150 protein-coding genes, 1 tRNA gene, 2 pseudogenes and 1 riboswitch are annotated in these 162,457 nt (G+C 60.3%); of the genes and pseudogenes, 84 read left to right on the top strand and 69 right to left on the bottom strand.

Annotated features, from left to right (window positions below):
- Window positions 1-48 precede the first annotated feature (48 nt).
- From WKI89_RS03125 to WKI89_RS03110, 4 genes are all read left to right on the top strand, one after another.
- Window positions 49-124: transfer RNA gene (locus WKI89_RS03125), tRNA-Gly, on the top strand.
- A 140-nt stretch (window positions 125-264) separates the two neighbouring features.
- On the top strand, window positions 265-1,506 hold the full coding sequence (locus tag WKI89_RS03120) for a DNA double-strand break repair nuclease NurA (protein ID WP_337867766.1): 1,242 nt from the start codon (window positions 265-267) through the stop codon (window positions 1,504-1,506).
- Between the two features lie 14 nt (window positions 1,507-1,520).
- On the top strand, window positions 1,521-3,185 hold the full coding sequence (locus tag WKI89_RS03115; RefSeq protein ID WP_337867765.1) for an ATP-binding protein: 1,665 nt from the start codon (window positions 1,521-1,523) through the stop codon (window positions 3,183-3,185).
- Between the two features lies 1 nt (window position 3,186).
- Window positions 3,187-4,410: a Druantia anti-phage system protein DruA gene (locus tag WKI89_RS03110; protein ID WP_337867764.1), complete on the top strand. Its 1,224-nt coding sequence runs from the start codon at window positions 3,187-3,189 to the stop codon at window positions 4,408-4,410.
- Window positions 4,411-4,612: 202 nt separating this feature from the next.
- Here WKI89_RS03110 and WKI89_RS03105 read toward each other — a convergent pair whose 3' ends face one another.
- The gene (locus tag WKI89_RS03105; RefSeq protein WP_337867763.1) at window positions 4,613-5,149 is read right to left on the bottom strand and encodes a Uma2 family endonuclease; all 537 of its coding nucleotides are present in this window, start codon (window positions 5,147-5,149) and stop codon (window positions 4,613-4,615) included.
- A gap of 262 nt (window positions 5,150-5,411) precedes the next feature.
- Complete coding sequence (locus tag WKI89_RS03100; protein WP_337867762.1) at window positions 5,412-5,933, bottom strand: HNH endonuclease; 522 nt, start codon at window positions 5,931-5,933, stop codon at window positions 5,412-5,414.
- Window positions 5,934-6,111: 178 nt separating this feature from the next.
- On the opposite strand from WKI89_RS03100, the gene WKI89_RS03095 reads away from it, so the two are divergent.
- From WKI89_RS03095 to hslO, 3 genes are read left to right on the top strand one after another with little or no spacing between them, the layout of a single operon-like run.
- A complete protein-coding gene (locus WKI89_RS03095; protein ID WP_337867761.1) occupies window positions 6,112-6,888 on the top strand; it encodes a BTAD domain-containing putative transcriptional regulator in 777 nt (258 codons plus the stop codon).
- A gap of 52 nt (window positions 6,889-6,940) precedes the next feature.
- Window positions 6,941-7,507 (top strand): hypothetical protein, encoded by a 567-nt coding sequence (locus tag WKI89_RS03090; RefSeq protein ID WP_337867760.1) that lies wholly within the window; start codon window positions 6,941-6,943, stop codon window positions 7,505-7,507.
- 54 nt (window positions 7,508-7,561) lie between these two features.
- Entirely contained in the window at window positions 7,562-8,488 is a 927-nt protein-coding gene (gene hslO / locus WKI89_RS03085) for an Hsp33 family molecular chaperone HslO (RefSeq protein WP_337867759.1), read from the top strand.
- A gap of 5 nt (window positions 8,489-8,493) precedes the next feature.
- On the opposite strand, the gene WKI89_RS03080 is transcribed toward hslO, so the two are convergent.
- The 3 genes from WKI89_RS03080 to WKI89_RS03070 form a co-directional block, all read right to left on the bottom strand.
- Complete coding sequence (locus tag WKI89_RS03080; protein WP_337867758.1) at window positions 8,494-9,309, bottom strand: PIG-L deacetylase family protein; 816 nt, start codon at window positions 9,307-9,309, stop codon at window positions 8,494-8,496.
- 29 nt (window positions 9,310-9,338) lie between these two features.
- Window positions 9,339-10,382 carry a galactokinase gene (galK, locus tag WKI89_RS03075; RefSeq protein WP_337867757.1) on the bottom strand — a complete coding sequence of 348 codons (1,044 nt, stop codon included), beginning with the start codon at window positions 10,380-10,382 and terminating at the stop codon, window positions 9,339-9,341.
- A 322-nt stretch (window positions 10,383-10,704) separates the two neighbouring features.
- Complete coding sequence (locus WKI89_RS03070; RefSeq protein WP_337867756.1) at window positions 10,705-11,565, bottom strand: helix-turn-helix transcriptional regulator; 861 nt, start codon at window positions 11,563-11,565, stop codon at window positions 10,705-10,707.
- A gap of 75 nt (window positions 11,566-11,640) precedes the next feature.
- On the opposite strand from WKI89_RS03070, the gene WKI89_RS03065 reads away from it, so the two are divergent.
- Together WKI89_RS03065 and WKI89_RS03060 are read left to right on the top strand one after the other, a co-directional pair.
- On the top strand, window positions 11,641-11,976 hold the full coding sequence (locus WKI89_RS03065; RefSeq protein WP_337867755.1) for a DUF6616 family protein: 336 nt from the start codon (window positions 11,641-11,643) through the stop codon (window positions 11,974-11,976).
- Window positions 11,977-11,984: 8 nt separating this feature from the next.
- Complete coding sequence (locus WKI89_RS03060; RefSeq protein WP_337867754.1) at window positions 11,985-13,427, top strand: amidase; 1,443 nt, start codon at window positions 11,985-11,987, stop codon at window positions 13,425-13,427.
- Between the two features lie 17 nt (window positions 13,428-13,444).
- Here the strand turns inward: WKI89_RS03060 and WKI89_RS03055 are convergent, their stop codons facing one another.
- The 12 genes from WKI89_RS03055 to WKI89_RS03000 all read right to left on the bottom strand — a co-directional run bounded on the left by WKI89_RS03055 (window position 13,445) and on the right by WKI89_RS03000 (window position 27,309).
- Window positions 13,445-14,449 carry a M24 family metallopeptidase gene (locus WKI89_RS03055; RefSeq protein ID WP_337867753.1) on the bottom strand — a complete coding sequence of 335 codons (1,005 nt, stop codon included), beginning with the start codon at window positions 14,447-14,449 and terminating at the stop codon, window positions 13,445-13,447.
- 380 nt (window positions 14,450-14,829) lie between these two features.
- Entirely contained in the window at window positions 14,830-15,870 is a 1,041-nt protein-coding gene (gene galT / locus WKI89_RS03050) for a galactose-1-phosphate uridylyltransferase (protein WP_337867752.1), read from the bottom strand.
- 69 nt (window positions 15,871-15,939) lie between these two features.
- Window positions 15,940-17,394, bottom strand: coding sequence for a glycoside hydrolase family 36 protein (locus tag WKI89_RS03045; protein WP_337867751.1), 1,455 nt, complete (start codon window positions 17,392-17,394; stop codon window positions 15,940-15,942).
- Window positions 17,395-17,398: 4 nt separating this feature from the next.
- Window positions 17,399-19,336, bottom strand: a complete 1,938-nt coding sequence (locus tag WKI89_RS03040) for a beta-galactosidase (protein WP_337867750.1) — start codon at window positions 19,334-19,336, stop codon at window positions 17,399-17,401.
- A 126-nt stretch (window positions 19,337-19,462) separates the two neighbouring features.
- Window positions 19,463-20,362: a phytanoyl-CoA dioxygenase family protein gene (locus WKI89_RS03035; protein WP_337867749.1), complete on the bottom strand. Its 900-nt coding sequence runs from the start codon at window positions 20,360-20,362 to the stop codon at window positions 19,463-19,465.
- A gap of 85 nt (window positions 20,363-20,447) precedes the next feature.
- Window positions 20,448-21,458, bottom strand: a complete 1,011-nt coding sequence (locus WKI89_RS03030; protein ID WP_337867748.1) for a carbohydrate ABC transporter permease — start codon at window positions 21,456-21,458, stop codon at window positions 20,448-20,450.
- Complete coding sequence (locus tag WKI89_RS03025; protein WP_337867747.1) at window positions 21,455-22,294, bottom strand: sugar ABC transporter permease; 840 nt, start codon at window positions 22,292-22,294, stop codon at window positions 21,455-21,457. Before WKI89_RS03025 ends, WKI89_RS03030 begins: the two co-directional genes overlap by 4 nt.
- A gap of 238 nt (window positions 22,295-22,532) precedes the next feature.
- Window positions 22,533-23,825, bottom strand: a complete 1,293-nt coding sequence (locus WKI89_RS03020) for a sugar ABC transporter substrate-binding protein (protein WP_337867746.1) — start codon at window positions 23,823-23,825, stop codon at window positions 22,533-22,535.
- Between the two features lie 186 nt (window positions 23,826-24,011).
- Window positions 24,012-24,788, bottom strand: coding sequence for a DeoR/GlpR family DNA-binding transcription regulator (locus tag WKI89_RS03015; RefSeq protein ID WP_337867745.1), 777 nt, complete (start codon window positions 24,786-24,788; stop codon window positions 24,012-24,014).
- 42 nt (window positions 24,789-24,830) lie between these two features.
- Complete coding sequence (locus WKI89_RS03010; protein ID WP_337867744.1) at window positions 24,831-26,192, bottom strand: HAMP domain-containing sensor histidine kinase; 1,362 nt, start codon at window positions 26,190-26,192, stop codon at window positions 24,831-24,833.
- Window positions 26,193-26,278: 86 nt separating this feature from the next.
- On the bottom strand, window positions 26,279-26,953 hold the full coding sequence (locus WKI89_RS03005; RefSeq protein ID WP_337867743.1) for a response regulator transcription factor: 675 nt from the start codon (window positions 26,951-26,953) through the stop codon (window positions 26,279-26,281).
- Complete coding sequence (locus WKI89_RS03000; RefSeq protein WP_337867770.1) at window positions 26,950-27,309, bottom strand: hypothetical protein; 360 nt, start codon at window positions 27,307-27,309, stop codon at window positions 26,950-26,952. The genes WKI89_RS03005 and WKI89_RS03000 overlap by 4 nt, the downstream gene beginning before the upstream one ends.
- A gap of 417 nt (window positions 27,310-27,726) precedes the next feature.
- On the opposite strand from WKI89_RS03000, the gene WKI89_RS02995 reads away from it, so the two are divergent.
- Window positions 27,727-28,935, top strand: coding sequence for an extracellular solute-binding protein (locus tag WKI89_RS02995; RefSeq protein ID WP_337867742.1), 1,209 nt, complete (start codon window positions 27,727-27,729; stop codon window positions 28,933-28,935).
- A 100-nt stretch (window positions 28,936-29,035) separates the two neighbouring features.
- Here WKI89_RS02995 and WKI89_RS02990 read toward each other — a convergent pair whose 3' ends face one another.
- The 13 genes from WKI89_RS02990 to WKI89_RS02930 form a co-directional block, all read right to left on the bottom strand.
- A complete protein-coding gene (locus WKI89_RS02990; RefSeq protein ID WP_337867741.1) occupies window positions 29,036-31,525 on the bottom strand; it encodes a cation-transporting P-type ATPase in 2,490 nt (829 codons plus the stop codon).
- 19 nt (window positions 31,526-31,544) lie between these two features.
- The gene (locus tag WKI89_RS02985) at window positions 31,545-32,027 is read right to left on the bottom strand and encodes a hydrogenase maturation protease (protein ID WP_337867740.1); all 483 of its coding nucleotides are present in this window, start codon (window positions 32,025-32,027) and stop codon (window positions 31,545-31,547) included.
- Window positions 32,017-33,327 carry a Ni/Fe hydrogenase subunit alpha gene (locus WKI89_RS02980; RefSeq protein WP_337867739.1) on the bottom strand — a complete coding sequence of 437 codons (1,311 nt, stop codon included), beginning with the start codon at window positions 33,325-33,327 and terminating at the stop codon, window positions 32,017-32,019. The genes WKI89_RS02985 and WKI89_RS02980 overlap by 11 nt, the downstream gene beginning before the upstream one ends.
- A complete protein-coding gene (locus WKI89_RS02975) occupies window positions 33,320-34,099 on the bottom strand; it encodes a hypothetical protein (RefSeq protein ID WP_337867738.1) in 780 nt (259 codons plus the stop codon). The genes WKI89_RS02980 and WKI89_RS02975 overlap by 8 nt, the downstream gene beginning before the upstream one ends.
- Window positions 34,100-34,966 (bottom strand): FAD/NAD(P)-binding protein, encoded by an 867-nt coding sequence (locus tag WKI89_RS02970; protein ID WP_337867737.1) that lies wholly within the window; start codon window positions 34,964-34,966, stop codon window positions 34,100-34,102. It abuts the gene before it with no gap.
- Window positions 34,950-35,417 (bottom strand): Crp/Fnr family transcriptional regulator, encoded by a 468-nt coding sequence (locus WKI89_RS02965; protein WP_337867736.1) that lies wholly within the window; start codon window positions 35,415-35,417, stop codon window positions 34,950-34,952. The genes WKI89_RS02970 and WKI89_RS02965 overlap by 17 nt, the downstream gene beginning before the upstream one ends.
- Complete coding sequence (locus WKI89_RS02960; RefSeq protein ID WP_337867735.1) at window positions 35,410-36,564, bottom strand: 4Fe-4S dicluster domain-containing protein; 1,155 nt, start codon at window positions 36,562-36,564, stop codon at window positions 35,410-35,412. Before WKI89_RS02960 ends, WKI89_RS02965 begins: the two co-directional genes overlap by 8 nt.
- 99 nt (window positions 36,565-36,663) lie before the next feature.
- Complete coding sequence (locus tag WKI89_RS02955; RefSeq protein ID WP_337867734.1) at window positions 36,664-36,930, bottom strand: hypothetical protein; 267 nt, start codon at window positions 36,928-36,930, stop codon at window positions 36,664-36,666.
- 11 nt (window positions 36,931-36,941) lie between these two features.
- Window positions 36,942-39,347 carry a phosphoenolpyruvate synthase gene (gene ppsA / locus WKI89_RS02950; RefSeq protein ID WP_337867769.1) on the bottom strand — a complete coding sequence of 802 codons (2,406 nt, stop codon included), beginning with the start codon at window positions 39,345-39,347 and terminating at the stop codon, window positions 36,942-36,944.
- Window positions 39,348-39,918: 571 nt separating this feature from the next.
- On the bottom strand, window positions 39,919-40,752 hold the full coding sequence (locus WKI89_RS02945) for a lysophospholipase (RefSeq protein WP_337867733.1): 834 nt from the start codon (window positions 40,750-40,752) through the stop codon (window positions 39,919-39,921).
- A gap of 8 nt (window positions 40,753-40,760) precedes the next feature.
- The gene (locus WKI89_RS02940; protein WP_337867732.1) at window positions 40,761-41,306 is read right to left on the bottom strand and encodes a peptidylprolyl isomerase; all 546 of its coding nucleotides are present in this window, start codon (window positions 41,304-41,306) and stop codon (window positions 40,761-40,763) included.
- Between the two features lie 67 nt (window positions 41,307-41,373).
- A complete protein-coding gene (wecB, locus tag WKI89_RS02935) occupies window positions 41,374-42,510 on the bottom strand; it encodes a UDP-N-acetylglucosamine 2-epimerase (non-hydrolyzing) (RefSeq protein ID WP_337867731.1) in 1,137 nt (378 codons plus the stop codon).
- Window positions 42,511-42,980: 470 nt separating this feature from the next.
- Window positions 42,981-43,616, bottom strand: a complete 636-nt coding sequence (locus WKI89_RS02930; protein ID WP_337867730.1) for a TetR family transcriptional regulator — start codon at window positions 43,614-43,616, stop codon at window positions 42,981-42,983.
- A gap of 560 nt (window positions 43,617-44,176) precedes the next feature.
- Between WKI89_RS02930 and WKI89_RS02925 the strand changes: the two genes are divergently transcribed.
- The 8 genes from WKI89_RS02925 (at window position 44,177) to WKI89_RS02890 (ending at window position 53,869) form a co-directional block, all read left to right on the top strand.
- Entirely contained in the window at window positions 44,177-45,811 is a 1,635-nt protein-coding gene (locus WKI89_RS02925; RefSeq protein WP_337867729.1) for a glycosyl transferase family protein, read from the top strand.
- A 58-nt stretch (window positions 45,812-45,869) separates the two neighbouring features.
- Window positions 45,870-47,672: a polysaccharide deacetylase family protein gene (locus WKI89_RS02920; protein ID WP_337867728.1), complete on the top strand. Its 1,803-nt coding sequence runs from the start codon at window positions 45,870-45,872 to the stop codon at window positions 47,670-47,672.
- 27 nt (window positions 47,673-47,699) lie between these two features.
- The gene (locus tag WKI89_RS02915) at window positions 47,700-48,746 is read left to right on the top strand and encodes a glycosyl hydrolase (protein ID WP_337867727.1); all 1,047 of its coding nucleotides are present in this window, start codon (window positions 47,700-47,702) and stop codon (window positions 48,744-48,746) included.
- Window positions 48,747-49,246: 500 nt separating this feature from the next.
- Window positions 49,247-50,656, top strand: coding sequence for an exopolysaccharide biosynthesis polyprenyl glycosylphosphotransferase (locus WKI89_RS02910; RefSeq protein WP_337867726.1), 1,410 nt, complete (start codon window positions 49,247-49,249; stop codon window positions 50,654-50,656).
- 15 nt (window positions 50,657-50,671) lie between these two features.
- A complete protein-coding gene (locus WKI89_RS02905; protein WP_337867725.1) occupies window positions 50,672-51,442 on the top strand; it encodes a WecB/TagA/CpsF family glycosyltransferase in 771 nt (256 codons plus the stop codon).
- A gap of 12 nt (window positions 51,443-51,454) precedes the next feature.
- The gene (locus WKI89_RS02900) at window positions 51,455-52,450 is read left to right on the top strand and encodes an NAD-dependent epimerase/dehydratase family protein (protein ID WP_337867724.1); all 996 of its coding nucleotides are present in this window, start codon (window positions 51,455-51,457) and stop codon (window positions 52,448-52,450) included.
- 138 nt (window positions 52,451-52,588) lie between these two features.
- Window positions 52,589-53,245: a M23 family metallopeptidase gene (locus WKI89_RS02895; RefSeq protein WP_337867723.1), complete on the top strand. Its 657-nt coding sequence runs from the start codon at window positions 52,589-52,591 to the stop codon at window positions 53,243-53,245.
- A gap of 21 nt (window positions 53,246-53,266) precedes the next feature.
- Window positions 53,267-53,869 (top strand): M23 family metallopeptidase, encoded by a 603-nt coding sequence (locus WKI89_RS02890; RefSeq protein WP_337867722.1) that lies wholly within the window; start codon window positions 53,267-53,269, stop codon window positions 53,867-53,869.
- Between the two features lie 23 nt (window positions 53,870-53,892).
- Here the strand turns inward: WKI89_RS02890 and WKI89_RS02885 are convergent, their stop codons facing one another.
- From WKI89_RS02885 to WKI89_RS02875, 3 genes are all read right to left on the bottom strand, one after another.
- On the bottom strand, window positions 53,893-55,041 hold the full coding sequence (locus WKI89_RS02885) for an MFS transporter (protein WP_337867721.1): 1,149 nt from the start codon (window positions 55,039-55,041) through the stop codon (window positions 53,893-53,895).
- A gap of 100 nt (window positions 55,042-55,141) precedes the next feature.
- A complete protein-coding gene (locus WKI89_RS02880; RefSeq protein WP_337867720.1) occupies window positions 55,142-55,642 on the bottom strand; it encodes a cupin domain-containing protein in 501 nt (166 codons plus the stop codon).
- Window positions 55,643-55,722: 80 nt separating this feature from the next.
- Window positions 55,723-56,241, bottom strand: coding sequence for a metal-binding protein (locus tag WKI89_RS02875; RefSeq protein WP_337867719.1), 519 nt, complete (start codon window positions 56,239-56,241; stop codon window positions 55,723-55,725).
- A gap of 330 nt (window positions 56,242-56,571) precedes the next feature.
- Here WKI89_RS02875 and WKI89_RS02870 point away from each other — a divergent pair, with 330 nt between their 5' ends.
- From WKI89_RS02870 to WKI89_RS02855, 4 genes are all read left to right on the top strand, one after another.
- Window positions 56,572-57,135: a TetR/AcrR family transcriptional regulator gene (locus tag WKI89_RS02870; RefSeq protein WP_337867718.1), complete on the top strand. Its 564-nt coding sequence runs from the start codon at window positions 56,572-56,574 to the stop codon at window positions 57,133-57,135.
- The gene (locus WKI89_RS02865) at window positions 57,132-57,626 is read left to right on the top strand and encodes a CarD family transcriptional regulator (RefSeq protein ID WP_337867717.1); all 495 of its coding nucleotides are present in this window, start codon (window positions 57,132-57,134) and stop codon (window positions 57,624-57,626) included. The genes WKI89_RS02870 and WKI89_RS02865 overlap by 4 nt, the downstream gene beginning before the upstream one ends.
- A gap of 176 nt (window positions 57,627-57,802) precedes the next feature.
- A complete protein-coding gene (locus WKI89_RS02860) occupies window positions 57,803-59,251 on the top strand; it encodes a circularly permuted type 2 ATP-grasp protein (protein WP_337867716.1) in 1,449 nt (482 codons plus the stop codon).
- A 106-nt stretch (window positions 59,252-59,357) separates the two neighbouring features.
- Complete coding sequence (locus tag WKI89_RS02855) at window positions 59,358-60,278, top strand: alpha-E domain-containing protein (protein ID WP_337867715.1); 921 nt, start codon at window positions 59,358-59,360, stop codon at window positions 60,276-60,278.
- Between the two features lie 462 nt (window positions 60,279-60,740).
- Here the strand turns inward: WKI89_RS02855 and WKI89_RS02850 are convergent, their stop codons facing one another.
- The 3 genes from WKI89_RS02850 to WKI89_RS02840 form a co-directional block, all read right to left on the bottom strand.
- Window positions 60,741-61,577 (bottom strand): transglutaminase family protein, encoded by an 837-nt coding sequence (locus tag WKI89_RS02850; protein ID WP_337867714.1) that lies wholly within the window; start codon window positions 61,575-61,577, stop codon window positions 60,741-60,743.
- 69 nt (window positions 61,578-61,646) lie between these two features.
- Window positions 61,647-62,597, bottom strand: coding sequence for a ribokinase (locus WKI89_RS02845; protein WP_337867713.1), 951 nt, complete (start codon window positions 62,595-62,597; stop codon window positions 61,647-61,649).
- 173 nt (window positions 62,598-62,770) lie between these two features.
- A complete protein-coding gene (locus WKI89_RS02840) occupies window positions 62,771-63,700 on the bottom strand; it encodes a nucleoside hydrolase (RefSeq protein WP_337867712.1) in 930 nt (309 codons plus the stop codon).
- 53 nt (window positions 63,701-63,753) lie between these two features.
- Between WKI89_RS02840 and WKI89_RS02835 the strand changes: the two genes are divergently transcribed.
- Window positions 63,754-64,017: a hypothetical protein gene (locus tag WKI89_RS02835; RefSeq protein WP_337867711.1), complete on the top strand. Its 264-nt coding sequence runs from the start codon at window positions 63,754-63,756 to the stop codon at window positions 64,015-64,017.
- Between the two features lie 165 nt (window positions 64,018-64,182).
- Window positions 64,183-65,358 carry a DUF4382 domain-containing protein gene (locus tag WKI89_RS02830; RefSeq protein WP_337867710.1) on the top strand — a complete coding sequence of 392 codons (1,176 nt, stop codon included), beginning with the start codon at window positions 64,183-64,185 and terminating at the stop codon, window positions 65,356-65,358.
- A 61-nt stretch (window positions 65,359-65,419) separates the two neighbouring features.
- Here WKI89_RS02830 and WKI89_RS02825 read toward each other — a convergent pair whose 3' ends face one another.
- Complete coding sequence (locus WKI89_RS02825) at window positions 65,420-66,118, bottom strand: DUF547 domain-containing protein (RefSeq protein WP_337867709.1); 699 nt, start codon at window positions 66,116-66,118, stop codon at window positions 65,420-65,422.
- A gap of 300 nt (window positions 66,119-66,418) precedes the next feature.
- On the opposite strand from WKI89_RS02825, the gene alr reads away from it, so the two are divergent.
- From alr to WKI89_RS02810, 3 genes and pseudogenes are all read left to right on the top strand, one after another.
- A complete protein-coding gene (gene alr / locus WKI89_RS02820; protein WP_337867708.1) occupies window positions 66,419-67,519 on the top strand; it encodes an alanine racemase in 1,101 nt (366 codons plus the stop codon).
- A 58-nt stretch (window positions 67,520-67,577) separates the two neighbouring features.
- Window positions 67,578-67,899 (top strand): annotated as a pseudogene (locus WKI89_RS02815) (DUF3208 domain-containing protein).
- A gap of 135 nt (window positions 67,900-68,034) precedes the next feature.
- A complete protein-coding gene (locus WKI89_RS02810; protein WP_337867707.1) occupies window positions 68,035-69,444 on the top strand; it encodes a DUF4832 domain-containing protein in 1,410 nt (469 codons plus the stop codon).
- A gap of 26 nt (window positions 69,445-69,470) precedes the next feature.
- On the opposite strand, the gene WKI89_RS02805 is transcribed toward WKI89_RS02810, so the two are convergent.
- A complete protein-coding gene (locus tag WKI89_RS02805) occupies window positions 69,471-70,823 on the bottom strand; it encodes an MFS transporter (RefSeq protein WP_337867706.1) in 1,353 nt (450 codons plus the stop codon).
- A gap of 288 nt (window positions 70,824-71,111) precedes the next feature.
- Between WKI89_RS02805 and WKI89_RS02800 the strand changes: the two genes are divergently transcribed.
- Entirely contained in the window at window positions 71,112-71,762 is a 651-nt protein-coding gene (locus WKI89_RS02800) for a helix-turn-helix domain-containing protein (RefSeq protein ID WP_337867705.1), read from the top strand.
- Between the two features lie 20 nt (window positions 71,763-71,782).
- On the opposite strand, the gene WKI89_RS02795 is transcribed toward WKI89_RS02800, so the two are convergent.
- Together WKI89_RS02795 and WKI89_RS02790 are read right to left on the bottom strand one after the other, a co-directional pair.
- Window positions 71,783-72,940: an amidohydrolase family protein gene (locus tag WKI89_RS02795; RefSeq protein ID WP_337867704.1), complete on the bottom strand. Its 1,158-nt coding sequence runs from the start codon at window positions 72,938-72,940 to the stop codon at window positions 71,783-71,785.
- A 196-nt stretch (window positions 72,941-73,136) separates the two neighbouring features.
- Complete coding sequence (locus WKI89_RS02790; protein ID WP_337867703.1) at window positions 73,137-73,739, bottom strand: GNAT family N-acetyltransferase; 603 nt, start codon at window positions 73,737-73,739, stop codon at window positions 73,137-73,139.
- A gap of 25 nt (window positions 73,740-73,764) precedes the next feature.
- Between WKI89_RS02790 and WKI89_RS02785 the strand changes: the two genes are divergently transcribed.
- From WKI89_RS02785 to WKI89_RS02755, 7 genes are all read left to right on the top strand, one after another.
- Window positions 73,765-74,271: a MogA/MoaB family molybdenum cofactor biosynthesis protein gene (locus WKI89_RS02785; RefSeq protein WP_337867702.1), complete on the top strand. Its 507-nt coding sequence runs from the start codon at window positions 73,765-73,767 to the stop codon at window positions 74,269-74,271.
- Between the two features lie 203 nt (window positions 74,272-74,474).
- Window positions 74,475-75,572 carry a PilT/PilU family type 4a pilus ATPase gene (locus tag WKI89_RS02780; RefSeq protein ID WP_337867701.1) on the top strand — a complete coding sequence of 366 codons (1,098 nt, stop codon included), beginning with the start codon at window positions 74,475-74,477 and terminating at the stop codon, window positions 75,570-75,572.
- Between the two features lie 112 nt (window positions 75,573-75,684).
- Complete coding sequence (gene deoD / locus WKI89_RS02775) at window positions 75,685-76,383, top strand: purine-nucleoside phosphorylase (protein ID WP_337867700.1); 699 nt, start codon at window positions 75,685-75,687, stop codon at window positions 76,381-76,383.
- A gap of 115 nt (window positions 76,384-76,498) precedes the next feature.
- Window positions 76,499-77,440, top strand: a complete 942-nt coding sequence (gene argF / locus WKI89_RS02770; RefSeq protein ID WP_337867699.1) for an ornithine carbamoyltransferase — start codon at window positions 76,499-76,501, stop codon at window positions 77,438-77,440.
- A 165-nt stretch (window positions 77,441-77,605) separates the two neighbouring features.
- Entirely contained in the window at window positions 77,606-78,571 is a 966-nt protein-coding gene (gene argC, locus WKI89_RS02765; protein ID WP_337867698.1) for an N-acetyl-gamma-glutamyl-phosphate reductase, read from the top strand.
- Between the two features lie 56 nt (window positions 78,572-78,627).
- Window positions 78,628-79,251, top strand: coding sequence for a DsbA family protein (locus WKI89_RS02760; RefSeq protein ID WP_337867697.1), 624 nt, complete (start codon window positions 78,628-78,630; stop codon window positions 79,249-79,251).
- A gap of 52 nt (window positions 79,252-79,303) precedes the next feature.
- On the top strand, window positions 79,304-79,786 hold the full coding sequence (locus WKI89_RS02755; RefSeq protein WP_337867696.1) for a DinB family protein: 483 nt from the start codon (window positions 79,304-79,306) through the stop codon (window positions 79,784-79,786).
- Between the two features lie 26 nt (window positions 79,787-79,812).
- Here WKI89_RS02755 and WKI89_RS02750 read toward each other — a convergent pair whose 3' ends face one another.
- Window positions 79,813-80,517, bottom strand: coding sequence for a VIT1/CCC1 transporter family protein (locus WKI89_RS02750; RefSeq protein WP_337867695.1), 705 nt, complete (start codon window positions 80,515-80,517; stop codon window positions 79,813-79,815).
- 108 nt (window positions 80,518-80,625) lie between these two features.
- The gene (locus tag WKI89_RS02745) at window positions 80,626-81,612 is read right to left on the bottom strand and encodes a hypothetical protein (protein ID WP_337867694.1); all 987 of its coding nucleotides are present in this window, start codon (window positions 81,610-81,612) and stop codon (window positions 80,626-80,628) included.
- A gap of 230 nt (window positions 81,613-81,842) precedes the next feature.
- Here WKI89_RS02745 and WKI89_RS02740 point away from each other — a divergent pair, with 230 nt between their 5' ends.
- The 5 genes from WKI89_RS02740 (at window position 81,843) to WKI89_RS02720 (ending at window position 86,605) form a co-directional block, all read left to right on the top strand.
- Window positions 81,843-82,382 carry a DUF3105 domain-containing protein gene (locus tag WKI89_RS02740; RefSeq protein WP_337867693.1) on the top strand — a complete coding sequence of 180 codons (540 nt, stop codon included), beginning with the start codon at window positions 81,843-81,845 and terminating at the stop codon, window positions 82,380-82,382.
- 81 nt (window positions 82,383-82,463) lie between these two features.
- A complete protein-coding gene (locus WKI89_RS02735; RefSeq protein WP_337867692.1) occupies window positions 82,464-83,429 on the top strand; it encodes an alpha/beta fold hydrolase in 966 nt (321 codons plus the stop codon).
- Window positions 83,430-83,532: 103 nt separating this feature from the next.
- Window positions 83,533-83,730 carry a cation transporter gene (locus WKI89_RS02730; RefSeq protein ID WP_337867691.1) on the top strand — a complete coding sequence of 66 codons (198 nt, stop codon included), beginning with the start codon at window positions 83,533-83,535 and terminating at the stop codon, window positions 83,728-83,730.
- A gap of 2 nt (window positions 83,731-83,732) precedes the next feature.
- Window positions 83,733-84,017, top strand: coding sequence for a metal-sensitive transcriptional regulator (locus WKI89_RS02725; RefSeq protein WP_337867690.1), 285 nt, complete (start codon window positions 83,733-83,735; stop codon window positions 84,015-84,017).
- Between the two features lie 68 nt (window positions 84,018-84,085).
- Entirely contained in the window at window positions 84,086-86,605 is a 2,520-nt protein-coding gene (locus WKI89_RS02720; RefSeq protein WP_337867689.1) for a heavy metal translocating P-type ATPase, read from the top strand.
- 341 nt (window positions 86,606-86,946) lie between these two features.
- Here the strand turns inward: WKI89_RS02720 and WKI89_RS02715 are convergent, their stop codons facing one another.
- A complete protein-coding gene (locus WKI89_RS02715; protein WP_337867688.1) occupies window positions 86,947-87,681 on the bottom strand; it encodes a pseudouridine synthase in 735 nt (244 codons plus the stop codon).
- A 179-nt stretch (window positions 87,682-87,860) separates the two neighbouring features.
- Here WKI89_RS02715 and hisG point away from each other — a divergent pair, with 179 nt between their 5' ends.
- The 3 genes from hisG to WKI89_RS02700 all read left to right on the top strand — a co-directional run bounded on the left by hisG (window position 87,861) and on the right by WKI89_RS02700 (window position 90,433).
- The gene (hisG, locus tag WKI89_RS02710; protein WP_337867687.1) at window positions 87,861-88,502 is read left to right on the top strand and encodes an ATP phosphoribosyltransferase; all 642 of its coding nucleotides are present in this window, start codon (window positions 87,861-87,863) and stop codon (window positions 88,500-88,502) included.
- Between the two features lie 276 nt (window positions 88,503-88,778).
- Window positions 88,779-89,795 carry an aldo/keto reductase gene (locus tag WKI89_RS02705; protein ID WP_337867686.1) on the top strand — a complete coding sequence of 339 codons (1,017 nt, stop codon included), beginning with the start codon at window positions 88,779-88,781 and terminating at the stop codon, window positions 89,793-89,795.
- Window positions 89,796-89,842: 47 nt separating this feature from the next.
- Window positions 89,843-90,433 carry a hypothetical protein gene (locus WKI89_RS02700; RefSeq protein ID WP_337867685.1) on the top strand — a complete coding sequence of 197 codons (591 nt, stop codon included), beginning with the start codon at window positions 89,843-89,845 and terminating at the stop codon, window positions 90,431-90,433.
- A 99-nt stretch (window positions 90,434-90,532) separates the two neighbouring features.
- On the opposite strand, the gene WKI89_RS02695 is transcribed toward WKI89_RS02700, so the two are convergent.
- Window positions 90,533-91,054 (bottom strand): DinB family protein, encoded by a 522-nt coding sequence (locus WKI89_RS02695; RefSeq protein ID WP_337867684.1) that lies wholly within the window; start codon window positions 91,052-91,054, stop codon window positions 90,533-90,535.
- 330 nt (window positions 91,055-91,384) lie between these two features.
- On the opposite strand from WKI89_RS02695, the gene WKI89_RS02690 reads away from it, so the two are divergent.
- Both WKI89_RS02690 and WKI89_RS02685 read left to right on the top strand, forming a co-directional pair.
- A complete protein-coding gene (locus WKI89_RS02690; protein ID WP_337867683.1) occupies window positions 91,385-92,077 on the top strand; it encodes a phosphotransferase in 693 nt (230 codons plus the stop codon).
- Between the two features lie 58 nt (window positions 92,078-92,135).
- The gene (locus WKI89_RS02685) at window positions 92,136-92,702 is read left to right on the top strand and encodes a hypothetical protein (protein ID WP_337867682.1); all 567 of its coding nucleotides are present in this window, start codon (window positions 92,136-92,138) and stop codon (window positions 92,700-92,702) included.
- Window positions 92,703-92,984: 282 nt separating this feature from the next.
- On the opposite strand, the gene WKI89_RS02680 is transcribed toward WKI89_RS02685, so the two are convergent.
- Window positions 92,985-94,166, bottom strand: a complete 1,182-nt coding sequence (locus WKI89_RS02680) for a VanW family protein (RefSeq protein WP_337867681.1) — start codon at window positions 94,164-94,166, stop codon at window positions 92,985-92,987.
- Window positions 94,167-94,310: 144 nt separating this feature from the next.
- Window positions 94,311-94,940, bottom strand: a complete 630-nt coding sequence (gene trmH / locus WKI89_RS02675) for a tRNA (guanosine(18)-2'-O)-methyltransferase TrmH (protein ID WP_337867680.1) — start codon at window positions 94,938-94,940, stop codon at window positions 94,311-94,313.
- 56 nt (window positions 94,941-94,996) lie between these two features.
- Here trmH and WKI89_RS02670 point away from each other — a divergent pair, with 56 nt between their 5' ends.
- Complete coding sequence (locus WKI89_RS02670) at window positions 94,997-95,968, top strand: quinone oxidoreductase (RefSeq protein WP_337867679.1); 972 nt, start codon at window positions 94,997-94,999, stop codon at window positions 95,966-95,968.
- Between the two features lie 495 nt (window positions 95,969-96,463).
- On the opposite strand, the gene WKI89_RS02665 is transcribed toward WKI89_RS02670, so the two are convergent.
- The 3 genes from WKI89_RS02665 to WKI89_RS02655 are packed head-to-tail and all read right to left on the bottom strand — an operon-like array spanning window position 96,464 to window position 100,924.
- A complete protein-coding gene (locus tag WKI89_RS02665; protein ID WP_337867678.1) occupies window positions 96,464-97,693 on the bottom strand; it encodes a 2,3-bisphosphoglycerate-independent phosphoglycerate mutase in 1,230 nt (409 codons plus the stop codon).
- Between the two features lie 59 nt (window positions 97,694-97,752).
- Window positions 97,753-98,283 carry a GNAT family protein gene (locus WKI89_RS02660; RefSeq protein WP_337867677.1) on the bottom strand — a complete coding sequence of 177 codons (531 nt, stop codon included), beginning with the start codon at window positions 98,281-98,283 and terminating at the stop codon, window positions 97,753-97,755.
- Window positions 98,284-98,341: 58 nt separating this feature from the next.
- Window positions 98,342-100,924 carry a S8 family serine peptidase gene (locus WKI89_RS02655; protein WP_337867676.1) on the bottom strand — a complete coding sequence of 861 codons (2,583 nt, stop codon included), beginning with the start codon at window positions 100,922-100,924 and terminating at the stop codon, window positions 98,342-98,344.
- A gap of 262 nt (window positions 100,925-101,186) precedes the next feature.
- Between WKI89_RS02655 and proS the strand changes: the two genes are divergently transcribed.
- From proS to WKI89_RS02635, 4 genes are all read left to right on the top strand, one after another.
- Window positions 101,187-102,620: a proline--tRNA ligase gene (gene proS / locus WKI89_RS02650; RefSeq protein ID WP_337867675.1), complete on the top strand. Its 1,434-nt coding sequence runs from the start codon at window positions 101,187-101,189 to the stop codon at window positions 102,618-102,620.
- A 3-nt stretch (window positions 102,621-102,623) separates the two neighbouring features.
- On the top strand, window positions 102,624-103,331 hold the full coding sequence (nth, locus tag WKI89_RS02645; protein WP_337867674.1) for an endonuclease III: 708 nt from the start codon (window positions 102,624-102,626) through the stop codon (window positions 103,329-103,331).
- Window positions 103,332-103,442: 111 nt separating this feature from the next.
- The gene (locus WKI89_RS02640) at window positions 103,443-103,889 is read left to right on the top strand and encodes an archease (RefSeq protein WP_337867673.1); all 447 of its coding nucleotides are present in this window, start codon (window positions 103,443-103,445) and stop codon (window positions 103,887-103,889) included.
- An 11-nt stretch (window positions 103,890-103,900) separates the two neighbouring features.
- Complete coding sequence (locus WKI89_RS02635; RefSeq protein WP_337867672.1) at window positions 103,901-105,328, top strand: RtcB family protein; 1,428 nt, start codon at window positions 103,901-103,903, stop codon at window positions 105,326-105,328.
- A gap of 416 nt (window positions 105,329-105,744) precedes the next feature.
- Here the strand turns inward: WKI89_RS02635 and WKI89_RS02630 are convergent, their stop codons facing one another.
- From WKI89_RS02630 to WKI89_RS02585, 10 genes and pseudogenes are all read right to left on the bottom strand, one after another.
- Entirely contained in the window at window positions 105,745-106,305 is a 561-nt protein-coding gene (locus WKI89_RS02630; RefSeq protein WP_337867671.1) for a DUF305 domain-containing protein, read from the bottom strand.
- 53 nt (window positions 106,306-106,358) lie between these two features.
- A complete protein-coding gene (locus tag WKI89_RS02625; protein WP_337867670.1) occupies window positions 106,359-107,804 on the bottom strand; it encodes a multicopper oxidase family protein in 1,446 nt (481 codons plus the stop codon).
- Between the two features lie 73 nt (window positions 107,805-107,877).
- Complete coding sequence (locus WKI89_RS02620) at window positions 107,878-108,975, bottom strand: HAMP domain-containing sensor histidine kinase (RefSeq protein ID WP_337867768.1); 1,098 nt, start codon at window positions 108,973-108,975, stop codon at window positions 107,878-107,880.
- The gene (locus WKI89_RS02615) at window positions 108,975-109,640 is read right to left on the bottom strand and encodes a response regulator transcription factor (protein WP_337867669.1); all 666 of its coding nucleotides are present in this window, start codon (window positions 109,638-109,640) and stop codon (window positions 108,975-108,977) included. Before WKI89_RS02615 ends, WKI89_RS02620 begins: the two co-directional genes overlap by 1 nt.
- A 48-nt stretch (window positions 109,641-109,688) precedes the next feature.
- Window positions 109,689-112,112, bottom strand: coding sequence for a heavy metal translocating P-type ATPase (locus tag WKI89_RS02610; RefSeq protein ID WP_337867668.1), 2,424 nt, complete (start codon window positions 112,110-112,112; stop codon window positions 109,689-109,691).
- Window positions 112,113-112,238: 126 nt separating this feature from the next.
- Entirely contained in the window at window positions 112,239-112,646 is a 408-nt protein-coding gene (locus WKI89_RS02605) for a hypothetical protein (protein ID WP_337867667.1), read from the bottom strand.
- 43 nt (window positions 112,647-112,689) lie between these two features.
- A pseudogene (locus tag WKI89_RS02600) lies at window positions 112,690-113,341 on the bottom strand (peptidase M4).
- Between the two features lie 11 nt (window positions 113,342-113,352).
- Entirely contained in the window at window positions 113,353-113,586 is a 234-nt protein-coding gene (locus WKI89_RS02595) for an SHOCT domain-containing protein (RefSeq protein WP_337867666.1), read from the bottom strand.
- A gap of 86 nt (window positions 113,587-113,672) precedes the next feature.
- The gene (locus WKI89_RS02590; RefSeq protein WP_337867665.1) at window positions 113,673-113,870 is read right to left on the bottom strand and encodes a hypothetical protein; all 198 of its coding nucleotides are present in this window, start codon (window positions 113,868-113,870) and stop codon (window positions 113,673-113,675) included.
- A gap of 277 nt (window positions 113,871-114,147) precedes the next feature.
- On the bottom strand, window positions 114,148-114,381 hold the full coding sequence (locus WKI89_RS02585; RefSeq protein WP_337867664.1) for a hypothetical protein: 234 nt from the start codon (window positions 114,379-114,381) through the stop codon (window positions 114,148-114,150).
- A gap of 123 nt (window positions 114,382-114,504) precedes the next feature.
- Here WKI89_RS02585 and WKI89_RS02580 point away from each other — a divergent pair, with 123 nt between their 5' ends.
- The gene (locus WKI89_RS02580) at window positions 114,505-115,467 is read left to right on the top strand and encodes a Stp1/IreP family PP2C-type Ser/Thr phosphatase (RefSeq protein ID WP_337867663.1); all 963 of its coding nucleotides are present in this window, start codon (window positions 114,505-114,507) and stop codon (window positions 115,465-115,467) included.
- Here the strand turns inward: WKI89_RS02580 and WKI89_RS02575 are convergent.
- Window positions 115,464-116,384 carry a methyltransferase domain-containing protein gene (locus WKI89_RS02575; RefSeq protein WP_337867662.1) on the bottom strand — a complete coding sequence of 307 codons (921 nt, stop codon included), beginning with the start codon at window positions 116,382-116,384 and terminating at the stop codon, window positions 115,464-115,466. The two genes, WKI89_RS02580 and WKI89_RS02575, sit on opposite strands and share 4 nt — an antisense overlap.
- A 140-nt stretch (window positions 116,385-116,524) precedes the next feature.
- On the opposite strand from WKI89_RS02575, the gene WKI89_RS02570 reads away from it, so the two are divergent.
- From WKI89_RS02570 to WKI89_RS02560, 3 genes are all read left to right on the top strand, one after another.
- Entirely contained in the window at window positions 116,525-117,199 is a 675-nt protein-coding gene (locus tag WKI89_RS02570) for a hypothetical protein (protein ID WP_337867661.1), read from the top strand.
- Window positions 117,200-117,481: 282 nt separating this feature from the next.
- Window positions 117,482-120,205: a pyruvate dehydrogenase (acetyl-transferring), homodimeric type gene (gene aceE, locus WKI89_RS02565; RefSeq protein WP_337867660.1), complete on the top strand. Its 2,724-nt coding sequence runs from the start codon at window positions 117,482-117,484 to the stop codon at window positions 120,203-120,205.
- Window positions 120,206-120,263: 58 nt separating this feature from the next.
- The gene (locus WKI89_RS02560; protein WP_337867659.1) at window positions 120,264-121,565 is read left to right on the top strand and encodes a 2-oxo acid dehydrogenase subunit E2; all 1,302 of its coding nucleotides are present in this window, start codon (window positions 120,264-120,266) and stop codon (window positions 121,563-121,565) included.
- Window positions 121,566-121,786: 221 nt separating this feature from the next.
- Here WKI89_RS02560 and cmk read toward each other — a convergent pair whose 3' ends face one another.
- On the bottom strand, window positions 121,787-122,410 hold the full coding sequence (gene cmk, locus WKI89_RS02555) for a (d)CMP kinase (protein WP_337867658.1): 624 nt from the start codon (window positions 122,408-122,410) through the stop codon (window positions 121,787-121,789).
- Window positions 122,411-122,441: 31 nt separating this feature from the next.
- Window positions 122,442-123,722: a 3-phosphoshikimate 1-carboxyvinyltransferase gene (aroA, locus tag WKI89_RS02550; RefSeq protein ID WP_337867657.1), complete on the bottom strand. Its 1,281-nt coding sequence runs from the start codon at window positions 123,720-123,722 to the stop codon at window positions 122,442-122,444.
- A gap of 136 nt (window positions 123,723-123,858) precedes the next feature.
- Between aroA and WKI89_RS02545 the strand changes: the two genes are divergently transcribed.
- From WKI89_RS02545 to WKI89_RS02470, 16 genes are all read left to right on the top strand, one after another.
- A complete protein-coding gene (locus WKI89_RS02545; RefSeq protein ID WP_337867656.1) occupies window positions 123,859-124,836 on the top strand; it encodes a bifunctional oligoribonuclease/PAP phosphatase NrnA in 978 nt (325 codons plus the stop codon).
- A 201-nt stretch (window positions 124,837-125,037) separates the two neighbouring features.
- Window positions 125,038-125,186: riboswitch (SAM riboswitch) on the top strand.
- 43 nt (window positions 125,187-125,229) lie between these two features.
- The gene (locus tag WKI89_RS02540; protein WP_337867655.1) at window positions 125,230-126,498 is read left to right on the top strand and encodes an aminotransferase class I/II-fold pyridoxal phosphate-dependent enzyme; all 1,269 of its coding nucleotides are present in this window, start codon (window positions 125,230-125,232) and stop codon (window positions 126,496-126,498) included.
- On the top strand, window positions 126,488-127,363 hold the full coding sequence (gene metF, locus WKI89_RS02535; protein ID WP_337867654.1) for a methylenetetrahydrofolate reductase [NAD(P)H]: 876 nt from the start codon (window positions 126,488-126,490) through the stop codon (window positions 127,361-127,363). Before WKI89_RS02540 ends, metF begins: the two co-directional genes overlap by 11 nt.
- Before the next feature lie 260 nt (window positions 127,364-127,623).
- On the top strand, window positions 127,624-127,941 hold the full coding sequence (locus WKI89_RS02530; protein ID WP_337867653.1) for a hypothetical protein: 318 nt from the start codon (window positions 127,624-127,626) through the stop codon (window positions 127,939-127,941).
- A gap of 86 nt (window positions 127,942-128,027) precedes the next feature.
- Complete coding sequence (locus tag WKI89_RS02525; RefSeq protein ID WP_337867652.1) at window positions 128,028-129,512, top strand: S8 family serine peptidase; 1,485 nt, start codon at window positions 128,028-128,030, stop codon at window positions 129,510-129,512.
- A 309-nt stretch (window positions 129,513-129,821) separates the two neighbouring features.
- Window positions 129,822-132,161, top strand: coding sequence for a penicillin acylase family protein (locus tag WKI89_RS02520; protein ID WP_337867651.1), 2,340 nt, complete (start codon window positions 129,822-129,824; stop codon window positions 132,159-132,161).
- A 72-nt stretch (window positions 132,162-132,233) separates the two neighbouring features.
- On the top strand, window positions 132,234-132,617 hold the full coding sequence (locus tag WKI89_RS02515; protein ID WP_337867650.1) for a GntR family transcriptional regulator: 384 nt from the start codon (window positions 132,234-132,236) through the stop codon (window positions 132,615-132,617).
- Window positions 132,617-133,297 carry an ABC transporter ATP-binding protein gene (locus tag WKI89_RS02510; protein WP_337867649.1) on the top strand — a complete coding sequence of 227 codons (681 nt, stop codon included), beginning with the start codon at window positions 132,617-132,619 and terminating at the stop codon, window positions 133,295-133,297. Before WKI89_RS02515 ends, WKI89_RS02510 begins: the two co-directional genes overlap by 1 nt.
- 97 nt (window positions 133,298-133,394) lie before the next feature.
- A complete protein-coding gene (locus WKI89_RS02505) occupies window positions 133,395-134,150 on the top strand; it encodes a hypothetical protein (RefSeq protein WP_337867648.1) in 756 nt (251 codons plus the stop codon).
- Between the two features lies 1 nt (window position 134,151).
- Window positions 134,152-134,670, top strand: a complete 519-nt coding sequence (locus tag WKI89_RS02500) for a hypothetical protein (RefSeq protein ID WP_337867647.1) — start codon at window positions 134,152-134,154, stop codon at window positions 134,668-134,670.
- Between the two features lie 125 nt (window positions 134,671-134,795).
- Window positions 134,796-135,410: a YIP1 family protein gene (locus WKI89_RS02495; protein WP_337867646.1), complete on the top strand. Its 615-nt coding sequence runs from the start codon at window positions 134,796-134,798 to the stop codon at window positions 135,408-135,410.
- Window positions 135,411-135,420: 10 nt separating this feature from the next.
- Window positions 135,421-136,665, top strand: coding sequence for a TolC family protein (locus WKI89_RS02490; protein WP_337867645.1), 1,245 nt, complete (start codon window positions 135,421-135,423; stop codon window positions 136,663-136,665).
- Window positions 136,662-137,672, top strand: coding sequence for a TolC family protein (locus WKI89_RS02485; protein ID WP_337867644.1), 1,011 nt, complete (start codon window positions 136,662-136,664; stop codon window positions 137,670-137,672). Before WKI89_RS02490 ends, WKI89_RS02485 begins: the two co-directional genes overlap by 4 nt.
- An 84-nt stretch (window positions 137,673-137,756) precedes the next feature.
- Window positions 137,757-138,989, top strand: a complete 1,233-nt coding sequence (locus tag WKI89_RS02480) for an HlyD family efflux transporter periplasmic adaptor subunit (protein ID WP_337867643.1) — start codon at window positions 137,757-137,759, stop codon at window positions 138,987-138,989.
- Window positions 138,990-139,044: 55 nt separating this feature from the next.
- Complete coding sequence (locus tag WKI89_RS02475; protein WP_337867642.1) at window positions 139,045-139,740, top strand: ABC transporter ATP-binding protein; 696 nt, start codon at window positions 139,045-139,047, stop codon at window positions 139,738-139,740.
- Window positions 139,737-141,002 (top strand): ABC transporter permease, encoded by a 1,266-nt coding sequence (locus tag WKI89_RS02470; RefSeq protein ID WP_337867641.1) that lies wholly within the window; start codon window positions 139,737-139,739, stop codon window positions 141,000-141,002. Before WKI89_RS02475 ends, WKI89_RS02470 begins: the two co-directional genes overlap by 4 nt.
- Before the next feature lie 48 nt (window positions 141,003-141,050).
- Here the strand turns inward: WKI89_RS02470 and WKI89_RS02465 are convergent, their stop codons facing one another.
- Window positions 141,051-141,509 (bottom strand): hypothetical protein, encoded by a 459-nt coding sequence (locus tag WKI89_RS02465; RefSeq protein WP_337867640.1) that lies wholly within the window; start codon window positions 141,507-141,509, stop codon window positions 141,051-141,053.
- Window positions 141,510-141,712: 203 nt separating this feature from the next.
- Between WKI89_RS02465 and WKI89_RS02460 the strand changes: the two genes are divergently transcribed.
- From WKI89_RS02460 to WKI89_RS02435, 6 genes are all read left to right on the top strand, one after another.
- A complete protein-coding gene (locus WKI89_RS02460) occupies window positions 141,713-141,952 on the top strand; it encodes a zinc ribbon domain-containing protein (protein WP_337867639.1) in 240 nt (79 codons plus the stop codon).
- Between the two features lie 3 nt (window positions 141,953-141,955).
- Window positions 141,956-142,462 (top strand): hypothetical protein, encoded by a 507-nt coding sequence (locus tag WKI89_RS02455; RefSeq protein ID WP_337867638.1) that lies wholly within the window; start codon window positions 141,956-141,958, stop codon window positions 142,460-142,462.
- A 341-nt stretch (window positions 142,463-142,803) separates the two neighbouring features.
- A complete protein-coding gene (locus tag WKI89_RS02450) occupies window positions 142,804-143,784 on the top strand; it encodes a polysaccharide deacetylase family protein (protein ID WP_337867637.1) in 981 nt (326 codons plus the stop codon).
- 205 nt (window positions 143,785-143,989) lie between these two features.
- Window positions 143,990-145,153 carry a zinc-binding dehydrogenase gene (locus WKI89_RS02445; RefSeq protein ID WP_337867767.1) on the top strand — a complete coding sequence of 388 codons (1,164 nt, stop codon included), beginning with the start codon at window positions 143,990-143,992 and terminating at the stop codon, window positions 145,151-145,153.
- Between the two features lie 58 nt (window positions 145,154-145,211).
- Window positions 145,212-145,610, top strand: a complete 399-nt coding sequence (locus tag WKI89_RS02440; protein WP_337867636.1) for a hypothetical protein — start codon at window positions 145,212-145,214, stop codon at window positions 145,608-145,610.
- Window positions 145,611-145,639: 29 nt separating this feature from the next.
- Window positions 145,640-146,050, top strand: coding sequence for a GNAT family acetyltransferase (locus WKI89_RS02435; protein WP_337867635.1), 411 nt, complete (start codon window positions 145,640-145,642; stop codon window positions 146,048-146,050).
- Window positions 146,051-146,062: 12 nt separating this feature from the next.
- On the opposite strand, the gene ggt is transcribed toward WKI89_RS02435, so the two are convergent.
- Window positions 146,063-147,793 (bottom strand): gamma-glutamyltransferase, encoded by a 1,731-nt coding sequence (ggt, locus tag WKI89_RS02430; protein ID WP_337867634.1) that lies wholly within the window; start codon window positions 147,791-147,793, stop codon window positions 146,063-146,065.
- Window positions 147,794-147,891: 98 nt separating this feature from the next.
- On the opposite strand from ggt, the gene cax reads away from it, so the two are divergent.
- From cax to WKI89_RS02390, 8 genes are all read left to right on the top strand, one after another.
- Window positions 147,892-148,959: a calcium/proton exchanger gene (gene cax / locus WKI89_RS02425; protein WP_337867633.1), complete on the top strand. Its 1,068-nt coding sequence runs from the start codon at window positions 147,892-147,894 to the stop codon at window positions 148,957-148,959.
- Window positions 148,960-149,161: 202 nt separating this feature from the next.
- Window positions 149,162-149,569: a hypothetical protein gene (locus tag WKI89_RS02420; protein WP_337867632.1), complete on the top strand. Its 408-nt coding sequence runs from the start codon at window positions 149,162-149,164 to the stop codon at window positions 149,567-149,569.
- Window positions 149,570-149,571: 2 nt separating this feature from the next.
- Window positions 149,572-149,700, top strand: coding sequence for a hypothetical protein (locus WKI89_RS02415; RefSeq protein WP_337867631.1), 129 nt, complete (start codon window positions 149,572-149,574; stop codon window positions 149,698-149,700).
- A 285-nt stretch (window positions 149,701-149,985) separates the two neighbouring features.
- Window positions 149,986-150,897, top strand: coding sequence for an ABC transporter substrate-binding protein (locus WKI89_RS02410; protein WP_337867630.1), 912 nt, complete (start codon window positions 149,986-149,988; stop codon window positions 150,895-150,897).
- Window positions 150,898-150,915: 18 nt separating this feature from the next.
- Window positions 150,916-152,232, top strand: a complete 1,317-nt coding sequence (locus WKI89_RS02405) for an ABC transporter permease (protein WP_337867629.1) — start codon at window positions 150,916-150,918, stop codon at window positions 152,230-152,232.
- Window positions 152,229-153,203: an ABC transporter ATP-binding protein gene (locus WKI89_RS02400; protein WP_337867628.1), complete on the top strand. Its 975-nt coding sequence runs from the start codon at window positions 152,229-152,231 to the stop codon at window positions 153,201-153,203. Before WKI89_RS02405 ends, WKI89_RS02400 begins: the two co-directional genes overlap by 4 nt.
- Window positions 153,200-153,973: an ABC transporter permease gene (locus tag WKI89_RS02395; RefSeq protein WP_337867627.1), complete on the top strand. Its 774-nt coding sequence runs from the start codon at window positions 153,200-153,202 to the stop codon at window positions 153,971-153,973. Before WKI89_RS02400 ends, WKI89_RS02395 begins: the two co-directional genes overlap by 4 nt.
- Before the next feature lie 242 nt (window positions 153,974-154,215).
- A complete protein-coding gene (locus tag WKI89_RS02390; RefSeq protein WP_337867626.1) occupies window positions 154,216-154,578 on the top strand; it encodes a hypothetical protein in 363 nt (120 codons plus the stop codon).
- 218 nt (window positions 154,579-154,796) lie between these two features.
- Here the strand turns inward: WKI89_RS02390 and WKI89_RS02385 are convergent, their stop codons facing one another.
- The 5 genes from WKI89_RS02385 to WKI89_RS02365 all read right to left on the bottom strand — a co-directional run bounded on the left by WKI89_RS02385 (window position 154,797) and on the right by WKI89_RS02365 (window position 162,253).
- Window positions 154,797-156,479 (bottom strand): protein phosphatase 2C domain-containing protein, encoded by a 1,683-nt coding sequence (locus tag WKI89_RS02385; RefSeq protein ID WP_337867625.1) that lies wholly within the window; start codon window positions 156,477-156,479, stop codon window positions 154,797-154,799.
- A 2-nt stretch (window positions 156,480-156,481) separates the two neighbouring features.
- Window positions 156,482-157,084, bottom strand: a complete 603-nt coding sequence (locus WKI89_RS02380; protein WP_337867624.1) for an FHA domain-containing protein — start codon at window positions 157,082-157,084, stop codon at window positions 156,482-156,484.
- Window positions 157,081-158,889, bottom strand: a complete 1,809-nt coding sequence (locus tag WKI89_RS02375) for a protein kinase (protein ID WP_337867623.1) — start codon at window positions 158,887-158,889, stop codon at window positions 157,081-157,083. Before WKI89_RS02375 ends, WKI89_RS02380 begins: the two co-directional genes overlap by 4 nt.
- Before the next feature lie 218 nt (window positions 158,890-159,107).
- Entirely contained in the window at window positions 159,108-160,508 is a 1,401-nt protein-coding gene (locus WKI89_RS02370) for a VWA domain-containing protein (RefSeq protein ID WP_337867622.1), read from the bottom strand.
- 287 nt (window positions 160,509-160,795) lie between these two features.
- A complete protein-coding gene (locus WKI89_RS02365; protein ID WP_337867621.1) occupies window positions 160,796-162,253 on the bottom strand; it encodes a lyase family protein in 1,458 nt (485 codons plus the stop codon).
- Window positions 162,254-162,457 lie beyond the last annotated feature (204 nt).

Genomic DNA, 162,457 nt, shown 5'->3' with positions numbered 1-162,457 from the left:
GAGTCGAAGGGCTCTGGGAGAGTAGGGCAGTGCAGAGGTTTTTTCTTTGCGGGAATAGCTCAGTTGGTAGAGCACAACCTTGCCAAGGTTGGGGTCGCGAGTTCGAGTCTCGTTTCCCGCTCCATAATAAAACCAAGGCCTCGAGGCTAACCCCTTGAGGCCTTTTTGCTTTTTTTTGCAGCATGTATTTGAGGCTGGGTATTGCTTAAGAGAGCAACCTAAACAGGTGGTAATATTTTTTCCTGATAGACTCAGGTAACGATTATGTCTCATAAAGAAATTCCAGACGCTGCAATTGAGCAAGTGGCCAAGCACATAAATAGCCGTAGTAATAAGAACTACGGTATTCCTGTTGTTGGCAACGATAGCAACGTTGAGACTCCCCAAGTGTTTGAAATCATACCGTTTGATCAAATCGACAACTCAGAACGTAGATTCTATGCAGTTGACGGCAGCTATAACAGCGAACAGTTCTACAACGGCCTCTCTATAGGCATCTACGCCGCTGGTTACGTCTGCTTTAAGGAAGGTAAACAGATCCGAGTCAATCAACTTGATGATCCAGTTATCCTGGGTAAGGCATATTATCCCGAGAATATTCTTGTTGCGGCCCCAAACGATCTGCTCTCGATCTATGACGAGTTACTCGACCTCGAACCCGTCAAAAAACTGCTGAGCTTCTGGAATGTTCTGGACGACCCCTCGAAAGCCTTTGCCTATTCTAGGGAGACTATCTGCACGAACCTATCTACGCTCTTGTCCTTTTGCCAGGAAGTTCTCGAGCTTGCTCTGGTGTTCGAAATCGCCAGTCTTGAAGACACAAAGCCTGGTGACTTCATCCTTCGAGATGGGACTTTAAGACCCATTCAAATCAAACAGGAATACTCCGTCCAAATTGGGAAATATGTCTCAAGCAAGAATATTCGCATATTGGCCATTACAAAGCAGTCCCCTATCAAGATGGAGCTTTCATATACCTTCAAGCAGATAGATACCTACTTGCAGGATCAGCTTAAGCCCAACTATCAGTTCTCAGCAAAAGACCCAAAGCGTCAAAAGCTCTGTTGTTGGTTTGAAGTTCCTGAGGTTGTTCTCGAGTCAGCCTATCGAGGTGGAGGCATGTTCATAAAAAAGGACATTAGGGGTGGTCGTGGTTTCGGTCTATTCCTTGTAGCGAGATTGGACTACGTCGAAAAACTTCAAAACTACGATTGGGTTGTTATTGATATGAACATATTTGATGCAATTCCAGGCATAGAGCAGAAGGAATTGGCGCGTAATAGGGCGATGTTGGAATCTACTACTCGGGAGCTGACACGTCTCACGCAGGAACATTACATTTTGGGCTATCCATACCCACTCGCCGAGGCTCATAACTTTATTTCGTTAAAACGAAACTTCAAGGAACAACTTATTAGCCGACTTAAATACTCACTGTACAAGGATCAGCGCATGGATCATGTTGAGATCGAGAATCTGTTTCTCGATATGCACGACCGTTTCTAGTTTTGGAGGATCGGATGTCCACTACGAAAGCAGACTTTGGCGTTCTGTACGGTCAAAAAACCACTGAGGATTCGCTGTTGATCTATTCTTCATATGAGGACGCGAAGTCCAGCCCCCAAACTGGAGACTTCATTGTCTTGACCCCAAAGGACGAAAATAACACCAAGTTCCTGGCTCGAGTAGAGGCTGAGATTTACGATGAAGACCCTATATTTAAGTCCCAAGATAAAACACTTATTGCTGTACACTACGCTCGTATTGCTGAGAGAGAGCTTTCCGAGCGAGATAAGCAGAAGATGTTTAGCTACACATACAAGGTACGTATTTTGGGGACGTTTACAGATAGCGGGCAAAGCCTTATCTTTACTACCGCAGTTCGTAAGTTGCCGACAGTTTCATATATTGCTCGTCACTTGAACAAACGAGAAATTGCAGCCATTCTTAACAAGACTAACGAAAACGGCGTACCAGTTGGTCACTTATGTGTCGGTGAAACAGTATTTCAAGACAAAGGGCAGATTCTTTTTGACATAAGTAAGTTGCGAGAAAGACGCACTATGGTGTTTGCTCAATCCGGTTTTGGTAAGACTAACTTAGTGAAAGTCTTGCTTTATCATATGGCGAAAGATACTTCTTACGGGAAATTGGTTTTTGATCTCAATGGTGAGTATTTTCTTCGTGGGACAAAGACTTATGGCCTTGGTGACATTGATGAGCCGCAGATTCGAGATAACGTTATTGTCTACACAGATAAGAAAGTTCCAGAAATGTATAAGGGACGTTTCCATAATGCTGGAAAGGTCTTGCTAAATATGCATAAACACTTGACACCTGGTGACATTCTAAGTTTTGGAGCCGGTTTTTCTGAGGTGATGAAGTCATTTTTGCTCTACCTAGACAATGAGGCGGTGGAAAATTTTATTAGCAACATAGATAAATATGTTGATAAGCCACAACTATTGCATCAAGACTTTTCAGATTTCTTTGGAGAGCAGAAAAAGAACAGTACGAGAGGGAATAAGGAGGATGTCAGTGCCAGGAAGACAATCGTTGCCATTAGGAAACGTGTTCGCCACCTGATTGATGAGGGTAAAGGACTACACGATAGCAAGTCTACACTGATTGAAGATGTCTTCAAGTACTTGCGTCAGGGTAAAACAGTCATCATTGATTTGTCACTCAAGGACAACATGGATGCGAGCATTATTTCGACCCTATTTGTTAGAAAACTATTCGAAGACAATAAGCGCCACTTTACGTCAGACGAGCAAAAGGAGGTTATCAACGCGGTATTATTTATTGAAGAAGCTCAAAACGTCCTTTCGGAGGAATTCGTTCGCTCGAACGCCAATCCATTTGTTAGAGTTGCGAAGGAGGGGCGAAAATTCGGTCTTGGCTTGGTGGCCGTCACGCAACGTCCATCAGCTATCTCGGATGAGATTCGGACCCAGGCAGAGAACTTTTTCGCCTTCCACATGGGTAACTCCGATGACATTAAGGCGCTTGTGAAGTCCAACATCAACTATGACGGTGTGATTGCAAACTTCATACAGCGAGAGACCATTCGGGGCAACTTGTATATGGTCTCGTCTGACCAGGCGTTTGCACTCCCGGTTCGCGTGACTGAGTTTGAAGAATTGATCAGTAGTAAAGTTTATCAGGACTCGTTATTCTCATAACATGCTGGAGATAGGTGTCGGGCGTCATCATAAGCTGAGGGAATACCTTCATGAGGGCCGGGCCGACTTTCCGATTACAACCTCTTCCATTGAAGAGAAGGTTAGACTACTAATTCTAAGAGACTTGATGCGTCTGGGCTGGCATTGGGATTTTGATGCTCAATCCAAGCGGGTCATTCTTGAGCCACCAGATACATATGACAAGCAACTAGTCAAACATTCGATGCAAATGAAGCGCGAAGAGTCACTCAAAAAGCATGAGGCTTGGATAGGTCGCCATTTGGCCCTGGCACGAGGAAACTTAGCGGATGGTGAGGCGGTCTGGAACTCCAGTATTGAACCTATGATTGAAGTTTGCGAAACCCAAAAGCAGATTGATACATTCAGGATATTCCGATTCTACTGGTCTTCACCATACAGCGAATATGTCGGTAGACGTATTAAGTTGCTTATCCGTGATAGAGCTTTGCCGGGTAAACCAGTGATCGCATTGGCTGCCCTAGGTAGTTCCATTGTGCATATACCCGAGAGAGATATGTGGGTGGGTTGGGACACCAAGACACGAACGAAGAATCTAATTTACACGATGGACGCGTACATTTTGGGCGCGATGCCGCCATATAATTACTTACTCGGGGGGAAGTTGGCCTCCTATATCCTAGCGTCAAACGAAGTTCGCAAAATATACAAGCAGAAATACAAGGGGCGCGTGACTAACATATCTCAAAGGACGGCTAATGAGCTGGCATGCATTTTTACGACCAGCCTTTACGGGAATAGCTCACAGTATAACCGCCTCAACTACGAGCAGCAAAAACTATATATACCTATCGGTCAAACCAAAGGTTACGGGACTCTGCATCTGACTGATGCTACCGTTACTGCGATGCAGGAGTACCTAGGGAGTGTTGGTTTAGTAGTAACGAATAAATTTGGAGATGGCCCAAGCTGGCGATTCCGCTTGATAAGGACTGCTGCAGAGTATCTAGGTTTTGATGCGGATTTTCTACTTCGCCATTCCTTCCAAAGAAATATTTATGCAATACCTCTCGCAGAAAACGCAAGAGAGTTTCTCCGAGGGGAGCAAAAAAAGTTAGAGTATTTCGACTACCCGATGCGCTCATTGGTAAGCTACTGGAAAGATCGTTGGCTCGTAAAGCGCAAACAGAGAAGTGATGTCGAGGGAGCTGTTAGAAGTTTCCGTCGTTCGACCTTCAATATCTAGTTTTGCCTTGAATCCTGCCGTGCTTGAGATTATTCCGACTTTACTGCCGCGAGAAGAGACTGGCCATTGAACTGGACGGTAGCGGTCATGCTGAACCAGAGCAAGCTGTCCATGACCAAACCAGAACCCAAGCCTTGCGAACCTTGGGTATTCGAAAACTTCGCTTTTGGAACAGCGAGGTTTGGAGAAACTTTGAGTGCCCCTACAGTGGCAGGATCGCGTCCTCGGGAAAAGCACTCGGGTGGATAGGCTGGCCTGCGGGCACTACCTCCAGAGTTTGGTAGCCGGATCCCTGAGGATTGCGGTAGACCAAAGTCTGCCCAGCAGCCACGTCTACTATCCAAACCTCGCGCACACCGTTGCGGGCGTAGCTGGGTAGCTTGACTTCCTGGTCGTATTTGAGGGTACTATCGGCTATTTCAATTAGCAGGTAGACGTTGGAAGGCTCGGGATGGCGCTGGGCATAGAAGTCGGGGCTGGGTTCCAGGAGAGCTAAATCGGGTTGGGGTAGGCCAAACTCGCCCAACCGCAATGGGTTTTGGATGTTGACCAAAGCCCGACCGGCAAATTGAGGAACCAGAATGCTGTTGAGGCGCATCAGAATGCTGGCGTGGTTTTCTCCAATAGGCATCTCGTACAATTCCCCTTCAATCAGCTCGACGCGCTTCTCGGGGTTCAGTAGACCTGCCTTGTCAATGGCAAGGAGCTCGTCTACCTTCCATTTTTTGAGCGCAACCATAACGTCATTGTAGCAAACGAAAAAGGCCATTCCGCAGCTTGTGTGTTCTTTGCAAAGGGCGTCTGGGTCAACGGCTGAATCTATAAACCCCTACGATGTTCCAGCCTCAAAATCGGTTGCAAAGCCGACACCGTGCCAAAGACTGACCCGTGCACCGGCCTACCGACCGAGGGCATTGTGCGGGCCATCCCGACCGGCTAGGCCACATCCGTACGAGATCAAGGGGCACCTTCGGAGCGGGGCGGGTCGAGCAGGTTTTGGGTTAGCGGTGATGGTCCATGTCGGGCAGATACATGCGCCAGGTCTCGGGCAGGTGGGGCAGGTCGGCTACCAGCAGCAGGCTGTGACGGGGAGCGATGGGGCGGCGGGCTAGGCGCATCCCGGCCTCCTCGGGCGTGCGGTTTTTCTTCTTGAGGTTGCAAGGACGGCAGGCGGTTACCAGGTTTTCCCAGATGCTGCGGCCCCCGCGGCTCTTCGGGAAGACGTGGTCTACCGTAAGGTCGCTCCCGCGCTTGCCGCAGTACTGGCAGGTGTAGGCATCGCGACGCAGAATGTTGCGCCGGTTAAGCGCAAGCCGCCCCGGAGGGCGGCGAACAAGACGTTTGAGGCGGATGATGCTGGGAATGGGGTAGGGGGTGCTGGGAGTTCGTAGGTATTCGCCGCTTTCCTCGACCACCTCGGCGGTTCCGTTCATGACCAGGATGACGGCCCGCTTGACGCTGGCCAGGCCCAGGGGCTCGTACCCGGCGTTGAGCACCAGGATGCGGGGGGAGTCGAGGTTCACGTATTTCAGGATACTCGAAACATGTCAGAGGATTCTAGAGCAATACGGCACAATGAACCGGAGCAAGGCTTCAGGCCCGCTACAATGAACCCAAAGATATGCGCCTCAGAGCCCGCTTCCTCGGCCCACCCGCCCTCGAGCAGGACATCCGCCTGACCAGCTCTTACCGGGTAAAGGGGTGGCGCTGGCGGCCTTTTTGGCTACCGAGGGGGTTCCGGTGGGGCGCGAGCGGCTGGTGTACCTGCTCTGGCCCGACCACCCGGAGCCCATTGCCCGCACCAACCTACGGCAGTTGCTCCGGGGGCTCAAGGGTAAGTTGCTGGGGACGATGCTCGAGCTGGACGGTTCCACCGTACGGTTTGTGGGACAGAGTGACCTGGGCCAGTTTGAGCAGGCCAGGGCCGAAGGGGATTGGGAAAGCGCCCTAAGCCTGTGGCGGAGTGAGTTTTTAGCCGGTCTGGAGGCAGATACCAACACCTTGGACGACTGGCTGCAGGCCCAGCGCGAGTACTGGAACCGGTGCTGGTGTGAGGCGATGCTGGGGCGGGTAGGGCAGTTGGAGCAGTTGGGGCAGGCAACGCAGGCTTTGGAGCAGTTGGAAAAACTGATTCAGACCGACTGGCTTTCGGAAGAGTTGTATGCCAGGGCCATCCCGCTGGCCCAGAAGCTGGGCCAGCGGGAGCGGGCTTTAGAGCTGTTGGGTCGGCTCGAGAAGCGTCTACAGGACGAACTGGGGCTGAAGCCCCTACCCCAGACCGTTGCGCTGGTACAGGGTCCTTTACAGGCCAGTTCGGCGGAGGAAGTGGTTTCGTCTGCCGAGATTCCAATGGTGGGTCGCCAGACGGCTCGTGAACAACTGGCCCGCTGGGCTTCTGCTCCGGGGCTGGTGCTGATCAGCGGCGAGGGCGGGGTCGGGAAGACCCGCTTGGGCAGGGGCGTTGGTGCTGCGGGCTGAGGAGAGTCAGCTGCAAAGCCCCTTTCATCCGCTGGTGCGGGCTTTGGAGGCGATGCTAGCGTCCCTGGGGATTTTGCCGGAAGCGACCCGCCAGGAACTCAGGCGCTTGCTTCCCCAGCTTCCCGCTCCCAATCCCGAGCCCGACCCCAACCCCGAGGTGGCCAGGGTGCGGCTGCTGAACGCACTCCTAGAAGGGGCGCGTCTTTTGGCGGGAGATCGGGCGCTGGTGTTGGAGGATCTGCACTGGGCCGACGAGGCCACGCTGGGTTTTGTGGTCGAGTGGGCGGCGCGGTGGGCTGAGAGCAACGGTGCCTATGCCTACCAGGGCAGCGCTGAGCGCCCCTGGCAGACCGCTTATCGCACCAGTGGGGGTTCTTTTACCCTCAACCCGGCCGACTCGGCTCCAGGGGGCAGTATGGGTATCTTGCCAGGCTCGTACTCCGCCAACCAACACCAAGGCCGCTGGCGGGTGGTGCTTTTTGGAACCGAGTGGTTGCTGGTGCTCAGGGCCCAGGATGGGCAGTTGTACACCCGCGTGCTTTCTAACTTGGACAAGCGCTTTCCCTTTTTCGATGGTAAGGAAGTGGCCAGTTTTGGAGCCAGCAACCGATGCCGATGAAACCCTGAACCAACACCCTTTTACGGGCAGCGCTGCTGCTACAATCGGAAAGTTATGGGTCGTTTGATTCGTGGGCTGGCTGCCGAGGGGAACCTGCGGGTGCTGGCTGTAGAGACCACCGATATTGCCGAGGAAGCTCGTGAGCGTCACCAACTTTCCCCTACGGCTACTGCTGCACTGGGCCGGGCTATGAGCGGGGTTTTGCTGCTAACCTTTCTGCTCTCCAAAACCCCTAAAGAGCGGGTGAGCCTGCAGTTTGTGGGCGATGGGCCACTGGGTGGGCCGGTGGTGGAAGCCGCGCCGGATGGGTTTGTGCGGGGCTACGTAAAAAATCCCCAGGCCCATCCTCCCCTGCGCACCGACGGCAAACTCGATGTGGGGGCAGCCATCGGCCAGGGTGAACTCAAAGTAGACCGGCTCTTATCCAACGAAGAACTCTATCAGTCCAGCGTGGAGCTGGTGAGCGGCGAAATTGCCGAAGACCTGGCCCGCTACCTGTGGCAGTCCGAGCAAATCCCCTCGGCGGTATTGTTGGGGGTGCGGGTCAATGGTGCGGGTACGGTACATGTGGCGGGTGGGGTGGCGATTCAGGTGTTGCCGGGTTGCCCGGAGGAAGTGATCGAGCGGCTCGAGCAAAACCTGCAAGGCCGCGCCAGCATCAGCGATTTGCTACTGGAAAAAGGGTTGGACAGGGCTGTCGAAACCCTGATGGAGGGGTTGGACTACGACCCTACCGACCTCAGCGTGGTGGGCTTCCATCAGGGCCACATTCCGCTTTCCTTCCGTTGTCGTTGCAGCCGCGAACGGGCCTTAAATGCGCTAATCTATTTTTCGCCCGAAGAACGGGAAGACATGATTGTACAGGATGGAGGGGCTGAGGTTTCTTGCCACTGGTGTGCCCAGAAATACCAGATCACTCCCGAGGAAATCCGTTCCCTATCCTTGGGCGAGGGTTTTGTACCTGAGGCACCTAAAGCCTGAGCGCTTTACAGACCATCAAACAAGTCCTGTAAGGGCCAGCGTGTGATAGGGCCGCGGGTTCCGCCCAAGGCGAAGGTTTCCACCGAGAGCATTTGCTCCATAAGGGTTAGGCGCTCGAGGTTGGCGTTCATGGCCTGGATGCGGTCGGCGAACTGCGAGCGATGGGCGGCAATGGCTGCCCGCTTTTGCGGTAGATAGCTTTGTACGTCCATTCGAACCGCCAGGGTATTCTCGGCCACGCCGAACACCTTGGGGTCGAGGCCGCCCAGGATGCTGTCGGCCTGACCGCTTTGCTGCATGGCGGTGGCGCGCTCGATGGTGAAGACGCTGTAGAAAAGGCGTTGGGGTGGATGGGGTAGATACCCCGAGGAGTAGAACGCGGCGGCAACGGCGCGGTGCACGACCAGGTGGTCGGGGTGTCCGTAACCCCCGTGGGGGTCGAAGGTAATCAGGATTTTGGGCTGAAGCGCTGCAATCAGGTCGCGGATTTTGGCTTCCACCTCCCACAGGTTGGCGTTGTGGAGGGCCTGGAGGTCGTCGCGGCGGAGCCGCTCGTTGCGCCCGGAGTCGCGGTAGCCCAGAAAGATGGGGGGCTCAATGCCCAGGGCCCGACAGGAAGCCTCGAGCTCCTGGGTGCGCCATGCGCCCATATCCTCCACGGTGAGGGTAGGGTCCTTGAGCTGTCCGGCCTCGCCCCTTGTTGCGCAAGCCAGGTAGACCGGATGCCCCCGCCGGGCGTAATGGGCCAGGGTGCCGCCGGTGGGGAAGGCTTCGTCGTCGGGGTGGGCGAATACCGCCAGGATGGGGGGAAGCTCGGCCATGGCCGGGATTATACTCGAGGGCCTCGAGCTCAAAAAAACCGCGCCCTGGGATAGTCCTGCAAGACACCCTTTTTGAAATCTTCGTATTTAGACTCCTCGACCAACGCCACCGTCGAACCGCCAAAACCGGCCCCGGTCAGGCGGGCTCCTACGGCCCCGTGGCGCAACTCGGCTTCTACCAGCTCGTCCAGTTCGGGAATTGAGACCTCGTAGTCGTCGCGCAGCGAGATGTGCGAGGCCACCATCAGCTCGCCAAAGCGCTGAATGTCGCCCTGTTCCAGCGCCTGCACTCCATCCAGTACGCGCTGGTTTTCGCTCACCACGTGGCGGGCTCGGCGGTCATAGGGTTCGGGCAGGGCCTCGATGCGGGGCAGATCGGTGGGTGTCAGTTCGCGCAACGATTCCACACCCAGCAGCTCACAGGCTCGCTCACACTCGCTTCGGCGGGTGTTGTAGCCCGACTCGGCCAGGCGGCGCGGCACCGCCGAGTCCACCACGGCTACCCGGTAGCCTTGCGGCAAGGGCGCCAGCCGGGTGCTCAGGTTCTGGGTATCCAGGAACAGCCCGTACCCCAGCCGCCCCACCGACGAGGCCATCTGATCCATGATGCCGCAGCGCACCCCTACGTACTCCACCTCGGCCTGCTGGGCCAGCCGGGCAATCTGCACGTCGTCGAGGGGAAGGCCATAGAGGGCGCGCAGGGCCCGCAGGGTGGCTACCTCCAGCGCCGCCGAGCTCGAGAGCCCCCCGCTCATGGGTACCTCGCTGCGGATGTAGGCCCGCAGACCCGGCACGGCATACCCCTGCTCGCGCACAACCCACACACAGCCCGCGAGGTAATCCAGCCAGTCTCCCTGCTTGGCTACATCCATCCCCCGGCTTTTGTGCTCCTGAAAGTTCTCGGCGTAGGCTTCGATGCCTTCAGCAGCAGCGGCTTCGATATAGGTCTGGTAGGGGAGGGGCGTAGGAAAGACAAACCCCCCGTTGTAGTCGGTGTGTTCGCCCAGCAGGTTTACGCGGCCTGGAGCCGAGACAGAAACGGTAGGTTCGGTGCCAAAAATATCTTTAAACATGGCCTGTTTAGCATACGGCAGGAAGCAACCAGATGCAGCTTTGTGGGGTTGCCGCTCGGCCCTGGGTGCTTCTCGAAAAGAAGACCTACAGGTAATGGCAGGAGAATCATTGACCTCGCCAGCTTGTTGTACCAAGTCCGTGCTTAGGTGACTCAACAGGCAAAAAAAGAGACCCTTGAAAGCACCTAGCGCCACTTACGCGAAGAGATGGTATTACACAGGCAATAAACGAACCGCTTTGAACGACACTTCTACGGCGAGTTCAAACACCTGTGTTATCATATCTCCCTATACATAACTTGAGTTGCCAGATAACCCACTTTCAATGTGAGTTGGTAGGTGTACATACCTTGATGAGCTCTTTGACATCCACCAATCTTTTGAGATCAAATTCCTCTAGCCATACCCGGCATAAACGAATCAGCTCTACCTGATTTCTCGCCCCTAGTTTTTCCCGAGCGCTGGCAAGCTGATTGCGTACCGTTCGCACCGATTTACCTAGATGTTCAGCGATTTCAGCATAGGAATATCCCTGAGCCGACCAAGCAATCACCTCGAGCTCTGCTCCGGTAGGTTTGGTGCGTGGGTGACCATGGCTCAAACGGTTGAGATAGCATAGCGGTGAAAGCATGGTGATAATAAACTGCTCAAAAAGCCAGTGCTGCCTTGGGCTCCACTCGCGTAGCCGTAAAGTGTCATCCACGCATAAAATTCCGAAAGGAACTCCGCTCACCTCCATACGTCGAACTAGCACCACCCAACTATCTTGCAGAGCCTCAGTCTGACGTACATCGGCGTAGGCCGGATCCTGAGCAATGTTGAAGTAACAGGGCTGTGTGCTGTACCAAACCGTCTGCACAAGAGCATGTTGGTTCGGCAGTGGCAAGCCCACCACATTGTGAGCAAAATAGTCGGTATGGATATATTGCTGTGTCGAGACGAATACTTGGTCATGGGGATGCCCGAAACCAGCATCGCAGCGAACAGCATCTAGGGTGTGAGTTAGGTAAGATAATCCCATTTGCAGTATTTCAGAAACTTCGGTTGCGTAGAGGATCATATGCGCCCCGCAGTCAAGCATTGAGCGGGGAAGTGTTCTTCTTGATGGGTCAAGAAGCAGGCGGCGCAAGGCTGCAGGATTGTGCAGCAAGTCTTGAGCCTGTTGAGAGTTGGTAGGCAGCATAGGAAAATTTTCCTATAGAAAAGCGGGTTAACCGAATATAGTATACGTTCAATCTAACACGTTGAGGAGGGGTAAATGTACATTTTGGTCGAGCAATGGACACCCAAAGCCAAGTGGCTTCAGGCCAGTTCCGAGGAGCGCAGCAGCTTCATGCAAGGAGTGGGTCAGGCCATAGTTGAGTTGAGTCAACAGGGGGTCAAGGTAATCTCGTGGAATCTCAACGACCTAGATACCTCGCACCGCGCCGAGGCCACATACTTTGCGGTCTGGAGCTTCCCCAATCTCGAGGTGGCCCGCAACTTTGAAGATGCTGTGGAGGCCAGCGGCTGGTACGAATATTTTGAGCAAACCAACCTTCGTGGCCTTGCCCAGAGCCCTGAAGAGGTCATTGATCAACACATCGCCTTGTAGGAGGTCGTATGCGCTTAGATGAGTACATTACCTACGATGGAGTAGGTCTGGCCGAGCTGGTTCGCCAGCGGCAGGTGAGTCCCCGGGAACTTGCTGAGACGGCCTTGAGTGCTATACAACAGGTCAACCCTCAGATCAATGCAGTCATCGAGACCCTAGAGGACTGGCCCACTCGCTTTGCTCAGCAGCCGCAACAAGGCTACTTTTATGGTGTACCCTTTTTGCTCAAAGATCATGTGACCATGCAACAGGGCCTGAGGCTGGAATTTGGGAGCCGTCTATTGCATGGGGTGCTGGTCGCACCCATAGACACTGACCTGGGTCAGCGCTATAAACAGGCTGGCCTTAACACCCTTGGGCGCACCAACTGCCCCGAGATGGCCTATTGCCCTTCTACCGAACCGGTGTTGTTTGGGCCTACCCGCAACCCCTGGAACCTTGAGCGAAGTGCCGGGGGTAGTAGCGGTGGCTCAGCGGCTGCCGTGGCCGCAGGTATTGTGCCTATGGCCCATGCTACCGATGGTGGTGGCTCTATTCGCATCCCAGCAGCCTGGTGCGGTCTGGTAGGGCTCAAGCCCACTAGAATGCGTAACCCGCCTGGCCCCACCTTTGGTGAGGCCTTTTACGGCATGGGAGTTGAGCACGTGGTCAGTCGCACGGTACGTGACACTGCCCTGATGCTGGACGCCACCCACGGTCCAGGGGTCGGCGATAAGTACCAGATACCCCCTCCCGCCCAGCCCTATGCTAAGGTCATCCAGCAACTACCCTCGCCGCTGCGGATAGCTTTCAGTGCTAAGACCTACAATGGGGTTCCCGTTGAACCGGCTTGTGTGCAAGCGTTGGAAGCCACTGCTCGACATCTAGAGGCCCTTGGGCACCACCTCGAGGAGGCCGCTCCAGAATTTGATGCAGAGAGTTTTGATAAGGCGAATTTGATCATGTGGTGCAGCTTTCTAGCCGCCGCCATTCTGAACCTAGGGCAGATGGTGGGCCGCAAACCTAGCCCAGAGAATCTCGAAGCTACTGTTTGGGCCAGCTTCCAACATGGGCTTGGCCTTAAGGCCCTTGATCTGGAATATGCCCAGGCGGTACAGAACACGGTTACCCGCGTTGTTGGGGCCTTTCACCAGCATTACGATCTTTTCCTCACCCCAACCATGCCTTCTACCGCGCTCCCTTTGGGGCTCCTCAACGCCAACGATCCCGATCTGGATGCCCAGGGTTGGTACGACCATGCCTACGCTGCTCGTTTACCCTTCACCATGCCTGCCAATATGACCGGCCTACCAGCTATCTCACTTCCCCTGCAACAGAGCCCAGAGGGCCTGCCGGTTGGGATACAACTTACTGCCCGGTTCGGTGGCGAGGATACCTTGCTGCAACTTGCGGCACAGCTCGAGCAGACCATTCCCTGGCGAAATAGAGCTCCGTCAATTTCTGTGGGCTAGTGGTATCCGGAGGAGTCCTACCCTTCAAAAACCATTGGTCGCAAACGCCCTTCCACCCGCATCATGGGCCATTTGAGGTCGGTGGTGAGGTTTTCCAATCCGGTCTCGGTTAGCAAGAAGGTGTCCTCGACCTTGGCGCCGGACAGGCTGGGGTTCCAGGCCAGCACCATGCCAGGTTCCAGTTTGGTGGGGTTGCCAGGCCGGGCCAACACCTCGCGGCTACGGTAGCCAGTCAGGCCACCCTGGTGATGGTTCTCGAACTCGCTGGCCCGGCCAATCCCGTTGTAGCCAGCACGGATTTTTTCCAACACCTCGCCTAAGGTAGCACCGGGCCTCGAGGCCTCGAGCGCTGCCGCCTCGACCTGACAGATCTGCCGGTTGAGGTGCTGGGCTTCCGGGTGACCAAAGCTGCGCAGACGGCTCACGTTGGCAACAAGGCCGTGCCGTCGCCCGCAGATAACTCCCATAAACAACCGCCCCAGGGGACGTTGTTTGGGGATGGGGTGGCGGTAGCGGAATAGCCGCTCCTCACCCGCGACCAGCAAGACCAAGGGCTGGATGCCTTTGGACAGAAGTTCTTCGGCAATGGCTCCAGCCAGTTCGTACTCGCTCCAGTCGGGGTCGGCAAAGCGAAGACTCTCGCCCAGTGCGGTAGCTGCATCCTGGCCTAGGCTACGGTAGTGTGCCTGTTCTTTCTCGGAGAGCACCAGCCGCAAAGCGGTGAGGTCGTGCTCCACATCGTTGGGTCCTTCCGAGGACGGCGGGCTGTACCAAGCATAGCGCACCACCTCTATCCCCGGCACCTCTTCGTCCAGAAGGCGTCCGGCCTCGATCTGAGAGGAATGTAGACGTACGGTGTCGCGGGTAATTTCCAACCAGGCCCCCACCGGGCGAAAGGTAACAACTGTATTGTCGCCGCCACCGGTAAGCCAGGCAAAGTTTTCTGGCTGTTGCACGAAAAAACGTACAAAGCCCTGGGTTTCCATCCAGGAACGCAGGCGGGCCAGCGCTGTGGTGTTCATGGCTTATGCTAACACTTTTTTATTCCAGATATATGGAAGTAATACGCATTCCGACAGTATCGTTCACTTTTGAAAGTCTAAACGATACTGCCGAAATGCTTTTCTACTCCCTTCGGTCGGCTTGAATCCTTCACCTATGACTACGCATGGCGGTGAAGGATTCAAGCGGAAACGGTATAATACAGCGCGTAGACTTGCCAGAGAGTTAAGTTGCGCCAGGGTAGATTGGCAAAACCAGCGGAATCGGCAAGGCGTACCTGACGCAATTCCCCACTGATCTTTGGGGATCGGATCTGGCATTTCGACTATGGAGACACTTAGTGCCATAGGGAAATAGCGCGGATGGGAGTGGGGTGCAGGAAAAGCATTTGGCTCACAAATCAGATGCCTACTTCTCGCAGGGTCTTGGCGGTCTCTTCGGGCAGGGCATCCATAGCGAAGGTGCCCGCGGCAATTTCGGTGCCGGCCAGGTACTTCAGTTTGTCGGCGGTACGCAGGGCCGGATAGAACTCCACGTGGAAATGGAAGACTTCCTCGGCGCCTTTGGGGGCGGCATGCAGGGCCATCACGTAGGGCATGGGTTTCCCAAAGAGGTTATCCAGTTTTTGCACCACCTGGCCCAATGTGCCGGCGAAGCTGCGAATTTCGTCCGTGCTAAAAGCCCACAGGCCGGGTCGGAACTGCTTGGGAAAGACCAGTAGCTCGTAGGGGTAGCGGGCGTAGGGAGGAATGCAGGCTAGGATGTGTTCATCTTCCAGCACCGTGTAGCGGGATAGCTGAGGTAGCAGGTTGAGCAGTACCGGGCTCTTTTGAAAGGCATCCAGCTCTTTTTGCAGGATGGGCGGGATCCAGGGATAGGCATAAATTTGCCCGTGGGGGTGGTGCAGCGTGACCCCCATCTGCTCCCCCCGGTTCTCGAAGGGCATCACGTACTGGATGTTGTCGCGGGCATAGAGATCACGGTAGCGGTCGGCCCAAACCTGCACCAGCAGCTCACGCCGCTCTTGGCTGAGGGTGGCGATGCTGCCGCTGTGTTCGGGCGTAAACACTATCACTTCGCAGTCGCCGTGGGCATCGCGGGTGGGAACCAGCAGGCCCTCTGGAGGCTCGCCCGCGTGGGGGGAGAGGGAAGGCCAGCGGTTCTGGAAGACGGCAATCTCAAAATCTTCGAAGGGAATTTCGGTGGGGAAGCCGCCGGGCTTGCTGGGGGCCAGTGGGTCGTATTCTTTGGGTGGCAGGAATGTTCGTCCCTGACGGCTGGCCGCGAACACGACCCACTCTTGCCTGAGCGGATGCCAGCGGGCATGGGACTGGGCTTGCCCAGTGTTTTCGCCTTCCTCGAGCGGGGGCAGGGTGTGGGGCTCCATGCCATACAGGTAGAGTGTGCGGCCATCTTTTTTCTGGTATATGCGTTTATGCATGATAACCTCAATCGTCCAGTACAGACCCAGCCTATAAAACCTAGTTAGAAGCAGACCCGGATCATTTCCTTATATCTCCAGCCAGCTCGAGAAATCCACTTCACGCTCGCCAATCTTGAAGGTGTACACGCCGGTTTGCTCGATGGAGGGATGGGCCTCGAGCCAGGCTTTGAGCTGCTCCCGCTCCTCGCCGTCCAGCCACTCGGGGGGGTCGGAGGTGGCCTTGAAGCCCGACACCAGCGCCAGGTCTTGCAACACCGCGCGCTGGGCCGGGGTGAGCAGGTTGTAGCGGGTGCGGAAGTAGGCCACGTCGGGGTCGGTGTGCACCAGCGGCTTCAGCCAGAGGCGGTGCAGGCTGGTGCGCAGGGCATTGTAGGCAGCTGGGCCGGTGGGGTCGTGCAAGAAGACCCGCCGGTCTTCGTTGTCCCAAAAAGGAGCCACGTCTGGTCCAATGCGAATTCCATCTACCAATCCCAGCGAGGCGATAATGGGGGCGCCGCAGGCCAGAATGTACACATCGTCACCGGCAGCCTCACGGAGGATGCGCAGGGCTTCGCGGTAGGCATCTTCTCGAGACTCTCCCGCGTGCCTTTTACCCGGCAGCGCGGCTGCAAACAAAAAATCCAGCTTCAAGTAGCGATAGCCCCAGCCGCGCACGGTTTGGATTAGACTGCGCAGCCAATACTGTACGGCGGGCAGCGTCACGTCCAGAGCGTAGTAGCCGCCCCAGTTGGTGCCCGCCGAGACCAGCTCACCTTTTTCGTCGCGCAAAAACCAGTCGGGGTGTTCTTTGAACAAATTGGAGCTGGGCCGGGCGATAAAGGGAGCCAGCCACAGGCCAGGGGTCAGGCCCTGGCTCTGGGCCCGTAGGGCGATGGTGCTCATGCCCGAGGGGAACTTTTGGTTGGGCTCCCAGTCGCCCATGTTTTGCTGCCAGCCGTCGTCGAGCTGAAACACCTCGAAGGGCAGGCCCTGCAAACCAGCGATGGTCTGGAGCATCTGGCCTTCCGAAATCTCGCTGTAGTGGCTGTACCAGCTACACCAGACCCGGGGGGCGGGCCGCTGGCCCCGGACGCCCAGTGAGTTGGCCAGCAGTTCGGCATAACGGGCCAGCACCTGCTGCTGTTCGCCGTAGGCCAGAAACCACTGGGTCTCGTGATCGCAGGCGCCCTTCAAGCTCAGCCGATCGGCCTCGATACGGGTGCCGGGTCGCAGGGCTCCTAGAAGCAACATTCGCCCGTCGTAGCCTTCGAGGCCCCCCAGCCCGCTGCCGCCGTGCACCGGCGAGAGGGCATAGGCCGGATCGTCGCACTGAGGGCGACGCTCGGGGGGCAGGATGGGCTTGGGGCTCTCTTTCAGGCTCACCCAGCCTGCTTCGCTCCAGCTTTGCCAGCCGTGTTTGAAATACAGGGTGCGTCCAAAGGGATGGCCGATCTGTACGGTTTTGCCAGTGAGCAGGTAGCCGCCCAAGGTTTCCTCGAGCCGGCTCGCACGGATGTTGAACTCGTAGCCCTGAATTTGCATGGCGCTACTCCTGTTTCCAGATACTCAAATTATAGGCTTCAATGGTGGGGCCACCCAGCACGAATTCGGCTCCTCGGGGTGCTGGGGCCGCTTGGGGATGGTCGGCGTAGTTGAAGGCAAATACCAGGTTTCCCCGCTGTCGCACCCGCATTCCGTCGGGCAGCAGGTTTACTGACAACCCCAGGGCTCTGACCACCTGGCCCAGATAGGCATTGAGAAACTCACGACTGGGCCAGAAAGCCAGGTAGTGCAGGTGGTGGTGCTGATAGATGGCTCCCTTGCCATCGCCAAAGGTTGCTATCGGTTCTAAGTCCGACTCAATCCACTCTTTCCACACCTCGGCCTTCCACTTCTCTCCACCAAAAAATACCGTGTCGGCCAGCCCAGGACGGTAACTCTCTACCCGTGTGACCTTGAGGGGTAGCAGTGCTTGCAAGGCTCCGGGAGGCAGGCCTGGCGGAATCTGGAAATGCTCGGTTTTGGATCCGGTGCGGGGGCCCAACACGATGGGGCAAGGGGCCTTCTCGAGGGCTTCCAGAGTTTTTTCGCGCACAATGGGTAGGCTGGGGGCGACCACCAGCTTATAACCCGACAGGTCGGCTCCAGGGCGCACAAAATCTATATTCAACCCCAGCTTGCGCAGCGCGGTATGGAAGTGCATGCACAGCACGGTGTAGTTCCAGCCCGATCCATGAGGCTGGGTTTCGAAGAGCCAGCTTGCCTCGTAGTCGTAGATGAGCGCAACCGGGGCCTGGGTGGTTTGGGGCAAGGGCAGTCGGGCAAGTTCTTCCAGCACTTGTTTGGCTTCGAAATAGCCCACGTCAGGCTGAAAGTCGGGACGGTGGAGTCCGGCGTGCATCTGCTCCTGGGCGAAGGGCACCTGCCGCCAGCGGAAGTAACTCACCACCTCTGCGCCATGGGCCAGGGCTTCCCAGGTCCACAGCCGCACCATGCCGGGGGCAGGGGAAGGGTTGTTGGGGGCCCAGTTGACCGGCCCCGGCTGCTGTTCCATCACCCACCAGCGGGCCTTGGTGCCCCGGTAGAGGTCGTGGTGGAAGGCGGCGATGTCGGGGTGGCTGGCGCGGGCATAGTGCACCTTGCGCTCATCGGAGATAGGAGCCTCGCGGTCGGTGAAGCCCTGGGGATAGCTATCCCAGGAGGCCACATCGAGGTCGTCGGCCACGGCAAAGTGGTCGAAGTGGGTGTAGAAACCCATGAAATTGTGCGCGATAAAGCGTCCGGGCGAGTATTGACGGATTACTTCCACCTGCATTTTGTTGTAGGCCACTACCTGGTCGGAACTGAAACGGTAGAAGTCCAGGACGTGGCTGGGGTTGGGTTCGGTGACGGTGAGGTTGGGTAAGTCCACCTCGTCGAACGAGCGGTACTCCATGCTCCAGAAGACGGTGCCCCAGGCGGTGTTGAGCGCGTCAATACGACCGTATTTGGCCTGTAGCCAGCTCCGGAAGGCCCGCAGGTCTTCGGGGCCGTAGCTGCGCACGGTATCGTGACAGCCGTACTCGTTGTCGGTCTGCCAGCCCGCAAGATGGGGGTTCTGGCCGTAGCGACGGGCATACTCTGTCACGATGCGGTGGGATTCTTGTAAATACACCCGGCTGCTATGGGTATAGTGGCGGCGCGAGCCGAACTTGCGCGGGTGGCCTTGGGCGTCGTGGGCTAGGATCTCGGGATGTCGGTCTACCAACCACTTGGGTGGGGTAGCGGTGGGGGTGCCCAGCACGATCTTTAGTCCTGCATTGCCCAAGGTTTCGATGGCCTCATCCAGCCACTCCCAGGTAAAGCGACCTGGATCGGGTTCTATGCGACTCCAGGCGAACTCGCCAATGCGCACATAGGTCAGGCCCAACGCTCGCATGCGCTCGGCATCCTCGGCCCAGCGTTCGCGGGGCCAGTGTTCGGGGTAGTAGCAGACTCCTAACATAGGGGTTTCGACTGTTGAGGTGTTCGTTGAGTTTCTGGCCTTTATATGGGTAATTGTCGAAGGTCTAAGATCGAGGGCCAAAACCAAAGACCTTAGACCTTCAACTTTCGACCTTTGACACGCTCCTCACAACATGTCCTCCAACGTCCAGTGGTTGCTCCAGCGAGCGTCAATCTCGTCGCGCACGTTTTGGTAGCGGATATCGGTAGAGAGCCGAAGTCTGCCGAGTGCATCTTGGTTGGTGGTAGCAGCGTGGATCATGTAGGGCGAGTGGAGCATGATGTCGCCGGCTTGGTAGTCGGCAGCCAGCCAGCGGGAGCCAAATTTAGCAGCCAGGGCCGGCAGGTTTTTGCTTATCCAGCCATTCTCACCCATGTTTTTGTTGAAGGCATTGAGCCTTTCTTCAGGAGGAAGTAGCTGGTTTTGTTGAGCAAACTGGGCCTCGAGGGCCTGCCCTTTAGCGTGGGAACCCTCGAGGTACACCAGCCCACCCATCTCGATGGGGCAGTCGCCAATAGGAATCCAGACGGTGCAAAAACGGTCGGTACCGCCACGCAAGTAGACCAGATCGTAGTGGGCACCAGTTGCGCTCTTGTCGCCGGGCTTGGTGTAGCGGATAATTTTGCGCTTGTGCAGGTAGGCCGGGCCACCCAGAAACCCTTCGAGGAATTGCCACAGGCGCGGATGCAGGCAAAAGGACTCGTAAGCCGCGCTTCGTACCACTTCCATCAGACGCTTGGAAGCCAGGGTGCGGTCTTCGGCCTGACCCGACCAGCGGCCCTCGGCAGGGTCGCTATGGGGCGTCAGGAGGCCGGTATCTTCAAAAGCGCGGAAGAAGTGGCGGCGAAAGGCCTCCACCTCGCTTCTGGGCAAGAAGCCCTGCAGCCAGAGATACCCTTGGGCCTGGTACTGCTCGAGGAGTTCTCCCACTGGATGGGCTGGATGGCTGGGTTTTAGGGCCCCCAGCAGGTTTGGGCTGAGGGGGTAATGGTTGGACTCGAGGGTGGTTTCTAAAGGTCGTAACATCTGGTTTGGCCTCAATCCCAAAGTGCTACCGAGTCCTATCGAATGGCCGCGTCGAATCCGGCTATGAGCCAGCCGCGACTTCAGCCTAATCTTTCACCCCTCCCGCCGTGATACCCGCAATGAAATAGCGTTGCAGGAACAAGAACAAAACCAGAAAAGGCAGGGTCGTCATGACGGCCCCCACCATAATGCCCCCCCACGAGACCCGTGTCAGCCCAATCAGGGAGCCCAGCGCCACCGGCGCGGTTTGCATGTTTCGATCCGAGAGCACCAGCAAGGGCCACAGGTAGTCGTTCCAGGCGGCCAGGAAGAGGATGATGGCCAGGGCGGCCATGGCCGGTAGCACCAGCGGCACCGCTACACGGAAGAAGATGCGAAACTCCCCCGCCCCGTCTATGCGGGCGGCTTCCAGGAGGCTGACGGGCACGCTCAGGAAGTTTTGCCGCATGAAAAATACCCCCAGGCTGTTGGCCAGTGAGGGCAGAATCACCGCCCACCAGGTGTTGGTGAGGCGGAAGTCGAAGGTCATGGCTTCGCGTAGGGCGGGCACCCCAAGGAAGAGGTAGGCCAGCGCTGCCACTGCGTACCCCACCCACAGCACCCGCCCCAGGGTGGGCGAGAACCGGAGCCAAGCCAGCAGGGCCGCAATACCGCCAAACACCGCCATCCCGATCAGGATCGCCAGCAGGGTTTTGGCCTCGCGGGCCACCAGGATGAACTGGGGGATCACCACGGCAAAATAGGGGATGGTCAGGGTGGCGATCACCAGCGAGAACACCATGCCTTTGCCCCAGAAATCGAAGCGGGCAAAGGCATAACCGGCCAGGCTGGTCAGGAAGATCGAGAGCACCGTGTAGATACTCGCGACCATGATGCTGTTGAAGAGGGTGCGCAGGAAGTTGGTGTCGGACTGTAGGCTTTGCAGGTTGGCGGCAAACTGGTTGCCCGGCAGGATGGGGGTGGGGGTGCTGAAAATGGCGATCTCGGGGTGGGTCGAAAAAACAAACATCAGCCACAAGGGAGCCAGCCACAGCAGGGCCAGGGGGGTCAGGAACAGGTGCAGCCAGAAGCTGCGCCACCAGAGCCGCCGCTTCACGACTCCCTCCCGAAAAGCCGGAGCTGGATGATGGAGAAGACCAGCGCCAGCAGGGTGATGGCGTAGGCGATGGTGGAGGCATAGCCGAAGTTGATGTTCTGGAAGCCCTGGCGGTAGAGGTAGACCCCCAGGGTGGTGGTGGCGGTGCCGGGGCCGCCGTTGGTGATGAGCCAGGGCTCGGTGAAGAGTTGCAGGGTTCCGATGATGGAGAGCACCAGGCAAAACAGCAGCACGGGGCGCAGGCTGGGTACGGTGATGCGCCAGAACTGCTGCCAGGGGCTGGCGCCATCAATCTCGGCGGCCTCGTAGATGTCCTTGGGGATGCTTTGCAGACCGGCCAGGATGATGATGGCGTTGTAGCCGGTCCAGCGCCAGGTGAGGGTGGTAATGATCACTGCCATGGCGCCGGTGGGGTCGAAAATCCAGTTGAGCTCGAGGCCCGTGGCCGCATTGACCGCGCCGTTTTGGTTGAAAAGCAGGCGGAACACCGCCGAGTAGGCCACCGCCCCCACCACCACCGGGGCAAAAAAAGCAAAGCGAAAAAACCCCTTGACCCGCAATAATTGCGAGTTCAGCCCAATGGCTAAAGCGGTGGCTAGGGCCAGCATCAGGGGTACCTGGATTACCAGAATCAAAACCGTGTTGCGCAGGGCGTCCCAAAAAGCCGCATCGCCCAGGATGCGCCCCCAGTTGACGCTCAGGTTCCAGACCGGGGGGGAGACCCGGGTGTTTTGAAACGAGAGCAAAAGCGACTCGAGGATGGGCCAAGCCCAGAACAAAGCGAAAATCGCCAGGTAGGGCAGCAGAAAAAGGTAGGGGGTCGCGCTACGTTTCATAGCAGATTCGGGTAGTTCGTTGCCGGACGGTGACGAACCACCCCGACCAACGGGAGTACTCTAGGATTCAAAAAGATAGCCTCTAGATGCTTTTTATTGGATAGGTATCTTTTTGAATCCGGCATCACGCGTCCTCCCGGGAAAAAGCTTGGGTCTATGGCACCTCACGGGATGCTCTAAATTGACTCTACTGTTGTAAAAGCGAGGGGGTGAGGTTGCCCCCACCCCCAAAGTGGTTTCAGCGTGCGATGGGCAGACCGGTGGCCTGCGAGATCTGCTGGGCGGCGGCATCGAGGGCCGCTTTGGCGTTCGGGAAGCGCCCGGCTACGTAGTCGGCCTGGGTCTTGACCATAATGGCGCGGGCTTCCTGGAAGAACTGAGTGCCACGGGCGGCGGGCACGTTACCCAGGGTGCCCAGAATCTGCTGCCAGATGCGCTGGTTGCCCCAGTAGGGTTGGGGCTGGGCCACGTAGGGGTCGCGGGTGGCGGCCAGCAGCGAGGGTACCAGTCCGAATTCCTTGAGCATAGTCACCTGGCCCTCGGTGGTGCCCAGGGCATAGCGGACGAAGGCCCAGGCGGCTTCCTTGTTGCGCGAGGAGGCCGGAATGGCCAGCGCGGAACCGCCCAGGTTGGCGGCCCGTACCCCGTTCGCCCGTGAGGCGGGCATCGGATAAACGCCCCACTTACCGCTCTGATCGGGGGCGTTGGAGCGGATGGTGCCTTCGTACCAGGCTCCGAACATGCTGGTGGCCACGGTGCCGGCCTTGAAGCCCTGGATCTGCTCGTTCCAGCCGCCTTGCATCACGATACCGGCATCAATCAGCTTCTTGACGGTCTCGAGCGCGGTCACACAACCGGGCTGGTTCACCGTGACGGCGTTGGCGTCGTTGTTGAAGTAGAAGCAGCCGTTCTGGTTGGCCAGCATGCGGAACCACTCGTCGTCCTGACCGTTGGCAATCACCCCTACCTTGACGCGGTTGTTGGTGGCCTGGGCGATGCGGCGACCCGCGGCGATGAAGTCGTCCCAGGTGCGGATGGTAGCCGGGTTGACGCCGGCCTGGCTGTAGATGTCGCGCCGGTAGAACATGACCACTGGGCCGGAGTCCCAGGGCATGGCGAAGACACGGTTGCCCACGGTGAGTTCGGTCCACTTGAAGGCGGGGAACTGGTTGCGCAGGGTGGAGGCGGCGGGTTGCAGGGTGTTCATGTCGGTGAAGCAGTTGGGGAAACGGGCCCAGAACACCTCGGCTTCGTTGTTTTCGATGGAGTACACGTCGGGCAGGTCGCCCCCACCGGCAGCACAGCCTGCTAGACCGCGGTCGTAGGTGGCCTGATTGCCGATGTCCAATACGTTAACTTTGACGTTGGGGAAGAGCTTGTTGAAACCTGGGATATTGGCTTCCAGGGCTTTGGCAGCGATGTCCCAACTCCACACGGTGATCTCGCCGCGCAGGTTGGGGTTCCCCTGCATTTGCTGGGCCGAGGCCAACGTCAGGGCCAAGGCCGTGGCTAAAACCAAAAGACGCTTCATGGTGATCCTCCTTTTTAAATGCCAGCCTTTTCCGGGGCTCCGGCGTATGGGCAGCGCAACCCTGGCCCGCTAGCGTCGAAGCAGGTTCATTTCCCCGTCAAGGTTCATAGCGAGTCTACCGGTGGGCCTCGAGGCTTGTCAATAGTTTTGGATACTTTCGAAAGGTTTCGAATGTATTCATGAATCTCAAGTGGCCTGGGCCACCTCGAGCCCTGTTTGCCGCAGGAGCTCGAGGTCTTCCTTTTTGGCCTTGCGGTCGGTGAGGAGCAGGTTGGCCGTTTCCAGCGGCCCAATGCGGGCGGCAGCCACCTGCATGATCTTGCTGTGATCGGCCAGCACGATGGTCTCGCGGGCGGCTTCGATCATGGCCCGCTTGATCTCGGCTTCTTGCAGGTTGGTGTTGGTGAAGCCTTTATCGGGATGTACCCCGTTGCAACCAATAAAAGCTTTGTCGGCATTGATTTCTTGCAGCAGCAGCGAGCCATAGGGGTTTACCAGCGAGTGCTGTAAAGGCCGTAGGGTGCCGCCCGTAACAATTACCGTAATGCCGGGGTGAGACTCCAACAGCAGGGCGATGTTGAGGCCGCTGGTGATGACCACCACGTTCCGGAGCGACGGCGAGAGGGCTTTGGCCAGCTCGGTGGTGGTACTGCCCACGTCCACAATAATCGTCTCGCCGTCGCGCACCAGCCCGGCGGCATGGTGACCGATTTGTTGCTTTTCGCGAGCGTGCATCTGGCGGGTTTCTTCGAGTGGAAGCTCGAAGCGCTTGGCCTCGGCGGGCACTGCCCCACCCCTGGTTCGCCGCAACAAACCCTGGTGTTCTAGATACTCCAAGTCGGTGCGGATGGTGACGGTGGAAACCCCGAAGCGGTTGGCCAGCCGTGCCACGTGGGCCTGACCGTCGCGCCGCAACACCTCCAGGATTTCCTGGTGGCGAAAGGTGGCCTCGAGGGAGGGCATAGCGAAAGCATACGAAAGTTTGCGAAGGGATGCAAACAAAAACTATTCTTCTTCCATCAGAAGCGGTAAAAACACCGTAAAACGGGTCTCGCCGGGCCGGCTGGCTACGCGAATTTCGCCCCCGTGGGCTTCAGCAATCTGCTTGGCGATGGCCAGGCCCAGCCCGGTACCGCCCTCGGGGCCGCGGGCGAAACGGGTAAACAGGCGCGGTAACACCTCGGGGGCGATGCCCTGCCCCCGATCCACCACTGCAAAGGCTGCCCAGGGCTGCTTGGGGGGCTTCATCTCGGGGGTGGAGGTGGTGCGCAGTTCGTCGGCGGACTCGTAGGGGTCGGGGGGGTTGTCGGTGGGCTCCTTGACCATCCAGACCCGCACCTGCACCTTTTCGGGAGCGCCTGCGGCCCGCACGGCGTTGGCAATCAGGTTGCGGGCCAGTTGCAGCAGGCGGTCAGGGTCGCCCAGCACCTCGGGAAACTCGGGGGGCATTTTGAGGATCACGCCGGGGTATTCGCCCACAGCCTGGCGCAGCAGGTCGCCCAGATGGATGATGTGGGCGTTTACGGTGCGCTCGGCCTCGCCACGGGCCAGGGCCAGCAAGTCTTGCACCATGCGCGCGGTGTGGGCCGCGATTTTGCGGGCGCGCTCGAGCATCTCGGTATCGCCGGGGTTGCGGCTGAGGCGCTCGAGGTAGCCATTCAGTGAGGTGAGGGGGGTGCGCAGTTCGTGCGAGACCTCGGCCAGGAAGGCCCGCTCACGCGCCTGGGCCTCGCGCAGCTCGCCCAGCAGGTCGTTGACCTTCTCCACCATCAACCCCAGGTCGTCCTTGGGGCCGGTGTAGTGGATGGGCTCGAGGTTGCGCGGGCCGCGCTTGTCTACCTCTGAGGCCGCGCGGTGCAGCGGGATGAGCGAGAGGCGGGCCGCCAGCACAATCAAGAGGGCCCCCAAGGGCAATAGAAAAGCCATCCCCTGGACTAAGGTATTGCGCACGGTGGTCGAGATGCTCTCGATGTAGCGGGTGTCCTGGCTAACCACCACCACCGCCCCCGGAATCTCCTGGTAGGCTGCCATGAAGGTTGCGGCGTAGTAGGGCTTGGCGGTACTGCTGGCCGCGCGGATGAAGTTTTTGGGCACTTTTTGCTCGAAGTCGGGCGTGGGGGCAATCAGGAGCTGTCCGCCCGAACTGTAGAAGCTCACGTTCACCGGCCCCGAGCGCGGTAGGCTGATTTCCCCGGCCCGACCCGAGGCGTACAGTTGGGCTACCTCGTTGACGTAGCGCAGCAGGGTGCGCTCGACCTGCCCATACAGGCCAAAGTTGATGCTGTAGACCGCAATAACCAGCGTCAGGACGAGAATAAGCACCCACAGGATCGCATAGGCCACGATCAGTCGGGTGCGGAAGGACATAAATGGGTAGTTGGGGGGCTGGACTCGAGAGCTGGGTTGCTTGCGCTTGGCACAGAACGCTTTGCCCTGGACGCGCCTTTAGGCATTCACTCGGCCTCGCGCTGGCGCAGGGCATAGCCTACGCCGCGCACGGTGCGCAAGTAACCGTAGGCCCCGGCTTCGCGCAGCTTGGAGCGCAGGTTGGCAATGTGCACATCCACTACGTTGGAGTCGCGCTCGAGCTGCCTTCCCCACAGGTGCTCCTCGATTTCCTGGCGGCTAAAAACCTTGCCAGCCCGGCTCACCAAAAGCGACAGCAGTTCAAACTCCTTGGGCGACAGGCGCAGTTCCTGCCCATCGAAGAGCACCTGACGTTTGGAGAGATGTACTTCCAGCCCTCCCACACTCACTTGCTCGCCTCCCTCGCGGTGGCGCAACTGCACCTGGATGCGGGCCAGCAGTTCGGCAGGGTGGAAGGGCTTGACGATGTAATCATCGGCCCCGTCGGAGAGCAGGCTGACCTTGCGCTCGACCGCATCGGCAGCGGTCAGGACAATGATGGGCACTTCGTAGCCCGCCCGGATGCGCCGGGCGACCTCGCCGCCGTCCAGGTCGGGTAGGCCCAGGTCGAGAATGACCAGGTCGGGTACTGCTTCGCGTAGGCGAACCAGGCCCGACATCCCTCCGGAGGCCCAGTCTACGGTGTAGCCAGACTCGCCCAGCTCGAGCTGCAACAGGTGGGCAATTTCAGGGTCGTCTTCAATCAACAGAATGCGTTTCATCGAACCTCCGGCAAGACACGCCCATTGGGCAGGTTCAGACGGTATGTGCGGGTCAGAAGCTCATTCAGGCTAACACGTTCTCCTTGGATCATCAGTGCAATATCACCCCTGGGGGTGGTGATCCCATTGTACGGGGCGCGGTAGCCTCCATCCACCCGAAACAGCACCCGAACCTCCCGGTTGGCGGGCGCAGGCAGTTTGCTTTGCAATACCATGTTGCGTTCATCCACATGCCAGACCACATACACCGTGAGCAAATCCGGAGACACCACCCGAATCTCACTCCCGGAAGGGATAAAAGGTAGATTGGGCAGCGGCGCAAGCGCCAATACGAAGGCCAATATAAGACTGCGCATCGTCACACCACTATGCAAGGCTACCCGAACAGGCGTATGGGATTCCGATAAAGGGCATTTTAACCTGATGGGGCTGGGTTTGTGCAGTTTTCAAGTTCAGGTAGCACTCCATAGGCCTGCGAAACAGGTTCAATGCTAAACAATGTTAGGTTCAATCCTAGTGCAAATCCCAGCCCACAAAGTTTAGCATTTCTTTAGCTGGGAAGTAATGCCTTCGTCACGCTTTTCGACACTCGTACTTGGTGCACGAGCGCAAGCGAGTCCCGACAGTGGATCGTTCCCAGGGTGCACGGAGCGTGCTCCATCCCGACAGGGGTCATCCCACGGCCCTGATAAAGGGTCGCTTATCCAAGACGACTACCCAGGCCTGGGGATAACCTTCAGTGAGCGTTCAGAAAGATGGCCTAAACTTGGCTGGTGAAGAATTTGCTTCGAGGTCTCCTGTGGGTGCTTTTGCTGGGTGGGGCCGCTTATGCCCAGCGGCCGTTAGATATTGCCTTCTGGCACACCCTCGAGCCCCCAGCGCGGGAGGCGCTGGAAAAAATTGTGGCCGACTTCAACAGCCGGCAGCGCGACTACCGTGTGCTACCGCAGTATGTGGGCGACCTGCGCGAAGGGGGTATTAAACTCACCGCGGCCATTCGCGCCGGTAATGCGCCCCCGCTCTACTACGGCGAGGTTTCGTTCGTGAGCCGGGCGGTACAGGAAAACCTGGCCTTGCCGCTGGACGAGTACCTCGGGGCCTTGCCGGGTGACTTCTATCCGGGGCTGCTCGAGGCCGGGCGCTGGCGGGGCCGAACCTATGCCCTGCCGGTGGAACTGCACCTGCCGGTATTGTTTTTCAATGCTGACCAACTGGCCAGCCGCCGCCTCAACCCCCCCCCAACCTGGGAGGCCCTGGCCGCGGCGGCCCAGCAGCTCACCACCCGCTCGGCCAAGGGTTTTATCGTGGTGAGCGATGTGTACAGCTTTAATGCGGTGGTGATGAGCCGGGGCGGGCAACTGGTGCGCGAAGGTCGGCCCAACTTTACCGATGCCAAGGTGGTGCAGAGCCTCGAGTACCTGCAGAACCTGGTGCGTTCGGGCAGCGCGGTGAGCCGCAACATCGCCGAGGCCCCCTTTGCCATGGTGGATTTTGTGCGCACCAAGGTGTTTATGGGGGTGGCCCCCATCACCGTCTGGCCCACCCTGGAAAAGCGCACCCCCATTCCTTTCCGGCTGGGGGTGGCCCCGCTGCCCCGCACCCCCGACGGCAAGCTGCCGCTGGCCGGGGGCAACCTGATGGTGCTGCGCGGGGCCAGCGAGGCCCAGGCCCGCGGGGCGGTGGCGCTGTGGCGCTACTGGATGGAGCCGGCTGTGCAGGCAGCCTGGGTTCAGGCCACCTACTGCCTGCCCCTGCGCCGTTCGGCCCAGCCCTTGCTGGAGGATTTCTACCGTGAAGACCCCCGGCGACGGGTGGTGCTGGGGGGCCTCGAGCAGGCCGCGGTCTGGACACAAGACCCCGAGGTAACCCTGTGGTACGGCTTTCTGGAAGAGGCCCTCGAGCGCGTTTTGAAGGGCAACGTCAACCCCCGTCAAGCCCTGGAAGAAGCCCAGCGCAAAGCCCTGACGGTGGAACGCCGCTAGCAACCTTAGCTTGTTCAACTCACGACCCAATAACTACAGTGCTGCCTGTCGCAGCCGATCCTTTTGAGTTGGCTGTGCGCGTGAACGCACAAAGCTCGAGTTAGCCCGCGGCTGCCCCGTGATGGGTGGGGTGGTGGTTGCGCCAGAAAACCCGGTTGGTCAGCTCGGCCAGCCCCCAGGCCAGCAGGGCCGTGCCCAGCAGCACCCCCCACAGGAGCAGGGGCAGCGGTACCAGGTCCAGCGCCAGCATGCTGGCAGGCAGCATACCCACCCCAAACTGCACGGCCATCCCCAGCAGCACCGCGCCATGTAGCCAGCGGTTGGGTAGGGGGAAGAGGTGGGTGTGACGGGCGGGGTAGGCGAAAAAGAGCTGCACGATGGCCATGAAGTGGAAGGCCACGCTGCGGGTGGCCTCGAGGCTATACCCCAAACGCGGCAGGATGCCCAGAAGCGCCAGCGCGCAGAGTGCCTTAATGCCGCCGCTTACCAGCACAAAGCGCAGGGACTTTTGATCCAGCAAGGGGGCTTTGGGGGGCCGCGGCGGATACTGCATGACGCCGGGGTTTTTGTCGAGGGTCAGGGCCAGGGCCGGAAGGCCGTCGGTAATCAGGTTGATCCACAGAATTTGCACGGCGGTAAGGGGCAGCAGTAGGGCTCCCGTAGCATCGCGCAGGTTTAGAAGTGCGGCGGCCAGGGCTCCAATGGACACCACCAGCACCTCGGAAAGGTTGGTGGAGAAGAGGAAGCGGATAAATTTCTGGATGTTCTCGTAGATGCTGCGCCCCTCCTCTACGGCCGCCACGATGGTGGCGAAGTTGTCGTCCAGCAGCACCAGGTCGGCCACCTCGCGGCTCACGTCCGAGCCGCGCTGCCCCATGGCCACGCCCACATCGGCGCGCTTGAGGGCCGGGGCGTCGTTCACGCCGTCGCCGGTCATGGCCACCACCTCGCCGCTGGACTGGAGCAACTCCACCAGCCGCAGTTTGTGCTCGGGGGAGACCCGGGCAAACACATTCACCTCGTGCATGGCCTTGAGCAACGCCTGCTGGCTGAACTTCTCCAGGTCGTTGCCGGTGATGACCCGCTCGCCCGGAATGCCAATCTGATGGGCGATGGCCAGCGCGGTGGCCGGATGGTCGCCGGTAACCATCAAGACCCGGATGCCGGCTTCCTGGGCCTTGCGGATGGCCTCGGGTACCTCGGGCCGGGGCGGGTCCCAGAACAGCACCAGGCCCAAAAACTGCAAGCCCTCCTCGGCTTCACCGCTGCCCCAGGCCACCCCCAGCACCCGGTAGCCCTCAGCGGCGTAGGCCAGGGCTTTCTCGAGCCAGGTTTGCCGCTCCTCGGCAGCGAGGTTGGAGCGGCCCAGGAGCACTTCGGGGGCGCCCTTGAGGTAGCTTGCCAGGCCTTCCTCGGTCTGCACCGTGACCCGCTGGAACTTGTGGCTGCTCTCGAAGGCCCGCTCGGAGTGGCGGGGGCGGCTTTGCCGCAGGGCCTCCACATCCAACCCTTGTTGCCTGACATAGTCCAGCAAGGCCAGATCCATGGGGTCGCCGATGCCGTGGTCGGCGTCGTTGGCCAGGGCCAGGGCTACATGGGCCAGGGCCGGGTCGGGGCTGTCCAGGGCCCGCACTTCCATGCGGTTTTCGGTCAGGGTGCCGGTTTTGTCGGTGGCGATGACCGTAACCGAGCCCAGGGCCTCCACCGCCGAGAGTTTGCGCACCACCGCTTTGCGCCCGGCCATGCGCTCCACCCCCAGCGAAAGGGTGAGGGTGAGCACGGCCGGAAGCCCCTCGGGCACGGCGGCCACCGCCAGGGCCACCGCAAACAGAAAGACCTGCGGGAGCCGCTCCACCCCCTCGGTGAACAGGCCCAGGAGCACCAGCAGCCCGGCCAGAACCAGCACCCACCGGGCCACCTGGTTGCCGAAGTGGTGCAGGTCGTGCTCGAGCGGGGTGGGTTCGGCCTTGATCTCGCCCAGCAGGACGGCCAGCCGGCCCAGGGCGCTCTGCGGGCCGGTGCGCTGTACCTCGGCAAAGGCCTTGCCCCGCACCAGCAGGGTTCCACTAAACAACTCCTGGCCTGCTTCTTTCTCCACCGGGAGGCTTTCGCCGGTCAGAACCGACTCATCTACCAGCGGGCTGCCCTCCTTTACCTCCACGTCGGCGGGTACCCGGTCGCCGGCCTCGAGGCGCACCAGATCGCCGGGCACCAGCTCGCGGCTGGGGCGCTGCACCCAGACCCCATCGCGTTCGACCCAGACCAGGGGGCTGGACAGCCGCTTGAGCTTGTTCAGGGCCGCTTCCGACTTGCGCTCCTGCCAGGTGCCCAGCCCGGCATTGAGCAGCAGAATCAGGCCAATGACCAGGGACTCCAAGGGCCAGCCGTGCCGACCCTCGAGCCACCACACCGCAAAATCCACCACCAGGGCAAACAGCAAGATGTAGATGAGCGGGCTTTTGAACTGATGCAAAAACCGACGCCACAGCGGCTCGGGACGCTTTTCGGGCAGGGCGTTGGGGCCGATGCGGGCCAGACGCGCTCGAGCCTCGGACTCGCTCAAACCGGCAAACGATGGTTGAACCTGCATGGTAGCCCTCCGCGCTCACTCACCCTTTACGCTGGCCGGTATCCGTTACCGGCGCATTACCCGGATGGCCCTGCCGGGCCTGGATGCTTCGGATCAGCGCCTCGGCGGCTTGCCTTACCTCCGGGCTGGGTTCTTCGCCGCTGCCAAACAGTCGGCCCTCGATGCCGTAGATCAGGGTGCGGGGGGGCAGTACACCCAGGCTGCGGGCGAGCTCGAGGGTCTCGTTCAGGTGAATGGTGTGGCTCGAGAGCCGCTCAAAAACCGCGGGTAGGGGTGCTGCACCCACCTCCAGCACGTGCAGGGTTCCCGGCGGTTGGCCCGAGACCACCGCCTCCACCACCCAGGCCTCGTCGGCCCCGGCCAGGCCGTCCAGCAAACGGGTCAGGTCGTCGCCCACCTCGCAGACCTCGAGCCCGGCCTGGCGCAAGCGCTGGGCAATCCAAGGCCCCACAGCATCGTCTTGGCGGTAGGGGTTGCCCAGGGTCAGCACCTTAGGTTTCATGCTCGATTTCCAGCCGCAAAAAGTGGGTCGCGCACGAGATGCAGGGGTCGTAGTTGCGGATGGTCTGCTCGCAGCGCAGGGTGAGTTCGGGTTTGGGCAGCTCGAGGTGAGCCGCCACAAACTGCCGCAGGTCTTCCTCGATCCTCTTCTGGTTTTGTGAGGTGGGGGGTACTATTTTGGCCTCGGTAATCAGGCCCTTTTCGTCCATCTGGTAGCGGTGGTAGAGAATGCCGCGCGGGGCCTCGCTACAGCCCGCCCCCGTGGCGGCTTTGGGCACGACCGGCAGGCTGGGGGCATCGGGCTCCTCGTAGGCTTGGATGATACGCAGGGCCTCTTCGCAGGCGTACAGGGTTTCGATGGCCCGCACCACAATGCTCTTGAAGGGGTTGCGACAGACCGGCCCCAGGCCAACCTCTCGGGCCAGCGATTGCAGCGAGGCCGGCAGCCGGTCGAAGTTCAGGTTGTAGCGGGCCAGCGGCCCCACCAGGTAGGGCTGGCCCTGAAGGGTCGCGTGCAGGGCGTTGGAGTGGGGGACGTGTTCTTCGTGAAAGTGCCGCTCGAAGTCTGCAACCGGTATGTCCAGCCCTCGGTTGGAGACGATGCGCCCCTGCAGGATGGGGTAGGCGCCCTCTTCAGAGAGCGAGACAAAGGTATAGTCGGGCTCGAGGTCGGGAAAGTCCAGCCCTGCCACAAAGCGCACCGTCTCTAGGGCAATCTCGCGGGCTTGCTCGAGTTTCGCCAGCATAGTTTTCAGTTCCGCTTTACGTGGAACGCGGTAGAAGCCTCCCACCTTTACATTGACGGGGTGAATCTCCCGCCCGCCCAAGAGCGTCATCAGTTCGTTGCCGGTCTTTTTGAGCTGCAAGGCCCGCCTGACCCGCTCGGGCTGGTCTTGCGCCAGCCGTACCGAGTCGGGGTAGCCCAGAAAATCGGGGAGATGCAAAAAGTAGATGTGCAGCGTATGGCTCTCAATCCACTCCCCGCAGTAGAGCAGCCGCCGCAGGGCTTTGAGCTGACCTTCCACCTCCAGGCCCAAGGCGGCCTCTAGCGCCTGGCAAGAGCTCATCTGGTAGGCCACCGGGCAGATGCCGCAGATGCGGGCGGTGATGTCGGGCACCTCGGCAAAACTGCGCCCGCGCAGAAAGGCCTCAAAGAAGCGCGGCGGCTCGAAGATATCCAGCCGCACCTCCTCGACCCGGCTGCCCTTGACCCGTACGTACAGGGCCCCTTCTCCTTCGACGCGGGCCAGGTTGCCTACCCGGATGGTTCTGGTATGGCGGGGTTTTGCGGCGTCATCCATGGCGTGCTGCCTCCTTGCTGAAGGCTTTGGCCCCGGCGTTGTAGGTACGGAAGGCCCGTTGCTGGGCCGCCTCGTCCACGCCCAGGTGCGTCCACCAGGCGCTCAGGGCCACGGTGTTGGGGTTTTCCTGGGGGCCAAAGCAGCCATAGCAGCCCCGGGTGTAGGCCGGGCAGATGGCCCCACACCCGGCCTGGGTAACCGGCCCCAGGCAGGGGATGCCCTGGGCCACCATCACACAGACGGTGCCCCGGGCCTTGCACTCGAGGCAGACGCTGTGCTGGGGAATGTTGGGCTTGCGCCGGTGTAAGAAAGCCGAGACCACCTCGAGCAACTGAGCTTTGTTGATGGGGCAACCCCGCAGCTCGAAGTCCACCTTCACGTGCTCGGCAATGGCGGTGGAGTGCTGCAGGGTTTGGATGTACTCGGGCCGGGCATACACAATGCGGGTAAACTCCTCCACATCGGCAAAATTGCGCAAAGCCTGGATGCCCCCGGCGGTGGCACAGGCCCCAATGGTCACCAGAAACCTGGAGTTTTTGCGAATGGCCTGGATGCGCAGGGCATCGTGGGGGGTGGTGATGGAACCCTCGACCAGCGAAAGGTCGTAGGGGCCGGGCAGAACGGTGCTGGAGGCCTCGAGGAAGTTGGCAATCCGAACCGCTCCGGCCACGGCCAGCAGCTCATCCTCGCAGTCCAGCAGCGAAAGCTGACACCCGTCGCAGGAAGCAAACTTCCAGACCGCCAGGGTGGGTTTGCGTTTCTTACCGGGCATCTAAACCTCCTTTCGCATCATCCAGTCGCGCACCTGGGGGAAGGCAAATACCGGCCCATCTTTGCAGATGAAGTGCGGCCCCAACTGGCAGTGTCCACAAAACCCCACCGCACACTTCATGTTGCGCTCCATCGAAAGGTAGAGGTTTTCCTCCGGTACCCCGCGCCTCTTCAGCTCGGCAATGGTAAAGCGCATCATCACCTCCGGCCCTACCATCAGGGCGGTGGTGTGTGGGGGGTCTAGGTGCAGGTGGGGGATCAGCTCGGTTACCAGCCCTACCGACCCGTCCCAGGCACCCACGGCCCGGTCTACCGTAACCCGCACCGGCCAGGCGCCGGAGGCATGGGAAAGGGTGTGCTGCCAGCGTTGGAGTTCTTCCGGAAACAGCAGGTCGGCGGGGGTGCGTGCTCCATAAAGCAGGTAGATTCGCCCGTAGTCCCGGCGGTGGCGCAGCAGGTGGTAGATGGCAGGGCGTAAGGGGGGCAGTCCGATGCCGCCGGCCACCACCACCACGTCGTTTCCTCTGGCCTGTTCCATCGGCCAGTGGCTGCCGAAGGGCCCGCGCACCCCGACCACATCCCCCTTGCGGAGTTTGCACAGGGCCTCGGTGACCAGGCCCACCCGGCGGATGGTGTGCACGAGGCGCTCGGGCTTGTAGGGGTCGCCGCTGATGGAGATGGGCACCTCCCCCACCCCAAAGACATACAGCATGGTGAACTGGCCTGGCCGGAAAGTGAGCGGCGGGCCGGACTGGGCTTCCAACTCGAGCGTCACCACATCGGCGGTCTCGCGGAGGGCCCGTGCAACCCGAAAGGGACGGGGCTGCATGGGGTCGGGCCTTGGGGTTGGGCTAATGAGGCTGACCATACAAGTCCAGTAGGCGAAGCCGGGTGGCTTGCAGGCGTTCGCCGATGACCTTCGAGAAACGCTTGCACAGCTCGTAACCAAAGTGGTGGTCTTCTTCCGAGCGTTTCCGAACCGCTGCTGCGTCGAAGGCCAGCAGGCGGGTGGCCTGGAAGATGCGGGCGTCGAAGGTCTTGCGGGTCTCGGGCAACATCACCGACCAGCCCAGCACCTCCCCCGGCCCCAGGGTCTGAATCACCAGCTCACCCTGACCGGGGGTGTGAATCTCCAGGCGCACCAGCCCCTCCTGAATCAGGTAAAAATCTTTGGACACATCGCCCTCGCGGTAAAGGTAGTCGCCGACCTCCATAGCCAGCGGCTCGGCCAGCTCGGCCAGCCAGGCCAGGTCTTTGGGCCGCAGGCTGCGGAAGAAGGGGTGTTCGCTCAGGTAGTGTTCAAGACCGGTTTTAGACATGCGTGCCTCCCTCTTGCCGCCCAGGCAAAGTGCTTATCGCTGGGTTGTTCATGGCCGCCACTTCTTCGGTCAGATCGATGCCCACCGGGCACCAGGTGATGCAGCGGCCACACCCCACACACCCCAGGGTGCCAAACTGGTCTTGCCAGGTGGCCAGTTTGTGCGTCAGCCACTGGCGGTAGCGGGCCTTGGTCGAGACCCGCACGCTGCCGCCGTGTAGGTAGGAAAAGTCGGCGGTGAAGCAGGAGTCCCAGCGCCGGGTGCGCTCGGCTATCTGGCCTGCCAGGTCGTTATGGTCTTCCACGCTGGTGCAAAAACACGTAGGGCAGACCTGGGTGCAGTTGCCGCAGCTCAGGCAGCGGGCCGCCACCTCCTCCCAGCGGGGGTGCTCGAGGTTCTGGTAGAGCCGCTCCTTGAGACCTTCGCTATCCAGCCGACGACCCATGTTCCGGGCCGTCTGCGCCACCAGGGCCTCGGCGCGGCTGCACTCCGGCCCTTCCGCCGGACGATGGGCCACCCGATCCAGCAGCCGGCCCCCGGCCTCGCTGCCCACCTCTCCCACAAAGTAGTGCCGGTCGCCTTCCAGTACCTCGGTCAGGGCCAGGTCAAAGCCGGTCTGGGCTCTGGGGCCGCTGTTCACCGAGGCACAAAAACAGGTGTTGCCAGCCTGGGTGCAGTGGATGGCCACGATAAACACTTGCGCGCGCCGGGCTTTGTAATGGGGGTCTTGGTAGGGGCCGCCCAGAAAAACCCGGTCTTGAATCTGAATGGCCGCCAGTTCGCAGGCCCGTACCCCGATGAAGGCATATTTGGGGATAGGCTCTGCCTCGTTCTCGACCTCGAGGTTCCCATTCACCTTGCGGGCCCGGAATAAGCGCAGGAGGGGTGGATGCAAGAACCGCTTCCAGCTATGGGGCCCCACGTTGTAGCCGAACAGCGCTTCATCGCTGCGCCGCCGCAGGCGGTAGGTGCCCCCTTCCTGGTGGTCGGTGTAGCCGATGGGAAGGTCTTCAAGCTGCTGGACTTCATCGTAGACAATGGCCCCTTCCCGCACCTTTGGGCCCAGGGTCAGGTAGCCCTCCGCCCGGAGGGCTTGCAGGAGCTGCTCGAGCCCAGAGCGTTCCAGTACAAACTGGCCCTTGTGCATGCCTTCCTCCCGTTACTGCTAGCTTAACCGGTAGCGCTTGGGCCAAATGACCTCTGGTCTCGAGGCCAGTTCAGAGCAAAAGGCCCGTAAATTCTGCGGCTAAGGCCGCAAACCCTCAAACCCGCTTACGCTCATACTGCCCAAACCCAGGGCCACAACCTCGGCACGGTTGATCAGCAGGTATTCCAGCTTTTCCTGCATGACCCCTTCGCCCACCACCGCGTTCCGCAGGATCAACACATTTTCCGGCCCGCCCCATTGGGCCGCGCAGCGCCGGAAGGTTTCGAGGTCGGGGAAATCGTCCGGCCCAATCTCGTCGCCCTGTATGATGCGCTCTCCCAGAAAAACGATACGACTGTGCCTCATAAAAGCCTCCCTCAAGCCCTGGCCTTGCGGCCTTTACGGTTTTTCTCGGTCTCCACGATGCGCCGTTTGGTGCGCACCACGGAGTCGGGGTTAAGGCTGATGGAATCAATGCCTGCATCCACCAGGAAAGCGGCAAACTCGGGGTAATCGGAGGGAGCTTGCCCGCAAATTCCCACCTTGCGCCCGTGCTTATGGGCTTTTTGAATCAGCTCGGCGCAGGCCCACCGAACCGCCGGGTTGCGCTCGTCAAACAGGGCGGCTACCTGGGTGGAGTCGCGGTCTACCCCCAGCACCAACTGGGTCAGGTCGTTGGAACCAATGGAGAAGCCATCGAAGATTTGGCTAAATTCCTCGGCCAGGATTACGTTGGAAGGAATCTCAGCCATCACGTAGACCTCCAGGCCATTCTTACCGCGCTCCAGCCCACCTTCTTTCATGGTCGCCAGCACCTGCTGGCCTTCTTCTACCGTGCGGCAGAAGGGAATCATCACCACCAGGTTGGTCAGGCCCATCTCGTCGCGTACCCGCCGTACCGCCTCGACCTCGAGCAAAAAGCCCTCTTTGTAGTCGGGGTGGTAGTAGCGGCTGGCCCCGCGCCAGCCCAGCATGGGGTTTTCCTCGCTCGGTTCAAAGGCCTCGCCGCCCAGCAGTTTGGCATACTCATTGGTCTTGAAATCGCTCATCCGCAAGATAACCGGCTTGGGATAGAAGGCCCCGGCCAGCACCGCGATGCCCTGGCTCAGGCGGTCAACGAAGTACTCGCGCCCGCTTTTGTAGCCATTGGTCTTGAGCTCGATTTCGCGCCGTACCTTGGGACTCAGTTTTTCGGGGTAGAGCAGTGCCAGGGGATGAATGCCCACCCAGTCGGCGAAGATGAACTCCATCCGGGCCAGACCCACCCCATCGTTGGGCAGCAGGGCCAGCCGGAAGGCCTGTTCGGGGTTGCCCACGTTCATCATGACCTGGGTGCGGGTGGTACCTACCTTGTAGGGGTCGAATTCGTCCACTGCAAACTTCAGGATGCCCTCGTAGATGCGTCCCACTTCCCCCTGGGCACACGAGACCGTGACCGGGCCACCCTTGGCCAAGGCCTTGGTTGCCCCGGCGGCGCCTACAACCGCTGGAATGCCCAGCTCACGGGCCACAATGGCCGCGTGTGAAGTCCGCCCGCCCCGCTCGGTCACGATGGCGCTGGCGATTTTCATGATGGGTTCCCAGTCCGGGTTGGTGGTGACGGTCACCAATACATCGCCAGGTTTGATCTGGTTCATGGCCTGGGGGTCGCGGATGACCTTGGCGGGCCCGGTGGCGATCTTTTCCCCGACAGCCAGCCCCTCCACCAGCACCTTGCCTTCCTGTTGCAAGGTATAGGTCTTGATGGTGGGGTTTTTACGGCTGTGTACGGTTTCGGGACGGGCCTGCACAATAAACAACTCGCCGCTAATCCCGTCCTTGGCCCACTCGATATCCATAGGAGTGGGAGTACCGCGTTTCTTGGAGTAGTGCTGTTCGATCAGCACCGACCATTGGGCCAGCAGCAGCACCTCCTCGCTCGACAGCACCCACTGGTTGCGTTCGCTGGGCGCTACCGGGTTGTTGCGCAGCTTGTGCTGCTCGGTATCGTAGACCAAGCGGAGTTCCTTAGCCCCCAGTTTTTTCCACAGCAAGGGCTTGTACCCTTTGGCCAGGGTTTCCTTATGGACATAGAAGCGGTCGGGAGTGGACTTGCCCTGCACGATATTCTCGCCCAGGCCCCACACCCCTTCCAGCATCACCACCCCGTCGTAGCCGGTTTCGGTGTCGAGGGTAAAGATCACGCCCGAGGATGCCAAATCCGAGCGTACCAGTTGCTGAACCCCTACCGAGAGCAAAACCTTTTCGTGGGGGAAGCCCATATCCACCCGGTAGCGGGTGGCCCGGGCGGTGTAGAGGCTGGCAAAGCATTTCTTCACCGCGTCCAGCAACTCGACCTCGCCCTGGATGCCCAGGTAACTCTCGTGCTGCCCGGCAAAACTGGCAGTGGGTAGGTCTTCGGCGGTCGCTGAGGAGCGCACCGCGACCATCAGGTCTTCCACCCCGGCCTGGCGCGAGAGTTCACGGTAGGCCAGGAGGATCTCCCCCTCCAGGTCTTCGGGTAGCGAGGCCCGTAGAATTAGGCTTCGGATGAGCCGGGTGCGGCGGGCCAGGTCGTCGGGGTTGTGGGGATCCATCTCGCGTAACTGTTCGCGGATGGGGGCTCCTAAACCGTTGGCCTGCAGGAAGTGACGGTAAGCCTCGGCAGTAACAGCAAAGCCATCGGGCACCCGTACCCCCAACTTGCCCAGTTCGCGCACCATCTCGCCCAGCGAGGCGTTCTTCCCCCCGACCAGCGGTACTTGCTCAATACCCACCTCCTTAAACCACCGCACCCAGCGCATGGTGGGTTGGATGGAGCGGCCCTTGGGGCGGCTCGAGCGGGTTCTGGGCTTTACGGATTCAAGCGTAGCCATATAAGCCCCCTGCCTAAACCCTAAAAAGCCCCAGTTACCAACCCATTACCGTCCAGGAGTACATTTGTCCCATGCGGAGGCTCGAGCCGCACTTCGTAATTAGCCTGTATGGGTTTGATGGGCTACGGGGTCTGGTAAAGACGCGGCTATGTTATCTGGCTGGCGGTCTGCGGCTGGTTGTAGCTAAATTCAATTTGGATGACGGTAAAAGTGACAGCAGGAACCTCCTCATACGCATTTCGGTAGTATCGTTCACTTTGACAAGCCTAAACGATACTACCGAAATGCTTTTCTACTCCCTTCGGTCGGCTTGAATCCTTCACCTCTGACTGCGGCGGGCGGTGAAGGATTCAAGCGGAAACGGTATCACGCACTGAGGTGAAAAATACGAACCCTCTCTTTGTGCAATTTCCAAAAAGTGATGGGAGAGACCCTCGGACGCGCTTTTTGCGCGGCAAGTGAGGGGCGCGTTTAGCGTCCCTCACGCGCTGAGGTTAAGTTATACATGCCGCTCGAGCCACTCCTCCACGTCCTGCAGGACCTGGGCTTTGTCCAGGTCGTTGTGGGGTTCGTGGAACCCGCCGGCGTAAACCTTTAGCTCCTTATCGGTAAAAGTCACCTCTTGGAAGAGCCAGCGGGCACCCTCCACTCGGTTGATGGCGTCGGCTTCGCCGTGCAGGATGAGCAGGGGTGTGCGGATGCGTTGGGCCTGGGCCTTGACCGACTGGATGGTGCGCAACACCTCGGTGCCCCAACGGGCGCTGGCTTTTCCATGGACCAGCGGGTCGGCTATGTAGGCCTGCACTACGGCGCTGTCGCGGGAAAGGGCCTTGGTATCGAGGCCCAGCTTGAGGGAGAAGTTGGGAAGGTATTGGGATAATAGCTTGGCGATGGCCACCAGCAAAGGTTTGGCGGTCTCGCCAGGCTCTATCAAAGCACCGCTGACGATGGCCCCACGCAGACCTGCGGGCTGCCCAATTAGATAGTCCAGCACAACTAAGCTCCCCATGCTATGCCCGTAGAGGAAGAGGGGAGCGCCGGGTGCTTGTGACTGGACGAACTGCTGAAACCGCTCGAGGTCGTGGCGATACGCACTCCAACTGGATATGTGACCCCGTTGGCCGGGCGAGCGCCCATGCCCCCGCTGGTCGTAGGCATAGATGGCAAAACCTCGAGGCACCAGGTGCTCGACCACATTGGCATAACGCCCGCTGTGTTCGCCAAATCCGTGCACCACCAGCACCACCGCCCTGGCTGGAGAAGCCGGTCGCCAGCACTGATAGAAGAGCGCCAGCCCATCCGAACCCTGAAAATGGCCTTCTTGGTGTTGCATGGCGTGCATTATAAGCGCCGGACCGACAGGATTCGTACCGGTTCCAGTAACCACTGGCCCTGTACCGGCGGTATGTCCCCACCCGAAGGCCGCGCTTGAATCTGCCGTACCACCTCCATACCCTGCACCACCTGCCCAAAAGCCGCGAAGCCCTGCCCATCGGGGTTGCGCCGGCCCCCAAAATCCAGCTCGGGCTGGTCGCCAATGCAAATAAAGAACTCCGAATGCGCCGAGTTCGGCTCCAAACGGGCCATCGAGACCGTGCCATCCCGGTGCCGCAAACCGGTTTGAGCGGTGGTTTCCTGCGGGATGGGAGGTAGCTTGGCCGGATGCTCGCCCATCCCCAGCCCTCCTTGAATCACCTCGATCTTCACCGGGCTTTGGGCTTGGTTATCGAGGCGAACCGTTCGGTAAAAGGTAGCCCCCTGGTAGCTATTCTCCTCCACGTAGCGCAGAAAGTTGGCTACCGTGATGGGTGCCTGGGCGGCGAAGAGTTCGATTACGATCTCTCCCAGTTCGGTCTGGATGGAGACTTTGGGGTTTGTCTCGTTCATAAGCGTTGGGGTTTCCTTTGTAGCAAAGCCTATCTGCCTCTGCTTGGCGCAAGGTGACGATGCCCACTCAACGGAGTGTAGCGAGGCCTTTCCAGTCTGCCGGACGTTCTCCCAGCCCCAAGCGCCAGGCCACGCCCTGGGCACAGCGCTCGGCTGCCTTTCCGTCGCCGTAGGGGTTGGGCCGGTTGCGCATGGCCTCGAGGGCAGTGTCATCTGATAACAGGGCATCAATGGTACCGAAAACCTGCTCGGGGTCGGTTCCGGCCAGCTTCAGAGCCCCTACTGCCAGTCCCTCGGGCCGCTCGGTGACGTTGCGCAACACCACCACCGGCACCCCCAGGGTGGCCCCGCTCTCCTGCACCCCCCCTGAGTCGGTCACCAGCAGGGTGCTGCGTTTCATCAGCCCTGCCATGGCCCCAAAATCCAGCGGCTCCAACAGCTCGAAGTTGGGCAGGCCGTCCAGCTCGGGATAGACGGCTTCGCGCACGGCGGGGTTTAGATGCACCGGATATACAAAGTGGCAGTTGGGGTGGGCCCGGGCAGCCCGTGCCAGGGCCGCTGCCAGCTCGCGCATGAAGGGCAGGTTTTCGCGGCGGTGCATGGTTACCCCCACGATGCGCTTACCCTCGGGGAGAGGAGGAGGCGTACCGCGCGTGCTGGCGTACAGCACGGCGTCTACCTCGGTCTGGCCGGTGACGATGATATTTTGCTCGGGCTTACCCTCGCGCAGCAGGTTTTCCTTGGAGGTGTGGGTAGGGGGCAGATCCAGGTCGGTGAGCACGTCGGTCAGGCGGCGGTTGGCTTCCTCGGGAAAGGGCTCGAGCATATTAAAGCTTCGCAACCCGGCTTCCACGTGGGCCACTGGAATTTGCTCGAAAAAAGCCGCCAGCGTTACGGCAAAAGTAGTGAGGGTATCCCCGTGCACCACCACGTAATCGGCTTGTAATTCCTTGAGTTTATCCGCAGCGGCGGGCACGATGCGGCCCATCAGCGCCGGCAGGGTCTGGCGGTCGGTCATTACCTGGAGGTCGGTGTCGGGCTCAATGCCAAACACCCGCAAGGCGTCTTCCAACTGGGTGCGGTGTTGCCCGGTGGAGAGCACCGTGGTTCGGATGCCCGGTTGGCGGCGCATGGCGAAAATAACCGGGGCCATCTTAATGGCCTCGGGCCGGGTTCCAAAGGCAAGTACGACGTGCTTGCTCATAGGCCTCCCCAGCGGTTTTGTAGTCGAGCAAAGGTATGCATCGCGAGCTATAGTTTACACACCCTCCGGGCTAGCGATGGGAAGAGCAGATTTCCAGGCCTTGGCGTACATAGCGGCTCAACTCGCCTAAGACCCTACGTAAAAGACGCTGGTGTTTTCAGTAACCGTTCTACGAACAAGCGATTTGAGTACCCAAATCCGATAACTCAGAACTTGCAGTTGTGCGAAACCGCACAAACAACGCAACATCAGGCATAAAAAACCCGTCATTCCGAGGCGTAATTGGCCGAGGAATCTGTTGGGGTGCGGCCAAGAACATCACTGGTGTCCTTGCCGTATCAGATTCCCCCTTCGTCGGAGTGACCGTTGTTGGGTGAGTGGGAGCTCGAGGATTCCCGCACGGGATTCTTAGGTGCAAGTTTTGAGATAACGCAGTAATTGTGAAAACCGCTGCTGGTGACACAACAGACTCACCTTGACGCAGCCTTCTTCTTAGCAGGCTTTCGAGAAGGCTTCGCAAGGACGTTGTCCAGGTTTGCAAAGGCCCTGGTCAGAAACTTTTCTGGTGGGTCTTTCTCCTGATAGCTCCATTCCACCATCGCCACGTCCAGTGCGGCTACACAGATCCAGGCTGTCAGCCGGGGCAGACCCTGGGGCGAGGCCAGCCCCATCCGCTGTGCGTAGACCTCGGCCAGTGCGCTTACCCAGTCGTCCATCTGCTTTAGCTGTCGGGCTCTCAGGGCGGGGGTGTCACGCACCAGTTGAACCCGTTCGCGGGCCATTTCTGGGTCGCTCATGAAGACTTTCAGGACAGGCCCGGCGATCTGGCGGAAGGATTCTCTGGGCGGTTCGTCTTTGGGGCGCATGGCAAGAAGCTCAGCCATTACATTGCCCATATCTTCGGCGTTTCTCAGGATTGCGTCTTCCTTGGTATTGAAGACGTGAAAGAAAGTGCGTCTCGAGACCCCGGCCTCGCGGGCGATGTCGTCCACTGTAACATCGTCGTAGTCGCTTTTAAGCAAGAGCTTCAAGGCTGCGTGATGTAAAGCGTCACGTACCACCTGGCGTTTTCGCTCGCGGATCGAGGATTTGATCTGCTTCTTCATTATTGTTTACATTCTTGCAAGCTTTTCTTGTTTTATCTATGCATTTTACTTTTACATTCCCATAACAACTCTATAATATTGCACATAATGTAAAAAATTGCACTTAACGTTGATTTTTGCATTAAGTGCTATTATAATTCTGGACTACACTTCTGCAATTTCGTTAAGGGGTGTTTTATTCAGGCCAGTAAGGGGGAATTTATGGTAACTAAGCATCCGGTTAGGAGAAAGTTAGACGCAGCAAAGCGCTGGCAGCAAAGCCCCACCCGACTTCCGCTGGCCTTGCCTTAGACGTAGGTCATTTCATTTGACTTTGTGTATTCAAGCTAAGTGACCTTCTACGTTGCACCCTAAGGAGAGGTCAAGCCTGCTTATACCAATGTTCGGACACAAGGGGCCATGATATGCGGCCTGTTTCCCGGAGAAACAAAAGATTTGATAGCCCGGAATTGGCGTAACCGGCTTTGAGCTGATGAAAGCAAAATGCCAACTCAACCCATCCAGATCATAGGTTTTTTTCAAGCGCATCTGTCCCGTTGCACACTCACGGAGGTATATAGATGTCTGAGTTTATCAGTGTACTCCTGTTGTTGGTCTGTTTTGGTTACCTGATTGCCATTTTTGACGATCTGATCTTCGATCTGGTCTACATCCTCCGACGACGCCGTTTTCAGCAAGCCAACCTCCCGAGAGAGGAACTCGAGGACGACCAGCCCAAGCGTATTGCGGTGATGGTCGCGGCCTGGCAGGAGGCTGGGGTGGTGGCCGAGATGGTGCGGGCCACGCTTCGCTTGATGCATTATCCGGAAGACCGCCTCGAGTTTTTTATCGGGGTGTATCCCAACGATGAGGCCACCTTGCAAGAGGTACGGGCATTGGCACAACAAAACCCCCATGTCCACTGTGTAGTCAACAGCAAGCGGGGGCCTACCAGCAAAAGCCAGAACCTCAACGAAGTTTTTGCGTTTATTCAAGACCTGGAAAATATTCGCAATCAGGACTTCGACATCATCGCCGTACACGACGCCGAGGATGTGATTCACCCCTATACTTTTCGACTTTACAGCGCCCTTCTAGGGTCCAAAGATATGGTGCAACTGCCGGTGTTTGCCCTGTTCCCCAAACTGCCCTGGTGGCGCTGGCTGAATCGGGCCATTGCCGGAACCTATGCCGACGAGTTTGCCGAGAGCCACCTGCACCACATGCCCGTGCGCGAATCGTTGGGTTTGTTTGTGCCCAGTGCTGGCACGGGTTTTGCTTTACGGCGTGAGGTGGTGAGTTTTTTGGCGGCTGAAGGCCCTATTTTTCGCGAGGGTAGCCTGACTGAAGACTATGAGCTGGCCCTGCGTTTGTGGCAAAAGGGCTTTCGGGTGCATTTCCACGTCCAGCGGCTCCCGCGCATAGATGATCGCGGGCGGGTGCGCACCGAAATTGTGGCGGTAAAGGAGTATTTTCCCTCCAATATGCAGGCGGCTATAAAGCAAAAAGCCCGCTGGATCTACGGTATTACGCTGCAAAGCCCCAGGCTGATCAACCGCAGGCAGCTCACCTGGAAAGACCGCCTGGTGCTCTGGCGTGACCAGAAGGGGAAATACACCAATCTGGTGCATATTGTGGGTTATCCACTGGCCCTGTACTCGCTTTTGAGCTACGCCTTCCGCTGGCCCCACGCCGATGAGCGGCTGATACTCGTGCTGAGCGGGGTCATCCTGACCATTACCCTCGAGCGGCTCTTGATGCGCTTTGCTGCAATCAACGCCATCTATGGAACCCGCGAAGCAGTAAGCGCTACCTTTGTGCTGCCGTTGTTCCCCCTGCGGTGGCTTGTAGCCAACATCATTAATGCCCTAGCGGCGTTGCGGGCTTGGCGGCTGTACTTCTGGCCTGCTCGAGGGGTCAAAAAAGGCACTACTCCGAAATGGGATAAGACCGAACGCAAGAGCTATGTGCCTGGGGAGGTGCTGGAACCCGTGCGCCGCCGGTTGGGGGATGTACTGCTGTTTCACGGCGATGTGAGCCCACAGGTGCTGGCTCGAGCCTTGCGAGATAAGCCCCAGGACACACCCTTGGGCGATATTTTGCTGCGCGACCAGATTCTCGATCCTTATCGCTTAAAGCAACGGATTACCGAAACCCAGGAGCGGTTACACAGTGCACAGCATCCACCTGCCTTAGCGACGGACTATCACAACTGATGGTCTTTTACCTCTATCTGCTGGATTGGTCAAAGGAGTGGTTGGTATGTGGAGAATTATGACGCAAGCTTTTACGAATCAATTTGCCAAGACCCTGTTTCTACTGGCAGCCAGCCTGTTGTTTCTGGCGGCCTGTAGTTCCTCTCCGAGCCCTCGAGCCGATGATGGGGGGAGAGTCAATGTCAATGCCCAGGCTGTAACGCCGGTGCTGATCCTCTATCCCGACGGTCCCGGTGTATTTGGTGAATCTGATGGGGTTTCGCTGCAAGGAAAGTCCAAAATTGGGTCGGTGCGGCTCAAGCCCGGTCTGGCCTATGATAAATCTACCCGCTCCAAAAGCAAGGGTAAGGATAAAAGTAATCAAATTGGGGCTCTGGCTATGGGCGACGTTCAAACCCAAGCCTACTCCTATCCCGATGCAGCCCAGATTTACTCCATAATGCTTACCAACCTGTTGGGCCGCTATGCCGATGTGGTGGTAACCCGCAAGGCGGTTTCCACCTACACCGCCGGAGAGGCCAACCAGTACTACCGCACCTTCTACATTGGAAGTACCTACGAAGACCCGGTTCCTACGGCCCTGATCTCCGACATCATGGGAGGTGCCAAAGTCACCTGGCTCAACTACAACATCTGGCGTCTGGATAACGCGGCCATTGGGGCCAGTCTGAGCCAGTTGGGTTTGCGCTATGTGGCCTTGTACCCCGAGTATCAACCCGCCGAGTTTTCAGTAGGGTTCAACAAGATTGACTACCGGGGCTATACCTTCAAGAAATACATCCCTGGCTTGTTGGAAGTTCCCATCGAGATAATGGAAGTGGCCGCCGAGTCTCCCAGCGTGGTGGTGCACGCCTGGGCCAAAAACAGCGCGGGGCGGCAAATTCCCTATGCCTTGCAAAGCGGCAATTTCTGGTACATTGCTGACAATCCCTTCACCTATATTCACGAACAGGATCGCTACCTGATCTTTGCCGACTTAATTGCACCCATGATGGGACGCGATGTCACCTGCACGCCCAGGGCTCTGGCCCGGATGGAAGACCTTAGCCCCAACGACCTAGGTGCCGACCTGAAGCGGATGCTGGACGCCATTAATAGGGTCAAGATTCCGTTTCTAGCCACCGTCATACCCCTATTCGTGGATAACAATACCGTCCCGGTTACCCAGATTAGCTGGACGCAAAACAGCGGGGCGCTCAATCAACTCCGCCGGATTCCTAGCATTCGTGGTCGAATCTTCCAACACGGCTACACCCACCAGTTTGAAAACCTCAAGAACCCTTTCGGAGTCTCTGGGGATGACTGGGAATTCTGGAGGGTTGAACTCGATGCTAACGGCAATCGCATTACCAGCACGCCCATTCCAGGCATGACCGCCACCAGTGCGCTCCAGCGAATTCAGGCCGGGCGCACCATCCTGGTGAACCTGAGTACCAAAAATGCCAACATCACACCAGTAGGCTGGACAACCCCTCACTACGAGGCCGACCCGAGCTACTATGCCACCTTCAACCAGGTCTACAACCGTGTGATGGAGCGGCGCATATACCGCGTGGGTACGGTTGTGGCGGGACAGTTCTTCCCCTATCCAGTGCGGGATGTGAATGGTACCCTAATGCTCCCCGAGACCTTAGGCAGCGTGCAGCCCAACTACCTGTTGCCTATGGTGGAGGAAGCAGCCCGGGCCAACCGGGTGCTGCGTTGCCCCTGGGCGGGCCATTTCTTCCATGCCTATACCATTGACCCCGATTACGATGGCCCCAATGCCTACACGGTAGCCCAATTTGAAGGCTTCTTGCGCTACGTGCGGGATACCCTGGGCTATACCTATGTAGACCCCACTACCGTTACTACTCAGTAAGGGGCTTGTACGGTTCCCACCAGAACCATGCTCAAGAAAGGTCTCTTGGCGGTGCTTTGGGTGCTGGGGGGGTGCAATGTTGGCATCCTCCCGGTGCTGCCGGTAGAGCCTCCGTCTACTCCCAAAACTGGCATTGGCATTCCCTCTACAGGCTCGTATTACCACGGGGTCTATCCGGGGCAGAAAAACCTGGAAGAACACCAAATCACCCCGGCTGCCCTTGATGCGTACGAACAGGCTGTCGGGCGCAAGGTGGCCTGGGTCTATTTCTCCAATGACTGGTTTGCCAGCCGGGCTTTTCCGCGTGCCACTGCCGAATGGATTCGGGCCAGAGGGGCGCTCCCGTTCATCCGCCTGATGTTGCGCAGTAGCAGTGAGACTAACGTGGCCGAGCCCCTCTACAACCTGGCCGCTATCCTGCGCGGCGATTTCGATGCCGATCTCAAAGCCTGGGGGCAGGCTGCCAAAGGCTTTGGTACGCCGGTTTTGGTGGAATGGGGTACCGAGGCCAATGGACAATGGTTTTCCTGGAATGGCAAATGGAACGGGGGCCCCACCCAGGGCCCCCAACGTTTCCGCGATGCCTACCGCCACATTGTACAGACCATCGAATCGGTGGGAGCCGATAATCTGACCTGGGTCTGGCATGTGGATGCCTACGATGACCCCGAGACCGAATGGAACCGCCTGGAAAACTACTACCCCGGCGATGATGTGGTGGATTGGATTGGAGTCTCGGTCTACGGGGCCCAAGAACCTACAGAAAACAACACCCAAACCTTTGCCGATGGCATGAATGCAGTCATGCCACGCTTGGCCGAGCTGGCCCCCAACAAACCGGTGGTCGTGGCGGAGTTTGGGGTAACCTCCGGGAATCCCAGGGTGGACGCAGTGCAGTGGGCAGAGGCAGCGCTCACGGGGCTGCTGGCCAATCGGTGGCCGCAGGTTTGCGGCTTCGCTTGGTGGAATGAAGCTTTCGATCAGACCGAGATGCGGGTTCAGCAGATACCTGGCCTGAAGGAGGTATTTCGACAAAAACTGAGTTCCCCGCAGATCTTGGATCATCCGCTGTGAGGCGTCTCGAGCGGTTTGCAAAGGCTCGGATAGGAGCGCTCTGCGGAAGAGCTCGAGCATCCACTTAGTACGCCCACTTTTCCCTTGCTGCATAGGTACCTTATCTACGCGGCTCAACCGCCTTTTATACATGGGGGTATTCCCAGTGAATTAATGGCCCATTAACGCACCTCTCCGGCCAAGAAAAGCGGAGAGGGGTGTTACTATTTTCAAACCTTACTTCGTAGTCTGTTTGCCGTTGTGGACGGTATAATGAAAAAAGTCCATATTGGCATTTACATCTGGCTGGCGTTATGCGAACGTTACCTCGTTAAGAATGCTGAATTTTCCACAGCATTTTGACAGTGATGGTCTACTATTTTCTCTATATATTCTCACCCTTTCCGTCTGTGTGAGAGCATCAGTGTGTTTAGCAAAATATTTTGTGAGAGGAGGTTATGGCACAACGCAGTGTAAGATGGGCTGCTGCACAAAAAGACGGTTTGCCTATGGATGTCCCATTGATCAGGCGAACCCCTGTTTGGGCACCACTGATCTTGTGGCTCTCGGATGCGCTGGCGCTCGAGCTCTCACTTGTACTTGCACTGGGCATTCGCACGGCACTCTCTCCCTGGTGGCCCCACACAGTGCCCATAAGCGAGTACATCCCCATAGCACTGTTGCTAGCGGTTTTTCCGGTCGGCTATTTTGTGTGGGCTTTGTATCCGGGTTATGGGGTGCCGCCGTTTGAGCGGATGCGCCGTACCCTGCTGATTACCCTCTTGCTATTTACCTGCACGGTGGTGGACCTGACCCTGATTCCGGCCACTCGAGCCTACGTGGCGGTTCTGGTTCTGGCGGGAGGCTTTGCTTTGCTACTGGTTCCCCTGCTCAATGCCCTGACCCGCGAGCTGCTGCTGAGGCTGGGTTACTGGGGGCATCCGGTGGTGATTCTGGGTGCCGGTCTGATTGGGACGATGGTAGCTAGGGCCCTCAAGCGGGATCGCTACCTGGGGATGGTTCCAATTGCCTTCCTGGACGATGATCCGCAAAAACAACACCAGATGATCGAGGGCGTTCCGGTTATCGGAGGCCTCGAGCTGGCCGATCAACTCAGCAAGCTGGGGGTGAAGGAAGCTTTGGTGGCGATCTCGAGCATCGGGCGGGCCAGACTCAAAGATTTGGTCAACCGTCTCCCTTTTTTGCATGTGATTGTGGTGCCCGATCTTGGCGAGCAGACCATTGATTGGTTTATGGTGCGGGACTTGGGGCGAATTCATGGCCTTTCCATTCGCAAAAATCTATTGCTGCCACGTAACCGGGTCATCAAATGGTGGATGGATCGGTTGCTAGGTTGGCCACTGTTCTTCTTCAGTCTTCCGCTGATCTGGTTGTTAGCACTCTGGGTGCGCCTGGTCAGTCCTGGTTCGCCTTTCTTTACACAGACCCGCGAGGGTTTTGGGGGCAAGCCCATCAACATCCTCAAGCTGCGTACCATGTACCCCGATGCAGAACAGCGCCTCGAGCGCCATCTGGCCGAGAACCCCGAGGCCAAAGCCGAATGGGAGCGCTCCTATAAGCTCAAGCGGGATCCGCGCATTCTGCCCGGTGTGGGTTATTTTCTGCGTAAAACCAGCCTGGACGAACTGCCCCAGCTCTTCAACGTGGTGCGCGGGGAGATGAGCCTGGTGGGGCCACGCCCCTTTCCTGCCTACCACCTCGAGCGTTTTTCGCAGGAGTTCCGCGAGTTGCGCCACAGCGTGCTGCCTGGAATTACCGGCTTCTGGCAGGTGCTGGCCCGCTCCGACAGCGATCTAAAGCTGCAAGAAGAACTCGATACCTACTACATCCGCAACTGGTCGCCATGGCTGGATATTTATCTGTTGTTTCGCACCGTACTGGCGGTGCTGGGTTCGAAGGGGGCTTATTGAATGGAGGTCAAGAATTTGAAGATCGAACGAACCAATGTGCTCGGGGTGGGCATCAGTGCCATCAACCTGCCGATGGCGCTCGAGTTCCTGGATGACCGGATCAAGCGCAGAGAACCTACCTATGTGTGCATTACGGGGGTACACGGGGTGATGGAAAGCCAGACCGACCCCGAGCTGCGCCGAATTCACAACCAGGCCGGCCTGGTCACCCCCGATGGTATGCCGATGGTCTGGATGAGCCGCCTGGCCGGCCACAAACACGTGGACCGGGCCTACGGCCCCGACCTGATGCTGGCCGTGTGCGAGGCTTCCCTACAGAAAGGCTACCGGCACTTCTTCTACGGGGGTAACGAGGGGGTGCCAGAGTTACTGCGGGACAAACTCCAGCAGAGGTTCCCCGGCTTACAGGTCGTAGGCACCTATTCGCCTCCCTTCCGCCCCCTCACCCCCGAAGAGGATGCCGCCATTGTGGCCCAGATCAATGCAGCCCAGCCCGATATTGTGTGGGTAGGTCTCAGCACCCCCAAGCAAGAGCGCTGGATGGCGGCCCATCTGGGCAAAGTGCAGGCTCCGGTGATGGTTGGGGTGGGTGCTGCTTTTGACTTCCACGCCGGTCTCAAGCGACAGGCCCCACGCTGGATGCAGCGCATTGGAATGGAGTGGTTTTTTCGCATGGTATCCGAGCCCAAGCGGCTGGCACGGCGCTACCTGCACAACAACCCCAGGTTCGTGATCGCAGTGCTGATGCAATTGCTGGGCCTGCGTCGTTACAAGTTAGATATCTGAAGGAGGAAAAGCATGAAAACAGCTCTCGTTTGTGGTGCGGGTGGATTTATCGGCGGGCATTTGGTCAAGAAGCTCAAAGCCCAGGGTTATTGGGTGCGTGGGGTTGATCTCAAGCGTCACGAGTATGTGGAAAGTCCCGCTGACGAGTTCGTGGTGGGCGATCTGCGCGACCCCCGCCTGGTGGCGGAGGTGATTGACCGCAAATTCGATGAGGTCTACCAATTGGCGGCCGATATGGGGGGTGCGGGGTTTGTCTTTACCGGCGAGAATGACGCCGCCATTATGCACAACTCGGCCCTGATTAACCTGAACGTGCTCGAGGAGCTGCGCCACAAGGGGGTAGGGAAGGTCTTCTACTCTTCGTCTGCTTGCATGTACCCCGAGTACAACCAGCTCGACCCCTCCAAGCCCGTTACGGCCGAAGACTCGGCCTACCCGGCCATGCCCGATAGTGAGTACGGCTGGGAGAAGCTTTTCAGTGAACGCCTCTATTTTGCCTACCACCGCAACTACGGTATGGACGTGCGGGTGGCTCGCTTCCACAATATTTTTGGCCCTGAGGGCACCTGGGAGGGGGGTCGTGAGAAAGCGCCTGCGGCCATGTGCCGTAAAGTGGCCGAGACCCCGGAGGGCGGTGTGATCGAGGTGTGGGGTCCCGGCACTCAGACCCGCTCTTTCCTTTACATAGACGAGTGTTTGGAGGCCGTGGAGCGTTTCATGAAAAGCGACTATATTGGCCCCCTCAACATCGGCTCTGAGGAGATGATCAGCATCAACGATCTGGCTCGCATGACCATCGAAATTTCCGGTAAAAACCTCAGCATTCGCAACGTACCGGGCCCTGTCGGTGTGCAGGGGCGCAACTCCGATAATACCCGCATCCGCGAGAAGCTGGGCTGGGCTCCCCACCGCCCCTTGCGGGAGGGGATGGAGCGCACCTATGCCTGGGTAGCTGAGCAAGTGGCCAAGAAGCAGAAAGCCAAAGAGGCTGTGGCGCAGTCAAATTGATTCAACTGGCCCTGGCTGGAGGGTTTTTCCCTGTCACTTTCGCAAAGCCTGTGACCTCCCACCCAGTCGGGCGGATCGTTTGTAATCTGCTCTAACCCAATCTTTACCGCCATCCTTCAGGCTACAAGGGTGCGTTGGATGATCTGGATTGTCACCAGTATTTTTCTGATTTCCCTGGTCTCGGCTCAGCGATTGCGCTTTATCCCCACCCAGCCCTATGTGCCCGAGACCGGGGTATGCAACCCCGCCCCGGCCCCGCGCAGCCCCAGCGAGCAGGCCAAATGGGAGGAATGGCCCGGTTACCGCGAACGCATCGCAAGGCTGGCCCCCCATCTTTTGGGTGAGTCGGACCAGACCCTGCTGATGCCGGTGCAGGGGGTTCGGGTGCGGCAGGTCTGGGATAGCTTCGGGGCCTTGCGTCCTGGAGGCCGCCGCCACGAGGGGCAGGATATTTTTGCAAGGCGGGGTACGCCGGTTTACTCGGCTACCGAGGGCTTTGTGGTGCGCATGGCCTATGGGCCGGTGGGGGGGTTGCAAGTTTTCGTGCTGGGCGCAGGGGAAAGGCGCTACTATTACGCCCACCTCCAGCGCTTTGCACCCGGCCTAAAGGAGGGCGACTGGGTGACCCCACAGACTATGCTGGGCTATGTAGGCAACACCGGCATTGCCCGCGGTACGCCCCCCCATCTGCACTTTGGCATCTATGAAGGGGGCCGCGAGACCTGTGATTACCGCGCGCTGGATCCGCTGCCCCTGTTGCGCGACCGCAACTGGCAAACCCTTGTCAACCGCTAGGGATTTGGAATTGGGACTACCGTGAAAAACCCCGCATACCTATTGGTTCTGCTGCTGATCTTAAGCGCTTGTGCCTGGCCCCGTGCTACCCAGCCCAGTTCCGAAGCTCCAGACCTTAGCCCCGGTTCAGGCTGGACGACCTGGGACGATTTTGGGCGTCTACTTTCCCAACCTCCTAATGCCCAGCTCCTGATGCCGGTGCAGGGGGTTCGGGTAGGCCAGATTGCCGACACTTTTCTCGCCCCCCGCCCTGGGGGACGGCTGCACGAAGGCCAGGACATTTTCGCGTCCAGAGGAACGCCGGTCTACTCGGCTACCGAGGGTTTGGTAATTCGCATGGGGTATGGGCAGTTGGGTGGGCTGTACGTGATGGTGCTGGGGCCGGGTGGGCGGCGCTACTATTACGCGCACCTGGATCGTCACGCGGAAGGCTTGCAAGAGGGTGACCTGGTTACCACCCAAACCTTGCTGGGCTATGTGGGCAATACTGGCAACGCCCGCACCACGCCCCCCCACCTGCACTTTGGGGTGTATGGCAGTTGGTGGGGTTCGGACGAGCGGGTAATTAATCCCTTGCCCTTGCTGGTAGGCCGCAACTGGCAGACCCTCGAGGCGCTCGAGTAGCAGTTGATTCCTTGTGGCTTGCCTCAGCCTGCCCTGGGCCGCAGAAGTCCCGCCAGCAGCGCAATCACCACCGCCAGCCCCGCCACCAGCGCAAACGAGACCCGTAGTGAGGTGGCATGAGCAATCAGTCCAATGACCGGTGGCCCGGCCAGAAATCCCAAGTAGCCCAGCGTCGCCACCGAGGCCAGGGCGACGCCGGGTTGCACCCCCGACACACGGCCCGCAGCGCTGAAAGCCAGGGGAAACAGGGTGCAGTAGCCCAGCCCAATCATCACAAAGCCCAGCATGGCCACCTCCGGGCGGGCCGCCAGCAGCGCGACGACAAACCCTGCAGCCGCTAGCAGACCGCCTGCTCTGGCCAGCGCCACCGGCCCGAAGCGATGGGTGAGCGCATCGCCGGTCAGACGCCCCACCACCATAGCCACCGAGAAAGCCGAGAAAGCCAGGGCTGCTACCGCCTCGCTGCTGCCAATCACCTGCTTCATGAACACCGCGCTCCAGTCGGCCACCGCACCCTCGCCCAGCCCGGTGCAAAACACAATCAAGCCGAGGCCCAGCAAAACACCCCTAGGCCAGACAAAGCGCGGCCCGCTGGGGGCAGGCGGAACCTGCAACAGATACCGAATGGCCCACAGCATCAACAGCGCCGAGGCTATAGCCATCCAGGTAAAAAAGGGGAGGGGTTCCATTCCTGCCGCTGCCGCTGCCCCTCCCAAAGCTGCCCCAATCAGGCCGCCCAGGCTAAAGAGGGCGTGAAAGCTGGACATGATGGGGCGGGCGTAGCGCCGCTCTGCCTCCACAGCCTGGGCGTTCATTGAGATGTCCATGGCCGCGTTGGTGAGGCCGAACACAAAAAGCGCGAGCGCCAGTGTCCAGCCACTGGGGGCCAGCGCCAGCAGCGGCAGCGAAAGGCAGTTGCTTAGAGCAGCCAGCACCACCACCGGTCGGCTGCCCCAGTGGGCGATCAGCCAGCCTGTGAGGGGCATGGCCAGCACCAGCCCGACGGGTGCACCCAGCAGCACCAGGCCCAACTCGCCGGTATTGAGCCCCAGCTTTTGCTTGATGGCCGGGATGCGCGAGACCCAGGCCGCCAGGACGAAACCGCAAATAAAGAAGGTCACATAGATGGCGATTCTTGCCAGGGGCAGGTTGTTGTGTCGGGAAGGCCGCACGCTCACCGACGGCATCCTTCCGTGGCTGGCAGGTCGGTTTGCAAATTTCGGAACCTGCGTATTTTGTCAAAACACCGGTTTTGCGCCTGGATGCCTGGCCTCATCGGGTAAGCCTCTCGATTAGATCACGGTGTTGGGGGAATTGCTGGGTTAACTGTGCGCGCGCTGCCAGCTCAAAGTCGGCAAAATCGAAACCAGGGGCCATGGTGCAGCCCACCAGGGCGTAGCTTTCTGGCTTGTCCAGGTGGGCTCCCAGCCAGTGACCGGCGGGAATCACAGCCTGAAACACCTGCCCTTGCGTGGGGTCGGGGCCCAACCGAACCTGCGAGAGCTGGCCTTGGGGGGAGAGGATCCAGATGCTGAGCGAACTGCCGGTATAAAAATGCCAGATCTCATCGCTTTGGAGACGGTGGAAGGCAGAAAAATCGGGGTATTCCAACAAGAAATGAATGGCGGTGTAAAAAGCCCGCCTGCCCTTATAGCGGCTTGGCAGGTGGGATTGTGCAATGAACTCATCGGCAATATACGTCTGGCGGTAGAAGCCGCCCTCGAGATGGGGTTCTAGCCCCAGATAATCCACCCAAAACTTTGCGCTATGCATAATCTCCTGCTTTACCTATAAACAAGGGCCTTATGGGGCTAGGCTCGGTGCATCCTATAGCGCCAGGACGACCCCGAATCCTAACGGCGGCGCTTGCTTGAGCGCAAAAGGTTGCCCGAATCCGGCCAGATCCCATCGGCGATCAGGTGCAGCCACTGCGAGGCATAATACCCCAAGACCAGCGCCCACAAGATTTCCTGGGGCGGCACCCTGAGCTGGCCCTGCAAATCGAAATGAACCCCCAGGTAGCTCGCAACGGCGGTGGCGATCCAGTACAAAACCACCCCCATCGCACCCAGATATAAGATGCGCGTGAGGGGGCCAATCATCCATGTATGCGAAAGCCCTCGGTGGGAAAACATCCAGCCATAGGGCACCCAAAACCAGCCCAGCCAGCCCCAGCGCCCCTTGGCCCGAACCTGTTGTTCGGCCAGGTCGAGGTCGGGGGTGATCAAAAAAGTGCCGACCAGAAAGCTGCTGACAAAAGCGACCGCAACAGGCTGGGAGACCGCGATTTCTTCCCGGTAGACCCAGTAGGCGGCTGAGGCCAGCCCCAGCGCGCTGATGTTGATGGCTTCATGAACACGACCCGATGGCACGAGCGTAGTTTACGGGTCTGGAAGTGGAATCACATGGGCAAGCAAACAATCTGGAAAAAACGGGAGCTATTTGATTGAAGGAGCATCTGGGAGTTAAGGCCAGCGCCCTTGATAGAATTCTGCGAAGTTTTCTTGATAATTCCGTATTAATCAGAACTATTGTTAATTTGCTAAACGGTAAAGTAAATCAAAAATCTGCTCGAGCCGCCTTAATGCCAACCAACCAATTTTGATAAATGGCGTCTGGTACTGTTTTTCGAGGTAGAACCAGGCTTATGTCCGCCGCCGGTCTCATCTTTGCACCCTGGGGTTCTGGTACACTCTATAGCCGTGACCGTGGAGGCTCGGACTGCCCCCAAACGCGAAGTGATCCTCGAGGCAACCATCCGAGTCTTAAGAGACCGGGGGTTGTCGGGCCTAAAAGTCGAGGAAGTTGCCCGGGAGGCCGAAGTCGGCAAAGGCACGGTTTATCTCTATTTCCAGGATAAACAAGACTTGCTGAAGGCGCTGGTGGAGCACCATACTTTCTCCTACTACCGAAAAGTGGAAGAAGTGGTGAACCAAAGCGGCTCCTTCCGCGACCGGCTGGCCAAAGTGCTGCGGCTTCGCATCGCTTGGGTAGAGGAGTGGCGCGGTTTGTGGGCAGCAGTAGCGCGGGAAGCCCATCCCGTGGATACCACTGGTTGGCTTAGGGGCATGCACGAGCATTACCAGCAACTGCTGGAAAAGCTGGTGCAGGATGGCAAGGCCAGGGGTGAGGTGCGCGCCGAACTTGATACCAGCCTGACCGCTGCCAGCATTGCCGCCCTGGCCTGCAATCCGCAGCTCGAGTTTCCACGGGAAGCCTACCTCGAGCATCTGCTTGGAGTGTTGTTGAAAGGAGTGGCGTTGTGAGCGAATACCGTCCAGGGGATAAGGTTGTGTTGCCGCCGTACGGCGTAGGTGTGGTGGCGGGGATCGCCCAGCGTTCGGTTGCGGGTTCAGACAAATCCTATTATCAAGTTGACTTTCCCGGAACGCGTTCCAAAGCCTATGTGCCCGTAGAAGCCCCCCAAACCACCCGTCTGCGTCGGGCCTTGTCACCGGATCAGGTGAATGAGATTCTGGGCCTGCTGCGCGAGGGCCGCCTGCCCTTGCCTCGTCAATGGGCAGCCCGTCACCGCAAGACCACCGAGATTCTGGCCGATGGCGACCCTTTCCGCATCGCAACCCTGGCGGGTCAGTTGCGGGCCTGGGAACTCGAGAAGGGTTTGCCCGACCTCGACCGCCAAGCCCTGCGCCGGGCCATGCACCTGCTGGCCGAGGAAATTTCGCAGGTGCTGGAGATGAACCTCGAGGAAGCCCGCAAGCTATTTGAAGAGACCGTGGGCGAAGGTCTTAACTAGCCCTGCCAAGCCCATAAAAGTCCCCGAAAGGGGGCTTTTTTGTTTGAGCAAAAGAGCAGCAAAGCAGAGAGAACAGCCATAGAGCGGTTCCTACATACAGGCTCTACAGCCAACATTTACCTCGGCCCTGTTCTCTTTCTTCTGGATATTTATTCGCCAAACGATATAATCCCTGCATGAAGCAGGTTGCAGGTTGGTTTTCGAGCTATAAAAGCCATGTATTTGACGAGGTATTCGATGCCGATGGAAAACCACGCAAGCACTATAGCGAGGTGGTGAGCCGCTTCAACGAACTGGGACTGGAAGATTTCCAAAGACGCCGGGCCCTCACCGAACTGGCCTTTCGCAACCAGGGCATTACTTTCCAGGTCTATGGGGATCCCGCGGCAGCCGAGCGGCCTTTTCCGCTGGATATTCTACCGCGTATTATTCCTGCTGCAGAGTGGAAAGTGGTGGAGCAAGGCTTGGTTCAGCGGGTCAAAGCGCTCAATCTATTCTTGAACGACATATACAATGGGCAGCATATTCTCTCAGATAATGTGCTGCCGCCAGGGCTGGTGCTCAACCATCCGCAATACTACCGGCAAGTACATGGGGTTAAGCTGCCGCATGGGGCCTTTACCCATGTGGCCGGGATTGATCTGGTGCGCGACGAGAAAGGCCAGTATCGGGTCTTGGAAGACAACCTTCGCACGCCCTCTGGGGTTTCGTACGTGCTCTCCAACCGCCGGGTGATGAGCCGGGCCTTTCCCCAGTTGTTGTCCAAAGCCAGGGTGCGTCTGGTGGAGGATTATCCTGATATGCTCCTCGGTACCCTAAAGAGCTTATCCCCACGCGACGTTGCCAAACCCTGTGTAGTGGTACTGACCCCTGGCCCTTTCAACAGCGCCTATTTCGAGCACATGTTTTTGGCCCAACAGATGGGAGTGGAATTGGTGGAAGGTTCAGACTTGTTCGTTGAAGACGGGCGGGTCTGGATGCGTACGACCGCAGGCCGGCAACAGGTAGATGTGATCTACCGGCGTATTGACGATGACTTTCTAGATCCCACGGTCTTCCGGCCCGATTCGGCGTTGGGGGTGCCGGGGCTGGTCAAGGTTTACCGCGAAGGTCGGGTGGCGCTGGCCAATGCCATTGGCAATGGGGTGGCCGATGACAAGGCGCTGTATGCCTATGTGCCGCGCATTATCAAGTATTACCTCAACCAGGAGCCGATTCTACCCAACGTGGAGACCTACATTGGCGCTGAACCCGATGGGGCCGACTACATTCTTTCGCATGCCGCCGAGCTGGTCGTCAAGAAAGTAGATCAGTCGGGAGGATATGGGATGTTGATTGGGCCGCATGCCACCAAAGAGCAGGTGGCCGAATATGTCGAGAAGGTACGGGCCGAACCCCACAATTTTGTAGCTCAGCCGGTGGTGGGCCTTTCGACCAGCCCTACGTTTGCCGACGATACCCAGACCTTTGAGCCGCGCCACATTGATTTGCGTCCCTTCGTATTGGTAGGGGAGAGCATCCAGGTGTTGCCGGGCGGGTTGACCAGGGTTGCGCTGCGGCGGGGTTCGCTGGTGGTGAATTCGTCCCAGGGTGGGGGGTCGAAAGATACATGGGTGCTGTCATGAACGGAGGGGTCGAGGAAAAGGAGAGGGAGAGTGGCAAAATATCGCCATCGTTCCCAATTTTTTGTCTTTGCTCCTCGTATTTGTGCCCAACTCAAACGGAGTTGCCATGCTGAGCCGAATTGCCGAAAACTTATATTGGCTGGGGCGTTACATCGAGCGGGCCGAGAATACGGCGCGGTTATTGGACGTGAACTACTACGCGGTAGCGGAAGCTCCGGTAGAGGGCGTTGCGCCGGGCTGGTGGGGCCGGATTTTGCAGGCGTTGGAGGTTGAAAACATCGAGCCCACCGAAGAAACCGTGGTGCAATGGCTGGCTTTCGATCTACACAATGCCAGCAGCATTCGTAGTTGTGTCTGGCGGGTGCGTGAGAACGCCCGTACCACACGGTTTCACCTGAACCTCGAGATCTGGGAACAGATCAACCGGCTCTACAACCAGTGTTACTACAACACCGAACAGGTGATGGCCCAGGAAAGCCTGCACGAATACTGCGTGACGGTGCGGGAAGCCAGCCACCAGATCATGGGCATTTCGGAAGTGACCTTGCCGCGCGATCTGGGCTTTTATTTCATGCGGCTAGGACGCTACCTCGAGCGCTCCGATAACATGTTGCGGGTCTTGCAGGCCTACATTGGCGGCGGAGAGATGTCCAAGGAGGCCGAAGTACAGAACCACTTCAACCGTTCGCTGTTGCGTAGCGTGGGAGCCCTGGAGGCCTACCGAAAGATTTACCATACCACCCTGGAATTACCGCGCATCGGTGAGTTTTTGCTCTTGAACAGCGATTTTCCGCGCAGTGTGCGGTTTAGTGTGGATGGCCTCAAGCGGGCCGCCGAAGCGGTGCGCCGTCACAGCGATGGGGTGGGCAAAGAAGCCGTGCGCAAGGTGGGGAAACTGTCCTCGACGCTGGAATATCTCGAAAACGCCAACCAGGTCTTCAAAAAGCGCGATCCCGATCTAGAAGAATTGCTGGAAGAACTCGCGGAGATTCATATCGAACTCAGCCAGGTGTATTTTGGCTACTAGAATGCTGGTTCGGAGTTATCAAGGAGCGCCAACTTAACGAGCGGCGCAGAGGATACCTACTCTGGGGGGCGGATTAAATAGGCATTCCACCGTGCTCGGCCACGTGGGAGTCGCGTGCGGTCTGGGAGATCCGAGTCCACCGCAGTTGTCATACGCATTTCGGCAGTATCGTTCACTTCGGCAAGCCTAAACGATACTACCGAAATGCTTTTCTACTCCCTTCGGTCGGCTTGAATCCTTCACCTCTGACTGCGGCGGGCGGTGAAGGATTCAAGCGGAAACGGTATCACACCTTTATTAAATCACAGAACCTCTGGGCGCGGGGCAAGAATCCCATCGGCTTTAGCCGTGGGAGTGTCAACACACTCTTCACGGACGTTGCCCCCCGGACGGGAGGCCACTGTGCTGTGCAGGACACAGGCATCGAGTTTGGTAAGGAGCTCAATGATTGTGAAGAGTGCTCTAGCTTTTGGTAAGCGGAGTTTGCAGCGGTTCGACCTTGACCAAAACGTTGAGGCTTTCCTTGCCTCCACCTCGCCGCAGCCCCTTGAGCGGCGGGCAGTCGTCGTAGTCGCGCCCGTGGGCTTTTTTGACGTACTGCTCGGTGATGGTGGAGTTGTTGGTGGGGTCGTAGCCACACCAGCCGGAGCTGGGCACGAAGGCTTCGACCCAAGCATGGCTGCCTTCCGAACCCACGCCGGTGGCCAGATACCCCGAAACATAGCGGGCCGGAATACCCACACTGCGCAGCACTGCCAGCATGGCCTGGGCATAATCCTGGCAGACCCCAGCTCGACCTTCTACAAACTTGATCAAGGGGGTGTCTACCTCGGTGGCTTTGGTGTCGTAGTTAAGAATGCGGTTGAGGTGCTCGGTTACCTCGAGTAGGTAGCCGTGCAGGTCTTCGCGGGGGCTGGGGCGACGCAACTCTAAAAGCTCGAGCCAGTTGTAGTGCAGGGGCACCCGCGGCGTAGGGGCTAGAAATTCAAAAAATCGAGCTTCTAAATTGCTCAACACCTGCACCGCTACTGCATTGGGTTTGGGAACCGCAAACGTGACCACCTTGGCCTGCATCTCCACCCGCAGTTGTTTATGCGGCTTGGTGACATGAAAATCGTAGACCCGGTTGTGGAAGTAATCCTGGCGGCTGCGGGGCATCGAATCGGGGGTGATGTTTAAGCGAAACTCCAGCAGCCCCTGGCGGTGGTCGTCCACCGGATACAGCCACAGCTCATTAAAGGAGTCCCGCGCTTCGTCGGGATAAGAATACTCGGTTAGGTGATATACCGATAACAACACGACCCATAGCCTATCAAAAAATCTCGAGGGTGGGGGGTTGAAAGCTCCAGGAGGTTTTTCGAGCCTAGCTCATGGCTCGAGCCGGGCATTCACATCCTCGCGCCAGGGCAGCGAAGACTGGGCACCGGTCTTGGTGGCCGCCAAAGCCCCAGCCACACAGCCACGCTGCACCGCGTGGGATATTGTTTTTACTTCACATATAGCCGTGGCCAGCGCACCAATAAAGGCGTCCCCCGCGCCAGTGGTGTCTGCAACTTCAATCTCGAGGGCAGGCTGGTGGCCCCGGCCCTCTGGGGATACCCATACTGCACCCTGTTCACCCAGGGTGATGATGACGGTGGGTACTTTTTCGGCCAGTACCATAGCGACCTCGAGGGCCATTTCGGGCGAGTCGGGCAGTACCCCGCTCAGGCCCAGGGCTTCGCTCTCGTTGACAACCAGGATGTCTATGCACTCCAGCAGCCGGTCGGGCAGTTTTTGTACCGGCGATGCATTCAGGATAACCTTGGCCCCCGCCTGGCGGCCCAGCTCGGCAGCCCGTCGTACGGTCTCGAGGGGAATCTCGAGCTGCAACACCACCACCCGTGCCCCCTCGAACTCGGCAGGGGAGAGGTTTTCGGGCCGGAGGCGGTGGTTAGAGCCCGGCGATACGATGATGGTGTTCTGTCCCTCTTCGTCAACCGCAATGAAGGCCACGCCGGTAGGGGCTGCGATGGGGATGGTGGCATTGACGTTGATGCCTTCGCGCTTAAGGGCGTTGCGCAGTTGGTTGCCAAACTCATCCTGCCCCACCCGTCCAATCATCCGCACCCCTGCACTCTGGGCTGCTGCCGTGGTGGCTCCTTTAGCCGTGAGAAGGGTACGGCTTAGCATCCGTGCGGCTGCTACGGCCTGATTGGCCCCTTTGCCGCCGTGATGGGTCTCGTAATCCGAGCCCAAAAGGGTTTCGCCGGGAATCGGATGCCGCTTGACCCTCACCACCAGATCCATGTTGATGCTTCCCACCACCACAATGCTCATGGCCTATAGCTTATACCGGCTCCGCTTGAACCCTTCACCTTTGGGTGTAATCAAAGGTGAAGGGTTCGGGAGTGCATTCCGGCAGTATCGTTTAAGCTTTCAAAAGTGAACGATACTGCCGGAATGGGTATCGTATCGAAAAAATCCTGCCGATGCTCGAAGCTCCGGCGACGCTACGCATAGCGTGCGATACGCTCCAGCAGCAGGTCGTAGAAGCCGTCCACGTCAATCTCGAGGCCCACCTCACAGTTGGGTTGCTTGCCGGTCACGCTCCAGTAGTCGCAGACCGTGCGCCCAAAGGCCAGCCCTTCGTTGGCCTCGATCTCTACGTTGAACAGGGCGGTTTTGAACAGCTCGGGGCGCAACAAATAAGCCACCGCACAGGCGTCGTGGATGGGGGCTCCGTCCCACTTGTAGCGCTTGATATGGTGCTCGCGGAAGAACTCGAGCAGCTCCGCCGTAAACGCCCCCACCCGCGTTCCCAGAGCGCGGAAGCGCTCCACCCGTGCGGGATGGGCGATGGTTTGATGGGTCAGGTTGAGGCCCATCATCACCAGTGGAACCCCTGCGCCAAACACTATTTTGGCCGCATGGGGGTCGCACAGAATGTTGAACTCGGCACTGGGCGACCAGTTGCCAATGTCAATCGAGCCGCCCATCAGCACAATTTCTCGAATCTGGGGAATGATGCGGGGCTCGAGGCGCATGGCCAGGGCGATATTGGTAAGGGTGCCCACCGGTACCAGCGTGACCTCACCGGGGTACCGGAGCACCTGTTCGATGATGAAATGCACAGCGTGTTTCGGCTCTGCCTGGCCGCTAGGGGTGGGCAGGTCGGGGCCTTCCAGCCCCGAGACCCCGTGCACGGCCTCGGCGCTGATGCGCTCGCGTACCAGGGGGCGGTCGGCTCCGGCATAGATGGGCACGCTTTGGCCCAGCACTTCCCGCACCACCAGGGCGTTGCGGGTGGTGCGCTCGAGGCCCACGTTGCCATACACGGTGGTGATGCCCAAGACCTCGAGCTCCTCGCTGGCCAGGGCCAGCATGATGGCGATGGCATCGTCGTGACCGGGGTCGCAGTCGAGGATGATTTTGCGCGGCACGCCAGATAGCTTACACCAGAAGCGGTCTTTGTTGCGGTACAATCGCCTTATCTATGCTCGAGGTCAAGGAAGCGGTCAAGATTGCCACCGAGTACATCCAGACCCTGTTCAGCGAAAGGCAGATTCCCGAGCTGCGGCTCGAGGAGGTGGAACTCACCCCCGATAATCAGTTCTGGGAGGTTACCCTCTCCTTTGTGGTACGCGAACCCACCGCCTACCTGAGCCTGGGCGATGCGGCCCGCACCCGTGAGTACAAGACCTTCCGCATCAATGCCGAGACCGGCCAGGTGCAAAGCATGAAAATTCGCAAAGTTTAGCTGGTCAACTAAATAGCAGCATCAATCTCAGTCTTTATGTAGGCTTTACCTTGCGCTAATAACGCTAATAACGCCTGCCCTATTTACCCCCGATTAATTGCACCTTATTAGACTTCGCTTAGTCCGGTTCTGGCCCCTTGGGGTGGGAACCCAAGCGGAGAAACCATGAATACTACCGTTCTTCGTAATTTGTTCGCGGCTCTTGCGCTGGTCGTGCTGATTGCGGGTTGTGGCTCCACATCTACCAGTGCCAATCAACCCAATTTTCAGGCCCTGCTGATGACCGCCGACCTGTCGGGCAACTCGTTGGCCCAAGGAACCCCTTCCCTCGATCCGCTGGGCCGCCCCAAAACCGACCTCTCGCAGATGGCCAAAGTGGTGGTCAACCTCAAGCGCATCGAACTGGTGGGCGAGGGGGGCCGGGTGGCTGGGCTGGAGCCCAACTCCGAACTGGGCGATAGTGATGGTGACGGCAACCCCGACATTGACCTGATGGCCCTGTCGGGCAAGGCCACAACCATCATCAAGGGCACGGTGCCGGCAGGGGTCTATACCCAGTTCCGTCTGTTTTCACCTGCCGAGTCGGGCGCCGATGCCCAATCGGTCTATCTGGTGATGAAGGATGGTACCAAAGTGCCGTTGCGCATTCCCAGCGGCCAGCAGACCGGTCTCAAGCTGGTCATCCAGGGGGGGTTCAAGGTGCAGGTAGATGCCACCACCACCCTGATGTTGGCGTTCGACCTGGGCCACTCGCTGGTACAGACCGGCAATGGCCGCTACATGCTCAAGCCGGTGGTCAAGGCCAGCGGCGATGTGACCTCCGGGGCTGTGAGTGGCAAGGTCACCTTCAAGGGAGGCCGTGCAGTGCAGGATGCCGGTGTGGAGGCCAAATCTGCCGATAACACCTACATCACCCAGACCAACGCCCTGGGCTTGTATAGCTTCGCGGCGCTGGCGGCGCCTGCTACCTACGAGTTCACCTTCCGCCTCCAGACCCCCGAGAACGTGGTCTATCTAACTAAGAAAACCGTCGGTGTCCTTGCAAATACCGCCACCACCGTTGATGCGGAGTTTGAACCCACCGGTGGAATCACGGTTTCGCTCAAATTGGCAACAGCTCCCAGCAATGTGACGGTGGAAATCAAGGATGCCAGCAGTGCTACGGTGGCCTCGAGCAACCAGGCCGATGCCAGCGGCAAGTATGTATTCAGCACCCTTCCGTCCGGCACCTACGGCGTGAGCGTCAGCGCCACCGTGGGCAGCGTCGCGGTAAGCGGGCAGGCTGCGGGCGTGCTGGTGGAAGACTTCAAAATGTCCAGCGTGGAGGTAGAACTGAAGTAACATCGTTTTGCGCAACCTCCCCAACTATTTGGGGAGGTTTTTTTGTGGCAGTTTTTGCCTTCTATAGTGCATTGATGCGCCAGTCGTAGGGCCCATAAACCCAGCGCATCTGAGAGACCTCGGTGACGTTGTAACCCAGGTGTTGGGCCAGTAGGCCTGCTACGCCATTCTGCCCGCCAAAATCGGCCTGATACCACTTGAGCAGCCGGGGCAGTTTGAGGGTTTGCCCCCTGAACTCGACCTCGGAGCGAAGGTACGAGGCAGCCGCTAAGTTGAGTTGTTCCTCCAAGTGTTCTGCCGAATAAACCCCAATGGGTGGGCAGGATTTTGCGCCACAGTTGAGGGCGAAATGAACCCTGGCGTCCAGCGGGAGGCTGTGCCGTCGCCGGGGGTCGCGCGGGCCAAGGGGTGGGAGCGGTAAAAAAGGATTGCGTTGGTTGCCACGTAAAATGCCGTGCTCGATGTCGTCGAGACTCCAGCGATACCCCCCAATAAGCCAGTTTTTGCGCAGGAAGAAGGCCAGTTGACGCAGGGGATGGGTGCCTGGATGTCCGCGCACCATGACCGCGTGCAGCACCAGAACGTTGTAGAGATTGATCCAGAAACTGCGCTGCGGCTGCTCCGGCCAATTAGCGGGGTCAACCTGGCGCAGGTCGGAGATGCGAGCTTCCAGCTCGCCCCAAAGAGGGCCGGTTCGCAGCCCGGTGTAGTCCACCATCTTTCCCTGGTGGTGCAGGTATTGCGCTTTTATCTGGTTCATCAGCTTGCGCAACTGAGTGGCAAGCTGCGGCTCTGCAACAGGGTTCGGGTTTACGGCCACGGGACACCTTACGTTTATCAAGATTAAACCAGATGCCGCAGGGAGTATGTGGGAATTGCCGACTTTTGGTTCTATACCCCTGCCCCCTTATACGCATTCCGGCAGTATCGTTCACTTTTGAAAGCCTAAACAATACCGCCGGAATTCACGCCTACTCCCTTCGGTCGGCTCGAACTCCTCACCTTTTGATTACACCCAAAGGTGCGGGGTTCAAGCGGAACCGGTATTAGACTGTCGCTTATGCGTCCTGCTTGGTTGGAAGTGAATTTCGATGCCCTAGCCCACAACTATAACTTGCTGCGTTCCAGAGCCGGTCATACCCAGGTGGTTGGTGTGGTTAAGGCCAACGCCTATGGGCACGGGGCGGTGGAGGTAGGCAAGGAGCTGCTGCGCCTAGGGGCCTGGGGGCTGGCGGTGGCCACCACCGACGAGGCCCGCGAGCTGCGCAAAGCCGGCATTGTAGCCCGCATTTTGTTGATGGGGAGTCTGCACCCCCAGCAGGCCAGGGAGGTGGTCGAGCTGGACCTGATTCCCTCCATCTCGACCCTCGAGAGCGCCGAGGCCCTCAACGCCTTGGGCAAGCCGGTGACGGTGCACCTCGAGTTCGACACCGGCATGGGCCGGGTGGGCTTCCAACCTGAAGAGGCCCCAATGGTCAAAGAACACTTCCTTCGGTACGAAAACTTGCTCATCCAGGGCATTTACTCCCACTTTGCCGATGCCGAGGAAGATGTGGTTTGGACCCAAGCGCAAATTGCCGGCTTCAAGCAGGTGCAGCAGGCGTTTGGGCCGGGCTACTTCTACCATCTGTGCAATACGGCCGGAACTTTCAATTTTGGCGAGCACGGCTTGAGCGCGGTGCGTCCGGGTATCGGCCTGTATGGCCTGTTGCCCCACCTGGGTCTGAAACCCATTGCCCGCCTGCTGGCCAAACCCACCCAGGTCAAAGAGCTGCCGGCGGGGCGCAAAATCGGCTATGGCGGCCTGTATACCACCCAGGGCCGGGAATGGATCGCCACCCTGCCGGTGGGGTATGCCGATGGCATGCCACGGCTGGTTTTCAATCGGGCCACAGTTCGCTTTGCCGCCCAGCACGCAGAAACCCAGGTCTGCCCGGTGGTGGGCCGGGTCTCGATGGATCAGATTACCGTGAAGCTTCCGGGGCCGGTGGGCCTGGAGCAGGTCTTCGAGGTGGTCACCCCCGACTTCGACCCCACCAGCAGCCTGTGGGGCTGGGCCGAACTAACCGGAACCGTTAGCTACGAGCCAGCGGTGCGGCTTTCTCCACGGTTGCCCAGGGTATACCTGCGGGATGGGGTCGAGGTGGCGCGGGTGGGATAAAGGGCCAAAGCCACTTTTGGTTTCTGTTCCAGCGACGAAAATCAGACCCGTGACTGCCATGAAGGCCATCAAGCTGTTTCAAGGGTATCTGTGGCACCCCAAGGAACTCTCCTTCGACCCCCGCGAGGCGATTCCCCGCCAGCTGGGGGAGGTGCACGCGCTGATAGACAAAGTGCGCGCCCCCCATGACCTTTTTCGAGGACGGTACCCCCACCGAGACCCAGCAGTTCTATCAGGTGACCCTGCTGGTGCGCACCGAGCAGGAACCACAAGACCTCAAGCCGCTGGCGCTGTGGGTGAGCCAGGCACTAAAGCCCTACCTCGAGGCCACCCCCAAGGAGGTAGGCTGGCAACTGCTGGAAGACCTGCGGCAGGTTTAATGCAGGTTAGTCTGTAAGTAAGAAGACCCGCCGCGCTATTGGCCTGTAGCTCAAATAACCTCAAGGTCGGATTAAGGTCTCCTCATGCACAGGGGATGGGTGGAGCTCTTAGACTAACTCGACGGGGTTTGAGCGATGAGCCACAACCTATCCCGGATTTTATTAGGACTGGGCCTTGCCCTGTTTTTTACGGCCTGTAGCGGCCTCGAGACCCAGATCCCGGCCCCACCCTCGCCAAACCCTACCCCCAGCCCTACTCCTGCTCCAACGCCGACCCCGCCGGCTGGCAAGACCATTACCTATCAGGCCAGTAACGAAAACTTCCTCAACCCCGAGCGGGGCTTTTACGTCAGCATCCCCCTTACCGAGGAGACCAACCTGAGCTGGGTTAAGCCCCAGCACCAGGTAACGGTGGTGCACTCGTATGTGCGGCTGGATGCCTACCGCACCTCTTTGGTGCCCCAGACCTACATTGCGCAGGTGACCCGGGGCCTCGAGGCCGCCCGGCGGGCGGGGCTCAAGGTGGTGCTACGCTTCGCCTACAACTTCGGTTTCGAAGCCGACGCACCACTGGACTGGGTACTGCGCCATATCGAGCAGTTTCAGCCAGTGCTGCGGGACTACAAAGATGTAATTCTGGTTCTTCAGGCGGGCTTCATTGGGGCTTGGGGCGAGTGGCACGCTTCCACCAATGGCCTGACCTCGCTGGCCAACAAGCGAACCATCCTGGGCGCGCTGCTGGCTGCAACGCCTGCCGATCGCATGGTGCAATTGCGCTACCCCGGCGATCTGCTGGCCATCTACCCCACCCCCCTGGATAGCAACAGCGCCTACAACGGCAGCAACCAGGCCCGCGTAGGCCACCACAACGACTGCTTTCTGTCCGGCCCCGACGATACCGGCACCTACAACCCCATCAGCCAGAAGAGCGCCATGCAGAGCTACCTGGATCGCATGACCGAGTTCACGGCGGTGGGTGGGGAAACCTGCCAGGTCAACCCCTCGCAGCACCGCACGGACTGCCCCACTGCCCTGGCCGAGATGCGCCGTTTCCGCTGGAGCTATCTCAACCTGACCTTCTACCGCCCGGCCATAGACCGCTGGCGGGCCGAAGGCTGCTTCGACGAGATTGCCCGTCGCCTGGGCTACCGTTTCCGCCTGGTACGCTCGATTGTGCCCGAGCAGGTTAGCCGAGGTGGGCGTTTGCAGATGAACCTGGAGATTGCCAACGAGGGCTTCGCCACCCCCTTCAATCCACGCCCTGTTCTGTTGGTGCTGCGGGCCCGGGGAACCCAGACGGTCTACACGGTGGCACTCAACAGCGATCCCCGGCGCTGGACGGCTGGGCAGGTTACCACCATTGGTGTAGACGTAGCGCTGCCAGCCAATCTGCCCGCCGGCGAGTACGATTTGTTGCTGCACCTGCCCGATGCCACCAGTGGCCTCCAGGGCCGACCCGAGTACGCTATTCGGCTGGCCAACCAGAACATCTGGGAGGCCAGCACCGGCTATAACAACCTGCAAGCTATCCTGAAGGTTGAGTAGAGCACGTGGTTTCTCGAGCGGTTGGGCTACTGTCCCACCGGCTCGGCCCTGATGAGGGCCCCAGGGGTCTGGTCGTGGTCGGGGATCAGGTCTTCCGCCTCGCGTATCACTCGGAACAAATAGCCGCCCAGGCCCACCGCCATCCCCAGCAAGCCGCTCACCACCAGCAGCAGGGCCATCCCGGCCCCTGGGCCCACACCCAGCAGGCCGCCAAACAGACCCGCCAGCGAGCCGCCGGGCATCATGGCGGGGGTAAGAACCCGGTCGGCCAGCGGCCCCGCGATCAGCATGGCGAGGGGCCCGGCCACCCAGGCAATCATGCGCCGGGCCGAAAATACCTTTCCCTGCACATCGGGCGGTACTTTAGCCTGCCATATGGCTTGGTTGGAACCATTTAGGATGGGCACAATCAGCGCGAAGGTAAAGGCGCAAAGAGCCCATACCCAGACGCTTTGTCCCAGCCCCAGCAGCACACTCCCGAAAAAGCTCGAGAGCACCCAGCCCAAGAGCACCCCGTGTACCTTGCGCCGGGGGCCGCCCCAGGTTGAGAGCAGCAGGCCGCCCAGCACACCGCCAATACCGGCTGCACTTTGCACGGTGGCCAGCGCAGTTTCGCTCGAGGCGGTGCGGGCCAGAATCATGGCGGCCATAATGGCCGAGCCCAGGTTGGCCACCAGATTTCCCAACAAAAATACCGTCTGCAAACCCAGCAAGCTGGGCCGGGCGAAGATGAAGCGGAACCCATAGACGGCCTCCGCCAGCAGGCTCCCACGGCTTTCCAGTCCGGCTCTACTCTGCTTGGGTTGGGGTACGTGCACCAGTATCAAGGTTAGGAAAGCGGCTGCGAAGGTCGCCAGATCCAGGAGCAGGATGCCCCCCAGCCCTACCAGCCCCAGAAAGATACCGGCCAGAATTGGGGCCCCGATGCCCGAGGCCGACTCCGCCAGCGCCAGGAGGCCGTTGGCCCTGGCATAGTCTTTCTTGTCCACCATCGTCGAGATGGCCGCCGAGTAGGCCGGCCACTGGAAGGCATTGGTCAGGCCGTTCAACACCCCTACCATGTAGAGATGCCAGATTTCCAGGCCCCCACTCAGATAGAGCAAGAACACCGCCAGGGTTCCCAGTGCCGCACCCAGGTCGGATACCATCATCATCAGCTTGCGGTTGCCGCGATCCACCCAGGCCCCGGCAAAGGGCGAGATAAGAATTAGCGGCACCATGTAGAAAAAGCCCATCAGGGCCAGTGAGGTCGCCAGCCCGGTTTTTTCGAAAGCCCAGATGGTGAGGGCAAACTGGCTCATACCGCTGCCCACCAGCGAGACCAACTGCCCGAAGGCCACCAGTGTGAATCCTCTTAGTCCGGTCAAGTATGGCTGCATGTCTTTATGGACTTGGGTTGTTATACCCAGGTGCCTTTCTGCGGTTTTAGTCTAGGGAAGGTCTACTCGGCAAAAAAGACGAAATTTGGAGTAGAGCAAGTCTGCGTTCAGGTGACCCCAAAAGCAAAGAAAGAGGCCCTCGAGCGCCTCAGGCGAAGTCGCTTACGCGATTCCGGCGAAGCCGGAACCTGCCGGCGAAGTCGCTTACGTGATTCCGGCGGAGCCGGAATCTATCCGGCGCGGCAAGCGGAACCGGTATCACGCGCAGAGATTGTATAGAATGCAAGCGTGTCCAGAACAACAGAAAGTGTTAGGGTGCTCGAGCTCAACAACGCGCTGGCAGCCCGCATCCTGGCCAACCCCGATGTGGCGGTCTTCCTCAAACCCTTTATGCGCGAACCCACCACCACCCGAAGAGCCGCCGAGGAATTTAAACAGCCCATTCAGACCATGCATTACCGGGTGCAGCAGATGTTGCAGGCCGGGCTGCTGGAAGTGGTAAAGACAGAGGCCCGGCGAGGCCGACCCATCAAGCATTACCGGGCTACCGCTACAGCCTTCCGCTTTCCGCTGGATTTGGTGCCCCCTAGCCTGCTGCTAAGCTTGACCGAACACCTGTTTTGGAAGTCGCAACTCGAGCGCGGCTTGCAAAAAGCCCTGGGAGAAAGCCCATATGCGTCGCAGATGGTGGTCTATCTCAACGGCGATGGGTTGCTGATCTGGGGCTCGAGCCTGGACGACCTCGGCGAAGAGGCCAAAACGCTAGAACCCCAGTACCCCGCCACCCTCAACCTCTGGACAGGGGGCCTGAGGCTCGACCGGGCCGACGCCAAGGCCCTGCAACGCGAGCTATGGGAGCTCTACGAACGCTACGCCCACCGGGGCGGCGCAGAAAAATATGTAATGCACCTGGGGCTGGCCCCGACGCCTGATCCGTAGGGACAGCATCTGGCTATTGGCTAAAACTGCGATACTACCGGCTCGGTGGGTGGGCTGGCAAAAGTGCCGTAGAGCTCGGCTGCATTGCGGGCAAGAATGCGTTCGGCGGCCCATTCGGTTTCCTCGTTGGTGAGGTCGCCATTGTAGACCGCCTGCTCCAATACCTGGGCCAGAATGCGCCGCCCCCAACGGGCCGCAATCCAGAACATCTCCGGGCTGTGGCGGGCGCTGGTGGAGAAAAGCACTTTGCGGATGGGGGCCAGGTGGGTCGCCTCGTGCAGGGCGGTGCGCATGGCGTGCACGCTTCCCGCCGGGATGGTCAGACCTAAATCCAAATAAACACCGGGATAGCTGCTGCAAAGATAGCCGGCTTCCCGCACATAAGGATAGCTGTGTAGCAAAACGATGTTCAGCCCCTGCAGTTCGGGAGCCTCCAACACGCCGCGCAGCCCCAGGGGATTGGCCAGCCGCATATCCAGCGTGGGGTCGCCATAACCCACATGAAACTGCACGGGTTTGCCTGCCTCACGGGCTACCCGGAGGGCTATCCACAGCATGGAATCCAGCAAGGGCTTGCTGGTGATGTGCGTCGTCTGGCCGGGGGTTGGGTTGCGGCGCAATTCGCTGTAGGCGCGCTCGAGTTCGACCAGGTTGTGGCGGGTAATGTCCAGCCCGCTGCGGTAAGCCACCACACTTTTGAAAGCGGCCACGGTGGGCGCCAGGGCTCGCAAATGACCCTCGAAGGCGTTCAGGAGGTGGGTGGCGCTGTCGTGGCGCTCGAGGAATCGGGCCAGTTCGGCCTCGAGCTGCAAAACCCGCCGGGCTACTGGTGGCAGCCGTTCGTCGCACTCCCCGATGCTCCAGTGATCGCTATCTATCCCATCATCCTCGAGGAGCAGATAGGAGATATTGGCCTCGGCAAACAGCCAGCGGGCCAGTTCGCCGTAGTTGTGCTGCTGGCGGGCTTCTCCGATGGCTTCCGGGGTGGGTTCACAGCCGTAAAACTCGGCCAGGTCGCGAAGGCTGCGACGAAAAAACAGGCTATCCTGCACAAAAGAGCGCATCTGGGGGCTGGGGCTTTGCGTGAAGTAGCGCTCGAGCGGCTCCTGCCGCCAACGCTCCTCAGTGAACAACGAATACGCGTGGTGATCGTAAATAGGAATGCTGGTTAGATGCATGCTCCCCCCAATTAAGGATATCTGGCAGACCCAGCGTAAGCCCGAACTTATCAAAATGCCAGCGCTTATCGGTATTTTACAGTACCTTGGTGGAACCAAATAGCCTGTGGGGAGTTCAGGGCGAAGCCATTACCCTGGGTGAACAGATCCCCGGCACAACGGTCGTGTACACGGGATGCACCCGGGGAGAAGCTCCTCAAGCCCCCCTTCCGTAAAGCCTGGCCTCGAGGTTTTTCTTCACCCCAGGCCACTCCTCATCAATGATGGAGTAGACCGCCGTGTTGCGGATGACGCCGTTGGGGTAGATCTGGTCTTTGCGTAAAATCCCCTCGAAAGTAGCCCCCAGCTTTTCGATGGCCTTGCAACTGCGGCTGTTGCGGGCATCGGCCCGGAATTGCACCCGGATGGCTTTCAAATCTTCAAAGGCACGGCGGATGAGCAGGTATTTGCTCTCGAGATTGGCATACCCCCCCTGAAAGGGGGTGAAGATCCAGGTGGTGGTCTCTAAGGAGCGGTACTCTGGATTGATTCGCACGTAGCCCGTGCGTCCGGCCATCCGGCCGCTGGCCTTGTCGAAGATGGCCCAGTTGACCCGGTCTTTGGCCGAGAGCAGCGACCGAATGTAGTTTTGCATGGCCTCCAAGGTGGGTTCTCTGGGGGCATTGCTTAGGTACTGCACCATCTCGGCATCGAAGTGCTCGAGCAGGGCGGGGGCGTGCTCGAGGCTCAAAGGCTCAAGATTAATGAAACGGCCCTGTAAGGTCACGCTTTCGTGCCACATATAACCCAAAACTATCATTTTTGTGGTCTAAACTATGTATCAAATGATTCGAGTCGGCATCCTCACCATTTCCGACCGCGAGGCCCGCGGCGAGGTCGAAGACCGCACCTATGCGGTGATGCGGGAAACCCTGGCTTTTGGCCCCTACGAGATTACCAGCTATGAGATTATCCCCGACGAACCTGCCCAGATCAAACGCATGCTGCGCCTGTGGACAGACCGCGACGGCCTGGATCTGATCCTGACCAATGGCAGCATCCGCCTCAGCAGCCGCGACCACGCGCCCGAGGCCACCCGCGACATGCTGGAAAAAGAGGCCCCTGGTATCGCCGAACTCATCCGGATGGAGGCCTACAAGAAAAACCCGCTGGCGGCCCTCTCCAGGGGGGTGGCCGGGGTGCGGGGCAAAACCCTGATCATCAACCTGCCGGGGGGGCCTCAGGGCTGTAAAGACTCCCTCGAGGTCATCCTGCCCCTGATTCCCGAAGCGGTACAGCGAATTACCGGTCGCCCGGTGGCTCAACTCGCTCATGCCCTCTCGTTCGACTAAGCTTTTCCGATGCGCCTGGTACTCCCCGCAAGGGGAGTTTTTTTGCTTCCCCTCGCTGCGCAGCGTTGGTATGCGCGAAGAAGCTAAACAACCGGGTTGCCTGGCCTGCCTGGATACCAGCGGGAGCGGGGATACGTAACGCTGGACGGTTCGAAAACCGGCCCGTTCTACACAAAAGATGATAGGCTGCCCCTTGATTGGCTATGCATTTTGAAGAAATGCTCACCCTGCTGGTGCACAAAGGTGCCTCGGATATTCACCTGCATGCCGGGATGCCGGTACTGGCCCGTATAGGTGGCGAACTCAGAACCATCAGCCAGAGTGCCATCACCCCGGAGTTCACCACCAGCCTGGTCGAGAAGCTGTGTACGCCCCAACAACAAGCCCGCCTGCGTACTTTTCGCCAGGTGGATGTGGCCTATAGCCTCCCCGGCCTGACCCGCTTGCGGGTGAATCTGTTCTACCAGCGCGGTTCCATCAGCGCAGTGCTGCACACCCTCGGCAGCGAAGATAGCGATCTGCGAAAGGTAGATCTGGCGCCGGAATACCTCGAATACTTCCGCGACCAGCGCCGGGGTCTGGTGCTGGTCACGGGGCCCATCGGCTCCGGTAAATCCACCACCCTGGCCCGCCTGGTGGACGAGATCAACACCCACCACACCCGTATCATCGTTACGGTCGAAGACCCCATCGAATACCTGCACCGCCCCAAGCGCTCCGCGGTCGTTCAGCGCGAAATTGGCTCCGATGCGGTCTCCTACGAAAAAGCCCTGCTGGCGGCCATGCGCCAGAATGCCGATGTGATTGTGATTGGCGAGATCCGCGACCAAGCTACCGCCTCGGCAGTGCTCAATGCGGTCTACACCGGCCACCTGGTGCTCTCGACCTTTGTTTCCAGCGACAGCAGCAGCGTGCTGAACCGGATGCTGGAACTTTTCAGTCAAGGTGAACGCAACATCAACCGGGTGCTGCTGGCCGAAAGCCTTCTGGGCATCATTCATCAACGCCTGGTGCCCACCACCGATGGTGAGCGCGTCCCCGTCACCGAGATCATCACCCTGACCTCCCGCATCCGCGAGGCCCTCAAGCAACCCAGCCAAACCGACCGTCTGCGCGAGGTGCTGCGCGAACAGGGTCTGGAAGGCTACCAGAGCTTCGACCAAAACCTGCTCTCGCTATACAACAAGGGCCGGGTGGACTACCAGACCGCCCGCCTGCACGCCCAAAACCCCACCCAGTTCGAGCTGGCCATCCTGCGTCAGTCCGAGAACCAGGGCCTTGGCGATTGGATGGAGGAATAAAGCTACCGTAGCAAGTAATTTCCACCTTTTATCCCTTACAAACATTGGCTCACAGCAACCAACAACAACCGTCCCCTGTATTTAACCTGCCTTCACACGATAGAGTACAGACATGACGCCGCATATCTCCGCCCCATCCGGTGCAATTGCCGAAGCCATCCTGCTCCCCGGCGACCCCCTGCGGGCCAAGTACATTGCCGAGAACTTTCTGGAAAACCCGGTTTTATACAACCAGGTTCGCAACATGTTTGGTTACACCGGCACCTACAAGGGTAAGCGGGTGAGCGTGCAGGGCACCGGGATGGGAATCCCCTCGGCCAGCATCTACATTCATGAGCTGGTTCAGTTTTACGGCTGCAAGACCCTGATTCGGGTGGGCACCGCCGGGGCCATCACCGAGCAGCTCAAGCTGCGCGATCTGGTGATTGCCCAGGCCGCCTGCACCGATTCTTCCATCAACAACCTGCGCTTTGCCGGCCAGAACTATGCGCCCATTGCCACCTTCGACCTGCTGCGCCGGGCCAGCGAGCAGGCCCAGTCCAGGGGGATGCCGGTGCACGTGGGCAATGTGCTTTCCACCGACACCTTCTACCACGACCAGCCCAACCCCTACCAGATATGGGCCCAGTTTGGGGTGCTGGCAGTCGAGATGGAGGCCGCAGGGCTTTATACGTTGGCGGCCAAGTTTGGGGTGCAGGCTTTGTGCATCCTTACCATCAGCGACCACCTGATTACCCGTGAGAAAACCACCCCCCAGGAGCGCCAGGAGACCTTCAATCAGATGGTTGAGGTGGCGCTCGAGACCATCTGAGCCGCGCCCTGCTGCCAACGCCTTGCCTCAGGAGGGCTTGCCCCGGCCTGCGGCTTTGTATAATCAAAACCTATGTGTGCGTTTTTATACGCCTTGGGAACCCTTGGAGGTACCTGTGGTTGATGAGTTCAAGCCGCTTGCCAGCCTCAAAGGCCGCGACTTTCTTTCCAACCTCGACCTGTCGCCCGCCGAGTACCGCGCGGTACTGGACACCGCCCACGCCATGAAGCGAGGGGCCTACAAGGGGCTGCGGCCCCTCGAGGGCCAGACCCTGGCTATGATCTTCGAGAAGCCCTCCCTGCGCACCCGCACCACCTTCGAAGTGGCCATGAACCAGCTCGGCGGGCACGCGGTGAACCTCACCAACGCCGAGATTGGCCTGGGCACCCGTGAGCCGGTGCGGGACATTGCCCTGAACCTCGAGCGCTGGGTGGAGGGCATTATAGCCCGGGTCTACCTGCACTCCACCGTCGAAGAGCTGGCCCAATACGCCTCCAAACCTGTTATCAACGGCCTCTCCGACCTGCTGCACCCGGTGCAACTGCTGGCCGACTACCAGACCATCGAGGAGACCTTCCCCGATACCAAAGGCATCAAGGTGGCCTATATCGGCGATGGCAACAACATGGCCAACGCCCACATCCAGTGCGCGGTGCTCTCCGGGGCCAAGCTGACCATCGCCACCCCACGCGGCTACGAGCCCAACGCGGTCATCTACATGGAAGCCCTCAAGCTAGGGGCCGATATCACCCTGACCCACGACCCCCGCGCCGCTGCCGAAGGGGCCCAGGTGCTCTACACCGATGTCTGGGTCTCGATGGGCCAGGAGGCCGAGGCCAGCCAGAAGCGCAAAATCAAAGACTTTGCCGGTTTTCAGGTAACCCCGGCCATGCTGGACTTAATTGACCCCGACGGCATCTTTTTGCACTGCCTGCCGGCCCACTACGGCGAGGAGGTGGTCGAGGAGGCCACCCTGCACAAAAAGTCCAGGGTCTTCGACCAGGCCGAGAACCGGCTGCACGCGCAAAAAGCCTTGCTCTACCATTTGCTAAGCTAACAGGATGGGACAGGGCGGGCGCGTACGCAAGCAGGTGGGCCAGCCACAGGCAACGTCACCCCTCCGGGCGTTTCCTCTAGAGCTGGGCCTAGAGCCAAGGCATGCGCACACGCAGGTTCGAAACTCTGCTGGCCGCCCTGGGCCAGGGCGGGGTTGGGTGGAGCCATGAGTAAACCTAAGGTGTTCATTGACGGCGAAGCGGGTACCACCGGCCTGCAAATCCGGGCCCGCTTGCAGCACAGAAGCGACCTCGAGCTCATTTCGATAGACCCGGCCAAGCGCAAGGACGAGCTCGAGCGCAAGCGCCTGCTGAACGCGGCGGATGTGGCCATCCTCTGCCTGCACGACGACCTGGCCAAAGGGGCGGTGGCGATGCTGGAAAACCCCGAGACCCGCATCCTGGACGCCAGCTCGGCCCACCGGGTGGCCGAGGGCTGGGTGTACGGCTTCCCGGAGCTCACCCCGGCGCAGCCCGAAGCGATTCGCCGGGCACGCCTGGTTTCCAACCCCGGCTGCTACCCCACCGGGGTGATCGCCCTCTTGCGGCCCCTGGTGGAGGCCGGGCTTTTGCCTGCGGACTTCGCGGCCTCGGTGAACGCCATCTCGGGTTACTCCGGCGGGGGGCGGCAGCTCATAGACGCCATGGAAGGCCGGGGAGAGCACCGCCTGGCCGGGGACTACCGGGCCTATGGCCTCGAGCTCACCCACAAGCACATCCCCGAGATGACCGTCTACTCGGGCCTGCAGCACCCTGCCATCTTCACCCCGGCGGTGGGGCGCTTCCGCCAGGGGATGCTGGACTTCATCCCGGTACACCTGTGGGCCCTGCCGCAAAAGGTTACCGCTGCCGAACTGCACGAAGCCCTCGCGGAGCGCTACCAGGGGCAGCGCTTCGTGCGGGTAATGCCCCTGGAGACCTACGGCCAACACCACCCGGTACTCGACCCCCAGGCCCTGAACGGCACCAACCTGCTCGAGCTCTTCGTCTACGAAAACCCTGCGCACGAGCAGGCCCTGCTCGTGGCGCGTTTCGACAACCTGGGCAAGGGGGCTTCGGGCGCGGCGGTGCAGAACCTCGACATTATGCTGGGCCTGGAAGGGCCCCATTCCTACGAGTACTTGGGCGACTAGCCCGGAACGTTGGCTTGTCTACAGGAGGCCTGGGGTTTGTGCGTTAGGCTGGGTTTATGCAGCCGGTGACCGTCTACCTCGACTACCTGTGCCCCTTTGCCTGGCGGGGCCTCGAGCTGGCCTACGTGGTGGCCCCCCAACTGGCGCTGGACCTGGAAATCAGGCACTACAGCCTGGAGCAGGGCAACCACCCCGAAAACGCAGGTCTGCCGCGCCATACCCCGGCCTGGAAGCTGGCCGAGCAGCCTCTGGAAAGCTCCAAATCGCTCCGGGCTTTTCTGGCCTCTCACGCCGCAAGGCAGCAGGGGAAGGCGGCCCACCTGCGCTTTGCCCTCGAGCTCTTTCGCCTGCGTCACCAGGACAGGCGCGTGCTGAACGATGACCAGACCCTGGTGGATGCGGTGGGGCGGGCGGGTCTGGACCTGGAGCGCTTTATGGCCGATCTGGAAGATGAAGAGGATCGCCGGATCGAATTAGGCAGGGATCTGGAAGATGCGGGCGAACTGGGGGTTTTTGGCACGCCCACCTTCGTGCTGCCCTCGGGCGATGCGGCCTATTTTCGCTTCACCCAGCTCACCACCGAGCCGGAGCTGGCCGTAAATCTGTGGGAGCTCTACACCGCGGTGTTGCACAACGGAGCCCATATCGAGACCATCAAGCGCCCCCGCCGCCCGTTCTGAGCAGGGTTTCGCCAGCATGCTGGAACCGGAACAGACCTCGGGAAAGGAAGCCATGAAAAATGAAGAAATCCGCACCCAACTGGCCAACCTGCTCACCGTGCGCCAGGCCCACGCCGACTTCGAAGATGCCGTGGCCGATTTCCCGGAGGCTTACCTCAACGTCCGGCCACCGGGCTGCCCTTACACCTTCTGGCACCTGGTCGAACACCTGCGCCTGGCCCAGCGGGACATCCTGGACTACATCGTTTCCGACCGGTACCGCTGGCCCCACTTTCCCGATGACTACTGGCCGGAGCCATCGGCCCAGACCGACCTTGCAGGCTGGCACCACAGCGTTCAACAATTCCTTGCCGACCGGCAAGCGCTGGTGCAGATCATCCAAAACCCCGAGGTAGACCTGCTGGCCCCTCTGCCCAACAGCGGTGAGCACAAACATCACCTCCTGCGCGAGATTAACATCATCGCCGCCCACAACGCCTACCACACGGGCGAACTAATCGTACTGCGGCGGGTGATGGGGATTTGGTTTGCGTAGGGGATGGCTATTTTCCGCGACACTTCCTATTCAAATCCACTGACCAGCCGCGCAATTGCAAAGGCTACCCCTGCTGCTAAGCCACCTACCAGGGCTGTCTGCCAGGCGCCTTTGAACATGCTGATGCCGGTAAAGCGAGCCTTGACAGCCCCAAAAACGGCCAGAGCCACGAGAGTTATCGCGACGCTCCACAAAAGCGCGTTTGTCATGGGAAGGCGAAGTGCATAAGGTATTAGCGGAATGGCCCCACCTACAACGTACGACCCGCCAATGGTAAGCGCGCTGACCAAAGCCCGTCTGGGGTCAGGCTTTTCCAGGCCCAGCTCTTCTTTCATCATGAAATCTACCCAGGCCTGGGGTTTGGCAACAACTGCTCTGGTAGCTTGCTCCAGCGATTCGCCCTCGAGGCCATACTTCCTAAACACCTCTCTTACTTCTTCGGTTTCGCGCTCGGGCAGCTCCTTTACTTCGCGCCATTCGCGCTCGAGCTCAGCCTTGTAGTGGTCAGACTCGCTCTTGGCTGCCAGAAAACCACCCAGACCCATCGCTATTGAACCTGCGGCAACCTCGGCGGTACCAGCAATCAAGACCACAAAGCTGTTATCTACTGCACCCGATAGGCCTGCTGCCAGTGCGAACGGCACCGTCAGTCCATCGGACATCCCAATCACCACATCCCGTATGGTCTCCGAGCCAGTGAAGTGTTGCTCAATATGGGTACGGGCGTACATGAAGCACCTCCTTCTTCAAAGGTAGCACCCCAGTAAAAAAATTAGTCCCCCTTAGGAAGTAGCCAAAACCACCCCTGAAACGCCAGGGGTGGTTAGCTGTTTAATCGCTTACTGTAGGCTCTGCCCGTTCAGGGTCACGCTGTACTGGCCACAGCCGCTAAACTCAATCCGCAGCGTAGACTTCTCGCCCGCCGGGTTGGTGTAGACGTATTCCATGGCCCCGCTGTCGAAGTTCATCAGGCGGCCCAGGGGGTTCTGGCAGGCCGCGCGGTTCCAGTGCAGGGTGGGGTCGGTGTACCAGATCAGGTTGCGGGTATTGTTGTTGCGCGTCCAGGTGGCACTGCCGGGGTTGGCCTTATCTACCGTGAAGGTGCCGGCATCCCAGGGATTGCTGTTGCCGTCGTTGTCGGGGGCATAGGTCTTGCTGACATCAAAGACCAGCGAGCCGGTGTAGGTGTTGTTGAAGACGGTCTTGGTGACGGCATGGGTGTAGTTCTTGGTGATCTTGAAGAGGGTGGCATCCTGCTTGTCGATCGAGTAGCTACCATTCAGGGTGCGCTCGACTGAGCGGTTGTCGCTACTGACGCGCGACCTAAAGTTGTCGAAGGTGACGCTGTAGCCGCTATAGGGTTGGTTGTCGTTGGTGTCTTGCAGGCTGATGGCGCCATTCAGGCTGTAGCTAGTACCGCCGGGGCCGGTGTAGCTGCAATCGTAGGTTGTCGTGGCGTTGGCGGGCACACCATCATCGTCGGCGTCTACCAGTGGCGAGGGGGTGGTGCTGAGGCTGCAGTTTCCACTGCCCATCGCGGGCAAGTACAACACGCCCACCGCCCGCAAAATCAGATTGATGCGGCGGGGTAGGCCCCAGGTCTGGGCGTTGGCGTCCAGGCTGTCTACGCTGCTTTGCGTGCTCAGCGCACCTGTGCTGGCATCTCCCAGCATGGCGCCGGTGAGTTGCAAATCGCCCTGGGCTGCTTCGGAGAGGGCCTGGGCATCGGCCTGGGTAAGGGTGTTGGGGGCTTGCGGCTGGGTTCCACAAGCGGCGAGCAGGCCCAAGAGGGTGAGACCGGCGAGGTTACGTAAGATCGTACGCATGGTTTTTCCTCCTGTTTTAGAGGATGCTTCTCGAAACTGAAGGGGACACAGGTGAATTCTTAACTCAAGCTGAAGGAAGTGTTCGGGCTGCCTTGAAATGTGGGATGGTGGGGTACTCGAGATTCTAAAGTACCCCTAAGCTATGCTTTCAAGGTGATCCCATGGCGACCCAACCTAAAAAGAAAAAGAAAAGCGCTGCAAAGTACAGTTCCCAGCCCAAGCCCTCGCCCATGCCCTGGGTTCTGGGTGGGGTAGCGGTGCTGGCAGTCTTGGTGGGAGGCTTTTTCTGGTGGCAAGGGCAGCAAGCGGCGGGTAGCTTCGAAGCCCTGATTGCCCAAGGCAAGGCGGGCTTGCCGGCTCGAGCAATCACCAACCCCGACGCCGGGCGGGGCCATAGCAACATCGGGGTGTCGCTTGTGTATGCCACCGACCCGCCCACCTCGGGGGTGCACTGGCCCAACTGGACGACCCCAGGCTTCTACGACCGGCCCGAGCCCAAGGAAAAGCTGGTACACGCCCTCGAGCACGGTAACATCGTCATCTACTACGACCAACCCCCGGCCGAGGCTTTGAGCCAGATTCGCGCCTGGCAGCGCCGCTTTACCGGGGCCTGGGATGGGCTGGTGGTGGTGCCCAAGCAGGGGCTGGGTCAGACCGTTGAGCTCACCGCCTGGAACAAGCTCCTGCGCTTGGAGACCTGGGACGCCGCGTTGGCTGCTGCGTTTGTGGATGCCTACCGGGGCCGGGGGCCAGAGAACCCGGTACGCTAAGCACAGCAGGTAAGTAAGCGCAATTGCCGTATCCAAGCCAACCCCCAGTCTTTCACTGTCGCTATGGAGGTACTTAGGAGCATGGGCGTACGACTGCAGGTTCTAGTGGCGACGATCTGGGCGGTGTTTAGTCTGGCGCTGGCCCAGGCGGATGCCCTGGCCCATCCCATGTCCATCAAGGCTTTGCGCCAGGGCAGTTATCCGGGCAGCGCCATCACCCTCGAGCAAACGCTGGCTCCCGGTGCCAACTACCGCCGCTATATTGCCTCGTACCGCTCCGAGGGGCTAAAAATTTATGGCCTGCTCACCGTCCCAAACGGTACACGTCCCCGGGCAGGCTGGCCAGCCATCGTGTTCGTGCATGGCTATATCCCGCCGGCCCAATACCGTACCACCGAGCGCTATGGGGCCTATGTGGATGGTTTTGCCAGAGCAGGCTACATCGTGTTCAAGATTGATTTGCGCGGGCATGGCAACTCCGAGGGTACCCCTGGCGGTGCATACTGGTCGCCGGATTACACCATAGATACCCTCAACGCCTTCAATTCGCTGCGCCAGTTTCCGCAGGCCAACCCCGAGCGGATTGGGATGTGGGGCCACTCGATGGGGGGCTACCTGGCCCTGCGGGCCATGGTGGTGGAGCCTCGCATCCGGGTGGGGGTGATCTGGGCGGGGGTGGTGGGCACCTACGAAGACCTGCTCTACCGCTGGCGGCGCAGCCCTCCGGCCCAAATTCCGCCGGGCGCCTTGCGGCGGCGTGAGCTGTTTCTGGCCCGCTACGGCTCGCCCGAAAGCAACCCCGGTTTCTGGGATTCCATTACGGCCCATAATTACCTCGAGCGGGTCGGGCCCATCCAGCTTCACCACGGCCTGGCCGATACCGTGGTTCCGGTAAGCTTTTCCCAGCGCCTGGCCCAGCGCCTGCGGGCAGCCGGACGGCCCTACGAGTTTTTTACCTATCCCGGTAACGACCACAACCTGAGCCAGAGCTTCAGCCTGGCCATGCGGCGCTCAATTGCCTATTTTGATCGCTATTTGAAGCGCTGATCGAGACCCCCAAAGTCCCATCACCATAGACTGCCCTTGAAAGTGACATATGTCCTTACCCCACCCCCCCTGGGGTGGGTATACTGGGGCAGTGGAGGAGATTATGACCCAACTCAAGATCGAAGGCATGAGCTGCAATAACTGTGTCCGGCACGTCACCGAAGCCCTTAAGGGTGTGCAGGGCGTCGAGAAAGTCGAAGTCTTGCTGCAAGAAGGCCGGGCCGAAGTGATCGGGACTGCACCGGTTGAAAAACTGATCGAGGCGGTGCAGGAAGAGGGTTATACCGCTCGGGTGGCCTAAAGATGACACACGAACACACCCTGCACCTCGACCCCAAAGTCCAGCAGGATGCCCGCAACCGCCTGCTCTCGGCCAAGGGACATCTCGAGTCCATCCTCAAGATGCTCGAGGGCGAGCCCTACTGCGTGGATGTGCTCAAGCAGATTAAGGCCGTGCAGGGAGCCCTCGACAAGGTGGGTGATATGGTGCTCAAGAGCCACCTCGAGCACCACGTGGCCAGCGCTGCCGCGCGGGGCGATGCCAAGCAGATGGTGGACGAACTGATGGAAGTGCTCAAGTACCGCTGAGGGCAAGAGCCAGCAGCAGACCGCCAGAAATAGGGCAGTCCTCCGCACTTTATGCTCAGCAAACGACTATGACCAAAGAACTGCAAATCGGTATCCAGGGCATGACCTGTGCGGCTTGCGTGAACCGTGTGGAGCGGGGTCTGAAGAAGGTGGAGGGGGTCGCGATGGCCCAAGTCAACCTTGCTACCGAGAATGCCCGTGTTACCTACGACCCGGAAAAAACCAGCCCTACTGCGCTCGTTGCCAAAATTGAAGAGGCGGGGTACAAGCCCCTGGTAGCTCAGGTGGAACTGGGCATTACCGGTATGACCTGTGCAGCCTGTGTGAACCGGGTCGAACGGGCTTTGAAGAAGACCGAAGGGGTGCTTTCAGCCAGTGTCAATCTGGCCACCGAGCGGGCCAGCGTCCAGTATCTGCCAGCTTCTACTGGCCTGCCTGAGCTCAAACGGGCCGTGCGCGAGGCGGGATATGGCCTGCTCGAGACCGTCCCTGGCAAAGACCGCACCGATGTGGAACGTGAAGCCCGGCAGCAGGAAATCGCTTCGCTGCGGCGGACTTTCAGGATCGCCTATTACTTTTCGGTGCCGCTCTTCTTGATTGCGATGCTTCCAATGTTGTGGATGCCGGCCCATATGTTCTTGCTCTCGCTGGCCCCCATGCAGGTGTGGAACTGGGTCATGCTGGCCCTGGCTACCCCGGTGCAATTTGGGCCGGGCCTGCGCTTCTACCGCCACGGCTGGGCGGCGTTGCGTTCGGGTTCGCCAGATATGAACAGCTTAGTCATGATGGGCACTTCGGCAGCCTACTTCTACAGCCTGGCGGTGGTGCTTGTTCCCCAGGTCTTCCCGTCCAAAGCCCAGCACGTCTACTTTGAGGCGGCGGCGGTGGTCATTACCCTGGTGTTGCTGGGAAAATACCTCGAGGCCATTGCCAAAGGTCGTACCAGCGAAGCTATGAAAAAACTGCTGGGCTTGCAAGCCAGAACGGCCAGGGTGATCAAGCAAGGTCAGACCGAGTTAGAAGTGCCAGTAGACGAGGTGTTGATTGGAGATTTGATCTCGGTACGTCCAGGGGAAAAAATTCCGGTGGACGGCGTGGTAGTCTGGGGACACAGCTATGTGGATGAAAGCATGATTACCGGTGAACCAATTCCGGTAGCCAAGAGCGAGGGTGCCAAAGTGGTGGGTGGGACGCTCAACCAAAACGGTGCTTTTGCTTTCAAGACCACGGCGGTAGGAGCCAATACCGTGCTGGCCCAGATCATCCGGTTGGTCGAGAATGCCCAGGCTTCCAAGCCTGCTATTCAGGGATTGGCAGACCGGGTGGTGGCGGTCTTCATGCCCATTGTGCTCACCATCGCGGCCCTCACGGCGGTGGTGTGGCTGGTTTTTGGGGGCGAGAATGCCCTTACCTATGCCTTGGTCAATACCGTTGCGGTGCTGATTATTGCCTGCCCTTGTGCAATGGGGCTAGCGACCCCCACCAGCATCATGGTGGGCACTGGCAAGGCTGCCGAGATGGGGGTGTTGTTTCGCAAAGGGGAAGCCCTACAAACCCTGCAAGAGGCCCGCATCATCGCACTGGACAAGACCGGAACCCTCACCAAAGGCCGCCCCGAACTCACCGATTTTGTTTTGCTCGAGCATCCTGCCTACCATCCCTATGAAGAGGAGACCCTGCGGCTCTTGGCCAGCCTGGAACAAAAGTCGGAGCATCCTGTAGCCCAGGCCATCGTGCGGGCTGCTCAGGCCAGAGGGCTGGAACTAATAGAGCCTCAGGGCTTTCAGGCCGTGCCAGGCTTGGGCGCGACCGGGCAAGTCGCCATCTACCGCGTGGATGTGGGCTCGGAGCGCTACATGACTCAACTGGGCCTTGATGTTGCACCGTTCGCGGCGCAGTCCAGGGGGTTGGCCGAGGAGGGTAAGACCCCACTCTATGCCGCCATCAATGGCAAGCTGGCTGTTGTTTTGGCTGTCGCCGACCCCATCAAGGAAGACACCCCGGTGGCTATTCAAGCCCTGCACCAGCTAGGCTTTAAGGTAGCCATGATTACCGGTGATAACCGTTATACCGCCCACTGGGTCGCCCGGCAACTGGGCATAGACGAGGTACTGGCGGAGGTATTGCCCGATGGCAAAGTGGAGGCGATCCAGCAACTCCAGCGCAAGGGCTCCAAAGTAGCCTTTGTGGGGGATGGTATCAACGATGCACCGGCCCTGGCCCAAGCCGATGTAGGGCTGGCAATTGGTACTGGAACCGACGTTGCGATCGAGACTGCGGATGTGATTCTGATCTCGGGCGATTTGCGCGGCGTACCCAATGCCATTGCACTGAGCCGCGCCACCCTGCGCAACATCCAACTCAATCTGTTCTGGGCTTTTGCCTACAACACACTCTTGATTCCGGTGGCGGCGGGGGTGTTGTATCCCTTTACAGGCTGGCTGCTCTCGCCGATCCTGGCCGGGGCAGCAATGGGCCTCTCTTCGATTTTTGTCCTCTCCAACGCGCTGCGGTTGCGCTCGTTTAGACCCCCCCTCGGCCCTAAATTGCAAGCGCGGACGGTGGGAAAGGCTCTCCTCGAGGCTTGAGCCATGAAACCATTTCGAGTCACGTCCCGATAAGGGATCGTTATTGGGTTGAGGTGGACAGTCTCTCATAGGGAGACTATCTATCCCAACTTGGTATCATACGCATTTCGGTAGTATCGTTCACTTCGGCAAGCCTAAACGATACTACCGAAATGCTTTTCTACTCCCTTCGGTCGGCTTGAATCTTTCACCTCTGACTGCGTCCAACGGTGAAGGATTCAAGCGGAAACGGTATCAGAGGTGCCAAAAACTCTTTCTGAAGCTGCTTTGTTGCATACTACTTTTTATGTTCGCATATTGTGTTATCACAATGTATATCAGCGGGAAAGAGTCCCGCTTTTTTATTGCTGCACTTCTAAACCCACTGCTTCATACAGCGCGTTGATTTCCTCGGGAGACAGTTCGCGCAAGGCGCCGGGCTCGAGGTCGTGGGGTAGCTCGAGCAGCCCGAAAGCCACCCGCCGCAGGTAAAGCACCTGGTTGCCCCTGGCGGCAAACATCCGCTTCACCTGGTGGTACCTGCCCTCGTGGATCACCAACTCGACCTTGCGGGGGTCGGCGCCCAGCCGCAGCTCGGCGGGCTGGAGCGCCTCGCCATCGAGCACGATGCTGCCGGTGGCAAATACAGCTACATCCTCGGGCGTGGCGGGGGCAGCCAGCTCGGCGTAGTAGCGCTTTGCCACCTTCCAGCGCGGGTGGGTCAGGCGGTGGAGCAGTTCGCCATCGGTGGTCAGGAGCAAGAGTCCCTCGGTATCTTTGTCCAGGCGGCCCACCGGCATCCAGTCATCCCGAGTCCATTCCTCGGGCAGCAGCGCTGTAATCGGGATTCCATCGCGGTCTTTGGTGGAGGTGATATAGCCGGCAGGTTTATGCAGCAGCAGGTGAAAATGTGCACGGTAATGCAGGGGTTCACCATCCACTTCGATGCGCGACTGCAAGGGGTCAAACTTGAAGGCCGAGTCGGTAATAACCTCGCCATCCACGGTAATCAGGCCCGCTCGAGCCAGCCGATGGATTTCCTTACGGGTGCCCACCCCCAGGTGCCCCAGCACTTTGTCCAAACGTTCCTTGGCCATGTTAAATAAAAAACCCCCGCTTTTCGGGGCTGATGATAAAAAAATACACCTATATGCGTTATGCGTCAAGGTTATGCGAAGCAGGGGCACGGGCAGAAGGGAAAACATCCAGATAGCCCCGGCAACCGAAAACCCCCTCGAGCTACTCCTATCATCTTTTGTGATATAAGAAAGCTCGGATGATTCGTGGACGCTTTGCCCTGGTGGTAGCCCTACCCAAGGGCCGCAACTTCGCCGATGGCTACAGGGCGCTGGCCGAGGCTGGCCTCGAGCTGCCAACCATACAAAACGAGCGGGCCTTGCTGCACGGCCAAGAGGGGGGCATCGCCATCCTGGAGCTGCGCAACCACGATGTGCCCATCTATGTAGACCTGGGCATTGCCGACGTGGGGGTGGTGGGCAACGATGTTTTGCTGGAGTCCGGGCGCGACGTCTACGAGCCGGTAGACCTGCGAACCGGCGCCTGCCGCCTCTCGCTGATACGCCACCCCAGCGCAGTCGGCCCCATTCGCCGGGTTGCCACCAAATACGCCAGCTTCACTGCCAAGGTGCTGCGCGAGCGTGGATTGGTGGCCGACATTATCGAACTGGCCGGCAATGTTGAGCTGGCCGCCATCACCGGCCTGGCCGATGCAGTGGTGGATGTGGTACAGACCGGGGCGACCCTGCGGGCCGCCGGTTTGGTAGAAACGGAGGTGCTGGCGCACTCCACGGCCCGCTTCATCGTGAACCGCCAGTCGCTCAAGCTCAAGCGCGAGATACTGCGCCCGCTCATCGAACGCCTGCGGGAAAACGCCCTGAGGCAAGAACCCCATTCCTGAAAGCAGTTCCGACAAATTCCCAGCACAACGGTTTTATACCGTTTCTGCTTGAATCCTTCACCGCCATGCGTAGTCAGAGGTGAAAGATTCAAGCCGACCGAAGGGAGTAGAAAAGCATTTCGGCCGTATCGTTTAAGCTTTCAAAAGTGAACGATACTGCCGAAATGCGTATTAGCGGTACTGGGTAAGCTACCCTGCGCAGGGTAACTGTGGGAAGCGCGTCGAATCAGGGCCAGGTTTCTTTTGGGACGGCCCATCAGGGTAAACTCAGTTGCTATGGCCTACCGCAAACTTGGAAAATCTGGTCTTTTCGTACATCCCATCGCTTTAGGCACCATGCAGTTTGGCTGGACCGCCGACGAGCCCACCGCTTTTGCCATCATGGATGCCTTTGTGGAGGCAGGCGGCAACCTGATTGACACCGCGGACATCTACACCACCTGGGCCGCGGGCAATCCGGGTGGGGTCTCGGAGGAAATTATCGGGCGCTGGCTCAAGAGCCGAGGCTATCGTGACCAGGTGATCGTGGCAACCAAAGTGCGCGGCGCAATGGGGCCGGGTGGCTCAGAGGGCCGCAACCATCCCCTGCAGCGGGAGGGGCTCTCGCGTGGTTGGATCATGCGGGCCGTTGAAGATAGCCTTCGCCGCTTGCAGGTAGACTACATTGACCTCTACCAGGTGCACTGGGTGGACAACCGGGTGCCCATTGAAGAGACCCTCTCGGCCTTCAGCGATCTGGTGCACAGCGGTCTGGTGCGTTATATCGGCTGCTCCAACTTTTCGGCCTGGCGCCTGATGCAGGCTTTGTGGGCCTCCGACAAACACGGCTTTGAAAGCTTTGTCTCGATACAACCCGAGTACAGCATCGCTCAGCCCACCCGCATGAACTTTGAGCGGGAGCTGGCCAGGGTATGCGAAACCTATGGTATCGGGGTGATTCCCTATAGCCCCCTGGCCGGAGGCTTCCTGACCGGCAAGTACCGACGCGACCAGCCCCTGCCCGAAAGCGTGCGGGCCCAGGGCATCGCCAGCGGACGCTTCACCGAGCAGAACTGGAAAATTCTCGACACGATTCTGGAAATAGCCCATCAACGCGGCGTACACCCGGCCCAGGTCACGCTGTCCTGGCACCTCTCACGCCCCTTCATGACGGCGCCCATCATCGGGGCCAACTCTGTAGGACAACTGCAAGACCTAATGCCTGCGGTTAGTCTGCAACTAAGTGCGGAAGAAGTTGCAACCCTCAACGAAGTATCCAGTTGGCCCCTCTCGCGTACCGAACGGGAGATTTGAGAATTGCCGCCGATAACTGATAGCCCATAGCCAAAGCCTAAATATGGGTGACGTTTGTATGGAAGACGAATGAAGCACGTCTACCACGGTTCGCGCATGCGGGGCATCCAACGCTTCAGCCGCGCCCCAGCACCCACAAGAAGCCCTGGGTCTATGCCGCCAAAGACCCGGTGTTTGCGGCGGTCTTTATCGGGCTGACCAGCAACTTTGTCTTCGACATTCGCCGCCATCCTGAGAAAAAGCTGCCTTATTTGTGTGAGCGGTTCGCAGGAGCCTTGGACGAATCCTATTCAATCGAGCGCAACAGCGGCTCGCTCTACGTGCTTTCGGGCGACGGATTTATAAAGGGTCAAACCCAGTGCGCCGAGGCAGTGGTGTGCGCCGAGACGGTGGTTCCGCTGGAAGAACAACCCCTCGATGATGTGAAGGCTTACCTGCTGGGTTTGGAACGCCAAGGCCGGCTACTCATTGACCGCTACCCGAACCGGGGAGACTGGTTGCCCGCCGACGACTCAGACTTGGTAGAGATTGCGGCGAAGTGGACGCAAGATTTTGGTGAGCGAATCCTCGAGCAGTTCAAAAAATACCACCCACACCTGCTGGATCGGATGTTGGAGAAGCTGAACAGCCGGGACTGACGCTGTGCTGGTTGGATTGGCCCACCGATTTCTGAAGTAGGGTATTGCGGTGCTACGAAACGACCGTACCCTTGGCTATGAGCTTTTGGCCAGCGCTACTCAAACTGCCAGATAGCGCTCGACCAGGATGGCCCGGTGGTACAGCTCGTGCCCGGCCATGATGTAGGCCAAGGCCCGCACGCTGATCTTGTGGCCGCTGGCGACGCCAACGCGGCCCCAGGCTTCGGGCGGCATGGCCCGGAACATCAATACATTCGCATGGCGCAGGTGGGTGAACTCGTCCAGCAGGTCGGCCAGGGCGCGGCGGTCGAAATCGGCCTGGTTCACATAGTCGTCTTGTTCGAAGCCGGGGAGAGGCTGCTGCTCGCCTCTGGAAATGGCCAGTGCGCGGAAGGCAAAAATCCGCTCCACGTCAATCATGTGCCCTACCACCTGCTTCACGCTCCACTTGCCCGCAGCATAGCGGAAGGAAGCCTGGGCCTCGGTGAGCGGGGCTAGCAGGGTCAACGTCTCATTGATCTGACCCGCTAGGATTTCCACCACATCGCCCTCGGGTACCAGCGAGATATAGCGACCATAGTAGGCAAAGTATTCCTCGGGTGTGGGGCGTTGAGTCGTCATGAGGGTATTGTATAGAAGCATGCATGTTCACGTCCTCTTCCATTCGGTCTATGCCGCGGTGGCGCTGTTTGGGCCAAGGAGTGGTGAGCGATTGGGCCGAGACGCTGGCACGGTTGGACTACAGGGCCACGGTGGTTCGAGCGACTTCCTTGTGGAATATTGACCCCGATTCGCTCGAGCTGGTCAACCACGGCATCAACGTGGTGTTTCGCGGCAAAGCCAAGGGGCGAAGGGTCTACCTGCGCTTCACCCACTTCGATCTGCGCGACCATAAATGTTTGGCCCTGCCGATTGATTTTTTTGCACCATGCAATTGCTTCGAGTGCGCAGGTGAGCGCGCCCCTTTTGTCCGCCCACAACCAGTTTATCGAAGAGCTTTGGCAAGGCCAAGATTTGTTTTTGGCAACTGCAATTTCGGGGGTTCCGGGTCAGCCGATTGTCCCCAGCGAGGCCAACGCGACTTTGTTGCACGAGTGGGGCTACGCGCTAGGGCTGTTGCATGCCGCTGCCGAGACCTACATCCACAAGCCCGACACCGACTTCCAGCACTGGGAGCAGCAGTGGGTCAATATCCGACCCTACATCGAATCCGATCCCGCAATTCTCGCCGAGTACCAGGCCATCACAGCGTGGACGAAAGCCTTGCCCAGAGTGGATTTTGGTTTGTGCCATTCCGATTTTCGTGCGGCCAACCGCTTATGGGACGGCGAGCGAGTCTGGATCATAGATTTTGACGAGCCCACGTACTGCTGGTTCCCCTACGATATGGCCCGCGCCCTGATGGAGTTCTCCGACCTCAAGCTGGAAAAGCGCTGGCAGGCTATGGAGTGGTTTCTGGAGGGCTACAGCGCGGCCAGACCCTTCGACCCCGACCTAGTGCTCGAGATGGGCTGGTTTGTGCGGTTACGAACGCTACTGATGTATGCCTGGGGGTTTGTGGATGGCACAGGCATGACCCAACTCGACAGCGGCATGGGCTCGGGCAATTACCGCGAGCGGATTCTGAGCCCACTGGTTTGGTAAGCCAGCCCATGCAGCCACTCCGTTGGAGTGTTCCGTATAGATCAACGGGAGGTATGGTATGAAGCAATATGGGTTGATGGTGGGTATAGCGATGGGGATTTGGGCCGTCGCACAGGGCTTGAACGGTCTTCCGGCAGCCTACGCTGGCTTCGCTAGGTGGGAGAAGGTGGTGGGCCAGAACCTGCCTACCGGCGGCCCCCATGCGGGCCAGGCCAAAGCGGTCTATGCCAATCCTGCGGCTGCAAAGGAGTGGAAGTCGGGCAAGAGCCTTCCAGTAGGAAGCATCGTGGTCAAGACGGCGGGCTCTGCTGGCGCTCCTACCCTGATTGCTACCATGGAAAAGCGCCCAAATGGCTGGTATTACGAGGAGTATTTTCCCGAGGGGGGCAAGTACGTACTCAAATTCGGCGGCCCCAATGGACAGCAACTCTGTGTGGGCTGTCATACGCATTTCGGCAGTATCGTTCACTTCGGCAAGCCTAAACGATACTACCGAAATGCTTTTCTACTCCCTTCGGTCGGCTTGAATCCTTCGCCTCTGACTGCGCAGGGCGGTGAAGGATTCAAGCGGAAACGGTATCATAGAGGTGCACAGAACAAAGACTTTTTGTTTACCCGCCCCTAACAAAAGAAGTAAGCCGGGCTGGATACAGTAGCAAACTTGTTTTGGAAGCGTATGATCCTTATCGCGGTTTTCGCTATTTTTGCCGCTGACGAAAACGAGAATGCGTCTGCGCCCAGAAGCATGTTGCGCACCCAAGCGTGGGCCGGGCGCGGCCACGGGTGCTTGAGTTCGAGTTACGTAGCGGCAAAAAATAAGTTTGGAACAGCGCTTTTCCTTAAGGAGATAGTGGTATTTTTTTTGAAAACCGCTCTAGCTCCGGACTGTCGCCGTTGCTTGTGGTTTTTATCGGTTGCTTGCTGGTCGCACAGCAGTCTGGGTAGGCAGTCGATAGTTGTGATTATCAGGTGCGTCATCGGTGGCAGCAGTAATGATTCGGCCCGAGCGCAGGCGGGTGCCCTCTCCTACCAACCACACCGCGCCCCAGGGACGGTAGGTGCTGGTCAGGGTATCTTTGCTAATTTTGCCGTTATCGAACCGAATGGTGCGATAAACGTTCACGGTAGCACCTTCCGCTGCCCAATCTACCTGTTGGAAACTTTGCCGGGGGAGTTGCGGGCTAACAATATAGCGAGTGGGGGGCGCTGGAGTGCGGCTTAGGGTGACTGGATTGCTCCAGCTCACACTGCGGTCTTTAGTGCCGAACATACGAAAGGTGATGCTGTTACGGCCCACACTGCTCTGGATCAGGATGTTACCTGGGGTGTCGTTTTTGAATTTGAGGTCGAGTTGAGGGAGGAATACTGCCGCATCGAGGCCTGTGGGCAGGTAGTAGCGCACCTGATAGCTGTGCGGCCGGCGTTGCACGATGGGCAGGCCTGAAAAGTAGGCCGAGCGGAAAAGGGTGGTCGAGACCTGGCACATCCCCCCACCCACCCCTTCAACAGTTTGTTCACCGGAGATCACAAAAGCTTTTTTGAAGCCAGTACGCTCCGAAACCTCTCCCATTACCTTGGCAAAAGAAAAGGTCTCCCCTGGAGCAATAATCGCACCGTTGAGGCGACTGGCCCCCAGCGCAATGTTGAAGCGACGCTCGTAGGAAGAACCGCCAAAGTAGGTGGTGGCTTCGGCCAGCAATTGGCGAATGCCTTGCTTGTAGTAGTACTGCGCTCCCCGGTTGGAAAGGGTATGGGATACTGGCAGCACAAACTCGTCCTGCCCAGCCTTAACAGCCTCGAGGTAGCGCTTTTTGGCCTCGCCGATGTTGAAACTGTGGCCCATCTGATCCACCAGCACCCAGTCCTTCAGGCTCTGGTCAAATATCCACTGGGCCGCACGGGGCGGACGGGTGGCTTTGGCTAGCAAGCCCTCGATCTGCCCCACACCGCCGATTTTGACACGCTGCGGGACGCCGATCGTGACGATCTGCCCTTTTTCGATGCGGTTCTCGAGGGCATAGTAAATGCCATCTGGCCCAGCTAGGGCAGCAGAAATCCATAAAAAAACAAAGAGGGCTATTGTCCTCATATACCTAATTTAAACCAATTCTGTGTAAAAGATGTGGTATTTTGCCTATCCAAGTTAATGAGCCTAGACAAAAAAGGGCCTGGGCACCGCCCAAAGCAAAAACGGACCGTCATAGGGTGGGCCTTTTTGGCAAGGGTTCATATCCTACTGTCCTCGAGCATGCCGTATTATCCAGTGTTCCAACACCTCGGCATAGTGCTCGGAGGACAAGCGCGGTTGGTCGTACAACCCCGCCTGTAGGCGCTGCCGCTGGGCCTCGAACAAAATCACCGCCGCCGCCACCGAGACATTCAGGCTCTGCACCATGCCCATCATGGGAATAATCACATGGGCATCGGATAGCTCAGCGGCTTCCGGCGATACCCCCCATTTCTCGGTGCCCAGCAGGATGCAGGTAGGGCGGGTGTAGTCGGCTTGGCGGTAGTCCATCGCCCGCTCGGAAAAATGCGCCGCCAGCACCTGGAACCCCTGCGATTTCAGGTGGGCAAAAGCCGAGGCCGTGTCGGGGTGAATCTGTAGCCCCACCCACTTGGCCGCCGAACCGGAGGTTTCGTTGAAGGTTTTGCCTTTCAAGGCCAGGCTCTCGGCTTCCTCGAGGTCGGGAATTCCGTACCTGGCCGGGATGGCGTGGGCTTGCAGTACCCCCACCGCGTCGCAAGAGCGCAGGATGGCCGAAAAATTGTGTGGTTTGTGTACCCGCTCCATCAGCACCGTCAGGTCGGGCTGACGTTTGTCCAATACCGCACGAATTTTGGCGAGGCGTTCGGGCGTCACAAAGAACCATTGTACGTAGAGAGACCCAAATCCGTCGATCATGGGAAAATATCTGTATGAAAGCCATTGTCGTAGAGCAAAACGGCCCACCTGAAAACCTGCTGTACCAAGAGATTGCCGATCCCAGCCCCAAAGCGGGGGAAGTCTTGGTGCGTACCACCCTCACCAGCCTCAACTACGCCGACGTGCAGGCCCGGCGCGGCGGTTACGATGCCGGCTCCCAACCCCCTTTTATTCCTGGTTTGGACGCGGTTGGGGTGGTAGAGGCATTGGGCGAAGGGGTGAGCGGCCTGAGCATAGGTCAGCGGGTTGTGGTGTTTTCAGCGGGCGGCTCCTACGCCGAAAAAATAGTTGCCAGGGCTGCCCTGGCCTATCCGATTCCCGATGCCCTTTCGGACGAAGCAGTTTCGGGTCTGACTGTCCTGGTTACGGCTTACAACATCCTCACCTGGGCTGGGCGGTTGCAAAAGGGTGAAGCTGTGCTGGTACATGCCGCAGCCGGTGGGGTGGGCAGTACCGCCGTTCAGATGGCCAAATCGCTAGGTGCAAGTCGGGTTTTTGGAACCGTGAGCAGCCAGGCCAAGGCCGATTTTGTGCGCAGACTAGGAGCAGATGAGGTTATTGCCTATGAAGGGTTTGCAGAGCAGGTGTTGGAGTTGACCCAAAAAACCGGGGTTGATCTGATCCTCGATTCCGTTGCGGGTGAAGTATTTAGCGAGGGGATGAAATGCCTGGCCCCATTTGGACGCCTAGTGGTGTTTGGACACGCCAGTGGGCAGGCTGGTACCTTCGATACCCGGCTCCTGCATCGCCAGACCAAAGCGGTAATTGGCTACAGCAGTGGACACTACCGGCGCGAGCGCCCCGAGGCACTTAGACCTACCGTTGAGGCCGTGTTCCAACTGCTGCAAGCGGGTGAAATCAAGCTGGAGATTGGGGCGAGATTCAAGCTAGGAGAAGCCAGTAAAGCCCACGCCTTGATGGAAAGTCGGCAGAGCATGGGGAAAATTCTGCTCGACTGCTCCTAAACTTCCACCAAGGGCAATTCCCACACATACCCAGTACAACGGTTTTGGTGATACTGGGCTATCGCACTCTTCACAGACGTTGCCCCCATCCGGGAGGCCACTGTGCTGTGCAAGACAAAGCAATCAAGTTGTGAGCGGCTCAATAATTGTGAAGAGCGCTCTACACTGCACAGCCTGCGGCGTAATTGTGGGAACCGTGAAAGGGTTAGTGGCTTCATCGTCGAGCTAGCCCAGCATATTGGTGTGCATTGTCCATCCTAACTATGCTAGCAGCGCTTCCCACCTTTATGCCCTCGTAGGGCAGTAGGTGTTGCCGGGTCGTGTACGGCATCCTTCTATCCAGTGAAGGCACGGTACGCGCCCTGCCGATAACGGTACATCGGGAGTGTAAACTACCCCGTACAGCTCGAGGTTTCACGGCACGAAGTACTCGAAGCAAACTTTTGCAGCAAGCTCTCGTAGGAAATGCTGTAGACCCTGAACCCTCGAGCTCCATCAGGCCCCATACTTTTGCAGCTTGCCCGCGTGCGCCAGAAGCAAGGGCATTAGCTCCACCCCGCGCAGATAGCCCAGACTGCCCTTGGCGGCTTCGTCCTCTGTAAAGCGTTGGGCTGGGTCGTTGCGCAGCAGGGGCGCATGTAGCAGCAGCGGTACCGGATGCCAGGAGTGGGCTTTTATGATGCTGGGGGTGGAGTGGTCGCCGGTGATGGCCAGCACATCCGGTTTGAGGGCCAATAGATCAGGGAGGAGGTGATCAAAAATCTCGACCTTGTGGGCTTTTTCGGCAAAATTGCCGTCCTCACCCGTGCTGTCGGTTTTCTTGAAGTGCAAATAGAAGAAGTCGTAGTTATCCCAATGTTCCTGCAATGCCTTAACTTTGCCCTCCGGGGCGTCTTCCACCCCCTCCACCAGCAGCACGTCCATGCCCACCAGGCTGGCCACCCCCTTGTACATTGGATAGCTGGCTACGCAAGCAGCACTCACCTTATAGACCTGGGACATGCGGGGAAATTTGGGCTTTTCTGAAATTCCCCGGAACAGCGCTCCATTGATTTGCGGCTCATCCCCTAGCACTTCCTGGATGCGGGCCGTGAGCGCATTGAGTACGCTGGCGGTTTTGGCGCTGGCGGTATCGCCTGCATCGTGGGCATGGGATTTGAGTGGAGCCACGCCGGTTTTCTGGGGGTCGGTATCGCTGACTTTTTCGCCCAGATCGGCCCCACGCAAAATCACCACAAAGCGGTGCTCGGACTCGGTGTAGAAGGTCACATGGATGCCGTTAATCTCGTGGATAGCCGCTTTGAGCTTGCTGACCACACGAATATTTTCTGCATCGCTGGGCCGACCCGCCCGGCGATCCTTGACCAGCCCGGCAGCGTCCAGGGTAGCAAAGTTGCCGCGCACCGCCACGTCGCCGTCTTTGAAGTCGGCCCCAATCCCGATGGCCGAGAGGGCCCCGCGCCCCACCAGGTACTTGAAGGGGTCGTAGCCAAAGAGCGAGAGGTGGCCGGGGCCGGAGCCGGGGGCCAGACCGGGGTAGACCGGGGTCAGGAGCCCCAGGGCGCTCTTTTGCGCCAGGGCATCCAGGTTGGGGGTATGCGCTGCGGCCAGCTCGGTGGGGCCGCCGGGGGTCTGGGGCAGGCCGCCTACGCCGTCCAGCACAACCAGGAGAATCTTGGTGGGGGTTTTTTGCGATAGCTCTGTGAGGATGGGGAGCAGATCCATGCGCCCATTCTACCGAGGAAGCAACAATGAATGGGTCAGGCTCATGGTAAATAGGGCTCTCAGTAAAAGATGGGTGGCCGGCTCGACATCCACTCCTCGGGCAGCAGGCTGTACATGTAAAAATCCCAGGGCTCCCCCCGGATCCAGCGCCAGCGACGCAAAAGCCCCTCGCGCTGGAAGCCCAGTTTTTCCAGCGCCCGCTGCGAGCGGGGGTTATGCACGTGGGCAATGGCCTGGATGCGGCGCAGGTCCCAGGGCCCAAAGGCAAAGTCGAAGAGCACCACCTTGGCCTCGGTGTTGATGCCAAGGCCCCAGTAGGGCCGCCCCAGCCAGGTCTCGGTCTCACCCAGCTTGTTGGGCAAGTCCAGGTGCAGCCCGATCACCCCCGCAGGCCGCCCCTCGGCCTCGATGATGAAAAAACCCTCCTTGGCCTGTAGATGCCCCAGGTACTGGTAGGTTTCGTCGGGGCTTTGGTGGGGGTTCCAGTAGACAAACGGGGCCATCTCGGGGTCGGACATCAGCGCGAACAGCGCCTCGGTGTCCTCGAGCCGCGGGGGGCGGAGCAGAATGCGGGGACCGCGCAGTTCCATGTGGCTCTAGCATACGAAAAAAGACCCGCCGAAGCGGGTCTTGGGGTTGCCAGGTTCCTCACGGACGGTCAATGGTGATGACCGGCGAGGTCCAGCTCTCCCAGTCGGCGGGGTTGCTGATCCTGCCGGTGGGCTTGAGCACCCGCAGTTGCAGCCTGTACTGTCCATCGGGCACAGCCTGGAACTCACTGGGCACCGGAATCTTGTTGCCGTAGACGTCTTCTTTGGCGTACTTGGTGATGCGGGTACCGTCCCAGGGGATGGCAAAGAAGCCGGTGGCGCTGGAGTTGCGCGGGATGTACTCGCCGTAGTCGGCCCGGCTGTACTTGGGATGAATGGGGGCGTTGGTGGCCGCGTTCAGAATGACCATCTCGTAGACCTGGGCCCCGTGCTCGAAGTGGGCCAGCACCACCGGTACATCGTTGCCCTGCAGGGTGAAGGTGCCACCGCTGGGGAGCACGTCGTAGCCGGTGCCGGCGGCGTTGAGTTTGCCGAGCAGGGGGAAGCCGATGCTGGTGGGGGTCAGAATCTGCACGGCCTGGTAGCCGCCCTGCATCCCCACGTAGGGCACGTTCATCATGATGCCCGCGCCCACCGGCTGCAGCAGGACATAGCCGCCAAACAGGCCCTTGCTGGGCAGGCCCGCCGGTGGGGTGATGGTGACCGTCAGCACAGCCTCACCCCGGGCCGGTAAGGTGATCTGGGTGTGGCTAAAGCTCACCGTGGCTGGGGCAATGGCAAAGCTGGGGCTGTAGATGCTGCCGAAGGCCGAGGGGCCGGGCAGGTGGACGGGCTGGTAGATAAGGGGCACGTTGCTGCGGTTCTTGAGCACCAGCCGCTCGGTGTGGGCGCCAGCCTTCTCGGCGAAGGAGATGGCCGAGGGGGTCACGGTAACCCGGTTCTGCACCGCCGCCACAATGTCAATCATCCCCGCGCCCTCGCGGTAGCTGGTTTCGGGCAGGCCGGAGCTCGGTGCCAGGGCGAATAGCTTGGGCATGGCGGTGTTTTGCAGGTACTTGCGCACCTCGCTGGGTTTTTGCGGGCCCCAGAAGGCGGGGTTGCCCTCCAGCAGCAGCGCCACCGCGCCGGCCACGTGCGGGGCCGACATCGAGGTGCCGCTCAGGATGGCGTAGCCGCCCTGCTCCAGTGGAACTGCCGAGCGGATCAGACCGCCGGGAGCGCCCAGGTCGGGCCTGAGCTTCAAATCCTGGCTCAGACCCCAGGAGCTAAAGCTGGAGATCAGGTTGCCAGTGGGGTTGCTGACCTGGGTGGTGTCGGGCGTCCAGGTGAGGGTGGTGGGGCTGGTCAGGCCGCGCAGGGCCAGGCCGTCGGCCTGGGAGATGCTGATGCCGAACTTGCCGGCCACACCGGCCACGCCACCGCCGGCAAACAGACCCGGGGCGTTGTTGTGGATGATCACACCCACCGCTCCAGCGGCCACAGCCTTCTGGTACTTCTCGTTAAAGGTGCAGACCCCGCGCTCCATCAGAGCCACCTTGCCGTTGGGGTCGGCCAGCAAGGTATCGGCGTTGCAGCCCCGGCCCACCCAGACCACCTCGGCGCTGGTGCCGCTGGTGGGGGGTGCTTCGGCCCCGCCCAGCACCAGGTAGCCCAGCGGGGCCCCGGTGGCATTCACGATGGCCTGCTGGGCGTTGACCGCGATATTGTCGAAGGAGGCCACACTCAACACGCCCTCGGTGGCGGCGGGGTCGCCGGTGGCGAAGAGGCCCAGGTTGCCGTTGTTGCCGGCGGAGGCCACCACCACGGTGCCGCGCTTGACCATCTTGGTGATGGCCTTGCCCAGCACGCTCCAGCCGAAGGGGGAGCCCAGGCTCATATTGACCACGTCCATGCCGGCGGTCTCGGCCCGCTCGAGCGCGGCCAGGACCACGTCATCGCCGGTGGAGCCCTCACAACCAAACACTTTGTAGGCGCCGAATTGAACCCCTGGGGCCACACCGGTAATCTGGCTGTCCTTACCGCCCACAATCCCGGCCACATGGGTACCGTGGCCGTCGCAGTCGTCGGGGTTGGGGTCGGGTACGGGGGTGGACTTCGCGGGGTCGGAGGCGTCGTAGGCGTCGCCCACGAAGTCGTAGCCATCCACAATCCGGCCCGCAAAAGCGGGGTGCTGCAGATCAATGCCCGAGTCAATGACGCCCACCTTGACCCCCCGCCCGGTCAGGCCCAGGTCGTTTTGGGCGATGTCGGCCCCGGTCTGGGTGATGGCGCTGGCCAGATCGGGGTTGGCCGCTTCACGCGGGGGGAGTTTGTAGGTACCGATGGGATAAACCCCTTCCACGCCCGGCAGGGTGTAGAGCAGCTTGTGGTTGTTGCCCGGTACTTCTACAGAAAAGCCGTTGAAAAGCTGGGTGTAGGCAAACTGAATCTTGACCCCGGCGGCCTGAGCAGCCTGGCGGAAGGCGGCGTGCTGGGCCTGGATGCTCTGCAGGCTGATGCCGTCGCTCACCGCCCCCCCGGAGAGCTCCACAAACCAGCGGGTAGGGGTTTCGTCCACCATCTGGCCGGCCGGCGCCGGGGGTAGGGAGGCGATGACCTCGAGGCTGGGCTTGCTGCTCCTGGGGCCCCCACAGGCTGCCAGTAGAGCAGCCACTCCGATTAGTAAAAGTAGCTTACGCACACGAACTCCTTTTGGACTGTCACAAACGCAGTTTTGATGGCCTATTTACAACTGATTAGAGCCGTAAGACCGAAAATTGGTTGACCTATTTACCCCCTTTCTGAGACCTCTGTGTGAAGGCATCTGCAATCGTATCGCTTCTAGTGCAGATAGTGGGTAAACTGATACAGTTACTTAGACGTTTCATCAAGACTGGATTCGTTACATCTTAAATTTTCCTTCCCGGCGCTGGAGGATTTGGCATCGGCTATGATGGGTCGGTATGGCGAAGGACAAAGGCCTCATTCCGCAATCGCAAGATTTCAACGAATGGTACAACGAGGTGGTGCTCAAAGCCGATCTGGTGGACTACGGCCCGGTGCGCGGCACCATGGTGGTCAAGCCCTACGGCTTTGCCCTGTGGGAAAACATCCAGCACGAACTGGATCGGATGTTCAAGGAGACCGGCCACCAAAACACCTATTTCCCCCTGTTCATTCCCATCAGCTTTTTGCAAAAAGAAGCCGAGCACGTCGAAGGCTTTGCCCCCGAACTGGCCGTGGTGACCCAGGCCGGCGGCGAAACCCTGGAAGAGCCCCTGGCGGTGCGCCCGACCTCCGAGACCATCATCGGGCACATGTGGGCCAAGTGGATCCGCACCTACCGCGACCTGCCGCAACTGTTGAACCAGTGGAACAGCGTAGTGCGTTGGGAACTGCGAACCAAACTATTCCTGCGCACCACCGAGTTTTTGTGGCAGGAGGGCCACACCGCCCACGCCACCCAGGAAGAGGCTGAGGAAGAGACCCGGCGCATGTCGGGTGTGTATGCCGCGGTGCTGCGCGACTGGTGCGCCATTCCGGGCTGGGAAGGCCCCAAGACCGAGTCGGAGAAGTTTGCCGGGGCGGTCTACTCGATTAGCTACGAGGCCATGATGCGCGACGGCAAGGCCCTGCAGTCGTGCACCTCGCACTACCTGGGCCAGAACTTCGCTAGGGCCTTCGATATCCAGTTTCAGGACAAAGACCAGCAGAACAAGTACGTACACACCACCTCCTGGGGCTTCACCACCCGGGTGGTGGGGGCCATCGTGATGACCCACGGCGACGATAAGGGCCTTATCCTGCCACCTCGGCTGGCGCCGATTCAGGTGGTGATTGTGCCGATTTACAAGGCCGATACCCACGAGGCCGTGATGCCCGCCGTGACCCAACTGGCCGACCGCCTCAAGGCCGCGGGTATCCGGGTTTTCCTCGATGACCGCGACCAGTACAGCCCTGGCTACAAGTTCAACGAGTGGGAGCTGAAGGGCGTGCCGCTGCGCCTCGAGCTGGGCCCGCGCGATGTGGAGGCCGGAACCGCGGTGCTGGCCAGCCGCCTGGGGGGCAAGGAAACCGTGCAGATTTCCGAGCTGCTGGGCCTGCTGCCGGCCCGGCTCGAGCAGTTCCAGCGCGACCTGTACCAGCGGGCGCTGGAGTTCCGCGACGCTCACACCTGGGCAGTGGACAGCTACGAAGCGTTCAAAGAAAAGGTCGAACAGGGCTTCGTGAAGGCCTTCCACTGTGGCGAAAAAGAGTGCGAAAAGCAGATCAAGGCCGAGACCACCGCCACCACCCGCTGCATCCCCTACGACGAGCCCGAGGCCCACGGAAGCTGCATCCGCTGCGGCAAGCCCAGCGCTTACGGCAAGCGGATTCTGTTCGCCAAGGCCTACTGAGCGATGCCGAAAACGTTGAAGGCTACCAGCCCAAAGCCGAAGGCCAAAGCGCAGGGCTCGAGCGGGAGGGAATCGCTCAAAGCCAAAAAGCAACGGGCCGCGCGAATTCTGGCGGTCATGGAGCAGCTCTACCCACAGGCCGCCACCGAGCTGCAGCACCGCAACCCCTTTGAGCTGCTAATTGCCACGGTGCTCTCGGCCCAGGCCACCGATGCCTCGGTGAACAAGGCCACCCCGGCCCTCTTCCGGCGCTACCCCGATGCGTTGGCCCTGGCCCAGGCCACGCCCGAAGAGGTGGAGCCCTACATCAAAACCATCGGCCTGTACCGCTCCAAGGCCAGGAATATCGTGCTGCTGGCCCGCCGCCTGGTGGAGCAGCACGGGGGGGAGGTGTCGGCGGACAAGGCCAAGCTGCGCGCGCTGCCGGGGGTGGGCTGGAAGACCGCCACGGTGGTGCTGGGGGCGGCCTTTGGGGTGCCGGGCATTGCGGTGGACACCCACCTGACCCGCCTGGCTGCCCGGCTGGGTTTATCGGCCCAGAAAGACCCCGAGAAAATCGGGGGTGACCTCGAGCGCCTCTTCCCCAAGGAGAAGTGGGTGTTTGTGCACCACGCCCTGATTCTTTTTGGACGTTATCGTTGCGTGGCCCGCAAACCGCTGTGTGAAGGCTGTCCGATTTATGCAGAGTGCATCAGCAAAGGAGCCTGGTAATACCGGTTCCGCTTGACCCCTGGCTCGAGGGCAAGGCAGTTTTGCTTCTTCCTGAACCTTCCGTAATGATTCGGTAACTGGCTTACGATACCCCTTGGCTAAGGGGGTGGTATGACCAAAGCACAGGGGCGCTGGGAGCACTTTTATCATCAGGCCGATATTGGGGTGCGGGGCATCGGCCCGACCCTGGATGAAGCCTTTGAGCAGGCGGGCCTGGCCCTCACCGCCGTTGTGACCAACCCCGCCCAGGTGCGGGCCATCCAGCCCATCGAGATCGAGTGCGAAGCCCCGCGGGCCTCGCTCTTGCTAGTGGACTTTCTCAACCGGCTGGTCTACGAGATGGCGACCCGGCGGATGCTTTTCAGCCAGTTCGAGGTGCACCTAAGCCCACCCGACCTGGGAGGCGCCCTGAGTCTGCACGCCCTGGCCTGGGGGGAGCCGGTGGACCCCGCGCGGCACCAGCCCGCGGTGGAGGTCAAGGGGGCTACCTACTGCGAGCTCGAGGTCCGGCAAAACCCCGCGGGCGAATGGGTGGTGCAGTGTGTGGTGGACGTTTGAAGGAGGCCCCTATGGATATATCCCGCCTGGTTCAAAAATCCGAGTTTGAGTGGTGGCTCGAGGCCACCCCGCCCATGCGGGTTCCCAGCATCCTGTATGCCAGTGAAGCCCTGCTGCGCGAGATGGACGACAAGGTGCTGGAGCAGATCGCCAACGTGGCCAGCCTGCCCGGCATCGTGCAGGCCGCCTATGCCATGCCCGATGCCCACTGGGGCTATGGCTTTCCCATTGGGGGAGTGGCAGCCTTCCGCGAAGAGGACGGCGTGGTCTCGGCGGGTGGGGTGGGCTTCGACATCTCCTGCGGGGTGCGGACGCTGCACACCGGCCTGACCGTTGCCGACATCGAGCCCATCAAGGACAACCTGGCCCAGGGGCTCTTTCGCCACGTGCCGGCGGGGGTCGGCAGCGTGGGCAAAATTCACCTCGAGCCCGCCGAGCTGGACGAGATGCTGCAAGGTGGGGCCGCCTGGGCCGTAGCAAGGGGCTACGGAAAGCCCGAGGATCTGGAATACATCGAGGAGCATGGCCGCATGGAGGGGGCCCAGCCCGAACGGGTCTCCGAGCAGGCCAAGCGGCGGCAGGCCGACGAGATGGGCACCCTGGGCTCCGGCAACCACTACCTCGAGGTGCAGCAGGTAACCGAGGTGTACGACCCCGCGGTAGCCCGGGTCTTTGGGGTGGCGGTGGGCGATGTGCTGGTGAGCATCCACAGCGGCTCGAGGGGGCTGGGCCACCAGGTGGCCACCGATTACAGCAAGCGGATGATCGAGGCCGCCCATAAGTACGGCCTCGAGCTGCGCGACCTCGAGCTGGCCTGCGCCCCCATCCAGTCCGAGGAGGGCCAGGCCTACCTGGGGGCCATGCGGGCCGCCATCAACTGCGCCCTGGCCAACCGGCAGATTCTGACCCACCTGGCCCGCGAGGCCTTCGCCTACCTGCTACCCCAGGCCGACCTGCGCCTGATTTACGACGTCTCCCACAACACCGCCAAGCTCGAGACGCACCTCATCCACGGCAAGCTGGAGCGGTTGTACGTGCACCGTAAAGGGGCCACGCGGGCCCTTGGCCCCGGCCACCCGGCCCTCCCCGAGGCCTACCGGGCCGTCGGGCAGCCGGTGCTGATTGGCGGCACCATGGGCACCGCTTCATACATCCTGGTGGGCACCCAGGAGGGCGAGGCCCGGTCGCTCAGTTCGTCCTGCCACGGGGCCGGGCGGGCCCTGAGCCGCCACCAGGCCCTCAAGCAGTGGCACGGGAAGGAGGTCATCCGCGAGCTGGCCCAGCGGGGCATCATCGTGCGCAGCCCCTCGCCCCGCGGGGTGGCGGAGGAAGCCCCCGGCGCGTACAAAGACGTCTCGGCGGTGGTAGACGCCGCCCACGCCGCCGGCCTCTCGCGCAAGGTAGCGAGGCTCGAGCCGCTCATCTGCATCAAAGGGTAAAAATCTTTTGGACAGAGCAGGCTTTTAATACCGGTTCCGCTTGAATCCTTCACCTTTGGGTGTAATCAAAGGTGAAGGATTCAAGCCGACCGAAGGGAGTAGGAGTATATTCCGGCAGTGTCGTTTAGACTCTCAAAAGTGAACGATACTGCGAAAATGCGTATAATAAGAAGTCCTTTTGAGTTATTCTCTTAATATTCCCCGGCCACCTGTGGAATAGGGTGTAGCCCTGGGTAAGCGCTGGCTGGGTTAAATGGTGTTTTAGTCGGAGTTCTAACCGGGGGCGGCGCTGATGTTGGGCCAGTTGCATGGCTCCACTAGTATTGAAGATTTCTTATAAAAGCCTCTGGTTCAACCCAAAGTGAAATACCGAGCCTAGCTTTATAGGCCCGGTATATTGAAGAAAAGCTCTCGGGTTACGGCAGGTTTTTCAACCACTGCCGGTACTGCTCAATCTCGCGGCTCTGTACGTCAATCACGCCCTGGCAGAAGCGTTTGAGTTCGGCCCTGGCCGCCTTTTGCAAGCACAGCCTGGACATATCCACGGCATCCTGGTGGTGGGGAATCATGCCCTCTAAGAAGGCCCGGTCGGGTGAGCTGCTGTGCCCCGGCATCATGCCCATCATGGCGGTGTCCATCATGGCCTGCATGTCCGCGCGCATCATGGTCATGTAGCGCTGGCTGGGGGCTACGCTGTACCAGCTTCTAAGCCAGCCGGTAAGCTGGGTGATTTCCTTGTTCTGTACCGCGATAATTTCCTGGGCTGCCTTGCGGATGCGGGCGTCTTTGGAAACCTTCAGGATGGCCTGGGCCATCTCCACCGCCCCTTTGTGGTGGTCAATCATCATGGACATATAGGCGATGTCGAAGTCGCGCCCCTGGAGCTTTTGTAGCTCGGCCATGGACTGCATCCCCATCCCCCCATGGCCGGTGTGATCCATCTGGGCAAAGCCCAACCCCAAAAGAACAATAACCATCCACATCCTATGCAACATATATCCTCCCTTTATTGCGGCTTGCCGAACTTTTCTCATCCTTCTACCTGCAAAACCCCCATCATGCCACGATCTTCGTGCTCGACGATATGACAGTGGTACACCGTGGTGCCAACAAAGTCGCGAAAGGGGATGGCAATGCGCACCACGTCATTTTTCTTTAGGTTGACGGTGTCCTTCCAGGCCCGGTAAGGCTGGGGCCTACCGTTGATCGAGAGCACCTGGAATGGGTAGGTGTGTAGGTGGAAAGGGTGATCCATGTCGGTTTTATTAACCAGCTCCCAAACCTCGAGGGTGCCCCGCCGGGCTCGTACATCAACCCGGCTTGGATCGAACATCTGGCCGTTGATAAAAAATTCAGCCTGCATCATACGCTCGCCCAGCTCAAAGCGGCGGGTGGCCACCACCTTGGTAAGGTCGAGTCGCTCAACCGTGGCCAAGGAAGTAGGTAGAGGCAGTGGCTTGGGGTTGGGTGGAGCAACAATGGTCAGGAGGGTCTCGAGGCGGCTTGGCCCCATCCCCATCATCATACCCTGATGATTCATCATCCCCATCCCACCACCGTGCATCATCATCGCACCCCGGTCGTAGGGCAGGGCCTGTAGGCGGAAGCTGCCTGCACGGGTTAAGCGTACTAGCACCTCGGCCCGCTCACCCGGGGCCAGCAAGAGTTCGGGAAGCTCCACCGGCTTCTCGATAAAACCGCCATCGGTGGCAATCAGGTAAAGGGGGTGGTTTTCTAGGGCCAGCCGATAGTAGCGGGCGTTGCTGGCATTCAAAATGCGCAATCGCAAAGTTCCCCGCTGGGCCCGCAAGATCGGGCGAATTGCAGCGTTGACGGTCAGTAGGTCACCCTCCTTGCCGTTCATCCAGTCCATCGGGGTGAAGGGGGCAATGCGGCTGCCGGAAAAAGCGAAGTCCTTTAGAACCAGTACGTGCTCTTCGGCCCCTTTTAGTTCGGGCATGGCGTCCACGGGGCCCTCCACCACAATGAGACCAAGCAACCCCGCATACAACTGCTCGGCCACCCTCCCGTGGATATGGGGATGGTACCAGTACGTGCCCGCCGAACCTTTGGGAACCGTGAACTCGTACATACGGCTCTGACCAGGCTGAATCTGGGCTAGGGGATCGTCTACCTCGGGCGATACGTGCAGTCCGTGCAGGTGGAGGTTGGTTACCTGGGCCAGGTGGTTGGTGAAGTGAAGCCGCACCGTCTCCCCTTCCCGGAGTCGCAGGGTTGACCCCGGTAAGCCCCCGTAGGTCAGTAGGGTTACGGGCTTGCCGCCTATGGTTAGATTGCTCTCCCTGGCAGCAAGGCTGGCTTCAACCAAGCCTACTTCAGGTCGCCTCACTGAAAGCAACCGGGGCTCGGGGAAGGCCGGGGTTCCCTGGGCCAGGCCGGGCCAGTGGGCTCCTACCAGGGCACTGCCCAGGCCAGCGCCCAGCAGTCTGATGGTGTTGCGTCGGGTTATCTTCATTTTGGAACTCCCCGGGCTTGTAGAAGCATGTGGGGTTATCTATCGCTTCCAACCCCATTGTGGGGAGGGAGCGTTAAGGCTTTGTAAAGCCTTTGGCCTTGGGCAGGGTAAACCAGAAGCAACTCCCCTTGCCCACCTCACTCTCGAGGCCCATCTGCCCGCCCATGGCTTCAACCAGCCCCTTGGCAATAGTGAGACCTACCCCACTGCCCCCTGTGTGGCGGCTACGGGCAGGGTCTACCCGATAGAAACGTTCGAAAATACGGGCCTGGTGCTCAAGCGGGATCCCCACGCCGGTATCGCACACACCAATACGCACCTGGTGCATCTGAAGGCTGGCGCTGAGCACGACTTCCCCACCGGAAGGGGTGTAGCGCAAGGCGTTGGAAAGCAGGTTGGAAAGCACCTGTTGTAAGCGCAATGGGTCGGCCCACAACGCAGTAGAAGAAGGAAGGGGCTTTAGCTTTAGGGCCACACCACGGGCCTCAAAGGCCGTCGCAAAACGCTCGTATGCCTCCTGGAAGGCAGCTTCTACAGGGATGGCCTGAGGGTGCAGCTCCACCGCCTGGGCCTCGATGCGGGACACCAGGGCCAGGTCGTCGATCAGACGGCTCAGGGAACGTACCTCGCGTTCGATATAAATAGCTGCTTGTTCGGGCGGCAAAACCCCGTCTGCTAGGGCCTCGCTGTAGCCCTGCAGTGCGCTCAGGGGGGTACGCAGCTCATGGGCCACGCTACCCAGCAATTCCGTGCGGTGCTGCTCGACTTTTTCCAGGGCCTCGGTCATTCGGTTGAAGTCCTGGGCCAGCGAGGCCAGCTCGTCGTTGCCCCGAACTTTTAGGCGGTTTTGATACTGGCCCAAGGCGATCGCCCGGCTCCCCTGTGCAAGCTGGCGCACGCTTTGGCTGATGCGCCTCGAGGCCAGTCCAGCCATAAGGCCTGCCAGCAACCCAGCCAGAGGAAGCGAGGCCAACCAGGCCGTGGTCAGCGTAGAGCGCAACCCTCGCTCGAGGTCGCTGCGCAGCTCCAAGCTCTGGCTGCCCATCAGAACCATCATCTGCTCGATATGGTTGCGGTAAAACTGGGGTGCAAGCCACTCGGCAAAGGCCAGCAGGGCCAGCAAGGCCACCAGGGCCACCAGCCAGTGGGTAATGAACAGGCGTACAAACATCATTCTCCCCGAAAGCGGTAGCCCACGCCGCGCACCGTCTCGATATACAGGGGGTTCTCTGCATCTTCCCCTAGCTTTTTACGCAAGCCTGCCACATGCACATCCACCACCCGATCTACCCCGGGAAAATCGCTCCCCCATACCCGCTCGAGCAGGCGTTCGCGGCTCCACACCAGCCCCGGATGCTGGGCCAGCGTCAGCAGCAGGTCAAACTCCAGCTTGGACAGGTTGAGGGCTTGCCCTTTCAAAAGGGCTTCACGCTGGCGGGGCAGCAAGGTGAGATCGCCAAATACCAGCTCCTGTTTGAGGCCGCTACGGCGTAATAGGGCCCGCACTCGAGCCACCACCTCACGTGGGCTAAAAGGTTTGGTGACGTAGTCATCCGCACCGAGCTCGAGGCCCTGGATGCGTTCGGTTTCTTCACCTCGAGCCGTCAGCATCAGCAAGGGCAGCTCGGGGTAGTCCCGGCGCAACTCCTGGGCTACTTGCCAGCCTGTAAGCTGGGGCAGCATCAAGTCCAAAATCACCACATCAGCTTGGGGAAGGAGTTGCAGGGCCTCGAGTCCATTGGTGGCCTCCAACACCTCACAGCCCTCTTGCCGCAAATACACCCCCAGCACCTCACGAATGGCGGGGTCATCGTCTACGAGCAAAACCCGGGCCATACCTCTATTCTGGGCCAGACTTGGTTAAGCTTCTGTAAAGAAACTGCGTCATGATGCGCCGGTTTCCTTGGTGAGCTTCCAAGGCCGGGAGCCCACCCCCAGCAGCAGGGCGTTCAGCGTCACGATTACGGTGGAAGCGCTCATCAAGAGCGCCGCCCACTCGGGCCGCAACAGGATATCGTAGCTGTTGTAGAGCACCCCTGCCGCGATGGGGATGGCCAGAAGGTTGTAGATCGCTGCCCAGAAGAGGTTTTGCTTGATCTTGCCACGCACCTTGCGGGCCAGTTGGATGGCCTTGGCCACGTCAGCGGGGTCGTTTTTTACCAGCACCACCTCGGCAGACTCCACCGCCACATCCGTTCCTGCCCCGATGGCGATGCCTGCGTCGGCCTGGGCCAGTGCAGGGGCGTCGTTGACCCCATCGCCCACCATCGCCACCTTACGCCCCTGGGCCTGTAATTCCCTAATCTTGGCGGCCTTGTCCTCCGGTAGCACTTCGGCGATCACCGTATCTATGCCAATCTGTCGAGCCACAGCCTCGGCGGTGCGGCGGTTGTCTCCGGTGAGCATCACCGTCTCGATGCCCAGCGCATGGAGCAGCCTGACCGCTCGCTTGGCCGATTCGCGCACGGTGTCGGCCACCGCTACCACCCCAGCAGCCCGGCCGTCCACCGCTACAAACATAGCCGTCTTGCCATCAGCCGAAAGCCGGGCTGCGTGTTCCTCGAGCGCCTCCACTGCCACCTTTTCCCGCTCCATTAACTTCTTGTTGCCAATGAGCGCCCTTTGCCCATTCACCTTCGCCGCCACCCCGTGACCTGGCACCGAGTCGAATTCCTCCGGCTGGTTCAGGGTCAGGCCCTGATCACGGGCCGCCCGCACGATGGCCTCGGCCAGGGGGTGCTGCGAGGGCAGGTCGGCTGAGGCCGCCAGGCGCAGCAGTTCCTGCTCCACCATGCCCCCAGCAGCGATCAGGTCAGTGAGGGCCGGTCTGCCCTCGGTAAGGGTGCCGGTCTTGTCAAAGACCACCGTGTCGAGGGCCGCGGTGGCCTCGAGCGCCGTCGCGTTCTTGAACAGCACGCCCCCCCGGGCCGCCACCCCCACCCCCACCGTGATCGCGGTGGGGGTCGCCAGGGCCAGCGCGTCGGGGCAGGCGATTACAATGACCGAGACACCCACAGTGAGGGCGAAGATCAGCCCCTGCGCGGCAAAGAAGTACCAGAACACGAAGGTCAGCAGACCCGACCCTAAAGCGATGAACACCAAATACTTCCCGGCAAGGTCAGCCAGGCGCTGGGCCGGAGCCTTGGAAGCCTGGGCGTTCTGCACCATCTGCACGATGCGAGCAAGGGCGGTGTCGGCCCCTACCGCCGTGGCCTCGAAGGTGAAGGCCCCGGTCTGGTTGACGCTCCCCCCGATCACTTTGGAGCCGGGAACCTTGGCCACGGGAATGGGTTCACCGCTGATCATGGACTCGTCAACGTAGCTCTGACCTGAGCGCACCACCCCGTCCACCGGGATCCGGTCGCCAGGTCTGACCATAACCTCATCCCCCACCACCACCTGCTCGAGCGGGATTTCCACCTCCTGCCCCCCCCGCAGAACCCGGGCTGTGGCCGGAGCCAGTCTCAGCAGGGCCTCCACCGCTCGTCCGGTGGCGAAGCGCGAACGCATCTCCATCCAGTGCCCAGCCAGGCTGAAGGTGGTGAGCATCGCGGCGGCCTCGTAGAACACCTCGCTTTCAAAGAGGAAGGTGGCTGCCACCGAGAAAGTCCAGGAAACCAGAATGCCCGTGGCGATGAGGGTCATCATATTGGCCTCGCCGCGCCGCAGGGCTCGCCAGGCCGCACGTATGAAGGGCCAGCCACCCCACCACACCACGGGGGTGCTCAGCAGGAAACCCCACAGCCCCATGGAAATGCCAAAGGGTGGCATCTCGGGGAAACCCAGTGATCCGCCGATGGGTGAAAAGATCACGATGGGCAGGGTCAACAAAAGTGAGACCACAAAGCGCCGCAGCATGTCAGCTACCATCGCCGCCCCATGCCCGGCATGTGCGTCGTGCGCTGGCATGGCCACCTGGTCGTGGGCTTTGGCTGGAGCAGTACGGTGTGCGTGGGGTTCTGCTACAACCCCATGGGCTGGGTGGTGGGGATGGGGGTGTGCGGGTCGCTGCTCATCCGAGCCGACCCTGGGATGGCCGGGCTGGCAGACCGAGGCCGCACATTCCTGGCAGGCGCAGCTATAGCCGCCCCGTTCGAGCCGCTCGCGCAAGTCCTGGGCGCTGATTTGTCCAGGATCGAAACTGATGTGCGCTAGGGCGCGGGTACGGTCGAGATGGACGCTGCTAACACCGGGCAGCCGGGCCAGGTGGCGTTCTAAGTCGGCTTGCTCGGAAGCGTCGTGGCAGTTTTTGAGGCTGAGCTCGAGAATCGCTTCGGGCAGGTGGGGGCTGTGGTCTCTTTTCGACATGACTGAATCTCGTTGGGAGTTGGGAGTTTCTCTTTACTCCATCCCACCTGGGGTGGGGTATTGGCTTAGCTTAGCTCTGCGGCTTACAAGTCACCAACACCCCGCTCGCGCCTATGTGCGCGGGATTCAAAGCTGCAGTGCCTCGGCAATTGCCGCGATCAACTCTTCTTTGCGCTCGTAAGAAGGCCGCAGGAAGACCAGCGTGGCGTTGGTCCAGTCCTGCACGGCGGCGATTTCGGTATCGTCGGGCAGCTTGAGGTGGGGATAGGCCCCGTACTCGACGTACATGTCGAAGCGCTCAGCCACAGCCTCGAGCGCCAGCACCTTGGGCAAGTCGAAGCGGACGACAAAGGGCAGAAGAAAAGCAGGCTTGCCGCAACTGCCGCCCAGCCCTACCATCGGGAAGCCCGCAAGGCTGGGGGTTTGGTACTTGCGCGCGCAGCGCTCGAGAAAGGCCTCACGGTCGCGCACAAGGTTCTTGCTGGCTTTGAGGCTGGCAACATACTGGCCCAGTGAAGTTTCAGTGATTTCCACGGTTTCTCCTCGAATCAAAGTCCTAGCCAGCCACACCTATCCACTACTCGCCCAAGAAGACCCCGTGCCAAGTGTGGATCCAGACCTCGCCGGTATAGGCGCTCACCGAGAGCATACCCTCGATCTCCTTGCGGCCAAAGTCAAAGGTGTAGTAGCCGCTGAAAGCCTGGCCCTCCATGACCCTGGCTCCTGGCAGGTAGCCCTTGAGAAACTGTTCGGCCAGCCTCTGTGCGGCAGCCTTGTCGTAGCGCACAGCTACAGAAGGCTGGCCTTGCATCATGCCCATGCCCCGGCGGGTGTTCCACATCATGTTGGGGGCCGGGCTCGAGGTAGACGTTGCCGGTGTAGCGGTCGGCCAGAATCTCCACCAGCCCGTTCCCCTTGGCATCAACTACCTGGGCATAGTAGTTTTCGCTGAAGCTCATGAAGTCCTTAAGCCTGGCCTCAGAACCGAAGCGTTTAGCGAAGGACTCAAGGCGAACCCTGGCTTCGGCTGGGGGAATGGGCTGGGCTTGGGCGGGGTAAACGCTCATCATCCCCATTCCTCCACCCATCATCCCATCCATCATGCCAGAGCCGTATCCGTAGCCGTGCATCGGGCCTCCATAGCCCGGAATGCCCCACAGGCCCTGGGCAAGGGCTACCCCTACCAAAACCAGGCCTATGATTGCCACCCAGAGCATCTCATGTCGCATGTCAAACCGCCTCACCCGTTCAGCTCGTGCTTCATGCGCTCGAAGGTCTCCTTATCGATCTCCCCTCTAGCGTAGCGTTCCCGCAGGATCTCCAGGGCGCGGTCTCTTCCCTCGCTCGAGGCTAGGCGGGAGAAAGCCCGCGCCAGGAGGTAGACCAGTAGCACCAGGATAGCTAGTTGAATCAGCATACCCAGCCAACCCCAGCCGCCCATCATGCCATAGCCATAAGGCCACCAGTGCATCATCTTCCAACCTCCTTTCTCACCATAGGGGGGTGTTGTTAAGCTGGTATAAAGCACTCGAGTAGACGTTAGGCGCTTCAGCAAGGCCTTTATTCCATTCCCCGCGCCAACTTTCCTATCGTCGCTTGTTCACCCGGCCCAAAGGGCGGCCTGAAAGCGTGCAGGCGTAGCGCGTTGGACAGCACAAACAGCGAGGAGAGGCCCATGGCCGCCCCGGCCAGCAAAGGCGAGAGCAGCCAGCCCGTCAAGGGGTACAGGGCCCCGGCGGCCACCGGGATCAGGAGCACGTTGTAGGCGAAGGCCCAGAACAGGTTGAGCTGGATGTTGCGCGGGGTAGCCCTCGAGCGCTAAGGGTCTCCATAGTGTTTTTGCAATATCCTGCTTGCAACGCCCGAAGGGAATTGCGCCCGGTGCGTTGCTGCGGCAGCCAAGCTTTCTAGCCAGACCTATGTGACACATCGGGGCGGCCCACGGGTGCTTAGGTTTCGAGTTTTCTGGCGATAAAAAACGAGTCCTGTACAGTTTTGACTTTCGAGGACGGTTGGGTTCTTTCCGAGAACCGCTCTAGTCCTCCCAGCGCCGGACCTTCTGCGGCAGCCTGCGCCAGCGGTTGGGGCGGAACCGGGCCTCCAGACGCCGCCAGCCATAGGCCAGCGCCCCCACCACGCCCGCGCCCACTGCCAGCACCCACAAGGTGGTGAGGAGCCAGAACACCAGAAGCAGGCCCACCGTTCCGGCCAGAACCAGCAGAAGCACCCCCAGGGGGCCGCGCGGAAGATTGAAGTTGAACTGTCTCACGTATTAAGGATAGGGCAAAAGCCATGAGGCAAATGATGAGACCGCTGCAATTGGGATGTTTAACGAATTGCTGTGTGATTTTTGGCCTTACCTTCCCTTGTGGTGGCCTATAATGCCCCTTGTATGCCAGGTTCCGACAGCCTCCCGATGGTGTTTGCTGCGGCCTTGACCGACCCAGGTCGCAAGCGTGCCCTCAACGAGGATGCGGTTAACCAACTCGTTACCCACTATGGCGGTATTTTCATTGTGGCCGACGGGATGGGAGGCCATCGAACCGGCGAAGTGGCCTCGCAGATGGCGGTCAGCCAGATTGTGGAGGTGCTCAAGCGCAGCGAACCCTCGCCCCAGGGGCTATTGGAAGCCTATGAGGCCGCCAACGAGGCCATATACCTGGCCGGACAAAAGCCAGAGTCGCGCGGGATGGGCACTACCTGTACGGCCCTTTGGCTGGACATGCCCTATGCCCTGATTGCCCATGTGGGCGACTCGAGGGCCTATCTTTTGCGCGATGGTGGGCTCATACAACTGACCCAGGACCACTCCTGGGTGGCCGACCGGGTGCGCCAGGGCCTTCTAACCGAGGAGGAAGCCCGCAACCACCGCTGGCGCAACGTGATCACCAATGCCCTGGGCTCCTTCCCCAATGCGCGGGTGGATCTGGTAGGTCTCAAGGTCAAACCCGGCGATGTGTTTTTGCTGTGCTCCGACGGCCTGAGCGGGGTGCTGGAGGACAAGGTGCTCTCCGAGATGATCCTCACCAACCCGCCCGAACCGGCCGTAGCCAAACTGGTGAAGCTGGCCAACGACTGGGGTGGCCCCGACAACATCAGCGCAGTGGTGGTCACGATTGGCAGCCAGGTTCAAGAAAGCCCCAAACCCTACGCCCTCCCGCTGGATGCCAACGACGGCCAGCCGGTGCACCTGCAAAGCGGCACCGACCCCGAGGTGCTCACCACCCAAATTGCCGAACCTCAGAAGAAACCCACCTTCTGGCAGCGCTGGGGCAGTGTGATACTGCTCTTGCTGTGGTTTGGTCTGCTGGGCTTTGTGTTGTTCAACCAGCTTGGCAGCGGGGGAATCCCCTAGTACGAACGCTGGATGACCCGGAGGCCCTGGCCCTCGAGCCAGCCCACCAGCCATTCCACAGCCGCCCGCACCCCGGCTGTGCTGAGGGGAGCCCCAAAGCGGCCGATGCCTACGTACAGGCCGTGGGCGCTGGGACGGGCTTCCAGTAACACGTCTTGGATGAGGTCTTCTTCCTCGAGGTGGGTGTGAAAGTAGTAACCGCCCTCGGGGCCAAGGGCGCGGGTGGCCTCGAGCAGCACCGCCGTGCCGCCCTCGAAGCGAACCACGGTTTTCTCGAAGTGCTTGAGATCGGGTAGCGTACCAGACAGCAAAGCGTGGGGCATGGGATACCTCGGTAGGGGGGGCCAGGGGGTGGGGTCTTCGGCGGTTTTGCGAAAGACCGCGTGGTAGAACGGGCGGCCCTGCGCTTTCCACTTGAGGGCATACTTGGTGGTGAGGTGAAAATCGGGTGGAGGGGGGGTCTTTAGTTCGAAAAGCCCGCTGGCCAGGCCCTCGGCCTGGGCAAACCTCCAGTATTCCTCGTGGTCGGTGGTGAGCAGCAGCTCGCCTCCCTCAGCCAGCCGCGTCGAAAGGCGGCGAAAGAAGCTCTGCTGCAAAAGGCGGTTTTCCTGGTGCTTGGACTTGGGCCAGGGGTCGGGGAAGTTCACATAAACCCGTCTCAGGCTGCGGGGGGCTACCAGGTTCCGCAGGGCAAATCCTGCGGTGCCGTGGTAGACCTGTACGTTGCCGATGCCCTCGCGCCGAAAGCGCTTGAGCGCCCGGGCCACCGAACCTGCCGAGATTTCCACCCCCAGAATCTGCCACTCAGGGTACAGGCGGGCAATCTGGGCGGTAAAACGCCCGTCGCCAAAGCCCACCTCGAGCACCTGGGGCGGCTGGGGCAGGGGGAAATCGGTTGTACCGATGCGAATGAGCACGGGGGGTCATTATAACGTTGAATGTTCAACGGTGAAATAAACATCGTTGGGAACGCTCTCTAGCGATTAGAAAGCCCTTTTATTGACCCGGTTCTTCAGCTTTTTTGTCCCTTGACCCGGATGGTAGACTTTAGCCAGCTATGGTGGATGTGGGCCTCGAGCAAGCTTTTGCCAAGGTGCGGGCATTCCTGGAGGGTGACTTCGAGCACCCCGGTCTGACCCTCTACGATCTGCAGAACCTGGTGGGCTACAGCAGCCGCCTCAAAGTGGATGGCCCCCTCTCCTATACCATGCCCCCCGAGCCAGCCCTGAGCGGGGTGGCGGCGGTACGGCTGTACTACTACCCAAAAGACCCCGAGGTCAACCTGATCGTCGAAATTGAGGACAAGGCCCGCAAGCGCCACCTGCGCCACTTCAAGTGGAACGGCATCTCCTGGACGGCCCCCCGCGGCCTCAAGTCCGACCTGACCGCTACCCGCGAGGTGTTGCCTTCCATCGAGGAAGTGGGGGGCGACTTCTTCCTGGGCTACGCCACCGAAGAAGCCAAGGAACTGGCCGAGGCCATCCGGCGCGGCGAGGCCGCGGGGGCCAAATACATGCTCTGTACCCGCGACAACACCCGCATCTTCTACGCTCCTACCAGTTCGCCCCCTACCGTTCCCTGCCCGCGTTGCGGCAATACCAACATGATCTTCAAAACCCTCACCCTGGCCACCCCCGAAGACCGTATCGAGGCCATTTTGCGCGAGCAGCGGGCCTTGCGCACTGCGCTGGAGGATTTGCTGCTGTACCTCAAGCGCAAACTGGGGCCGTGATCATTGTGCGCTTTTCCAAAACGTAGGCAGTCTGCGTCAGGTTTTTGAAATGCCCAAAAACTCATTAAGCACGGTGTTTATCTTGGTTTTATTTGCCATTTGATAAAAGTTTTTTATACACTGTAAAAAACAAACTTCCTTACGTTTTGCCCGCAAAAAATCTGCTGTAATGTAAGGTCGAAAGCAAAGCTGCGGGTGGAGGGTCAAGCGTCAAGGGATCTAAAACAGAACACCCCATCCATGCCACAACCGCAGGCCAAGTGGCCCATAAAGGAGCGCCGAATGGTTGAAGACCGCGAACTAATCGCTGCCCGTGCAGGGCTATCTGCCGAAGAGCAGATCAAGCTGGAAGATCTAGAAAACCAGGAGTGGCGCGAGAGCCTCGAGTACGTCCTGCGCACCGCCGGGCGCGACCGGGTAGCCCAGCTCATGGAGATGCTCGAGAACTACGCCTACCGCCACGGGGTGGTCATCCACGACAAGGTCAACACCCCCTACGTCAATAGCATCTCGCTCGAGAACCAGCCGCCCTATCCGGGTGATATGGAGCTGGAGCAGCGCATCGCCAACATCCTGCGCTGGAACACCATTGCCATCGTGCAGCAGGCCAATAAAAAGGCCGATGGCATCGGCGGCCATATCTCCACCTATGCCAGCATCGCCGAATTAATGGAGATGGGCTTCAACCACTTTTTCCGGGGCCAGGACTCTCCCGACCACGACAAGGTGTTCTACCAGGGGCATATGTCGCCGGGGGTGTATGGCCGCTCGTTTTTGGAGGGCCGTTTCAGCGCCGACGACCTGGGCAAGTTCCGTCGTGAGCTGCTGGACGGGCCGGGGCGCGGCCTTTCCAGCTACCCCCACCCCTGGCTGATGCCCGACTACTGGGAGTTCCCCACCGTCAGCATGGGCCTGGGGCCCCTGCAAGCCATCTACCAGGCCCGCTTTATGCGCTACCTGGAAGATCGGGGCCTCAAACCCAAGTCCGATGCCAAGGTCTGGGCTTTCTTGGGCGACGGTGAGCAAGACGAGGTCGAGACCCTGGGCGGGCTGCGGGTAGCGGCCTACGAAGAACTCGACAACCTGATCTTTGTCATTAATGCCAATTTGCAGCGCCTGGATGGGCCGGTGCGGGGCAACTCCAAGGTGATCCAAGAGCTCGAGAGCATCTACCGGGGTAACGGCTGGAACGTCATCAAGGTGGTCTGGGGTAGTGCCTGGGACGAACTTTTTGCCAAAGACACCGACGGGATCTTGCTCGAGCGCATGGAGCAATTGGTGGACGGCGAGAGCCAGCGCTATGCGGCCTATGGTGGCAAGGAACTGCGCGAGAAGTTCTTCAACACCCCCGCCCTCAAAAAACTGATCGAGGGCCTGAGCGACGAAGACCTCGACCAACTCACCCGCTCGAGGGGTGGGCACGACAAGGCCAAAATCTACGCCGCTTACAAGGCCGCTGTGGAACACCGGGGCTCGCCCACCGTGATCATCGCCCGCAGCATCAAGGGCTATGGCCTCGGCCCCACCGCCCAGGCCAAGAACGTGGCCCACCAGGTCAAGAAGCTGACCCTGGACGATTTGCGGGAGGCGCGGGACTTCCTGGGGATTCCCATCCCCGACGAAGACCTGGAGAAGACCCCCTTCTACCACCCCGGCAAGGATTCGCCGGAGGTCAGGTACATGCTCGAGCGCCGCAAAGCCCTGGGCGGCCTAATCCCCGAGCGGCGGGTGCGCGAGTACCGGCTCAAAACCCCCGACCTGGCCTTCTTCGAGGAGTTCCTGGCGGGCTCTGGTGGGCGCGAAATCTCCACCACTATGGCCTTCGTGCGGATGCTGACCAAGCTGGTGCGCCACCCCGAGGTGGGCAAGTACATCGTGCCCATCGTGCCCGACGAGGCCCGCACCTTTGGCATGGAGGGCGTGATCAGCTCGGTGGGCATCTACTCGCCCAAGGGCCAGCTCTACACCCCGGTGGACGCTGGTACCGTGACCGTCTACCGCGAGTCCGAGACCGGCCAACTGCTGCAAGAGGGCATCAACGAGGCTGGGGCCATGTGCAGCTTCATCGCCGCCGGAACCGCCTATGCCCACCATGGCATCCCCACCATCCCCTTCTACATCTACTACTCGATGTTTGGCCTTCAGCGGGTGGGCGACCTGGTCTGGGCGGCGGGCGATCAGCGCACCAAGGGCTTTTTGCTGGGGGCTACCGCCGGCCGCACCACCCTAAACGGCGAGGGTCTGCAACACGAAGACGGCCACAGCCACGTGCAGGCCCTGCCGGTGCCCAACATGCCCGCCTACGACCCGGCCTTCGCCTACGAACTGGCGGTAATCTTGCAAGACGGCATGCAGCGCATGTATCAGGACGGTGAGGACATCTTCTACTACATCACCCTGATGAACGAGAACTATGCCCAGCCGGCCATGCCCGAACCACGCGAGGAAACCCGCCAGGGCATCCTGAAGGGCCTGTACCTGTTCAAAAAGTCTGAACTCAAAAAGCCCAAGGCGCGGGTGCAGTTGCTGGGCAGTGGCACCATTCTGAACGAGGTCATCAAAGCAGGGGAGTTGTTGGAGAAAGACTACAGCATTGCTGCCGATATCTGGAGCGTGACCAGCTACAAGGCCCTCTACTACGAGGCCCTCGAGACCGCCCGCACCAACCGTCTCAACCCCGGTGCAAAGGCCAAATTGCCCTATGTGGCCCAGTGCCTCAACGCTAGCGAAGGCCCCATCGTGGCAGCTTCGGACTACATGAAGGTGTTGCCCGATTCGGTATCGGGCTACCTCAATCGGCCCATCCACAGCCTTGGCACCGACGGTTTCGGGCGCTCCGAGACCCGCGAGGCCCTGCGCGACTTCTTCGAAGTGGATGCCAAGCACGTGGTGGTAGCGGCTCTGTCGGCGCTGCGTGGCGAGGGCAAGGTTAACGTCAACACCCTCACCGAAGCCATCAAGAAGTTCGGCATTGACCCTAAGCGGGAGCATCCACACAAACGCTAAAAGTTGTTTGTCCAAAGCCTTTACCTATGGGTTGTTGGTGCGACATACGGGAGCAAACATGGCTGAATTGAAACTACCCGATCTGGGCGATAACGTAGCCTCCGCTGTGGTGGTGGGGGTGTTGATCAAGGAAGGCGATACCATTGCGGCAGGGCAGCCGGTGTTGGAGCTCGAAACCGACAAGGCTGTGATGGAGGCCCCTGCTTCTGAAGGCGGTACGGTTTCCAAGGTTTTGGTCAAACCAGGCGACGAGGTGAAAAGCGGACAGGTAATTGCGGTGCTGGGGGATGCCGCGCCCAGCGCAGAGAAGCAGGAACCCAAAGAGAAGCAGAAACGCAAAGAGGAAGAGGCTGCACCGGCCTCTGCCCCGACCCCGGCGCCTGCGGCCACCCCATCCGCTCCCGCAGCCACACCCAGGCCTCCGGTTTCGGCGGCACCGGCGGGCCAGCGCAGGCTGATTCCGGCGGCCCCCAGCGTGCGCAGGCTGGCCAGGGAGATGGGCATCAACCTGGTGGAGGTGGTGGGCAGCGGCCCGGCCTACCGCATCTCGGAAAACGACCTCAAGCGTTTTGCAGGTGGGGAAGCTCCGGTGGCCCCAGCGCCACAGCTCCTCAGCACCCCCGCGCCTGCCCTGCCCGACTTTAGCAAGTTTGGGCCGGTGCGCCGCGAGGCCATGTCGGGGGTTCGCCGGGCCACTGTGCGTAGCATGGCCCAGGCCTGGAGCACCATTCCCATGGTCACCCAGTTCGACAAGGCCGACATCACCGAGATGGAGGCCCTGCGCAAGCGGATGGCCCCCAGGGCCGAGCAACGGGGGGCCAAGGTCACCATGACCGCCATCCTGCTTAAAATTGCCGCGGCGGCCCTCAAGCAGTTCCCCAAGTTCAACGCCTCGATTGATACGGCGAGCAACGAAATCATCTACAAGGACTACATCCATATCGGCGTGGCGGTAGACACCCCCACGGGCCTGCTGGTGCCGGTGGTGCGCGACGTGGACAAGAAGGGGGTGATTGCCCTGGCCAAAGAGCTGGGCGAGATTGCCGCCAAGGCCCGCGAGCGCAAGCTAACCCCGGAGGAGATGCAAGGGGCTACCTTTACCATCTCCAACCTGGGCGGTATTGGCGGTACTGGCTTTACCCCCATTGTCAACTGGCCCGAGGTGGCCATTATGGGTGTCTCGCGCAGCAGCATGGAGCCGGTGTGGAACGCCGAAAAGGGCGTGTTTGAACCCAGGAACATCATGCCCTTCTCGCTCTCCTACGACCACCGTCTGATTGATGGGGCTGACGCGGCCCGCTTCTGCCGCTTTGTGGCCGAGCTGCTAGAAGATCCCTTTTTGCTGGGGTTTGAGGGCTAACCTTTAGCTTTTCGCGGTTTTATACCGTTTCCGCCTGAATCCTTCACCGTTGGACGCAGTTAGAGGTGAAGGATTCAAGCCGACCGAAGGGAGTAGAAAAGCATTTCGGTAGTATCGTTTAGACTTGCCAAAGTGAACGATACTGCCGAAATGCGTATTATCTGGGTTGGAGGGTCGGCTGGGCTGGTTGCAGCCGACCCTCCCTGCATTAACCTGTTCGACTAGGAAGGGCGGTGGATGTGCTCGAGCACCCTCTGCACCACCCCATCCAGGTCGAGGTGGCTGGTGTCCAAGATAATGGCATCCTTGGCTGGGGCGCTCTGGCGCTTATCGGCCTCGTCGCGCCGAATGATTTCGGCCAGCACCGTGTCGAAGGCGGCGCCCCGCTCGGGCACGCGGCGCTGGGCCCGTACCTCGGGGTTGGCGGTGAGGTAGAACTTGTAGCGGGCCTGGGGAAACACCGTGCTGCCCATATCGCGCCCATCCACCACAAAAGGGGGTGGAATCTGGCGCAGCACCTGGTTGACGTACTCGCGGATGGCCGGGCGCACCGCTACCGCCGAGACCCTCTGGTCGACCTCGAGGCTGTGCAAGGCCTTGCTCACCTCGTGACCGTCCAGAAAAACCAGGTTCTGGGTGGGGGTGGGCTGGAGCTCGAGGCGGTGTTTCGCCAAGCGCGTCTCTATCTCCTCGGCAGAAACGTTCTCGAGCAAGCATATCAGGGCCACTGCCCGGTACAGCAGACCGCTGGAGAGGTAGGGAATGCCCAGACGCTGGGCCACCAGTTTGGCCACGCTGGTTTTGCCCGAGGCGGAGGGGCCATCTATGGTAATGATCTCGTTCATGGGTGATGGACTGGACGGGATGATGTAGAGGCTATACCTGGCCAGCCAGGCGATCCAGATCCTGCCAGAAGCTCGGGAAGCTGATGCTGGCCCACTCGGCGTCCTGCACCGTGACCCCTTTAGGCAGGCCACACACCGCAAAGGCCATGGCGATGCGGTGGTCGTGGAAGGGCTCAACCAGGCCGCCCCCCGCCACGCTGCCGCCGCGAATCCGCAGCCAGTCGGGGCCTACCTCGACCGGCACCCCCAGGTTTTGCAGGTTTTTGGCGATGGCCGCCACCCGGTCGGACTCCTTGACCCGCAGTTCCTCGAGGCCCGGAATATGGGTTTCGCCCTCGGCCCAGGCCGCCGCCGCCGCCAGGATGGGCACCTCGTCCACCATCAGCGGGATGAGCTGGGGGTTTACCGCTACACCCCGGAGCTGGGAGGAGCGGGCCCGGATCCAGCCCACCGGCTCGCCGTCCTGCCCTTCGGTCACTTCCCAGCTCAGGTCGGCCCCCATCTCTTTGAGCACCGCCAGCAGCCCGGTGCGGGTGGGGTTGAGGCCCACGCCCTCCAAGGTAACCTCGGAATCGGGGGTGATCAGGGCGGCCACGATAAAAAAGGCCGCGCTGCTGAAATCGCCGGGTACGGTCAGGTCTTTGGCGGCGAAGGGCTCGGCCCGGCGGGTGCGAATCAGGCGGCCTTCTACCTCGATGGGCAGGCCGTAGTGCCTGAAGACCCGCTCGGTATGATCGCGGGTGGGGGCCGGCCCCACCACCTCGGTATCTTCCTTGGCAAAGAGCCCCGCCAGCAGCAGGGCGCTCTTGACCTGGGCGCTGGCCACCGGTAGCTCATAGTGGATGCCCCGCAGCCCGCCGCCCCGGATGGCCAGGGGGGCCAGTTGGCCGTTCTCACGGCCTTCGATGCGGGCGCCCATCTGCCGCAAGGGGGTGGTCACCCGGCCCATGGGCCGCCGCCGGAGCGAGGCATCGCCGGTAAGCACCGCGAATATCTCCTGCCCCGACAAAAGCCCCGCCACCAGCCGCATCAGGGTACCGGCGTTGCCGCAGTCGAGCACATCGCCGGGTTCTTTGAGCCGCAGACCCACCCCTTTAATGTGAAAATGCCCGTCCTGCTCTGTAATCTCGGCTCCTAGCTGGCGCATCACCTGGGCGGTGGAGAGGGTGTCGCCGGCTTTGAGTGGGTAGTAAAGCGTGCTTTCGCCCTGGGCCAGCGCGCCCAGCATGAGGCCGCGGTGGGTGACCGATTTGTCACCGGGAACCCGGAGGGTGCCCTTGAGGGAGGGGGTAGGGGAGATGAGCCGTTCCATAAGTCCAACCGGGATTATAGCCTGTACATGCAACCTGCCCGAGATCTTGGAGTGTTGATTTTTTCCGCTGCGAGGAGGGGAGTTGGCGAATAGCGTACTCGCTTGGCTGGGTGATTTGCCGTTATAGTGGGGTGTCATGGATGCTGCACACAACGCCCCTGAGCCTCGCTACTGGGAGAAGATTCGAACCGTGGCCGACACCCTGCGCGAGCTCGAGGGCCCCATCATCGTGGTCTCGCACGTAGACCCAGATGGCGACGCCATTGGCTCGTCGCTGGGGCTCTTTCGAGCCCTGCAAGCCCTGGATAAAAATGTGACCTGGATTGCCGACCCCCCGCGTTTCCTGCGCTTTTTGGTGCGGGAAGAGGAGTACAGTGACCCCATCCAGCAGGTGCCGGAGGGGGCCACCCTGGTGGTGCTGGACTCGGCGGAGCCCAGCCGGGTGGCGGGCGCGCCGGTGGAGGGATTTGTGATCAACATTGACCACCACGGCACCAACCCGCGCTTCGGCTACCTTTCGGTGGTAGACCCCTCCAAGGCTGCCACCGCCCAGATTGTCAAAGACCTGATTGACGCACTGGGGGTCACCTGGACGCCCGAGATTGCCACCCCGGTGCTCACCGGCCTGATTACCGACACCGGCAATTTTCGCTTTGCCAACACCACCCCCGAGGTGCTGCACACCGCCGCCGAGCTGGTGGGGTACGGGGTGCGACTGGCCGAGCTGACCGACCGCTTGCAGTGGCGCCCGGTGGGCTACTTCAAGGCCATGGGGGCGGTGCTCTCTACGGTGGGGTTCCACTTTGAGGGGTTGTTGGTGACGGCCCATATGCCCACCGGGATCAATGTGGAAGACTCCGACGATTTTGTAGGCATCATCCGCTACGCCGAGGGCAGCCAGATCGCGGTTTTTTTGCGTGAACGCGAGGAAGGCGTGAAGATCAGCATCCGTAGCCGCGGCGGGGTCTCGGCCCAGGCGGTAGCGGTCAAGCTGGGCGGCGGGGGCCACGTGCCGGCGGCGGGGGCCACCCTGCGTGGCCTGACCCTGGAGGAGGCCTACCCCAGGGTGCTGGCGGCGGTGGAGGAAGAGCTCAGGCGGGCGGGCTACCTATAGCACGGTCCGTCGGGGAAGCTGCCTGTAGACAAAACCTGCCCTGTGCGTAGCGAGGGTTCTGCGCAGGGCCTGCCGATCGCTGGGACAGCCACGGTACCGATGTGGCTGTTCGGGTGTCTTTTTGATCCTGTATTTATCTTGACGATGACCCTTCCAGCCCATACCATTGCATAGAACCTTACCCGCCCAGGGTAAGCAGTTCTTCTATCCAGAGCAGCGGAGGGAACGGCCCGATGAAGCTGCGGCAACCTGCGGGGGCAATCGCCCATTACCGAGAAACCCCCGCGCTTGGTGCCAAATCCGCCCCGGTGTCGCTAGGCACAGCAAAGGCATCAGGGGAAAGATGGAAGAAGGGAAAAAAGCCCTTCTTCGAGCAGGACTGAAGGAGGGTAGATGGATTTTTCCAGTTTGGCTGTTTTGAGTGGGCTTCCCCAACAAGATCCCCATAATGCGGTGGGTGTGCCGATCTACGCGACGGCGGCCTATGGTTTCGCCGATCTGGAGGACGGCGCCCATAAGTTTGCCACCAACCAGGGCTACACCTACACCCGCCTCCAGAACCCCACGGTAGCGGCCCTCGAGGCCCGTCTTACCGCCCTCGAGGGGGCTTTGGGGGCGGTCTGCCTGGCCTCGGGGCAGGCCGCCAGCTTTGCCGGCCTGCTGGCCCTGGTGCGCGCGGGCGATGAGGTGGTGGCCAGCCCCGGTTTGTTTGGCGGTACGGTGGGGCTGTTGAACCAGGTGTTTGGCCTGATGGGGGTGCGGGTGCACTTTGTGGCGCCCGAGGTGGCGGCGGTGCAGGCGGCTTTGAACGAGAAGACCCGGGCGGTTTTTGTGGAGGTGCTGGGCAACCCCTCGCTCGAGCTTCCCGACCTGCAAGGGCTGGCCGGGCTGTGCGAGGCCCACCGGGTGGCCCTGGTGGTGGACAACACCTTTGGCGCGGTGGGGGCCCTGGCCCGCCCCCTGGAGCACGGGGCGCACGTGGTGGTGCACAGCCTGACCAAGTGGGCCAGCGGTCACGGCTCGATTCTGGGCGGGGTGGTGCTCTCGCGGGAAACCACCCTCTGGCAGCATTACCCGCAGTTCACCAGCCCCGATGCCCAGGGCAAGATCCCCTGGGAGCAGTTCGGGGCGCGGTGTTTTCTGGAGCGGGTGCGCCAGTTGGGGCTCTCGCTGGGCGGGATGGTGCTCTCGCCCTTCAACGCCTACTTGCTCTTTCAGGGCCTCGAGACGGTGGCGCTGCGCATCGAGCGGGCCAGCCAGACCGCGCTGGCCCTGGCCCGCTGGCTGCAGGCCCAGCCCCAGGTGGCCTGGGTGCGCTATCCGGGTCTGCCCGGCGACCCGGCCCATCCCCGGGCCACCCAGTGCCTGCGCGGGGGATATGGCAGCATCCTGACCTTTGGCATCCGGGGGGGGATGGAAGGGGCCAGCCGCTTTATGGCCCACCTGAAAATCATCCAGGCGCCCAATGTGGGGGACGCCCGCACCCTGGCCGTGCACCCCTGGACCACCACCCACAGCCGCATCCCTGAGGCGGCCCGCCGTGCAGCGGGGGTGGGCCCGGAGACCATTCGGCTTTCGGTGGGCCTCGAGAGCCCCCAGGATCTCCGGCAGATGCTCCTGGAGGCGCTGGCCGGCGTGGAGCAGGTGGGCCATGAAGATTAGCACCCTGCTGCAAAGCAGCCGGCCAATTTTTTCCTTCGAGTTCTTCCCGCCCAAAACCCCCCAGGGCGAGGCCGCGCTGTTCCGCACCCTGCACGAACTCAAGCCCCTGAGGCCGGCCTTTGTCTCCATCACCTATGGGGCCGGGGGCAGCGAGCGCAACAAGACCGCCGAGTGGGCCGCCCGCATCCAGAAGGAGGTGGGGCTCCTGGCCATGGCCCACCTGACCTGCGTGGGCAGCACCCGCGAGGAACTGCTGGCCCGGCTGCACGATTATGCCCAGGTGGGGGTAGAGAACATCATGGCGCTGCGGGGCGACCCCCCCCAAGGGGCACGGGAATTCCAGCCGGTGGCCGGGGGTTTCCGCTACGCCGCCGAGCTCATTGCCCTGATCCGGGCCGAGTTTGGCGACCGCTTCGCGGTGGCTGGGGGCGGCTACCCCGAAGGGCATCCGGAGGCGGTGAGCCTCGAGGCCGACCTGCACCACCTGAAGCGTAAAGTGGAGGCCGGCCTCGACTTCGTGGTCACCCAGCTTTTCTTCAACAACGCCCTCTACTTTGGCTTCGTGGAGCGGGCCCGCCGCATCGGCATCCAGGTGCCCATTGTGCCGGGCCTGATGCCCATCACCGACCTAGCCCAGGTGCGCCGCTTTATGGATCTGTGCGGGGCCAGCATCCCAGGGCCGCTGCTTTCGCGCCTCGAGCGGGCCCAAAGCCCCGAGGAGGTGATGGAGATTGGGGTCGAGCACGCCACCCGCCAGGCCCAGGAGCTGCTCGAGGCCGGGGTTCCGGGCCTCCACCTCTACACCCTCAACAAATCGCCAGCCACCCGGCGGGTGATGCAAAACCTGCAGATGGTTTTGCGCTAGGGAAGAACACGGCGGGTTTGAATGATCCGTTGCCGAATCAACCTTCTCCCCACGAGCAAACCGCAAAGTGTGGGACGCAGAAGCCGTTCATGCTGCAGTGCAGCCTATTTGCGAACCCCAAAAGAGTAACGCAGACGTAACGCCTTGCGTTCTATGCTAAGAAGTGAAGGAATCTGACCTGGCCAGGGGTGGAACTTCGTATCGGGTTTGGCCCAGAGGCAACTTGGGGTGCAGAGATAGGCGTAAAGGTAGGGTTGTGTATGGCAAAGTCTGGGGTGCTAATCGCAGCGGAAGTGACGCCGCATTCTGGACAGACCCAACAGGCCGCCAGGGCCTTGCAAGAGTTGGGGTTTCGGGTGTTGCATATCGGTTCCACGGTTAGTGTGCAAGCGCCTCAGACGCTCTGGCGCGAGACGTTTGGGGTTCGCTTTACCCGGCAGAACAAGATCGTTCTGAAAGAGACTGGGCTGTCTCGAGCCTATCCCGCCCCGCGCCCCGAAACCCTGCAAATTCCCCCTGCATTGGAAAGCTGCATCGCTTCGATTGCCTTTGTAGAGCCCCCGGAGCTTTTTAGCTGACGGCAGCGGTGTTGTGGCTTTTGCCCGGGGCTCGAGCCACCGGTGAAAAACGAGGTGTATTGGACGGACTACAAAAGGAGGGATGTATGGCCAGCACTAAAACAAAAAGCAGCAGGAAGCGGATTCGTATCGAGCAGGAGAACGTGGTGTTCGAGGCGGTACTACGGCCCGAGGAAGAAGGGCGCTCGCTTTTCGCCCCCGATGCGGTGCTCAGCGCCGAGACCCTGGATGCATACCGCCCCCCGGTGGGAAGTGCCCAGTTGGCGGCGTTGCAGTTGCAGCAATTGGGCTTCAAGGTGCGGCACGTAGGCACGTTCTCAATTAGTGCCGAAGGCCCACGACGCTTGTGGGAGAAGGTGTTCAAAACCAAGGTGGGGGCACGCACCCAGCTCTTGAGCGAGGCCCATCCCGAGATCGGTGAAATCACGTACTGGTCGCACCTGCCCGATACCCCCTTCACCATTCCTGAAGAAATGACCCCGCTGATTGAACGGGCCTACCCGCAGTGGCCGCCCACATTTTTTCAATCGCCGCTGCCGCCCAGGGTGAAATACCACCACTTGCAGGTACCCGGTGATGTGGGGATGATCTGCCGCTCGCCCCTGGTGCACAAACACGGGGTGACCGGAAAAGGGGTGCTGGTGGCGATGCCCGACACCGGCTTCTATAAACATCCTTTCTACGCTTGGCATGGCTACAACTACCAGGCCACGCTGTCTCCGGACGCTATTCGGGTCGAGCGCGATGAGGTAGGGCACGGCACTGCCGAGGCCGCCAACATCTTCGCCAATGCGCCGGATATTGATTTTATTGGGGTTAAGATGGGGGCCAACGCCACCCTGGCCTTCAAAACGGCCTCCGACCTCTATCCGGCGGTGATGACCAACAGCTGGGGCTACGACATTCGCACCGCGCCGCTGCCCAATTTCCTCAAGCCCCTCGAGGCTGCGGTAATTGAAGCGGTGCGAGACCGGGGCATCGTGGTGTGTTTTTCGGCAGGCAACGGACACTTTGGCTTCCCGGCCCAGATGCCAGAAGTGATCGCGGTGGGTGGGGTGTATGCCAAAGCCGCCCTGGTGGGCGACGATTTCGCTATGGAGGCTTCCAACTATGCCAGCAGCTTTGATAGCCCCATCTATCCGGGACGGCACGTGCCGGATGTCTGTGGATTGGTGGGGATGCAGCCCAGGGGCATCTACATCATGTTGCCGGTAGAGCCGGGCTGCCAGATTGATACTGGGCTGGCGGGTGGGGCTTTTCCGAGCGGCGACGAGACGGTAGCCAACGATGGTTGGGCCGTCATCAGTGGAACCAGTGCTTCCTCGCCGCAGGTTGCCGGGGTGTGTGCCTTGCTCAAACAGGTTCAGCCCGGTTTGTCGCCTGGCTTGGTCAAGGCCATTTTGCGGGCTTCGGCGCGGGATGTGAAAACTGGGCAGAGCCAGCAGGGCCAGCCTGCCGGGGAGGGCCATGACGGGGCTACCGGAGCCGGGTTGGTGGATGCCCACGCGGCTTACAAACTGGCCCGCTCGGTGGTGGTATGCGACCTCGAGACCCTTCCACCCCCCCGCTAGCGGAGGGGATCGTTCCTTCAATCGCCTGATGTTACCGTTTCCGCTTGAATCCTTCACCGTCATGCGTAGTCAAAGATGAAGGATTCAAGCCGACCGAAGGGAGTAGAAAAGCATTTCGGCAGTATCGTTTAGACTTATAAAAGTGAACGATACTGCCGGAATGCGTATGAGTGGGCAAACCAGGCTGTTGACGATGCTCTACCGCTCGGTTAATAAGCAGAGGGTGCTGCCCGATACTGCCCCCTCAACATTTTCTCAAGACCTGCTTTCGGTATCCGCTTTATACTGGGACGAAAGCAGGGAGGAGCAATGCGTTTGTTGCGGTTTCTAGGGCGTCTGTTGCTGGTGCTGGTCGGGTTGGTGTTGGTCGGCGGGCTGGGCGGCTGGTTTTGGTTGCGGGCGGCGACCATCCCGCAGCATTCGGGTCGGCTGGCCCTGAAAGGCCTCTCTGCGCCGGTGGAGATGAACCGTACCGCCGAGGGCGTACTGCACATCAAAGCCCAGACCGATGAAGATGCTTTCTTTGCCTTGGGCGTGGCCCACGCCCAGGATCGCCTGTGGCAGATGGAATTCCAGCGCCGGGTGGGGGCCGGGCGGCTTTCCGAGGTGATCGGGAAGGCCACGCTGGAGCAAGACCGCTTCTTGCGCACCTGGGGCTTCTATAAAGCCGCCGAGCAGGCCTATGGGAGCCTATCGCCCTATGCCAAGGCGGCCGTGGATGCCTATGTGGCCGGTATCAACGCCTACCTGTCCACCAACCCGCCGCTGCCGCTCGAGTTCCGCCTGCTGGGTTTCAGGCCCGAACCCTGGAAGCCCGCCGATGTGCTGGTCTGGGCCAAGATGATGTCCTACGACCTCTCGGGCAACTGGCGCGGCGAGTTGCAGCGCCTGCAATGGGCGGCCAAAGGCATGACCCCAGCCCGCATGGCCCAGCTCAAACCCCCCTACCCCGCCGATGCACCCACCGTGCTCCAGGCCGAAGACCTGCAACAGCCCCCGCCGCCCAAGCCGGACGGCGAGTCGGCGCGCACTTTGCTGACGTTGGCGGGCCAGATGCCCCGGGCACTGCACCTGCCGGGCGAGCTGATGGCCCGGGCCTCGAACAACTGGGTAATTGGCCCCTCGCGCACCGTGAGCGGAAAACCCCTGCTGGCCAACGACCCACATCTGGGTCTGGGAGCCCCGTCGGTGTGGTATCTGGTGCACATGGAAGCCCCTACCTACAAAGCCATCGGCAGCAGCTTTCCGGGGCTTCCGGCGGTGGTGATTGGCCGCAATGAACGCATCGGCTGGGGGGTCACGACCGTCGGAGCCGATGTGCAAGACCTCTATATCATGGAGGAGGTTCCGGGTGGCTATCGCTATAAAGGGCAGCTCGAGCCCTGGCGTACCCGAAACGAGGTGATCAAGGTCAAAGGGGCACCCGACGTGACCCTCCAGGTGCGGGAAAGCCGCTACGGGCCGGTCATCAACGATGTGGTGAGCAACCCCGGCGCACGGCCCCTGTCGTTGCGTTGGACCAGCCTCGACCCCACCGACCGCACCATCGAGGCCTTTTTGGGGATTGCCCGGGCGCAAAACTGGGAAGAGTTCAAGGCCGCCCTGGCCCTCTACAGCGCCCCCAGCCAGAACTTTGTTTATGCCGACGTGGACGGCAACATCGGCTATATGGCCCCGGCCCGCTTTCCCATCCGCAGGCCCGGCCACTCCGGCCTGATGCCGGTGCCGGGCGACGGCGACTGGGACTGGCAAGGCTACCTGCCGCAAGATCAGTGGCCTCAGGTTTACAATCCCCAAGAAGGCTTTATCGTTACGGCGAACAACAAGGTGACCTCACCCAACTACCCGCACACCATCTCGCTGGAGTGGGAGGAACCCTACCGCGCCCGGCGCATCCGCGAGCTGATCCTGGCCAAAGAAAAACTCTCCCTAGAAGACATGGTAGTCATGCAGCAGGACATCACCAGCCTGCTCTTCAGGGAATTCAAGCCCGTGTTGGAAGTGCTCAATCCGCTCTCGGAGAACGCCCGCCAGTGGAAGGCCCGCTTGCTGGCCTGGGATGGGGCGATGCGAACCGAGCAGCTCGAGCCCACGGTCTTCCAGGCCTGGTACACCGAACTGACCCGCCTGCCCAGCCAGGAGGTGGAACAGGCGTTTTGGGAGCAGCCCCGCTATCTGCTGGCCGCCATGCGCCAGGGTGACCCAGCCTGCCAGACCCCCGATACCCAGACCTGCCTGGACTTTGCCGCCCTGGCGCTCGATAAAGCCCTCGACCGCTTTGGCGGCAACCCCCCGCGCTGGGGCGAGGTGCACCAGGCCACCTTTCCCCATGCCATCCTGACCAACGTTTCGCCGCTGAACCGCCTGTCCGACCGGGCCGTGCCCCACGGGGGCGACCGCTACACCCTGAACCGGGCCTCCTACGACCCCAGCACCTTCCGCATGACGGTGGGGAGCAGTTACCGGCACATCCTGGATTTTGCCGACCTCGAGCGCTCCATTTTCATCATCCCGATGGGCCAGTCCGGGGCGGTTTTGTCGGGCGGCTACGACAACCTGTTGGCCAGGTGGGCAGGCGGGCAGTACCTGCCCATGCGCATGAACGAGACCAGCTTCAGAACGCGCCAGACCCTCGAGCCCCTGCGCTAGGGCAGTAGGGTTTTGGTATTGACAAACCCTCGCTCGAGGTTTACTGTACTAGATAGCTAGTGCACTAAGGAGGTGGCTAGATTGTGGAATTTAGACCTAGAAGCGGGGCCGATTTATGCGCAGATTGTGCGGGGGGTGGAGCGGATGCTGGCTAATGGGAAGATGAAACCAGGCGAAAAATTGCCTTCGGCACGGGAATTGGCTGCAGAGTTGAAGGTGAACCCCAACACCGTGATTCACGCCTTTAGCCAGTTGGAAATCGCCCAGATAACCGAGACCAAACGCGGCCTGGGCACTTTTGTGCGCGAGGATGTGAATGTAGAGGGCATCCGGCTTCGAATCTTGCAGGAGGCTGCTTCACGTTTTTTGACGGAGGTACAGAGCCTGGGGTTGAGCTTGGAAGATGCCCAAAAGGCCCTCAAAAAAGTGGGCCCCAATGGCCAGGGGGAGGCGTAATGCTGGCGAAGCTTTCGCACGTAACCAAGCGCTATGGCAAGACCGACGGGGTGCACGACCTGAGCCTCGAGCTCCATCCAGGGCAGGCAGTGGGGCTTCTGGGCCTGAACGGCTCGGGCAAAACCACCACCCTCAAACTGCTGGCCGGGATGCTCTTTCCCACCCAGGGCCGGGTGGAGGTGCTGGGCAAAGCCCCGCGCGAAAACCGGGGCCAGATTGCCTATCTCTCCGACGCCGACAACCTGTACGCCTGGATGACCCCCGGTGATGCCGAGCGTTTTATGCAGGGGCTGTACCCCGACTTCAACCCCAAGCGCTACCGCGAACTGCTGGCCTTTTTAGAGGTGCCCCAGCAGGGCTATCGCTCGATGTCGCGGGGGCAACGGGCGCGGCTGCGCCTGGCAATGGTGCTGGCCCGCGATGCGAGGCTGTTTCTGCTCGATGAGCCGCTCTCGGGCATAGACGTGATCTCACGCGACCGCATCCTCAAGAGCCTGGTGCTGGAGTGGCGCGAGGACGCTTGCTTGGTGCTCTCGACCCACGAGGTCAGTGAGGCCGAGGGGATTTTTGAGCGGGTGTTGCTCTTGAAAGAAGGCCGACTTGCGATGGATGCCAAGGCCGAGGATTTGCGTTCCAAGGGGCAAAGCGTGAAGGACGCCTTTATCGAGGTTTTGGCTTGATTGGGTTGGGGCTTTAGGCAGGGGAGAGCACGGGCAGTTGATGGTGGAGTGTTCGCCGGTTTCTCCAACAATCTGTCCAGCTAGGAGGTATACCTAAATGAACGCATTTACTACACTGTTGTGGCTCGAGTTTCGCAAGTTTAGCGGTTTTGGGCTTGCGCTTTTGGTGGTGGGGGTGCTCTGGTTTTTTGTGGCCCGGCAGTTCTTCGAGTGGAACGGGAGCAACCTCGAGTCTGCCGCCGCCGTGTTTGGCATAACCTTTCTGAGCGCATTTGTGGCGAGCATGGCTTTTCTGGTAGCCCTCGCCCAGGATTTCGCGCGCGAGTACCGCGCTGGGCGCTGGGCGCTGCTGCTGGGCTCGCCCCGGCCGGGCTGGCTGCACTTGGCGGTCAAAGCGTTGTTTGGCCTAGTGGTGTTGACCCTCTTCAACGGGGGAATGTGGCTGGTGCAAGCCTTCTGGCTCGGCCAAGCTGGGGTCAACCTGCCCTTCGGCTTGGGGGCTAGTGCGTGGCTCTACTTGCTGGGGGGGCTGGCCCTGGTGGTTCCGGCGCTTTTCACGGGTCTTTGGATTGCGGCCTACATCCCCGGTAAGGCCACCACCCTGGCTTTCTTCATCGGCGCGATAGGGCTGGGGCAAGTACTGGAGTGGAGTGCACGGCTCTTTGGTAACTGGTTTTACGAACTGCTACCGCCCTGGAAACTGCCCGCGCCCAGCATGGAGCAGAACCCTGCGGTACGGGTGCAGTGGGAGAGCTTTCCGGGCCTGCCCACCGAGGGCTTTGTGCTTTTGGCAGTGTTAACAGTGCTGTTCTTTTTGGCTACCAGCCGTCTGTGGCAGGAAGTGGAGGCCTGAGATGCCCAATGCGCATTTTGGAACCGTCGAGGTCATCGTGTTTGGGGTGGTGTTCGCCTGGCTGATCTACGCAGGCTATCGCCTTTGGACGGGCACCTTTAGCCCGACGGCCCGCTGGGTGGGTGTTGGTTTTGTGGCCCTGGCGGCCCTGGGGCTGGCCCAGGACTTGTTCGATATCAACCGTCAATCGGTCAACGCTGGGGTGGTCTCGGCAGACACGGGTGTGGTGAGCGAGGTGGTGGTGGTGAGTGGCGGTGGGCTTTGTATCGAGTGCGACCGCAGTTTGGAAGGGGGCAAATACCGCTTGCGCGGCAACTGGGTCGCCGGTGAGTACACCTTGCGACCCCAGGGAACCCAGCCCTACGCGCTCAGTTATCAGAGCGGAACTGCCCGTCTCGATGGGGCTAGATTGAGCAGCGGTTGTGCCATCGGCCGGATTTCCGATGAGGTGAAGCTTGAACTCAGCGGAGCCCGCCAAGTGGTACTGGAAATTGGCCCTGGGGCAGCATGCTCCAACTGAGCAGGGGACTGTGTTAATCCCCAGCCACCCCACATCGGTTTTTACGCGACATGACCAGTGTCACATTACTTCTGACACTGTCACCCCAAACTGGGCTCGAGCATACTGGATAGAGGTGAGGGAAGATGGTGGATGTTTTGGTTCAACCCGTACACTTTTTCAAAGCCCCTGCAGAACGAAAGCCCAACCTGGTAGCTCCGTTTTTCATCGTGGTGGCCGGAACTGTAGCGGCTTCGCTGGGGCAGATCCTGCTGGTTCGGTTGTTGCCCAGTCTGATACCCGGAGGGATTCCCGTGCAACTGGTGTTTGCCCTGGTGGGTGGGGTGGTCTTTGGGATGTTGCTGTGGGGTGTGGGGGGGCTGATTATTCGCCTTCTGGCCGGGCCGGATAGCCGGGCCTGGGAGGTGTACGGCTGGGCCAATGTACCGGCCTTGCTGGTGGGGCTGGTGCTGATACCGTTTGGGGCCTTGTTTCCGGTATCGGGTGACCTGCCCCCCCTCCCACCGGCTACCGACCCCGAGGCGCTACGGGCCTGGCAGCGCGAGTACCAGCAGGTGATTGGAGCCGCAGTGGGAACCCGCGTGCTGCAAGGATTGGGGATTTTGGGTTCCATCTGGTCGTTCTGGATTATCTGGTCGGGCCTTCGGGTACTGGCTCCCAGCCGGGCGCTCCTGGCCACGGTGGGGGTAGCGGTGGTTTCGCTGGCCTTTACATTATGGGGCATTCTGGCCCAGCGTTGAACGGAGTACTATGAAACGATGGATGGCGGTTTTGGGGGTATTGGCTTTGCCGGTGTGGGCCTTTGGGCCGCTCGAGGCACTGGCCTACCAAAGCCCAGAACTGGGCCCCGCCCAAGCCGCGCTCGAGGGCGCGCGACAGCGGGCTGGGGCCGCGAATCTAGGGCTTTCCAGCAACCTCTCGGTAGGCCGTAGTGATGACACCAACAACTACTCGCTGGGGGTGAACTGGCAGTGGAACTTCACCGGGCGCATAGATGCAGCCCTGGCGGTGGGTCGCGCCGAGCGGCAGGTGCGTCAGGTGCGGCGCGATGGGCAAAAAAATGCGCTTTTGGCCCACGCCAACCTGTGGCAGGCCCAAAGCCGGGTGGCTTCCAGTGCGAAGAGGTTGGAGGTTGCACGGGTGCGGCTGAGCGTGACCCAGCAGCGGGTGGCTTTGGGGGCGGTATCGGCTGTCCTGCAAGAGGAAGTAGCCTTGGCGGTGCGCCAAGCCGAGCTCACCCAGCGACAGGCGCAAAGCAGCCTCATCGGCACTAGAGCCGAGGCCGCACGCTACGGACTATCCGGCGACGCGCTACCTCAAACGGTTCGGTTTGCCCTGCCCGAGGTGGGCGCTGAGCGCAGCCCAGCCTACCAAGAAGCCCTCGCAGCACAGCAACTGGCCCAGGCCAGGTTAGACGAAGCCGTGCGCACCCTGCTGCCTGAGGTCAGCGTGGGCGCGGGCTATATCGGTAGCGACGCGCAGATTCAAACCGGGGCTTCCTGGACAGGTCGGGGGCCGGGGGCCAGTGTTTCGCTGGGAAGCATTCCCAGCGAGGTGAGTGCTTTGCCGGTCAACCCGGTGACGGGGTTGCGCCCTGGGCAGAACGAGTGGAAGCTGAGTGTGGGGGCGCGGGTGGTGTTCCCACTGGAAGCCATTGCAGGCTTGCGCCAGCTCGAGGCCGAACGCGACCTGGCAACGGTGCGTTTGCAGCGCACTTTGGAGGAGCTTGCTTTGCGCATAGCCTCGGCTCGAGCCGAGGCTGCTCTTGCCTTGGAAGGGGTTTCGATTGCCCAGGCCCGACTGGAGCTAGCCAAAAGACAGGAGACGCTGATGCAGGCCAGGGTACAGGCGGGAAGCGCTAGCTCGATCGAGTTTTTGGAGGCGCAGGCTGGTCTATTCGAGGCCGAGACGGGGGTGGCCCAAGCTTGGCAGGGTTACATCGTGGCCAGTGCTGCGTATTTGGATTTGACCGATGGAGAATGGAGTGTGCAATGAAGCTGAAGGTAATACCCTTGGCCCCAAATACTCGAGGGGTGCTATTTGCCTTGTTGCTGGTATTTGGATTCGCACTGTCTGCTGGCCTGGCACAGCCAGTGAATGTGTTTCTGCAAGATGCCTACAAAAAAGATGCGGCCTATCTGGATGCGGAGCGTTCGCTGGCGGCGGCCCAGGACGAACTGCGCAAGGCCCAGAGCGACCCCGAAATTGCGCCTTTGCTGCTGACCAGGGCTCAAGAAAGTGTGGCGGTGGCCCAGGCCAAGCTGGTCCAAAGCCGCAAGGAAGCCCTGGCTCGAGCCCTCGAGGCCTACAGCGGCGTTTTACTGGGTCAGACCGACCTGGCCCTGACCCAGCAGCGCAAGGAACTAACCGCTTTGCAACTGCAAGCTGCCAACCTGCGCTTCCAGGCCGGCGCAATTTCGGCGGCTGAGCTGGCCAGGGTGCGCGACCAGGATGCCCAGGCTGCCTCGGCGGTGCGTACTGCTCAGCGTGCCCTGGATCAGGCCCTGGCCCGGTTGCGGCCCTACGGCGAGGTGCGGGTGCAAAACCTACCCGAGCCTGGAACGGTGGATATAGACAAATTCGGCATCCAGAACCACGCACGCTTGCTCGAGCTGCAGCAACAGGTACGCGAGGCCGAACGGGCCCTGGCACTGGCTTCCGGCCCCGATACCGCGCCCCTAGACAAGACCGCCCGCGAACGGGATCTGGCTCGAGCCCGTACTGCCTTAGGTGACGTGGAACGTACCCTGGGCGATACACTGGAAGCCAGCAAGCGCCGTCTTCAGAGTGCGCAGGAAAACTACCGCTTGGCCCGCGAGTCGCAAGTCCGCCTGGGCAACGAACTGCTGGCAGCCCAACGTCGTTTCCAGGCCGGCGCCATTGCCCAGGTGATGCTCAAACAGGCCGAACTGGCCAAGGCCGAGGCAGACCGCTCTGTGCTGGCTGCTCAGATCGAGGTTTGGAACGCTATATATGCCTTGCAGGTTGCGGGGAGCAATTGAGCGGGAGGTGCGATGGAATGAGCCAACCGTTGTTTGTCCTCGACCCTGGATACCGAACGCTCGACCCTACTGGAGATTAAACGAATGAGACGCTGGATTTGGATTGTGCTGGTAGCCCTTTCGCTGGGCCTGACCGTTTTTGGCCTGATGCGCCCCAGGGGCGAGCAGGGCCTTTCGGTGAATGTGGTGCGGGCTGAACGGGGCGAATTTGTGCGCGAAGTACGGGCTACCGGTACCGTCGAAGCCCGCCTCTATACCCTCACTTTTCCCCGGCCAGGACGGGTAGCCGAGGTGCGGGTGAAGGAGGGACAGGCGGTGCAAGCAGGGCAGGTTTTGGCGGTACTCGAGACCGTGGGCGAGCAATCGCAACTGCGCTCTGCCAGGGAAGCCCTGAGGGCTCTGCAAACGCGTGTCTCAGCCCAGGAAGCTGATTTTCGCAGCAACAGCACCCGCTTACAGAATCAACTGGCCGAAGCACGGCGCAACCTGAGCCTGGCCCAACGTCTGTTGGGTATCGGCAGCGCTGCACAAAACGAGGTGAATCAACTCACGCGCCAGGTGGCCGACTTACAAGCCCAACTCACCAGCCTGAGCCAGACCCGCGCCAGTACCCAGCGTGAACTTCAAGCCCAGATCGAGGCCCGACAAACCGAGATTGCTGCGTTGGAACGAACCATTTCGCAGTCCTCGCTGCGGGCTCCGGTAGCGGGCGTTGTCTCGAGCGTAGGCTTCTTGGTTGGCGTCGAAACCACCGCGCCCAGTGGTAGCGGAACCTCGCTCAGTACGCCTTCCATTCGGCTGGTGGAGGCAGGCAGCTTGCGCGTACAAGCGCGTCTGTCCGAGGCTGATATCCCATGGGTACGGCCCGGCCAGCCGGTGCGTATCGAGCTGGATTCCGCGCCCAACCAGCCTTTGCAGGGCAAGGTAGACCGCCTGGGGGTACAGGCCGAAGTCGCCGGAACCGGGGGAAGTGCGGTGCTACCGCTGTTTATCCGCTTTCTAGATCCGCAAGCCGAAAACATCGCCCGCCCTGGCCTAACCGCTACTGCTCGCATTACCACCCTTCGCTTACCAGACGTAATTAAGATTCCTTTGGAAACCTTGGTCGAGGAAAAGGGTCAAAACTTTGCCTGGGTGGTAGACGAAACCACCCGCACCGCCCAAAAGCAGCCCATTACCCTCAAAGCCCGCAACCTTACCCAGGCTGCCGTAGAAGGCATCCCCGAAAAAAGCATCCTGGTCTCCTTGCCTCCCGAGGCACTCAAGGAGGGAGGTAAGGTGAGCTACCGCTTGCCCCAGCCCGGGGGACAGCAGTGATTGCAAAGAGCCAACAGCCAATGGCAAGAGCTGTAATGCCGCCTGGAGGATTGCCATGAGCCCCGTGGTGCAAATGCACGGTGTGACCAAGGTCTACCGCTCGGGCTCGAGCGCCCGTACGGTGGAGGTGCGTGCGCTTGCGGGCGTGGATCTAACCATCTACCCCGGCGAGTATGTGGCCCTGATGGGGCCTTCGGGCTCGGGCAAGTCTACCCTGATGCACATCATCGGTCTGCTCGACTCCCCCACCGAGGGCGAGTATAGCCTGGGGGGAGAGCCGGTGCGCGGTCTGAGCGAGGCGCAACTGGCCCGCATCCGCAACCAGCGGGTGGGGTTTGTGTTCCAGGCGTTTTTCCTGCTGCCGCGTCTCACCGCGCTGCACAACGTGGCCCTGCCCCTGGTCTACCGGGGGGTGTCGGTAGCCGAACGGCTCAAACAGGCAAAAAGGGCGCTCGAGGCGGTGGGCTTGGGCGACCGCCTGGATCACCTGCCCTCCGAGCTTTCGGGCGGGCAGAAGCAACGGGTGGCCATTGCTCGAGCCTTGGTGCAAGAACCCGATTTGCTGCTGGCCGACGAGCCTACCGGCAACCTCGATTCGAAATCCTCCGACGAGATTCTGGCCCTGTTTGACGACCTGCACCGCCAGGGCAAAACCATTGTGGTAGTTACCCACGAGCCCGATGTGGGTGCCAGAGCCCAGCGCATCGTGCGGCTGCGCGATGGCAAGGTGGCCGATGGAGGAATGGTATGAACCCGGCCAAGGACGCTCCCCTCAGCCCATCGCGTGTGGGTCAGTCTGGGATGAACCCGCTCGAGAACTTCCGCATGGCCTTTGAGTCGCTGTGGGGCAACAAGCTGCGCAGCTTTCTGGCCTTGCTGGGTATCGTGATTGGGGTGTTCGCCGTTACGGCCATGATCTCGCTGGGCCAGATGGCCACGGCAGGCATCACCCAGGACTTGGAAGCCGTGGCCGGTCGCTCGATCTTTGTGCAGCCCAATTTCAACGAAGGCCAAGATTTCAATTCGGCGCCTATCCGCGATGTGGACATTCAGGCCCTACAACCGCTGCCCGTCACGGTTATCCCACAGCTCTTTACCAATATCCAGTACGAAAGCAAGCCGGGCGAGCGGCGCTCTATGCAACTCCAAGGAACTCCTGGCGATCTCCCCAAACTGGATCCCACCAACAAAATCGCTAAGGGGCGCTACTTTACCGAGGCCGAGGCCAGGGGTGGACTGGCGGTGGCGGTGCTCTCTGACCGGGCTGCCAAAGACCTTTTCCCAAACAGCGAAGCAGTAGGGCAGATCGCCCGCCTGTACTACCCTGGTGGTGCCCGCATAGACCTCACGGTGGTGGGGGTGCTGGAGCCACCCAGCGGCATTTTTGGCGGTTTTGGTTCTACCGCAACCGTCTATGCACCTATCCAACTGATTTGGAACACTTCACCGGCTGCCCGCAAAGGCCAGTACGACTTCGTCATCATGTCCCTTAAAAAGGGAGCTGACTCGAGCCAGGTAACCCAGCAGGTTCGGCGTATCTTCGAAAACCGCTACGGCAAGGGCAAGTACCAGATTCAGTCCACTGAAAGCTTCCAGGGCACCTTGCAATCCATTACCCTTATTCTGCAAGCACTGCTGGGGGCCATTGCCGGGCTTTCGCTGCTGGTGGGTGGCATCGGCATCATGAATATCATGCTGGTGAGTGTAACCGAGCGCACCCGCGAGATTGGCCTGCGTAAGGCTTTGGGAGCTACTTCGGGACAGATCCGCCAGCAGTTTCTGATCGAAGCGGTGGTGCTCACGCTGGTGGGGGGAATTCTGGGGGTCGTGCTGGCGGCAGGTCTGCTGCTTCTGATTACCGCGACGGTTCCTTTCTTCAAAGTTTATATTCTCAATCCCACGACGGTGTTTCTGGCTTTGGCGGTGAGTGCGCTGGTGGGCCTGTTCTTTGGGGTATGGCCTGCGGCGCGGGCGGCCGTGCTCGACCCCATCGAGGCCCTGCGATACGAATAAAAAACCAGGGATGCGAAAATCCCTGGTTCTAGGTTTTGGTGTCTGGGTTTAGCGGAAGTACAGCCGCGGTCCGAATTCGATCCCCAGGAAAAAGTCGCTGGCTCCGCCGGAGAAGCGTAGGGCGGGTTGCAACTCCACAAAGAAGTTAAAATCACGGGTCACGGGAATTTCCAGCCCGGCATTGCCATTGATGCTGAACAGCGTGCCACCGCCCGCTACCAGGCCCAGGCCACCGCCAAAGTAGAAATCGAGACCACCGCTCGAGCGCAAAAAGTAAATCACATCGGCCCCAATACCAAACTGGGTTCCACCGCCCGTAAACAACCCAAAGCCACCCCGTAGGGCCAGGGGACCTAGCACATTCTCGGCGCCCATCCGGGCCTGAACGCCCAGGCTGAACCCAGGAACCAAGCTCATGTTTCCACTGGCAACCTCGCCAAACAGCCGTCCCTGGGCGAAAGCCCCGCTCAAGATTGCAACCACTACAAGCGTTATCAGTTTCTGCATAAAAAACCTCCACCAGGAAGTATAACAAAGCGCCAACGAATACAAACCTTAACTGGATTAGTACCAAGTTTGGTTGGATACAGTCTTCTGTTGGGGGAAAATCTACCCAAACTGGGGGGTATGGGGATAGACGCTTATTGGGCTGCTTTGGGTGGAGTGTAGACATCTACGGGGGGTGCGATAGGCTAAAGTAATAGAGACCTATGAAACTCGATGATGTGCTGGCTAAGCGGTTTGTTTGCCGTAAGTGTCAATCCACTGGAGCTCTGGTCAAGCGGTTTGCGGCGACTGGAACAGGGCTCTCGCGGATGTTTGATATCGAGCACAACGTTTTTATTGCGGCCTCGTGTGAAAACTGCGGTTATACTGAGGTATACAACCCAGAAGTACTGGAAGGCAAGGACGATGTGGGCGCGGTGATGGATTTATTGTTTGGGGAGTAGAAAATGGCAGCAAAGCCTCCTAAAAAACCCCTGAAGAACCTGCGGCGCTATGGTCTGGCGACGGTGGGTGTTGTGGCAGCAGTAGGTGGTATGGCGGGCAATCTGGGCTCGATCATAGATCTATTCGATCGCTTTTTTGGCGCTGATGAAAGCACCAAGGAGGCAACCTTGCCCAGCGTGCCCATCGCCGGAACCTGGCAGGCCGAGGTGACCTATGACTGGGGTGCCAAATATACCGAGCGTTTCAACTTCAAGGTGGATGGTGGCGAGGTGGGAGGGACTGCTACTTATCTGGGTCGGGCGCGGGGCATCCTCGAGGGCAAGATGGTTGGAGACAAGCTCACTTTTGTTCTAAAAACCCAGGAAGTCCTGGGCAGCAGCCCATCCAGAGAGGTACAACACCAGTACCAGGGGGTAGCCTCCCCCAACCAGATTCGCTTTGTGCTTCAGACAACGGGTGGCTACAGCGAACATGTGCCGGTAGAGTTTACTGCTCAGCGAGTCCCTTGACCCATGTCACAATTGCTCGACAAATTCCCAAAGAACATTCAACATGACCTCGCAGGTCACGCCTGCAAGTGCTTTTGCCAACGTAGCGGCGAAGTGAGCGAACTCTCGAGAGAGCTATGTGGTGGCACCTAGCGTAATTGCCGATTGAAGCAAGCCCTTACCCCGGGGAAGGGAGCCTTGATAGCAGTTTTCCCTTTGATTGTAGGCACGCAAAGGTCAAACTTGGAGATGTGGGTGTCAGTTGTTCTATATGATAGCTCATAGGAGCTTAAGGGGTGATTTGGGGTGCCTCAGTTGTATGCACCCAAACAGGTGGATGGTTTTTGGCTCACACGCTATGTATGCCGGGTATTTTTACCATCTCACTGGACTTTGAGCTGTACTGGGGGGTACGCGACAAGCTGACCCTCGAGCAATATAGTTCCAATCTTTTGGGAGCGCGCCAAGCGGTTCCGGCACTGCTGGAACTGTTTGGAAAATACGAAATTCACGCCACCTGGGCCGTGGTGGGCTTTTTGATGTTTGAAAACAAGGCCCAGTTGCTGGCCGGTCTACCCCGCCGCAAGCCCCACTACACCAATCCCAACCTATCACCCTATACGGTGCTGGATCAACTCGGCAACGACGAGCGCGATGACCCTTACCACTACGCGCCCTCGTTGGTACGCCGTATTGTGGCCACCCCACACCAGGAACTGGCCAGCCATACCTTTAGCCATTACTACACCCTCGAGCCCGGCCAGACCCTGGAAGATTTCCGCGAAGATCTGCAGGCTGCCTTGCAAGTGGCCCAAGGTTATGGCAATCACCCCACCACCCTTATTTTTCCCCGTAATCAGACCCACCCCGAATATCTAGAGCTTTGCCGCGAGATGGGGTTTCGGGTCTACCGGGGCAACGAAGAAATCTGGTTCTACGAGGCGCAGAGCGATGAACGCCTGACCCTCATGCACCGTGCTTCGCGCTTTTTGGATACCTACTTCAACATAGCCGGAACCCATGCCTATCCCTTGCCCCAGGTACCGGATGGGCTGATCAATCTTCCTTCCAGCCGCTTTCTGCGTCCTTACAGCAGGCGCTTGTGGTTTTTAGAACCTCTTCGCCGGCGTCGCATTGTGCGCTCGCTCAAGTATGCAGCCCAGACCAACCAGATTTATCATTTGTGGTGGCATCCGCATAACTTTGGGGTGAACCTCGAGCAAAACCTGGCTTTCCTCGAGTCGGTGCTGAAAATCTTTGATAAGTTTCGCCGCCAGTATAAGATGCAGAGCCTGAACATGGCGGAGGTCGGCCAGTTGGTCTTGGGAGAAGCCAGAAGGTAGTACCGTGAGTGAAGAGCAGGAAAGGGCTTTGGCAGGGCAGTTGTTGGCAAACTCGGAATGGCCCCGCTGTCGTGTTTTGCCAGTGTGAAAACCGGTCATCTTTTCCCAGACCACATTTGGGGGCAAAATAGTGGAAATGCAAACCACGGTTGCGGCCCCAGCTACCAAAAGCCTGACCCGCTCGAGCCCCGGGTCCCAGGTGTTGATGCGCGGGCTGCTCTTCACCCCCTCCATCCCGCGCTATGCTGCCGCCAAGCTGTTGGGTAAGCGCTACCCACCCCGGGCGCTTTCCCTGCAACTGGCCACCCTGCCCGAACCCGAACGCCCCCAGGGCTTCGAGCGCCTCAAGGTGCGGCTATCGGGCATCTGCGGGAGCGATCTGGCCCTGCTCTACGGCAAACAGGCTCCCACTCTTTCGGGGATGTTCTCCTTTCCGGCGGTTTTGGGGCACGAAATTCTGGCCGAGCTGGGCGGGGTGCGGGTGGCGGTCAATCCGGTGCTGGCCTGCCTCGAGCGCGGCCTGCCGGACTGCCCGGCCTGTGCCAGGGGCGACGATCACGTCTGCTTCAACGTAGCCGAAGGCAACTTTGGGCCCGGCATGCTGGGCTTCTGCAAAGACCTGGGTGGGGGTTGGGCCCAGCGCATGGTGGCCCATCGCGAACGCATCTTTCCCCTTGACGAGAGCGTGCCCGACGAGCGCGCGGTACTCGCCGAGCCCACAGCGGTAGTGCTGCACGGACTGCGGCAGGCCTGGGGCAAAGGCAAACCCCGCCCCAACCCAGAAATCCATCACACGGATTGGCGTATGAACTGGCCCGCCCGGGTACTGGTCATCGGGGCTGGAACCATCGGCCTGCTAGCCGTCAAAATGCTGCGGGTGCTGGGGTTTGAGGGGCCTTTGTGGGCTGTGGCCCGTCACCCCCGTCAGGCCGAGCTGGCCCGACGCTTTGGTGCCAACCAGGTTTTTTCGTCCACCCAGGCAGCCCAGCAAGCGGCTGGCGCCCGGCGCTACCGGGGTATTCTGGGGTCTACCGCCTGGCGGGGCGGTTTTGAGGGGGTGGTGGAGGCCTCGGGTTCACCCAGGGGTTTACAGGAGGCTAGCTGGGCCGTGCAGGAAGGGGGGCGGGTCTTGCTGCTGGGGGCTCCAGCCACCACCTTCCACGACTTTTCGCCATACTGGTTCCGCGAGATAGGCCTGATTGGAAGCTATGCCTATAGCTGGGACGACTTCGCCCAGACGGTCAAGCTGCTGCCCGAGATGGAGGGGGTAGAGGCCATGGTCACCCATCAGTTTGGTTTGGAAGCCTGGCCCGAGGCCATCAAAACCGCGGCCACCCGGCGGGGCATCAAGGTGGTGTTCAAACCTTAATTTCTTCCGCGTCGCACATTTTTCCCCATCGTGGAGCAAGGGTGCATCGGGAGGGTTTATGACAGAGGACAAACCGGGTAGGGAATGGGTCACCATTGGTTTAGGGGCGGCGGTGTTGCTGGGGTTTGCGGCCCTGGTGGTTTACATGCTCGGCCTGCTTACCACCGACGAAACCACCTGGAGCCGGGCGTTATACCTGTTTGCTGGTGTGGAGGCCATCGCCTTTGCGGCGACGGGGTATGTGTTTGGCCGGGAGGTGCACCGCACCCGGGCCGAACAGGCCGAGGCCCAGGCCCAGCACGCCCTGCAGCAGTGGCAGCAGTGGAGCCAGCGGGCCCTCGAGGCCGAGGCCAAAGGCCAGAGCCTGGGTGTCGCGGTAGGCATGTTGGCCCAGCAGCATTCGGAGCTGGCGCCGGTGGCCCAGATGGCCCAGCAGCTTTTCCCGAGCAAGCCCTGAGTCCCCTTTTGCGCTAGTCTGGAGGCAGTATGCCCATCCGCGAGTTCCGCATGGACGACTACACCACTGTCCTGGCCCTCTGGCAGGACGCGGGCCTGGAGATCAACCCCTCGGATAGCTTTGAGGGGTTGCAAAAGAAGTTGGGGCGCGACCCCGATCTGTTCTTGGTGGTCGAGGAGGACGGCCAGATTCTGGGGGCCTTGCTGGCAGGCTACGATGGGCGGCGGGGCTGGCTGTACCACATGGCCATCCATCCCTTCGGCCAGGGGCAGGGCTGGGGCAAGCGGATGATGGAGGAGCTCGAGGCCCGCCTCAAAGCCAAAGGCTGCCAGAAGCTAAACCTGCTGGTGGAGCCCTCCTACACCGGGGCCCAGGACTTCTTCGAGCGGCTCGGCTACCGCCGCGACGACCTGATCTTCATGGAGAAGTGGCTGGCCTGAGCCAGGCCCAGCCTACCGAGGGCGTTCTACGGCTGCGCTGCCCCCGCCGCGGCGGGTGGGTTCGGCAGCGGCGGTGAGGGTACCGTCTGGGTTAAACGCGATGGCGGTCAGGGCGCCGATCTCGGCGAGGGGTGCCCAGCGGTGGCCCAGAGCAGCCAGGGCCTGGGCTTCTGGGGTACGCTCGAAGCCGCCATCCACATTGGTGGTCTGGGTGTTGCGCTGGCTCAGGCGGGGGGCGGCCAGGGCTTGGTCAATGGGCAGTCCGAAGTCCAGTACGTTTACCAGGGTTTGCAGCACGGTGGTGATGATGGTGGCCCCGCCCGGCGAGCCCAGGGCCAGCACCGGCTTACCATCGCGGAAGACCAGGGTGGGGCTCATGCTGCTGCGGGGGCGCTTGAAGGCCTCGGGGCTGTTGGGGTGTGGGACGGTGGCATCGAAGTCGGTGAGCTCGTTGTTAAGCAAGAACCCATACCCTGGCACCACCATGGCGTTGCCACCGGTGGATTCGATGGTAAAGGTGTACGAGACGATGTTATCCTCTTTGTCGGCCACCGTGAGGTGGGTGGTGGACTCACCCTCCCGGCGCGTACCCTGGGCCTGAGGGCGCAAGGGTGTCGAGGGGTCTTGCTGGAAAGGGTAGGGGTCACCGGGGCGCACAGCACCCTCCGGAGCCCGTTCCCCAATGGCTTTGCGCCGCTCCTCGGCATACTTCTTAGAGAGCAGGCCGCTCAGGGGAGCATCTACAAACTCGGGGTCGCCCATGTAGGCGTTGCGGTCGGCAAAGGCCAGCCGGGAGGCCTCGAGGTACAGGTGCAAAGCCCGCTCGCGCGGCAAGGTCGAGAGATTGTAGCCCTCGAGCAGGTTTAGAGCAAGTGCGATGGTGGGTCCGCCGCTGCTGGGCAGGCCCATGCCGTAGATGGTATAGCCCCGGTAGCTGCTCTGAACCGGGGGGCGGATCCGGGCCTCGTAACTCTCCAGATCGGCCAAGGTCACGTTGCCTTTGCGGATGTTGGCGCTGACCCCCGGTGCGACAGGAGGGTTGTTGACGGTGTTGACGATGGCCTGGGCAACCGGGCCGGTGTAAAAAGCCCGGCTACCGCCAGAGGCCAGCAGCAGGTAGGTGCGGGCCAGGTCGGGGTTTTTGAAGGTAGAACCTACCGCCGGTACGCTGCCCCCCGGCAGAAAGAGGTCGCGGGTGGAGGTAAAGTAGCGGAAGCGCTCGAGGTTGGCCTGGGTCTGCGCGGCAAAGGTGGCATCTACCGTGAAGCCCTGCTGGGCTACCCGGATGGCCGGCTGGAGTACCCGCCCCAGGCTCAGGGTGCCGTAGCGGCGCAGGGCCTCTTCCCAGCCCCGCACGGTGCCCGGCACCCCCACCGAAAGGCCGCTGTTAACCCGTTCGGCAAAAGGAATCGGGCGCCCATCGGGCCCGTTAAAAACGGTGGGCGTGAAAGAAGCCGGGGCTACCTCGCGGTGGTCAATGCTCACCACCCGGCTTTCTTTCGCCAGGTAGACAAGCATGAAACCCCCACCCCCGATGCCACAGGAGTAGGGCTCGGTGACACCCAGCACTGCTGCCGCAGCCACGGCAGCATCCACTGCGTTGCCACCTTGGGCCAGGATTTCCATGGCGGCACGGGTGGCCAGGGCATCCACGGTGGCAGCGGCCCCGCCAGTACCTGTAGCGGTGGGCTGAGCCAGGGCCAGCCCTGCACAAAAGAGGAGGAGGCTTGCATATTTTTTCATACGAACTTTTATACGAAACTTGAGGTTTCGGGAAGTGTGTTTTCCACCCAAGTGTTGAAAAATCCGGCACAAGGCCTCGGTGGCGTAGAATAACCCCCATGTGGAACTACATTTTGCTGGGCTTTGTGCCGCTGGCAGTCGCCCTGGAAGTCCTGCACGCGCCGGCGGTCTGGATTTTTCTGGTATCGGCCCTGGCTTTGCTGCCGCTGGCGGGTTTGATGGGCCGGGCCACCGAGGAACTGGCGGCCCGCGCGGGCAGCACGGTGGGGGGCTTGCTCAACGCCACTTTTGGCAATGCGGCGGAGCTGATTATCGCCATCGTGGCCCTGCTGGCGGGCAAAATTGAAGTGGTGAAGGCCAGCATCACCGGCTCGATCCTCTCCAACCTGCTGCTGGTGCTGGGGCTCTCGATTTTTATGGGGGGTCTGCGCTACAGCACCCAGCGCTTCAACGCCCAGGCTGCGGGCGTGATGACCTCGCTGCTAACCCTCACTCTGATTGCTTTCATGCTGCCGGCGTTCTTTGATATTGCTGAACGCAACTTTTTCAAGGTGCTCGATCCGGCGCTGCCCGACCAGATGTTCAGCCTGGCTACTGCCGGGGTGCTGATCCTGATCTACCTCTCCAACATCTACTTTTCCCTCAGAACCCACAAAGACCTGGTCTCGGGCCTGTCCAATGAAGCCCACCACGAGGCCCACTGGAGCCCGTCGGTGGCGGTGGGCGTGCTGGCGGCGGCCACGGTGGGGGTGGCGGTGATGGCCGAGTTTTTGGTGGGGAGCCTCGAGGAGGCCACCCAAACCCTGGGGCTTTCGGAATTCTTTGTGGGCATCATCCTGATACCGCTGGTGGGCAACGCCGCCGAGCACTTTGCGGCGGTGGTCTTCGCCATGAAGAACAAAATGGACCTGGCGGTGCAGATTGCGGTGGGCTCTTCCCTGCAGATTGCCCTTCTGGTGGCGCCCATCCTGGTGATCGTGGGCTATCTGGCGGGCCGCCCCATGGATCTGGTGTTTCAGAACCCCTTGGAGCTTGCCGCCCTGGCGGCCTCGATTCTGGCGACCAACGCGGTGGTGCGGGACGGAGAAAGCCACTGGCTGGAGGGGGTGATGCTTTTGGGGGTGTATGCGCTGCTGGGGTTTGCCTTCTTCTTCACCCCAAGGTAGTGGCGCACGACTTGCTAAAAATCTCATTTGCTTTTTTGCTATCCTCAGGTTGGTAGGGGAGTAGCCTCCTTATTGTTCAACCGTCAGTACAGGGTTAAACCCTCGGTTGATCAAACGGCGCGAAGGCCGTAGGCGAGACCACCACGACACCTGGGGCCGTGGTGTTTTTTGTTTGCACGGTCTGTGAAAGGGGGAGTTTGCTATGGTGACACAAGCGACATACTGTCCCGACTGTGAAAACGGAGAGTGGGCGCTAATCCCTTATCCGGGCGCAGGGTCTCGTACCTGTAAATCATGCGGTGCGGTCTGGCCCACTGCCCAGCAGCAACAAGATCTGCTGGATGCGCTCTTTTTGGCTGAACTGGATGCGCTGGTGGAGTACAGGGTCTACTGCCGCTGGGTTCCGGGGACGATGGACAGGGTAGAGATGTGGCTCGGAGCGCTGGGAGAACGCTGGGAAGTGAAAATTGACTGGGTGCGCCAGCAGGTTGGACATAGAGCCATCCATGAGCTGTATTTGCAGGGCAAAACCGAGTTTGGTTGCGACCTGGGATTTTGGCAAAGGGCCAAGGCCCAACCCTGTAACGCACCTTCATCTTTAGGGAGGTAGGTATGGAGAAAAAATCGAAGGATGACCGCAAATCCATCGAACCTCATGAGTGGTTCTGGAGCATTCTAGGCATGGTGGTGTTTGTGGTCCTTGGGGTTTACACGCTGATGTCCGCTTCTGCAAGCGGATAGAAAGTAGCGTGACAGAAAATGTTTTGACTGACTATTGCCAATGAGTCAATTGCGTTCTCCCAACCCAACCCGATTGTTGAATCCCCGTGTGAAAATGGCCCCAGGCAATCTGGGGTCATTTGTGCTTATGTGGCTTTTACGTCCTATTCATGAAGGTTGCACTAAGAGCTGGTTCATACTTTTAGCTAGACTTAGGTAGTCTCGCTAACAAACTGCTTTGTCTCACGTGTTATGGTAGCAGCGTAAGGCACTCCAAGCAGATAGGGAGTGGGAAGGGGAGAAGACATGAAGAGTGTATTTGCTTTCCTAATCGCACTGGGTTTAGGCGTAGCCCTGGCCCAGAAAGGCCCCATCACCGTCGGCTCCAAGATCGACACCGAAGGTGCGGTGTTGTGCCAGATGGTCAAGATTCTCCTCGAGGCCAACGGCTTCCGCGTTAACGACAAGTGCTCCACCGGCACCACCGACGTGGTGCGCAAAGCCCTCACCTCGGGCGAAATTGATCTCTACCCCGAGTACACCGGAACCGCGCTGGGGGTGTTCTTCAAGGACGACAAGGACGCCGCCGCCGTGACCCGCGACGCTGCCAAGGGCTTCGCCAAGGCCAAGGAGCTCGATGCCAAAAACAACATCGTGTGGCTCAACGCCGCCCCGGCCAACAACACCTGGGCCATCGCGGTGCCACGCGCACTGGCGCAGCAGAATAACCTCCGCACCATGGCCGACTTCGCCCGCTGGGTGAATGGCGGCGCACAGGTGCGGCTGGCCGCCAGCCAGGAGTTCGTAGACCGCGACGACGCGCTTAAGGCCTTCGAGAAGGTCTACAACTTCAAGATGAAGCCCGAGCAACTGGTGATTCTGCCCGGCGGCAACACCACCCAGACCCAGCAGGCCGCGGCCCGCGGCACCAACGGCGTGAACGCTGCCATGGCCTACGGCACCGATGGGGGCATAGCGGCGCTGGGCCTGGTGGCCCTGACCGACCCGCAGGGCGCGGTGGCGGTCTACCAGCCCGCTATCACCGTGCGTAAGGCTGTCTTTGACCGCTTCCCCGAGCTGGCGACGCTGATTAACCCGGTCTTTGCCGCGCTCAACGAGGCCACCCTCTCGCAGCTCAACGCCGAGGTGGCGGTGAACGGCAAGAACCCCGCCGAAGTGGCGCGGGCCTTCCTGCGCGCCCGGAACTTCATCCGCTAGCTGCCGGCGCCCATCGTCATGCGCCGTCCGCCGTCGGTAGCGCCTCGGCTTTCGCCCAACCCAGTGGCCTTGCTGGCTGCTGGGTTGGGGCTATTGGCGCTGCTGTTGTCCTGGCTCGAGCTCAAGCCCAGCCGCATCGCACCCGGCGAGGCCTTTGGGGTATGGGGCTGGCAGAGCTTGTGGCCTTGGGTGCTGGTGGCCTTATGGCTGTTGATCGCGCTGACCCGGGGGCGCCTACAGGGGATTTTGCTGGGCGCGGCGCTGCTGGTTTGGGGTTTGCTGATCGGGCAGGGCTCCAACTTCCTGCTGAACAACCAACCCGAGAACGCTCGAGTCTCTGCTACTGGGGGCTTGTGGCTTGCGCTATTGGCGCTGTACGTGGGCTACTTTGCGGCCTACCACGAGGGGCGCGGCTGGGCCGTTCTGTCGGCCCCGCTGGCGCTGGTCGCGCTGCTGTTGCTGGGCGTCTTTGATCGGCTGGGGCCGGTGCTCGAGTTCGCCGCTTGGCGCGAGCAGTTCGGCACAGAACTGTGGCGGCATCTCTCGCTGGCTGGCAGCGCGGTGCTGCTGGCAGTGGCGGTAGGGGTACCGCTAGGGGTATTGGCGGCTCGAGGGCCGCGCTACGGCTGGGTTCTGGGCGTGACCGGCTTCTTGCAGACCATCCCCTCGCTGGCCTTGTTCGGGCTGCTGCTGCCGCTGCTGGCGGCGATCTCGCAGGGGCTGCGCCTTGAAGTCGCGCTGGGCATGATCGTGCTGGGAGTGTTCGCCTTTCGCCTGCTGTGGGCCGTGTCGGGCTGGCTGGCCGTCCCGCTGGCGCTGCCACTGGGCTTGCTGGCGCTGGCGATTGCCGGGGCCTGGCTCAACAACCTGCTCGGCCCCGACCCGTTGCGCGTCGTGCTCGACGCACCCCTGCAAGAGTCGGGTGTACGGGGCATCGGCGCAGCCCCCGCCGTTTTGGCCCTTACCCTTTACGCGCTGCTGCCGGTGGTGCTCAACGCCTACACCGGCCTGCGCGGCGTGCCCGAGGCCGCTCGCGACGCCGGGCGCGGCATGGGCATGAGCCCCGAGCAGCTCTTCTGGCGGGTCGAGCTGCCGCTGGCCCTGCCGCTGATCCTGGAGGGCATCCGCGGCGCAGCCTCGCTCACCATCGGCATCACCACCGTTGCGGCGCTGATCGGTGCGGGCGGGCTGGGCTTCTTCATCCTGCGCGGAGTGGAAGGTGGCGCACCCGACATGGTTTTGCTGGGCGCGATCCCGATCATCCTGCTGGCCCTGCTGGTGGACTCGGCCCTACGGTTTGCAAGCATGGCCCTTAGACGGAGGGTGGGAATTTGATTCACTTCGAGAATGTCATCAAGCGCTACGGGGATTTCGAGGCGCTCAAGGGTGTGAGTCTTGAAGTGGCCGAGGGTCAGTTGGTGACTTTGTTGGGGCCTTCTGGGTGTGGCAAAACCACCCTGCTTCGCATGGTCAATCGCCTCATCGAGCCCAGCGAAGGCACGGTGTTTGTTGGCGAGCAGGACGTGCGCAAACTGGACGAGGTGGAACTGCGCCGGGGCATCGGCTACGTGATCCAGAGCATCGGGTTGTTCCCGCATATGAGCGTTCTGGAGAACGTAATGGTGGTGCCCCGCCTGCTAGGCTGGAGCAAGGAAAAGCGCGAGGCCAGGGCCAGGGAGATGCTGGGGCTGGTGGGTCTGGAGCCGCAGACGTTCGCGGGGCGTTTCCCGCGCGAGCTCTCGGGCGGTCAGGCCCAGCGGGTCGGGCTCGCCAGGGCGCTGGCCGCCGATCCGCCGGTGCTGCTGATGGACGAGCCTTTTGGCGCTGTAGACCCACCCACCCGCGAACGCTTGCAGGACGAATTTCTTAAGCTGCAAAGCGAACTCAGGAAGACCGTTCTGTTCGTGACCCACGACCTCGAGGAGGCCGTCAAAATCTCCGACCGCATCTGCTTGATGAACGTCGGGCAGGTTGAGCAGTACGATACGCCGGAAGTGCTTTTGCGCAGCCCCAAGACGCCTTTCGTACAAGATTTCTTGGGGCCATCGCGCACCCTGCTGCGGCTCTCCCGCATCCCGCTGAACGGCCTGGTCGAGCCGCTGGGCACACACCGGCCCGCCGTCAGCATCAAGTCCTCAGCGATGGCTCGAGATGCCTTCTCGCTCTTGCTTGCCAATGGCATCCGCAACCTGGGTGTGACCGACGAGGGAGGTCAGGTGGTGGGGCTGGTGCGCCTGGAGTCGCTCCTGGCTGCGGCCTCGGAGGAGGATGCGCCCGCTGCGCCGGTGCGCTCGGAGAGCCCGTGAGTACTCGGACGGCGGCCCCTTTGCCGACTCGCAGGTACGCGGGCTTCCCGTTGCTGGCCCCGCTGTTGTTGTGGATGGTGCTGCTCTTCCTGTTCGCCCAGCAGGCCTGGTGGAAGGTGGCGCTCTCGGGGCTGTTCCCCAGCGCCCGTAGCCCCATCTTCGAGCGCGAGACCCTGCTCAACCTGGCCCTTCAGCACCTCGCCATTACGGCGGGGGCGGGGGCGCTGGTTATCTTGATCGGGCTGCCATTGGCGGTCTTTGTCACCCGACCGGTGGGGGCCGCTTTCCGGCCCCTGGCCGAGAATATCGTGGCGGTGGGCCAGACCTTCCCGCCGGTGGCGGTGCTGGTGCTGGCCCTGCCCTTCTTTGGCTTCGGCTCCACCGGGGCGGTGTTGGCGCTGTTCCTATACGGCTTGTTACCGGTGGTGCGCAACAGCCTCGAGGCCTTTGCCTCTTTGCCCGCCGATGTGCTGGATGCGGCCAGAGGGATGGGCTATTCGCGCTGGCAGACGCTCTGGCGCGTCGAACTGCCGCTGGCCCTTCCGGTGATCCTTGCGGGCGTCCGCACCAGCCTGGTGTTGATCCTTGCGACCGCTACGGTGGCCCCGCTGGTGGGTGGCGGTGGGCTGGGCGTGCCGATCATCGCAGGGCTGGCGGTAAGCAACCTGGCCTTCGTGGCACAAGGAGCCATCGCGGTTGCCTCGTTGGCGCTCCTGCTGGACTGGACGATGGGGCGACTGGAAAAGGCGCTCACGCCCTGGCGCAATTAGTGTGTTCGTTTTCGTAGGGGCGACCAGTCGGTCACTACGCCCTTGCATCCTCGCTGGTTCAATCGTGGACACCCAAGCCCGTGGTAATGGCTCGGTAATTGCCCGAACGTAGGCTCGGCCTAAGAAGATCTGGGTGTAGCCTATGACCTACGATCAGACCGAAGATTTCAAAAAAGAATCTGCTCAAAATTCGGCGGCCCTCACTGCTGGTGGTGGGCCTGGGCTTGTTCACAGTCTCGCTTGTGCTAGCCCGCAACTCCATGCTCGAGGTACTATGGTTCGGTCTGCTGGGTGGAGTGCTGGTCGGCCCCGTGATGCACTACCTGCTGGGCAAGGTGCTGATACCGCTGGGCTTTGGGCGGCTCTGGTGCGGCTGGGCCTGCTGGACAGCAGCGATCCTTGACCAACTGCCCTACCGCCAGAGCCCCAATCACCTCGGCCTGGCCTGGGGCAGAGGGCGCTACGTGGTCTTCGGAACGAGTTTGCTGCTGGTGCTGGGTTTGTGTTTCGGCTTCGGCTACCAGGCTGGTGCACTGGGCCACGACGCGGCATACTGGTTCTTGTTCGGGAATCTGATCTATTGGTCGGTGGGCATCGCCTTATAAGAAGTCCTTTTGATTTATTCCCTTAATATCCCCCGGCCATCAGTGGAATAGGGTGTAGCCCTGGGTAAGCGCTGGCTGGGTTAAATGGTGTTTTAGTCGGAGTTCCAACCGGGGGTGGTGCTGATGTTGGGCCAGTTGCATGGCTCCACTTTAGTGGAAAGAGTATTAAAGATTTCTTATTACGCCGCTTTTAGGGTTGGTCACAGGCCGAACTGAAATCAAATCTTGCGCTGGACGATAAGCGCAGCGGCATTGTCGGGCGCACCGGCCTCGAGCGCCCGTTGCACCAGGGCTTCGGCGGCGGCCTGGCAACTGTCGGCCTGGCTTAGAATCTGGGCCATCTGGGCCTCGGTCACCTCGCCCCAGACCCCGTCGGAGAGCAGCACCAAAGCCTCGCCCACCTCGAGGGTAGCGGAAGGCTGGCCGGTGGTGGCCTCGAGGGTCTCCACGTAGCCTTCCTGCGGCTGGCGCAGGTTGCCCAGCGAGCGCAAGACCTGGTTGCGGTCGGGGTGGTGCATGGCCTCCTCGCGGGTGATCATCTGGCTGGCCACCAGGGCGGCGACCAGCGAATGGTCGCGGGTGAGCTGGCGGAGCTGGCCCTGGCGCCAGAGGTAGATGCGGGTATCGCCCACGTGGGCGATGGTGTAGCGCGCGCCCCACAGGATCACCCCACTCAGGGTACAGCCGCCGTCCTGCCCGGCCAGGGCCTCGAGCACGGCCTGGTTGGCTTCCCACACCAGCCGCACCCCCCAGTCCGACTGGGCCTGGGGGTGGTCGAGGGGGTGGGGCAGGTCGCCCCCGATGAAGGTCTCGACGGCGGCCTGGCTGGCCCGCTCACCCGCGGCCATGCCGCCCATGCCGTCGGAGACGCAGGCCCGGAGCAGCAGGGTGCGGCCAAACTCCGACTGGATGCGCTCGAGGCGATACGAATAAGCATCCTGGTTGTAGTGGCGGCTGGGGTTGAGGCCCACGCTGGTGGCCTCACCGAACTCGAGCACCACCTCCACCTCGCGCGGGCGCGCAAGCTTCTTGAGCAGGGCCAGGGCTTGCTGGGGCGTGGCCCGCTCCTCCAGCGGGGCCAGCATCTGCGCGAGGGCCTGGGGCACGCCCGGCAGGGGGATGCCGGCCAGCAGCAGCTCGCTGGGCCCCTCAATGGGCAGGGGGGTGCCGGTGAGCAGTTCAAACAGCAACGCCCCCAGCAGATACACCCCGGTCTTGCTGCTGGCGGGAACCTCGGCCAGCACTTCCGGGGGGGTGTAGCCCTGCCGCCAGACCTGGGGTGGCGGCTCGCCTTGGCGGGCCAGGCGGGGGGGCAGGGTGAGCCGGAGGCCCTGCTCGGTCCGGGAAAGCGCTCGAGGCTCGAGGTCCACCAAGGCCAGCCCCTTGAGCTCTAGGAAGTAAACCAGCTGGGCCAGCGGCTGCACCACGGCCAAAGCGTTCGGCAAAGCGAGGGGCGGTTGGATGGGCTGGCCGTCCTGGGCCTCGAGGGCCATCCCTTCGGAGCCGTTATAGACCAGCCGGGGCAGTAGGCGGTGGTTGCCCAGCCCCGCTAACAAGCTGCCCTCGTGTTTGGGTTTGACCAGTAGCCTGGTTTCCCCTTGGATTGCGGTGATCCAACCTCCTAGATAGGCATTGCCTGCTTTGAAGGTCAGGTGACCCCAGGTGTGGGTGGAGCCGGGCTCGAGTTCATCGTTTTCCACTGTGGAGGGCAGGATGGTTTCATCCAGGAAACCCTCCTCTTCTGTGGCAGAGCGGGCCTCCGGTGAGGGGATGGGGGATTCCACTCCCGTGGGGGCGATCTCTTCGGGAGAGAGGCCCATGTCGGCATGGGTCATGCCTTCGGCCTCGGCCTGCAGAACTTCTTGGCTGTCCTGTTCGTCTACAGGACGCTCGTCTGGCATCTTTAGCCCTCCTTGAAAACCAGGATCACATTGCCAAAAGCCAGCTCGTCACCATCCTTGATCTCGGTGGGCTCGACCAGGCGCGGCGAGTAGGCTTCCTCGCCCGCTCGCTTGATGAACACGCCGTTGGTAGAGCCCAGGTCGCGCACTTTCCAGACCCCATCAAAAAACAGTTCGGCGTGGCGGCGTGAGATATTTTCGGCCCCCGCTACCCCGGTCAGATCAATCTCTACCGGGCCAGTGGAGGCATCGAAACGTCCCACCACCAGGCGGGGGCCTTGTAGGGGAATGGTGTCGTTGGTGAGGGCACCAAAACGCTTGAAGATGAGTTGGCCGGGCCGAAAAGTGGGGGCTGCCGGTGCAGCAGGTGTGGCGGAAGTGGATTCAGTAGCCTCGGCCCCTGGAGCACCTTCGCTGGGCGGTGTTTCAGAAGCGGGCTCAGTGGAGGGTGCTTCGGGAGCCGTTTGAGCCGGAGACTCGGAAGCTGGCGTCTCGGTTACAACGGGTTCTGGGGGGGCGGCTTCGGGGGTGAGTTCTACCCCGCAGCTTTCACAATACTGGGTTCCATCGGGATTCTCGGTTCCGCATACCTTACAAACGATCATGGATTACGCTCCTCTCTTCGCCGTTCGCGGGTCAAGCGAACGATACCACCAAAACATAGAATCAGCATGGCCACTGCAAGGCCGCCGGGCTCGAGAATTTCCCCCTGGGCAGGGTCGGCCCAGCGAAAAGCTGCCGCCAAGCCCAATACAACCGCCAACGGGAGGCTCTGGCGCTCCAAGAGCAGCACCCCCAGATAAACGGCCCCCAGGATGATGGCTATCACAGCCCCTTGTTCGGGCAGCAGTAAGTTGTTGTAGATCAAGAGCCCTACGCCTCCTAGCACCATCAGAGGCAATAGCCAGACCACCTGCGTTACTAGAAAACTCAAGGTATAGAAAACCCCCAGCACAATTGCCGAGTAGAACCCGGCCCGCAGCCAGGGAAAGACTTCAGGGTAGCCAGGTACCAGGGCATTAAAGTCGCGCTCGAGCTGTTCGTCTAAGGGCTGTAAAAAGGCTTGCAGCGTGACGGGACGCACTTCAAAGAACAAATAAAACAGCGCCAGAAAGGCTACCAAGGTCAGCAAATTGAGCCGCAGGTTGAGCGACCGGGAGGTAGCCCTGGGGGCTGGAGCCGGACTTGGGGTTGGGTTAGGCGTGGGCGTAGGGGTGGGTTGAGGTTGCGGAACGGGTGCAGGGGCAGGTTTGGGGGTGGGTGCGGGGGCTGGGCTGCGCACGGGAGCCAGGGTGAAACGGGCCTCGAGGTGGTTGCCAGCGCGCAACTGCACCTTGACCTGCTGTGGCTGAAAGCCCCTGGCATCGGCGTACAGGGTATAGGTACCCAACGGCAGGCCGCGCAGATCAGTGTCGCCCTGTACGACTTGCTGGAAATTGTTAGGGCCTTGCAGACGCACGGCAGTCTGAGGCGGGCTCACCCGGATCGAAAGACTTCCAGCAGCGGGGGTGGGGGCTGGGGTGGGCTTGGGGGCTGGAGTGGGTCGTGGGCGCCCCCCTTGTAGCAAGCTACGGAACTCCGCCACGCTTTGGGGGCGCTGGTCTACGCGGATTTCTAGGGCACGGTTTACAGCGGTCTCGAGGCCATCGGGGGTCTCGCGTGGCAGCCGCAGGGGCTGGTTGTGTTGCACACGGTCGGTGGCGGCGGGTGGTACTACCCCCATCAGTGCATGGTAAAGTGTGGCTCCCAGAGCGTAGATATCGGTATAGGGGCCGAACTTGCCTGCAGTGCCGTACTGCTCCAAGGGGGCATATCCGGGGGTGACCAACCGGGTGTGGCTCACGGTCTTGTTGCGAGCAAACTGCCGTGCCGAGCCAAAATCAATCAGCACTACCCGCCCGTCTTGGTGCAAAAACACATTGTCCGGCTTGATATCGCGGTGCAGCATCCCTGCCTGGTGTACCACCTCCAGCGCATCCAACAGCTTGAGTGCGATATCCTGCACCTCGCTAGCGGAAAGCTTGCCTTGTTTCTCGATACGCTTGCCCAGGGTCTGGCCCTTCAAAAACTCCATCACCAGGTAAGCGGTGCCGTTTTCTTCGAAAATATCGAACACCCGCACGATGCCTGGATGGTTGAACTTGGCCATCACCCTGGCCTCGTCCTCGAATTTCTCCATGGTCTCCAGGAAGCCCGCCCCAATCAGACTGGTGGGCGGCACCACATTGCGCGAACTGGCTTTGCGCGACGACCCTTCCGGGAACAGTTCCTTGATAGCAACGGGGCGATTTTCCTGGGTATCGGCTCCGAGATAGGTTATGCCGAACCCACCTTGCCCCAATACCTTGCCAAGGGTGTAGCGCCCGCCGCGTAACCGTGTACCCACCGGCAGGTGTTGTTCTCCCGGCATGGCAATGCTCATGCCGCACGTCGGACAGATGGCGGCATTGGTAGGTACCGGACTGGCGCAGTAGGGACAACGGTCCATGTTCAAGCAGGGGGATAAGGAGGCAGGGGGATAGAGGGGTGAAATGGCTTCATTTCATGGTGATGCAGCATTACCCCCATTCTGCTCTTCTCCACACCTTTTTAATATTTTTTCTCAAGCGCTTGGTGCCTATGCTCCTATCAAGCACCGGTCATCTTGCGAATTTCTTCATCGGAGGGCAGATCACTCCCACCCGGTGCAACCTCCGGCTCTTGTTTGAGCACCTGGGTCTTGGCCCCAATCTTAATGGTCTTGGCGGTGCCGATGCTGATGGTCTTGCTGCTCTTGAGCTCGCCCACGGCCTGGTCGAGGGCCCGGGTCATGGCGGTGTTGCCCAGCTTGATGGTCATGTTACGGGCTAGTTCCAGCGTCTTGGCAGCCTTGGCAGGGTCGGTACGGGCTTCCTGGGTGGCTTGCTTGACCAGCATCTCGATGTTGCGCTGTTGCACCCACTGCATCACCTGGGGGTCAATTTTGGCGGTCAGGGTTTCGTCGGTGGTGAACTCCACCACGATGTCCCTGGGGGGCACTTCGCCCCGATAGCCCTTACCGGGTACCTCGTAGGTCAGGCCCATCTGGGCCAGACGGATGCGCGAGGCGGGGCGGGCGGGCAGGGTGAACTCGAGAATAAACACCGTCCAGTCGCCCTTGACAGCGTTGCCGAGGGGATGTGGCGTAGCTTTTAGGTCTACTTCACTCTGGGTAGGATAGACCCGTGTCACCCGATCCAGCGTCACGTCCTTGACGGTCTTGACCGCGAGCGCGATGTTGGTAATAACCTCGTTGGCGGCATTCTCCAACTCGCCCAGGATGGCCTGAGGCAGTTCGGTAGCCCGCAGACTGGGTGGCAGCGGATTTTGCGTGTCAGGCACGATATGAAAGGGCTTGCCCTGGGTGCGGTCGGTGATCTCGGTGAGGAGGTCGTCGTTCCAGTCGTCACCCACCCCGATGGCCGTTACGGGGATATGGGCCTCGGCCAACTGCTGGGCGGCCTGCTCGACCAGCGGCTCATCGAAAGCCTGCCCGTCTGTCAGGAGCAGCATCCGGCGGCTGCCGCTTTCTCTGTGGAGTTGCTTCATACCTTCCAGCATCCCGGCCCCCATATGGGTTCCACCCGAAAACTGGGTAAGCTGTTCAGCGGCAGCGATCAGCTTGGCCTTGTTGGCAGCATCGGTGAAGGGCTGTACCACCCCTGCGTAGTCGTCGAACTTGATCAGGGCTAGACGATCGGAAGGCTGGAGCTCACGGCTGTTGAGCAGGTTTTGCAGGGCCTCCACCACCAGATCCATCTTGCTTTTGGCCCCGCGCACCACTTCATATTCTTTGCCGTCAATTCGGACGTTTTGCCCGGTGCGATGGGTGGGTTCCGTCACCACTTCACGCATCGAACCCGAGGTGTCCACCACAAAGGCCACAGCCAGCTGGGGCCTGGCTGCCCCTGCTTCAGCCTGAGGGCGTACCTTGAGGGCGAGAAACATCTTCTGGCCGGGCATGTTGGCCATCAGGTATTCGCGGTGGGGTTGCAGACTGGTCTCGAGCATACGCCTCCTATGAGTTCAACCGATTCTTGGGAACGGATCCTTACAAGCCCAATGGAAATATCCCCTTTTTCCATTAAGGCGATATATAACGCCATTAGCAGACACGGGCACACCTACAAAAGATTGTAGCTTAAGCGGCGAACAGCGTTGTAACGGGATGGGTTTTGATTGGGTTTTATAGTGGATGTTTTCTTTTGGAGCAGGGCCGCTGGCATGGTTGTACCCTCATACCACATCACCTATCGCACTGCACTGAAAGCCGATAGCTCAGGATGCAGTCCTATACACTAAAAGGCTGGGGTTGGGGAGGTCTTGGTGGTATCGTCCAGCAAGCTGAGGGGTTCCTGGGCCAGGGTTCGCAGCGCTTTGCGACGACGGCTCTTGAGCTCCTTGAGATCGAGGCGCTCGAGCTTGAGCCGGTTCAGGGCGTAGTCGAGATAGACCGCCTGGGCCTCCGGGGCTGTCCCACCCAGTACCTTGCGCCGGGCCAGGAAGCGCTCGGGTTCCAGGGCCCGCAACAACTCGGGGTCGCCAAAACCCAGGTGGCTATGCAGGTCGTCCAAGCCCAGTTGAGCCACGGTGCGACCCTCGTTGCTGAGCTCGCGCAGCATTCCCTGTACTTTGGGATAGGCCTCGGCTAATGATAGGTGTTGTCCAGAAACCAGTACATCTACCAGTTCGGAGGCCAGCACACTGCGGTCGCTCAGTCCCTGCGCCAACACCTCGGGTACAAAGCGGCTTTCTTGCAAGGCTACCCGCAAGAGCGCCACCGCTCCTTCTGCCGCATAAAAAAGCCCGTGCAAGGGCTCGAGCACTGCCGGGCCATGGTCGTTTACATCGCCAAAGGGGGTGCTGTAGTTGAGGTGGCCCAGGGTGGTGGGGCCGCCCATCAGTTCAGCCAGAAAGCCCCGCACATGTTCCAATACCACCGGATTGACCTTTTGCGGCATGATCGAGGAACCCTGGCTAATTTTTTCGGCCACCAAAAACCCACCCTGTTCGGCCCAGAACAGCAGATCGGCCACCAAGCGCGAGAGGCTGGTAGCCATCCCGGCCAGCGTGTAGGCGATTTCCAGCGCCCAGTCTCCGGAGGCCACCGCATCGTAGGTGTGCTCGAGGGTGCCACCAAAACCCAGCCAGCGGGCCAGGGCTTTGCGGTCTACCGGATAGGGGCTGCCTGCCAGGGTAGAAGCTCCCAAAGGACACTTGTCGGTGGTCATGAAGGCTGAGCGTAAGCGCTGATAATCGCGCGAGAGCAGGTTTTCGACTCCGGTCAGGTAGTGTCCTAGGGTGGTGGGTTGGGCTGGGCGGTGGTGGGTATAGGCCGTGAGGAGGGTCTGGCGGTGGGTCTGGCCCAAACCCAGTAGTTCTCGCCGCAAATCCGATAGCGCCGTCAAAACCCGCAACAGCCGCTCACAGGCATAGGCGCGAAACACCGTCAGGTCGAGGTCGTTGCGGGAGAGACCGCGCCGCAAGGCTCCGGCGATTTCGTAGCCAAATCGCTCCCGCAGGTGAAAGTCTATGGTGAAAAACACATCCTCCAGCTGTCCACTAAAGCCAGGGATGGGGTCTTTACGCAACTCGCTCAAGGCCCAGGCAGCCTCCCTGGCCTCGGAAATGTTCAGCTTGCTAAGACCTAGCGCATAAGCGGTAAGGGCATCGAAAAAATAATCACCCAGATGTTCTTTGGCAAAGCGGAAGTGCCGTTGTAACACCCAGCGACGGTACAGGTTGTGCCAGCGCATATGCACCTCCACAGGAGCGGTTGCTCGAGAAACCCTCCCACAAACAGAATATACCGCTTGAATAGCCACAAGATATGCCTTCGTGTGCTACCTGCAGTCTACCCTTCCACCCCCGCCATCCTGAGCAGAAGACGGCTGCGGATGAGGTTGTGCACCAGCAGAATCAGGTTCACCCGCGCCAGGAAACCTGCAAACGACCGGGCC

Origin of the sequence: Meiothermus sp., assembly GCF_037443965.1 — a bacterium.
Classification (GTDB): Bacteria; Deinococcota; Deinococci; order Deinococcales; family Thermaceae; genus Meiothermus.
The sequence above is the reverse complement of the archived record's forward strand: the minus strand, read 5'-3'. Positions and strand labels throughout refer to the sequence as shown.

Bases quoted from the DNA above. Each gene is read 5' to 3' on its own strand.
- ggt (WP_337867634.1), bottom strand. From the start codon at position 147,793: ATGAAAAAATATGCAAGCCTCCTCCTCTTTTGTGCAGGGCTGGCCCTG.
- WKI89_RS02945 (WP_337867733.1), bottom strand. From the start codon at position 40,752: ATGCAACACCAAGAAGGCCATTTTCAGGGTTCGGATGGGCTGGCGCTC.
- WKI89_RS02900 (WP_337867724.1), top strand. From the start codon at position 51,455: ATGAAAACAGCTCTCGTTTGTGGTGCGGGTGGATTTATCGGCGGGCAT.
- WKI89_RS02965 (WP_337867736.1), bottom strand. From the start codon at position 35,417: ATGTCTAAAACCGGTCTTGAACACTACCTGAGCGAACACCCCTTCTTC.
- WKI89_RS02570 (WP_337867661.1), top strand. From the start codon at position 116,525: ATGGTGGATGTGGGCCTCGAGCAAGCTTTTGCCAAGGTGCGGGCATTC.
- WKI89_RS02435 (WP_337867635.1), top strand. From the start codon at position 145,640: ATGCCCATCCGCGAGTTCCGCATGGACGACTACACCACTGTCCTGGCC.
- WKI89_RS03040 (WP_337867750.1), bottom strand. From the start codon at position 19,336: ATGTTAGGAGTCTGCTACTACCCCGAACACTGGCCCCGCGAACGCTGG.
- WKI89_RS02465 (WP_337867640.1), bottom strand. From the start codon at position 141,509: ATGCAGAAACTGATAACGCTTGTAGTGGTTGCAATCTTGAGCGGGGCT.
- WKI89_RS02635 (WP_337867672.1), top strand. From the start codon at position 103,901: ATGGATATATCCCGCCTGGTTCAAAAATCCGAGTTTGAGTGGTGGCTC.
- WKI89_RS02980 (WP_337867739.1), bottom strand. From the start codon at position 33,327: ATGGATGACGCCGCAAAACCCCGCCATACCAGAACCATCCGGGTAGGC.
- hisG (WP_337867687.1), top strand. From the start codon at position 87,861: ATGATTCGTGGACGCTTTGCCCTGGTGGTAGCCCTACCCAAGGGCCGC.
- WKI89_RS02810 (WP_337867707.1), top strand. From the start codon at position 68,035: ATGAGCCACAACCTATCCCGGATTTTATTAGGACTGGGCCTTGCCCTG.
- cax (WP_337867633.1), top strand. From the start codon at position 147,892: ATGTGGAACTACATTTTGCTGGGCTTTGTGCCGCTGGCAGTCGCCCTG.
- WKI89_RS02640 (WP_337867673.1), top strand. From the start codon at position 103,443: ATGACCAAAGCACAGGGGCGCTGGGAGCACTTTTATCATCAGGCCGAT.
- WKI89_RS02785 (WP_337867702.1), top strand. From the start codon at position 73,765: ATGATTCGAGTCGGCATCCTCACCATTTCCGACCGCGAGGCCCGCGGC.
- WKI89_RS02530 (WP_337867653.1), top strand. From the start codon at position 127,624: ATGGCAAAGTCTGGGGTGCTAATCGCAGCGGAAGTGACGCCGCATTCT.
- metF (WP_337867654.1), top strand. From the start codon at position 126,488: ATGAAGATTAGCACCCTGCTGCAAAGCAGCCGGCCAATTTTTTCCTTC.
- WKI89_RS02545 (WP_337867656.1), top strand. From the start codon at position 123,859: ATGGATGCTGCACACAACGCCCCTGAGCCTCGCTACTGGGAGAAGATT.
- cmk (WP_337867658.1), bottom strand. From the start codon at position 122,410: ATGAACGAGATCATTACCATAGATGGCCCCTCCGCCTCGGGCAAAACC.
- WKI89_RS02595 (WP_337867666.1), bottom strand. From the start codon at position 113,586: ATGATGCACTGGTGGCCTTATGGCTATGGCATGATGGGCGGCTGGGGT.
- WKI89_RS02385 (WP_337867625.1), bottom strand. From the start codon at position 156,479: ATGCCAGACGAGCGTCCTGTAGACGAACAGGACAGCCAAGAAGTTCTG.
- WKI89_RS02475 (WP_337867642.1), top strand. From the start codon at position 139,045: ATGAGCCCCGTGGTGCAAATGCACGGTGTGACCAAGGTCTACCGCTCG.
- WKI89_RS02985 (WP_337867740.1), bottom strand. From the start codon at position 32,027: ATGAAACCTAAGGTGCTGACCCTGGGCAACCCCTACCGCCAAGACGAT.
- WKI89_RS02405 (WP_337867629.1), top strand. From the start codon at position 150,916: ATGCGCCGTCCGCCGTCGGTAGCGCCTCGGCTTTCGCCCAACCCAGTG.
- WKI89_RS02470 (WP_337867641.1), top strand. From the start codon at position 139,737: ATGAACCCGGCCAAGGACGCTCCCCTCAGCCCATCGCGTGTGGGTCAG.
- WKI89_RS02915 (WP_337867727.1), top strand. From the start codon at position 47,700: ATGCTCAAGAAAGGTCTCTTGGCGGTGCTTTGGGTGCTGGGGGGGTGC.
- WKI89_RS02440 (WP_337867636.1), top strand. From the start codon at position 145,212: ATGACAGAGGACAAACCGGGTAGGGAATGGGTCACCATTGGTTTAGGG.
- WKI89_RS02615 (WP_337867669.1), bottom strand. From the start codon at position 109,640: ATGGCCCGGGTTTTGCTCGTAGACGATGACCCCGCCATTCGTGAGGTG.
- WKI89_RS02975 (WP_337867738.1), bottom strand. From the start codon at position 34,099: ATGCCCGGTAAGAAACGCAAACCCACCCTGGCGGTCTGGAAGTTTGCT.
- WKI89_RS02495 (WP_337867646.1), top strand. From the start codon at position 134,796: ATGGTGGATGTTTTGGTTCAACCCGTACACTTTTTCAAAGCCCCTGCA.
- WKI89_RS03015 (WP_337867745.1), bottom strand. From the start codon at position 24,788: ATGCCCTCCCTCGAGGCCACCTTTCGCCACCAGGAAATCCTGGAGGTG.
- aroA (WP_337867657.1), bottom strand. From the start codon at position 123,722: ATGGAACGGCTCATCTCCCCTACCCCCTCCCTCAAGGGCACCCTCCGG.
- WKI89_RS02480 (WP_337867643.1), top strand. From the start codon at position 137,757: ATGAGACGCTGGATTTGGATTGTGCTGGTAGCCCTTTCGCTGGGCCTG.
- WKI89_RS02705 (WP_337867686.1), top strand. From the start codon at position 88,779: ATGGCCTACCGCAAACTTGGAAAATCTGGTCTTTTCGTACATCCCATC.
- WKI89_RS02795 (WP_337867704.1), bottom strand. From the start codon at position 72,940: ATGCATCTAACCAGCATTCCTATTTACGATCACCACGCGTATTCGTTG.
- WKI89_RS02380 (WP_337867624.1), bottom strand. From the start codon at position 157,084: ATGATCGTTTGTAAGGTATGCGGAACCGAGAATCCCGATGGAACCCAG.
- WKI89_RS02755 (WP_337867696.1), top strand. From the start codon at position 79,304: ATGAAAAATGAAGAAATCCGCACCCAACTGGCCAACCTGCTCACCGTG.
- WKI89_RS02735 (WP_337867692.1), top strand. From the start codon at position 82,464: ATGGGCGTACGACTGCAGGTTCTAGTGGCGACGATCTGGGCGGTGTTT.
- WKI89_RS02725 (WP_337867690.1), top strand. From the start codon at position 83,733: ATGACACACGAACACACCCTGCACCTCGACCCCAAAGTCCAGCAGGAT.
- WKI89_RS03045 (WP_337867751.1), bottom strand. From the start codon at position 17,394: ATGCAAATTCAGGGCTACGAGTTCAACATCCGTGCGAGCCGGCTCGAG.
- WKI89_RS02375 (WP_337867623.1), bottom strand. From the start codon at position 158,889: ATGCCGGGAGAACAACACCTGCCGGTGGGTACACGGTTACGCGGCGGG.
- WKI89_RS03080 (WP_337867758.1), bottom strand. From the start codon at position 9,309: ATGGCCGAGCTTCCCCCCATCCTGGCGGTATTCGCCCACCCCGACGAC.
- WKI89_RS02745 (WP_337867694.1), bottom strand. From the start codon at position 81,612: ATGCGTACGATCTTACGTAACCTCGCCGGTCTCACCCTCTTGGGCCTG.
- WKI89_RS02460 (WP_337867639.1), top strand. From the start codon at position 141,713: ATGAAACTCGATGATGTGCTGGCTAAGCGGTTTGTTTGCCGTAAGTGT.
- WKI89_RS02680 (WP_337867681.1), bottom strand. From the start codon at position 94,166: ATGAGGACAATAGCCCTCTTTGTTTTTTTATGGATTTCTGCTGCCCTA.
- WKI89_RS03035 (WP_337867749.1), bottom strand. From the start codon at position 20,362: ATGTTACGACCTTTAGAAACCACCCTCGAGTCCAACCATTACCCCCTC.
- WKI89_RS03065 (WP_337867755.1), top strand. From the start codon at position 11,641: ATGTACATTTTGGTCGAGCAATGGACACCCAAAGCCAAGTGGCTTCAG.
- WKI89_RS02540 (WP_337867655.1), top strand. From the start codon at position 125,230: ATGGATTTTTCCAGTTTGGCTGTTTTGAGTGGGCTTCCCCAACAAGAT.
- deoD (WP_337867700.1), top strand. From the start codon at position 75,685: ATGACGCCGCATATCTCCGCCCCATCCGGTGCAATTGCCGAAGCCATC.
- WKI89_RS02580 (WP_337867663.1), top strand. From the start codon at position 114,505: ATGCCAGGTTCCGACAGCCTCCCGATGGTGTTTGCTGCGGCCTTGACC.
- WKI89_RS02485 (WP_337867644.1), top strand. From the start codon at position 136,662: ATGAAGCTGAAGGTAATACCCTTGGCCCCAAATACTCGAGGGGTGCTA.
- wecB (WP_337867731.1), bottom strand. From the start codon at position 42,510: ATGAGCAAGCACGTCGTACTTGCCTTTGGAACCCGGCCCGAGGCCATT.
- aceE (WP_337867660.1), top strand. From the start codon at position 117,482: ATGGTTGAAGACCGCGAACTAATCGCTGCCCGTGCAGGGCTATCTGCC.
- WKI89_RS02665 (WP_337867678.1), bottom strand. From the start codon at position 97,693: ATGGATCTGCTCCCCATCCTCACAGAGCTATCGCAAAAAACCCCCACC.
- WKI89_RS02490 (WP_337867645.1), top strand. From the start codon at position 135,421: ATGAAACGATGGATGGCGGTTTTGGGGGTATTGGCTTTGCCGGTGTGG.
- WKI89_RS02630 (WP_337867671.1), bottom strand. From the start codon at position 106,305: ATGGTTATTGTTCTTTTGGGGTTGGGCTTTGCCCAGATGGATCACACC.
- WKI89_RS02940 (WP_337867732.1), bottom strand. From the start codon at position 41,306: ATGAACGAGACAAACCCCAAAGTCTCCATCCAGACCGAACTGGGAGAG.
- WKI89_RS02830 (WP_337867710.1), top strand. From the start codon at position 64,183: ATGAATACTACCGTTCTTCGTAATTTGTTCGCGGCTCTTGCGCTGGTC.
- galK (WP_337867757.1), bottom strand. From the start codon at position 10,382: ATGTTTAAAGATATTTTTGGCACCGAACCTACCGTTTCTGTCTCGGCT.
- alr (WP_337867708.1), top strand. From the start codon at position 66,419: ATGCGTCCTGCTTGGTTGGAAGTGAATTTCGATGCCCTAGCCCACAAC.
- proS (WP_337867675.1), top strand. From the start codon at position 101,187: ATGGCGAAGGACAAAGGCCTCATTCCGCAATCGCAAGATTTCAACGAA.
- WKI89_RS02500 (WP_337867647.1), top strand. From the start codon at position 134,152: ATGCCCAATGCGCATTTTGGAACCGTCGAGGTCATCGTGTTTGGGGTG.
- WKI89_RS02895 (WP_337867723.1), top strand. From the start codon at position 52,589: ATGATCTGGATTGTCACCAGTATTTTTCTGATTTCCCTGGTCTCGGCT.
- WKI89_RS03115 (WP_337867765.1), top strand. From the start codon at position 1,521: ATGTCCACTACGAAAGCAGACTTTGGCGTTCTGTACGGTCAAAAAACC.
- WKI89_RS02930 (WP_337867730.1), bottom strand. From the start codon at position 43,616: ATGAAGAAGCAGATCAAATCCTCGATCCGCGAGCGAAAACGCCAGGTG.
- WKI89_RS02925 (WP_337867729.1), top strand. From the start codon at position 44,177: ATGTCTGAGTTTATCAGTGTACTCCTGTTGTTGGTCTGTTTTGGTTAC.
- WKI89_RS02685 (WP_337867682.1), top strand. From the start codon at position 92,136: ATGAAGCAATATGGGTTGATGGTGGGTATAGCGATGGGGATTTGGGCC.
- WKI89_RS02720 (WP_337867689.1), top strand. From the start codon at position 84,086: ATGACCAAAGAACTGCAAATCGGTATCCAGGGCATGACCTGTGCGGCT.
- WKI89_RS02760 (WP_337867697.1), top strand. From the start codon at position 78,628: ATGCAGCCGGTGACCGTCTACCTCGACTACCTGTGCCCCTTTGCCTGG.
- WKI89_RS02560 (WP_337867659.1), top strand. From the start codon at position 120,264: ATGGCTGAATTGAAACTACCCGATCTGGGCGATAACGTAGCCTCCGCT.
- WKI89_RS02860 (WP_337867716.1), top strand. From the start codon at position 57,803: ATGAAGCAGGTTGCAGGTTGGTTTTCGAGCTATAAAAGCCATGTATTT.
- WKI89_RS02750 (WP_337867695.1), bottom strand. From the start codon at position 80,517: ATGTACGCCCGTACCCATATTGAGCAACACTTCACTGGCTCGGAGACC.
- WKI89_RS03070 (WP_337867756.1), bottom strand. From the start codon at position 11,565: ATGCTGCCTACCAACTCTCAACAGGCTCAAGACTTGCTGCACAATCCT.
- WKI89_RS02835 (WP_337867711.1), top strand. From the start codon at position 63,754: ATGCTCGAGGTCAAGGAAGCGGTCAAGATTGCCACCGAGTACATCCAG.
- WKI89_RS02620 (WP_337867768.1), bottom strand. From the start codon at position 108,975: ATGTTTGTACGCCTGTTCATTACCCACTGGCTGGTGGCCCTGGTGGCC.
- WKI89_RS02805 (WP_337867706.1), bottom strand. From the start codon at position 70,823: ATGCAGCCATACTTGACCGGACTAAGAGGATTCACACTGGTGGCCTTC.
- ppsA (WP_337867769.1), bottom strand. From the start codon at position 39,347: ATGCGCTGGGTGCGGTGGTTTAAGGAGGTGGGTATTGAGCAAGTACCG.
- hslO (WP_337867759.1), top strand. From the start codon at position 7,562: ATGGGTCGTTTGATTCGTGGGCTGGCTGCCGAGGGGAACCTGCGGGTG.
- WKI89_RS03120 (WP_337867766.1), top strand. From the start codon at position 265: ATGTCTCATAAAGAAATTCCAGACGCTGCAATTGAGCAAGTGGCCAAG.
- WKI89_RS03060 (WP_337867754.1), top strand. From the start codon at position 11,985: ATGCGCTTAGATGAGTACATTACCTACGATGGAGTAGGTCTGGCCGAG.
- WKI89_RS02990 (WP_337867741.1), bottom strand. From the start codon at position 31,525: ATGCAGGTTCAACCATCGTTTGCCGGTTTGAGCGAGTCCGAGGCTCGA.
- WKI89_RS02780 (WP_337867701.1), top strand. From the start codon at position 74,475: ATGCATTTTGAAGAAATGCTCACCCTGCTGGTGCACAAAGGTGCCTCG.
- WKI89_RS02695 (WP_337867684.1), bottom strand. From the start codon at position 91,054: ATGACGACTCAACGCCCCACACCCGAGGAATACTTTGCCTACTATGGT.
- WKI89_RS02790 (WP_337867703.1), bottom strand. From the start codon at position 73,739: ATGATAGTTTTGGGTTATATGTGGCACGAAAGCGTGACCTTACAGGGC.
- WKI89_RS03055 (WP_337867753.1), bottom strand. From the start codon at position 14,449: ATGAACACCACAGCGCTGGCCCGCCTGCGTTCCTGGATGGAAACCCAG.
- WKI89_RS02920 (WP_337867728.1), top strand. From the start codon at position 45,870: ATGACGCAAGCTTTTACGAATCAATTTGCCAAGACCCTGTTTCTACTG.
- WKI89_RS02415 (WP_337867631.1), top strand. From the start codon at position 149,572: ATGGAGAAAAAATCGAAGGATGACCGCAAATCCATCGAACCTCATGAG.
- WKI89_RS02625 (WP_337867670.1), bottom strand. From the start codon at position 107,804: ATGAAGATAACCCGACGCAACACCATCAGACTGCTGGGCGCTGGCCTG.
- WKI89_RS03020 (WP_337867746.1), bottom strand. From the start codon at position 23,825: ATGAAGCGTCTTTTGGTTTTAGCCACGGCCTTGGCCCTGACGTTGGCC.
- WKI89_RS02365 (WP_337867621.1), bottom strand. From the start codon at position 162,253: ATGCGCTGGCACAACCTGTACCGTCGCTGGGTGTTACAACGGCACTTC.
- WKI89_RS03110 (WP_337867764.1), top strand. From the start codon at position 3,187: ATGCTGGAGATAGGTGTCGGGCGTCATCATAAGCTGAGGGAATACCTT.
- WKI89_RS02410 (WP_337867630.1), top strand. From the start codon at position 149,986: ATGAAGAGTGTATTTGCTTTCCTAATCGCACTGGGTTTAGGCGTAGCC.
- WKI89_RS02505 (WP_337867648.1), top strand. From the start codon at position 133,395: ATGAACGCATTTACTACACTGTTGTGGCTCGAGTTTCGCAAGTTTAGC.
- WKI89_RS02610 (WP_337867668.1), bottom strand. From the start codon at position 112,112: ATGTCGAAAAGAGACCACAGCCCCCACCTGCCCGAAGCGATTCTCGAG.
- WKI89_RS02880 (WP_337867720.1), bottom strand. From the start codon at position 55,642: ATGCATAGCGCAAAGTTTTGGGTGGATTATCTGGGGCTAGAACCCCAT.
- WKI89_RS02445 (WP_337867767.1), top strand. From the start codon at position 143,990: ATGCGCGGGCTGCTCTTCACCCCCTCCATCCCGCGCTATGCTGCCGCC.
- nth (WP_337867674.1), top strand. From the start codon at position 102,624: ATGCCGAAAACGTTGAAGGCTACCAGCCCAAAGCCGAAGGCCAAAGCG.
- WKI89_RS03010 (WP_337867744.1), bottom strand. From the start codon at position 26,192: ATGTCCTTCCGCACCCGACTGATCGTGGCCTATGCGATCCTGTGGGTG.
- WKI89_RS03005 (WP_337867743.1), bottom strand. From the start codon at position 26,953: ATGAAACGCATTCTGTTGATTGAAGACGACCCTGAAATTGCCCACCTG.
- galT (WP_337867752.1), bottom strand. From the start codon at position 15,870: ATGCATAAACGCATATACCAGAAAAAAGATGGCCGCACACTCTACCTG.
- WKI89_RS02740 (WP_337867693.1), top strand. From the start codon at position 81,843: ATGCCCTGGGTTCTGGGTGGGGTAGCGGTGCTGGCAGTCTTGGTGGGA.
- WKI89_RS02370 (WP_337867622.1), bottom strand. From the start codon at position 160,508: ATGCTCGAGACCAGTCTGCAACCCCACCGCGAATACCTGATGGCCAAC.
- WKI89_RS02520 (WP_337867651.1), top strand. From the start codon at position 129,822: ATGCGTTTGTTGCGGTTTCTAGGGCGTCTGTTGCTGGTGCTGGTCGGG.
- WKI89_RS02715 (WP_337867688.1), bottom strand. From the start codon at position 87,681: ATGGCCAAGGAACGTTTGGACAAAGTGCTGGGGCACCTGGGGGTGGGC.
- WKI89_RS02510 (WP_337867649.1), top strand. From the start codon at position 132,617: ATGCTGGCGAAGCTTTCGCACGTAACCAAGCGCTATGGCAAGACCGAC.
- WKI89_RS02970 (WP_337867737.1), bottom strand. From the start codon at position 34,966: ATGGTCAGCCTCATTAGCCCAACCCCAAGGCCCGACCCCATGCAGCCC.
- argC (WP_337867698.1), top strand. From the start codon at position 77,606: ATGAGTAAACCTAAGGTGTTCATTGACGGCGAAGCGGGTACCACCGGC.
- WKI89_RS02960 (WP_337867735.1), bottom strand. From the start codon at position 36,564: ATGCACAAGGGCCAGTTTGTACTGGAACGCTCTGGGCTCGAGCAGCTC.
- WKI89_RS02670 (WP_337867679.1), top strand. From the start codon at position 94,997: ATGAAAGCCATTGTCGTAGAGCAAAACGGCCCACCTGAAAACCTGCTG.
- WKI89_RS02660 (WP_337867677.1), bottom strand. From the start codon at position 98,283: ATGGAACTGCGCGGTCCCCGCATTCTGCTCCGCCCCCCGCGGCTCGAG.
- WKI89_RS03000 (WP_337867770.1), bottom strand. From the start codon at position 27,309: ATGCGCAGTCTTATATTGGCCTTCGTATTGGCGCTTGCGCCGCTGCCC.
- WKI89_RS02825 (WP_337867709.1), bottom strand. From the start codon at position 66,118: ATGAACCAGATAAAAGCGCAATACCTGCACCACCAGGGAAAGATGGTG.
- WKI89_RS02845 (WP_337867713.1), bottom strand. From the start codon at position 62,597: ATGAGCATTGTGGTGGTGGGAAGCATCAACATGGATCTGGTGGTGAGG.
- WKI89_RS02525 (WP_337867652.1), top strand. From the start codon at position 128,028: ATGGCCAGCACTAAAACAAAAAGCAGCAGGAAGCGGATTCGTATCGAG.
- WKI89_RS03025 (WP_337867747.1), bottom strand. From the start codon at position 22,294: ATGAAACGTAGCGCGACCCCCTACCTTTTTCTGCTGCCCTACCTGGCG.
- WKI89_RS02455 (WP_337867638.1), top strand. From the start codon at position 141,956: ATGGCAGCAAAGCCTCCTAAAAAACCCCTGAAGAACCTGCGGCGCTAT.
- WKI89_RS02730 (WP_337867691.1), top strand. From the start codon at position 83,533: ATGACCCAACTCAAGATCGAAGGCATGAGCTGCAATAACTGTGTCCGG.
- WKI89_RS02450 (WP_337867637.1), top strand. From the start codon at position 142,804: ATGCCGGGTATTTTTACCATCTCACTGGACTTTGAGCTGTACTGGGGG.
- WKI89_RS03105 (WP_337867763.1), bottom strand. From the start codon at position 5,149: ATGGTTGCGCTCAAAAAATGGAAGGTAGACGAGCTCCTTGCCATTGAC.
- WKI89_RS02955 (WP_337867734.1), bottom strand. From the start codon at position 36,930: ATGAGGCACAGTCGTATCGTTTTTCTGGGAGAGCGCATCATACAGGGC.
- WKI89_RS02855 (WP_337867715.1), top strand. From the start codon at position 59,358: ATGCTGAGCCGAATTGCCGAAAACTTATATTGGCTGGGGCGTTACATC.
- WKI89_RS02420 (WP_337867632.1), top strand. From the start codon at position 149,162: ATGGTGACACAAGCGACATACTGTCCCGACTGTGAAAACGGAGAGTGG.
- WKI89_RS03090 (WP_337867760.1), top strand. From the start codon at position 6,941: ATGCTAGCGTCCCTGGGGATTTTGCCGGAAGCGACCCGCCAGGAACTC.